The sequence below is a fragment of the Croceicoccus sp. YJ47 genome, assembly GCF_016745095.1.
Classification (GTDB): domain Bacteria; phylum Pseudomonadota; class Alphaproteobacteria; order Sphingomonadales; family Sphingomonadaceae; genus Croceicoccus.
This window is the reverse complement of sequence record NZ_CP067087.1, coordinates 2,491,987-2,722,672: the sequence shown is the minus strand read 5'-3', so window position 1 is coordinate 2,722,672 and position 230,686 is coordinate 2,491,987. Positions and strand designations below refer to the sequence as shown.

Below are 230,686 nucleotides of genomic sequence, written 5' to 3'. Positions count from 1 at the left end.
CGCAAGCCCGTCGTGCTGGACGAATTGATGGCGCGCATCCGCGTCCATCTCGCCAATGCGCGCATGTCGCATCGGTCGCAGCGCGCGCTCGACGTGGCGGGGCGCCATGTCCTCGCGCTCGACAGCGAGGCCACATTGCTGTGGTGCACGCCGCAGGCCGAGAGCCTCCTTCTCCTCGTCGATCCGGCCTGGAGCAGTGCGCAATCGCGCCTGCCCGATGGATTGCGGGCCGCGGCCGCACGCTTGCTCCACGACCCTGCGGGGCCGGGCCGTTCGATCCGCGCGCCCTTCGACACGTTCGAGATCGAACTCGCCACGATGGAGGGCACCCGCGGCAGCGAACGCGGCGAGAGCGGCGAAATCCTCGTCCGCCTGACCGAGATTCGCGAAGGCGCGGAGGCCGCTCTCCTGCAGAAACAGGCCGCCCTCACCCCGCGCGAGGCGGAAGTATTGCTCTGGGTGACGCGCGGAAAATCGAACCGCACCATCAGCGAAATCCTCGAAATCAGCCCCCGCACGGTGAACAAGCATCTGCAACAGGTGTTCACGAAACTGGGCGTCGAAACCCGCGCGGCAGCGACCGCCCATGCCATGCGCATCCTCGCCGGATAGCGGGCGCAACAGGGGCATACGTCATTTGAACACTTACGCGCACCCTCTTGTTCCCTTTACCATTTGTGCAGTGCCGCATCGCTGTCCCCGGACGCGAAAATGGCACCATGAATGCAGTCACCAAGGTAGATGACATGAACGGAACGCGCGTAGGAAACAGGATGATCGGCACCGAGGCGCCGGTTACCATCGGCTGGGAAAACCTCCCTCGGGTCGAGGGCGGACCGATCAAGCAATTCGTCTTCACCTGGTTTCAGCCGGTCATGCTGTTCGCGCTCATCGCGTTCTGGTATTACGCGCCCAATTCGCTCGCGACGGCGGAAACGGCGATCTACCTCGGCATCGGGTTCAAGGCGCTGCTGCTCGCGCTCGAATGGGTGAGCCCGCGGTTCACAAGCTGGCGGCTGACGTGGAAGGAAGCGGCGACCGACCTGTTCTATGTCGGCATCGGCTATACGGTCGTCAGCCTTGCGGGCAGCTATTTCGGCTCCGGCTTCATGACCGAAGCGGTGCAAGGCGTGTTCGAATGGGACAAGTTCCTGTGGTTCATGGGCCTGCCCCTCCTGCTTCAGGCGTTCCTGATCTCGTTCATCTTCGATTTCGGGCAGTACTGGATGCATCGCGGCATGCACAACTGGTTCCCGCTTTGGCTGACCCATGCGCCGCATCACTACATCACGCAGCTCAACATCAACAAGGGCGCGGTCGGCAACCCGATCGAACTGTTTCTGATCGGCCTCGGCATTGGGGGGTTCTTCAACTTCCTGCCGCGCGCCGCGCTGCTGGCCGGGTCGCTCGGCATCGCCGTCTCGATCTATCAGCATGTCAACGTGCGCTTCAACACGCCCAATTGGTGGCGCTTCCTCTTCAACACGACGGAGCATCACAGCGTCCACCACTCGCAGGATTACGAAGCGAGCCGGAGCAATTACTCGGCCACCTGGATCATCATCGACCGCATGTTCGGCACGGCCATCGACGGCGAGGCGGAACTGCTCGGCATGGAAGGCGGCCGCCCGATGTCGATCCGCGAAACCATGGTCTATCCCTTTACCGAAGGGTGGAAGGCATTTCGCGAGCGCTTCCCCGGTCAGCGCGAAACCGCCGTTCCCGCCGAATGAGGGCGATCGCCGCCCCGTCCCGCCGACGTTTGCGCGCAAAAGGATAAACGCCCATGAAATCCATGATCGACAGCATCTGGCACATCCGGGGCAGCGTGCCGCTCCGCCCCGGCCAGGACGCCGAAGAGGCCTTCACGCGGCTCGACCCTCTGTTCGCGACGCGGGGCACCACGCATCGGCGCGACGGCGACACGCTGACCTTTCACAAAAAGGATCAGGAAGCGCAGGACAAGCTTTCGATCTTCGATGGCGGAACCCTGCGTGTCGAGGCGGGTCCGGGCGGACGCGCGCTGCGCTACAACATGAAGAGCCGGGCTTTGCTCTATTGCTTCCTCGCGCCGCTGCTCTTCCTCGCCATCGCACAGGTGACCGTGCTCATCGGTCAGTACGAGGCGAACGCCGCAAAGGCCGAGGAGAGCGATAAAAAGGAAAAGGCCGAGGACGAAGATCTGCCGCAGCATTTCATCGACGCCGCACTCGGTGCCCCGGTGCCCGAAAAGCCGAGCGCCGACGACGCGGAAGAGGACAAGGGGCCCAAGCCGACGGCCGCCTATATCTTTGCCGGCATCTTCGCGGCGCTCTATGTCGTGGGCCGCATACTGGAAAGCTGGTTGGTAAAGTCGCTGTTCCGGCGGCGGCTTTCCGGCGATACCGGCGACATCCGCGCATCCGGCGATACGCCCGGCACCCGGCTCCCCGTCTGATCCTGTCTTAATCGAAGGCGACGCCCACGTTGTACGCGAAGGTCGCGGGGCCGGTATAGCCCGGCTCCACCACCACATCCATCGCGAGGCTCAGCGTCGTGTCGCCCACGCCCCATCGGATTGAGCTGAAAATCGAGCGAGCTTCCGGCCGGCGGCGGACCGTTGCGAAAGCTCGCCCCCGCAAGTTGCCCCGGATAGAACATGGTGATGCGCGATGCGGCATGCTGCGTCTGCGGCACGATGGTAATGCGGACATAGCGGATAAGACACAGGTTCGAGAGGTTGAGCGCGCGGCACGATATCATCATGCGGGGCACAGCCACCGGCGCCGTGCTGAGCCGGATGGCGTCGCCCGACACGCGCGTCACCTGTCCCGATGGCGCGATGCGGAACGTCGTGGGCACGGTACCGGCAATGATCTCGCCAAGCTGCGGCGCGACGCCGGTCTGAAACACCACCGAAATCTGCGCCTTCGCGGGCGAGACGCAGCCGAGCACCATCGCCGCGGGCAGCAGAAGCCACATCACAAACCGGGACATCAGACCGTTCCTTCCTGAACATGAAGAATGGCACGGTCGAGCAGCATGTAGCCGCCCGACGCTGGCACCTCGACCACCGGCACCTCATCCATGCGAAGGCCGAACCGGGCGGCCTGTTCGGGATCGATGCGCAATGTGTATCGCCCCGGCGGCACGGCCCCGAAAATGGCAATGCCGTCATGCCCCGTGCGCGCCGCAATGACCGGGCCCGAACCCTCCGAACCTTCCGGCACAAGTCCGAGCAGGATCGCGGCAATCGGGCGAAAGCCATCCGAGGTTGCGAAAAACACCGGAATCTCGATCTCGGAGGCGAAGCTCATCGCGATGCGTATCGGGACGGTGCGCCCCTGCCGCGGGGTCAGCATCAGCGCATCGGGCACACCGCCGAGATAAAGCTGGTCGGTCTGCGATGCGTCGATGCGCAGGCGGGCGGGCGACGAATCGCCAAGCGCCTCCGCAATGGCGTAACCGGCCGCATCGGTGGTAACGATCCCCCCGGGCGTATGAACGCGAAGCGAACTGACGCCGACCTCGCCATCCTGTCGCCGTCCATCGCCATTCGCGTCGATGAACGCGTCGATCGCCCCCCGCCCGCCGATCGCGCCGTTCGCCGAGGAAAGGCGATAACCGCCCCGCGTTCCGCCGGGCGCGAGCACGAAGGACAGTTGCAGCGACGCGCGCCAGTCGCCACTCCCAAGCTCCATCCCGCCAGAGCTGGTGATATCCACCCCCGCGATCCGGTAACGATGGGAGAAATCCACAAGCGTGCTGGCGACCCCGCGGTCGTAGCGCGATGCGCCGATCTGGAACTCGCCGAACCGGTTCCGGAATTGCGAGGCGATGAATGCGCGCTCGACGCCCGCCCCGTCGGTCAGGCGATAGGTGAGCCCCGTCCGCAGCGTCACCGCCGCGGCCAGCGGAACGATCGCCTCCGCCGCGGCGACGTTCCGGTCGATCGCCACCAGCCCTCCACGGCGTTGCCGGCTGAGCAGGAGATTGACATAGGCCCGGCCCAGCGTCACGCCCGCGCGTATATTGGCATCGAGACGCGCACCGTCGGCGTCGTAATCGGCATAGCGAAGATCGAACGACAGCGGCAGCAGCATTCCGCCCGGCAATGGCGCGGCGACGCCCATCCGCAATTCGCTCGACCGGCGGATCGCACCAAGGGCAAAGCCGATGGGTCCGCGCGTTTCGTCGATGAAACCGCCGGCATATTCCGAATGGCTCGCGCGCAAGTCGAAGCTGCCCCGGCGTGTCGCGGCAAGCAGGCTCGCCGCCCGGCCGCCGCGCGTATCATACGCGACGATCGCATCCACGCCGGTCCTTGCGACGATGGTCTTGACCCCGGCGGCCGCGGCGATCCGCGTGCCCACCCCCCACGGGTCATACCGCATCACATCGGCATGGACCGTCAAACCCGACGTCAGCCCGTAATCCAGGCCGACCGTGACGCGCGGTCCTTCCTCGGCCTGCATGAAATTGGCAAGCGCGAAGCCATAGACCGGCTTGAACGCCTCCGCGATGCCGACCTGGAACACGCTCTCGCCCTGCTGCAACTGACCCGCGCCGAGGGGGACGTGGCGGATTTCCTCGCGCATCTGTCCCTGCGGGCCGTAGAATACGAGGCGCACCAGATTGTCGCCCATCGGCAGGGTCAGCCCGTCGAAGCGATAGCGTCCGATCCCCTCATCGGCCTGGCTCGCCCGGAGGACGCCATTGACGTAAAGTTCGACATCCTCACCAGCGGGCAGATCCCCCTCCAGCACGACGGGCGCGGAAAAATCGAAGCGCGACAACGGGCTTGTGGAGTAGAACAGCCCGCGCCCCGGAACGCTCCGCGCGCCGAGCCGGGCATCGGGCGTGTTCACATCGCCCACCGCGACGCGCCTCCCCCCGAGCGGACCGAGTGCGCGATTGTCGGCATCCACCCGTTCGAGGAACAGGCGCGCCGTCCGCATACCCCGCGAATTCGCCGCGAAAGCCCCGCGAAACCCGGCAAAGGCAAGGTCGCTCGCCGCCTGCACATTGACCCATTGCATCGCGTCGGCAAAGCCGCGCGCGGTTTGCATGCCAGCGGCAAAGGCGAGCGTGGGCGCGGTGATCGCGCGATAGGGATCCTCGATCCGGCGAGAGACGCCCTTCGCCTCGTTCTGATCCAGATGGCGGCGGCGATCCTCGACCGCGCGGCGCAACATGACGGGAAGCGGCGCGGTCGGGTCGATCTCCATCAGCTGCGCATCGGGGCGCAGACGGAGACGCACGGGCAACACGCGTTCGATGATCTCGGTCGCAAGATACAGATCGCCGGAAAAGGCGCACACGCTCCCACGATCGAGGTGATGTCGATTTGTGCCGATGGTCGCCGTCATCGCGGCAAGATCGATGGCAAAGGGTGCCGCGGGCGATTTCAGATCACCCACGGCCGAAAGCCCGTCCGGCGAAACCCGGACCGAGAGATCGAGCAAACGCGCGAGTTGGCCGAGCGGGATGAAGATTTCGTCGCCTGCGCGATAGGCGTCCATCGTATCGGCCAGCAATTCGGTCCCGACCCGCACTTCGAGCCAGAGCAGGCTGTCATCCGAAAGGCATGGCGCCTGCGCCGGCAAGGGCGTGGCGGACACCGGCTGAGCCAGAACCGGCGTTCCGGCGAGGGCGAGGACCATGCCGCCACCCGCCATCCACGCCCGTCTCACGGGACGCTGAGCGCGGTTGCGGCCAGTTCGTTGCCGGCGACGTTTTCCCGGTTTCGATAGACGACGCGCACGGTGCGACCCACGGAATCTTCGGGAAGTGAAACGCGAACCGAGCGGCGGGCGATTTCCGGATAGACGGCGATGCCGCGAATGGATTCAAGCACCTCGCGGTTCTTGCCGGAACCGGCAACGATCTCGACATCGCCGTACACCGAACCATCCCCCTGTCGCACCAGATCGAAGGCAAGCACCGGCCGCTCCTCCGGCCGGGCGCGAACCATGTGCAGCGATTCAATCGTCACTCCCGCCGCGTCGACCCCGGTGCGCAGGATGATCGGGATGCTGACACTGAACAGGCTGGACACCCGGACGGAAATGGAGCTCGGGTTGACGCGGGCGATCTCTGCGGGAGAGAAGCCGGCATCGTCCGCCGGCTGTGCGGTGATGGCGAGATGGCTGCGCCGTTCGCCCGGCGACGCGGGGACGCGCGCCCTGACCTTGATGGCCTGGCTCTGCCGGGGGGCGAGCGCGATGCGCCTGGGCGTGAAATCGACGAACGCACTGGCCGATGTGTCGGGGACCTGGTCGCCGAGCGGGGTTATCGCCCCATCGGCGTTCATTTCCATTTCGATCATGTCGACGCGATAGGTCACCGCCGTATCGCCCCTGTTCACGATATAGAGCGTCGCGGTGCGTGTCCCCTCGTCAAAGACCAGCCTGTGATGCGACAGGCTGACATTGCCGGATTGCGCCGCGACCGGGCTTCCGGCCACCATCGCAATGCACAGCATCGCCCCCAATGCGCCGCGCACCCCTCGCATCTCAGTTATACGCGGTCGAAACGGTGAAGGAGCCGGAATACAGGCCGGCGACCGTTGCCGTGCTGACCGCGACCGACCCGCCGACGCGCACGTCGAGCTGCCCCGCCGCACCGGCGCTACCGCTCAATGTCTGCGCGCTGAGCGAACCGGAAAGGTTATGTGCGGTCGCAACCGTCAGCATTTCGGAGCCGTTCGACAGGACGAAGCTGCTGGGGATGGTGACGGAGACGGCGTGGCCGCCCTCCCCCGCGATGGTGAACGCGGCGGCCTGCGGCGTGTCGCCCGCATCCATGCTTTCCACCCCGCCGCTTACCGAACGCAGGCCCGAAACATCGACTTGCACCGTGCCGTCACTCGTCGTCGAGCGCAGGATGCTCCCGAAACGAAGGTCCGCATTCTTCGTAATCGTCAACGGCTGCACGATTGTCAGGGAACCATTCGCCGTTGCCGAGCTTTGTGCAGTTGCGGGCGATCCGGAATAAAGAACGATGGTGGCCGCAGCCACGGCAAGACGCAGGAACATGACTTAATCCTTCGCAGTGGGAGCGCGCACAAATTGTGCCGATCCGGTACGAAGATTTTTAAACGCATTCCCTGAATCGGAATCGTTTTCGCGTTACGTGTTTGACCCTAAAACCGTGAGAGATTGGTCCGGATTTAGATCAACGTCGATCCCAAGCGCATTGGAAAGACGACGCAAGACGGTCGGGGCAGGCCGCGCGAAAACGGCCCGCCCCGCGCCGGCATCAGCCCAGATCGGCGTGCGACACCGCATGCATCGGGATGAGGTAATCCGCCTGCCAATCGCCGGCTTCGGGCACCGCGACCGGTTCGGCGCCGACATATGCGCTGTTGAACGACGCGACTGGGGCCGCGGCCGTCGCATCCTCCACCGCGCCCGCCTTCGCATCGAGAACCGTCCCGATCAGCGTATCGCCGGCGTAGATTTCGGTATCCGCGCCGTTCTGCACGAATGCGATCGGTGCACTGCCCATTCCTTCGATCAGAATCGCATCCGGGCCGTTCCCGAAATCCGCAATGATGTCGGCGTCCTGCGCCGTGCCATCGGCATGCAGCACGAACACATCCGGCCCGCGTCCACCGATCAGCATGTCCATGCCATCGCCGCCGTCGAGCACGTCGGCGCCATTGCCACCCTCGAGCCAGTCATCGCCCGCACCGCCCAGCAGCGTGTCCGAGCCATTGCCGCCGTACAGCCTGTCGTTCCCGCCAAGCGCGATGAGCACATCGCTGCCATTCCCGCCAAACAGGACATCGTTGCCGCCATTCCCGGTCAGCATGTCGGCACCATTTCCGCCGTCGAGCACGCGTTCACTCAGGTTGAACCGGGCCAGCACCGGATCGTGATCGGACACGCCCGACGCGGTGGGGATATTGCGATGCACGATGTCGAACGCCGCCCCGCCGAGCAGGTTTTCACTCGCGAGGATATGGTCGATCTGCTGCGCATTGCCTTCGAACAGGGCGGAATAACGCTCCGCCGGGTCGAGCATCCACGTCAGGTTGACGAGTTCGACATCGCTGCCGTCCGTGATGACGCCATCGGCGTAGTCGAGCTGCCCCGCGACGATCTGCAGGGTTTCCTCGAACTGGAAATCGTTGAAGTCGCCTGTGACCACGACATTCGCATCGGGATCCTCGGCGAGAACCCCCTCGACATAGGCGTTGAGCGCGGCGGCCTGCTCCGCCCGGCGCAGCGCACCCGCCATCTCCGGCGGCTGATTGGCGGAGAATGTCGTGTCCGACCCGATGAGCGAGGTGAAATGATTGCCGATAACCGTCACCTCCTCGCCATTGAAGGTGAACGTCGCGCCCAGGGGCACGCGCGCGAACGCATCGTCGTCGATGGTAAAGACCGAGCTTTCGTCGAGATCGACCCGGTCCTCGCGATAAAGGAAAGCCACGCGAATATTGCCGCCCGGCTGCCCGCCGGTCTGCCCATCCTCGACAAATGGATTGTCGAGCACGGAGTAGACGATGCCCGTTTCGGTGTAGATCGCATCGGCGATCGCCTGCAAATTCATGCTTGCCGTGACGGTGCCGTCATTGGCCGAACCGCTGTCGTCCTGCACCTCTTCGAGCACGACGATGTCGGGGGCGTTCATCGCCACGCCAATGTCGAAGGCAATCGCATCGAGCCGGCCATCGGCGACATCGGTATCGCCGTCCGCCTCGTTGATGTCGAAATTGAGGATGTTGTAATTGGCCACGGTGAACTGATTCGCCGTGCCTTCGAGGATCGAGGTTTCTAGTGTTGCCGGCTTCAGCCGCGACGGTAACCGCCTCGGTCGGGCGCAATTCGAAATTGCCGAAGCTGTAATCGATGATGCCCGTCACATCGTCGAGGCGCGCGCCGGGGTCCACCTCGGGCGTATCGAAACGCACGCCGTTAAGCGTGTAGCCGCCGTCGATCTGTATCCGCTCGGGATTGAAATCGGACCCCGCCCCGCTGTCGAACACGCCGAGACCGCCTTCCCCGCCGCGCACGGTGACAAGGCCGCTTTCCGCGACATTGGTGGCAGGGAGCGTGCCCTCGCCGTCGCTCGCCACGGTCCAGATTTCGCCGAAACGATTGGTGCTGTCGACCGCGACGGGGCTTTGCACGGTGACCCGCATCGCCTCCATGCTTTCCCAGAAATCGATGCCGTCGCTCTGCGGATCGTAGGTCGTCATCCCGTCGTCGTCGATGATTTCGGTCGGCGGGGAAATGCCATCGGGCCCGATCACGACCGCCTGCGGCAGCGCATTGCCGCTGCTTTCGACGGTGACGTTCACGTCCATCAGTTCGGTCGTGGTGAGGCTGCTGTCATCGCCGCCGGGCAGGAATTCGGTGACCGTGCCCGATACCCGCACCGCATCGCCCGCTGCAACAGCAGGGGCCGTGCGGGTAAAGACGAAAATGGCGTCCGAGGTGGCGGCGTTCCCGTCCCCGTCCGGATCCTGCATATAGAAACCGTTCGATGCGACGGCGGTGACGATGCCGCCCGTTTCGACCTCGCTGCCTTCGTAGATTGAGCGATGGCCTTCGCCCTGGATCTCCCCGATGCGGAGGTTGAGCAAATCGTCATTCTCGATCGTACCGGTGGCGGTGCCGCCGCGAATATCGGCGCCGCCCGTCGCGTCGTTAAGCGTGAGGGCAAAGGTTTCGGTCGGCTCCGCAACCGTATCGCCAACGACCGCTACGGTGATCGTGGCGCTCGTCTGCCCATCGGCGAAGGTGACCGTGCCCGAAAGCGGCCCGGCAATATCGGCCGCATCCGCCGATTGCGCATCATCGCCCAGCACGACGGCATAATCGACGGTAATCTCGCCATCGCTGCCGCCGGTGCGGCGCACGGTAAAGGTGAGATCGCGCGTGCCGCTGTCCCCTTCGACGAGGGAGGCATCGTCGACATAGAGGCTGTAGGCCGGATTGGGCGCGACGAAATCCTGCCCGCCGTTCACGGTGCCAAAGCTGTCGTCCACAGGCCCGGTCCAGGTAAAGTCGTCATAGCTCGACCCCGTGCCCGACAATTGCAGGGACAATCCCTCCGGGCTGCCTGCTTCCTCGACACCGACATCGACGCTGGTCATGCCGGCCGCGGGGCCGTCCGTCGCCGTCAACGTGCCTTCGTACGACAGGAACTGCACCACCGTGCCATCGGGAGAGACAAGCGCGAAGCCGTCGGGCGCGCCGTTCTGCAGACCCGTGGCGGCAAAGGCGATCGTGCCGAACCCGTCATCCTCATCCGCGATGGTGCCCGACAGCGCGATGGTGTTGTAAACCCCGCCGCCATTGCCGTTGTAAAGCGCGATGGACCAGCCGGTAAGATCGGTGCCTGCACTGCCCGCGATCTCGATGGCCTCACCGACATCGCCGCCCGCGTTGTCGTAATGGAATTCGTTGAAGAACACCGTGGGCGCGCTCTCGTCCTGCGCGAAACTCTGCCCGGCATTCGCCTCGCCCGAGGTGCCCGGTGCCGCACCGGTCCAGGTGAAATCGCCATAGCTCGTGCCCGTGCCCGACAATTGGAGCGAGTAGCCGACCGGCGTGGTGCCATCCTCGGCGACCCCGATGTCGGTGCTCTGCATCCCATCGGCCGCGCCGCCCACGGCGGTAAAGCTGCCTTCGTAGGACAGGAACATGACCACCGCGCCGCCCGCATCCACAAGCGCCATCCCGTCGGGCGCGCCATTCTGAAGCCCGTTGACCGGCAGGTTCACCGTGGTGAAGCTCTCGCTCCCCGAAAGCGCGATGGTGCCGTAGGGCGCCCCGTTCGATCCGTTGTAGAGAATCACGCTCCACCCCGTCAGGTCGACGGAATCGAGATTGGCGATCTCGATGAATTCCCCGATGTCGCTGCCTGCATTGTCGTAGTGAATTTCGTTGAAAAAGACGCGCGCTGACGTGTTCGCAACCATATCCGTGACCCTCTTGGAAAACGATGCGGACGGCGGGAAGGCCGATCCGATGCCGAAATGCGGTAAGCCGATGTTAAGACAGATTTATGACGCAAACCAGCAGCACGGGGCAAGCCGCATTCGCGTGGCCGTGACACATGACGGGGATGCGAGCCGAACCCTGCGCAGTTTTGACGGAGCCTGCGTATACCAGACGTTAAGCCATACGCCGCTAGCGCAGCGGGGTGTTGCAAGCTCTCCATCCCTTCGCGCTGAACGAGAAAGAACGGCTTACCGCTCTTGCCGAACTCGCCATTCTGGATTCGACGGAGGAGGAAGAGTTCGACGCCGTCACACGGCTCACCGCTTCCATATTCGGCGTGCACAGCGCCGCGGTCAGCCTCATCGACAAGGATCGGCAATGGTTCAAGGCGCGCCATAATATCGCGTTGAAGGAAACCCCGCGCGAGGTCGCGTTTTGCGATCACGTCGTCGCCCATCGCAAGGGCATGGTCGTGCGCGACACGCATCGCGACGCGCGCTTCGTGAAAAATCCGCTCGTGACCGGGGCGCCGCATATCCGATTCTATGCCGGCGCGCCGCTTTATCTTCGCTCGGGCCATTGCGTGGGCAGCCTGTGCGTGATCGACGGGCGTCCGCGGGACGATTTCGACGCGGACAAGTTCGAACTTCTCCACCATTTCGCCGCCATCGTGAGCGAATTGATCGAAGCGCGCAAATCGCGGCGCGAGGCGGATATCGCGGCCAAGGTGGTGACGTCGACGCCCGACGCCGTGCTCGCCGCGAACCGGAAGGCCGAAATCGTCTACTGGAACGACGCGGCGGCGAAGCTGTTCGGCTGGTCCGCACAAGAGGCGCTCGGCAAGAACGTGACGCGCATCATACCCGAAGATTTGCGCGCCGGGCATCAGGCCCGGTTCGAGCGGGCGGCGAAGGGTGGGCCGACCCGGCTCGTCGGCAGGTTCGTGGAGTTGGAGGCGCGCCGGAGCGATGGCTCGGTCTTTCCGGTGGAGCTGTCCCTTGCCCCGTGGGGTGACGCGGCACAAGGCGGTTTCGCCGCGATCGTCCGCGATATTTCGGAGCGCAAGGCGCTGCAGGCCGACCGCCTGGCGAGCAAGCGCTTCCTCGACGCGGTGGTGTCCAACCTTCCGCTGATGCTGTTCGTTAAGGACGCGGAGACGCGGCAATATCTGTTGCTCAACAAGAAAGCCGAAAATCTCATCGGTCGTCCCGCCGACACGATGCTGGGCAAGGAGGACAGCGAATTGTTCCCCGAGCGTGGCCCGACCTTCAGGCAGAACGATCTGCGCGCGATCAGGAGCGGCAATCCCGAGTGCAGCGAAAGCGCGTTCGAGCGCGACGATGGCTCCGTCGTCAACATCCGGACCACCCGCGTGCTCATCGACGGCCCGGACCGACCGGGTCAGTATCTGCTCGGCCTGTCCGAGGATCTCACCGCGATGCGGCAGTCGGAAGCCGAACGGTGGAGGCTGGCGCGCTTCGACAGCCTGACCGGGCTGATCAACCGGGCGAGCTTCCTTGAACAGGTCGAGGAACTGGTCGGCAATCACGCGCCCTTTGCCATGCTGTCCATCGACATCGACAGGTTCAAGGCGGTCAATGACCAGTTCGGCCACGCCATTGGCGACAGGGTGCTCGAACATGTCGGCGAGCGATTGCTCGCCATGGCCGACGATGGGATGAGCGTCGCACGCGTCGGCGGGGACGAATTCACCTGCCTGCTGACCGGTCGCAACCTGCGGACGCGCGCGCGAACGTTGTCCCGGCGCCTGTTCGAAGATTTCGAAACGCCGTGCCAGATCGACGCGATAACCGCCTATCTCAACATGTCGGTCGGCATCGTCGTCTATCCCGATGACGGCAACACGATCGAAATCCTGCGTCAGAATGCCGACCTCGCCATGTACCGGGCAAAGCTCGACGGTCGCGGCGAGCCGTGTTTTTTCGACGACGCCATGGACACCGCGCAACGCGATCGCCTTCGCCTCGAAACCAAATTACGCAACGCGATCGCGGACGACCGCATCGAAACCGTCTATCAACCGATCGTCGAGGTGCACACCGGCGCCGTCGTCGGCGTGGAGGCGCTCGCCCGGTGGACCGACATGGAACGCGGCCCGATCCCGGCCGATCTGTTCATCTCCATCGCCGAGGATTGCGGCCTTATCGACGAGCTGGGCGAGAATATCCTGCGGCGTGCCTGTGCCGATGCGACGGGCTGGCCCGCCGGAATAAAAATTTCGGTCAATCTGTCGCCGCGGCAGTTCTATTCCGGCAAGCTTTTGAAGATCATTGCCGACACGTTGAACCAGACCGGCCTTCCGGCAAACCGCCTGCAGCTTGAAATTACCGAAAATCTCGTGATGCAGAACGCGGATGAAGCGTTCGCCCAGCTCGAACGGATGAAGGACATGGGCATTCGCATATCGGTCGACGATTTCGGAATCGGCTATTCCTCGCTCGGCTATTTTCAGAAGTTCTGCTTCGATACGGTCAAGATCGACAAATCCTTCATCCGCGAAATCGAAAGCTCGCAGGCGGCCAAGGCCATCGTGACCGCGGTGGTCGGGCTTGCCCGGCAATTGTCGATGTCGGTCGTGGCAGAAGGCGTGGAGACGCAGCGTCAACGCGAATTGCTCGCGAAGCTGGGCGCCAGCCATCTGCAAGGCTATCTGTTCAGCGCGCCTGTCAAACCGAGCCGGCTGGACCGCCTGTTCACGAAATCGTTCACGGATTGAACGCACCAGCCGCGCCGCGGTGGGCGAACCCATGAAAAGGAGGCACGGGCCAGCGCCCCTGCCCCCTTCACCCTTGGTCCTATGCCGCGCCCATCGGTTCCATGTCCTGCCGCGCGAGAGCGGTACGCACCCCCTCGTCCGCTTCCATCCGTTCGCGATGCGCGGCAAGGGCCGGATAGTCCGCAAGGGTCATCGGCGTCTGATCGAGCCAGCGCACCAGCACATAGAGAAACGCATCCGCAAAGCTCCGCTCGCCCAGATACCATGTCCCGCCGGCGGTCGTCAGGTTCTCCTCCATACGCGCGTAATGATCCTTGAGCGTATCGTAGGCGGCCTGCTTGACCTCCTCCTGCGCATCCTCGCTTTCGGCGAAGTTCTGCGGCGCGAAATGCGGGCCGTAGCTTGCGTGAACCTCGGTCGTCATGAACGACAATGCCTCGGCCTCGCGCCGGCCCAGCTTTGTATCGCGGGCGTAACCCTCCCCGCCATGGGCCGCGCCCAGCCAGGCGAGAATAGCGGAAAGCTCGGTCAGGACATCGCCATCGGGGAACGTGATCGCGGGCACCTTACCCTTCGGATTGATGGCGAGATATTCGTCCTTCTTGTGATCGCCATAGGCCATGTTGTGCACGGCAACCGGCGCATCGATCCAGGCGATGGCAATATTGGCGGCCAGTGAACAGGTGCCGGGCATGGTGTAGAGCGTGGTCTGATGATCGGACATGGGTGGTTTTCTCCTTTGCCACCCATACGCATGGGCGCCGCGATGTGTCCGCGCGCGCCGTCATCCCTTCGTTCAGAGGCGTATGCGGTGCGTGACGCTTCGCCGTGACCACCGTGTCGAGCCTAGCGAGAATGGTGAGTACACCGGCCCCATGACTGCCACATCGTGCCGGCCACTCAACCGCGGCCAGCCGCGCGTAGGCGGCGGGTCACCACGTGAAAAGGGGCCGGTTCGGGCGGAAATGGCGTCGAGAGGGTAACGGACGACGGGCCGGCAATCAGTTGCCTTTAAACGTCCGCAGGCCAGCCCGGCGATACGCGGGGCCGGCGTCCGTTCCCGCACCCTGCACGCAGCAGGGCGCGCGCAGGATTGCGGGCATCAGGCCGCGGGCTTACCGGACAGATGCGCCCCGCCCCTTTTCGGACGGACGCGCCGCCGGGAAATGCGATCAGACCCGTTCGACGACCATCGCCATGCCCTGCCCGACGCCGACGCACATGAAGATCAGCGCATAGCGCCCTTCGGTCCGCTGCAATTCCTCAACCGCGGTCATGGCGATCCGTGCGCCCGACATGCCGAGCGGATGACCCAGCGCAATGGCGCCGCCGTTCGGATTGACCCGCGCATCGTCGAGCGGGTCGATACCGAGATCGCGCAGCGTGGCGATGGCCTGGCTCGCGAATGCTTCGTTAAGTTCGATCACCGAAAGATCGCCGACATCCACCCCGGCGAGGGCCAGCGCCTTGCGCGCCGCTTCGACCGGGCCGACGCCCATGACGCGCGGCGCGATGCCCGATGCCGCCATGGACAGCACGCGCGCACGCGGCGTCAGGCCATTTGCCGCCGCCGCCTTTTCCGACGCGACGATCATGGCCGCCGCCCCGTCATTGAGGCCGGAGGCGTTGCCCGCGGTGATCGTGCCATCCGCGCGCACCACCGGCTTCAAGCCCGCGAGCGCTTCACGCGTGGTGTCGCGGGGATGCTCGTCCTGTGCGAACACGGTCGGCGGGCCCTTGCGCTGCGGAATTTCGACCGGCTCGATCTCGACCGCGAAACGTCCGGCGGCGATGGCGGCCTTGGCCTTGTGCTGGCTGGCGAGCGCGAAACGGTCCTGATCCTCGCGCGTGACGCCCCATTGGTCGGCCACGTTTTCGCCGGTCTGCGGCATGGAATCGACGCCATAGGCCGCCTTCATCGCCGGGTTCACGAAACGCCAGCCCAGCGTCGTGTCCTCGATCTTCTGCGCCCGGTCGAATGCGGTTCGCGCCTTGCCCATGACATAGGGTGCGCGCGACATGCTCTCCGCGCCGCCCGCAACGATCATCTGCGCATCGCCGCAACGGATCGCCTGCGCGGCAAGACCCACCGCGTTGAGACCGGAGGCGCAGAGCCGGTTCACCGTCACGCCGGGCACGCTTTCCGGCATGCCCGAGAGCAGCACCGCCATGCGCGCGACATTGCGATTGTCCTCACCCGCCTGATTGGCGCAGCCCAGGATGACATCGTCCACACCGGCCCAGTCGACGGCCTCGTTGCGCCGGACGAGCGCACGCAGCGGCAGAGCGGCAAGATCGTCGGCGCGAACGCTGGCGAGCGCACCGTTCAGCTTGCCGACGGGAGTGCGGATGGCATCGCAGATAAAGGCCTGGGTCATGAGGTCGGGTGCCTTTCTGTAGACATGGGGTGGCATGGCGGGTCGGTCGGCGCTTTGACCGCAAGGGGCGAATGCCCCGTTCGAACCGCCGCATGGCATAGCGAGGGTTTGGCGAAAAGGAATAATTCCTTTGCGCGCGTCCGCTCCGCGATGGTCACGACCCGATCGCGGCTTGCGCAAATTCGGTGGGCCCGATCGCGATTATACGAAGCCCTGCGCGGTTGCACGACGCCCGGCCGCCCGACGCGCGGCGCATGGCGCGGATTCCCCGAAGGTCGCGCGGACCGAAGGTTCAGGCGGAGAGGCCCGCCGCCCGTCCCACGGCATGCGGCAGGCTTCGCTTTCCCGCCGCTTCCTTGCCGAACATGCCGTCGCCTTCTGCGCAGCTCCGATTCCGGCCTCGCGCCTTGGCGTAATAGAGGCGGCGATCGGCCAGTTTTATGCAGGCGTCAGGCTCTCCGCCCGCCTCGCTCAGCTCGGCGATGCCGGCGCTGAACCGCAGGCGGAAACCGGGGGCGTCATCGAAATACACCGCTTCGGCTTCGCGGCGGACCCGCTCGATCATGCGGACGAGTTCCTTGCCGCTCGCATCCGGTGCGATGAGCAGGAACTCCTCCCCGCCCCAGCGCCCCACCGCATCGCCCGGCCGGACGCAGCTTTCGATGATACTGGCAAACGTGCTCAAGACCCGATCGCCGGCATCATGGCCGAATTCGTCGTTGCACGATTTGAAATGATCGATGTCGAGCAGGGCGAAGGACGCGTCGGCATGTCCCGCTTCGCTGCTGTGATGCACGTCCTCCGCCTTGCGCAGGGTCGCCCGGCGATTGGCAAGGCCGGTCAGCGGGTCCGTCATGGCGAGACGGCGGAATTGCCGCCGATGGCGCGCCAGCACGAAAACGAGAATGCCAAGGAGGGAAAAGGTCACGATCGCGCCTAGGACGACGACAGCGACAAGCCGCAGTCGCGCCTCGCTGCGCCGCTGCTCCTCCGCGAGGCTGTCCTCGAGCTCGCGCGTCTTGAACCGGGCGCGAAGGGCCGTGGTCCCGCTCTGGAGTTCGGTTTCCACATAGGCTTCGGACAATTCGGTCACCTTGCGCAGGTCGGCATAAGCCTCGCCGTAGCGGTCGACCGATGCGAGCGCCTCCGCGCGCGTCTTGAACGCCTTCATCCAGTCCTCGATCTGATTTTCGCCGCGTCCGCCGGCAAGCAGCGGATCGAGCAGCGCGATCGCGCCGCGCGGGTCACCTCGTGCGACGCGAAGACCGGCGAGCGAAGCGGCCGCCGAAAACGCCGTTGGCCCGCCATCGGGCGCGAACCCGGCATAGGCACTTTCACAGGCAGGCGCCGCCGTTTCAAAAGCCTTCCCATCGAGCGCCGCCATGCAGGATCCAAGCTCCGCATAATGGACCGCATAGGAATTGTCGTAGCTGCGCGACAGATTGGCGGCGGCATCGAAATCGACCAGCGCGCCTTCCCACTCATCGTCCGCAAGCTGCGCATATCCGCGCAGCACCAGCTCATTGGAGGCGAGATCGGCCTGCCCGAGCTTCAAAAAGATGGCCAGCGCCTCGGTCTGCAACTCCCTGGCATAGGCGAAATCGCGGCCGGTCGACACGAGATAGGCGAGGAAGGATGCCGCGCTCGCCCGGGCGACCGTATCCTTGTGCACCTCGCTGTTGCGGTAGGCTTGCGTGGCGAGGATGAACGCCTCGCGCGGACGGTCGCGCATCACATATTCGAAGGCGAGATTGACCCCCCGGCACGTGCGCGCCATGCTTCCCTCCGGCAGGGACCCGTAATCGCGCGTGATGGCCGCAAGCGTCCGCAGCTTTGCGGCATTGTCGTCCATCAACGGAACATCGGCAAGCCGGATCATGAGGTTCGCCGGGTGATCGGGCGCGAATCCGCTCGCCGCGCGCCGCGCCTTTTCGAGCACGGGCAAGGCGTCGCCCCCGCTCATGTACGATGCCTTGAACTTGGCGAGATAGAGCAGGGCGAGCCGGTTCCTGTCCGCAGGGTCCGTACGCGCGATCTGCCTTTCGATCACATCCACCGCGGCCTTGGGATCGCGCCCGGTCGCACGCTCCAGTAGGCCGATGACGGGATCATCGCTCCCGATGCAATGGGCGGCGGCCTCCCCGACAACGGTTGTCGACATCATGGTCAACGCCGCAACCGCGCCCAATTGTCTGGCATAGCGCCGGGGAAATGGTGGCCGGAATTTCACGAACATGCGGTAACACGGGTTCGTTGACCAACACTTACGTCATGCCTATCGATTCTATCGCATGGGCGTGCGGCCATGCGCTTCACGCTGGGCTCTGCGGCGGCTCGCGTATCATGTGAGCAGCACGGTTTTCCCGCGGTCGTGCCCTTCGCGATTATGGACGTAGGCATCCTGCGCCGCGTCGAGGGGAAAGGTCTTCCCCACCTCCACGCGCAATGTCGCATCCTTCATATGGTCGAGGATCGCGGCGAGCACCCCGTTGTCCGCGCGGGCCATGTAGCTTTCGACCCGGATGCCGGGCGGCGCCTCGACCGTATCGCTCTCCGCGATCGTCGTGATGAGCGTGCCACCGTCCCTGATCACGGCGAGGGAGCGTTCCTGCACCGCTCCGCCGATCAGGTCGAACACGAGATCCATTTCGCTCACGACATCCTCGAAATCCTGCGCTTCGTAATCGATCGCCATCTTCGCGCCGAGCGATTCGACGAAAGCGACGTCCTTGCCGGAGCAGGTCGCATAGACGGTCGCCCCCTTGATCCGCGCAAGCTGCACCGCGAGATGGCCGACACCGCCCGCGCCGCCGTGGATGAGCACGCTCTGCCCCGCCTCCAGCCTGCCATGATCGAAAAGTCCCTGCCACGCGGTCGTCCCGATCAGGCCGACCGCACCTGCGTCAATCGTCGACACGCTATCCGGAATGGCCGTGAATTCGGTCGCATCGACGCGGACGAAGCGGGCCTGCCCGCCGCGGTCGAAACCGCCGACATGCGCCATCACCCTTTGTCCGATGCTCAGCATGTTGTGCGCCGCCGGGCCGAGCAGCGCGATCGTTCCCGCGCAATCGCGACCGATCGGCGCGGGCAGGTCATCCTCGTCGAGGAACGGCGCCGCCCCATCGCGGATTTTCCAGTCCACCGGATTGACGCTCGCCGCCTCGACCCGGATCACGATACCGTCGTCGTGGGGGGCGGGCATGGTCGCATCGCGCACCTCGATCGCGCCGTCCTCCCCCATGCGGGTCAGCATGACGGCGCGGTTTTCAATGAGGTCGCGCGCAGCGTCGGCAAGCGGCGTCTCGGCCATGAAGCGTCTCCTTTGACGCGAAGACGCCGCAAGTGCAGTCCCGTTCCGGACGGGCGCGCCCCCTGCCCGCGGAGCGTGCACGAAAAGGGACAGGGCACCGATGCCGCCGTCCACGCTGGCCGTCGAGGCGCAGCCGGCGCGCGTCTAGTCGCGTCCCCCGACGGCGAGCCGCATGTCGTCCCACGCCAGCGTCACGAGCTTTGCCATCGCGCGGGACGCCGCGTCCGCATCCCGTTTCGCAATGGCGGCGAAGACGGCCTGATGGTCGGGGAGGGAATCGCGCGGTTCGGCCTGATTTTCCTGCTTGAAGCGGGTGGTCATGCCGACCGCCGCCTCGACCGGCGCGGACAGGGCAATGAAGAAATTATTGCCCGACGCATCGAAGATCGCGGCGTGGAAGGCCCGGTCGGCAAGCCGCCCCTCATCCGTGCCGAGCCCCGCCCTTTCCATCTGGTTCAGCGCGTCTTCCATCCGGGCGAGATGGGCATCGCTGCGCCGTTTTGCCGCCATGGCCGCGGCGGCCGGCTCGATTATGGCGCGCAATTCGAAGATCTCGCCCGAGAACGCAGGATCCGGCTCGTCCGAAAGGATCCATGACAGGATGTCGAGATCGAGCAGGTTCCAGTGATGCGGATCGCGCACATGGGTGCCGCGGCGCGGCCGGCTTTCGATCAGGCCCTTCGCGATGAGCGAGCGCATCGCCTCGCGATAGACGGTGCGGGACACACCCCAGGCGTCCGCCTCCTCGATCTCCCCCCTGAAGCCGCTGCCAGGCGGGCGTTCGCCTTTGAGAATCTCCGTCCCGATCTTGCGCGCGACGAGTTGGTTCATGCGTTCCCGGCGCCCGCTCATGCGATGCTAAACCTCACCCATCCTCGTGAAAAGGGTCCACCGTCCGGTAGCGGCCGCACAGGAACGCATCCGCCACGATGCGGAGCGGGGCGATGTCTACATCACTGCGCCCCTCGCGGACAAGTGTCACGAACCGGTCGTAGAGCGCAGGATATTCCCGCTCGCCCCCGGTTTCGACTTCCTCGCCGTCGATGAACAGCCGATTGCCCCCCTCGCGGAGCATCAGTTCGCCCGCGTCGGTGTCCACCGCGATGTTCCATTTTTGCGGACCGGTCTGGAGAAAGTCGAACTCCGCCACGACCGGCTGTCCCGACGCCGTCGCCATGTCGAGCCTTGCCGCGATCGGCGCGGCCCGGTTCGCCGGGGTATCGAGCACCGCGCCCATCACGCGAACCGGCTCCGGCAGCACCGCGGTCAGTATCGAAAGTGCGTTGATACCCGGATCGAACACGCCGAAACCGCCCGGCTCCCAGATCCAGTGTTGTCCCGGATGCCAGACGCGCACGTCCTCCTTCCACTCGATCCGCGCCGCCTTCACGCTTCGATCGGCGAGCCATGCGCGCGCCTTCGCAACGCCCGCCCCCTCGCGCGAGTGCCATGCCGCGAACAGCGTGCGGTCCGCCGTGCCGGCAGCCTGGATCAGCGCCTCGACCTCCGACAGGGTGACGCCCGGCGGCTTTTCGAGGAACACGTGCTTGCCTGCGCGCAGCGCGGCCATTGCCGCATCGAACCGCAATTGCGGCGGCTGACACAGGACGACGGCGTCGAGATCCGTCTCGTTCGCGAGCATGCCCTCGATATCGCGGTACGCCGGGACATCGGCGACCGCACGGGGGCTGGCGACGGCGACCAGTTCGATGCCGTCGGTGCGCGCGATGGCGGGCAGATGCTGATCGCGCGCGATCTTGCCCAGCCCGACGAGACCCAGCCGGATCATAGCGGGACGACGCGGCTGTCCGCGTCATCGGCCGCGCGACGCAGCGGATTGCGCACAGGCATCCGGAACGGGGCGGCGCTGATCTCGAAAATGTCGTCCTCGCGTGTCTTCACCGCGTCGGCAAACGACAAGGTCGCGGTGCCGAAGAAATGCACGTGGAGATCGCCGGGCCGGCGGAAGGACGCATATTTGAAATGGTGATGTTCGAGGTTCTCGATCGAATGCGACATGTTCGCCTCCCCCGAAAGAAACGGCTTTTCCCAGAGCGTTTCCTCCCCGCGCAGCACGCGGGATGTTCCCTCCACATGGGCGGGCAGATTGCCGAGCAGCAATTCCGGGCCGAGCGCGGCAGAGCGCAGCTTCGAATGGGCGAGCCAGAGATAGTTCACCTGCTCGGTCACGTGGTCCGAAAACTCGTTGCCGAGCGCAAAGCCGAGCCTGCGGGGCCGGCCTTCCGCGTCGATCAGGTAGACGCCGGCGATTTCCGGTTCCTCGCCGCCGTCCCCGGCAAAGGACGGCTGGACCACAGGCTCGCCCGGCGCGGCGATGATGGATCCGTCACCCTTGTAGAACCATTCGGGCTGCACCCCCTCGCCCGTCTCGGGTTTTCCGCCTTCGAGGCCCATGAGGAACATGCGCATCGTGTCGGTCGCATTGCCCGCCGCGGCCGCCTTGTGCATGCGGTCGCGCCCCTAGGCCGAACCGAGATGGGTGAGCCCGGTTCCGCTCACCAGAAGATGCGCGTCGTCCGGATGGTCGATGGGGCTGAGCAGGCGCACGGCGGCAAGGTCGATGGCCTCGCCCCGGCGGGCCTGCGCCGCGGCGGCGAGCGATGTGCCGTCGTCGAGGCAGGCGTTCGCGAGTTCGAACGTCGTGGCGACGCCCGACACGACATGCGCCCCCTCGTCGTCGAGCAGGGCCAGCCCGCGCGCGCCGTCCTTTTCGAACTGAACGAGGCTCGTCGTCATGCGCGTGCTTCCCATACGCCGTCGACCCGGCGCGCAATGCTGAGCGGATTGTCCCGGCGCAGCGCGGCGGGGAGGAGACTGTCCGGCGTATCCTGATAACAGACCGGCCGCACGAAGCGCATCATGGCAAGCGTGCCGACAGACGTCGTGCGCGGGTCGGTCGTCGCGGGGAACGGCCCGCCGTGGACCATGGCGCGGCACACCTCGACCCCGGTCGGCCATCCGCCGAACAGGATGCGCCCGCACCGGTCCTGCGCCGCGGGCATAAGCGTTGCGGCATCCGCCTCGTCCGCCTCGTCGCAATGGAAGGTGATGGTGAGCTGCCCTTCCATGTTTGCGAGGATTTCGCGCATCTGCGCCAGGTCGCGACACCGCACGATGACCGATGCGGAGCCGAAAACTTCCTGCGAAAGCGCGCGGTCGGCCACGAAATCGTCACCCGAAACGGTAAACACCGCAGCCGAACACAGATTGGCGCCGTCGCCCTTCGCCCCGCTGGCGACCCTGCTCGTCGCGGGATGCGCCTCGAGCGCGGAAACCGCCTCGTTATAAGCGGCATGGATCTGCCCGGTCAGCATGACGGCCGGCGAACCGTTGGACAGCGCCTCTGCCGCCGCGGTGACGAAGGGGTCGAAACCCTCCCCGCCCAGCGTCAGCACGATGCCCGGATTGGTGCAGAATTGCCCCGCGCCCATGACGAGCGAACCGGCAAACGCCTCACCCAGCGCGGCGCCGCGATCGGCGAGCGCATGCGGCATGAGGATGACGGGATTGATGCTGCTCATTTCGGCATAGACGGGGATCGGCACCTCGCGCTCCGCCGCGATCGCGGCAAGGGCGAGCCCGCCGCTGCGCGAGCCGGTGAAACCGACCGCGGCAATCCGCGGATCGCGCACCAGCGCCGAGCCCAGCGCGTTGGAGCGGCCCGGAAGATAGGAGAACACGCCCTCCGGAAGGCCGCTTTCGGAAATGGCGTCGCGAATCGCGCGGGCAACCAGTTCGCCCGTGCCGGGATGGGCGGGATGCCCCTTCACCACCACGGGACAGCCCGCCGCCAGCGCAGAGGCGGTGTCGCCGCCCGCCACCGAGAAGGCGAGCGGGAAGTTCGAGGCGCCGAACACCGCAACCGGGCCCACGGCGCGATTGGCACGGCGCAGGTCCACGCGGGGCGGCTGACGATCGGGGAGTGCCGGGTCGATGGTCGCATCGATCCATTCGCCGCTGCGCACTTCGGCGGCGAAAAGGCGCAGCTGATTGCACGTGCGCCCACGCTCGCCCTCCAGCCGCGCGCGCGGCAGGCCGGATTCCGCCATCGCCGTCGTCACCAGCTCGTCACCAATCGCCATGATCTTGTCGGCGATCGTTTCGAGGAAGCCGGCGCGGGCATCGGGGCTCAACCCGTCGAACGCGTCGAACGCGTCAGTGGCGAGTGCGCAGGCCGCGTCAACATGGCCGGCATCGGCTTCGCAATATTGCTGATCGAGGGGTTTGCCGGTGGACGGATCGACCGCGCCGAAGCTTTCCTCGCTCCGCTCTTCGCGCGATCCGACAAGAATGGCACCGTTGAGTTTCGACATGATGTATGACCTTTTGGGTTTGCTTTTCAGTGGCTGTCGCGCGGGAGCCCGCGCGTCTGTGCGATGCGTTGGAATTTTTCCGCACCTTCGAGAATGGCGCCGTCGTCCATCTGTCCGACAAGGGCGCGCTGTATTTCCTGCCACGGGGTTTGCGACGGGGGATAGGCGTAACCGCCCGCCTCGTTCAGCGCCGCACGGCGGGTGACAAGTTCCTCATCCGGCAACAGCGCATCGACGCGCCCCTGGCGCAGATCGATGCGGATCCGGTCGCCCGATTTAAGCAGCGCGAGCCCGCCGCCCACCGCGGCCTCGGGCGCGGTGTGTAGGATGGAGGGGCTGCCGCTCGTGCCCGATTGCCGCCCGTCGCCGAGGCAGGGCAGGCTCTGCACCCCGTCGCGCAGGAGATGGGCGGGCGCGCGCATGTTCACGACCTCGGCCGAACCGGGGTATCCGACCGGCCCCGTGCCGCGCATCACGAGCACGGTCCCCGCATCGATGCCGAGCGCCGGGTCGTCGATGCGCGCGTGATAATCCTCCGGCCCGTCGAACACCACGACCGGCGCCTCGAACGCATCGGGATCGCCGGGATTGCTGAGGAAGCGCTGGCGGAATTCGTCGGAAATGACGCTGCGCTTCATGATCGCGCTGTCGAACAGGTTCCCGGTCAGCACGATGAACCCCGCGCTCTGCCGCAAGGGCTTGTCGAACGGGCGGATGACCTCGGTATCGAGAATGGCCACGTCGCGGCAGTTTTCGCCGATCGTCTTGCCGTTGACCGTATTGGCGTCCTCGCGGATCAGCCCCGCCCCGATCAGCTGCGCCATGACCGCCGGCACACCGCCCGCGCGATAGTAATCCTCGCCCAGATATTCGCCGGCGGGCTGAAGGTTGACGAGCAGGGGAACGTCGTGGCCAAATTCGTGCCAGTCGCGCAGGGAAAGCTCCACCCCCATGTGCCGCGCGATGGCGGCGAGGTGGATCGGCGCGTTCGTCGACCCGCCGATCGCGGTATTCGCCACGATCGCGTTGAGGAACGCATCGCGCGTCAGCAAATCGGACGGTTTCAGATCCTCGCGCACCATGTCGACGATCCGCTTGCCGGTGCGATAGGCGTTTTCCTGCCGGTCGCGATAGGGCGCGGGAATCGCGGCCGACCCCGGCAGGCTCATGCCCAGCGCCTCGGTCAGCGAGTTCATCGTCGTGGCCGTGCCCATCGTGTTGCAATAGCCGGTGGAGGGCGCGCTCGACGCGACGAGGCGGACGAAGCCGTCCTGGTCGATTTCCCTCCGGCTCAACATTTCGCGCGCTTTCCACACGATCGTGCCCGATCCCGTGCGCTCGCCCTTGTGCCAGCCATTGAGCATCGGCCCGACGGACAGCGCGATCGCCGGAATGTTGACCGTTGCCGCCGCCATGAGCGCGGCCGGCGTGGTCTTGTCGCAGCCGATGGTGAGCACCACCCCGTCGAGCGGGTAGCCGTGAAGCACCTCGACCAGGCCGAGATAGGAGAGGTTCCGATCCAGCCCCGCCGTGGGCCGCTTGCCCGTTTCCTGAATCGGGTGGACGGGAAATTCGATGGCGATGCCGCCCGCCTCGCGGATGCCTTCGCGCACGCGTTCGGCCAGGACGAGGTGATGGCGATTGCACGGGGACAGGTCGCTGCCTGTCTGCGCGATGCCGATGATCGGGCGCCCCGAGCGCAGTTCCTCCGCCGAAAGCCCGAAGTTCAGATACCGCTCCAGATAGAGCGCGGTCATGTCGATATTGTCGGGATTGTCGAACCACGCGGCAGAGCGCAGCCGGCGTTCCCCGCCGTTATCCGCACCGTTTTGCGACCCGTTGGTCGTCATGACCCTATCCTTTCCAACACCGATTGACCCGTTTGACCGTGCCTATATACTCATACAAATGAGGATTCAAGGGAGCGTAATCGTGGAAGAGCACGCGATGAGTGAGAGCGGATTGACGGTCGCCTGGCGCGCCGGGACGATGCTGGGCGAAGGGCCGGTCTGGATCGAGGAACAGCAGGTGCTGCTCTTCGTCGACATTCATGGCGGGCGCATCTGCCTGTACGATCCGGGGCGCGGCGCGGGCCGCGACCTGCCCTGCACCGGGCGGCCGAGCTTCATCTATCCCGCAGGGGCGGACAGCTTCGTCTATGGCTCGAACCGGGAACTTCGCCTGCTGTCGCTGACGGGGCGCGACGAGAGACTGTGCGACTTGACCGTGCCGGAGGATACGCGGACCAATGACGGGGCAGTCGATGTGCATGGACGGCTCTGGTTCGGCATGTCGCATGTGCCGGAAACCGAGCCTCTGGGCGGGTTGTTCGTCTATGACCGCGGCGAGGTCCGGCAACATCTCGACAATATCGTGGTGCCCAACGGCCCGGCGATCTCTCCCGATGGCAGCACGATGTATCACGTCGATTCGCCGCGCGGGCGCATCTCCCGCTACAGGATCGAGGACGGCGCGCCGGTCGATGGCCACCTCCATGTGCAGATCGCGGAGGGCGACGGGTTCCCCGACGGTGTCACGCTCGATGCGGAGGGATGCCTGTGGGTGTGTCTGTGGGACGGATGGGGGGTAAGGCGCTACGATCCCGATGGTCGGCTGATGCGCGAAATCCGGTTTCCCTGCGCGCGCGTGACCAAGCTTGCACTGGGCGGGGCGGATGGGACCACTGCCTATGTCACCACGGCGCGCACCGGGCTTGGCGATGCGGAGCTTCGCGAGCAACCCGGCGCCGGAAGCCTGTTCGCCTTCGATGCGGGTGTGGCGGGGGTGCCGGCGGCGCACTGCGCGCTGCCTTAGGGCGCGGCGGTTTCGTTTCGTGAGAACGCGGGTGGCTGGGGCGGCAGGATTCGAACCTGCGCATGCCGGTACCAAAAACCGGTGCCTTACCGCTTGGCTACGCCCCAATATGCATCCGTGTGCGCGGCGCCTTATAACCATACGACGATCAAATGAAAGGGGCCGATTGCACGATCCGTCGCGATAGGCGCGCCGTCCCGGCACCGCGCGCGGAACCGCCTGTGGCGAAAAGGGTTTTTCGGCCATGGCAACACGCACATCCCCCGCCGAATGTTCGGCATCGAGGCTGGTCTATGTCGACGATTCCCTTCCCGGCGTCACGCGCCGGCGTTGCGGCAAGGGTTGGGCGTATTACGATCCGTCGGGCACGCTGATCCGCGACAAGGGGGAGATTACGCGGCTCAATGCCATCGCCCTGCCCCCTGCCTATACCGATGCGTGGTTCTGTCCCGCGGGCAACGGGCACATCCTCGCCACCGGAATAGACGCGCGCGGGCGCAAGCAATATCGCTACCACCCCGCCTTTCGCGAAGCGCGCGAGGGCGAAAAATTCGACCGCTGCGCCGCGTTCGGAAAATTGCTGCCGCTCGTCCGCAAGCGGGTCGAGGATGACCTCGCCGCCCCCACGCTCACCCGCGCGCGCGCGATCGCCAGCGTCATTCGCCTGCTCGACCTCGGACGCATCCGGATCGGGAACGAGGCCTACTCGAAGGCGAACAAGAGTTTCGGCGCGACCACGCTACGCCACCGCCATGTCGAGGTGACGAAGGGCGCGCTCCACCTGAAATTCAAGGGAAAATCGGGCAAGTTGCGCAAGGTCACGCTGACCGATCGCAGCCTCGCCCGGTTCGTGAAGGATGTGCAGGATCTGCCGGGGCAGCATCTGTTCCAATATGTCGATGCCGATGGCGACGCGCATCACGTTACCTCCTCGGACGTGAACGCCTATCTTCGCGAAGCCATGGGCGAGGATTTCACCGCAAAGGATTTCCGCACCTATCACGCCAGCGTTCTCGCCTTCACCGCGCTGTCCTCGGCAAAGGAAGGCGTGGCGATCAAGGATCTGCTCGATGTGGTGTCAGACCGGCTCGGCAATACGCCCGCGGTCGCGCGGCGCAGCTATATCCACCCCGCCGTCATCGCCCGTGTCGAGGATCAGGACGCATGGCGCGACGCGCTGCGCCTGCCGCGCCGCACCCGCTGGCAAAGCCGGGAGGAGCGCGGCCTGCTGTCCCTGCTCGAACAAAGCCCGCAGGCGGCCGAGCTGCTCGCCGCGGCCTGACCCCGCGCGGCGTCAGTCCAGCCGCGTGACCCAGCCGTGCGGGTCGGCGATCTCGCCGCGCTGAATCCCGGTCAGCGTCCGCCGCAATTTCTGCGTCAATTGCCCGGCGGCGCCCGATCCGACGGTGAACTCGCCATCATGGCCCGCCACCTTGCCGACCGCGGTGACGACCGCCGCCGTGCCGCAGGCGAAACATTCGACGAGTAGGCCGGAATTCGCATCCTCGCGCCACTGGTCGATGCTGTATTTCTCTTCGCGCAGGCGCAGGCCTTCGTCCTTGAGCAGGGTGATGAGGCTGTCGCGGGTGATGCCGGGCAGGATCGTGCCGGTGAGCGGCGGGGTCACGACGCTGCCGTCCTCCATCACGAAGAACAGGTTCATGCCACCCAGCTCCTCGATCCATTTGTGCTCTGCCGCGTCGAGGAACACGACCTGGTCATGGCCGCGCTCGATCGCTTCGGCCTGGGGGACGAGGCTGGCCGCATAATTGCCGCCGCACTTCGCCGCACCCGTGCCGCCCGGCGCCGCACGCGCATAATCGCGCGAGACCCAGATCGACACGGCGGGCGCACCCGACTTGAAATAATTGCCGGCGGGGCTGGCGATCACGACGAACTTGTACTCACGCGCGGGCCGCACGCCCAGAAACGCCTCCGACGCGAACATGAAGGGGCGCAGGTAGAGCGAGCCGCCCTCCACCTCGGGAAACCAGTCCCTGTCGGCTGCGATCAATTCGCGCACGGCGGTCAGGAACAGGCCCTCCGGCAACTCCGGCATCGCCATGCGCGCGGCCGAACGATTGAAACGCGCCGCGTTTTCCTCCGGCCGGAACAGGGTCAGCCCGCCATCGGGACTGCGATAGGCCTTCATCCCCTCGAAGATTTCCTGCGCATAATGCAGCACCGCCGCGGCGGGGTCTAGCGGGATCGGCTGGCGCGGGCCGATGGTCGCATCGTGCCATCCGCGCCCTTCGGTATAATCGACCGTGACCATGTGATCGGTGAACAACGTGCCGAAGCCGGGATTGCGCAATGCCTCCACCCGGGTTTCGCCGGGCACGGGCGCGGGATGCGCGATTGCGTTGAATTGCAGCGTGGGCGCGCTGTTCGCCATGGTCCGTTATCCTGCCTGTCTTCGTGATATCGCGCCGGGATTAGGCGCTGCGGCAATGCCATGCAAGCACCGCGAGGCGCCCTATCGCCCGCCGCCGGGCACGCCGTTCGCCTCCAGAAAGCGAAGCGCCGTTTCATAACGATGCACCGATATGACCGGCCCCGAAACACGGTGGGTGTAACCGGGATAGAGCATCATCTCGAACGGGACGCCGCCTTCCTGCATGGCGGAGATCAGCGCGCTGGAATTGTCGAACACGACATTGTCGTCGCTCAGCCCGTGAATAAGGAGCAGCGGATCGGCGATTTTTCCCGCGTCGGCGATGGCGTTGGCCGCCTCGTAAGCATCGGGCACCTCGCGCGGATCGCCCATGTAGCGTTCGGTGTAATGGGTGTCGTAAAGCTCCCATTTCGTGACCGGCGCGCCCGATATGCCGGCGGCATAGAAACCGGGATCCGCCTCCAGCATCTTGAGCGTCATGTACCCGCCATAGGACCAGCCATCGATCGCGATCCGGTCGGGATCGACATAGTCCAGCGTCTTGAGCCACTCGGCGCCCGTCTTCTGGTCGCGCACCTCGACACTGCCCATCGCGCGGTAGATCGCCTTTTCGAAATCGACGCCGCGATTGGCGCTGCCGCGATTGTCGATCTCGAACCAGATATAGCCCTTGTCGACGATCGCCTGTTGCAACGCGCCGCCCCACGACCGCGACACGACCTGCGCATGCGGGCCGCCGTAATGGGAGAACCACACGGGGTAACGCTTGCCCTGCTCCATCTCGGGCAGGATCATCTTGTAATAAAGCGGCGTGCCGTTTTCGTTCGGGATGGTGCCGAAGATCGCAGGGCGATGGCTCGCGGCGAACGGGGCATAGGGATGATCCGCATCGACGCGGTTTTCCACCAGCCAGGTCAGCCGCTTTCCGCCATTATCGGCGAGATAGCTTTGCGGCGGCTGATTGGGCGAGGACCGCGTGACGATGAGCGCCTGCGCATCCTTGTCCATGCGCGCGCCATGCGAATAGCCTTCCTCGGTCAGGCGAACCGGCGCGCCGCCACCGGCGTAATCGAGCGCGTAGACATGGTTTTCGAGCACGCCGTCCTTCGTCCCCGACAGCCACAGCCGCCCCGCCGCCTCGTCCACGCCGAGCAGTCCGGTCACGACCCAGTCGCCATCGGTGAGCTGCGTCCACGCGCCATCGGCCAGGCGGTAGAGATGGCCGAACCCGTCACGCTCCGACCACCAGATCAGCGACCCGTCCTTCAGGAAACGATAGTTCGACGTCTGGTTCAGCCAGTGCCCCTCGGCCGCCTCTTCGGTGAACAGCACCGTGCTCGTCCCGGTGGCGGGATCGATGCGCAGCATGTCCATGCGGGTCTGCGCCCGGTTCTGCCGCTGTGCGAAGATCGCGCTGCCGTCCGGCGCCCAATCGACGCGGGTGATGTAGATATCGTCGTTCTCACCCAGATCGGCGCGCACGCGGTCGCTGCCATCGGGGCCCATGACATAGAGCGCGATCTCCACGTTGGGCGTGCCCGCGGCGGGATAGCGCTGTTCATAAACCTTGGTGCTGCCCGCGCCGATGGCGGTACGCTGCACCGTGCCGACGCGCGCCTCGTCGAACCGCAGGACGGCGATGCGGCGTTCATCCGGCGACCACCAGTAGCCGGTATCGCGGTCCATCTCCTCCTGCGCGACGAACTCCGCCTCGCCCCAGTGGACGGTTTCGGGCTCGTTCGGCGGGGTTACCGCCTGCGCCTCTGCCCCGACATCGCCGACGAAGAGCCGCCCGTCACGCACGAAGGACAGATACCGCCCCTCCGGACTGAGCACCGGGTTGAGTTCGCCCGCCTCGCTATCGGTCAGGCGCCGAACCGTGCCGTCGAGCCGCGCGAGATAGAGATCCCCGTCGAGCGGCACGAGAATGCTCTGCCCATCGTCGGACCATTCATAGGCGACGATACCCTTCAAACTGCCGATGCGGGCGCGTTCACGCTGCATCTTCTCCGCCTCGGACAATTCGCGGCCCGACCCCAGCTTTTCGGAATCGACCAGCATCGACCATGCGTTCGCCTCACGGTCGAATGCCCACAGATCGTAACGCTCGCGGTCATCCTCCCGATTGCGCAGGACGGTGAGGTAGCGCCCGTCGGGCGACAGGCGCGGCACGCGCGGCCCCGGCCCGTCGAGTGCGGGGCTGGCGAATACGCGCTCGAGCGTGAGCGGGCGTTGCTCCGCCGCCGGAACGTCCATCGGCGCGGTCACGACCGGCTGCGCCATCTGCGCGAAGGCCGCAGGCGCGGTGCCCGCCATCAAACCGGCCATCAGAAACGCACTCGAGACGGCGCGGCTTGCGGAAAATCGAAACATGGGAAAAATCGTCCTATCGTCATCTGCGCCATGGTTCGCGCAAGCGGCGGACAATTGCAACCACCGGGAGACGAGCGGTTGCGACACCCAGCGAATAAGGCGCACACACGAAAAAGGGCGGCCCCGTTACGGCGCCGCCCTTCAACCTTGCGATACTGTCGCCGTGGCTCAGCTCGACTTGCGGTCGTCGCGACGTTCCGCGATACGCGCACGCTTGCCGGTCCGGCCGCGCAGGTAATACAGCTTCGCCCGGCGCACGATACCGCGGCGCACCACGGTGATGTTGTCGAGAATCGGCGAGTAGAGCGGGAACACGCGCTCCACGCCTTCGCCGAAGCTGATCTTGCGCACGGTGAAGTTCGAGCCCATGCCGCGGTTCGACCGCGCGATGCACACGCCTTCGAAATTCTGCACACGCTCACGCGTGCCTTCGACGACGCGCACGCCGACGCGAACGGTGTCGCCCGCACGGAAATCGGGGATGTCCTTGCCTTCTTTCAGGCTCTCGATGGCTTCCGCCTCGAGCTGCTGGATCAGGTTCATATCCTGTGTCTCTCAGTCTTCGTGCCGCGCGCAAGAGGCAGATCGGACCCGACCGTCACCATGACGATCCCAAAGATCCGGCCTGCGTAACCGTGTGTCGTCCTCCGCCCGTTGTTTCCGCCAGGCGGCGATCTTCGCATGATCCCCCGATCGCAGCACTTCAGGGATCGTGCGCCCTTCCCATGTGACGGGCCGGGTATAGTGCGGATATTCCAGAAGACCGCTTTCAAACGATTCTTCCACTCCGCTCCAAGCCGCGCCCATTACGCCGGGCAGGAGCCGAATGCAAGCGTCGAGCACCATCAAGGCCGCCGGCTCCCCGCCCGAAAGCACGATGTCGCCGACCGACACCTCCTCGACCTCCCGCCCGTCGAAAATACGCTCGTCGAAACCCTCGAACCGGCCGCACACTATCGTCACCCCCGGCCCCGCGGCGAGTTCGCGGATGCGCGCCTGTGAAATGGGGCGTCCGCGCGGGGTCATGGCGAGCACCGGCGCAGCGGGCGAAAGACCCCGCGCATGGTCGATGGCGCGGGCCAGCACGTCGGGTTTGAGCACCATGCCCGCGCCGCCACCCGCGGGCGTATCGTCCACCGTGCGATGCTTGTCGGTCGCAAAGTCCCGGATCTGCACCGTATTCATCGACCAGGTTCCGGCGGCGTGCGCCCGCCCGGCGAGCGACACGCCGAGTGGCCCTGGAAACATTTCGGGATAAAGCGTGAGGACGGTCGCGGTAAAACTCATGCCCAGCCGGTTAGCGGGCGCCGCCCCGCCGGGCCAGCATTCATTGCCGCGCCCCGGCCGCGATCACCCACATTTCACAAAAACGACGCCGTCGCCCGCGATCCTGTGCCCGGCCAGCGTCACCACCGGCCCGTCGCCCGGCATCACCGCAAGCCCGTCCGGCCCGCGCGATTCGATTGGCATGCGCGCGATGCCATCCGCCCATTCGAAGGCGGGATCGTCGCCTGTCGCGACGGCGCCGGTTTCCGGCAGGCCATCGATCCGCGTTTCGACGGTGGTCCGGCCCGCCCCGGCGCGGGTCACGTCGAAATCGGGCTTTTCGCAATTGGCATTCACGCCCTTCGCCACCCAGCTTCCCGCGACATGACGCGCGGTGATCGCCGCCCCTCCGGCGCGGGCGGGATCGCGGTCGCGCGCGGGCGGATCGCGGCGTTCGATGCTGTCGATGGCGATGGTGCCGGCCCCCTCCATGCACAGGCTCGTACCGGCGAGAGACGCCGTGATGCGGACATAGTCGCCCGGCGTAAAATCGCCCTCGCCAAGGTTCACCGCATAGGTTTCGCCGTCGGGCGTGCGAAGGACGGCGCATTCGGTCCCTTGGGCAAGGCGGCCTTCGAATTGCCGCAAGCCGTCGCCGGACCGCGCATCGTTCTGCGGTTCGGAGGAGGTGACGGTGTCATCGCCGTCCAGCCCGGCAAGGTCAGGTTGCTCGGACGCATCGCCGCCGCACGCGGCAAGCAGGAGCACGCCGACGGACACGAAACAATATCTTGAAAAAACAGCCATATCATGGCCAACACGCCAGACGGGCCCATGTTCCGAACCCGCCGAACCGGGTCAGATTTCGGCGAAACCGTCGGCCACGGTGAGCGTCGTATCGTCCCATCCCGGCACCGCGTCACGCGTCATCGGGACCATGAAACGCTTGCCGTCGGGCCTCTCGATCTCGACCACGTCGCCCGCGCCGTAATTCTCGACCGCGACCACCTTGCCCAGCATGCTGCCATCGCCCGAAACCGCGTCGAGAGCGAGGAGGTCGGCGTGGTAATATTCTCCCTCGTCGAGCGGGGGCAGCGCGTCGCGCGGCACGGTCAGCACGGTCCCACGCAGCGACTCCGCCGCATTGCGATCGGCGATTTCGGCAAAGCGCGCGACGGCGCCGCCCTTGCCATCGTCGCGGATTTTCTGCGCGGTCAGGGCGCCATCGTTGAAGGCGCGGAACCGCCGAAGCGAGTCCACGCCTTCCCCGAACAGCTTCAATCGCACGTCGCCCGTCACCCCATGCGCGCCGGTGACAGCGGCCAGGGTAACGGTGCGCAGCGCCATGGGATCAGCCCTCGGCCTTTTCTTCGGACCCTTCCGCAGGTTCCTGGCTGCTTTCGCCTTCGATGGCCTGGCCTTCGTCGCCGGCATCGCCACTGGGGGTCGCGACGTTTGCTTCCTCTTCGGCGGCCTTGGCGGCTTCGGCGGCGGCTGCGGCCTTCTCGGCGCGCTCTTCCTCACGCTCCTTGGCCTTCTCGCCCGGCTCACCCTTGTTCGGGTTGTTGCGCGCGGCGCGCTCCTTGATCCCGGCCTTGTCGAGGAAGCGTGCGACGCGGTCGCTCGGCTGTGCGCCGACGCCGAGCCAGTAATTCACGCGATCCTCGATGAGGGTCACGCGCTTCTCGTCGTCCTTGGCGAGCAGCGGGTTGTAGGTGCCGACCTGCTCCAGATACTTGCCGTCGCGCGGGCTGCGCGCGTCGGCGACGACGATGCGGTAATAGGGACGCTTTTTCGCACCACCGCGCGACAGACGCATTGCAATTGCCATGATATTCTACCTTTCGTTTATACTGTAATCTATTGAATTGACGTTATTTCTTCAAAAGCTTGGCGAGATCGGGCGGAAGCTCGCCGCCGCCCATTCCGCCCGGACCGGCACCCCCGCCCAGCCCCGGCATCGCGGCATCGAGCCCGCCCTTGCCGAACAGTGCGCCGAGACCTTTGAGCCCGCCCATCTTCTTGATCTGCTTCATCGCCTTGGACATTTCCTGATGCATTTTCAGCACCTTGTTCACGTCCTGCACCTCCACGCCGGGAGCCGGCCGCCACGCGCCGCTTGCGCTTTGCATTGAGCAGCGCGGGTTTCGCACGCTCGTCCGGCGTCATCGACGAGATGATCGCATCCATGCGCAGCAACACCCGGTCGTCCATATTGGCGGACGCCATCGCCTGCTTGGCCTTCTTCATGCCGGGCATCATGCCCGCAATCGCGCCAAGCCCGCCCATCTTCGTCATCTGCTGCAGCTGCATGCGCAGATCGTTGAGGTCGAACTCGCCCTTCGACATGCGACGGGCGAGCCGTTCGGCGTCCTCCGCCTTGACGCTTTCCGCCGCCTTTTCAACGATGGAGACGATGTCGCCCATGCCCAAAATGCGATTGGCGACGCGGACAGGATCGAACGCCTCGATCGCGTCGAGTTTTTCGCCCGTGCCTGCAAACTTGATCGGCTTGCCGGTGACCGCGCGCATGGAAAGCGTCGCACCGCCGCGCGCATCGCCGTCCATGCGGGTGAGCACCACGCCGGTCAGCGGCACTTCGCCGGTAAAGCTCTGCGCGACATTGACCGCGTCCTGCCCGGTCAGCGCATCGACGACGAGCAGCACTTCCTTCGGCGCGGAGACGGCGGCAACCGCCTTCATCTCCGCCATCAGCGCCTCGTCCACGTGCAGCCGGCCCGCGGTGTCGAGCATCAGCACGTCGAAACTCTGCAATTTCGCGGCCTGAAGCGCGCGGGTTGCGATGTCGACCGGCTGTTGCCCGGCGATGATCGGCAAGGTCGCGACATCCGCCTGCGTGCCCAGCACGGCAAGCTGTTCCTGCGCCGCGGGGCGATTGACGTCGAGCGACGCCATCATCACCTTCTTGCCTTCCTTCTCGCGAAGGCGCTTGGCGATCTTGGCGGTGCTGGTGGTCTTGCCCGAACCCTGCAGGCCGACCATCATGATGACGACCGGCGGTTTCGCATCGAGGTTGAGCGCGCTCGTATCGGCGCTCTCGCCTTCGGCATCGCCGCCGCCCAGCATTTCGACCAGCGCGTCATTGACGATCTTGACGACCTGCTGCCCCGGCGTAACCGAGCGCAGAACCTGCTGCCCGATGGCCTGTTCGGTGACCTTGTCGATGAAGCGCCGCACGACCGGGAGTGCCACATCGGCCTCCAGCAACGCGATCCGCACCTCGCGCATGGCGGCGCGGACGTCGTCCTCCTGCAAGGCACCGCGACCGCGCAGCGAATCGAATACGCCGCTCAGCCGGTCGGACAGCGAATCGAACATGGCCGCATCTCCATCTGGCGCATCGGCGCCGGTGTGAACCCGTGGCGCCGTGCGCGCCGCTTGAAACCGCTGCGGAAAAACGCGAAAAACGCCGATGGGCGAAACCTCGCCGATCAGCGTAGCGCGTATCACGCATGGAACGATGACACAGCCCATGGACCTGCCTTCGCCGGGTCCGATAGCGCAGACCCGCCTCGCTTGCAAGTGGGCCGCGCGCGCCCGCCAGCGCAGAGCCGGTATTTTACAAAATCTTTACCGCCGATCGAATAGGCTGCGGACCACACCGGCCGGGAGGCCCGCAAGAAGCAGCGAGATGGCCACCCCCCGACATGGCGAAAAGCAGGCAACACAAGCACGAGAAACGCGGGGAGGCAGCGGACCGTCCGCCTGTCCTGCCGCTCGGCGTGATGATCGGCGCGCTCGTGACCTTCATCGCGCAGCTTTGCTATGCCTTGCCGATGTTCTGGAGCTATATGCGCGGCAATACCGCTGCGCGCGCAGACCTCACCCCGATCAGCGCGCTTCTGCTCAATATCGCGCTCATCCTGCTCGGATGGTTCCGGTATCGCGATCTTCGGGCCGAAATCGCCGCCCATCGCCGCGATGCGAGCCGCGCCCGGTCGCTTGCGCTTACCGATGCGCTGACCGGGGCGCTCAACCGACGCTCGCTCATGCCCGAACTCGACGCACGGCTCGAACAGGCGCGCAATACCGGGCGCGCCGTGGCCTTTCTCATGGTCGATATCGACAGGTTCAAGCAGGTCAACGACCTCAACGGCCACCGCGCGGGCGATGCCGTCCTCGTCGAGGTGGTCTCCCGCATACGCGCGCTTCTGCCCGACCATGCGTGCATCGCGCGGCTCGGCGGTGACGAATTTGCCTGCGTGCTGGATTACGACAGCGACGCACCCGGCGCGCTGGAGGAAGTGTGTGCGCGGCTCGTCGTCGCGGCAAGCCGGCCCATTGCGGTTGCCGGCGGCTCGATCTGCGTGACGCTTTCGCTCGGCATCGCGTCGAGCCTCGATATCGCAAAATGCAAGGCGCCCGGTTCGGCCGCGCTGCTGCACATGGCCGACATGGCGATGTATCACGCCAAGAAGCACGGCCGCGACCGATTCCACTGGTACACGCCGGAGATGGAGAGCGAACTGCAACGGCGCAGCGCGCTCGAAAACGGTATCCGCCGCGGCATCGCACAAGGGGAATTCGTTCCCTATTACGAGCAGCAGGTGGACCTCGAAACCGGCAGGCTGACGGGCTTCGAAATGCTTGCCCGCTGGCAAAATCCGGAACTGGGGCTCATCACCCCGGATGCGTTCATTCCCGTTGCCGAGGAAATGAACGTGATCGCCGAATTGTCCGAGACCGTGATTGCGCAGGCGTTGCGCGATGCACGCGAATGGGATCGGGAGCTGATCCTGTCGGTCAATATCTCCCCGGTGCAGATCCGCGATCCGTGGTTCGCGCATCGCCTGGTCAAGCTTCTGGCTGCGGCGAATTTTCCGGGCGAGCGGCTCGAAATCGAAATTTCCGAAGGATGCCTGCGCGAGGATATGGCGCTCGTGCGCTCGATGATCACCAGCCTCAAGAATCAGGGGGTGCGCGTCAGCCTCGACGATTTCGGCAACAGCTATGCGTCCATGTCCGAACTGCGCGCGCTGCCCTTTGACAGGGTGAAGATCGATCGCGGCTTCATCGCGCAGCTCACCTGTCAGGAAGAGAGCGAGGCCGCGGTGCACGCGATCAGCGCCATCGCGCAAGGGTTCGACCTCCCCGTCACGGTCGAGGGCGTCGAAAGTGGTCCCGTGCGCAACCTGCTGCGCAAGATGGGGCGGTTCAAGGGACAGGGCTATTATTACGGGCGCCCCGAACCGGCCGAGCGGGTCCGTGCCCGCTTGCGCAGCGAAGCGCGCCTTGTCGTGAACGAGCCGCCGCGCACCGAACGCGATGCCACGAAGGCCGAGAGGGACAATCCGAACACGGCCTGGCGCCCCTGAAACCGGCGCATGGTGCGCGCGGATCCTGTCACCGCGCACTGGACGTTGCCCGCTGCACTGCCTAGAGCCGGGACCATGCAGATCCCTTTCACCAAGATGCACGGGCTGGGCAATGATTTCGTCGTGCTGGACGCGCGCGAAAGCAGCCTGCCGCCACTCGGCCCGGCCACGGCCGCAGCGCTCGCCGACCGTCACACGGGCATCGGCTGCGATCAGCTCGTATTGATCGAACCGTCGCGGCATGCGGACTGGAAAATGCGGATTTTCAATGCCGATGGGAGCGAGGTCGAGGCCTGCGGCAATGCCGCCCGCGCGGTCGGCATGCTGATCGGCGGGGCGGTATCGCTCGAAACGCTGGGCGGCGATATTCGCGCCGTGCCCGACGGCGGCGGCATTGCGGTCGACATGGGCGTGCCGCGTTTCGGGTGGCAGGATGTTCCGCTCGCCTATGCAATGGACACGCTTTCCTTGCCGCTGGGGTGGGACGGCCTCGAAAATCCGGTGTGCGTGAATGTCGGCAACCCGCATGCGGTGTTCTTCGTCGCCGATGCCGATGCGGTGGCACTCGACACGCTTGGCCCCGTTATCGAAAACGATGCGGTCTTTCCCGAACGGATCAATGTCAATGTCGCAAGCGTAACGGCGCGCGACGCGATCTCTCTGCGCGTATGGGAGCGCGGCGCCGGGCTCACGCGTGCGTGCGGAACCGGCGCGTGCGCGACCGCGGTGGCGGCGATGCGGCGGGGGCTGACGGGCCGTGACGTGACCGTGACCCTGCCGGGCGGCCCGCTTTCCATCCGGTGGGACGATGATGACCGCATCACCATGACCGGCCCGGCGACCATCGCCTTTACAGGACAGTTCGATTGGGGCGATTACGCGTGAGCGAGGCGCAGATCGTGACGCTCGGCTGCCGCATGAATATCGCCGAGAGCGACAGCATCCGCGCCATGCTCGCCGACAGCCCCGATACCGTGGTCGTCAACAGCTGCGCCGTGACGGAGGAGGCCGTGCGCCAGACGCGCAAGGCAATCCGCCGCCTGCGCCGTGCGCGCCCCGATGCGCGGCTGCTCGTCACCGGATGCGCGGCCGATATCGAACGCAGCCAGATTTCGGCGATGGACGAGGTGGACGGCATCGTCGCCAATACGGCAAAGCTCGATCCGCGCAGCTGGAACGTGCCCGCCGCCACCGTGCCGCGCCCCGATGTCGCCCACACGCGCGCCTTCATCGCGGTGCAGAACGGGTGCGATCACGCCTGCACCTTCTGCGTCATTCCGCAGGGCCGCGGACAGAGCCACTCGCTCACCATCGCGCACGTGCTTCGCGAGGTGGAGGGCCATCTTGCGCTCGGCGCACCGGAGATCGTGCTGACCGGCGTGGACGTGACCTCGTGGGGTGGCGATCTGCCGGGACGTCCTGCGCTCGGCACGCTCGTCGGTGCGATCCTCGATGCGTTTCCCCGGCTGGCCCGGCTCCGCCTGTCGTCCGTGGACGGGGCGGAGATGGACGATACGCTCGCCGCGCTCCTCATGCACGAAGCGCGGGTCATGCCGCATGTGCATCTCTCGCTCCAGTCGGGCGACGACATGATCTTGAAGCGGATGAAGCGGCGCCATTCCCGGGCGCAGGCGATCACGCTCGTCGAACGGTTGCGATCCGCGCGCCCCGACATGGCCATCGGCGCCGACCTCATCGCCGGATTTCCGACGGAAAGCGACGCCATGCATGCCTCCAACCTGTCGATCATTCGCGAATGCGGCATCGTGCACGGGCATGTCTTTCCCTATTCGCCGCGGCCCGGCACGCCCGCCGCGCGCATGCCGCAGGTGCCGCCGCCCATCGTGAAACGGCGCGCCGCGGAATTGCGCGCCGCCGTTGCCGAAACGCGCGATGCGTGGCTGCGCGGGCTTCACGGAAGCGTGCATCGGGTGCTCGCCGAACGCGATGGCACCGGCCATGCCGAGAATTTCGCCCGGTTCCGCCTCCCCGACGGGGTCGCGGCGGGCACCATCGTCACCATGAAAGCGGGCGCGGTCGAACATGGCCTCGTCACCGGGAGTATCGTATGAGCGAAAGCTGGAAAGACCGCGTTTTCGGAGGATTCCGCAAGACATCGGCCCGGCTGTCCGAAAACCTGTCGGGCATAACCGGCGCCACGCGGTTGAGCGAGGATCAGCTCGACGAGCTTGAGGATGCGTTGATCCTGTCCGATCTCGGCCCGCGCGCGGCGATGCGCATTCGCGACCATCTTGCCGAAAAGCGGTTCGAGCGCGGCGCCGACCAGCGCGCGATACAGGAAGCCGTCGCCGAGGAGATCGCCGAAATCCTGCGCCCCGTGGCAAAGCCGCTCGACATCGTGGCCTTTCCTAGGCCGCAGGTCATCCTCGTCATCGGGGTCAACGGATCGGGCAAGACGACCACCATCGCAAAGCTCGCCCATCTGTTTCAGGAGCAGGATTATTCGGTCATGCTGGCCGCCGGCGACACGTTCCGCGCCGCCGCCATCGGGCAGTTGAAGGTATGGGCGGACCGGCTCGGCATCGACATCGTCACCGGACCAGAAGGCGGCGACCCGGCCAGCGTGGTGTTCGACGGGGTGAAGGCCGCGACTCAGCGGGGCATCGACACGCTGATCGTCGACACCGCCGGACGCTTGCAGAACAAGCGCGAATTGATGGACGAGCTGTCCAAGATCCGCAAAGTGCTCTACCGGCTCAATCCCGAGGCGCCGCATGACGTGCTCCTCGTGCTCGACGCGACGAATGGACAGAACGCGCTGCAACAGGTCGAGGTGTTTCAGCAGAGCGCCAATGTCACCGGCCTCATCATGACGAAGCTCGACGGGACCGCGCGCGGCGGCGTGCTGGTCGCGGCGGCGCAGCAGTTCGGGCTGCCCATTCACGCGATCGGGGTGGGCGAACGGATCGACGATCTGCGCCCCTTCGATCCCGAACTTGTCGCCCGCGTGATTGCAGGAATCGCCTGATGGAACAGCGCCCCACCCCTTCCCCGGCGCCGAAGCGCAAGTCCGGCCTGCTCAATCTCGCCATCGATTACGGGCCGCTGCTCGTGTTCTTCATCGTCTATCGCTGGGCCAGCCCGGACGATTACGGCAATGCGGTCGGCGAGGTTCTGGCCGTGGTGAAGGGGACGGTGGCCTTTATCGTAGCCGCCCTGGTCGCGCTCGCCGTGTCGAAGTGGAAGCTCGGCCATGTCACGCCGATGCTGATGCTCTCGACCGCACTGATCGTGTTTTTCGGCGGGCTGACCATCCTGTTTCAGGATCCGGTGTTCGTACAGGTGAAGCCGACGATCATCTACTCCCTCTTTGCCGCCGCGCTGCTCATCGGCGTCTGGCGGGGCAAGGCCTTGCTCAAATATCTGCTCGATGCCGCGTTCGAGGGGCTTTCGGATCGGGGATGGATGAAGCTGTCGCGCAACTGGGGTTTGTATTTCATCGGTCTTGCCGTGCTCAACGAGGTGCTGCGCGCGACCTTGTCGTTCGATAGCTGGCTGGCGACGAAATTCTACGTGTTCATGCCGCTCTCGTTCCTCTTCACCTTCAGCCAGCTGCCGATGATGATGCGCGAGGGGCTCGGTGGCGGCGCGGCGGACGAAGCGATGAGCGAGCAGCCGCCCACCGGCGAGTGACCCGGACCCGGCGCCCGCCCCATAAGGCAGGCCGGGACCGGCAGCGCCGCTAAATCTTCAGCTGGCTGCCCAGTTCCACGACGCGATTGGTCGGCAGGCGGAAGAATTCCATCGCGCTCGCCGCATTGCGCAGCATCCATGCGAACAGCTTCTCCCGCCACAGCGCCATGCCGGGCTTGTCCGCGCTCAACAAAGTCTGGCGCGAGAGGAAGAAGCTCGTCTGCATCATGTCGAAGGGTGCGCCGCACATCTCGATCGTCTTGAGCGCGCGCGGCACGTCGGTTTCCTCCAGAAATCCGAAATGCAGCGTCACCTTGAAGAAGCTGTCGCCGAACTGCTCCACATGGGAGCGATGGCCCGCATCGACGAAGGGCACATCCTCGATGATCACGGTGAGGATCACGACCCGTTCGTGCAGCACCTTGTTATGCTTGATATTGTGGAGCAGCGCGGACGGCACGCCCGCATTCGCGCTGGCCATGAAGACCGCCGTTCCCGGCACGCGCGCGGCCGAATTATGCGCCGATTTCGCGAACACGCCGATGGGGATCGATTCCACCGCCATGTTCTCCTTCATCAACGCGCGGCCCCGGTTCCACGTGGTCAGCAGGGTAAAGATGACCAGCCCCATCACCAGCGGCACCCAGCCGCCATCGGGAATTTTCGTAAGGTTCGCGCCGAGATAGGCCGCGTCCAGAAGGAAGAACACGATGAGCAGCGGGGCTGCCTGCCACCATTTCCATTTCCACAGTTTTAGCAGCACGACGCCGAGCAGGAAATTGTCGATCATCATCGCGCCCGTCACCGCAATGCCATAGGCGGCAGTGAGGTTCGACGAACGCTGGAACACCACAACCAGCAGGAGCACTGCGGTCATCAGCGCCCAGTTCACCAGCGGAATGAAGATCTGCCCGGCATGCAGCGAGGTATGCTTGATCGTCATGCGCGGCACGAAGCCGAGCTGTATCGCCTGCTGCGTGACGGAGAACGCGCCGGAAATCACCGCCTGGCTGGCGATGACCGCCGCCATCGACGCGATGATGAGCAAGGGCCACTGAAACCAGTCGGGTGCGAGATAATAGAACGGGCTTTCCAGCGCGGCGGGATTGCGCAGCAGCAGCGCAGCCTGCCCCAGATAATTCAGCGTCAGCGCCGGCAGCACCAGCGTCATCCACGATACGCGGATCGGCGGGCGCCCGAAATGACCCATGTCGGCATAGAGCGCCTCCGCCCCCGTCACGGCGAGCACCGCGGCACCCATCGCGAGAAACCCGCGCAGCGGATCGGCAATGAACATCGACACGGCATAATGCGGCGACAGCGACCACAGCACGTCGGGCATGCGGAAGATACTGGCAAGGCCGAGCACCGCGATGGTGGCGAAATAGACCAGCATGACCGGCCCGAACAATTTCGCCACGCGCGCCGTCCCGCGCGACTGTATGAAGAAAAGCCCGACGATGATGCCCATGACGAGCGGCACCACGAAATCCTTCATCCCCGGCGAATAGACGGCCAGCCCCTCGATCGCGCCGAGCACGGACACCGCCGGCGTGATCATCGAATCGCCGTAGAACAGCGCGGTCGCGAACACCCCCATCAGCACGACGAACTTCGTCACGCGCTTGTCCTTGCGCATCGCGCCCTGGATGAGCGCGATGAGCGCGAGGCTCCCGCCCTCGCCGCGGTTGTCGGCGCGCATGATGATCGTCACGTATTTGATCATCACGATCACGATCATGGACCAGAACATGAGGCTGATGATGCCGAACACGTGCAGCTGATCGAGCGGAAGCGGATGATGCCCGGCAAACGTGTCGCGCATCGCGTAAAGCGGGCTGGTGCCGATGTCGCCGAACACGACGCCAATGGCACCGACGGCGAGTTTCAGGACGTTCTTTTCATGGCTGCGATGCTGGTCTGCCGGAAGCCCGGCAGGCAGCGTCGGAGAAGTCTCGCCCTTGGCGGTCTCGCTCATCGGATACTCCTGCCATGGGGGCGGGCGTGCAACGTATTGCCGGCACATGATGCCAGGCGGGCCATAGCGGATCGCCGCTTAGCAGCGGGCGAACCGCCCGGCAAGCAGGCGCATGCAGGGCCCATCATTGCCGCCCCTGCGCCGATGTCGGCGGCAGCGACGCAGCGCCATTCTCCGGTCCGCGGCCTTCCTGCATCGCGATCAGCGTGTCGAGCTGCCGCAGCTGCGCATCGAGAATCGGAGCGAGCGGAGAGCCGGCGATCGCAGGGCGGGCGCGAAGACGCATCCATGTCTCGCGCGCCTCTGCAAATTGCCCCGATTGCGCCTGCGCCAGGCCGGTAAAGAACGCCGGCCCCGGATTGCCCGGCGCCAGCAGCGAAGCCCGGCGATAGGCAAGCGACGCCGCCGGGGTCAGCATCCCCTGCGCATGACCGACGAGCGCATTGCCGAGCGCGAGCCACAATTGCGGATCGTCGGGGGTTTGCCGGATCGCGCCGCGAAGCAGGCCCGCCGCCGTGCCATATTGCCCCTGCCGGACGAGCGCGTCGGCAGTGATGAGATAGTTGGAGCCGGAGCCGAAATCCGCGCTCATCGCGTTGCGCAATTCGATGAGCGCGGCCTGTCCGTCATCGCTCTCCGCAATCGGTTGCCCCGGCACGCCGGCAAGGCCCGGACTGCCCTGCACCGCATAGCCGGCGAGCCCGAACAAAAGCGCCGCCGCCGTGATCTCGCGCCCGCCGCGCGGCATCCGCAGCACGAAATTCAACGCCAGCCACACCGCCACCGCCGCGCCGATGATCACGATCCAGCTCATGCCATGCCCCCGCCCGTCCGCGCGCCCTTCCGGAACCGGCGGCGCAGCAGCAGCGCGGCCAGCGCGGCCAGCACCACCGGCGCGGCGAACAGCGGCCAGGTCAGCGGCTTCAACTCGGGCTTGTAGCTGATGTAATCGCCGTACCGGTCGACGAGCCAGGCGCGGATCGCCTCCGGCTCCTCGCCCGCGGCGATGCGCATGCGGACCTGGCTGCGCATGTCGCCGGCCATCGGCGCGTCGGAATCGGCGATGGACTGGCTCTGACACCGCACGCAGCGCAGCGTTTCCATCAATGCCTGCGCCTCGGCCTCCTGCGCCGGATCGTCGAGCTGCGTATAGGCGTAGGGCGCGGGCGGCATGCTGTCCTGCGCCGCGGCGACGGACGCGGCGGCGGCGAGCGACAGCGACACGAACGCGAGGATTGCTCGGGTCATAGCGGCTCTTTCGCCTTGCGCCATTCGGACATGATCTGCGCAATGTCGCGCTCCATGATCGGGCCCATATGCTGATACCGGATGATCCCGTCGCCATCGATGACGAAGGTTTCGGGCACGCCGGACGATCCGATGCCGAGTTGGACCGCGCTCACATCGTCCTTGCCAATCGCGCGATAGGGGTTGCCGTTACGCTCCAGAAACTGCGCGATATCCTCGCTCCGGTCGCGGATGGCGACACCGTCGATCGGCACCCCCTGCGCGGCGAGGGTATCGAGCTGCGGCGCCTCCACCGCGCAGGGCACGCACCAGCTTGCAAAAATATTGAGCAGGCGTGGCTCACCCTTCGTAAAACCCGCGCGCGACAGTCCGGGCGTGCCCTCTACGCCGGCGGGGAGCGTGAATTGCGGGAGCGGATTGCCGACCATCGCGCTGCGCACGTCGCGTTCCCCCGGCGCCATCAGCCCGTATGCGACGAGCGCCACGAAACCGATGAACAGCGCAAGCGGAAGCCAGATGGTCCAGCGCGACCGGCGTCCGGGCGTCGGCGCGCTCATGCCTGCGCCTCGCGATATTCGCGCCGCTCGGCGAGCCGCACCCGGATCGCCCGCTGTTTCCAGTCGGCGATGACCCGCCCGATCAGCGCGAGCAGACCGCCCAGCGCCACCATCAACCCGCCCAGCCAGATCAGCGTCACGAACGGCTTCCACCACAGCCGCAATTGCCAGCGCCCGCCGTCGGCTTCCTGTCCCAGAACGGCATAAAGCTGCCCGTTCCAGCGTGTCGCCAGCGCCGATTCATTCGTGGCCGTGGGGGGCGAGAAGAAATTGCGGGCCTGCGGGCGAAGCACGACCGGCGCCCCGCCGCGATAGCGGGCCGTCATCGTCCCCTCCAGCGCGGTCCAGTTGGGGCCGGCGATCGGCTCGATTTCGGAGAGCCTCACGTCCCATGGGCCGACCGCGACCGTATCGCCGATGGCCGCCGCGGCAAGCCGCTCGGTCGTAAAGGCAGCATTGCTGGCCATCCCGGCAAGCGCCACGGCGAGGCCGAAATGCCCGACCACCATGCCCCACACGGCAAGCTTTACCCGGCGCGGATTGCGGCCCACCACCGGCAACACGCTCGCAATCGCCAGCATTGCGGCGAGCGCGAGGCCGAGCAGTGGCAGGATCCCGATCCCCGGCGCGAGGACGAGAGCCGCCACCAGCGCAATTGCGAATATCGCCACCGGCACGATCATCCGGCGCCCGACGCGCGCAAAGCGATCCTCCCGCCAGCGCAGCAGCGGGCCGATCGCCATGACCGCCACCATGGGAAAGGCGAAGATCGCGCCGACCGGATTGAAATAGGGCGGCCCGACCGACACGCGCACGCCGAACGCCTCGGTCAAAAGCGGGTAGAGCGTGCCGACCATCACGATGCCGAGAATGGCGGTCAGCGCGACATTGTTGAACACCAGCGCGGCTTCACGGCTGCTCCATGCAAACTGCTTGCCCTCGTTCACGGTGGAGGCGCGCAGGCCGAACAGCACCAGCGCCCCGCCGATATAGAGGCACAGAAGCGCAAGGATGAAACTGCCGCGTTCCGGGCTCACCGCAAAGGAATGCACACTGGTCAAAACGCCGGAGCGCACGAGGAACGTGCCCACCATCGACATCGAAAACGCCACGACGCCCAGCATGATCGTCCATATCCGCAAGGCATCGCGCGCGGCCAGCACGCTCACCGAATGGAGCAGCGCCGTCGCCGCCAACCACGGCATGAGCGAGGCATTCTCCACCGGGTCCCAGAACCACCAGCCGCCCCAGCCCAGCTCGTAATAGGCCCAGTAACTGCCCGCCGTGATCCCGATGGTCAGGAATATCCACGCGCCCAGCACCCAGGGCCGCATCGCGCGCGCGAATTGCGGCCCGACCTCCCGCGTCATCAAGGCGCCCACTGCAAAGCTGAACGCAACCGAAAGCCCGACATAGCCGAGATAGAGCGTGGGCGGATGGAACGCGAGGCCGAGATCCTGCAACAGCGGGTTGAGCCCCGCCCCCACCCGCGCCGCCGGTTCGAGCCGGGTGAACGGGTTGGAGGAAAACAGCAGGAAGGCGTAGAAGCCAAGGCTCACGAATGCCTGCGCGGCAAGCGTCGCCAGCATGGTGCGTTCGGGCAGACGCCGTTCGAGCAGCGCGATCGCCGCCCCCGAAAGCGCCATGACCGTCACCCAAAGCAGCATCGAGCCTTCGTGATTGCCCCATGTCCCCGCGAGCTTGAACACGAACGGCTTGTCCACATGGCTATTGGACGCGACCAGCAACACCGAAAGATCGGTGCGCAGGAACAGCCAGATCAGCGCAAAGAACGACAGCGTCACCAGCACGCCCTGCATCACCGCGACGGGGCGCACCGATCCGGCGAACCCGGCGCCCGCCTCGCGGAGCGACAGCAGCCCCGTAAAAAGCTGCAGCAACGCAAATGCCGCCGCAAACCATAGCAGCGCAAGGCCGAGTTCCGCAATCATTGCGCCTGCGCCTCGTAGGTTTCGGCGACGATTTCGCGCTGCTGCGCGTCGGTCATGTCCTGTAATTCGCGCGGCATGTAATTCTCGTCATGCTTGGCAAGCAGGTTGGTCGCGACGAATGCGGTGGGGCCCATCGACCCTTCGGCGACGACGCCGGACCCTTCGACGAAAAGGTCGGGTACGATGCCCGAAAACTCAACCGGGACCGATGCCTGCCCATCCGTCACGGTAAAGCGGATCGTCACGCCATCGTCCATCGTCTCGATCGAGCCATCCGCGACCATCCCGCCCAGCCGCACCGCCTGCCCCGGTTCGGGCGGGTCGGACACGATGTCGGACGGAACGTAGAAATAGCTCGCCTGATTGCGCAGCGCATAGGCCGCCAGCAACCCCGCCCCGATGAGCACGCACAGCGCGACGATCACGAGCACCAGCCGCTGATGCTTGGGTTTGAGCGACGCGCTCATTTCCCGCGCGCCCGGTCGCGGCGGCGTTCGGCGCGGCGCATCGCGACCCACGCCCACGCCGCGGTCGCGAACGTGCCGCCCACGCCCACCGCATAGGCCGCCCAGACAAACGGCCACTGATCGAGCCCTTCGGTCATGCCGGAACGGTCACGCCAGCGCACGCCGGCGCAGGCGCGCCTCCGCCTGAATATCGGCGAGCAAGGCCCGCATGCGCGCAAGCACGATCCCGCCGAAAAGAAGCGAGAAACCAAGCGTCGACAGCAGCAGCGGCACGAGAAAGACCGGGTCGATCGCGGACTGCCCCATCGTGATGCTGGGCGGTTGATGGAGCGAGTTCCACCACACCACCGAACGATTGATGATCGGAATATTGACCGCCCCGACCAGCCCGAAAATGGCCGTCACACGGCTGCCACCGGCCCCCGCGGCCATGTCCCGCTGTGCCGCGCCGGCCAGCGCGATATAGCCGAAATACAGGAACAGCAGCACCAGCATCGAGGTCAGCCGGCCATCCCACACCCACCATGTCCCCCATGTCGGGCGGCCCCAGATGGACCCGGTGACAAGGCAGATCGCGGTGAATGCCGCACCCGGCACCGCCGCCGCGCGCGCCGCGATTCCGGCCAGCGGATGTCGCCACACAAGCTCGACCAGACTGGCGATGGCGATGGCGGTCCACCCGCCCATCCCCAGCCACGCCGCCGGCACGTGAAGATAGAGAATGCGCACCGTTTCGCCCATCAACCGGTCCGCCGGCGTCGCCAGCAGTCCCCACGCGAGCGCCCCGCCGGCGACGATCATCCCCGTCACCAGCAACGCCGGCGTCAGCCAGCGGGCGATCGTCAGGAAGCGTTTAGGATTGGCAAAACCATGCATAGCGTTACGCCGCCCGCTTTGGCACCGCTGTCGCGCCGCGGCAAGGCACCGACTCGGCCCCTGCCCCGCGCCGCGGCGGTGCGGACAGGCGTGACTGACTGCGCAGCGGCGGTCAGCTGCGCCCGATGCGGCGGCGGGCCATCATGTCCGCGATCGTCGCCGGGGTTTCGCCCGTACGGTCGCATTCGGCCCAGATTTCGACGAGCCGGCCGGGGATCTGGCGGATTTTCTCACGCACCTCGTTCACATCGGCGGTCCGGCCGTTCTGCCGCGCGAGATATTCGATCGTAACCGAAATGATCCCGCCCGCATTCAGCACGTAATCGGGCGTGTAGAGAATGCCGCGCTTGGCCAGCATCTGCCCGTGTTCGGGTCGGGCCAGCTGATTATTGGCGCCGCCCGCGACGATCTGCGTGTCGAGCCGGGCAATGCCCTCGTCATCGAGGATGGCGCCCAGCGCGTTGGGGCTGAACACGTCGCAGGCAACGCCCATGATCTCGTCCGCTGCAACCGCGCGCGCTCCGAGGTCGCGGGCCAGGGTTGCGGCGCGTTCGGCATTGACGTCGGCCAGCGTCAGCTGCGCGCCATCCTTGGCGAGCATGCGCGCGAGGCGGCCACCGACGCTGCCGGTGCCCTGCACCGCGACATGCACCCCGTCGAGCGTTTCGCGGCCAAGCTTGTGACGGACCGCGGCGGCGAGGCCGAGGTATATGCCCATCGCGGTGAACGGGCCGGGATCGCCGCCCGCGGCCTGCGCGCCTTCGGTCGGAAGGCCGGTGACATGCGGGGTCGCGCGGGCAATGGCGACCATGTCCTGCTCCGAAATGCCGACATCCTCGGCCGTGACATATTGCCCGCCGAGCGCGTCGACGGCGCGGCCATAAGCCTCCAGCATGGCATCGGTCTTCGTACCGTCCGCATCGGCCAGCAGAACCGCCTTGCCGCCGCCCATGGGGAGATCGGCCATCGCGTTCTTGAAGCTCATCCCCTGCGACAGGCGCAGCGCGTCGGTCACGGCATCGGCGGAATCGGCATAGTGCCAGAACCGCGTGCCGCCCGCCGCCGGGCCAAGATGCGTGGAATGGATGGCGATGATGGCGCGCAGCCCGCTCTTGCGGTCATGGACCAGCGTGACTTTTTCATGATCGTCGAAAGCGGGATTGCTCCACATCGCGGCGCGTCTCCGATGCTGCGGGCAATGCGGGGGATCGAACGCCCGCTGCCAGTGAAAAATGGGGCGATCGAGGGGTCTCGAACCCCCGACCTCCGGTACCACAAACCGGCGCTCTAACCAACTGAGCTACGATCGCCATAAACATGCCGACCGCGGGAATTCCCGGGCCGGGCGTGCCTGTTTTCACCGACGGGCGACGACGTCAAGCGCTATCGCCAGCGGGTTCGCCCTGTTGCACAGCCATTGCGAGAAGGGAAGCAAAAAACGTCAAACCCCGGATTTTGCGCAAGATTCCATCGCCGCCCGTTTTTTTGTCGCCAGCCGTTCGCCGCGCGCGCCCATTGCATTCGATTCGCGCGGACACTTGGCGCGCCGCACCGGCTTGCTTATGGAGAGACGCCATGAGTTCCCACGCATCATCGGTCGCGGCCCGGCTGCGCGAAGACCCCGCCGTGCAGCAGCACCCCTCGCCCAAGCTGGAACTGTTTACCCGGCGCGGATTTCTCTCTCCCGACGATTGCACCGCGCTCATCGCGCTCATCGATGCAGACCGGCGCCCGTCCACCATCGCCGACCCCAATGGCGACGCCTATTTCCGGACGAGCGAAACGTGCGACCTCGATTCCGGGATCGAGGTCGTCGCCCGGCTAGATGCCGCGATCTGCGCGCTGTCGGGGCTCAACCCCGCGCATGGCGAACCGCTTCAGGGGCAGCGTTACGCCGTCGGTCAGGAGTTCAAGGCGCACACCGACTATTTCTCCCCCGGCGGCGAGGATTACGACAAATTCTGCGCCGTCGCGGGGCAGCGGACCTGGACCTTCATGATCTATCTCAACGAACCGGACGCGGGCGGCGCCACCCGTTTCAAGGTGATCGGCAAGACGTTTCAGCCCGAAACCGGGCGCCTCGTCGCGTGGAACAATCGCAAGGGGGATGGCGCGGTCAATGCGAGCACGCTCCACCACGGAATGAAGGTGCGCAAGGGCACCAAATATGTCATCACGAAATGGTTTCGCGAACGCCCCTGGGGCTGAATCACGTCAGCTCGAGCACCGAATCCCCGCGCGCCAGCACGAAAAGCGGAAGCCCCGCATCCCGTGCCCGTTCCACCGCCATGCTCGTCGGTGCCGAGATCGTGACGAGCGCGCTCAATCCGCCCCGCACCGCTTTTTCGACCAGCTCGAAACTGCATCGCGCGCTCAACATCGCAAAATGCGGGGCCGCGCCGCCCGGCGCCGCCCCGGCGGCGGTCCACGCGCCGATCGCCTTGTCGAAGGCATTGTGCCGGCCGACATCCTCGCGCACGCATGCGATCGCGCCATCCATCGTGCAGATCGCGGCCGCATGCGCGGCACCGGTCGCGCGGCCGATCGGCTGATGGTCGCGCAACATGCCGCCGGCGCGGAAAATGGCCGCGGGTTCGGGCTGCATCGGAACCGCGACCGGCGGCAACGGGCGGGCCACCTCGGCCAACGTGTCCATGCCGCACAGCCCGCAACTGGAATCGCCGATCCGGCGCCGCACCCGTTCCGCCATAGTTCCGGCATTGCTGCCCGGAAGATGCGCGCGAACGATCCATCCATCGTCGATCCGCGCGACATCGACGGACAATGGGGGAGCGTCGGGCGAAATGAGTCCCTCGCCAATGGCGAACCCGCGCGCATAATCGGCAAGATCTTCAGGCGTCGCCATCATGACCGCCCACGTCACCCCGTCGAATTCGAGCGCGACCGGCACTTCGCCTGGAAGCGGGCGCTCCACCTGCCGCGCGGATCGGCCATCGGCGAAATGTTCGGTGAAACGGGCGGCCGTGGTGCCCCCGGCATCGCTTTACGCGTCATTCCTTCACGATGCGGACGGGAATGCCCTTCGATGCGGGCGTTTTCGACAGCTTGTCGTGATACCACAGCGGGACGAGCGGATTGAGCTCCGGAAAATACCCCGCGAGGCATCCGTCCGGCAGGCGATAGGGCGTCACCTTGAGCCCGCGGACCGTGCGCTCCATATCATCCTCCGCATCGCCGATGAGCGTGACGAGATCGCCGTCGCACAGTCCGTGGCGCTCCATGTCGTTGGGGTTGATCATCACCATCATGCGCGTCCCTTCGAGCCCGCGCAGCCGGTCCGAATGGCCGTAGATCGTCGTGTTGAACTGATCGTTCGAGCGGACGGTGACGAGGTGGAACCGGCCGTCCGCCTCCCCGATCCCGCAGGCATTCAGCACGGTGGGATCGGTAAATTCCGCCTTTCCGCTTTCCGTTTTCCAGATGCGGTCATGGGCGCCATTGCCGCGATAAAATCCGCCGGGCCGGTTCATCCGCCCGTTCATGTCATGGAATTCGTCCGGGAACGTATGCGCGATCAGGTCGCGGATGCGCGCATAATCGCCGGTCCATTCGTCCCATGCGAGCTTTGCATTGCGCGTTTCGCGATGGGCCAGCGTCGCCTTCGCCAGCCCCGCGACGATCGCCGTTTCGCTTTTCAGCTGTTCGCTCGCCGGCTTGCGCTTGCCGATGCTGCCGTAGATGTGGCTGAAGCTGTCCTCCATCGTGACGGTTTGCGGGCCGCTCGCCTGGATGTCCTCCTCGGCCCGGACGAGGCAGGGCAGGATCCACGAGGATTTGCCCGGCATCAGATGCGTCTTGTTGAGCTTCGTCGCGATATGCACGGTCAGCTCCATCTCGCCCCATGCGCGGTGCACGCGTTCATGGTCGGGCACCGCCTGAGCCAGATTGCCGCCAAGCCCGATGAAACCCTTGTTGCTCCCGTCGAGCAGCGCCTCCAGGAATTCGACCGTGGTGTGGCCGTCCTCCTCCGGCGTTTCGAGGTCGAGCAATTCGCGATATTTCTCCACCGGGGCGAGCTTCGTCTTCTCCGTAATGCCGACGGTGCGCTGCCCCTGCACGTTGGAGTGGCCGCGGATCGGGGTGCAGCCGGCACCCTGCCGCCCGATATTGCCGTTGAGCAGCAGGAGATTGACCAGCATGCCGATCGCCTGCGAGCCGTGGACATGTTGCGTCAGCCCCATGCCGTAGATGCCGATGACGTTCTTCGCCCCGGCATAGACATCGCCCGCCCGCTCCAGTTCGGCGCGCGCGATGCCCGAATTTGCCTCGATCGCGTCCCAGCCGGTATTCTCGACCGTGTGGCGCAGCGCGTCGAACCCATGCGTATGTTCGGCCAGGAACGCATCGTCGAGCGTGCGGGCCAGCCCCTTTTCCTTCGCCTCGTCATCGATTTCCAGCACGCGCTTGATCACGCCCATCAAGGCCGCAATGTCGCCGCCGGGCTTCACCTGCATGTACATGTGCGACATCTTGGTCGGCTTTTGCGTGAGCATCGCGACCGGGTCCTGCGGGTCGATGAATTCGAGCAGGCCTTTTTCGCGCAGCGGGTTGAAGGTGATGATCTTGCAGCCACGCTTCGCCGCCTGCATCAACGGGCGCAGCAGGCGCGGGCTGTTGGTGCCCGGATTCTGGCCGAGGTAGAAGATCGCGTCGCAATGGTCGAGATCCTGCAAGGTGCAGGTGCCGACCGGCGAACCGACGACCTTCTTCAACCCGACCGACGTCGTTTCGTGACACATGTTCGAACTGTCGGGCAGGTTGTTATGCCCATAGGCCCGCGCGAACACGGCATAGAGATAGGACGGTTCCAGCGCCGCCTTGCCCGAGGCGTAGAAGGTCACCGATTTGGGATCGAGCCGGTGCAACTGCGCGCCGATGGCGGCAAACGCCTCGTCCCAGCTCGCGCGGACATAGCGATCGGTCCCGGCATCGTAGCGCATCGGCTCGGTCAGCCGTCCCCGCATTTCCAGCTCGTACCCGCTGCGCTCGCGCAATTCGGTCACGGTGTGGCGCGAAATCCATTCCGGCGTGCAACGCTCGCTGGTCAGATCCCAGAGCGTCGCCTTCGCCCCGTTTTCACAGAATTCGGCAAGATGCGGGTTCGGCGGCTTCGCCCATGCGCAGGACGAGCACATGTAGCCTTCGGGCTTGTTCTGACGATAGAGCGTTTCGGCAGCCCCGGGCCCGGCGCGCTCCTTCAATTCGATGCGCGCGATACCCTGTAACGACCCGAAGCCGCCCGCCGCCCCGTGATATTCGCGTGGTTCGGCTTTGCGGCTGCTCATCGCTCATTCTCCATTCGATGGAACTGTTCGCTCAAGAGACGAAAGGCGCCCCCGCGCAGTTCCCGACGCGTAACAGATTCCGCCGCCGCCCATAACGAAAAAGGCGGCCCGTGCGGACCGCCTTTCGCGCGTGGGACAGCAATGTCCGCGTCGCTTATTTCTTGAGCGAGAGACCGCCGAAACGCTTGTTGAAGCGTGCGACCCGGCCGCCTTCGCTCACCAGACGCTGACCGCCGGTCCATGCCGGGTGCGAGGTCGGGTCGATTTCGAGCGTCAGCGTATCACCCTCGTTGCCCCAAGTGGAGCGGGTCTGATACTCGGTGCCGTCGGTCATCTTGACCGTGATCATGTGGTAATCGGGGTGGATGTCGTTCTTCATCGCGTCGTCTCCGTATTCGCGACCGGTTCCGACCGGGCGCGCGGGGCTGATTGTTCGTTCAAGCCCGCGCCCTTAGCCAGTCCGACCCCGCTTGGCAAGCGGGCGACGAAAACTTGGGGTCCGCAAAGGGGCCATCGCGTGACAGGACGGGCCAGAGCCCCTATGGCCGATATTCGCGAATAAGAAGGAAAACCATGGTGAATTGCCGAATCTGGCCCGTACTGATCCTGGCCGGCACGATCGTTCCGGTCGCCGCACAGGCGCAGGACGCAAACGAGTTCGAGCAGGTGCGGATCGGCATCGGCCCGCAGTTTCAACCCGCCTACCCCGGTGCGGACGGCGCGCGGCTCGGCCCGTTCTTCGACATCGACCGCCGGGCGGAGGGCGAGGATTTCGCGTTCGAGGCCCCGACCGAAAGCTTCGGCTTCCCGCTCCTCCAGTTCGGCGGCGTCTATCTCGGTCCGACGGCATCCATCACCAACAGCCGCAAGGAAAAGGACACCGCGCCCGGCCTGCGTACCATAGGCACCACGCTGGAGGCGGGCATCGCCGCGCAGGTCTACATCAGCGACGATCTCTACAGCTTTGTCGAGCTTCGCCGCGGGATCGGCGGGCACGATGGCTGGACCGGCCAGGCGGGGCTCGATTACATCGTGCGCGATGCGGACCGCTATGTCGTGTCGGCCGGGCCGCGCGTAACCTACGGCGATTCCACGCATAGCCAGGCCTATTTCGGCATCACGCCCGAGGAATCGGCGGCGAGCGGCTATGCCGCCTACGATGCCGATGGCGGGCTGCAATCGGCGGGCGGCGTGGTCAGCGTGGATTTCGCGCTCGGCGGCCCGTGGGGCGTCATGGGTTTTGCCGGGTATCAGCGGCTCGTCGGCGATGCCGCCGATTCGCCGGTGGTCGAACTGTTCGGAAGCAAGGATCAGTGGACCGGCGGCGTTGCGCTCAACTACACGTTCCGGCGGCGGCGTGGCGGGCTGTTCTGATCGAGCGGCGCCGTCACGAAGGATGCATTGAAAAAGCCCCGGCGCGAAACCGGGGCTTTTTTTAATCGGCGATCATCGCGGTAAATTCCGTCTCGCAGGTGACCTTGCCGTCGATGTCGGCCTTGCCCCAGAACTTGCACACGCGCGTGCGTTTCTGAACGAAGCCGGTGCGCAGGTTGAGGAGATGGCCGGGTTCCACCGGCGCGCGGAATTTCGCATTCTCGATCGCCATGAAGTAGACGAGCTTGCCCGTGCCCGCGAGGCCCAGCGCCTCCACCGCGAGGATACCCGCCGCCTGCGCGAGCGCCTCCACCTGCAGCACGCCGGGCATGATCGGCCGGCCGGGGAAATGCCCCTGAAAGAAATCCTCGTTGAAGGACACCGCCTTCACCGCGTGGATCTCGCTTTCGGGGTCGAGCGAAACGACCCTGTCCACCAGCAGCATCGGATAACGATGCGGCAGCAGTTCAAGAATGCGCGCGTGGTCGAACCCGGTCGTCTCGCTCATACCCCGTCCCCGTGCCTCAGCGCCCGCCGGACGCGGCGGCGTTGCCCTGCTGCGGCTGCTGCGCCTGCGCGGCCTGCGCCTGCGCCTGCGCCTCGCGCTGCGCCCGCGGGAGCCAGCCCGCCGGCGGCACGATCTGCACGCTGGGCACCAGGCGATCCATTTCGGTCACGACGTCCTGGTTGATGTTATACGCCTGATCCGCGTCGAGCACCGAATCCGGCGTCAGGACGAGCGTGAGCCGCTTGCGCTGCTTCACATTGGTGAGCGCGGTGTTGAACTGCTCGCTGAGCTGTTCGAGCACATAGGCGCGCGACAGGGCGACAGGCTGCATGATCTGCTGCAACTCGGCCTGCGCCTGCTGCTCGATCTGCTGAATCTGTGCGGCCTGCTGCTGCAATTGCTGCTGATTGGGGTTCGCCTGCTGGCTCGCAGTCTGAATCTGCTGATACAGCGGCTGAAGCTGCTGCGAGATCTGGGCGCGGCGCTGTTCCGCCTGCTGCATCTGCGCGGCATAGGTGGTCTGGCGCTGCTGCTCCGCGAGGCGGAAGGCCGCGGTGTTGACGACGATCGCATCGGGATTGGCGATGCCGATGCCCGGCACAACCTGCGCCGACGCGGGCGCAGCGGTCAGCGCCGCGGTGGGCAGAGCGCCGGCCATCAGCGCGGCGGCGAGAAGCTTGGTCGTGTTTTTCATCAGAATTGCGTTCCTACGTTGAAGGAAAATGTCCTCGGATCGTCGCCCTCTTCTTTCAAGAGAGCCTTCGACAGGTCGATGCGAAGCGGTCCGAAGGGAGAATTCCAGTTGACGCCGATGCCCACCGCAACGCGCGGTTTCGGGCTGTCGCCCAGAAATTGTTCGGTGAACGGGCTGATGATCCGCTGATTCTGCGTTTCGCCATCGGGCGCCAGCGGGTCATTGGTGTAGATGATTTCGTCGAGCGGGTCGCCATTGACATCGACACGCTGCGCATAGAGCGGCTGATCGAAGGTCTGCGTCACCGGGTCGGTCAGGCCGAACACGGCACCTGCATCGACGAAGATCGACGGCCGCAGACCGAGTTCGCGCGCGCCGGAGCCGAGCGGAATTTCCAGCTCTGCCCTGCCGAGATAATAGGCCCGGCCGCCCAGCGCGTCATCGGTCCAGGTATCGCGATCCTCGCTCACCGTTTCGAAAATGCCGTCGCCATTGGTGTCGAGCAAGGGCTTGCGGATGACGCGCGGACCGACGCCGCGAATGTCGAAGCCGCGCATCTGCGGATTGCCGAGGAAGAACCGGTCGGTCAGGCGGACATCGTCGATATTCGCGCCCGCCCGGTCGCTCAACGCGTGGATATACCCGCCCTCGCCCTGCAGCGAGAAGATGAAGCCCGAACCCACGCCCCAGAATTTCGACGCGTTCAGCTTACCCCGCAGATATTTGACCGAACCGCCCAGCCCGGCAAAATCCCCGTTCAGCACGACCCGGTGGTAGGCCGAAGGCCGCAGCCGGTTGTTGAGCGTGTCATACACCAGCGACGCGCCCAGAATCGAGCTCGTCCGCTTGCCCAGAGCGTCGCACAGATAGCGCCCCGCGATGAGCGGTTCGCAATTGCGGACGCCATCGCCGTCGAGATCTGCGAAATATTGCTGTCCCAGCGTCACGTCCTCGACCTGAAGCGTGTAGCGGCCGATGAACTGCATATATTCGCTGAGCGCGGTGCCGGCGCGCACCGAAAACCCGGTCGAGCTGTTTTCGTAGGTCGTGTTGCGGCTGTTGTTGAAGCGGTTGAAGCTGTTGAAATCGCGGCGGTAGATGTCGGCGCCGAACGAAATGTTGGAATCGAACACGTACGGTTCGGTAAAGCTGACCTGCGCCGATTTGGAAAAGCGCGAATAGTTCAGCGAAAGACCGACCGACTGCCCTCGACCGCGGAAATTGTTCTGCCGGATCGAACCCTGCAGGATGAAGCGTTCCAGGCTCGAAAAACCGGCCGAAAGCTGAAGTTCGCCGGTCGGGCGTTCCTCGACATTGGCGGTCAGGACGACGCGGTCGGGTGCGCTGCCCGGCCCCTGCTCGACCTCGAAATTCTCCTGGAAATAGCCCAGCGAATTGATGCGCGCGGTCGACCGGCGCACCTGGAGCGAGTTGAAGGCATCCCCTTCGGCCAGCCGGAATTCGCGGCGGATCACCTTGTCCTGCGTCAGCGTATTGCCGTTGATGTCGATCCGCTCGACATAGACGCGCGGCGCCTCCGCGATCTGGAACGTGACGTCCATCGTCAGGTCTTCGCGGTTCGGATTGTAGCGCGGCTGCACCTCGCCGAACGCATAGCCGAACGCGCCGATTGTTTCGGCCAGGCTTTCGATCGTGTTCTCGACCTGCTCGGCATTGTACCAGTCGCCGGTCCTCATCGGCAGCGTCGCGGTCAGCGCGGCATCGTCGAAATCGCGGATCTCGCTTTCCACCGCGACATCGCCGAACTTGTACCGCTCGCCTTCCTCCACCACGTAGGTGATGATGAAATCCTTGCGATCGGGGGTCAGCTCGGCGACGGTAGACACCACCCGGAAATCGGCATAGCCCTGCGTGAGATAGAACCGGCGCAGGTTCTGCTGATCGAAGGCGAGCTTGTCGGGATCGTAGCTGGTATTACCGGTGAGGAAGGTCAGAAAGCCGGTTTGCTTGGTCAGCATCTCGCCGCGCAGTTCGCCGTCGGAGAACTGCTCGTTCCCGATGATGTTGATCTGGCGAACCTTCGATTTCGGGCCTTCCGTGATTTCAAAGACGATGTCGACGCGGTTCTGGTCGAGCATCACCGCCTGCGGCTCGACCGTGGCGGCAAAGCGACCCTGCCGCTTGTACAGCTCGATGATGCGGGCGACATCGGCGCGAACCTTCGAACGGGTGTAGATCTGCCGCGGTGCCAGCCGGATTTCAGGAAGGATCTTGTCGTTCTTCAGCCGCTTGTTGCCTTCGAGCACGATGCGATTGATGACCGGGTTTTCCTGCACCTCGATCACGACATTGCCGCTGTCCTGCCCGATGCGTACGTCACTGAACAATTCGGTGGCATAGAGGTCGCGCAATGCGGCATCGGCCTTGGCCGTGGAATAGGGTTCGCCCGGACGCATGGAGATATAGGACAGAATCGTCTGCGGCTCGAGCCGCTGTGCGCCCGAAACGCTGATCGTCTGGATGATCTGCCCTTGCGGGGCGGGCGCAGTGGCGGGCGCCTGCTGCGGCGCGGCGGCCGGATCGGCGGGGGCGTCCTGCGCCGCGGCCGGCACGGCGGACAAGGCCGTTCCCGCCATCAGCGCGACCGCCATCGAGGCCATGCGCGGCGCGAAGGTGGAAAGGGGCTTTCGTCCCGAATTAAGGCTTGCTGTCACTATCTATCCCGTCGCTCTATTCGTAACCCGCGCCTTGCGGCGATCTGTGCCGCTGCAACCGCGATGATGCCCCTTCGATCGGCCCCTTGCGCGGCCGATCCGTTCCGTTTCAGCCTGCGAATTGCCATTTCTGTCTCAGAATTAATCGTCGCCCTTGCCCGATGCGCCTGCGTCAATCAAGCGGAGCGAGCGGCGAACCGCACCGAAACCTGCGTGCCAACTGTCCTCCCGCCTCAACTCCCGAACAGATCCAGCGAGGCCAGATCGATGAAGGTCACGACGACCATCAAGGCCAGGACGAACGCCAGCCCGGTCCGGAAGGCCAGTTCCTGGGTCGCTTGCGAGACCGGTCGGCGGCGCACTGCCTCCGCGGCATAGAAAGCGAGATGCCCGCCGTCGAGCACGGGAATTGGCAGGAGGTTAATGAATGCCAAGTTAATTGAAATCATGGCAATGAAATAGACGAAGCTCTGCCACCCGGACACCAGCTGTTCGCCCGAAAACTTGGCGATCTTGATCGGCCCGCCAAGCTCTTCGATGGGGCGGCGACCCGAGATGATCTGCCATATGCCGACCACCGAAAGCTTGAGCAACTTGCCCGTTTCGGTAACGCCGATGCCGATCGCCTCGGCCGGTCCCACATCGCGCAATTCGCCCGTGTTCGAAAAGACGCCGATCTGCCCCATGCGGAACGTATTGCCGAAGCGGTCCTCCTCCACGTGGAGGCCGATGGTCATGTCGGTGGTGAATTCGCGGCCGTCGCGCTCCACGGTGAGCGTGATATCCTCGCCCGGATAGGGGATGACGCTGTCGCGCACCTCCTCGAACCCGTCGATCCGCCGGCCTTCGATGGCCACGATCCGGTCGCCCAGCTCCAGCCCGGCGGCGGCGGCGGGCGACCCCTCGACGAAACCATCGACGACGGGCTCGGCGACCATCCTGCCATAGGCTAGGCTGAACCCGCCGAGGATCAGCACCGCGATCAGGAGGTTGGTGAGCGGCCTAGCCGCCACGATCCATGCGCGCTGCCCCAAGGATCTGGCCTGAAACGTGCGCTCGCGCTCCTCTGTCGGGAGGTCGAGCCAGTCCTGCCCCGGCTGGCTCGCCGGGTTCATGTCGCCGGCGAATTGCACATATCCGCCCAGCGGCAACGCCGACAATTTCCAGCGCGTCCCCCGCGAATCGGTGAATCCGGCCAACTCCTTGCCGAAGCCGACGGAAAACGCCTCCGCCTTGACCCCGAACCAGCGCCCGACGAGATAATGCCCCAGCTCGTGCAACACGACCAGCGGGCCGAGCACGAGGACGAAACCCAGGATCGCGGTAAAGATATTGGCGTTATCGAACATCAGGCGGTCTGTAACAATTCGCCGGCCCGGCGGCGCGCATCCGCATCAATCGCCAGGACATCGTCCAGCGTTCCGGGCGCGGCAGGCATGGGGCCATCGTTCAACATATCGGCCACCATTGCCGCGATGCGCGTGAACCCGATCTGACCGGACAGGAAGGCCGCAACGGCGATCTCGTTGGCCGCATTCAGGATCGCCGGCGCCGCACCGCCGTTCGCGCACGCCTCCCGCGCGAGCCGGGTGGCGGGAAACAAATCTTCGTCCGGGGCACGGAATTCAAGCCGACCGATCGCGGCGAGGTCGAGCGAACCCATCGGCGTATCCATCCGCCGCGGCCATGCCAGCGCGCTGGCAATCGGCACGCGCATGTCGGACGGGCCGAGCTGCGCCAGCGTGGAACCGTCACGATATTCCACCATCGAATGCACGACCGATTGCGGATGCACGATGATCCGCAATTTATCGAGACCCACGGGAAACAGGTGAAACGCCTCGATCAGCTCCAGCCCCTTGTTCATCATGGTGGCGGAATCGACGCTGATCTTCGCGCCCATGTCCCAGTTCGGGTGCGCGACAGCCTGTGCCGGGGTGGCGGCCTCAATCTCTTCGCGGGTGCTGTCGCGAAACGGCCCGCCGCTCGCGGTCAAGGTGATGGAGCGCACGTCCGACAGGCGATTGCCCTGAAGGCATTGAAAAATCGCGTTATGTTCGGAATCCACCGGCAGGAGCGTCGCGCCGTGCCGTGCGACGGCGGCGGTCATCACCTCGCCCGCGGACACCAGCGCTTCCTTGTTGGCAAGCGCGATCGTGCCGCCCCGCTCGATCGCGGCCATGACCGGCGCAAGCCCGGCACACCCCACGATGGCCGCGACGGTGAGGTCGGCGCCCCGCCCCGCCGCCTCGTTCAGCGCCTTGGCGCCCGCCGCGCATTCGACCCCGCTACCCGCAAGGGCGGCGCGCAATTCGGGAAGGCGGGCCTCGTCCGCGACGACCGCGACATCGGGCACGAATTCGCGGGCGAGCGTCGCCAGCGCCTCCACGCTTTCATTGGCGGTGAGCACGCAGACGCGCCACGCATCACGGTTGCGCCGCACGAGATCCAGCGTCGAGGCGCCGACCGAACCGGTCGCGCCCAATATCGCGATGCTGCGCATATCGTCCCCCACAGGCTTTCCCATAGGCGCCTATAACACGATTTCGTGCAGAAGGCCGATGAGCAGCAGCACCGGCAACATGCCATCGGTCCGGTCGAACAGCCCGCCATGGCCGGGGATCAGCGTGGAGCTGTCCTTCACCTTGGCCCGGCGTTTCATCCAGCTTTCGAAGAAATCGCCAGCCTGCGCCGACACGGCCAGCACCGCCCCGGTCAGCGCGGCAAGCGCGAAATCCGCAGCGCCGAGCCCGTGCGTCGCGTTCCCGCTCGTGAGCGAGGCCGCCAGCGAACCGATGAAGGCCAACCCGAAACAGCACCATGCCGCCGCCCCGATCATGCCCCCGACCAGCCCGGCCCAGGTTTTCGACGGGCTGATGCGCGGGGCGATCTTCGGTCCGCCGATCGCGCGCCCGGTGAAATAGGCGCCCGTATCGGTCATCACCGTCACGCCCAATGCGAAGACGAACAGCCACGCATCCATCGCCACCGCGAGCCACGCCGCCGTCCCGATATAGAACGCGCCCGCCACCAGCCACAGCAGCGCGGCGGAAAACCGCAATTGCCACCGCCGGACGAGCCTCTGCCATTCCCAGAGCGTCACGCCCGCGACCGCAATGATCAGCAGGTCGAGCACCCAGCCCCCCTGCCACAATGCAAAGGCGGCGATGGCCAGCATGATGATGGCGCTCGCCGCGCGTACGGGAAGGTCGGTCTTGCGCCGTCCTTCGGGCCGGACGGCGGGGGATTTCATCTCACCGTCCGCCAAAACGACGCTCCCGCCCGGCAAATTGCGCGACCGCCTCCCGCAGATGATCGACGGTGAAATCGGGCCACAACACGTCGGTAAAGCACAATTCGGCATAGGCCGATTGCCACAGCAGGAAATTGGACAGCCGGATTTCGCCCGACGTGCGGATAAGCAGGTCGAGCGGCGGCATGTCCGCCGTGTCGAGATGGGCGGCGAGCGTATGCTCGGTAATCTCGCCTTGCGCGGCGGCGGCGCGGGCGGCGCGCACGATTTCCTGCTGCCCCCCGTAATTGAGCGCGATGGCCAGCGTCGTGCCGGTGTTGCCCGCCGTGCGCGTCAACGCCCCGTCGATCAATGCGACCGCTTCCTCGTCGAATGCGGAATGATCGCCGATGATCTTCAGCCGGACGCCGTTCGCGGCGATCTCGTCGAGGTCGGAGCGGATGAAATGCTTCATCAACCGGGTGAGATCGTCGATCTCTTCTGCCGGGCGCCGCCAGTTCTCCGAACTGAACGCATAAAGCGTGAGCGCCTCGATCCCCATGTCCCGCACCCCACGCAGCAGGCTGCGAACCGCCTCCACCCCGCGCTTGTGCCCCATGGCGCGCGGCAGGTGGCGTTTCCTGGCCCAGCGCCCGTTGCCATCCATGATGATGGCGACATGGCGCGGGCCGTCCGGACCGCCCGCCGCGTGCGCGACCGGCTGGGATCGTGGCGCGCTGGCGCTCACTGGCTCATGATTTCCTTTTCCTTCGCCTCGGACGCCCTGTCGACCTCGGCGATGTGGGTGTCGGTCATCTTCTGGACCTCATCCTCGAGCCGCTTGCGGTCGTCCTCGGAGATTTCCTTCTTCTTCTCGTCGGTCTTGAGCGCTTCCATCCCGTCGCGGCGCACGTTGCGGATCGCGATCTTGGCGCCTTCTGCATATTTGCCGGCGAGCTTCGCCAGCTCCTTGCGGCGCTCCTCGGTCAGGTCGGGGATCGGCAGTCGGATGTTCTGCCCGTCGACCATCGGGTTGAGACCGAGGCCCGCCGAACGGATCGCTTTTTCAACGGGCGTCATGTTCGATTTGTCCCAGACCTGCACGCTCAACATGCGGGGATCGGGCGCCGAGACGGTGGCCACCTGGTTCAATGGCATGTTCGCGCCATACACCTCGACCACGACCGGATCGAGCAGCGTCGTATTCGCACGGCCCGTGCGCAAGCCGGCAAGATCGCTCTTCAGCGAATCCACGGCGCCGTCCATCCGGCGTTCCAGGTCGGCCTTGTCATATTTGGGCATCGTCTTGATTCCTCTCTTGGATTCTTGGCGGGGGTGCGGGCCTTAGGCCGCCTCGCCCACGATGGTCTGCGTGCCTTCGCCGGCGAGCACGCGGGCAAGATTGCCGCGCTCGCGAATGGAGAACACGATGATGGGGATCTGGTTGTCGCGGCACAGTGCGACCGCCGACGCGTCCATCACCTTCAGATTGTCGGCCAGAACGCGGTCATAGCCGACCTGGTCGTAACGGGTGGCGTTCGCGTCCTTCTTCGGGTCGGCGTCGTACACGCCGTCCACGCTGGTGCCCTTGAACAAGGCATGACAGTTCATTTCCGCCGCGCGCAGGGCCGCACCGGAATCGGTGGTGAAATACGGGCTGCCGACACCGGCGGCGAAAATGACCACGCGCCCCTTTTCAAGATGGCGTTCGGCGCGGCGGCGGATGACCGGCTCGCACACGGCGTCCATTTGAATCGCGGATTGCACGCGGGTCGATACGCCCAGCTTTTCGAGGCTGCTCTGCATCGCCAATGCATTCATCACGGTCGCGAGCATGCCCATGTAATCGGCCTGCGCGCGGTCCATCCCCTTGGCCGCGCCCGCCATCCCGCGAAAGATATTGCCCCCGCCGATGACAAGACAGATTTCGAGCCCCGTATTCTTTGCCGCGACCACCTCTTCGGCCAAGCGATCGACATATTCGGTGTCGATGCCGAATTGCTGATTGCCCATCAATACCTCGCCCGAAAGCTTGAGAAGGATGCGCTTATATTGGGGTAGGGCCATGGGAAGGACGGGTTCCGCTCGATTCTGGGGTGAAGCCGGTCCTTAACCCCACCGCCGCCTTCGCGCAAAGGGAAAGCCGGGCCGCAATCGGCGCGGCCACGAAAAAGGGCCGGGAGCACAATGCCCCGGCCCTCTTGCGTTCGGACAAAAGCGGCGATCAGACGCCGGCGGCAGCAGCCACCTCGGCGGCGAAGTCGCTTTCTTCCTTCTCGATGCCTTCGCCCAGCTGGAAGCGGACGAAATCCTTGAGCACGATCTTCGTGCCCGCATCCTTGCCGGCCTTTTCGACGACCTGTGCGACGGGCGTCTTGTTGTCCATCACGAAAACCTGGCTGAGCAGCGCGTTTTCCTTGGCGAACTTGGCGACGGCACCCTCGACCATCTTTTCCTGCACGTTTTCGGGCTTGCCGCTCTCGGCAGCCTTCTCGCGCGCGATGGCGCGTTCACGCTCGATCACCTCGGCGTCGAGGTCGTCGGCGGTGAGCGCCTGCGGGAACGCGGCGGCGATGTGCATGGCCAGCTGCTTGCCCAGCGGTTCGAGAACGTCGGCACCGGCATCGCTTTCGAGCGCGACCAGCACGCCGATCTTGCCGAGGCCATCGGCGACGGCATTGTGCATGTAGGGCACGATGACGCCGTTCGACACCTGCACCGTCTTCATGCGGCGGATCGACTGGTTCTCGCCGATGGTGGCGATATTGTTGGTGAGCTTGTCCTGCACCGAACCGCCATCGGGATACGCGGCGGACTTCAGGCTCTCGACATCGTCGCCGTCGGTCTTCAGGCCGAGCTCGGTAACCTTGCGTACGAAATCCTGGAACTGGTCGTTCTTGGCGACGAAATCGGTTTCGGAGTTCACTTCGACGGCGACGCCGCGCGTGCCCTCGACCGCGACACCGACGAGGCCCTCTGCCGCGGTACGGCTGGACTTCTTCTGCGCGGCGGCAAGACCCTTGGCGCGCAGGAAATCGACGGCGCCTTCGATATCGCCGCCGGTCTCTTCGAGAGCCTTCTTGCAATCCATCATGCCCGCGCCGGTCTTTTCGCGCAGGTTCTTCACATCAGCAGCGGTATAAGCAGCCATGGCGTTTACCCTCTTAATAAAATGATGCGCCGCCGGGGCGTCTGGCGACGGTCCCCGGCGGGCTGAAACATGAATGCGTCAGGGCGATGACCGCCCTGACGTCATTGTAAAATCAGGCGGTCGCGTCTTCGGCGACCGGCTCGTCCATGGCGCCGATGTCGGCACCCGAATCGGCGATACCCTTGGCATTGCCCTTCGTCGCGGCCTCTGCAATCGCGTCGCAATACAGGCGCACGGCGCGGCTGGCGTCGTCGTTCGCCGGGATCGGGAAGGCGATGCCCGAGGGATCGACATTGGTGTCGAGCACGGCGACCACCGGAATGCCGAGCACGTTGGCTTCCTTGATGGCGAGTTCCTCGACATTGGCGTCGATCACGAACATCACGTCGGGAATGCCGCCCATGTCGCGAATGCCGCCGAGCGACATTTCAAGCTTGTCGCGCTTGCGCGTCATGTCGAGGATTTCCTTCTTGGTCAGCCCGGACGTGTCGCCCGACAGCTGCTCCTCGATGGTCTTCAGCTTCTTGATCGACTTCGAAATCGTCTGCCAGTTGGTGAGCATCCCGCCCAGCCAGCGGTGGTTGACGAAATACTGGCCGCTCGCCAGCGCCGCTTCGCGAATCGGATCCTGCGCCTGGCGCTTGGTGCCGACGAAGAGCACCTTGCCGCCGGCCTGCACGGTCGAGGATACGAAATCCAGTGCACGCTGAAACAGCGGAACGGTCTGCGACAGGTCGATGATGTGAACACCGTTGCGGGCGCCGAAGATATACGGCTTCATCCGCGGGTTCCAGCGGTGGGTCTGGTGGCCGAAATGCGCGCCGGCCTCGATCAATTGCTGCATGTTGACGCCAGTGGACGCCATAGGGAATTCCTTTCCGGTTGAGCCTCTGGCCAGCGGGAACCGGGGCGATACGCCCACGGCACCGGTATGTGTGCCGACCATGTGGAGTTAAAATGTCCGCGCCCCCTGCCCGTCGGCAAGAGACGCGAACGACGCGCCCTTAGCCCAATACGCCCGCTTTGCAAAGGACAAACAGGCAGGCCCGGCCATTCGGTTTGTCGGATGCGCAATTCGCCCCGCCGCAAATTCCGCTTGACCAGAGTGAACAAAAGAGGAACATTAAGGGAAGAAACGGAACAGCTTACGGGATATCCCGTTATCCACAGGATTTCGACAGGTTTGTGACAAGGTTTGTAAACACACCCCTGCCGCGATCGAACGAAGGATCAGACCATGACACATTTCGCGACGACAGTCCTGCCCCTCCTGTTCTTCGCCCTTTGCGGCGTCGCGGGTTGCGTCATGAGCTGCAAATGGTTGAAGGATCTGGCGCCCTTGTTGCGGCATGGGGAGCCTTCCGTGTCGAAGGCCCGTGCACCGCAACCAAAGGCGCGACCCCGTCCCGCACCGCGCAGCACGGCGCGGCGCAGCGGCCCGGCCACTATGCCGCGGCCCGCGCTCGCCTGACCTTGCGGTAGCGCCACCAGCCCAGCGGCAAGAGCGCGAGATACACCACGCAAAGCCCGACGAGCGAGAGCCAGGGCTCCAGCATCAGCGCAACACCCAGAATACCCAGCAAGGCGATCAGCTCGATCCGGATGGACCGATCCGGCTTGATCGAGGTCCAGCTCAGCGTCGCGAGATTGGAAATCATCAGGAACGCCATCAACACGATCCAGATCGCGACGAGCACCGGATTGCGGAAGATCGCCTCCCCCGACGCCATCCACAGGTACAGCGGCAGAAACGCCAGCCCCGCCCCGACCGGCGCGGGCACTCCGGTCAGGAAGCCGGCGGATTTGTGCGGCTGTTCATCCTCGTCGATCTGCGCATTGAACCGGGCGAGCCGCAACATGCAGCACAGCGCCAGCGCCAGCGCCGCGAACCAGCCCAGCCGCGGCAATTCCTGAAGCGACCACATGAAGATGATCAGCGCGGGCGCAACGCCGAAGGACAGCGAATCGGCAAGGCTGTCGAGCTCCGCCCCGAAACGCGATTGCGCCTTCAGCAGGCGGGCGATCCGCCCGTCGATCCCGTCGAGCAGCCCGGCGACGATCACGGCGAGAACCGCCATCCCCCACAAACCGTCGGTCGCGAAACGAATGCCCGTCAGGCCAAAGCACAGCGCCGCGGCGGTAATGGCATTGGGCGCCACCGCCCGCACCGAAAGCCCACGGCTCCGCCGCGAGGGCACGGCGCGCTCGCCATGCGAGATGCGCGGCCCGACATCGCCCGGTTCGGCGTGGCGGTCATCGTCGTGGTTCAAAGCGAAACTCCTTCGAGAAGTGGGGCATGGCCGATCGTGGCGAGGACGGTTTCCCCGGCGATGGTGCTTTGCCCCATGACGACCCGCGGTTCGGTGCCGGCGGGAAGATAGACATCGACGCGGCTGCCGAACCGGATCAGGCCGATACGCTGCCCCGCCGCGACCATGTCGCCCGGTTTTACGAACGGGACGATCCGGCGCGCGATCAGCCCGGCGATCTGCGTAAAGCCGACCTGCACGCCGTCCGCGCGCGCGACGAGGAAATGTTGACGCTCGTTGTCCTCGCTCGCCTTGTCGAGGTCGGCATTGACGAACTTGCCCGGAATATATGCGACCCGGCGGACCGTGCCGGCGATCGGGCTGCGGTTGATGTGCACGTCGAACATGCTCATGAAAATCGAGATGCGGGTGACGGGATCGCCCGCCATGCCGCCGTGGCCCGATCCGTCGTCGACCTGCAATTCGGGCGGCGGGGGAACGCGCGCGATGAGGGTGACGAGCCCGTCTGCCGGCGCGACAATCACGTCGTCATCCTGCGGCACGACGCGGGCGGGATCGCGGAAGAACGCCAGCACGCCGCCCGTCGCGGCCACCGTCGTCCAGGCGAGGAAACTCCACCCGATGACGAAGAACAAAAGCGCGATACCCGCAGCGATCAACGCAAACTTGCGGCCTTCGGGATGCACAGGGGGCAAGGCCCACCCGGCCTCGCCACGCCCCCGGTTGTCGAGAATTTCACCTGCCATGTCCGAGTGTCTAGGCGCTGCGCCCGCAGGCGGCAAGCATCGCATTTTTTCGCAAGGCCCGCCCTGTGCAGTCAGATCTGCCGAACCAGGCGCAGCGTTTCGGCACCATATCCCGCAGACTCGTAAAACGCGCGCGCACCCGCGTTGCTTGCAAAAACGTCGAGAGCGATCCGCTCATAACCCTTTTGCATGGCCCAGCTTTCCGCGTGTTGGACCAGCGCCCGCGCCACGCCGGTCCGCTCCTGCTCCTCCACGACGGCGAGCAGGGCGATATAGGCGCACGGTGCGTCTGCGATATCGTCCACGCCGGGCCGCACATTGACATAGCCCAGCCGCCGCCCATCCGCATTGCAGGCCACGAATGTCGCGCCGGCCTCCTCGCTTGCGGCAAAGGCGGTCGCGGTGAAACGCGCCTGAAACGCGGCGACCTCGGCACGCGAATGGGCAGGTGCGACGATGACATCGATCAGGCGATCGTCGAGCGTCCGGATGAATTCGCGATCTTCGGCGCCCGAGGCGGAACGGATCACGAAAGCGGACACGTCAGTCTTCCTCGAACAATCCGGCCAGCTGTTCGATCATCGTACCGCCCAGTTGCTCTGCATCCATGATCGTGACGGCGCGGCGATAATATCGCGTCACGTCGTGCCCGATCCCGATCGCGACGAGTTGCACCGGCGATTTCTTCTCGATCCACTCGATCACCTTGCGCAGGTGCATTTCGAGATAGCCGGCGCTGTTCACGCTCAGCGTGGAATCGTCGACCGGCGCGCCGTCGGAAATGACCATCATGATGCGGCGGTCTTCGGGGCGGGCGAGCAGGCGGGAATGCGCCCACAGCAACGCCTCCCCATCGATGTTTTCCTTCAGCAATCCCTCGCGCATCATCAGGCCGAGATTGCGCCGCGCCCGGCGCCAGGGTTCATCAGCCTGCTTGTAAACAATGTGCCGCAAATCGTTGAGACGTCCGGGATTTTCCGGCTTCCCCTTGGCCAGCCATTGTTCGCGTGCCTGCCCGCCCTTCCACGCGCGGGTGGTAAAGCCGAGGATCTCCGTCTTGACCCCGCAACGTTCCAGCGTGCGGGCAAGCACGTCGGCACTGATCGCCGCGATCGAAATCGGGCGCCCCCGCATCGAGCCGGAATTGTCGATCAGCAGCGTGACGACCGTGTCCTTGAACTCCTGATCGCGCTCCACCTTGTAGGACAAGGCCTGCCCCGGCATCGTCACCACCCGCGCCAGCCGCGCGGCGTCGAGCAGGCCTTCCTCCTGGTCGAAGTCCCAGCTCCGGTTCTGCTGCGCCATCAAACGGCGTTGCAACCGGTTGGCAAGCCGGGTCACGATTCCCTGCAAGCCCTTGAGCTGCGCGTCGAGATAGGTGCGCAGCCGGGCCAGCTCCTCTTCATCACACAGGTCATGTGCGGCGACGATCTCGTCGAAATCGTTGGAGAATGCCTTGTAATCGAAATCGTCGGGAAGCTCGGTCCATGGCCGGTTGGGGCGCACCGGCATCATGCCGTCCTCGGCACCGTCGGCGGGATCGGGCTCGCCCTCGCTCTCGGCCTCGCCCTCCTCCTCGCCGTCGCCTTCGGCGTCCGGATCGGCGTCGCCGGGCTGTTGATCGACGCGCATGTCCTCCTGGCTCGAATCGGACAGGTCGTCCTCTTCGTCCTGCGTTTCCTCGCCCTCCGGCTCGTCGCCTTCCTCGCCCGCTTCTTCGGGGTCGGGCTCGGTCGCGATCAGTTCGAGATGTTCGAGCAGGCCGATCGCCTTCTTCTGAAACTCGGACTGGTCGGCGATCGCGGCGAGCAGATCGTCGAAATCGCCGCCGATCGCGCTCTCGATCTGTTCGCGGCGCAGGTCGACGCCGGCGCGCGCCGCCGGCGGCACAGCCTCGCCCGTCAGATGTTCACGCAGCATCAGTGCGAGCGCAGTGGAAATCGGCGCATCCTCGACCCGGTCGGCGCGGCTGATCGGGTCGGTGGCGATCCGCTTGTCCAGCGCGGCGGCGAGATTGTCGCGCATCCCGCCCATGGCATTGGCGCCCAACGCCTCCCACCGCACCTGCTCGATCGCGTCGAAGGCGGCGCGGGCCATCGGTTCCGCGGGACGCGCGCGCAAATGCCGCTGCGCATCGTGGTAACGACGTTTGAGAGCGTAGCTGTCGGCGACGCCCCGCGCGCTGGCGACCGGCCCCGCCTCCAGCTTGCGGCCCGGCATCGGCACGCGCACGGTGTTGCCGACCTGCGCAGGCGCGTCGCTGGTCCAGCTGACGTCGAGTTCGGGCTCGCGCGCGACGGCACGGGTCGTGGCGGTCAGCGCGGCGCGGAACCGGTCGAGAGGGGATTCGTCTGCCAAGCCGAGGTTCTCTTAAAGAATGCTCTGGCCGGTCTTCGCCCAGTCGGCGGTGAACCCCTCGAGCCCTTTTTGCGTCAGCACGTGATCGGCCAGCGCCTTGATCACCTTGGGCGGCATGGTCGCGACATCGGCGCCGATCTTCGCCGCCTGCAGCACATGGGTCGCATGGCGGATCGACGCGGCGAGGATCTGCGTCTCGAACCCGTAATTGTCGTAGATGAGGCGCATGTCCTCGATCAGATGCATGCCGTCGATGCCGTTGTCGTCGTGCCGCCCGATGAAGGGAGACACGAAAGTCGCACCCGCCTTCGCGGCCAGCAGCGCCTGATTGGCGGAAAAGCACAGGGTGACGTTGACCATCGTGCCATCGTCGGTGAGCTTGCGGCAGGTCTTCAGCCCGTCGATGGTCAGCGGCACCTTGATGCACACATTATCCGCGATCTTGCGCAGCACCTCGGCCTCGCGCATCATGGTTTCATGGTCGAGTGCGACGACCTCGGCCGACACCGGACCGTCGGTCAGGCCGCAGATTTCCTTCGTCACTTCCTTGAAATCACGGCCCGATTTCGCGATCAGCGACGGGTTGGTCGTTACCCCGTCGAGCAGTCCGGTTTCGGCCAGCTCGCGGATTTCGGCGGTGTCGGCGGTGTCGGCAAAGAATTTCATGGGTAGTGCCCTTCGCGAAAAATGCGGTCATGCGTCAAATACAGATCTGACCATGCCTATATGCATCCCCCGCCGCCGACGCCACCCCGCCATGATCACAGCACCGCATCGCCAAGATCGTTCAGCCCGAAGACCCGGCGGATGAGCGGATCGTTCGTGCTGTCCGGGTTTTCGCGGATATACGCTTCTTACCGGCCGATCTGGGTCCAGATCGTATTTTCGACCTCATCTGTAAAACGTCCCGTAACCCGTTGAATATCCACACCGGCAAGGTCGGACAGCGCCGGACCGAGCAGCGGGTCGTCGATGATCCGCATCGCATCGCGCACCTCCGGCAACATCACGTCGATCAGGCGGCGTCCCATGCTCGCGCGCAGAAAGCCGGTCGCCGCGGTATCGCCGCCGCGGATAAGGTCGATGGCATTGCGGATCCCCACGACGCGGATCGCATCGGCGACGGCGGGCGCGGCGGCCGCGGCCCCGTCGGCCGCCACGTCATAGAGCGCGCGGGCCATCCGGTCGCGCACCAGCGAGGAACCGAGAATGCGTTCCACCGCCCCACCGCGAACCCCGCCCAGCATCGTGCCGAGGTCGAGCGAGGCGATCTGCGTATCGTAGAATCCGCCGGGTGCGAGCATCCGGTCGAACGCATTCACGCTCGATATGGTGAGAAGCCGGCGGATCGCCTCGTCGAGGCTGAACCCGCCATAGCTGGCGCAGCCCGGCAGGCTCATCGCCGCGGCGCCCATCATGGAAAGGCCGATGAAACGGCGGCGGCTCGCAGGGGTGGTCGTCATTTCCATCGTCGGTCTTTCCTTCACCAGTCGGCCCGCTCGCTCGCGGGCGCATGCGGCGACGCTGCCGCGTTGTGTTGTGCGTTTCGGCGTCCCATATGGGGCGCGGCCCATGAACCAGACCGAAACCTCCCCCTCCGAAACGCCGCCCGCGGGGCGCGCGCGTGTCCGCCTGCTCGTCATGAACGCGGCGCTGGGACCGCTCGACTATACCGTGCCCCCATCGCTTGACGTGGAGCCGGGGAGCGTTGTCATCGCACCGCTCGGCCCCCGGCAGGTCACGGGGATCGTGTGGGAGACGGAACGCCTTCCCGGCGCGCCGGTTCCGTTTGCGAAGCTGCGTCCGATCCTCGACGTGATGCCGGTGCCGCCGCTGTCGGCGCCGCTGCGACGGTTGATCGAATGGACCGCCGATTATTACTGCGCCTCGATGAGCAGCGTCGCGCGCATGGCGCTGTCGTCCGGCGCGGCGCTGCGCGGGGGCGGCAGCATCACCGAATACCGGCTCACGGGCGAGGATCCCGGCCGCATGACGCCGCAGCGCGAACGTGCGCTGGACGCGTTGCAGGGCGAACAGGGCACCATCCGCGAACTGTCCGCCCTGTCGGAGGTGTCGGAGGCCGTCCTGCGCGGGCTGGTGAATGCAGGCGCGCTGGAGCCTGTACAGGTGGACATCGACCGCCCCTACCCCGCCGCCGAGCCGGCCCATGCGCCGCCTGCGCTCAACGATGGGCAGCAGGCGGTCGCCGACCGATTTGTCGCCGCGGTGGCGGAGCGCCGGTTCGCGCCCTTCCTCCTCGACGGGGTAACGGGTTCGGGCAAGACCGAGGTCTATTTCGAAGCGGTGGCCGAGGCGATCCGCAGCGATCGGCAAGTGCTGGTGCTGCTCCCCGAAATCGCGCTGACCGAAAATTTCCTCAAACGGTTCGAGGCGCGCTTTGGCACCGCCCCGGTGGTGTGGCACTCGAACCAGAAGTCGTCCGAGCGGCGCCGCGCCTGGCGACAGGTGGCGAGCGGCGGCGCGCAGGTGGTGGTGGGCGCGCGTTCGGCGCTGTTCCTGCCGTTTGCGCGGCTTGGCCTCCTCGTCGTCGACGAAGCGCACGAGATCAGTTTTAAACAGGACGACGGCGTGCGTTACAATGCGCGCGACGTCGCCGTCATGCGCGCCCGGTTCGAAGGCGCGCCCGTCATCCTCGCCAGCGCGACGCCCGCGCTCGAAAGCCTGCAGATGGCGGAGGCGGGCGTTTATGAAAAGCTCGACCTGCCGGCACGGTTCGGCGGCGCGAACCTGCCCGACATCGCCATCGTCGACCTGCGCGAACAGGTGCCGCCGCGCGGCCGCTGGATCGCGCCGCCGCTGGTGGAGGCGATGCGCGAACGGCTGGACCGGGGGGAGCAGGCGCTGCTCTTCCTCAACCGGCGGGGTTATGCGCCGCTGACGCTGTGCCGCAATTGCGGGTATCGCTTTCAATGTCCGAACTGTTCGGCGTGGCTGGTCGAACACCGGCTGTCGGCGCGGCTCGCCTGTCATCATTGCGGCCACGAAGTGCCCAGCCCCGAAGCGTGCCCCGAATGCGGGGAGCGCGATTGCCTCACCGCGTGCGGCCCCGGCGTGGAGCGCATCGCCGACGAGGTCTCGCAGATTTTCCCTGACGCGCGCACCGCCGTCATCACGTCCGATACGCTGTCGAATCCGGAAAAGATCGGCGCCTTCGTCGATGCCGCGCATGCCGGGGCGATCGACGTGATCGTCGGCACGCAGCTCGTCACCAAGGGCTATCATTTTCCCGAACTCACGCTCGTCGGGGTGATCGATGCGGATCTCGGCCTCGAAGGGGGCGACCTGCGCGCCGCCGAACGCTCGTATCAGCAGATCGCGCAGGTCGCGGGCCGGGCCGGGCGCGCGAAAAAAGCAGGCGAGGTGATGATCCAGACCCGCCACCCCGAAGCGCCCGTCATCGCCGCGCTGGCAGCCGGAGACCGCGATGCGTTCTACGCCGCGGAGACGGAGGCACGCCGCCATGCGGGCGCCCCGCCCTTTGGCCGGTGGGCCGCGATCATCGTGTCGAGCGAGGACGAGGCGGAAGCCCGCGATGCGGCCCGCGCCATCGGCGGCGCCGCGCCGCGCATGGACGATCTTGCCGTGTATGGCCCCGCGCCCGCGCCGCTGTCGCTTTTACGCAATCGTTACCGTTATCGCCTATTGATCAACGCGAGGCGGAGCGCGGCATTGCAGGATACGCTCCGGAACTGGCTCGGCTCGCTTGCATTTCCATCGGGCGTTCGGGTCGGCATCGACATCGACCCGTATAGTTTTGTCTGAACTGCGAAAGGCGTACATTGCTCACTGTCCATCATCTCGGCGTGTCCCAGTCCGAGCGTGTCATCTGGCTATGCGAGGAAATCGGGCTTCCGTACCGGATGGTGCGACACGAACGGCGGGAGGATAACAAGCTCGCCCCCGAAGCGCTCAAGACCATCCATCCCATGGGCCTCGCCCCCGTGATCGAGGATGACGGCCGGATCCTCGGCGAAAGCGCGGCCATCTGCCAGTATATCGACGCGCGGTACAACGATGGCGCGCTGACGCCGCAGCCGGACGATCCCGATTACGCCGATTTCCTTTACTGGTTTCACTTCGCCAATGGCACGCTGATGCCGAACATGTACATGGAAACGGTGGTCGTGCTGGCCGATCTGGAAGAGCCACCCTTCTTCTTCGTCGACCGGAAACGCCGGTCCTGGTCCATGCTGGAAAAGCGGCTGGGCGAGGCGCCGTTTTTTGCAGGCGAGCGGCTGACGCTGGCCGACATCATGATCGTTTTCGTCATGACCACGGGGCGCATGTTCATCAATTTCGACCTCGACGCGTGCCCCAATGCCCGCGCCTATCTGCGCCGGATCGGGGAACGCCCCGCCTATCGCGCGGCCATGGCGAAGGCGGAGCCGGGTTTTCGTCCCATGCTGGACTGAACCGCGGGTGCCCGTTCTCGTCCCCGTACTGGGCGATCAGCTTTCGCCCGGCCTCGCCTCTCTGCGCGATTGCGACAAGGGCGACACCGTCGTCCTGTTGATGGAGGTGCGCGAGGAATGCACCTATGTGAAGCATCACAAGCAGAAGATCGCGCTGATCCTGTCCGCCATGCGCCATTTTGCGGAAAGCTTGCGCAGCGATGGCTGGACCGTCGATTACATCGAACTGTGCGACCCCGACAATACGGGAAGCCTGACCGGCGAGATCATGCGTGCGGCAGAGAGGCACGATGCCCATCTGGTGCGGGTGGTGGAGCCGGGGGAATGGCGGCTCGACAAGGCGTTCAAGGGATTGATGGGCCCGCTCCCCTGCGAGATGGAGATCGTGCCCGACGACCGCTATCTGTGTTCCATCCCCGAATTCATCGGCTGGACGCAGGGGCGCGGCGAATTGCGCATGGAATATTTCTATCGCGAAATGCGGCGCAACACCGGCCTGCTCATGGAAGAAGCGGACGGCGATGCCGCGCCCGAACCGGCGGGAGGGCAATGGAATTACGACCGCGAAAACCGCGCCGGCCCCGACGATGCGATGGAGCCGCCGCCCGCCCCGAAATTCGCGCCCGACGCAACCACGTGCGCCGTGATCGCCATGGTGGAGCAGGAATTTCCCGACCATTTCGGCACCACCGGCGGCTTCGCCTGGCCCGTCACGGCGGATGAGGCGGAGAAGGCCGTGGATGCCTTCATCGCCGACCGCCTGCCCCTGTTCGGGAAGTATCAGGACGCGATGGTGCATGGCGAGGACGATCTGTTCCACTCGCTGCTCTCGACCTCGATCAATCTCGGCCTGCTCGACCCCGTCGCGGTGTGCCGCCGGGCGGAGGCGGCGTATGACGCGGGCGATGCGCCCCTGAACGCGGTGGAGGGGTTCGTCCGGCAGATCATCGGCTGGCGCGAATATATCCGGGGCATGTACTGGCTCGAAATGCCGGAGCTGGCCGAGGCGAACGCATTGGACGCGGACCGGCCGCTGCCCGAATTCTACTGGACTGGCGAGACCGACATGCGATGCATCGCCGATTGCGTGCGCTCGACCCGGGACAATGCCCATGCCCACCATATTCAGCGGCTGATGATCCTCGGCAATTTCGCACTCATCGCCGGGATCGTGCCGCAGGATGTGGAGGACTGGTTCCTCGTCGTCTATGCCGATGCGTATGAATGGGTGGAATTGCCGAACGTGGCGGCGATGGCGCTTTGGGCGGACAAGGGGCGGCTCGCGTCGAAACCCTATGCCGCGGGGGGCAATTACATCAACAAGATGTCGGATTATTGCCCCGATTGCCATTATTCGGTGTCGAAGAAAACGGGTGAAGGCGCCTGCCCGTTCAACGCGCTGTACTGGCATTTCATGGTGCGCAACCGGCGATTGCTGGAGCGCAACAACCGGGTGGCCCGCGTCTATTCGACATGGGACCGGATGAAGGAGGAACGGCGGGACGAATACATGGCGAGCGCCGACGCGTTTCTCGAAACGCTCGCACCCGCGCGCGCGGGATGGGCGCGGGATTAGAAGGTCAGCCCCTCACGGCGCAGCAGTTCCCGCTTGATCGCCGGACCATACTCGTAACCGCCCAGCGCCCCGTCCGCCCGCACGACCCGGTGACACGGGATCAACACCGCCACCCGGTTGGCGCCATTGGCCCGCCCGACCGCGCGCGATGCCCCCGCCTGCCCCAGACAGGCGGCGAGCGCACCATAGGACCGCGTCTCGCCCGCCGGAATATCGCGGAGCGCCTGCCACACGCGCTGTTGAAAGACCGTCCCGCCGGTATCGAGCGGAATATCCGCCGCACCGCCGGGCGATTCGATCGCCGCCACCACGCGGGCCATGAGCGGGGCGAAATCCTCTCCACCTTCGACGAGATCGGCCCGGGGAAAAAGCGTTGCGAGATCGTCGCGTCCCTTGCCGAACGCCACACGGCACACGCCCGCCTCGCTCGCCGCGACCAGAACGTCGCCCACCGCGGTCGGCGCCCTGCCCCAGCGGATCGTCACGCCCGCGCCGCCATCCGTCCATGCCGATTGAGTCATCGTTTCGCCTCTTCCCCCATCACGGCAATCCTACCCGCAACCGGTGCGTGGGTAAAAGACGAAAGCGCCGCGCGGGCGATTGCCCCCTGCCCAAGGCCGCGAAACCGCGTTAAAGGCGCTGCCCATGCGACACACCGCGCCGACAGGACATGACATGACGATGCCTTCCATGGGGGCGCCTCTCGTGCGGACGGGGCGGCGCGCCATCGTGGGGTTCCTTGCGCTTCTGGCGGCGTGCATCGCGATCTGCGTGCCCGCGACCGCGCGCGCCGATACCGCCGACATCAACGCAGCAGCGCGCAGCGTGGTCCGCGTCGTCATCGTGCAGCGCGATTCGGCCGGCTATGACGTGATCGGCCACGGCACCGGCTTTGCCGTGACGCCGACGCTCATCGTGACCAATGCGCATGTGCTGGCCCCGCTGCTGGAGGATGAACGGTTGCAGCTCGGCGTGGTGCCGGCGCAGGGGAAGAGCGGCTATTTCGCGCGGATCGTGCGGGTCGCGTCCGATGTGGACCTTGCGCTCATCGAATTGACCGAGGATGCGACGCTTCCCGTGGCGACGCTGTATTCCGGGGCGGTGGGCGATGGTTCGGACGTGTTCGCGGTCGGCTACCCGGCGAATGTGGACCAGGCGATCGGGCTGGGCCTCGGTGCGCTGACTTCGCCGCAGGCTCCGGTCAAATCGCGCGGGCAGGTTTCGGGCGGGCGCACGGCGAGCCAGTACGACACGATCCTGCATACAGCGCCGATCGGTGTCGGCAATTCGGGCGGGCCGCTGCTCGACCCGTGTGGCCGCGTCGTCGGCGTTAACAGCTTCGGCACGATCAGCGACAACGGCAGCGATTCCGAGTTCTATTTTGCCGTGTCCATGCGCGAAATCGCCCCCTTCCTGCGCGAGGCCGGGGTGAATGCACGCTTCAACGCGCAACCCTGCCGGTCGATGGGCGAATATGACGCGCAGCAGGACGCCCGTGCCATGCGCGAGGCCAGCGCGATGCAGGCCCGGCAAGCCGCCGCCGCCGCCCGCCTGCGCGACGAGGCCGAACGTGCCGGCCGCCGCGCCGAGCTCGAGGCGCTGGACCAGCGCGAGACGATGATGGCACTCGCGGGCGCATTGCTGGCCGTGATGGTGCTGGCCGTGATCGGCACCGTCGTCCTGTACGATCGCGACCGGCGCGAGGCGGCGCTTGCCTGCGGCGTGTTCGCGGGTGTGGCGCTTTTGGGGGCGCTCGTCGCGTGGTTTTCGCGGCCGGGTATTGCCGAAATCGAACGGCGCGGCGAAGCGGCGCAAGAGGCCGCGCTCGATCAGCCGGCGGACCGCGCGCCCGTCTCGCCCGACATGCAGAAGGGCCGCTTTACCTGTCGGCTCGTGCCCGAACGCAGCCGCGTGACCGTGTCGGATGCCAGCGATATTTCGCTCGGCTGGGACGCGGAGGGCTGCGTCAACGGGCGGACGCAATACGGCCTGTCGAACGGGGAATGGTCACGCGTGCTCGTCCCCAATTCGGAGCAGACCGTGTCGGTCAATCGCTACGACCCGGAAAAGCGCATTTTCACGACCGATCGTTTCCTCGTCGACCTGTCCGTGATGAACGCGGCACGCGAGGCACGCGGACAGTATCAGACGCCGGCATGCGGCGGCGGCGAGGATGCGGCCCGCGAACTCGGCGAAAATCAGGACGCGATTCGCGCGATGCTGCCGGACATGCCCAACGAACGGCTGACCTATATCTGCGAACCGGCGGCGGACGCCGTTCTCGGCGAGGGCGAGGACGTGACCGATTAAGACGGAAGCGCGGCGAAACGCCCCATTGCCGCGGATTTGCAGCCCCCGCCGCGCCGAAGCGACGCGAAGCGGTTGTCATTTGCGAAGCGTATTGCTAGGCGCGCCAGCGTGAAGGACGCAAACGCGCCCCGTCTGGCGGCGCATGAGTTTGGAAACCGTCTTCGAACGGACATAATCTTTTACGCAATTGAACAAGGGGCATTACGCGCGTGGATATTTCGGGCGGCATAAAGGCCAGTCTAGCAGGGCGATACGCCTCGGCCCTGTTCGACCTCGCGGTCGAGCACAACCAGGTGACCGCGGTCGAAAGCGACCTGGATTCGCTGCGGCAGGCTCTGGCGGCGTCGGACGACATGCGCTCGCTGATTCGCAATCCGGAGATTTCTCGGCGACAGGCCGGCGCCGCGATGGACGGCATCGGCCGCCATCTGGAGCTGGCGCCGCTGACGCGCAATTTCCTCGGCGTTCTGGCGCAGAACCGGCGTCTGCGCGAACTGCCCGCGATGATCCGCGCATTCCATGCCATCGCGTCGGCACAGCGCGGCGAGGTCACCGCCGAGGTGACGAGCGCGCACCCCCTGGATCAGGGGCAGCTCGCGACGCTCACGCAGAAACTGACCGCGCGCGAAGGCCGCGATGTGAAAATCCGCACCGAGGTCGATCCCGACATTCTCGGCGGGCTGATCGTGAAGATCGGCAGCCGCCAGATCGACGGTTCGATCCGCACCCGTTTGAATACCCTCGCCTCGGCGATGAAGGGCTGATGAAAGGCTGAACATGGAAATCCGCGCCGCAGAAATCTCCAAGGTCATCAAGGACCAGATCTCCAGCTTCGGCACCGAAGCACAGGTCACCGAAGTCGGCACCGTGCTGTCGGTCGGCGACGGCATCGCCCGCATCCACGGCCTCGACAAGGTTCAGGCCGGCGAGATGGTCGAATTCGCCGACGGGGTTCAGGGCATGGCCCTCAACCTCGAGGCCGATAATGTCGGCGTCGTTATCTTCGGTTCGGACAGCGCCATCAAGGAAGGCGACCAGGTCAAGCGGACCGGCACCATCGTCGACGTGCCGGTGGGCAAGGGCCTGCTCGGCCGCGTGGTCGACGCGCTCGGCAATCCGATCGACGGCAAGGGCCCGATCGAGAGCACCGAACGCCGCCGCGTCGAAACGAAGGCGCCGGGCATCATCCCGCGCAAATCGGTCCACGAACCGGTGCAGACCGGCCTCAAGGCCATCGACGCGCTCGTCCCCGTCGGCCGCGGACAGCGCGAGCTGATCATCGGCGACCGTCAGACCGGCAAGTCCGCCGTCGCGATCGACACCTTCATCAATCAGAAGGAAGCGAACGCGGGCGACGACGAGACGAAGAAGCTCTACTGCATCTACGTCGCCATCGGGCAGAAGCGTTCGACCGTCGCGCAGATCGTGAAGAGCCTCGAAGAAAACGGCGCGATGGAATATACCATCGTCGTGGCCGCAACCGCATCGGAACCGGCCCCGCTGCAGTTCCTTGCACCCTACACCGGCTGTGCGATGGGCGAATTCTTCCGCGACAACGGCATGCACGCCGTCATCGTCTATGACGATCTTTCGAAGCAGGCGAATGCCTATCGCCAGATGTCGTTGCTGCTGCGCCGCCCGCCGGGCCGCGAAGCCTATCCGGGCGACGTGTTCTACCTGCACAGCCGCCTGCTCGAGCGTGCGGCGAAGATGAACGAGGAAAACGGCGCCGGGTCGCTGACCGCCCTTCCCATCATCGAGACGCAGGCGGGCGACGTGTCGGCCTATATTCCGACCAACGTGATCTCGATCACCGACGGTCAGATCTTCCTCGAAACCGGCCTGTTCTACCAGGGCGTGCGTCCGGCCATCAACGTCGGCCTGTCGGTGTCGCGCGTCGGCGGCGCCGCGCAGACCAAGGCGATGAAGAAGGTGTCCGGCTCGATCAAGCTGGAGCTGGCGCAGTACCGCGAAATGGCGGCCTTCGCGCAGTTCGGCTCGGACCTCGATGCCTCGACGCAGAAGCTTTTGAACCGCGGTGCGCGCCTGACCGAGCTGTTGAAGCAGCCGCAGTTCTCGCCCATGCCGTTCGAGGAACAGACCGTGTCGATCTTTGCCGGCACCAACGGCTATCTCGATAGCGTGCCGGTCGACCGCGTCACCGAATACGAAGCGGCGATGCTGGGCTACATGCGCGCCGAGCATCCCGGCGTCCTTGCCGAGATCCGCGAAAGCAAGGCCTTCGACCCGTCGAAGGACAAGGTCGTCTCCGCGCTCGACAGCTTTGCCAAGCAGTTCGGCTAAGCCGGTTCACACCAGATAGGGAGCCGAAATGGCTAGCCTCAAGGAACTCAAGGGTCGGATCAACTCGGTCAAGTCGACCCAGAAGATCACCAAGGCCAAGCAGATGGTCGCCGCGGCCAAGCTGCGCAAGGCACAGGCGGCCGCCGAAGAGGCGCGCCCCTATGCCGAGCGTCTGGCCTCGGTGATGGCGAGCCTTGCCGGGCGTGCCGGCGACAGCGACAATGCGCCCCGCCTGCTCACCGGCACGGGATCGACGAAGCGGCACCTGCTGGTCGTCGCCAATTCGGACAAGGGGCTGGCGGGCGCGTTCAATTCGAACATCGTGCGCGCCGCTCTCGCCAAGGCGAAGGAACTCATCGCCGCGGACAAGGAGGTGGAATTCTACCTCATCGGGCGCAAGGGACGCGCCCCGATCCGGCGCGCCTATCCCGACCGGGTCGGCGTCAATTTCGACACGACCGACGTGCGCGAACCCGGCTATGCCGAGGCGGAGAAGATCGCCGAGGAGCTGATCGGCATGTACGAGGATGGCCGGTTCGACATCGCGCACCTGTTCTATTCCAAGTTCAAGTCCGCGCTGACCCAGACGCCCACGCGTCAGCAGATCATCCCCGTCCCCGCGCCCGATGCGGCAACGACCGACAATTCCGCCCCCACCGGCGCGGTCGTCGATTACGAACCGAGCGAGGAGGAAATCCTCGAGGAGCTGCTGCCCCGCTATCTGAAAACGCAATTGTTCGGTGCGCTGCTCGAAAACAACGCATCGGAACAGGGCGCCTCGATGACCGCGATGGACAATGCCACGCGCAACGCCGGCGACCTGATCGACAAGCTGACCATTCAGTACAACCGCAGCCGCCAGGCCGCGATCACCACCGAACTCATTGAAATCATCGCCGGCGCGGAAGCGCTTTAAGGCACAGACGGCAAGGATACGATATCATGGCCACCGCACCCACGCTCGACAATACGGGCACATCGAACATCCCCGCGCAGGGCAAGATCAGCCAGGTCATCGGCGCCGTCGTCGACGTGGTCTTCGAAGGCGAACTGCCGCCGATCATGGCCGCGCTGGAAACCGACAACAACGGCACCCGCCTCGTCCTCGAAGTGGCGCAGCACCTTGGCGAGAGCGCCGTGCGCACCATCGCGATGGACGGCACCGACGGCCTGACCCGTGGGCAGAGCGTGCGCAACACCGGTTCGCAGATCGAGGTTCCGGTCGGACCGAAAACGCTGGGCCGCATCATGAACGTCATTGGCGAGCCGATCGACGAGATGGGCCCCATCGGCGCGATGAACACTGCCCCGATCCATGCCAAGGCTCCCGAATTCGTCGACCAGTCGACCGAAGCGGCGATCCTCGTCACCGGGATCAAGGTCATCGACCTGCTCGCCCCCTATGCGAAGGGCGGCAAGATCGGCCTGTTCGGCGGCGCGGGCGTGGGCAAGACCGTGCTCATTCAGGAACTCATCAACAATATCGCGAAGGGTCACGGCGGCGTGTCCGTGTTCGCGGGCGTCGGTGAACGCACCCGCGAGGGCAACGACCTTTACCACGAATTCCTCGACGCGGGCGTCATCGCCAAGGACGAGAACGGCAACGCCACCTCCGAGGGGTCCAAGGTCGCGCTGGTCTTCGGCCAGATGAACGAACCGCCGGGCGCGCGCAGCCGCGTGGCGCTGTCGGGCCTCACCATGGCGGAATATTTCCGTGACGAGGAAGGGCAGGACGTCCTGTTCTTTGTCGACAACATCTTCCGCTTCACGCAGGCCGGTTCCGAAGTCTCGGCGCTGCTCGGCCGTATTCCCTCGGCCGTGGGGTATCAACCGACCCTGTCGACCGACATGGGCGCACTGCAGGAGCGCATCACGTCCACCAACAAGGGGTCGATCACCTCGGTGCAGGCGATTTACGTGCCGGCCGACGATTTGACCGACCCGGCGCCGGCGACCTCGTTTGCCCACCTCGACGCGACGACCACGCTGAACCGTGCGATCTCGGAACTGGGCATCTACCCGGCGGTCGATCCGCTCGATTCGACGAGCCGCGTGCTCGAACCCCGCGTCGTGGGCCAGGAACACTACGAAACCGCGCGCAAGGTTCAGGAAACGCTGCAGAAGTACAAGTCGCTGCAGGACATCATCGCCATTCTCGGCATGGATGAGCTGTCCGAAGAGGACAAGCTGACCGTGCAGCGCGCGCGCAAGATCCAGAAGTTCCTCTCGCAGCCGTTCCACGTCGCCGAAGTCTTCACCGGCATCCCCGGCAAGTTCGTCGCGATCGAGGACACGATCAAGTCGTTCAAGGCCGTCGTTGAAGGCGAATACGACCACCTTCCCGAGGCCGCGTTCTACATGGTCGGCGGGATCGAGGAAGCGGTCGCCAAGGCGAAGAAGCTGGCCGAGGATTCCTGATCGCCATGCCGCTGCATTTCGAACTCGTCACCCCGGCCAAGCTGGTGCGGTCGGAGGAGGTCCACATGGTGGTCGTCCCCGGCAGCAACGGTGAGTTCGGCGTTCTGGAGGGGCACGCCCCGTTCATGTCGACCATTCGCGACGGCAAGATCCAGATCTTCGCCTCGCAGGGTGCGACGCCCGACGAAATTGAGGTCGCCGGCGGCTTCGCCGAGGTGGCCGACGGCAGATTGACCGTGCTGGCCGAACACGTCGCAGGCTGAACCGCGATTGATCGCATAGAGAGCGCCGCCGGACACGTTCCGGCGGCGTTTTGCGTGGGGCGGCGGCGTTCCGCTGCGCCGTGGCAACGATGCTATTTTCGCGGGCCGCGCGTTTTTGCGTGAAAGTCCGGCGGACGCTTCGCGATCCAGCGCAGGAATTTCGCAACGCCGTCGTTGCGCCGCAGAAATTCGACATCCTTCCCGAACCGGGCCAGTTCCGCGTTCGAGAATTGCGCATGGAGCGTGCGGTGGCAGATCGGATGCACCGCGACCGTTTCGCGACCCTTGCGGCTTTTCGGGACCGTGTGATGATGCTCGACCCTGCCGCCGAGCGGCCTTTCGCAGAGCCAGCACCGTGTCGGAGCGAGCCCATGGTTAGCGAGTTGTTCACCAATTCCAGCCATAGAGGATCCACCATGCGAAGCGTGACACCGCTTCCGTCTGGCACAGGAAGATGCGCGCCACAAAGGTCTGAATTTATGAGTGCTTTTAGCCGAAAGGATGGATTGGCCTCCAAGTCGAACCCGCGCGCCAGCTTTGGCGTGGCCCGGCCGATGAAGGGCACCGGTGCCGTGCCAAGCGCGCAGCCACTCCCGCCCCCGCCCGAACCGGAGCCGTTCCCCCCCCTTCCCGAGATCGGGGTCGATCCGGAGGATGACGCGCTCGCCCGGCTTGCCGAACGCGCCAATTCGGTCACCGAGGGCAATTACACCGCCGAAGGTTTCGAAGTGTCGGTCCACCGGATCAAGGAGCAGGTATTGCCGCGCCTGCTCGAACGCGTCGATCCCGAGGCCGCAGCGACCCTGACCAAGGATGAACTGTCCGAGGAATTCCGGCCGATCATCCTCGAAGTGCTGGCCGAATTGAAGATCACCTTGAACCGGCGTGAGCAATTCGCGCTCGAAAAGGTGCTGATCGACGAATTGCTGGGCTTCGGCCCGCTGGAGGAATTGCTGTCCGACCCGGATATTTCCGACATCATGGTCAACGGGCCGCAGCAGACCTACGTCGAGCGCAAGGGCAAGCTCGAGCTCGCAAAGATACAGTTCCGCGACGAACAGCACCTGTTCCAGATCGCCCAGCGCATCGTCAATCAGGTAGGCCGCCGCGTCGATCAGACCACGCCGCTCGCCGATGCCCGGTTGAAGGATGGCAGCCGCGTCAATGTGATCGTCCCGCCACTTTCGCTGCGCGGGACGGCCATTTCCATCCGCAAGTTTTCGGAAAAGCCCATCACCATCGACATGTTGCGCGAATTCGGCAGCATGAGCGAAAAGATGGCGACCGTGCTCAAAATCGCCGGCGCGTGCCAGATGAACATCGTCATTTCGGGCGGCACCGGTTCGGGCAAGACGACGATGCTCAATGCCCTGTCGAAAATGATCGATCCGGGCGAGCGCGTGCTGACGATCGAGGATGCGGCCGAGCTGCGCCTGCAACAGCCGCACTGGCTTCCGCTCGAAACGCGGCCGCCCAACCTGGAGGGCGAAGGCGCGATCACGATCGGCGATCTTGTGAAGAACGCATTGCGCATGCGTCCCGACCGTATCATCCTGGGCGAAATTCGCGGGGCGGAATGTTTCGACCTCCTCGCCGCGATGAACACGGGCCACGACGGTTCGATGTGCACGCTCCACGCCAACAGCCCGCGCGAATGCCTCGGTCGGATGGAGAACATGATCCTGATGGGCGACATCAAGATCCCGAAGGAAGCCATCAGCCGGCAGATCGCCGAATCCGTCGACCTTATCGTACAGGTGAAGCGCCTTCGCGACGGGTCGCGCCGCACCACCAACATCACCGAGGTCATCGGCATGGAAGGCGATGTCATCGTGACGCAGGAATTGTTCAAGTTCGAATATCTCGACGAGGGATCCGACGGGAAGATCGTCGGCGATTTCAAATCATCGGGCCTGCGCCCCTACACGCTAGAAAAAGCGCGGCAATTCGGCTTCGATCAGGCGTATCTGCAAGCCTGCCTCTGAGGCCTGTGCGCCGCGCGTCAAACGGTTGCGAGCCAGTATTGCAGCGCGACGAAACCCGACAGCCCCGCAATGCCGAGCGCGGCGAGGAACAACGGCCCCCACGGCACGATGCCGACATCGTCGGGCCGTTGCCGCCGTGTCCGGCGAAGATCGCCCACCCATGCAATCGCGGCGAGCAGCAGCGCGCCTGCCGCAACGGCGGCCAGCATTCCCGCCTCGCTATCCCAGAAATTCAGCATGACGGGCGGCTCCCTGCCCGAACCGGCGCGGCCGCGCAATCGAAGGTTGATCGCATCGGCGGCGCGGCGCAGTAGGGCTGTATGCCCTCTGCCCCCGGTTCTTCGTCATCGTCGCGCCTCCCCGGCTCGCAAATCCCGCCGCGCGATGGCCCGGTGCAGCGTCCGATGTATGCCTTGCTGCTACGGCTCGGCGCGGGCGCGACGCTGGCGACGATGCTCATGCTGGTGAAGCTCGTGTCGGCGCGCGGTGTCGATCTGCCGCATATTTTGCTGTTTCGGCAGGCCGTGTCGGTGCCGGTGTTGCTGGGTTTCCTGCTCGTGAGGGGGAAATGGGCCGGCTGCGGAGCAACAGGCTCGTGTCGCACGGTATCCGCGCGATAACCGGATCGACCGGCATGGCGCTGACCTTTGGTGCGCCGATCCTCCTGCCGCTGGCGGTTTCGACGACGCTGGGCTTTACCTCGCCGATCTTTGCCGTGGTGCTGTCGGCCCTGTTGCTGCATGAAAAGGTCGGACGCTGGCGCTGGTCCGCCGTGTTGCTGGGGTTTGCGGGCATTGCGATCATCGCCGGGCCCGGCGGAACGGATATCGACCCGCTTGGCGCGGCAGTCGGCATCGCGGCGGCGTTCATGGTCGCGCTGATCTCGATCCAGATACGCGACCTGTCACGGACGGAGGACAGCATCGCGATCGTCGTCTATTTCGCGCTGTTCTCCGCGCCGGTGCTTTTCATCGTCTCCTTGTTCTTTCCCTGGCCGACCGACTGGACCGATTACGCGCTCCTTCTTCTGGTCGGTGGGTTCGGCACCGCGGCGCAGCTGTTTCTGACCAATTCGCTCCGCTATGGCACGGTGTCGAGCGTGATCGTCATGGATTACGCCATGCTGATCTGGGCCACGCTTTACGGGTGGCTGGTCTTCGACAATCTGCCGTCCGTCATGCTGTGGTTCGGCGCGCCGCTCGTCATCGCGGCGGGCGCCATCATCGTATGGCGCGAACATCGCCTGTCGAAAACGCGGAATGAATTTGGCGAACTTTGAACGAATTATGGGGAACAACGCGCCCATCGCTTCGTTGGGTGGCGGAACAATCAGCAAGGAGCATCCCATGATCCGTCGTATTGCACTCGCCGCTGCCGTCGGCAGCCTGGCTCTCGCCGCCGCCGCCTGCAACACCGTAGAAGGTGCTGGCGAGGATATCGAATCCGTCGGCGAAGCGGCAGATCGCGCCATCTGAGACACGGCGGGCTCTTTTGCCCGTTTTGAAAAGGCCCGCAGGACTGCCCGTCCCGCGGGCCTTTTTCGTGCGCTCTATCGCCGGTAGATCAGCATCAGATTATTCGCCGGCATCGGGATCGGCTCCGCAGACCGCAAGCCATTTTCCTGCGCGAGAGCGTCAAGCGCGTCCACCCGCCGCAATCCCCACCTCCGGTCGCGCGCCTTGAGATTTTGATCGAAAGCCAGGTTGGACGCGGCCGTTTCGACCCCATCGCGAAGGAACGGACCATAGATGATGAGCGGGCCACCCTCCCGCAACACCCGCGCGGCGTTTGCGAAAAGACCCTGCGTCGCGGACCAGGGACTGATATGCACCATGTTGATGCACAGGATCGCATCGGCGCTTTGCACGGGCCATTCGGTCGCGCTCGCATCGAGCCGGACCGGCGCGCGAAGATTGGCAAGCCCGCTGTCCTCCCCCCATACCCCGATGGAGGAAAGCGCCTGCGCATCACGATCGCTCGGCTGCCAGACCAGCGCGGGGAACAGCGACGCGAAATATGCCGCGTGCTGCCCCGTCCCGGACGCGATTTCCAGCACTGTGCCCCGCCCGGGAAGCACGTCGCGCAGCACCGCCGCGATGGCGTCGCGGTTGCTATGAGTCGCGGGGGCGTCGCGGCGCGCTTCGCCCCCGAACACGAAAGGTTGCGGACCGGCGCCGCCTTCGTGTCCGGGGTCGTTCAACGTCCGCCGGTCTCGCTACGCGTCGGCTCGCCCGCCGGGGCCGGATCGCCCTTCCAGACCAGCACCGGCTTGCGCGCGGCCTGCGTTTCGTCGAGCCGCCGACGCGGAGCATAATGCGGTGCGGATTTCAGCGCCTCGTCCCCGTCCTTTGCGCGGGTGACCACGTGGCGCAGGCTGGCGATCAACCGGTCCAGCCCGGCGCGGCTCTCGGTTTCGGTCGGCTCGATCAGCATGGCGCCATGCACGACGAGCGGGAAATAGACCGTCATCGGGTGGAACCCTTCGTCGATCAGCCCCTTCGCAATGTCGAGCGTGGTGAACCCTTCGGCCAGCCCGGCATCGGAAAACAGCGCCTCGTGCATGCACGGCCCACTGCCGCCGAACGGCGCGTCGAGCACGTCGTCGAGGCTGCGCAGCACGTAATTGGCGTTGAGCACCGCGTCCTCCGCGACCTGCCGCAACCCGTCGACCCCGTGGCTGAGCATGTAGGCGAGCGCGCGGGTGAACATGCCCATCTGCCCGTGAAACGCGACCATCCGGCCAAAGCTGTCGGGGAGCAAGTCCTTCGCCCCGCGCTCCTCCACCATGCGCAGGCGGCCCGTGTCGTCGCGGCGGACGAAAGGAATCGGCGCGTAGGGGGCGAGCGCCTCCGACAGGACGACCGGACCGGACCCCGGCCCGCCGCCGCCGTGGGGCGTGCTGAACGTCTTGTGCAGGTTGATGTGCATGGCATCGACGCCGAGGTCGCCGGGACGCACCCGCCCGACGATGGCGTTGAAATTCGCGCCGTCGCAATATACGAGCCCGCCCGCTGCATGCACGGCGTCCGAAATCGCCTTCATGTCGCGCTCGAACAGGCCGCAGGTGTTGGGGTTGGTGATCATGACGCCCGCGACATCGGGGCCGAGCCGCGCCTTCAACGCTTCGAGATCGACGCGCCCTTCCTTCGTCGCGGGGATGTTTTCGACCGCGTACCCCGCAAAGGCGGCGGTTGCAGGATTGGTGCCATGCGCGCTTTCGGGGACGAGGATCACCGCACGCTTGTCGCCGCGCGCCTCCAGGGCGGCACGGATCGCGAGAATACCGCACAGCTCGCCATGGGCGCCGGCCTTCGGGCTCATCGCGACGGCACTCATCCCGGTGAGCGTCACGAGCCATTCGGCCAGCTGCTCGATCACGGCGAAGGCGCCCTGCACCGTGTCCATCGGCTGTAGCGGGTGGATGTCGGCAAAGCCGGGCATGCGGGCAACCGCCTCGTTCAGCCGGGGATTATGCTTCATCGTGCACGATCCCAACGGGAACGGGCCGAGGTCGATGGCATAGTTCTGCCGCGAGAGGCGCGTATAATGGCGCACCGCTTCCGGCTCGGCGAGGCCGGGCAGGTCGACCGGCGATTTCCGCGCGAAACTGGCGAGTGCGGGGCTGATGTCGTCCGGCTCCTCATCGAAATCGACGCCGCAATTGCCGCGATTGGCCAGCTCGAAGATCAACGGCTCTTCGAGGTTCAATGCCATGTCGCCGCTGCTCGTCGGGGTTTCGCTGCGGTAGGCCGGACCCATTTGCGGTTTCCAGCCCGATGCGTTGGGGGCGTTCATGCGGCGTCTCCCGAAATTTCCTGGGCGAGCGCAGTGGCGAGCGCCTCGATATCCTCGTCGCTGACCGTTTCTGTCACGGCCACGATCAACCCGTCCGAAAGCGCGTCCTGACCGGGGAACAGGCGCCCCATGGTCACGCCGGCCAGCACGCCGTTCTTCGCCATGCGCAGTGCCGCCTCGCGCGCGTCGCAGCCGATGCGGATGGTGAACTCATTGAAGAACGCGTCGTTCACCAGCGAAACGCCCGGAATCTGCGCCAGCCGCGCCGCCGCCTTCGCCGCGCGGGCATGGTTGATGCGCGCCATCCGGTCCAGCCCGACCCCGCCGAGCAATGTCATGTGGATCGAGAACGCCAGCGCGCACAGCCCCGAATTGGTGCAGATGTTGCTCGTCGCCTTTTCGCGCCGGATATGCTGTTCGCGCGTCGACAGCGTCAGCACGAAGCCGCGCTTTCCGTCCGCATCCACGGTTTCGCCGCACAGGCGTCCCGGCATCTGCCGCGCATATTTCTCCCGCGCGCCGAACAGGCCGAGGTAAGGACCGCCGAACTGCAAACCCACGCCGAGCGATTGCCCCTCACCCACCACGATATCGGCGCCCAGCGCGCCCGGACTTTCGAGCAGGCCCAGTGCGACCGGCTCCGTCACGACGGCGACCAGCAACGCACCCTTTTCATGCGCGGCGTCGGCGATGCGCGAAAGGTCGGGGATGCGCCCCAGCAGATCGGGATATTGCACCACCACGCAGGATGTCGCGTCGGTGATGCCCGCGATCACGCGATCGTCGTCGGTTTTGGCCATCAGTTCGGGCGTCGCAATGTCCAGCGTATCGCCGGTATATTTCGCCATGGTCCGCGCGACCGACACGTAATGCGGATGCAGGCCGGACGACAGCACCGCATGGTCGCGCCGGGTGATGCGCCCGGCCATCGCGATCGCTTCCCAGCATGCGGTGGAGCCGTCATACATCGACGCATTGGCGATGTCGGTGCCGAACAGGCGCGCAACCTGCGTCTGAAACTCGAACAGGACCTGCAACGTGCCCTGCGCAATTTCGGGCTGATACGGGGTGTAGGCGGTGAGGAATTCGCCGCGCTGGATGATATGGTCGACGGTGGCCGGAATATGGTGTCGATACGCCCCGGCGCCGAGGAAGAACGGCGCATCCGCCGCCGACAGGTTCTGCGCGGCGAGGCTGCGCATGTGCCGTTCGACCGCCATCTCGCTGGCATGGGCCGGCAGGCCGTCGATCGGGCCGGACAGGCGCGCGCCCTCCGGCACGTCGGCGAACAGGGCATCGATATTGTCCGCGCCGATCTTCGCCAGCATGGCGGTCCGGTCGTCGGGGGTCAGCGGCAGGTAACGCATGTGCGGGTCTTTCCTCTGGCCAGCGCAGATTACAGGCTGGCGACGTAATCCTTGTAGGCGCTCTCATCCATCAAGCCGTCGAGTTCGGACGGATCGGAGAGCGTCACCTTGAACAGCCAGCCCGACGTTTCCGGGTCCGAGTTCACCGTTTCGGGCGCGTCCTCCAGCGCATCATTGCTCGCCGTCACCTCGCCCGATACCGGGGTGTAGACGTCGGAGGCGGCCTTCACCGAATCGACGACGGACACCGCGTCGCCCTTCTTCACCGTGTCGCCCGCACCCGGCAATTCGACGAAGGTGATGTCGCCAAGCTGTTCCTGCGCATATTGGGTGATGCCGACGGTGCCGGTGTTGCCTTCGACGGCGATCCATTCGTGGTCCTTGGTAAAATAGGTCGTCATGTCAGGCTCCTGTCTTGGCTTTGCGATGATCGCGATGGGGGACGAAGGGCATTTCGGCAACGGTCGCCTCGATCTGGCGGCCGCGCATCTCGATCGTGACGCGCGTGCCCGGCATGTCGTGGCCGGTGGCGATGGTGGCCATGGCGATGGGCTGGCCGACGCTGGGCGCGAAACCGCCGCTCGTCACCGTGCCGATGCGCGCCTCGCCGGCAAAGACGCCGGCCCCTTCGCGCGCGGCCATGCGGCCCTCGATCGTCAAACCCACGCGCCGGGCCCCGGCCCCGCGTTCGAGCAGGGGCAGCACCGCATCGGCGCCGATGAAGCCGCCCTCGCTCCGCCGCCGCTTCGATATGGCAAAGGCGAGATCGGCCGTCACCGGGTCCACGGTTTCGGTCATGTCATGCCCGTAGAGCGGCAACCCCGCCTCCAGCCGGAGCGAATCGCGCGCGCCGAGCCCGATGGGTTTCACCTCGTCCATCGCGACCAGCGCATCCGCCAGCGCGTGCGCCGCCTCGGCAGGAACGGAGATTTCAAAGCCATCCTCGCCGGTATAGCCCGACCGCGAAATGCCGAGCCTGTGCCCGTTCCACTCCGCCACCATCGCCTGCATGAAGGACAGATCGACGACGCCCGGAACGAGCCGGGCCAGCGCGGTCACCGCCTCCGGCCCCTGCAACGCGAGCAGGGCGGATTCGTCGAGATGCGTCAGCGTCACCGTTTCGGGCAGGTTTTCATGGAGCCAGGCAATATCGTCCCATTTCGTCGCGCCATTGACGACGAGGTAATATCCCTCGCCCGTGTTGGTCACCATGAGATCGTCGAGAATGCCGCCATCCTCATTGAGCAGGAGCGAATAACGCACCCGCCCGTCCTTCAACGCGGAAATATCGCCGGGAAGCACGTGTTCCAGCGCGGCGGCGACATCCGGTCCCGTCACCATGAGCTGCCCCATGTGGCTGACATCGAACAGGCCCGCATGTTCGCGCGTCCAGCCATGTTCGGCGATGATGCCCTCATACTGGATCGGCATGTGGTATCCGGCGAATTCCACCATGCGCGCACCCGCGTCACGGTGCCATTGGTCGAGTGGGAGGGTCATCACCTCCACCGCGTCGCTGTCTTCCACAATGTCGTTCATGCGTTCGGTTCCGTTCAAAAAGGTCGCGCCGGGCCATGATGACCCGATACGCCCCCTCTGTCACGGAAACCTGAGAGCCTTCCCCGCGTGACGCGAGGTTACACCGTCGGTGGCCCGGCCCGGTGGGGCAGGACTCTTTCCAGAGCATCGCTATCGACCGGCGCGGTCCCTGGTGCCTGAGAGTTTCCGGGGCGGTTGCTCCTTCGGCGGACGACACGATGCGTTCGGCATGAACGAATCGCGGCGACACTCTCCCGCGCGGTCAGCGATAGGCGTGCAGCCATGCGCATCCCCGCGGCCCAAGTCAATCGGCGAGCGTATCGGCACGCGCATGAATCGCATCGTTGTCGTGGATGAAAACGCCCTCTCCCGCCTCACGCGAAAGGGCGAGGATCGCGCGCGCCACCGTCTCGCCCGGAATCGACCGCATGGCCCGCATCCGCCCGCGCAGCAGCCGGTCGAAAACCGGCGCTACGGCAATGGCGAGCCGTTCCTTCACCCGCCGGTCGGCCCCGCGCGATCCGCGAAGGAGGCCGGGCCGCAGGATGTCGAGCCGCGCGAAACCGATGGTCTTGAGCGTATCCTCGACCTCGCCCTTTACCGAGAGGTAGAAATTGCGCGAGCCTGCATCGGCGCCGGCCGCGCTCACCACGATCATGCGCCGGGCGCCCACATCATGGGCCGCACGCGCGCAATCGATCACGAGATGCTGATCGACGCTGCGAAAGCCTTCCTGCGAACGCCCGGCCTTGCGCCATGTCGTGCCCAGTGAGCAGATCAGGCCGGCGGGCGTGAGGTCCGCGATGATCGCCGGCCATGCCCCGGTCGGCGCGACGATGCTGCGCGAAGGGTCGGCAACAGCGGGATTCCCGCGCCGCGCGAGGGCCACGATCCGGTCATCGCCGCGCTCCTCCGCCTGCTGCACGACCGACCCGCCGACGAGCCCGGTCGCCCCGACGAGGACGACGGCATCAGACATTGCTCAATTCCGCAGCGGGCGCCCCGAATATCTCGGTATAGCGGCGAATGGCGTAGAGGTCGGTCATGCCGGAGAGGAAATCGGCGATATGGCGGCTGCGCTCCGGTTCGGCATCGGGCATCGCGCGGCGCCAGTCGTCGGGCAGGAGGTCGGGCTGCGCGTCATAGGCAGAGAACAGCTTCGCCAGCAGATCATTGGCGAGATCGGCGGTGCGCAGCTGTGCCGGGTGGAAATAGAGATTGTCGTACATGAACCGCTTCAGCCGGCGTTCCTGCGCCGCGGTGCTTTCGGAAAAGCCGCAGATGGCGGCCCCCGCCGCGCGCACATCGTCCGCCGTCACGATCGCGTGGTCGGCGATGCGGGCCTGCGTTTCGGCGATGACGTCGTTCACCATCCAGCCGATCTGCCCGCGCACCAGCTCGCGCTGCAACCGATCGCGCGGCGCGTGGGGAAAGCGCGCCTCGATCCCGCGCCACTGATCCGCGATGAAATCCAGGCTCAGCAATTGGTCCATCGACAGGAACCCGGCGCGCAGGCCATCGTCGATGTCGTGATTGTCATAGGCGATGTCGTCGGCAATCGCGGCGACCTGCGCCTCGAGCGAAGGCCAGCGCGCCAGGTCGAACGGAAACGCCGCATCGAGTTCGCGCAGCGCCCACGGCAGCGGCGCATCCGGCGCGACCGGCCCATTGTGTTTCGCCAGCCCCTCCAGCACTTCCCAGCTCAGGTTCAGCCCGTCATGCGTGCAATACGGACTCTCCAGCCGCATCAGCACGCGCAGCGTATTGGCATTGTGATCGAACCCGCCATGCGCGGCGAGCGCCTGATCCAGTGCGCGCTCCCCCGCATGGCCGAAGGGCGGATGGCCGATGTCATGCGACAGGCACAAGGCCTCGGTCAGATCCTCGTCAAGGCCGAGCGCGCGGGCGATGACGCGGCCGATCTGCGCCACCTCGAGGCTGTGGGTGAGGCGCGTGCGGTAATGATCGCCGTCGGGTGCCACGAAAACCTGCGCCTTGTGACGCAGGCGGCGAAAGGCGATGGAATGGATGATCCGGTCGCGGTCGCGCTGAAACGGGCCGCGGGGACCGCGCACCGCGTTGTCGGGCGGGCCGAACTCGCGCCCCCGGCTATGGTCGGGATCGCTGGCGTAACGGGCGCGCGGGGCGAGTTCGGGACGGAACGGGGAATTCATGATCCGGCCTGATGCCAGATCGAGGGTGTCGCGGAAACGGGATCAAATCGGGAACCTGCGCGCGCGCGGCGGCCTACCCCTCGCCGAGGATGAATTCCGCCGCCGCGCGTGCATGGATATGCGCGCCGTCGAACACCGGCAGGACATTGGCGTCCGTATCCACGATCAGCTCAAGCTCGGTACAGCCGAGCACGACCGCCTCGGCCCCGTCCTTGCCAAGGTTGGTCAGGATCGTCTTCAACTCCCGCTCCGACGATCGCGTCACCTTGCCGATCATCAGCTCGTCATAGATGATGGCATCCAGCCGGTCGGCAATCTCCTCGTCCGGGGGGAGGATCTCGATCCCCTGCGCGACGAGCCGTTCGCGGTAGAAATCCTGCATCATGACATTGCGCGATCCCAGCAGGGCGGCACGGTCGACGCCCTTTTCCTGCATGGCCTTCGCGACGCAATCGGCGATGTGGATGATGGGGATCGACACCGCCGCGGCCACCTTGTCATAGACATGGTGCATCGAATTGGCCGCGATGACGAGCCCTTCGGCCCCCGCCGATTCCAGCCGCCGTGCCGATTCGATCAGCACGTCGGCCGCCCTGTCCCATTCCGCTTTTTCGCCGATGCGATAGAGCGGGCGGAAATTCAGGCTTTCGATCAGCATGGGCGCGCTGCTTTCCGGGCCGGCCTGCCGCTGCACGATGCGGTTGATGTCTTCGTAATAGGCGCGGGTGGAGACCCAGCTCATCCCGCCGATCAGGCCAAGTTTGCGCAACACTCGCGTCCTCGCTTTTTGCAATTCGATCCAGTTTCGGTGCCAACCCTTCCTAGAAACAAAAGGGGCGGCCCGTCCAGCGACGCACCGCCCCTTTTATCGCGAAAGGCGCAATGCCGCGCTATTCGGCGAGTGCCTTGTTAATTTGCTCCACCATCTTCTTCGCATCCGACAAAAGCATCATCGTCTGATCCATGTAGAACACGTCATTGTCCACGCCGGAATAGCCGACGCCGCCCATCGAACGCTTGATGAAGAAGATCGTCTTGGCCTTCTCCACATCGAACACCGGCATGCCGTAGATGGGGCTGCTCTTGTCCGTGCGCGCGGCGGGGTTCACCACGTCATTCGCGCCGATGACGAAGGCCACGTCGGTCTGGCTGAATTCGCCGTTGATGTCCTCCAGCTCGAACACCTCGTCATAGGGCACGTTCGCCTCCGCCAGCAGCACGTTCATGTGGCCCGGCATCCGGCCCGCGACCGGGTGGATGGCGTATTTGACCGTGACGCCCGCCTCTTTCAGAAGATCGCCCATTTCGCGCAGGACGTGCTGCGCCTGCGCGACGGCCATGCCGTAACCGGGGATGATGATGACCTGGCCGGCTTCCTTCATGAGAAAGGCCGCGTCCTCGGCGCTGCCGCGTTTCCACGGGCGGTCGACCTTGGCCGCGCCATCACCCGCATCGCCGCCGCCATCGGCGCCGAAACCGCCCGCGATCACGGACACGAAGCTGCGGTTCATCGCCCGGCACATGATGTAGGACAGGATCGCCCCCGATGCACCGACCAGCGCGCCGGTGATGATCATCGCCGTGTTGTGCAGGGTAAAGCCCATCGCCGCCGCGGCCCAGCCGGAGTAGCTGTTGAGCATCGACACGACGACCGGCATGTCCGCCCCGCCGATCGGGATGATGAGCAGGAAGCCGATGACGAACGCCAGCACGGTGATGACCGCGATGACCCAGATCGACTGATCCGCCGTGAAATACACGGTGAGCGCGAGGATCGCGGCCAGCGTGCCAAGGTTGATCACGTGCCGCCCGGGCAGCATGATCGGCGCGCCGCTCATCTTGCCCGCAAGTTTCAGGAAGGCGATGACCGAACCTGAAAAGGTGATGGCCCCGATCGCGATGCCCAGCCCCATTTCCATCCGGCTGACCGGGTTGATGACGCCGTCGATCAGAATGTCGAACGCCCCGGGGTTGAGATAGGCCGCCCAGCCGACCAGGACCGCGGCCATGCCGACGAGGCTGTGGAAAGCGGCGACGAGTTGCGGCATGTCGGTCATTGCGATTTTGCGCGCAATGACGAACCCGATGCCGCCACCAATGGCAATGGCGATCACGATTTCGAGCAGGCTTGCGATGTCGTGCGTCACCAGCGTCGTGACCACCGCGATCAACATGCCCGCCATGCCGTAGCGATTGCCCTTGCGCGATGTCGCGGGCGAGGACAGGCCGCGCAGCGCAAAGATGAAACAGATCCCGGCGGCGAGATAGGCGAGCGCGACCCACGGATTTACCGCATGCGTGGCCTGGGCGAGCGTGGGATCGGCGGCGATGGCCAATGCGTTTGCAATATCCATCCTAACGGTCCTCCCCCTTGGTGACGGGCTTGGGCCGTTCCTTCTTTTTATACATGGCCAGCATGCGTTCGGTCACGGCAAAGCCGCCGAAGATATTGATGCTCGCCATGACGACGGCGGCGAGGCCGAGCCATTTGGACGCGACCGATCCGGCCTAGGCCGATGCGATCAGCGCGCCGACGATAATGACCGAGGAAATCGCGTTGGTCACCGCCATCAACGGCGTGTGCAGTGCAGGCGTCACCGACCACACGACATAATAGCCGACGAAACACGCCAGCACGAAAATCGACAGGATCGCGATGAAATCCATAGGTGTCCTCTCCTCAACAATCCGGTTTTTCGGCAAGCGGCCTGGTCAGGGAGCCCGGATCGGCGGGTGTTGCATCGAACAATCCCATGGCACTCCCCCTTTTTGTGGCTCAGCTTGACAGGCGGTCGTGAACGACCTTGCCGCTGTGCGTCAGGCGGATGGCGTCGCCGATCTCCTCGTCGAGGACCGGCGCGCCCTTCTCCTCGTCCCAGAATGCGGACAGGAAATTGTAGAAATTGCGCGCCAGCAAGGCCGACGCATCGGCGGGAAGATGTGCGGGCGTGTTGGCATAGCCGATGATCTTCACGCCGTGGCGTTCGACGGTGGTGTCGGGGACCGATCCCTCGACATTGCCGCCCTGCGCCACGGCGAGGTCGAAGATGACACTCCCGTTCTTCATCGTGGCGATCTGTTCGTCGGTGATGAGGCGCGGCGCCGCCCGCCCGGGGATCAGCGCGGTAGTGATCACGATGTCCTGCCGGGCAATGTGGGAGGAGACGAGATCGGCCTGCGCGGCCTTGTACTCGTCGCTCATCTCGGTTGCGTAGCCGCCGCTGCCCTCGCCCTCGATCCCTTCGACCTTGTCGACGAAGATCGGCTTCGCACCGAGCGATTCGATCTGTTCGCGCGTGGCGGAGCGCACATCGGTCGCCGAAACCTGAGCGCCCAGACGCTTTGCCGTGGCGATCGCCTGCAATCCGGCGACGCCGACCCCCATGACGAAGGCGCGCGCGGCGGGAATCGTGCCCGCCGCCGTCATCATCATGGGAAAGGCACGTCCGAAATTATCGGCGCAGGCCAGCACCGCCTTGTACCCGGCGAGGTTCGACTGGCTGGAGAGGACGTCCATGGATTGCGCGCGGGTGATGCGCGGCATGAATTCCATGGCGAGCACCTCGTATCCCGCCTGCGCCAGCGCATCGACATTGTCGCGGCGGCCGAACGGATCGCAGATCGCGGCGACTATCGCCCCCGGTTTCGCGCCGTCGAGCAGGGCCGGCTCCGGCGCCGCCACGCCCAGCACGATATCGGCGCCGTTCACCGTCCCCGAAAGGTCGCCGACCGCCGCGCCCGCATCGGCGAAATCCGCATCCCTGATCGACGCCGATTGCCCGGCGCCGGCCTCGACCCGCACCGTCGCGCCCAGCTTGGCAAGCTTGCCGACCGTTTCCGGCGTGGCGGCGACGCGGGTTTCGCCCGCGGCCCGTTCCCTCAATATCGCGATGGTCGTCATGTCCGGCAGCCCCTCCCCCTTGAAATGCCGGATTATACTCCGGTCAGGCTATGATCCACACCACGATAGCGGCAAGAACGGCGACTGCAATCGCGCCCCATTTCGCATAGCCGATGAAACCTTCGTATGTTTCCTTGGCCGCATTGATATCGTTACGCTTCGCCATTTTCGTAAAACCCGTTTCCTGTATCGTAAGCTGCTCTTTCGCAGAGGTCCATCGTCCAGGCACGCCGGCACTTGTTCCCCCATTGCCTGCCTGTATCGCGGCTGTGCGCACCGCACAAGCCGTGGCCGCGCCCTGGGCCGGGCATTATTATTGCGCGAAATTCGAAAAACCTTTGCCGCACTTATGAAAATCATAACGCTTTGGTATGGTAATAGAGTGCAGGTGGCGGCATGGCATATCCGTCCGGCCTTCGACCCGTGCATTCGCGCCGGAACGAAAAACGAAGGGATTCGCCGATCTGGCGTCAGGTTTCGCGTATGCAGGAGGTCGTCGATGTGGGGTGGGTCGTAACGTTCCGGGGTATGTATGGCGGATGAGCAGAACCGGCATCTCATGCTGGTCGATGACAATGCCGATCGGACGCGGCAGATCAGTGCGATGGCGGCGCGCGCGGGATGGCGCACGACCCGCATCGCGAGTGCGACCGCGGCACTCGCCTGGCTGTCGCAGGACGATATCGTGCCGCCCAATGCGCTTCTCGTCGACGATCGCGTCGCGGGTGAGGAAACGTCGCAGCTGATCGGCGACGTCCGCAGCCTGCTCCCCGACCTCCCCGTCCTGCTTTTGACCGAGGCGTCTTCATCGCTGCTCGCGGTGCAGGCGATGCGCGCCGGTGCCGTCGATTACCTCGTGAAACCGGTCGGTTCGGAACGGCTGCTCTACGCCCTGGAAAGCAGCCTTCAGGGGCGCCGGCAAAAGGACGAGCTTGCCCCGCTGGCGGAGAAGATCGGGCGCGATCTCGGCTTCGACATGATGATCGGCTCCGCGCCCGAATTGCGCGCCGCGCTCGCCCGCGCGGCCAAGCTGGCGCGCGGCCACGCCCCGGTGCTCGTGTCGGGAGAGGCGGGAACAGGCAAGGAACTGCTCGCCCGCGCGATCCATTCCGCCAGCCCGCGCAGCAAGCAGGCGATCCACGCCGTGCATCTCGCCGGCGTGGCGCCCAGCCATATGGAATCGGCGCTCTACGGCCATGAAAAAGGGGCATTTGCCGGCGCTTTCGAACGCCATGTCGGCCTTCTGGAAAAGGCGGATGGCGCGACCTTGTTCATCGACGACATCGAACGGTTGCACCCCACGCTTCAGGCGCGGCTCGCCACCACGATGGAGCGCGGCGACGTGAAGCCGGTCGGCGCGGCGCATGGCTTTCGCGTCGACGTGCGCATTCTCGCCGCCGCCAGCCATCCCGCGCCGCACATGCGCGACACGCGTATCCTCGATGACCGCCTGTGCGACCTGCTTGCCCCGAACGAGGTCAGCCTGCCGCCATTGCGCGAGCGGTCCGGGGATATTCCGCCGCTGTGCCGCCATTTCCTCACGCTCATCGGGGAGCAGCCCGGCCTGCGCAAGCTCAGCATTTCGGACGAGGCGCTGGCCCTGCTCGAGGGATATGACTGGCCCGGCAACCTTCGACAGCTGCAGGCCGTATTGTTCCGCGCGGTGGTATTCTGTGATGTGGAGACGCTCTCGCCCGGCGATTTTCCGCAATTGCTCGACATCGTCGGCGACCATACGCCCAGTGCCGCGCCGCAGGCCGCGGGCATCACCCTCTTCGGAAGCGATGGCCACATTCGCTCGCTTCAGGATATCGAATCGGACGTGATCCGGCTTGCCATCGGCCATTATCGCGGCCGGATGAGCGAGGTCGCGCGGCGGCTCGGTATCGGGCGCTCGACGCTCTATCGCAAGCTTGCCGAACTCGGCATCGACAGCGCGACGTGACGGCGCCCTACCATTCGCGCATCGCCACATCGCGCGGAAGGTAGAGCGGGTGGCGCGGGTGGCCGTGTTTCGTGAGGCCGAAATGATGCAGCGCCCCGCCCTCCTCCCGGCAGAGCGCGAGCACGGCGTCCCCGCGCCCGCGATGGGCGCCGTGCACGCCCCACGCCGCCACGGTCCGATCCGCAAGCGATAGCGCAAGCCGGGCAGCATCGTCGTTATGACGCCCCACCGGCCCGCGCCGCCGTTTCAGCTTTGCCGGATCGGTCTCGCGCAGCGCGAACAGGTTCCACACCAACAACGCCGCGCCCGCATCGCGCGCCCGGTTGTGACAGCGCGCGATGGTCGGATCGTTGCTGAGGTGGTCGGCCTTCGACGGGTTCAGCATCGCAATCGCGTAAAATGGCGCATCGCGCCACAGGAGATAGCGATAGCGGCCACATCGGCTGAATACCGCGCCATGCCCGCTCTGCGAATCATGCCGGAAATCGAGCATCGCGTCGCCGGCCCAGTGGCGGATGCGCGCAATTCGGCCCAGGTTCATTCCGCGAGACGGGCAAAATCGGTGAGCGCCGCATCGCGCAGGCCGCGCCACACCCGCATCGCCTGCACCGTTTCGGCGGCGTCATGCACGCGCAGGAGCGCCATGCCCGCATCCATCCCCTTCAACGCGATGGCAAGCGAGCCCGGCATGCGTTGCGGCGCGGGCACCTCCTTCGCCAGCGCGCCGATGAACCGCTTGCGACTGGCGCCCAGCAAAAGCGGATGTCCCAGCGCATGGAACAGCGGCAACGCATTGATGAGTGCGAGGTTTTCGGACAGCGTCTTGCCAAACCCGATACCGGGGTCGAGCACGATATTCGCGCGGGCGATCCCCGCCGCAATCATCGCATCGCGCCGCGCGGCCAGCCAGTCGAACACGTCCAGAACCACATCGCCATAGACGGCATCGCCATGCAGGTCGCCGCCCTTTCCGGGCGCGTGCATCGCGACGACGGGCACCTGCGCCTGCGCCACGATGTCCATCGCGCGCGGATCGTGGCGAAGTGCGGACACGTCGTTGATGATGCCGGCCCTAGCCGCGATCGCCTCGGCCATGACCGTGCCGTTGCGCGTGTCGACCGATACCGCCGCCCCCCCGCGCGCCAGCCGTTCGATCACCGGGATCACGCGGCGCAGTTCCTCGCCCTCGTGCACCGGGTCCGCGTTCGGGCGGGTCGATTCGCCGCCGACATCGATGATCGCGGCCCCCGCCTCCAGCATGGCGGCACCGTGGTCCACCGCCGCATCGGTACCCGCAGCAAGGCGCCCCCCGTCCGAAAAGCTGTCGGGCGTGATGTTGAGGATGCCCATCACCTGCGGCTGGTCGAGGCGGATCGTCCGCGCCCCGCCCGGCGTTGCGAGGGCAAGCGCCGGATGGGCCATGCGCAGGTTCGCCCATTGCCGCTCCGCCTCTGCACCCAAATCGTCCGGCAGGCGCGCGATGGCCGCCGCCATATCGGGCGCGGTGACGGTTTCGCGCGCCGCGATGGCGCCGTCCGCCCCGCGGCGGATCAGCGCGAATTCGCGGGCATAGACCATGGATCCGGCAAGCCGCACCGCGTCCCCGCCAACCGCCTGCGGCGCGTCGACGAAGCTGATCGGGCTAAGATAAAGCTTTTCCATCGCCCGCATGTAGCGAGGTCAGTCCTCCGTCGCCAGACGATAGAGATTGCGCGCGGCATCGATGGGGGTCAGCCCGTCCGCCCCGTCCGTGTGCCAGAAGGTCCAGCCATTGCACGACGGCGCGCCCTGCATCTCGGCGCCCAGCGAATGGATCGAGCCGATCGCCCCCTTCGCCGACGCGCCCTCGGCCATGAGCGAGCCGTCCGCGCGCACCACCGCGCGATAGCGGCGCTTCTTGTCCGTCAGCACGGTGCCCGGCGCGATATAGCCATTTTCGATGAGCGCGCCGAACGCCACGCGGGGTGCGCTGCGCTTCGACTGCATCGTCTTCAACGCGCTTTCGTCGAGCGGGAGCGCCATTTCGATCCGCTCCATCGCCGCGCCGCGATAGCGGTCCTCCCGCTCGCACCCGATCCATTCGCGGCCCAGCCGTTTCGCCACGGCCCCGGTCGTCCCGGTTCCGAAAAACGGGTCGAGCACGACATCGCCCGGCTTCGTCGTCGCCAACATCACGCGGTAAAGCAGCGCCTCCGGCTTTTGCGTCGGGTGCACCTTCGCCCCGTCCTGCTTCAACCGTTCGCCGCCCGAACAGATCGGCAGGACCCAGTCGGACCGCATCTGCAATTCATCGTTCAGCGTCTTCATCGCGCGATAGTTGAAGGTGTATTTCGCCTTCTCCCCCATCGACGCCCAGATCAGCGTTTCATGCGCATTGGTGAAACGCGTGCCCTTGAAATTGGGCATCGGGTTCGATTTGCGCCACACCACATCGTTAAGGATCCAGAACCCCGCATCCTGCAACGCGGCACCGACGCGAAAGATATTGTGATAGCTGCCGATGACCCAGAGCGAGCCATTCGGCTTCAGGATACGGCGCGCCTCGGCCAGCCAGTCATGAGTGAAACGGTCATAGGTCGCAAAGCTGGCGAACTTGTCCCAATCGTCAGTGACCGCGTCGACCGCACTGCCGTCAGGCCGGGAAAGATCGCCGCCCAGCTGCAGGTTATAGGGCGGATCGGCGAACACCATGTCGATGCTGTTGTCCGGAATGGTGCGCATCGCGGCGATGCAATCCCCATCCAGGATGCGGCCAAGCGGCAGGCGCGCGCGCAGCTCCTGTGCCGTTTCGCGAGTCGTCGGCGCGGCCTTCGCGCGCGTTTTGAGCATGGTTGCCATCGGTCGTTTTCCCCTGTGGACAACCGTGATGAATCCATAGCGACTCGCCGTCAAGCGCCGATTTTTTCGGCCCGTTCATCATCGCGCGACCGGGCCGGGCGCATGTCAGGGCGCCGCCACATGATGTGGAGTCCCGCCCGCGTCCATGGACTCGACATGTTGCGGTGTGGCGCGAAAGACTCAGCAGCGCGCGCGAAGGATCAACCGAACAGATCCGCCTGCGCAACAGGGGCGAAGCTGCGCCGGTGCAGTGGGGTCGGGCCATGACGGCGCAACGCCTCCAGATGGTCCTTCGTCCCGTAACCCATGTTCCGGTCCCAGCCATATTGCGGGTGATGCAGCGCCGCATCGCGCATCATGCGGTCGCGATGTTCCTTGGCCACGATGCTCGCGGCGGAAATGCACGGTTCCTTTGCATCGCCCTTCACGATGGCGCGGGCCTTCCACCGCCATTCCGGGCGCCGGCCCGCGGGCGTCAGATTGCCGTCGACGAGCACCTCGACAGGGTCGCAGCCGATCTTCGCGCATAATTGTTCCACCGCGACACTCATGGCGAGCATCGTCGCGCCGAAGATGTTGAGCCGGTCGATCTCGCCCACCTCGACCACGCCGACACCAAAGACGCAGCGGCGGCGGATCGCCTCGTCCAGCCGTTCGCGCGCCGCGCGCGACAACACTTTCGAATCGCCAAGACCCGGCGGGCGCGGCTTGCACAGGAGCACCGCGGCCGCGACCACCGGCCCGGCGAGCGGCCCGCGTCCCGCCTCGTCCACGCCCACAATCATGCGCGTCGGCGGAACCTTTGGCCCCGCACTCGAATTATGGTGTTCATGATCATTCCGCGCCCGATTTCCATCACCGTCCCCCTTTCGCTCGTCGGCGTCGTCGTTGCAAGCTGTGCGCCCGCACCGCAGAGCAATGCCTCCGAACCGCGCGAAACATCCGGGGCCGCTGCGCCCTCTTCCGAAACGGACGGCTTTCCCGGCTTCACCCTCGCCGAAATGGGGACGTTCGACGAACCCTGGGCGCTCGCGTTCGAGCCGGGCACGGGCCGTCTTTTCATCACCGAGAAAAAGGGCAACATCCGCATCCGCGAACCCAATGGCGCCATGGGCAGCGTGAGCGGCGTGCCCCGCGTCGATTACGGCGGTCAGGGCGGCCTCGGCGATTTCGTGTTCGGCCCCGATTATGCGCGCACCGGGCAGGTTTATCTGAGCTGGGTCGAGGCGGGCGACGGCGACACGCGCGGCGCAGTCGTGGGACGCGCGCGGCTGATCTGCGAGGAAAGCGGCACGAACTGCACGCTCGATGGGCTCGAAACGATCTGGCGGCAGACACCCAAGGTTACAGGCCGCGGCCATTATTCGCATCGCATCGCCTTTTCGCCGGACGGCCAATATCTCTTCATCACCAGCGGCGAGCGGCAGAAGAAAGACCCTGCGCAGGATCTTTCGAACACGCTCGGCACGATTGTCCGCCTGCTTCCCGACGGCACGCCGGCGCCCGGCAATCCGTTCGCGGATCGCGGCGGCGCTTCGGCACAGATCTGGTCCTATGGCCATCGCAACATGCTCGGCATCGACTTCGATCCGGAGGGGCGTCTCTGGGTGCTCGAACACGGGCCGAAGGGCGGCGATGAGCTGAATCTCGTGCAGAAGGGCGGCAATTATGGCTGGCCGGCGGTGTCGAACGGGGTGAATTACGACGGCACGCCCATTCCCGATAACGATACGCGCCCGCAATTCATCGCGCCGCGCATCGGATGGACCCCGGTGATCGCGCCGGGCAATTTCATCTTCTATACCGGCGACATGTTCCCGGCGTTGCAGGGGCAGGCCATCATCGCAGGGTTGAAGACCAAGGCGATCATCCGCGTCGGTTTCGACGGGACCACGCCGACCGAACTCGAACGCCACCCAATGGAACGCCGCATCCGCGAAGTGGCGCAGGGGCCGGACGGCGCCATATGGGCGGTGGAGGATGAGGGCGACGCGCGGCTCTGGCGCCTGACGCCGGCGGAGTGACGGCACGCGACCGGCTTGCCCGCGCTTGACTTCACGGCGGGCCGCGAACCCACGGGATAGCGTTTCTATCGCCCCCTTGCGCTTTTTCGCAATCGACAGCGTGCGTTTCGCGCCCTATCGGCCCGCGCATGTCCACGATCATCCCTCTTGCCAATGTCGATCCCGCCATGGTCGAGCAATTGCTGGACCGCGCATTCGAGCCGGAGCGGCACCGCCGCACCGCCTATGTCGTGCGCGAGGGGATGGACTGGCTGCCGGCGTTGTCCTTTGCCGCGCTCGATGACCAGGACATGCTGTGCGGCACGATACAGTGCTGGCCGGTTGCGCTCAACACGCCGGAGGGGCGCGCCGTGCCGCTCGTCATGGTGGGACCGGTCGCGGTGCTCCCCGCGATGCAGAACGAGGGTTTCGGCAAGATGCTGATGCTCTCCGCGCTGCAGGCGCTTCGCGACGTATCGGGGCCGCAGGGCGCATTGCCGCAGGTGCTCATCGGCGATCCCGAATATTACGGGCGCTTCTTCGGCTTTACCGCGGCGCATACCGGCGGCTGGGTGCTTCCGGGGGAGTGGGGAGCGCGGCTGCTGTGCCGTGCGGACAACCCGGCGGTCCTTCCGGAAAAGGGCGTGCTCGGCCCTTGGGGTGCGGCCGCCCGCGCCGCAGGATAGCATCGCCGCGATAAAAGCGGGGACGCAGGTCTTGGCGTTTGCGCGTGCCGGTGCCAGATAGGGTCCGTGCCCTACGAACCGACCCCCGATCTCGCCTCCATGTCCCTTGCCGAGGTGGCCGACGCAGTCGCTGCGCGCAAGCTGCCCCCGGTGTCGAGCTGGAACCCCGAAAACACCGGCGACAGCGAGATGCGCATCGCCGCCGACGGCACCTGGTATCATCAGGGCTCGAAAATCACGCGCCCGGCCATGGTCCGCGCGTTTTCCAGCCTGCTGCGCCGCGAAGGCGACACGTACTGGCTCGTCGTGCCGTATCAAAAACTGTCGATCGCTGTGGATGACGCGCCCTTCGTCGCCGTCGACGTGACGCGGCACGAGGTGGACGGCGCCCCCGTGCTCGCCTTTCGCAGCAATACCGACGATCTGGTGACGGCCGATGCCGATCATCCCATCTTCGCGCGGGGCGACCCCGATACGCCCGCGCTCTATGTCGAGATGCGCGACGGCCTCCTCGCCCGGCTCGACCGGTCGACCTATGCGCAACTGGCCGAGATCGCCATCGCGCGCGGCGGCGAACCGCTGGCCGTGGAAAGCAGGGGTGCGGTGTTCCCGCTGACCCCGGAATGAGCACGATCCGCGAGGCGCTGACCGCCATGCACCGCCGCGGCCATGCCCGGCCGCTGACCGATCTTCGCGACGATGCCGATTTCATGGACGACAATACGGCGCGCCCCGCCGCCGTGCTCATCGCGGTGACGGAGCGGGCGGACGAACCCGGCGTGCTGCTCATCGAACGGCCCGCGAAAATGCGCACCCACGCCGGGCAGGTCGCCTTTCCCGGCGGCGGCATCGACGCGGGCGAAACGGCGGAGCAGGCGGCGCTTCGCGAAGCGCACGAGGAAATCGCCCTTGCGCCCAGCCGGGTCCACATCATAGGCCGCACCGACGGATATCGCACCGGAACGGGATATGCCATCACGCCCGTGCTCGCCACCGTGCCGCCCGATCTTCCGCTGCGCGCCAATCCGGCCGAGGTCGACGAATGGTTCGAGGTGCCGCTGTCCTTCGCGCTCGACCCTGCGAACCATGTCGCGCGCAGCGCCACGTGGAAGGGGACGAAGCGCCATTTCATCGAGATGCACTGGGACGGGCACAGGATCTGGGGCGTTACCGCGGCGATACTCGACAATCTGTCGCGGCGCCTGCGCTGGACCGGCCGGTGACGCTCCCCGCCCTGCCCTGGACGCGGTGGGACGGCCTGCGCGCGCTCGTCGATGCGCTCGGCGCCGAGGAGTGCCGCTATGTCGGGGGATGCGTGCGCGATGCGTTGCTGAACGTCGCGGCGCAGGACATTGACATCGCCACCCGCCATGCGCCGGATGCGGTGATGCGCAGGCTGAACGATGCGGGCATTCGGACGATTCCGACCGGGCTCGATCATGGTACGGTGACCGCGCTCCTTCCCGAAGCATCGGTGGAGATCACGACGCTGCGCCGCGATGTCGCGACCGACGGGCGTCATGCCACGATCGCCTTCACCGACGATTGGCGGGAGGATGCGGCGCGGCGCGATTTCACGATCAACGCGCTCTATGCCCATCCCCTGACGCTGGCCATCGACGATTATTTCGGCGGGCTGGACGATTTGAAGGCCGGGATCGTGCGTTTTATCGGCGATGCGCGCACCCGGATCGCGGAGGATCATTTGCGGATCCTGCGCTATTTCCGGTTCGAGGCGCGTTTCGGCTCCGGCGCGCCCGATGCCGAGGCAATAGCGGCATGCCGGGAATGTGCACCGACCTTGATGGGGCTTTCGCGCGAACGGATCGGGCAGGAACTGCGCCGATTGCTCGCGCTGCCGCGGCCTGCCGAAACGGTGCGGCGCATGGCCGACCTTGGCGTGCTGCGCGTGATCCTGCCGGAATGCGGGACGGATGAGCGCGACACGCTAAGCCGGCTGATCGAGGCGGAGGACGCGGCGGGTATCGCCCCCGATGCGATGCGCTAGCTTGCCGCCCTGCTGCCGCCGCGGCGCGATGTCGCGGCACAGGTCGCGGCGCGGCTGCGTCTTTCCAATGCGCAGAAGAAACGGCTCATCAGCGCGGCGGAGCGGGAGGCCGGCGATGCCACCAATCCGCGCGGCCTGCTGTTCCGGCTGGGACGCGAACGGGCGGAGGATCGGCTTCTGCTGCTCGGCGCATCGGTTCGGCCTATCGCGGGATGGGAACCGCCCGCCTTTGCGATCGACGGGCGTGCCGTGATGGCGGCAGGCGTGGAAAAAGGCCCCGCGGTGGCGGCGGTGTTGCACAAGGTCCAGGCCCGGTGGATTGACGAAGGGTTTCCCGGCCCCGACCGCACCCATGCCATCCTGCGCGAGGAGGTCGGATGACTTCGCGTCCCGCCCTGGTCGGACCGCCCCTGATCGCTCCGGTCAGCATCGGGAAAGCAGCAGGCTGCTAAGGCGGAGACATGGATCTTTCCTTCATCCCGTTCGACGCGCTTCCTTTCGGCGACGTGCTCGAGGCGCAGCCGCTGCTTGCGCTCGCGCTGTTTGCCTTGCTCGTGTCGATCATCGGCTCGATGGTTGCGCGGGTGGCTCCTGCGCCCGGCGCCGCGCTGCGCTCGCTCGGCAGCGTGGGGCTGGCCGGCGTGCTGATCCTCACCGTCATCGACGTGGCCCGCATGAACCCGGATGTCGATTTCGCCCTCCCGCAACTGGGCATGCCGAAACAGGTGGTCGAAGGTGATGAAACGCGCGTGCCGCTCGGCCGGGACGGGCATTACTGGGTTGAGGCGACGATCAACGGCCATCCCGAACGGTTCCTGATCGACACGGGCGCCTCGCTTACCGCCATCGCGCCCGAAACCGCACAGGCCGGCGGGATCGAGCGTGAGGCGCTGCGCGGGACGATCGCGCTGCGCACCGCCAATGGCGCGGCGCCGGGACAGATGGCGTCGATTGCGGAGCTGCGCGCGGGCAATATCGTGGCCCGCGATCTTGACGTAGTGGTCGCCCCGTCGATGGGCGGGATGAACGTGCTGGGCATGAATTTCCTGTCCCGGCTCGATGGCTGGCGGGTGGAGGACGGGACGCTGATCCTGACCCCTGCTCCGGCGCAGGAAACGGACGCCGACGAAATATAATTAGGATCACGCGAAATAAGGTTTGCATCTGCCGAACGATGCGCCTATCTGCCCCGATGTGACAGCGCGGGATCACCCGCGGCATCGGATGCAAGCGTGAACGCTGCCGGGACAAATCGGCAGATGTCCGCACCCGATTTACGGTTCGCACCGCAAAGCTTCCCCATTCACGCTAGGGTCGCGATTTTGACCCCGCGCATTTCGCGCGCCGCTGCGCTTTGCAATTGCGCGCGGCGGCGGGAATGCGCCTGTATACGAGTGACCATCATGTCCTATTTCAAAGAACTCGGCCTTGCCGAACCCATCCTGCGCGCGCTTTCGGCCAAGGGCTACGAAGAGCCGACCCCGATTCAGCGCAAATCCATCCCCTCGCTCATGGAAGGGCGCGACCTGCTCGGCATTGCGCAGACCGGCACCGGCAAGACGGCGGCGTTTGCGCTGCCCTCGCTGCACCGTCTGGCGGATAGCGGCGGTTCGCCCAAGCCGGCCTCGTGCCGCATGCTCGTCCTGTCGCCGACGCGCGAACTGGCCGCGCAGATCGCCGACAACATGGGCTATTACGCCAAGAACCTCGATCTTTCGATCCAGTGCATCTTTGGCGGCGTCCCCGCGAACAAGCAGGCGCGCAAGCTGACCCATGGCACCGACGTGCTCGTTGCGACACCGGGCCGCCTGCTCGACCTCATCGATCAGCGTGCGCTGACCCTGCGCGATGTCGAAATCTTCGTGCTCGACGAGGCGGATCAGATGATGGACCTCGGTTTCATCAAGCCGCTGACCCGGATCGCCGCGATGCTGCCCGAAAAGCGTCAGTCGCTGTTCTTCTCCGCGACCATGCCGCAAGCGATCCAGCAACTCGGCAAGCGATTCATCACCAATCCGGTGAAGGTCGAGATCGCGCCACAATCCACCACCGCGGAACGGGTCGAGCAATATGCGACCTTCGTGAACCAGGCGGAAAAGCAGGCGCTGCTCACGCTTTCATTGAAGGCAGGGCTCGACAAGGGCGAGATCGAACGCTGCCTCGTGTTTACCCGCACGAAGCATGGCGCGGACAAGGTGGTGCGCCATCTCGCCGCCGCCGGGATCGTCGCCGCCGCCATCCACGGCAACAAGTCGCAGGCGCAGCGCACCCGCGCATTGGACGGGTTCCGCGAGGGCCGCGTGCCGGTGCTGGTCGCGACGGATATTGCCGCGCGCGGGATCGACGTGACGGGCGTCAGCCATGTCTTCAACTTCGAAATTCCGAACGTGGCCGAACAATATGTGCACCGCATCGGCCGCACCGCGCGTGCCGGGGCCGATGGCGTCGCCATCAGCTATGTCGCGCCGGATGAGAAACCCTATATCCGCGATATCGAGAAGCTGACGCGGGTGAAGCTCACCCCGATGCCGCTGCCCGATGATTTCACGCTGCAGGCTGCAACCCTGCCCAAGCCGAGCCGCGCACCCGCGGGTGCCGAACGCGCGCCGCAGGGCGAACGTCGCGGCAATGGCGGCGGCGGCGGCGGGCGTGGCCGCGGCAACGGCGGCGGTGGACGCGGCCGCGGCAATGGCGGCGGCGGGCGTGGCCCCAAGCCCGAAGGCCAGCGGCAGGGCGGCGAACGCCGCGAAGGCGCCGAGGGGCAGCGCAACCGCCGTCCCCGCGGGCCGAAGCCGGCACGGGCCGGTGGATCGAACTGATCCCGTCCGGTTTACGGATCACGAAAACGACGGCGCGGGGCTTCGGCTTCCGCGCCGTTTTTCATGCGCCGTGTTCAGGAGCGATTGCGTTCAAAAGCGATTGTCGCGGGGAAAACCGGTCGGCGGCAGGCGTCCGGCCGCGCCGCGCGCGACTTTCCATTGCCACATGTCCTTTTCGGTGCGGGTGCGCCCGGTTTCCCCGCCCATGGTCCAGCTCAGCCCGTCCTCCAGCGTGAGCGTCGTCGCATCGGACAGGCCGCCGTCGCGGTACCGTTGCAACTGCACCCCCTGCCCCCGCGTCATCACCGGCAATTCTTCGAGGTTGAAGATGACGAGCTTGCGATTGTCGCCCACCACCGCGACATGGTCGTGCGCCGGCGCGATGGCATGGACAACGCGCAACGTGCTGCCCTTCTTTAGATTCACGACCTGGCGGCCCTTGCGCGTTTCGGCGAGCAATTCGTCCATTTCCGCAGCGAACCCGCGCCCGTTGTCGGCGGCGAGCAGCAATTGCCCCTTGGGCCGATAGATGTGGACGCCCACGATCGCGACCTCCGGATCGATGTCGACCATCGAGCGCACCGGCTCGCCAAAACCGCGCTCGCCGGGCAATCCGTCGCATCCTATGGTGTAGAACCGGCCATTGTCACACGCGATGAGCACCTTGTCCGTCGTCTGCGCATGCATGGCGAAGGCGGGGCCGTCGCCTTCCTTGAACTTGAATTCGCCCGCAAGGTCGACATGCCCCTTCATCCCGCGGATCCAGCCGCGCTGTGACAGGATGACGGTGACCGGCTCCTTCTCGATCATGGCGTCCATGCTGAATTCGACGGTGGGTTCCGCCTCGGCAATGGTCGTGCGCCGCGCACCGAGCGGCGTATCCTCGCCATATTCCTTGCGCAGCGCCTTCAGGTCGCGCTTGATCCGCGTGCGCTGGCGGGCCGGACTTTCGATGAGCTGCTCCAGCTCGCCACGTTCGGCGAGCAGGGCGTCACGCTCGCGGCGAAGCTCCATCTCCTCCAGCTTGCGCAGGCTGCGCAGCCGCATGTTGAGGATCGCCTCGGCCTGCCGGTCGGTCAGCTCGAACTCCGCCATCATGATCGGTTTCGGCTCGTCCTCGGTACGGATGATCTCGATCACCCGGTCGAGGTTGAGGAAGGCGGCGATATACCCTTCGACCAGCTCCAGCCGCGCCGCGATCTTGTCCAGCCGGTGGCGGCTGCGGCGCAGGAGAATGTCGATCTGCGCCGTGATCCAGTGGCGCAGCACCTCACCCAGCCCCATCACGACCGGCGTGCGCGTCGCGTCCAGCACGTTGAGATTGAGCGAGAACCGGCTTTCCAGATCGGTCAGCTTGTAAATGCTTTCCTTGAGCAGTTCGGGGTCGACCTTGCGGCTCTTGGGTTCGAGCACGATGCGGATCGTTTCGTCGCTTTCGTCGCGCACGTCTTCGAGGATCGGCAATTTGCGGTCGGCGATCAGATTGGCGATCTGCTCGATCAGCTTGCCCTTCTGCACCTGATACGGGATTTCGGAAATGACGAGCTGCCACTGCCCCCCGCCCAGCCGTTCGATCCCGGCATCGCGGTCGGCTTCGCTTGCCGCCTCGCTCGCATAGAAACGGCCCCGCATGCGAAACGAACCGCGCCCGGTTTCATACGCATGGGAAATCGCCTCCGCACTGTCGACCACCAGACCGCCGGTCGCGAAATCGGGTCCGCGAAACACCTCCATCAACTCGCCATGTTCGGCGCGCGGGTTGTCGATTAGCTTCAAAGTGGCGTCGATCACCTCCGCGACATTGTGGCTGGGGATGGAGGTCGCCATGCCGACGGCGATCCCGCTCGCCCCGTTGGCGAGCAGGTTGGGGAAGATGCCGGGGAAGATCTCCGGCTCCTGCTCCTCCCCGTTATAGGTCGGGATGAAATCGACGGTCCCCTCGTCCAGCCCCGCCATCAGCAGCATCGCAGTCCGCGTCAGCCGCGCCTCGGTATAGCGATAGGCTGCGGCATTATCGCCGTCGATATTGCCGAAGTTCCCCTGCCCCTCGACGAGCGGGTAACGCAGCGCAAAATCCTGCGCCAGGCGCACCATCGCGTCATAGACCGACGCATCGCCGTGGGGGTGATACTTGCCGATGACGTCGCCGACCACGCGGGCGGATTTCTTGAACGCCTGCCCCGGATCGAGCCGCAATTGCCGCATCGCCCACAACAGCCGGCGGTGCACGGGCTTCAACCCATCGCGCAGATCGGGCAGCGAACGCGCCGTGATCGTGGACAGCGCATAGACGAGATAACGCTCCGACAAGGCGGCGTCGAAAGGGGCGTCGATCAGGCGATCGAACGGATCGGGCTCGGTTTTTTCTGTCGTATCGCTGGGCATCGCACGAACCGGCTTAGCAGCACGACGGGCCGAGGCAAATGGCGGAACGCATCCCGTCCCCCATCCGTTTCAAAGGCAACACGCAAACAAAGCGATTCAAGGAGTTACAATCATGGCCAAACAGATTCTCATCATGGCGACCAACGGGTTCGAGCAGAGCGAACTCATGAAGCCCAAGGCTAATTTCGAGGATGCCGGCATGACCGTCACCATCGCCAGCCCCGAAAGCGGCGAGATCAAGGGTTGGGATCAGAGCGACTGGGGCGACACGGTCAAGGTGGATAAGACGCTCGACCAAGTGAACGTCGCCGATTACGATGCTCTGGTCCTTCCCGGCGGGCAGATCAATCCCGACATCCTGCGGCTTGAGGAAAAGGCCGTGAAGATCGTCAAGGATTTCGCCAATGCGGGAAAGCCGGTCGCCGCGATCTGCCACGGTCCGTGGATGCTGGTCGAGGCCGACGTGGTGAAGGGCAAGACCGTGACGAGCTGGCCCTCGGTCCGTACCGACCTCAAAAATGCAGGTGCCAGCGTGGTGGACAAGGAAGTCGCCGTCGACGGCAATCTCATCACCAGCCGCAACCCGGATGACATTCCCGCCTTTTCCAAGGCCATCATCGATGCGGTGGAAAATGCGAAATCGCCCGCCATGGCATAAGCGCCAGCGCGCGATCATGTAAAAAGGCCCGCCCGGCATCACGCCGCGGCGGGCTTTTTCATGCGTATCGCGGTGCCCGGCTCCTATCCCACGCCGCGCATGTCGTGCGAATCGAGCGGGATGGAAATGGCGAGCCCGTCGAGCCCGGGGTCGAGAAGGATCTGACACGACAGGCGGCTCGTGCGCTGCACTCCCGCGGCGAGGTCGAGCATGTCTTCCTCATCCTCGGTCGCAGGCGGCAGGCGGTCGAACCATTCGGGCGCGACGACAACGTGGCAGGTGGAGCAGGCCATCTGCCCCTCGCACGTCCCTTCGAGCGGCATGCCCGCGGCCTGCGCCGTTTCGAGGAGGCTCGCGCCGTCCTCGCCCTCGGCCTTGACGGTCTCGCCCTTGGCGGTGGTGATATTGACGCAGACCATCGGTTCAGAATCCCTGTTGCTTCGCCGCCGCCTGTATCAAGGCCGCGGCATGTTCCAGATCCTCTTCCCGTGTGTAGCGTCCGAACCCGAGCCGGATCGATTGTTTCGCCTTTGTGTCAGTCAATCCGATGGCCTGCAAGACATGGCTGGGTAGGCCCGATCCCGACGCGCATGCGGAACCGGCGGAAAAAGCGACCTCGCGCACCTCGGACATGAGCCGGGCCACGTCCAGCCCGTCGCGCCTGAGATTGAGGTTCCCGCGCCAGCGCAGCGCCTCGCTCCCGTTGAGAGTCCAGCCTGCGAACCATGCGCGCGCCCTGTCGAAAAGACGACCAACATGCGCGGCATCCTCCTCCATCCGGGTGATGGCCAGCGCCGCCGCCGCCCCGAACCCTGTGCATAATGCGGGGCTGAGCGTGCCGGAACGCATGCCGTCCTGCTGCCCCCCGCCGGTGATCTGCGGATCGAGCGTCACCCCGTCGCGCACCCATAGCGCGCCGATCCCCTTCGGCCCGTGCAGCTTGTGCGCCGATACCGAGATGAGGTCGGCATGGGCGACCGGCATGCGCCCCGCCGCCTGCACCGCGTCGCACAGCATCAGCGCGCCATCCGCCCGTGCCCGTTCCGCCAAAGCGCCGACCGGTTGCACCGTGCCGATCTCATTATTGACCTGCATGAGCGCGACGAGCCGCGTCGCGTCCGGCCAGGGGGCGTCGGCGGCCACCACGCCGTCGTCACCGACCGGCAATTCGTGCACCGGGACGCCGAGGGCCGCGGCGGTATCGCGCACGGCGGCATGTTCGATCGCACTGATCGCCACCGGCCGTTCGTCGCCCGCCCGTACCGTGCCCCGCATGGCGAGGTTGATCGCCTCGGTCGCGCCGGATGTGAAAACGACCTGTCCGCCCGGCGGGAAGAGCGCCGCCACCTGTTCGCGGGCGATGTCCACCGCCGCCGCCGCCATCCGTCCCAGGCGATGCGGGCTGTGCGGATTGCCGAAGCCAGTGCCATCCGGCCCGTCCAGCCAGCGCACCATCGCCTCGCGCGCTTCGGGCGCAAGCGGCGTCGTCGCCTGATAATCGAGATAGATCATGGCCGCCGCCGTCCCCGCGCAATATCGCCCCACACGTCGAGGAATCGGTCGATGTCGGCATCTCGCGTGTCGGGCCCGATGGACACGCGGATGACCTCGCCCGCGCTCTTGTCATCCATCCCCATGGCCGAGAGCACGTGGCTCGTCCGGAGCGAACCGGAGGAACAGGCGCTCCTAGCCGACACCGCGATCCCTGCGCTGTCGAGTCGGATAAGCTGCACCGCCGCGGCCACGCCGGGCAGGCGGTAGGACCCGATGGTCGCGATGCGCGGGCTGCGGTCGGCGACGACCTCCTGCCCGCATCGATGATCGCGTTCTCCAGCCTGCTGCGCAGTCGCAGAGCTTCCCGCATCCAGCCATGTCCGGCCTGCAATGCGGCGGCCATCGCCATCGCGCCAGGCACGTTTTCCGTCCCCCCGCGATAGCCGCGTTCCTGCCCTCCATCGGGCGCGATCATCCCGAAATCGCGCAACAGCAGCGCCCCGATGCCCGTCGGTCCGCCAAATTTATGCGCGGAGATCACCGCCATGTCCGCAGCCGGCATCGGGATTTTCCCCGCCCCTTGCGAACAATCGGCCAGCAGCAGCCCGCCGCCCGCCCGGATCGCATCGCCAAGCGCGTCGAGCGGTTGAATGACGCCCGTTTCATTGTTGACCTGTTGTATCGCGACCAGCGCATCGGTCACATCGGGAAGATCGCCGGGCGCGATCATGCCCGCGACGCCGACGGGAATCCGCGCCGCGCCCGTCGCATGCCGCATGACGGCATCGTGCTCCACTTGGCTCACGATCCGCCGCGTCGCATGCGAACGATGCAGCGCAATCGACAGAGCCTCGCTCGCCCCGCTGGTAAAGACGATCTCGCCCTGCCAGCCCAGCGCATCGGCCACGTCGGCGCGCGCCTGTTCGAGAGCGGCACGCGCCGCACGGCCCGGCGCATGCGGGCTGCTCGGATTGGCGTTGAGCGTCATGCCCCGCAGCAGTGCATCGCGCGCCTGCGGCAGGATCGGCGCGCTGGCGGCGTGGTCGAGATAGGTAATTGTGTTCAGAGCGTTTCCACCGTTCGATGACGTACCCGCCCGCCCCGCAACGGGAGGCGGAACGGGTGACGGTTCGCATTGTTCTTTTTGGCAACGCATCTATATAGGCTGCGTCCACAAATCACACCCCCGTGCGCGCTTCGACCACAATGCCGCAGCATGGGGCCAGCATCAGGTAACGACATCACCCCATGCCAGCCGTTATTTTTCCCGGTCCCGAAGGCCGCCTAGAAGGCCGTTATCATCCCGCCCCGCGTCCGCGTGCGCCGCTTGCCATGATATTGCACCCGCATCCGCAGGGCGGCGGCACCATGAACGAGCGTATCACGCAAGCCCTGTTCAAGGATTTTGCCGCGCGCGGTTTCGCCGTCCTGCGCTTCAACTTTCGCGGCGTCGGTCGCAGCCAGGGCAGTTTCGACAATGGCGTCGGCGAATTGTCCGATGCGGCCAGCGCGCTCGACTGGGTGCAGTCGGTCCATCCCGAGGCACAGGTCACGTGGATCGCGGGCGTCAGTTTTGGCGCGCTCATCGGGATGCAGCTGATGATGCGGCGCCCGGAAATTCGCGGCTTCATCTCCATCGCGCCGCCCGCAAACATGTACGATTTCTCGTTCCTGGCGCCCTGCCCCGCGTCCGGCATCATGATTCAGGGTGCCGCCGATACGGTGGTGACGCCGTCTTCGGTGCAGAAGCTCGTCGACAAGCTGCGCACGCAGAAGCACATCACCATTCACCACGACGAGATTCCGCGCGCGAACCATTTTTTCGAGCATGAATTCGACGAGCTCATGCGCTCTGTCGACAATTACCTCGATTTCCGCCTGTCGCCCGATTGTCAGATCCGGTGATCCTGCGGGCAATCTGATCCCCCGGCCGCCGATAACGCGGTTACCGGTCCCGCGGATCTCCGGCCCCGCCACAGGGTCAGACCGGACGCGCGACCATCTTGCCGAATTGCGGCATGCCTTCCATGCCCGAAATGCGGCGCATCGCACCCTGTATCAGGCGGTCCGCGCGGAACAGCAATTGCTCCATGTTGCAGGGTTTCGTGATGTAATCGTCCGCCCCGTCGTAATAGGCGATCGATTGATCCGCATCGGTGCGCACCGCGGTAAGCATGAGGACCGGAACCATGGCGAGTTCCTTGCTGATCCGCATGGAGCGCAGCACTTCGATCCCGGACATTTCAGGCATGCGTTGATCGAGGATGGCGAGATGCGGCGGGCGAAACCGAATGGCATCGAGCGCCGACCGGCCATCCTTGCACCAGCCGACGGCATGGCCCGCATCCATCAGCGTATCGCGGACGATTTCCCCGACGATCTCGTCGTCTTCGGCCAAAATGATGCGCGCCATTTACTACTCCTGTCCTCCCCGAACCCGGTGATCGGCAAGCGATCGGGAGATGTCGAAAATCGGGAAGGTTTTCGATCCATCCGTTGCGTGCCGACAGGAGTTACCTCAAATTGCGTAAAACCGCCGTCTGCAACGCCCTAGGGGTTATCCCGCAGCGAGGGTCGCGGCAAAGGAAGGCCGGTCCGATCCGGATGCAATCGCATCCCGATGGATCGGATCTGGTGGCAACCCCCTCTCCCTCGGATTACCGGGGATTACGGAGCACCGGCCACGGATCGTTGCGGTGCGCCGGGCAGGGTTAACAAACGGGTAGCGAAGACGATCGCCGCCGGTTCAGCCGTCGCAGCTGGTATAGCCGCGATACCCCAGCTCGTCCCCGGCACCGGGCGGAACCACGATCATCTCCAGGCCCCGCAATCCGGCATTACCCCGCGTGTCGAGCAGCCGGGTGGTAACGATCAATTGCCCACTTTCGAACCGGTCGGCACCCGCCGGGTCGAGCGGAATGAGCGTGCCATTGAGCTTGATGAAGCCCTGCTCCCCCGGTGTATAGACGAAGGCCGGGAAACTGACCTCGGTCAGCGTGAAAACGCATCGCCCTTCGGTCCCGCCGATCGCGGCCACGTCGGCATCGCTCATCGTTTCCGGTTTGATGAGCGCGGTCGACACGTTCCGTAGCGCAGAGCCAGCCGGCCTGATCGGTGCGGCCTGCGCGGGCGGGTCGCGCCCGGCTTCGCGGTCGTTGCCGATGGCCGTATTGCGGTTGCACCCGGCAAGAGCCAGCGCGGACAGGGCGGCGACAGTGACGAGCCTTTTCATCGGCCTGCCCCCGACGTTCCTTCGGACCGCACGGTCATGCCTTCGGGAAGGCGTTCCTCCGTGCGGATGCCGTGCTCCTCGATGTCGGCGATCAGATATTTCATCTGCGCAATTTCGCGGCGCTGCGCGAGGATGATGTCATGCGCCAGCTTGCGCACGCGCGGATCCTTGAGGCTCGCCCGCTCGCTCGTCATGATGGCGATCGAATGATGCGGGATCATCGCGGACATGTATTCGGTGTCGTCCACGGTCGCCTGGCTCCGCACGAGCCAGAGCGAAAGGGCAAACACGACGACCCCGACGCCGAGAATGATGAAATTCCGGGTCCGGTCCTTGTACATGCCCCACATGAAAAGGAGCATGACGACCATCATCATCGCCCCCATCACGAACATCATCCAGAAACGCGTCTCGCTCCAGAATATGTGATCGGCATCGAAAGTATTGGCATACATGAGCCCGAACATGATGACCGTGGAGGTCGACACCATCGCCATGAAGCGCCAGTAATTGCCGCCGCCGCCGGACGTATCGCCGGATTGGTCATTCGCCATGTCGATGCTCCTTCAAATTCCTCAAATATCCTGGCCGCAGACGGGACGCGATTACAGAACGACCCAGCCCAGCGCCTTGGCCCCCATCCACAGGCCCATGCCGATCATGAACAGGTTCTCGGTCAGCGAAACGAAGCCGAGCGGAACATTGCTGCCCCCGCCGACGCACGCGCATTTCAGTTCGCGCTTGTCGATATATACGGCCTTGAACACGCTGATCGCGCCGACGGTTCCGATGAAGAGCGACACCGGCACCGACACGATCGGCAACGCATGCGCCACCATCAATATGCTAGCCAGCGCCTCGCCGAACGGGTAGATGAAGCCATAGCGCACCCATCGCCGCGCCAGCAGGTCGTAATTGAGGAACATGGTCGAGAAGCTGCGGATATCCTGCAGCTTCTGTATGGCGAGCAGCGCCATCGACAGGCTGACGAACCATTCGATCGCCTGCACGGTGAAGATCGTTCCGAACACGTACCAGCTCACCGCGAGGCCCAGCAGGAACGCGACGCCGAAAATGGCGATCACCGGCTGATAGCTGGTTTCGCCCTCCTTCTGCACCGACTTGCCGAAATATTCGCGCAAATCGTCATAGCCGCCAATCCGCTTGCCATCGATGAAGGTCTGCGGCGTGGTCTTGACCCCGTGCTTTTCCTTGAACGCGTCGGTTTCCTCCCGCGTTTCGAGGTAGTGGTCGTCCACCGCGAACCCTTCACGTTCGAGCAGGTCGACCGTCTTCAATCCGTAGGGGCAGACATGCTCGGGCATGACCATCCGGTACACAGTGGCGGTTTTCTTCTGTGCGGCATTGTGTTTCACGATGCGTTCCCGCCGTGGCTGGCCCACACGCTGCGGCCCTTCGGACCGAACGCGATGACCTTGTAGGGCTGGCGATGGGGGCCGTTCTCCATGCCGGGCGAACCCATCGGCATGCCCGCGACGGCGAGCCCCGCGACACCGGCCGGACGTTCGGACAGCAGGCGTTCGACATCGGCGGCGGGCACGTGCCCTTCGATGACATAGCCGTCCACGATGGCGGTGTGGCACGACACAAGGTCGCCCGGCACGCCATTTTTCGCCTTCACCGATGCCATGTCGGGATGGTCGATGGCCTTTACATCGTGTTTCCCAGCCTTCTCCACATGATCGGCCCAGCCGAGACAGCACCCGCAATTGGGATCGCGATACATGGTAAAACTGGCCGCCTGCGCGACACCGGCGCAGGCCGCGACGAATATCGCGGCGGACGAGGCGAGCATGCGCCGCGCACCTGTACGGGTTCGGGCTGTCATCTTCATATTCCTTCCATCTCGTTTCATGCAAAGGTCGCCATGCGCGATCACCGCTTCGCCTTTTCGAAAAGGTCGACCAGCTCGCCGAATTTCACCTTCTGCTCGTCCGCATCGCCGCTCGCGATGGCGTCGGCCACGCAGCAGGCGGCGTGCCGTTTCAGTATCTCGCTCTCCGCCCGGCCCAATGCGGCCTTGATCGCCTGCATCTGGGTGAGGACGTCGATGCAATACCGGTCATCCTCGATCATTTGCGCCACGCCGCGCACCTGCCCCTCGATACGGCGGAGGCGGTTCACGATGCGGGTGCCATGCGTTGCCGCCACGTTAAAGTCTCCGATCCGAAATTATACCCCACGGGGTATCTTGCTATACTCCTGTGGGGTATATATGACGGACCGCGAAGGAGTTGCAAGGTCCATGTCTCGACTGAACGTTTCACGCCGCGGTCTGCTTGCCGCCGGAACTCTGGGCGCGGGTGCGCTCGCCCTGCCCGCATGGGCGCGCGGCGGCGATCTGCATGGCGGAATGATCCGCCCCGGCTTTGACGAGGTATCGGGCCGCGACATCGCGCTGACCATCGGAAGGGGCACGCGCACGGTACAGGGGCGGCGCGGCCATGCCATCGCCGTCAACGGGAGCGTGCCCGGCCCGCTCGTCCGCCTGCGCGAGGGGGACCCGGTGCGCATCGCGGTCACCAACACGCTGGACGAGGACAGCTCGATCCACTGGCACGGGCTGCTGCTCCCGTTTCAGTTCGACGGCGTGCCCGGCGTCAGCTTTCCGGGCATCGCGCCCGGCGAAACCTTCGTCTACGACATTCCCGCCCTGCGTCAGCACGGCACCTACTGGTGGCACAGCCATTCCGGCATGCAGGAACAGGCCGGGCATTACGGCCCGATCGTGGTGGAACCCGCGCGCCGCGATCCGGTCGAGGCGGACCGGGATTACGTGATGCTGCTGAGCGAGTTCAGCCCGCTCCACCCGCATACCATCATGGACAAGCTCAAGAAGGGCGAAGAATACTTCAATTACCAGAAAACCAGCTGGACCGGCGATTATCCGCTATCGGGCGCGGACCGGCGCATGTGGGCGAACATGCGCATGATGCCGACCGACATCGCCGACGTGACCGGCTCCACCTATACCTATCTCGCCAACGGGCGCGGGCCGGAGGAAGGCCTCGAATTCGCGTTCAACCGGGGCGAACGCGTGCGGCTGCGTATCATCAACGGCAGCGCGATGACCTTCTTCAACATCCGCATTCCGGGCATGAAATTCCACGTGGTCGCCGCCGACGGACAGGACGTTCGCCCGGTGGAGGTCGAGGAATTCCAGATCGGCACGGCGGAAACCTACGACATCCTCGTCGAACCTGTGGGCGAGGCGCATACGATCGTCGCGGAAAGCATGGACCGGTCGGGCATGGCGGTCGCCATGCTTGCGTCCCGCCCCGGTGCGCGGGCCGATGTGCCGGCGCTGCGCGATCCGCCGCTGCTGACCATGGCGGACATGGGCATGAACCACGGCACCGAACTGGACCTGAGTGCGGACGGGGCCGGTGACATGGCCGGTATGGACCATGCCGCAATGGGCCACGCCATGCCTTCGGACACGTCCGGCGGGCATGATATGGGCGGCATGGATATGGGCGGCATGAACATGCGCGATACGTCGCTGCTTCCGCCCGATGTGAAGGTCGGCCCGGGGATCGACATGGTGTCGATGAACCCCGTCGATCGCATGGGAGATCCGGGCATCGGGCTCGACACGGTCGAACACCGCGTGCTGACCTACAAGGATCTCGTCGCGCTGGCGCCCAATGACGATTTGCGAACGCCGTCGCGGCAGATGGAAATCCACCTGACCGGCAATATGGAACGGTACATGTGGTCCTTCGACGGGAAGAAATTCTCCTCCGTGAGCGAAGAGCCGATCCGTTTCGCCTATAACGAGCGGGTCCGCGTGAAGCTCGTCAACGACACGATGATGGCGCACCCGATCCACCTGCACGGCCATTTCTTCGAGCTGGTCAACGGCGCGCCCGCCGATCATCAGCCGCAGAAGCACACGGTCATCGTCCAGCCGGGCGGAAGCGCCACCTTCGACCTGACCGCGGACGAGGAAGGCGACTGGGCGTTTCACTGTCACCTGCTCTACCACATGCACATGGGCATGTTTCAGATCGTGACGGTTGCCCCGCGGGGCAATCGGCCCGATGTCGCACGGGTGGGAGAAGATTGATGCGCCCGCTCGTCGCCATTCTCCTGTGCGCCGCCGCCACGCCCGCATTCGCACAGGATCACGCCGGCCACGCAATGCCGGGTGGAGAAGAACCCGCCCCGACCTCCTGCGAGGAGGAAGCCGCCCGCCACCGTGCGATGGGCCACGCGGTGCCCGACGGTGCCTGCACGCTTGCCGCGAATGATATGCCGGAAGCGGCGGCAACGGACGACCATGTGGGCAGCCACGCGGGGCATTCCGGAATGGATCCCGATGCGATGGACCACGGCGCAATGGATCATGGAGAGATGGACCTGCGTTCCATGGACCATGGGGCCATGGACCACGGAGACATGGAACACGGAGACATGGAACACGGGGACATGGAACACGGGGACATGGACCACGGCGCCATGCCCGTACCTCGCACCGCGCCGCCTGCTGCTGCGGGAAGCGGTCCGGCGCGTGCCGCCGATGCCATATGGGGCGCCGATGCGATGCGCGCCTCGCGCCAGGCATTGCGCACGGAGAACGGCGGCATGCGCTATTTCTGGTTTCAGGGCGACCGGGCCGAATATCGCGCGCGCGAAGGCGGCGACGGCTATCTCTGGGACGTGCAGGGCTATTACGGCGGCGATCTCGACAAGTTCTGGTTCAAGAGCGAGGGCGAAGGCACCTTTGGCGAGCAGCCCGAAGACGCCGAGATTCAGGGATTGTGGAGCCATGCCATAGGCCCCTGGTGGGATGTGCAGGCGGGCATCCGGCAGGATCTGACCGGGCCGGAGCGCACGCATGCCGTGCTTGGCGTGCAGGGGCTTGCGCCTTATCTGTTCGAAGTCGACGCCGCGGCTTTCCTGTCGAACGAAGGCGATCTGACCGCCCGTGTGGAGGCCGAGCTGGAGCAGCGGATCACGCAGCGGCTCGTCCTGCAACCGCGCGGCGAAGTGAACCTTTCGGCGCAGGACGTGCCGGAACTCGCGCTCGGCACGGGCATCACCTCAGCCGAGGTGGGCGTGCGGCTGCGTTACGAGATCATCCGCGAATTCGCGCCCTATATCGGGGTGGAGCAGGAATGGCAGCTCGGCAAAAGCGCGGACCAGGCCCGCCTCGACGGTGAGGATCCGAGCGTGACGAACTATGTCGTGGGCGTGCGCTTCTGGTTCTGAGCCTTAAAGCCGGGCGCCCCCGTTCCATCATGCCGATCGCGGTGTCGTCGTTGCGGGACCGATGCGCCACGCGCCGGGCCTGAACGCAAACCCGTGCAGGCCTGACGGTTCAGACGCCGCCCCTCGGCCCGTCGCTCTATTGCGTGTCCCGCCCCCGCCGCCGCGCAGGTGACTTTGCCCCGACCTGCCCCGCCCGCGCGCGGGTCATGGCTGCTTTCCCAAGGCGGCGAGTTCGGCGTCCATCGCGGTCAGCTTTTCGTCCGTCATCACCTGCGGCATATAGGCTCGGACCGTATCGAAAGTGGCATCCCGCGCCATTCCGATTTGCGGGCCGTTCACGAAATCGGGAAAATAGCGTGCGAGTATCGGCCGGGCCGCCGGATCGTCGAGCATGGTTCCGATCGGCGTCGTCAGGCTGTTGTAAAGACCGGAGGCACGCGCGGCGTCCACCCGCCGGCGCATCGCGTCAATGTCCGCGCCCCATGGATCGCGCTGCGCCGCGGCCTCTCCCGACGCTGCGAAATCCATGATCGCGTCCCCCGCCACGCCATAGCGGGGCCAGAACGGCAGGTCGGGACCGTTGGGATTGCCGGTCTTCACGAAATTGACGAGATAGTCGCTCACCATATGACCGGTGGCGATGTCCTGCGCGGTGGTCGCATCGCCGTATTTGATGGCGGTATTGTCGAAGAAAAAGGGGATTTCCGAGGCATGTTGAGCGCCCGGCTGCGCAATGGAATCCGCGACGTAGGAAAACCGATATGACCAGACCGGCACATCCTTTTGCGCCAGCATACCCGCAACGTCGCGGGCGCCCGCGACCATGTACCCGGTCTTGCCGCCGATGTCCGCACTGGTCGCGCCGATCATCGTCGGCACCTTTGCAAAACGGTCGCGGGCATAGGCCTGCTCAAGATCGACGAGCACGGTCCCGTCGGCAAAAGGCCGCGTGTAGGTGACAGGATCCACAGGCTGCTGCATGAGGTTCAGCCCGTCGGTAACCTCCTGTGCCGAAAGGGCGCGCAGCTGCGCCAGCGCGCCCGGTGCATCGGGGTCGATGGCGTAGCGGCGGGCGAAATTCTCGCCGATCCGCTCCGCCTCGGCGAGCGTCGTGCCCTCGCCCTTCCCATTGCCGCCGGACATGACCACGGCCCTCGCGAACAGGCCTTGCGACAGCGGCGAGGTGACAAGATTGTGCACCGACATGCCGCCCGCGCTTTCGCCGACGATCGTCACATTGGCGGGATCCCCGCCAAAGGCCGCGGCATTGCGCCGCACCCATTCGAGCGCGGCGATCTGATCCATCGCGCCGTAATTCGCGAGCCTGCCATCATCGGCGTTCTCTTGGGTAAGCTGCGGAAAGGCGAAGGTTCCGAACCGCCCGACGCGATAGTTGAAGCTGACGACGACAATGCCGTCCCGCGCCAGGTTCGCACCCGCGTAGGTGGGCGGCGAGGCCCCGCCGTTCACGAAACCGCCGCCATAGATCCACACCATGACCGGCAGGTCGCCCCCCGCCCGGCCCCGCCGCCACACATTGGCATAGAGGCAGTCTTCCGCCGGTTCGGTGCCGAGCGGGGCGGCATCGCTGGGAAAGGGGAGCTGCATGCAATCGGGGCTGTAGGCGGTGGTTTCGCGCACGCCGTCCCACGGGCGAACCGGCTGCGGCGCGCGCCAGCGTAGCGCGCCCACCGGCGGCTGCGCAAAGGGAATGCCCTTCCAGCTTATCACTTCGTCGTCCCGTTCCCCACGGATCGCGCCGCTGTCGATCCGCACCTGCTCCACGCTCCGCGGCACCGATTGGGCCGATACGGCCTGCATCGGGGACATCGCGGCAAGCCCGGCGAGCAGCATGGGCAATCGGGTCGGTCGCATTGCTTGTTCCTTTCCTTCGGACGCGGGACGATGGCGCGCGTCACCGGGCGCCGGGTTCGCCCGCCCTCCTCGATCCGGCGCGAAGATCCCCTTTCCTGTGCCAGACCGAGGGCAGCACGCAAAGCAAATCGACCATTGCCGCATGTCCGCGTCACATGCGGGAAACCTCGCCCCGCCTCGCGAAGGGAAAGCGACACGCGGGCAATACGCGCTTGTCCTTGTGGCGAAATGCGTGTTGGACCCCGGCTTATACTTTGCAAGAGCGGCGGCAAGACGCGAGGAAGGCAGGACGAACCCGCATTGACCGGACTTGAGACAGCGGCGTGGCTGACCCTCCTTGTGGTGCAGCTTTGCGTGATCCTTCGCGCGATCCTGCTCGAAGGGCGCGATTCCTCTGCGCGCGCGGCATGGTTGCTGTTGCTGATCGCGCTGCCGGTGGTGGGGGTCGTGCTCTACATCCTGTTCGGCGAACCCTGGATTTCGAGCGGGCTGCGTACCCGGGACCGGCGCATCCGGGAGGGCTTGCGTGCGTTGGCGCCGTCGGCGGCGCGGCACGACGATGCGGGCGGCCGGTACGCCAATGCCTTCGCCACGTTCGAGGCGGCGTCCCGCTGGCCCGTCGCGACCGGAAATGCGGCGCGGCTCACGCCCGATGCCGATGGGGCGATCGCGATGCTGGTGGCCGACATCGACGCCGCGACGACGACGGTGCATCTTTGCTTCTATATCTGGCTCGAAGACGATAACGGCACGATGGTCGCCGAGGCCGTATGCCGCGCCGCCCGCCGGGGCGTGGCCTGCCGCATTGCCGCCGATGCGATCGGATCGCGCGGCCTGATCCGTTCCGCATGCTGGACCAGGATGCGCGATGCCGGCGCCCAGGTGTGCAGCGTGCTGCGCGCACCTTTCGGCCTCGGCTTTCTCGTCGGGCATCGCATCGATCTTCGCAACCATCGCAAGATCGCCGTCATCGACGGGCGCGTCGCCTATTGCGGAAGCCAGAATTGCGCCGATCCGGCCTTTCGGATCAAGCGCCGCTTTGCGCCGTGGGTCGACATTCTCGTCCGCTTCGAAGGGCCGGTCGTGCGTCAGAGCGAACTGATCTTCGCCGCGACATGGGCGCTCGAAACGGAGGAGGATCTGCGCCCGGCCCTCCCCGACGCGCCGCAGCCTGTCGTCGGGGGTTTCCCCGCCATCGCCACCGGGACGGGGCCGATGTCGCCGCGCGGGACGATGACAGCGATGTTCGTTGCCGTGCTCGCCGCGGCGCAATCACGGGTGACGATCACGACGCCCTATTTCGCGCCCGATCCGCCCTTGCTCGCCGCGATCATTGCCGCGGCGCGGCGCGGGGTGGCAGTCCGCATCGTCTTCCCGCATCGCAACGACAGCAGGGCGCTCGCCGCAATCAGCCGGGCCTACTATCCATCGCTTATCGAGGCGGGAGTGCGTATTTTCGAATATCGCGGCGGGTTGCTACATGCCAAGACCATCGTCGTCGACACCGCCCTTGCGATGATCGGATCGTCCAACATGGACCGCCGGAGCCTCGACCTCAATTTCGAGAACAACCTGCTGCTCGATTGTCCGTCGCTCGCCGCCCAACTGGAGCAGCGGCAGCAGGAGTGGCTCTGCGATGCGATCGAGATCGACCGCGAGGATGCCATCGGCCGCGCCATGCCGCGCCGCCTGGTCGACAATTTGCTGACCATGGTGGCGGCGGTGTTCTGAGGCCGGTTTTCCGAACAGGCGGACCATTCGCGATGCCGCGCTGCCATGCACTGGACAGGGGCGGGCACTTCATGCCGTGAAAGACGGTTCCGCAAGATCGCGGCGCGCCCTTGTGGAATGCGGGCTCCTTCGCGATTGGCGGAAACCGCGCCCGGCACCCGCCCCGAACGCGGCACGCTCTTGCCAGCCGAAGCGAATGCGGCACGCAGCCTCATCATCGCTATCTTCAGCACCCGGCCCCGCCATCAGGCCAAGAGCTAAAAGCGAGCACGCTCAACGCGGCACGAGCTGCATCGCCAGCCCGCCACCCGGCGCCAGCCGCACGGCGTAGCTGTCACCCTTGCGCACCGTCACCGTATCATAGGCGATGTCGTGCCGCCTCTCTGTCAGATAGGTGGCATTGGGCCCGTCCTTCCACACCTTCGCGGTATAGGTGCGGCCCTCTTCGAGGAAGTCGAAATCGAGTGTCAGGTTACGCTCGGTCGCGTCGTTGACGCCGCCGACATACCAATCCTCGCTCGCGCGGTCCTTGCGCGCGAAAATGGCATAATCGCCCACCGCACCCGCGATCAGCCGGCTTTCGGACCAGTCGGCAGGCACGGCCTTGATGAATGCGAGTTCGCGCGGATGGGCGGCCAGGCTTTCGGGGAAATCCGCCGCCATCTGGATCGGGGAATAGATCGCGAGGTAGAGGCCAAGCTGTTTCGCCAGAGTGCTCGCGATCGGATAATCCTGATCCCCGACGAGGCCGAGCACGCCGGGCGTGTAATCCATCGGACCGGACAGCAGGCGCGTATAGACGAGCGTCGGTTCATGGTCCGGCCCGTTGGCAAAGGGCGCCCATGCATTATATTCCTGCCCCCGCGCCCCTTCGCGCGCGACCCAGTTGGGATAGGTGCGACGCAGGCCCGTATCCTTGACCGGTTCGTGCGCATTCACCGCGACATGGTTCTTCGCCGCTTCCTGCAGCACGCGCAGGTGATGTTGCACCTGCCGCTGTCCGTCGTGCCATTCGAAGACCTCGGCATCGCCGACGCACGGATCGGCAATATCGGCGTTGCACGACGTGATCCCGCCCGCGTCGGCGACGTAACCCGTCTTCACCCAATCCACGCCGAGATCGCCGTAAAGCTTCATCGCGGCGGCGAGCTGATCCTCGTACACCTTGATATTGCCGCCCGTTTCGTGATGGCCGATGAGGCGCACGCCTTTTTTCCGCGCGTAATCGGTAACGGCCTTGAGGTCGAAATCGGGATAGGCCTCGGTAAAGCTGTAGTCGCGGCCGTTGCCGAACCAGTTGCCGTCCCACCCCACGTTCCACCCTTCGACGAGCACGCCGCGAAAGCCATGCTCGGCGGCGAAGTCGATGTATCGCTTCGTGCGTTCGGTCGTGGCGCCATGCCGTTCGCCCGACGCCCAGGTCCATCGGTTGGAGATCATGCCCCACCAGATGCCGATATATTTGCCCGGCTCGACCCAGCTTACGTCGCCGAGCGTGTTCGGTTCGTTGAGGTTCAGTTCCAGGTCGCTTTCCACCAAGCCCGCCGGCCCGTCGCTGATGCGGATGGTGCGCCAGGGGGTGGTGAAGGCGCCCTCGCGCACGACCTTGGCGCCGCGGCTCGACGGGGCAAGCATGGCGCGAAACCGCGAGCCTTCCATCCTGCGCAGCCACATGCCCGAATAATCGACCAGCGCCGCCTCGTGAAACGACAGATGCGTTCCGTCCGCAAGCCGCATGGTGATCGGCGTGTGCGCGATGCCGACCTCCTCGATCGGCGTTTCGTTGTAGAGATATTCGTAGCGGTTGAAGTCGCCGCCGGGGATCCACCACGCCTTGCCATCCGCCGCCGCCTCGGGTGCGATGGCGAATTCGGTCAGCTCCTCGGCAATGTTCGCGACCGGCATGTCGGCGCTTTCGGGAAATTCGTAGCGAAAACCGATGCCGTCGTCGAACACGCGCATCCGCACGGTCAAGGCACGCGTGCTGGTGTCGCGCGCCTCGCGGAAGGTGACCGAAAGCTCGTTATGATGGTCGCGCACGAAGCGGCGTTCGCCCCACGGCTGCTCCCAATTTTCGTCGTGGGTGGCGCGCGTTTCGGCCTCGACCGTGAAATTGCGGCGCATCGGTTCCGCGTCGGTGAACAGGAAGCCAAGGTCGCTATCGGCGATGAGCGGCTTTCCATCGCGCGTCACCCGGTAAAACGCAACGCCATCCCCATCCACGTCGAGCGTCACGACTGTGCGCCCGTCCGGCGAGGTGACGTCGCCCGCAAAGGCCGGCACCGCACTCGACGCGAGCAGCACGCCTACCGCCGCCTTCAAAGCGGCGCGCATCATGCCCGCACCATGACCGCGGCATAGGGCCCAAGGCTGTCCTTGACCGAATTGACGCTGCATAGGGTTTCTCCTTGGGGAATGGGAATATTGTCGAGTGTGTCGGGCGACATGTTGAACAGGCACACCACCCGTTCCCCGCCCGAAGAGCGTTCGAGCCGGAGCAGCGCGCCCATCGCTTTGCAGGCCGCGCCGCCATGCCGCAACGCGGGCGATGATTTGCGCAATGCGATGAGTTCGCGGGTCAGAGCGAGGAGCGAGGCAGGGTCCGCATCCTGTTGCGCGACGGACCTTTGGAGGTTCTCCTGGCCGAGGGGGAGCCAGGGCGTATCGGCGCCGAACCCGCCGCCCGCTTCGCCATGCCACGGCATCGGCGTGCGCGCGCCATCGCGCGACAGGGTCAGCGGCCAGTTCGCGATCGCCTCGGGATCCTGCAACTGGTCGAAGGGAATATCGACCTGCGTGAGGCCCAGTTCCTCGCCCTGATAAAGGATGATATTGCCGCGTAGCGACGCGAGCAGCGCCATCTTCATCCGGGCGAACCGCTCACGGTGTTCCGGCGCGCACCAGCGTGACACGGCGCGCGGCGCATCGTGATTTTCGAACGCCCAGCTCGGCCAGCCCGTCCCGCCCGTCTCCGGCCATTCGGCCAGCGCGGCACAGACAAGGCCGGGCGTCAGGCGATCGGCATAGAGGAAGTTGAAACCATAGGCGGAGTTCAGCCGCCCATCGCCCTGCGTAAAGGCTTTCATCTCCGCCTCGGCCTCGTCGCCGCCGACCTCCGCGACGGTAAAGATCGCGTCATAGGCGTCGGTGACGGCGCGGATCCGTTCGATGAATCCGGGAATGTCGGGATGCGACATGTTGTGGATCTTGCGCTGAAAATCGAAGGGGCGCGTGCGCGGGCGGTCGGTCGGCGGGGCCGGCGGATTGTCGCGCAATGCAGGGTCGTGCATCGCGAAATTGAGTGCGTCGATGCGAAACCCGTCGACACCGCGATCGAGCCAGAACCGCATCACGTCCAGAATTGCGTCCTGCACGGCGGGATTATGGCCGTTGAGCTGCGGCTGACAGCTCAAAAAATTGTGCAGGTAATATTGCCCCCGCCGCGCATCCCAAGTCCAGGCCGGGCCGCCGAACACCGATTGCCAGTTGGACGGCGGCGTTCCGTCGGGCTTCGCATCGGCCCACACGTACCAGTCGCTGCGCGGATTATCGCGGCTCTTCCGGCTCTCCACGAACCAGGGATGTTCGTCCGAGGTGTGGGAATACACCTGATCGATCAGCACCTTGAGCCCCAGCGCATGCGCGCGCGCGACGAGCGCATCGAAATCCGCAAGCGTCCCGAAGATCGGGTCGACGTCCCGGTAATCCGCGACGTCATAGCCGAAATCCTTCATCGGGCTGGTGAAGAAGGGCGAGATCCAGATCGCATCGACACCGAGCGAGGCGATATGCTCCATCCGGCTGGTAATCCCCGGAAGATCGCCGATCCCGTCGCCGTTCGCATCCATGAAGCTGCGCGGATAAATCTGGTAGATCGCGGCGCCGCGCCACCATTCGATGGCGGCGTCGGTCTGCGCCATGGGTTCGTGCGTGCCGACGTCTGCCATCACCCGGCCTCCAGTTCGCACACGGCCCAGCCGAACGCCGGGATGGTCAGCCGCACGCTGCCCGGGGCGGTGACGGCCGCCGGACATTCGCCCGCAAGCGGGGTCAGCGCGCGGGCATCGTAATCCACCGCGATGTCGCGCGTGATCGGCTCGGCAGACGTGTTGAACGCGGCGAGCACGCGGCTCCCGCTCGCCGCATCGTATCGCTCCACCGCGAGCAGGCCCGGCCCCTCGTGGTCGAAACCGCGCACGGTGCTCAGCCCGCGCCGCAGCGCCGGCGAGCCGGTGCGCATCGCCGACAATTCGCGGATGAGGCGGTACAGCGGGTGCCCTGTATCGAAATTCGCCTGCGCCGTGGTCGCATCGGTGCCGAGCAGGGCATTGTCGTTATAGGCATCGACCCGGCTTTCGAACATGTCCTCACGCGCGAGCTGGTCATTGCCGTCGGAGATGAAGCCCTGCTCGTCCCCGTAATAGACCGTCGGCACGCCGCGCAGCGCGAACATCATCACATGGCCGAGCTTTGTCCGGGCGAGCAATTCGGCGCGGTCGCCGGTTTCGGCGTAATCGCGCAGGAACATCGAGAAGCGCCCGAAATCATGATTGCCAAGGAACGTCGGCAGGCCGGTCGCCGTGACCGCCCCGCCGGGATAGATCACATCCTGCATGAGGAATTCCGCCATCACGGCAGGGCTTTCCTAGCCGCTCGCGACAAGCTGCGCCGCCTTCGCGAACCCCATGTCGAGCGCGTAGGGCAGATCGGCCTCCGCCATGACCCGCGCGGCGGTGACGGCATCCGGCGTGTCATACGCGATCTCCCCGAAAATGTGGAAGTTGGGGATGCCCCGCGCCTCCGCACGGGCGAGCATGGCGGGCACGAAGGCCTGCCAGAATTCGGGATTCACGTGTTTTGCCGTGTCGATGCGGAACCCGTCGATCCCGTACCGGTCGATCCAGTCGCCGAAAATCGCGATCATCCCCTCGACCACGCGCGGATGCTCGGTGAACAGATCGTCGAGTCCGACAAAATCGCCATCGACGCTGCTCTCCCCGGTCCAGAACGTGTCACCGCGATTGTGATAATAGATCGGATCGTTGAGCCAGGCAGGCACCTTCGCATGGCGCTCCGCCTCCGGCACGACGGGGGTGTAGGCAAAGCCCGGATCGGTCAGCCGCGCCCAGTTTTCCGCACTCGGATCGGCGGGATCGAACCCTTTGTTGATGGCCGGGCCGCCGGGACCGCCGCGCGTGGAATAGGGGTAGTCCCCCTTGCTGCGATAGGCGTATTCATCCTCGGCAAAGCGGATGACGTCGGCGGTGTGATTGGCGATGATGTCCATGTAGACCTTCATCCCGCGTGCATGCGCCGCCGCGACGAACGCTTCGAAATCCGCGTTGGTCCCGAAATGCGGATCGACCTGCGTGAAATCGGTAACCCAGTACCCGTGGTAGCCCGCGCTGAAACTTTCCGGATCGCCGGGCTCGCCCTGCACCGGCTTGTTCTTGAAAATCGGTGCGAACCAGATCGCGGTGACGCCCATCCCCTGAATATAGTCGAGCTTTTCGGTCAGACCTTCAAGGTCGCCGCCGTGGTAGAACCCCTTGTGCGCCGGGTCATACCCGCTGCGCATCCGGTCCGCCGGATAGCCGCCGCGGTCATTCGCGGTGTCGCCATTTGCAAACCGGTCGGGCAGGACGAAATAGATGATTTCATCCTCCACCCCGCGCTCGCGAAAGCGTTCGGGCGCCGGTTGGGCAACGGCGGTTTGGGCAGATGCGGGCATGGCAATCGCAGGCACGCCCGCCATCAGGGCGGCGGCGATCAGGGCGAAGCGTTTCATCGGGCTGTCTCCATCATGGCGGCAGATCGGGGCGTGGATGGCGATGCGCAAAATTCGCGCAAGGTTTCGACGTGGGTCGGCATGGTATCGACGAGCGACGCAATGCCCCCCGCCATTTCGTGCAACATGCGGGCCAGCACGTGCGGCGCGAGCGCATCGGCATTGGGGTGGGTCGCGCGCGGGACGATTCCCTGCCCGATGAGCACCTGTATCCAGCCCGGCTCGGTAAACAGCTCGTCATGCTCGCGCCGGACAAAGCCGGTGGCGCGAAACAGCGCGAGCCGCGCAGCGAGCCCGTCGGGGAGCGTCATCGCGCGGCAACGATCCCAGAACGGCTGCCCCTCACGCGCATTGGCGGCGTAGTGGAGAATGAGGAAATCGCGGATGCTTTCCCACTCGAACCGTGCCTGCCGGTTGAACTCCTCCGCCATCGCGGCGGGCGCGTCGCGGCGGGGCAGCATGGCGAGAAAGCGCGCGATGCCCGACTGTATCAAATGGATGCTCGTCGATTCCAGCGGCTCGAGAAAACCCGCCGCGAGGCCCAGCGCGAGGCAATTGCCCTGCCATGGCGCCGTCCGCATCCCGGTCGTGAAACGCAGATGGTTGGCAGCCCCGATCGGCGCGCCGTCGAGATGGGCGAGCAGGACCGCTTCCGCCTCTCCCTCCGACAGGAATTCGCTGCAATAGACCAGCCCGTTGCCGGTCCGGTGCTGCAACGGGATGCGCCATTGCCACCCCGCAGCACGGGCCGTCGCGCGGGTGTAGGGCACGATTGCATCCGCCGCCGCGCTGGGCACCGCCACCGCGCGGTCGCACGGGAGCCAGTGGCTCCAGTCGGCGAAATCGTCGCGGGTCGTCTCGTCCTTGAGCAGCGCGCGAAAACCGGTGCAGTCGAGGAAGAAATCCGCCTCCACCCGCCGCTCCGCATCGAGAGTGAGCGCGCGGATCGCCCCGCTTTCGCGATCGCGTTCGACCGAGACAATCCGCCCTTCGATACGCTCCGCCCCGTGCGTTTCGGCAAAACGGCGCAGGAAACCGGCGTAGAGCGAGGCATCGAAATGATAGGCCCACGGCATGTCGGCGGCTCCGCCACCCGGCGCCATCTGCATCTTTCCCGCGCGCGCCGCCCTGTCGTTGAGCGCATAGGCGGAAAGATCCTTCGCCACGCCCAGTTCGCGGCCGCGCAGCCAGAGCTGATGAAACGGCAGCAATCCCGCCCCGCGCCCGACATGGCCGAATGCATGCATGTAGCTTTCGCCGTCGCGCCGCCAGCCGTCGAACGCAATGCCGAGCTTGAACGTGCCCTTCGTCTCGCGCAGGAACTCGGCCTCGTCGATGCCCAGCCCGCGATTGAACAGCCGGATCTGCGGGATGGTCGCCTCGCCGACGCCGACCGTGCCGATCGCCTCCGATTCGATCAGCACGACCTCGCACCCGGTGAGCTTTGCAAGGGCGGCGGCGGCCATCCACCCGGCCGTCCCGCCCCCCGCGATCCCGATTTTGAGCGGTCGCGTTGCGCCATCGTCCTGCATCACGGCCTTGGTCCTCCCTCGTCCCCTTCACACGGTCCGGCCGGCGGGGGAGCGCGCGTTGCGATGATCGCTGCGCCCCCACCGGCCTGCATCAGAACTTGTAGGTGAAGCCGGCGAGGAAGCGGCGCCCGTAAAGCTGATAATCGACGACCTGGTTGGACTGCGCCCCGGTGGACACGAACGGCTGATCGGTGAGGTTCTGACCCTGGAGGTAGAGGGAGAGCCCCTCGAACGTGCTGCCGGGCTGAAAATCATAGCCGATCTGTCCGTCGATGATCGTCTCGGCCTTCGCGGTGCGGCGCACGGGCGAACCGCCAAATCCGGTGAAATCGCCGAGAAACTCCGAACGATACCGCGCGCTGAGCCGGGTGTTGAAGCCCGCCCGCTCGAAATAGGCCGTGCCGTTCACCACCCATTTGGAATAGCCGGGGATGAGCGTCTCGTTCCCGTCCGCATCCTCGATCCCGGTTTTCGTATAGCTTGCGCCGCCGGTGACGCCGAACCCGCGCAACGTGTCGGACAGCGTGTCGAAGGGCAGCGTGACGGCGAGTTCCGCACCATAGAGATCGCCCCCGCCCGTGTTGGTCGGCGCCTCCAGCGTGCCGTCGGTCGACAGGCCGGGATAGGCCTCGATCCCCGTGGGCGGCGGGAAGTCCGAATAATCGAACGCGAAACGCCCGTTGAAGACGTAGCTTTCGATGTCCTTGTAGAACAGCTGAAGCGCGACGACGCCGCCGGTCCCGAAATATTTCTCGACGTTGAAATCGACCGCATTGGCGCGATAGGGGCGCAGGGACGGATTGCCGCCATTGCCGCGGATCAGCCCGCCCGGCACCGAATTGTCGATGCCATAGGCGATCGAGAGGCGCATGTCGTCGAGCCGGGGGCGCATGATCTCACGCGCGGCGGCGACGCGGACCACCCAGTCGCTGTCGAGCCGGAGCGAGAGGTTCGCGCTCGGCAACACGTCCCAGTAATCGGCCCCCCGCGTCGTGATCTGCGGTCCGCTCGCCGGGAAGATGAAGCCGGTCGATTCCTGCTTCGTGTTGATGCCCTGCACGCCGACATTGCCGGTCAGGATGCCGATATCCAGCGCCTGCTCGATATTGGCCTGCGCGTAGAGGGTCACGAGATCCTCGTTGACGGTGTAGCTCTTGCTGAGCACGTCATTGGCGGCATTCGGCCCGGTCGTGACCCGCGGTTCGAGCGCGAGGACGCCCGCGGCAATGAGGTCGCGCGGATCGTAGCTCACGATGGGACCGAGCCCGAGATAGGTGAGATCGGTCGCACGCAGCAGGAATTGCGAGGGGATCGCCACCTCGGTCGCCCCGCCCGGAAGACGCACGAACGCTTCGTCCGGGGTCAGGCCCTTTTCCCGCTTGGTATAGTTCGCGCCGAGCTGCACGCTCTTCAGGAAGCCGGCGTCGAACTCCTTCTTCACCTCGCCGCGGAACTGGAACAATTCGTCTTCGATGATGCGATTGTTGGAGTAGCCGGCCTGCGGCACGACGCCCCCGCCCCAGCCGAGCGGGTCGGTCAGGAAAATGCGGTCGGGGTCGCTGTAATCGAGCGAGGGATTGAACACGGTTCCCGTATCGCCGGAGGCAAAGGTGATCTTCGCCGCCGAACCGCGTCCGGTGGCCGGACCGTTGAACCCCGTCCCCGAATAGCTTTCGAGGCTCAACTCGTTACGGTCGGTGCGCGAATAGCCGAAGTCGAAGAACGCGCTGAACCCGTTTTCGTCATCCCAAAGGGCGTTGAAACCGCCAGAGTAAAGATCGGCCTTGCGCTGAAAAATGTCGTTGCGGATCACGCCGCGGACATTGTTGAACTGCCCCGATGTGACGAGCCCGTCCTCGACCGTGAAACCAGCCGGATCGAAGCGCGTCGGCGCACCGAAGGCAAGCGGAAGCTCGATGCCGCGCTTGGTCTGGTCATCGTCGAAGTTCGAGTAGAACGCATCGAGCGTAAGCGTGAGTTCGGGCACGGGCTGCCACTGCACCGTGCCGTTGATGCCGAGGCGCTTGAGCCGGGTCGAGGTCACATAGGATTTCGACCCGCCGATGACCGCCGCATCCTCACCATTCACCTGCGTCCCGGCATAGCCCCAGGCATTGAATTCCTGGATCTGATAAGGCTCGTCCACATAGGATGCCGCGACCGAGACACCGAGCGTATCGTCCGCGAACTGATCCACGAAGGTTCCGTTGACGCGGTAGCCCAGCTCCTTCGACCCGGCGTTGAGCGCACCGATGTCGGCCCACGATCCGCGCGCACCGATGGCGATGATCTGCTTTCCGGTTTCGAGCGGGCGAATGGTACGGATGTCGATCGTCCCGACCAGACCCTGACCGACAAGGCTCGCGGTCGGCGATTTGTAGACGACGACCTGGTTGACGATCTCGGACGGATACTGGTCCAGTTCGACCGAGCGGTTGTCGCTCGTCGTGGTCTGTTCCTAGCCGTTGAGCAGCGTTTGCGAGAAATCCGGGCCGAAACCGCGGATCGCCACGACATTGGCGCGGCCGTTCAGCCTTTGTGCCGCAAGGCCGGGAAGACGCGCGATCGATTCGCCGATCGACGCATCCGGAAGCTTGCCAATGTCCTCCGCCGTGATCGATTCCACGATCTGGTCGGAGAGTTTCTTTTCCGCGACCGCGGTTTCGAGGCTGGCACGAAAACCGGTGACGACGATCACATTGTCCCCGGTCTTGTCGGGATCGGTGACGGGGCGGGCTTCGTCCGTGACCTCGGGCGTTGCGGGCTGCGTCGTCTGCGCGAATGCCGTGCCCGGCATCGCGCCCCCGGCAAAGGCCAGGGTGGCGGTGATTGCGGAAATGCTGATGCCGCTGCGAAGCGCCTCGCGAAATGCCATCGGTTATGCCCTCTCCGGAACTGGCCACGTTGGCCGTCCAATTGTCGTGTTGCCTCAATCCGGCGGATGGGTCCGGTTTTCCGGTTCACCGCCATGGCCATGACCGATACGCCGCGTCCTGCCCCATGCGGAAGACAGCATACGTATGTGGCTCCTCGACGGGCCGTTTGCGGAGAGGCGGACGGGGCAGGCGCCCGCACCGCCCGCCGCCACATTGCCAAGCCCGCACGGACGGAGTAGCGTTTTGCCATTGGGAACAAGGCGCTTTGGAGGCGCGGGGGAGAACGGTTTTGGGACGCGCGCCGAGCGGCAGGCCGACGAGTTTCGACATCGCCTATCGCGCGGGCGTGTCACAGCCCACCGTCAGCCGGGCGCTGCGCGGGGACAAGTCGGTGAGCGCGCAGACCCGCGCCCGGATCGAGGCGATCGCCGCAGAACTCAACTATACCGTCGACAAGAATGCGAGCTCGCTGCGTTCGCAACGCTCCAACACCATCGCGCTGCTCTTTTTCGAGGATCCCACCCCCGATGAAAGCATGATCAATCCGTTCTTTCTCGCGATGCTGGGGTCCATCACCCGTGCCTGCGCCGATCGCGGGCTGGACCTCCTCATCTCGTTTCAGAGGATGGAGGACGACTGGCACGTGCGGTATCAGGACAGCCACCGCGCCGACGGGCTGATCCTGCTGGGCTATGGCGATTACACGCTCTATCGCGAACGGCTCGATCAGCTGGAGCGGCAGGGCACGCATTTCGCGCGCTGGGGTTCGGTGTCGAGCGATGCGAGCGGATTGACCGTGGGGACCGACAATCAGGCTGCGGGGCAACTGGCGGCCGAACATCTGATGGCGAAGGGCCGGCGACGCATCGCCTTTCTCGGTCATGCGGACGAACATTATCCCGAATTCGAAGGGCGCTATCGCGGCTTTTGCAACGCCCTGCGCGCACGGGACATCGCGTGCGAACCGTCGCTGCAATTCGATGCGATCACCACCGAGGAGGCGGGCCATGCCGCCACGCGCGCTCTCATCGCGAGCGGGCATGCCTTTGACGCGATCTTCGCGGCCAGCGACCTGATCGCGATCGGCGCGATGCGCGCACTGGCCGAGGCGAATATCGCGGTGCCGGAGGCGGTCGCTGTGGTCGGCTTCGACGATATTCCGGCGGCCTCCCTCACCACGCCGCCGCTCACCACCATGATGCAGGATATTTCGGGTGCCGGCCGCGCACTCGTCGAAGCCCTGCTCGCGCAGATCGAGGGGCGCGACCTGCCCCCGCGCAAGCTTCCCGCCCGGCTCGTCGTCCGGGGGTCGAGCGGGCACCGCGCGGCCTGACCCTCACATTCGTATGCAGCCTTGTTGCCATTGCCGCTTCGTGCGAGCGATGGGGCGTTGCGCGTGGGCATGAAGACCTGCCGGACACGGATGAGGATATTGCCGATGACGAGCGCCACCCGCACCGAAAAACCGCGTCAGAGTTTCTGGGGCCTGTTCAATATCAGCTTCGGCTTTTTCGGGATTCAGATTGGCTTTGCGCTGCAGAACGCGAATATGAGCCGCGTTTTCCAGACATTGGGCGCGAGCATGGATGCGCTGCCCGCGCTCTGGATCGCGGCGCCGCTCACCGGGCTGATCGTGCAACCGATCATCGGCCATCTGTCGGACCGGACGTGGAACCGGCTCGGTCGTCGTCGCCCCTATTTCCTGACCGGGGCGTTGTTTGCCGCCATCGCCCTGCTGCTCATGCCGCTGAGCCCCGGCTTTGGCGCGCCGCTTCTGTTCGCGGCGGGCATGCTGTGGGTGCTCGACGCGTCGCTCAACATCTCGATGGAGCCGTTTCGCGCTTTCGTCGGCGACATGCTGCGCACGGATCAGCATAGCGCGGGCTATTCGGTGCAGACCGCCTTCATCGGCGCGGGCGCGGTGGTCGGATCGATCTTTCCCTGGCTGCTCGAACAGTTCGGCATATCGAACGTCGCCGCGCCGGGGATGCTCCCCGATACGGTCCGGCTGAGCTTCTGGTTCGGTGCGGCGGCGCTCGTCCTCGCCGTGCTGTGGACCACCCTCACCACCCGGGAATACAGCCCCGAGGAGCAGGCCGGTTTCGCAAGCGCCCCCGCCGGGATCGACACGGGCGAGCAGGTCGGCGCGCTCGCCCGGAAATCCTATGGGGGCGCGGCTCTCTGGATCGTGGCGGGCGTGATCGTATTGTTCGTGGTGAGCGCCCTCGATCTGGGCAAGGAGACGCTGCTGCTAGGCGCGCTCCTCGCCGCGTATGGCATTCTGAGCGCGATCGCGATCGCGCTCATCCGGCGGGGCCGCACGGCCAACATGCTGTCCAGCATCGTGGGCGATTTTGCGGGAATGCCGGATGTCATGAAGCGCCTCGCCCTCGCGCAATTCTTCAGCTGGTCCGCGCTTTTCATCATGTGGATCAACACCACGCCCGTCGTCACGCAATATGTCTTTGGCAGCACCGATCCGGCCAGCGCCGCCTATAACGAGGGGGCAAACTGGGTAAACGTGCTCTTCACGCTCTACAACGGCGTGGCCGCGGTCGCCGCCCTGACCCTGCTCCCTTGGATGAGCCGCCGGTTCGGACAGGTCATGACGCACATGATCTGCCTGCTGCTCGGCTCTGCGGGATTCCTGGCGTTCTTTCTGATTCGCGATGCGGGCGTGCTTCTTCTGGCGGAAATCGGCATCGGCATTGCCTGGGCCAGTATTCTTGCCATGCCCTACGCCATTCTTGCATCCAACCTTCCGCAGGCGAAGCTCGGCATCTACATGGGATTGTTCAATATTTTCATCGTCGTCCCGCAATTGCTGGTGGCGACGGTCATGGGCACGATAATGAACACGCTGTTCCCCGGTGAACCGATCTGGACCATGCTTTTTGCAGCAGGTGCGTTGGGCGTGGCGGCGCTTTCCATGCTGCGCGTCAAAAGCGCGGTGCCCGGCGATGGGGGCAACCGCCATCCACACGCGGCCTGACGACGGGCGAAGGCGGAGGTCGGTCGCGTCAAAAGGTAAAAGATCGGCCAACCGGCGGAACGGAGCCCCCCCGTAAGCGCGGAGGATTACGAGCAGGCGTCGCCTGATGGCAGGGAGTAAGCAAAAGCTGGTGCGCCCGACGGGATTCGAACCCATGGCCCCCAGATTAGGAAGCTTACGATAGGTCGCCAAAATGCAGGGCTTTCCTGCCTCGTGTTCCATCCATGTTGCATCTAGCCAAGCAACTCAGCCTCTGTTGCAGCGATCAAGGCTGCATCGCCGGAGGCGTCGGCCAGGAGATGACCATAGGTGTCGAGCGTAATCTGAATTGACGAATGGCCCATCCAGACCTGCAAGCGCTTCAAGTCGATGCGCTGCTTTATCCATGCGCTCGCGGCGGCATGGCGCAGGGCATGAAAGCCGTAGCGGGCCTTCAAGATAGGTTCGCCCTCGTCGTTCGATCCAGACACGTCGCAAACCCCGGCAGCGATTTGAAGGGGGAAGAACTTGCGACGAAGCATATGCTCATAATTCTGCACCCCGCCGCGCGTATTGGGGAACGTCAAACCCATATCACCTTTCGGGGATCGCAGCTTCCATGCCTTCAGTTCGGTAACAAGCGCGGGCGGTATTGGAACTGTCCGGTGGCCCGCCTCTGACTTGGGCGCACCTATCTGGCCGAACTTATCGGCGCGCTGCGTTACGGTGATAGAGCCTGCTTTCAGGTCCAAGTCCGACCAGCGCAACCCCCGCAATTCGGATGCGCGCAAACCTGTGAAAACAGCAGTCATCACGAGCGGGCGGAAATCATCATCCGCATGATTGAGCAATGCTTTCAGTTCATCACGCGTCGGGATCGTGATCTTTACCTTTTCGCGCGAAGACCGAATGACTTTGACCTCGCGCGCGACGTTCTGCGCAACCAGCCCTCGCCGCTGCGCTTCATTCAGTATGCTGGACAATGCACGCACGGCCTTGCCCGCCATTGCCTTCGAGCGCGTTTTCAACAGTTCGTCCCGGTAAGCTTCCACGCGCGGCTGAGATAGCCGGGAAAGCCGTTCGAGACCCAATAGCGGCACGATATGGAGGTTTGCGAGCTGCCGGTATTGTTGGACTGTCCCGCGCTCCCTGCATTCGCCTTCTGCCTTCGCAATCCAAAGGTCGGCAGCGGCGGCGACCGTCACGCTCTGGCTGTCAGCGGTATGGACGCCCTTTGAGACTTCCCAGCCCGCTTGCGTGAACCACGCCTCAGCCTCTTTCTTGCGAGTGAATTGCTTAAACCGGCGCTTCCCGGCAGTGTCGCGATAATCGACCAGCCAAGCTTGTTTCGCCTCGCCCTTCGGTGTCGTCCACTGGCGCTTACGAATCGCCATCTTCAAGCTTTCTGAGCTCTACATCGCAAATCTCTTGCGATTTTTCGTTGATTGCTTCCAGATACCTACGAAATTCGCCGGGATATTTTGCATAAGTCGGGGCTAGCAGATCCAGAAAACTTGTGATGTTTACTGCCGAAAGTCGCGAGCTTCCGCCAGTCGTATTGGTGACAACGTGTTTTGCGATGGTCTTCTCGTCTGCATATATAAAGAGCTCCATATCTACATCGAAGTTATTATTCTTCATGTCTGCTAGTGCATTCGGGTCAAACAGAATGAAATAGCTTCGCGGATTCTGACCCTCCCCGTCCTGAAATCCATTTTTGAATTCAAGCAAAGAGCGGGCTGCAAAGGCACCAGCGGCCGCTATAGCCATTTGATTTTTACGACAAAGCGAAACTATTTTCTCGGGCGGCAAACCGAGTTCAATCATTTCGACCGCTAAGCCCATTTCAAGTTGCTGATACGGCGAGTAAATCGTGGGCCTTCCCTTTACGGTTTTAAGCTCGTTTGGAAATCCTAACCGATGCAGGTTTTTCATTCTCGAATGAAAGGCGGTGATTTTCGATGAATCAATTTCATGAATAGCCGCAAGTATCTTAGCCATTTCAGCGAAGGGAAGATCGACACCGAGCAAGACGGTCTCCTAAGAAAGTTTGCAAAGCTGTATTGCGTAGCGGTTAAAGATCCGTTACGGATTACCTGTGAAACATTGCATAGCAACGTTTCAACGTGTGACACTACGGAATTGCAGGAGTCTATTCAAATGCTTTCAAATGATCTTCTAGGTGGCGCCAAGGCGGCAGCTGATTATATCGGGGAAACCCCCCGCGCAGTTTATCACATGGCGGAAAAGGGACTCCTCCCCTGCATCCGCAAAGGGCGGAAGCTGTATTTCCGAAAGAGCGAGCTGGAGCGCGCTTTCAGTTCGGAGGGCGTGTGATGGAAACGAAAAACCCCCACGCCAGCGGCGCAGGGGCTTCGAAAGTGTTGTTTGAGACCAACGCCAAAGAAGCTACCGCCACCCGCGCGAAAAAGCCAGTGCTTTCCGCATTCACCGATCCCCGGCACCGCGTCGTCATTCGTGACATTGGCGGCATGTTTCAGGTCACCGTGGAGCCGGAACACCCGGCGCACACCCCGGAGACCTACGCCACCTACAAGCAGGCGCGCGGCTACGCTGGCGGGCTTCGCATGGTAAACCGCTGGCCCCTCCAAGACGAGACGGAGGCGTCACTATGAGCGACCTCAACCTATGGGATGCCGTCCTGGCATTCGAAGAATTGTCTATCGACCTCAAACGCATCGAACATACCACCGAAATTCTGTGCGGTTCGGAAGCGATAGACGAGCGGGAGTCCGACGCTTTCTCGGCGATTGGTGTGCTCTGCCATAACGTGTTGCTGAAGCTGGGCGAACTCGATCAGACGTTCGTCGCCGCTCACAAGGCAGCGAAGGGGGTGCAACCATGATCGACCAGATCAAACTGCCGCCCACGCTGTCCTATATGCTTGGCATAGATCATGCACCCCGATCCGTCATCGACAGCATGCTGCAACGCGCGATCGATGAGCTGGACGAGATCGACGGCGACCCTGACCTTGAAGACGCGACGGACCTTGAAGACGATTTCATGTTTTCGCCGCGTGTCACCGTTAGCACCGAGCATGGACCGGGCTGTGCAATCTCCGACGCTGGCGGGGACGTAGCAACCGAAGACGACCCCCGCGGATATGGTCACAGCTTCGATCGTGGACCCGGTTGTCCGTTCAGCGATCCCGGTGGGGAGGATCGCTGATGATGGTGATTGAGTTTCCGAACCTCCCCTGCCGCGCATGGCTAATTGAGCCGTCACCCCATGGTGACGGTTTCATTGGCCGGTTTGTCGGAGCGGGTTTCAACGGTCCTGACCGCACGGAATCCGGTTCGGTGGCTTTAGTCATGGAGGCTTTGATGCAGCCCGCCATCCGCCGGGGCCTGCCCATACTGATCCATCGTGATTGCAAGCGGAGGGCCGCGGCATGACTGACCTTCGTGCAATCGCTCGCCACTATGGCGGCACAGTGACCGGTGGGCAGGCTCTCATTCCTGCCATCGGGCATAGTGCCAGGGACCGGGGTGTAGCTATCAAGGTCGAACCCAGCGCCCCCGACGGGTGCCTTGTCCATTGCTTCAATGGTGCCGACCCGCTTGCCGAGAAAGACCGCTTGCGCGCCGATGGTTTCCTGCAGGAGCGGCTTTCGAAGAACGATAATATCCCATGGCACCCGCCGATCGCGAAAGCTGAGGCTGCGCGCGACCATGCTGTGCCCCTACGCAAGGGGCAGCGAATCGTCGCGACATTCAACTTCAAAACCAGCGGCGGGGCCATCGCCTATCGCAAACACCGTATCGAACCTGGCGATGATGGCCGTGAGAAGATTTTCAAGTTCGATCGCCCCGATGACAACGGGGGGTGGCAGCTTGGGCAAGGTGAGGATCGCGTTCCCTACCGCCTTCCCGATCTTGTCACGGCCAACCGCGATATGCCGATCTACATGGCGGAGGGCGAGGCCAAGGCGGACAAGCTGGCCAGCTGGGGCTTGCTTGCAACCTCGCACAAGGATTGGAAGGGTTTCGAGTTCAGCGCCTATGTGAAGGGCCGAACGGTCTACATCCTGCCCGATAATGACGCGACGGGCGTTAAGCAGGCTGCAGATGCCAAAGAGGCGATCGAACTGGCTGAGGGCACCGCCCATATCATCGAACTGCCGGGCCTGCCCTCGAAAGGCGACATTCTTGATTGGACCGGAACGTCAGAGGATCTGCGCAAGCTGGTCGACAAGGCAACGGACGCGGGCCAGCCTTTTCACACACTCGACCTGATCGACCTGGCGGGTAAACGGGCTCACAAAAAAGCCTTTGCCATCGAGCACGCTGCGCCGGCAGGGGAGGTTACTCTTTACACCGGTGTGGGCAGCGCAGGCAAAAGCCTTAGCGGACAGCAATTCGCAACGGCAGCCGCCGGCGGTATCTCCTGCCTTGGCCTCACGGTTCAGCCCTGCGCAACAATCTATCTAACCTGCGAAGACCCGCCGGAAGAACTCCATTGGCGGCAGGAACATATCTGCGCAGCGTTGGAGCTTCCAATGGACAGCCTTGCCGATCGGCTGCATCTGATAAGCCTTCGCGGCGAACTGGATAATGCCTTATCGACGTTCGGGCAGGACGGGATACTGCGCCCTACGCCTACCTATCACCGCTTGGTAAAGATGATCGGGACAACCGGCAGCAAGCTCGTTTTTCTGGACAACGTGGCGCACCTATTCACGGGCAACGAGAACGACCGCGGTGAGGTAACGCAGTTCGTGAACCTGCTGAACCGCTTGGCCGGTGAGACGGGCGCAGCCATTGTTCTAATCGGCCACCCCAACAAGAGCGGGGACAGCTACTCAGGCTCGACCGCCTGGCTGAATGCCGTTCGATCGCAAATAACCATCGACCACGAACGGGACAGCGAAGGATTTATCGCTGATCCTGACGCTCGCATACTAACCGTAGGCAAAGCGAATTACACCCGCAAAGGCGAAGCGGTGCGCTTCCGCTGGCACGATTGGGCCTATGTTCTGGATAGCGATCTGCCCCCCGATACGCGCAAAGAACTGGCCGAGGTATCGAGAGCCAACAGCGAGAATGAAGCCTTCCTTCGCTGCTTGGCACAGCGGACTTCCGAGCGGCGGCACGTGTCTGAAAAGGTCGGTGCGAACTATGCTCCGAAGATCTTCGCCACGATGGCAGAGGCCAAAGGATTGAAGAAAGATCGGCTCGTCGCGGCTATGGATCGGCTGTTCCGCATAGGTGAAATTGAGCGTGGATTTCTTTGGCGCGACACCGCCGAAGGGAAGGATATATTCGGTCTCCGGAAAACCGGAAACGTAACCGGAAACGCTCCGGAAACACGTTCCGCAAACGACCGGAGACCCGCAGGAATCAACCGCGTAATACACCCTATAGATACTACGTATCAATCAGGCGCGGCCAGTAGGCCCGCCGCACCTGCTGACAATGCTGAAAGCCCGGCCCAAACTGCTGCACAGGTTCAGGGCAAAACAGGCCCCGTCAGATGAGACGATCCATCGACGGCACCCCCCGGTCAAAACTTTGGAGGGCCATCCCACCATGACCACTCGCTGCCCACCATTTTCACCGAAAGCAGTTTCAGAATAAAAAGTTCAATGCAGCCCCGTAGGGGCTGACCTGCACCGAAGGATCTAACCCATGACAAATGATGAGTTTGAACGCATCCAGCCTGTAATCGAGATGGCGCAGAAACTGCACGGCTCGCTTCACGAAAAGCTTATCGAACGCGGCGTTGCGCCGATCGATGCGCTGATTGCCTCGATTTACGCCACCCATAACCTCGCCACTAAATTGCACGGCGATCCGATCGCGGCTGTCGAATGGATGCGGGACGCGACCGATACGATGGAGCGGCAGGCAATGGGAACGCAGCATTGAGACTGCCACCCGGCCTGCTTGGCGTCTATGCGATGGCTCGCCCCCGGAGGCCAGCCATCGAGCGGGCGGCTGTTGTCCAGGCAGCCCACGGCGAAGGGTCGGTATCGCAGCGAGCGCAGCGTCTCGCACGCGAGGTGGCGGCGGAGGCAATTCGTTATGTCGACACCGACCCGGCGGATCTACTCATCGAATTGCTAAACCCTGATCACCTAACACCGGTGGCTACACTCGCACGAGATGCAGAAATCGATACAGCAAGCTTGATCGTGGCAGAACGCGTGCGCCGATTGGAATGCCGAGGCGGACGGCACTTGCCTGAACGACAATGGCAAATCGACGATCGCCAAACGTTACAGGCGGTGGCAGCGCAACTGGCGGAACGATACCGACGCCACCTTCGCGCCGCTGCAAAATAGTTGGCGTAAACCGGGTTTTTCCCAAAACGCCTGTGCCATCTGGAGCCTGTAATCAGTTAACAGGAACCGTCCAAATGCTTCAGCCTTTCCAATATCCTCGCGCCCATCACGGCCTGCTCGCCGTCCGTGCTGAAGCCGATCCGAAGCCCGCGAGTATCGCGCAGCTTGCTGACGCATTCGTCGCCTTTCGCAACAAGTACGACGAGCGGCAGGACCGTATCGAGGCGGCTCTTGATGAGCAGGCCGTGCAAGGCGTGGCTTCGCGGGTGAACGGCTCGACAAACAGCGATGGATTGGCAACCGATCCCGCCTATCGCCAGACCTTCGCCAGTTACGTGCAGCGCGGCGCAGCTGAAGCAGAAGCGGCCTTGGTCGAGCTTAACGGCACCGGCGAGCGGGCGGCGATCCGCGCAGCCATGTCGGAAGGCGATAACAGCGCAGGCGGCTTTCTCGCACCGGTCGAATGGGACCGCAAGGTTCGCAAGGCGCAAAGCCATCTTTCGCCTATGCGCGGCTTGTCACAGGTGGTGACGACCGGCGTGAACGGATATTCGACGCTGTGGAGCAATGAGCAATGGGGTTCGGGCTGGGTCGGGGAGACGGCCAACCGCCCCCAGACCGGCACGACCGGCCTCTCGCCCCTGACATTTCCGACCGGTGAAATCTACGCGCAGCCTGCCGCAACGCAGCGGCTTATCGATGACGCGCAGCTGAATTTCGAAGAATGGATCGCGACCGAACTCAGCGACGAGTTTTCGCGCCAAGAAGGAATTGCCTTTGTTTCCGGCGACGGCGTTAATAAGCCCTTGGGTTTTCTCCAATACCTTCCTGGCGGCGTAGCGGCTGCCGATCAGCCCGCTGCTCACCCCGGTGGTGAGATCGGCGCAACTAATAGCGGTGCAGCGTCCGACGTAACGGCTGACGGGCTGGTCGACCTGAAATATGCGCTGGCCACGCCTTATCGGCAGGGTGCCAATTGGCTGATGAACAGTACGACGGCAGCTCGCGTCGCGAAATTGAAGGACGGCCAAGGCAATTTCCTTTGGCGCGAGGCCTTCATGGCGGACCAGCCTTCGACCCTACTAGGCAGCCCGGTAACGATCGATGAGAACATGCCCAATGTGGCGGCCGGGGCAACCCCGATCGCGTTCGGTGACTTCGCCCGCGGCTATCTCATCAACGACCGCATCGGCGTTCGCATCCTGCGCGACCCCTACACCGCCAAGCCCTACGTACTCTTCTACGCGACAAAGCGTGTCGGCGGCGGTGTGCTCGATCCTAACGCAATCCGTGTGCAAAAGATCGCCGCATAATAGTTAGACGTGAGGGCGTCTAAGGGGCGGCGGTTTCATTTTCCGCCGCCCCACACAGAGCCTGAGTGCTGCGAACTAAACCAGCGTATCCGGCGAACGACAAGCTTTCCGGGTCTTTGAGCGCAAGCAATCAAACCTTCAGCAATCCGTTAAGCCTTGTGAACAGTGGTTCCGCTTTTGCCAGTGTCGCTTCGCATCCGGCGCTTTCATCCAGAATATTAGGGTGAATGAGGAGCCACTCGGATGGCGAGTAATGGTCATAGGTTGGGATCGTGTCCGGCAATGTGCGGAAGTAAGCTTCTGCCTTTTGCACTAAACGCTCTGATGGGTGGGCTACATCTAATGTTTCAGCGGTAAGCCTGTTATCTCCTGTGAGAGAATACGTGGCATTCACCAAATCGACAAAAAGATCAGGGTCCAGTAGGTCTTCGACGTCAGCCTCAGCTTTCCCAGTAGCCTCATTCAAGGTAACAACCGACCCGGTCTCGAGAATTGTCGAGCTGCGAAGACTCTCGATTAGTTTTTTCTGCCCCGATGCGTAGTCAGCGAGAACGGCAATATTCATCTCAGATCCCTTAAATAGAGAAACGAATGGTTTGATGTTGCCGATCCCTCCGGTGGGGCACATAGTCCAACGAGGATCAAGGCCGGTCCTCCCCTTCCGTTTTAGGGCGGCGGACAGAGCCTGTAGATAAAGAACATCACTGGGCCCTTCGACCAGCAGGGTATGCTTACCGACGAAAAGTGTCTGGGTAATCTCGTAACCGAGGGCCCCCTGAAGGGGAAAGACCGTATCGGGATCTTTTCCTAGGACATCGTCTCTGACCTTTGTACCTTGCGTCTCAAACTTGTTTCCTCGAGCAAGGTAGGCAGCGTCTTCGACTATTCGAGCAGACGTAAGCCTCTCTGGGTCAACCATGAACGGCGAATGAGTTGAGTAGATTAACTGATGATGGGGGGCCAGCTTTTCTCGAAAGAACCGTAGCAGGTCGGCCTGAGCTTTGCCGTGCAGTGTCAGCCCCGGCTCATCAAGCAGGAGTATGACTGGAACTTCGTCATCTTTCACCTGCGCGAACTTAACGAGAAATGAGAAGAACCACACGAAACCCGCGCTTCGCTCTGAGAATGGCACATCAACCCGGTGGATGCTATTGTAGACGCGCGCTCGTGCGATCGTACCACTATTCAGTGGCGGGGGGTCGCCTGGTTTTGCTGAGCCAACCGTCACCTCGACGGATAGGAAAGGGTTTTGCGTCCAGTATTCGAAGATTTCGTCCGTCACGGTGTTAGACGCGGCTTTCAGGCGCGCATTGAAGGTCTCGTAGGTCTTCGCCGCGATAATTTCACTTACTGATGTTCCTGCGAATGAAAGAAAATCCTGGAACAGTTCAAGAGACCGCCGCTCGTCGCTGCGGAGCTGCGTCATCTGGTTTCTGTCTTGAAGCTGCTCGATTTGCACTTCCCCCGCCATGCGATCGTAGTTCGAGAAATACATGAAGCGGGGGATCAGAGGCTCCCAAAGAGAGCGGACTCGCGCCAAGACGTCGCCAGAGAAAGAATCGAGCTTGGCGGCAAGCGCGGCCAACTTTTCCGACGCCCCTTCAATCTCCCTTAACGCCTTCGCTTGGTCGTTTTTTGTGCTCTTCGCCACCGCCGCGCGCGCTTGGGCGAGTTCAGAGGCAGAGAGATTTGAACTAGTCAGTATATGCTCGACCGCAGCCTCTCGGTTAATTGGCATAGTCCAAATCGATTTCCCGCCGTACCCCGAAGTTATCGTCAAAGTGCCTTCCATAACGGCATCTTCACCGAATTCATCGGTAATAAGTGCTTTCGCTTCGTCGCTAACGCTCCACTCGGTGATAGCGACAGGGGCCGCACCACCTTCGTGCCTTTCGTCATACTTGGTGAGGTGCCGCCTAGGATAGTCTCGCTCTTTGTTGTACTCGAACGGCGCTGCCGGATGAGGATTCACGCCCGCGAGCGCCTGCAATATCGCAGACTTACCCGCTTCATTCTTGCCTACTAAACAGGCGATTTCGTCGAGCGTGAATTGCTCGCTGTCCTCAACCGATCGGAAGTTTTTCACGGTCGCAGCGACTAATTTCATCTTTCCTGTCCCCAATACAAAATCTTGTCGGAACGGGTTTCTCTCGCCATTTTTTCAAGCACACAAGGTAAATTTGTGAGTAAATTATCTGCTCAGAACGATCGAGCTTATTGAAGCCCAGAGAGTTGGTAGCACGTGTTCCATCCGTGTTGCATGGAGCCGCCGAGTCTCTGGCGTAAATGGCGGAAAACAGGGGAACGCCGTGCAACACGAATGCAACACGAGAACGGCACCGATGAACGGCCCTAAATCGTCTAACCATTTAATAATACAGCGGAAAGTTTGGTGCGCCCGACGGGATTCGAACCCATGGCCCCCAGATTAGGAATCTGGTGCTCTATCCTGCTGAGCTACGGGCGCGCCGTCGGCGGGTTTAGCCGCCGGCGCCGGGAATGACAATCGGCTTGCCGGAGGTTTCAGTTCAATTTGTCGGGCGGCGCCACGGGAAACAGCAAGGGCGCGACTTCGACCCCTTCATCGGCGAGGGCGCGGCTTTCCTCGGGGCTGGCCTCGCCATAGATCGGCTCGGCATCCTTTTCGCCATAATGGATGGCGCGGGCTTCCTCGGCAAAGCTGCGCCCGACCCAGCGCGATTTCTCGATCACGCGCTTCTGAAGATCGGCAAGCTGCACGAGCGCGGTCTTTACCGCCTCGGGCAGGCCCGCCGCCGCGCCCCGCTCCGCCCCCGCAGCCGACGCCGTCGAAGGCACGGGCGCAGCGCCTTCGCCCTGCGGTGTATGGACAGACGGCGCCCCGGAATCGCGGTTGCCCTTGCGGCCCACGGCCGGCGCCATTACCGCCTTTTCAACGTCGGCGCTTCCGCATTGCGGGCACATCAGCAAGCCGTCGCGCTTCTGCCGCTCGAAATCGGCGGAGGAACGGAACCAGGCCTCGAACCGATGGTCGGCCGATTGACAGCAGAGATCGAAGACAATCATGCCGCTGGCGGATGATGGAATTCCCGCCGATTGGCAAGGCTCGGCAATTGCCTGCGCACGGTGGCGACGCGGTCGGGGTCGATTTCGGCAAAGCCCACCCCCGGCCCCGCGTCGCCCATGTCGAGCAGGACCTCGCCCCACGGGTCGATCACCAGGCTATGGCCAAATGTCGCGCGCCCGTCCTCGTGCTCGCCCACCTGCGCCGCCGCGATTATGAAAGCCGAAGCCTCGATCGCACGAGCCCGCAGCAAGGTGTGCCAATGCGCCTTCCCGGTGGGCACGGTAAAGGCCGCCGGCACGCTGATCACGTCGCAGCGCGCGTTGCCCAGAGCGCCGAACAGCGCCGGAAACCGCATGTCGTAACAAATGGCAAGGCCCAGCCGCCCGACCGGCGTTTCGCAATACACCGCCTGTTCGCCCGGCGCATAGGCATTGGATTCGCGCCAGCTTTCGCCGCTGTCGAGATCGACGTCGAACATGTGGATCTTGTCATAACGCGCGACGATTTCCCCATCCGGGTCGATGACGAAGGCGCGATTGGCCCACCGGCCATCCTCGCGCCTGACCGCCAGCGAACCGAGCGCCACCCACAGCCCTTCCTCGCGGGCGGCACCGCGCACCTCGGACAGGACGCGGTCGGCATCTTCCGCCGCGATGCGGGCGGCAGCACGCTTGCGGTCCCGATCCAGCAGGCCGCTCATCTCCGGGGTGAACAGCATTTGCGCGCCGCCGTTCGCCGCGCCGCGTACCGCATCGACGAGATCGGCGGCGTTCCGCGCCGGATCGATCCCCGTAGTCGCCTGATAGAGCGCGATGCGCGTCATTCAGCGCCCCAGCATCGTATCCAGCTTGCCCGCGCGGTCGAGCGCCATGAGATCGTCCGATCCGCCAATCGCCTGATCGTCGATGAAGATCTGCGGGACGGTGCGCGCGTCCGGCTTGCGGCTGCGCATCTCGTCGCGCTTTTCCGTGTCGGTCGTGATGTCATATTCGGTGAACGCGACATCTTTCTTCTGAAAAAGGTCAATCGCGCGGTGGCAATAGGGGCAGCCGAACTTGGTATAAAGCTCGACCTTGGGCGCGGCGCGGTTGTCGTTCATCGTCATTTCCTGTCTCGCGTTTTCACGCATCTCGTCAATCATGGTTCAGGCTTGAAACCGGATCCGGCTTTCCTAGATTATGTTCAGCCGTCGCACGCCAAACGGGTGGATGGCAAGTATGGGCAGAACGCGTGACGCCACAATGGGTTTCGCAACGCTGCCGTGAATTGCTTCTATTGGAGGATTTGCAAGATGAACCGTTTTGATTTCAGCCCCTATCGCCGCACCACTGTCGGGTTCGACCGGCTTTTCGACCTGCTCGAAAACAATGGACGGCAGAGCAGCGGGGACAACTACCCCCCCTTCAACATCGAACGCCGCAGCGAGGACAGCTATCGCATCACGCTGGCGGTGGTAGGCTTCCGGCGCGATGACATCGAGATCACCGCGCAGCAGAACCTGCTGACCGTGGCGGGGAAGAAGGCCGAGGACACCGATACCGGCGAATTCCTGCATGTCGGCATCGCGCAGCGCGGGTTCGAGCGCCGCTTCGAACTGGCCGATTTCGTGCTGGTCAAGAATGCGCAGATGCGGGACGGCCTGCTCGTCATCGATCTCGAACGCGAAGTGCCCGAAGCCATGAAGCCGAAAAAGATCGCCATCGGCGACGACGACGGGCGTGGCGCGAGCGGCTCCGAAAGCACGCTGTCGCTCGTCGACGAGGCGGACGACACGCGCGCGGCCTGATCGTCACAGGCCTGCCGGTATGAGGCATTGCGAAGGGCGCAGTCGGGCAGACCGATTGCGCCCTTTTTCATGTCAGGAAACGTCAATCACGGGGCGGGTATCGGACAGGTCCATGCGCTTGCCGGCTTTTGTCGCGATAGGGGGACGGACCGAAGCCCGCCCCCGCGACGTAACCGCCGCATCGCATCCGAAAATCACTGTCCGGGTCGCAGAAAGACAGTAACCTCCGAACGCGATCCAAGCGTGCCTTCACCACAAAAATCGGGGTGTGTTCAAGTCGAACGTCGGCGCTGCCCCATTTTAGGACTGCTACCGCTAAAATAATGATTGCGCTGCATTTCGTAAAATCACGAAGAGCAGACAGTATAGTTTCTTAAGAGATTAGACTGTCCAACCCACGCGCGAATCGCGCATTACATCAATCGCGATTGCGCCACCGCCGCCGCGATAAATCCGTCGAACAAGGGGTGCGGATCGAACGGGCGGCTTTTCAATTCGGGGTGAAACTGCACGCCGATGAACCACGGATGGTCCGGCCGCTCCACGATTTCGGGAAGGAGCCCGTCCGGCGACATGCCCGAAAATTGAAGGCCCTCGGCCTCCAGACGCTCGCGATAGGCGCCGTTCACCTCGTAGCGATGGCGATGACGTTCCGAAATCCGGGTCGTGCCATATTGCTGGGCGACACGGCTGCCCTCGGACAGATGCGCGGGATAGGCGCCCAGCCGCATCGTACCGCCAAGATCGCCGCCCGCCGCGCGCTTTTCCAGGCCTTCGGACGTCATCCACTCGGTAATGATGCCGACGACCGGCTCCGACGTTTCGCCAAATTCGGTGGACGAGGCCGCAGCCACGCCGGCGGTGTTCCGCGCCGCCTCGATACAGGCCATCTGCATGCCGAGGCAGATCCCGAAGAACGGCACCTTGCGTTCGCGGGCAAAGCGCACGCTTGCGATCTTGCCCTCGCTGCCGCGCTCGCCAAATCCGCCGGGCACCAGGATGCCGTGCAGCGGTTCGAGCTGCCCGACGATTTCGTCGTCGTCCTGCGCGAACAGTTCCGCATCGATCCAGCGCACGTTGACCTTCACCCGATTGGCCATCCCGCCATGGACGAGCGCCTCGTTCAGCGATTTATACGCATCGGGCAGGCCGACATATTTGCCGACCACGCCGATCGTGACCTCGCCCTCCGGATTTTCGAAGCGGTCGACGATGTCGGTCCAGCGCGACAGATCGGGCGCGGCGCTGTCGAGGTTGAAATGGCGCAGAACCTCCGCGTCCAGCCCCTCGGCATGATATTGCAGCGGCACGGCATAGATGCTGCTGGCATCGAGTGCGGGCACGACGGCTTCGGTTCGCACGTTGCAGAATTGCGCGATCTTGCGGCGCTCGCTTTCGGGCAGCGGGCGTTCGCAGCGGGTGAGCAGCATGTCCGGCTGCACGCCGAGGCTGGTGAGTTCGCGGACCGAGTGCTGCGTCGGCTTGGTCTTTAGCTCTACGGCCGCGCTGATGTAAGGAACCAGCGTGACGTGGATGGCGAGCGTATCCTCGCGCGGCATTTCGTTGCGAAGCTGCCGGATCGCCTCGATAAAGGGCAGCCCCTCGATATCGCCGACCGTGCCGCCGAATTCGCACAGGACAAAATCGAGCCCGTCCGTATCTGCGAGCGCGAATTGCTTGATCGCGTCGGTCACGTGGGGAATGACCTGCACCGTGGCGCCCAGGTAATCGCCGCGCCGTTCGCGCGCGATGATCGACTGATAGATACGGCCCGAGGTGATATTGTCGCTCTGATGCGCGGACACGCCGGTAAAGCGTTCGTAATGGCCGAGGTCGAGATCGGTTTCCGCCCCGTCGTCGGTGACGAAGACCTCGCCATGCTGATACGGGCTCATCGTGCCGGGATCGACGTTGAGATAGGGATCGAACTTGCGAATCCGGACCTTGTAGCCGCGCGCCTGAAGCAACGCCGCAAGGCTTGCCGCCATCAGCCCCTTGCCGAGCGAGGAGACCACGCCGCCGGTGATGAAAATGTACCGCGCCATGGGATTTGGCCCTTACTGCAATGCGCGGCCCCGCCGCAAGCCTTCGCTGCGGCAGGGTCGCGGTTTCGTCGATGAAGATGCGGGAAAGCGCGAATGTCCGCGCCCGCCCGCCCGGATGGAATTACTGACCCGCCAGCGGATCGTCGTTCGCCGGCGCAGGCGCCGGTTCGGCCGCAGGCGCCGCGCCCGCTCCGCCAAGGGGATCCGCAGGCGCCGAGGGCAGCGAGCGATCGAGCGAGGTATCGACGGAGCTGACCGAGGTCGCCTCCACCGAAACGGCCGCCAGAATGATCGAAAGCACCACGAACAGCACCGCAAGGATCGCCGTCGCCCGCGTCAGGAAATCGGCCGCGCCGCGCGCCGACATGAGGCCCGACGGACTGCCGCCCACGCCCAGCCCGCCGCCTTCGCTGCGCTGCATGAGGATGACCCCCACAAGAGCCGCACCGACCAGAGCCTGCACGATCGTCAGAAAGAAAAATAGCGTCATCGGATTTCGATCAACCTGTCATCCACGAACGGGGCACGTCGTGCCATTGGCGCCGCCCTTACCCCCTCGGGTGCGAAGGTGCAACCGGCGGCGTGCGGATCAAAGCTCGACCGCGGCGGAGATGATCGGCACGAATCCGTCTACCGAAAGACTCGCCCCGCCGACCAGCGCGCCGCCGACCTCGGCCACGGCGAGCAGTTCGGCGGCGTTTTCGCCCTTGACCGAACCGCCGTACAGGATGCGGACCTTTTCGCCCTTCTCGCCATATTTTTCGGTCAGCACGGTGCGCAGCCGTGCGTGCATGGCGGCAATATCGTCCACGGACGGCGTGCGCCCGGTCCCGATGGCCCACACCGGCTCATAGGCCACCGAAAGCCGCTCCGCCTCGCCGGGCAGCGAGGCGGCAAGCTGCGCCGCGACGACGCTTTCCGCATCGCCCGAATCGCGCTGCGCCTCGCTTTCGCCGACGCACACGATCACGCCCATGCCGGCGGCCTGCGCCGCCTCGGCCTTGCCCTTCACGTCGGCGTCGCTTTCGCCGTGGTCGGCGCGGCGTTCGGAATGGCCTACGATCACGAAGTCGCTGCCGGCCTCGCGCAGCATGGTTGCCGCGATGTCGCCCGTGTGGGCGCCCTTGTCGCTATAATGACAGTTCTGCGCGCCGACGCCGACGAACTCGACCGTCTCGCGCATGGCGGCGATCAGCGTGGCGGGCGGCGCGATGGCCACCTCCACCTTGGGGAGACGCTGTGCGGCGCGGTCGATGGCGCGCGCTTCGGACAACGCGGCCCGCATGCCGTTCATCTTCCAGTTGCCGACGATGTAGGGGCGCTGGGACATCATGTCTCTTTCTTTGAGATATTCCGTAAAAAGCAAGCCGAGCGCCGCTAGCCCAAGCGAGGGTTCCTGTCAAAGCCGCGACGCGTCCGGATGCGCCCCGTCATGGGACAGGTCGCCACCGGACAATTCGGCCCGCGAATGGCGCCTGATGTATTGCGACGGCGCGCATCCCCGTCTAAGGCGCGTGTTCGATCGCGATCCTTTTTTCGCGGGCCTTTTTTCGCGGGCCTGTTGGCGCGCGACATAAAGGCACACGGAAATAACAGGCAGGCTGTCTCTTCATGATCCAGGGTTTTCGCAAGATATTCCAGTCCAGGATCGGCCTGGCGCTCGTTCTCGCCTTTGTCGGGCTCATCGCGCTCGCCTTTGCCAGCGCGGATGTCACAGGCTTCGGTTTTGGCGGCGTTGCGGGGACCGAACGGGCCGCGACCGTCGGCGACGAACGGATCACGACCGCCGATCTGCGCGGCGCGATCACCAGCGCCTATGAAGCGGCGCGGCAGCAGAACCCGGAACTTTCGCTCGACGAATTTCTATCCACAGGGGCGGTGGACGAAATCCTGGATCAGCTCATCGCGCGGGCCGCGCTCTACGATTTCGGGCGTCAGGCCGGCGTGCGCATCGGCGATTCGCTCATCGGGAGCGAATTGACGCAGATCCCCGCGTTTCAGGGCGCGGACGGCAATTTCAACGAACAGGCCTATCGCCAGGCGCTGCAAGGGGCCGGGATTTCCGATTCGATGCTGCGCAAGGATGTCGAAAACGGGCTGGTCGCGCGCATGATGCTGTCGGCAACTACGGTGGGCACGGAATCGCCCCGCATCCTGGCCGAACGCTATGCCGGCATGCTGAACGAAACACGCAAGGGTTCGATCGCGCTTCTGCCCGCGATCGCCTTTGCCGGCGATGCCGAGGTTTCCGATGCAACGCTGAAGGAATTTCTGGCCGAGAACCGCGCCGATTACCTGCTGCCCGAACGGCGCACGATCCGCTATGCCGTGCTGAACGCCGAAGGGCTGGGCGAGATCACCGCGAGCGAGGCGGAAATCGCGGCGCGCTATCGCGAGAACGCGGCCCAATATCGCGGCAGCGAACGGCGCACGCTGACGCAGCTCGTCCTGCCGACCGAAGCCGCCGCCAATGCGATCGTCCAATCGGTCAATGGCGGCGCCACGCTCGCCGCCGCGGCAAGCCAGGCTGGCCTCGGCACGACGCAGATCGCCCCCGAAAGCCGGGCCGCGCTCGCCTCCTCCGCCTCCCCCGCCGTCGCGCAGGCCGCTTACGAGGCGCAGCGCGGCGCGCTCGTCGGGCCGGTGCGCGGGCCGCTGGGCTGGTACGTGCTGCGGCTGGACGGCGTCGACCGGACCGAGGACCGCAGCCTCGCCTCCGTTCGCGGTGAGCTGGAACAGGCGATCGTGCAGGGTAAGCGCCGCGAAGCGCTCGCCAATCGCGCCGCCGAGGTGGAAGAGCGGCTGTCGTCCGGCGCCAGCCTTGCCGAGGTTGCGCGCATGCTGGGCGCCGAGGTGCAGACCACCGGGCCGGTGCTCGAAGACGGCACGCTTTATCAAAGCGAGGCCGAACTTCCCGCCGATGTCGCGCGCGTCGTGCCGACGATCTACGCCATGGACGCCACGAGCGATCCGCAGATCGCCGCCGGCGCCAATGGCGAAACCTACATCATCTTCGCCCCCGGCAAGATCACCCGGTCCGCCCCGCCCGCCTTTGCCGAGCTACGCCCGACGCTGCGCAACGATTATCGCCGGGAGCAGGGCAATATCGCGGCCAGGCGCGCCGCCGACAACGTCCTGAAGGCGATGAAGGGCGGCAAGACGCTGGCGCAGGCGCTCGCCGCGCTCGATCAGAACGTGCCGCCGCCCAACCCGATCAGCCTGTCGCGCCGTCAGCTTATGGCGAGCGGACAGCAGGTGCCGCCGCCGCTCGCGCTGATGTTCACCATGGCCGAGGGATCGGAAAAGCGGATCGAGGCGCCGCAAAATGGCGGCTGGTTCATCGTGGCGCTCGACGATATCGAAACGCCGGAACTGGACGCGGACGATCCGCTGATCGAATCCACGCGCGGGGAACTCGCGACATTGCGCGGCAACGAATATGCCGAGCAGCTCAACCGCGCGATCCGCAATTCGCGCGATATCCGCCGCAACGACAACGTCATCGCCGCCGTGCGCGAACAGCTCGCCGGGTCGCGCTGATCCGATGGTGGCGGCAGGAACGAGCAACGGGCGGGATCACGACGAACGGGCGCGCGACAATTTGCGGGCGGGAAAATCCGGCGTGGTCTGGCGCCGCATCATCGCCGATTGCGAAACTCCGGTGGGCGCCGCGGTCAAGCTGATGCAGGCGGAGCGCGGCGATTTCCTGCTCGAATCGGTGGAAGGCGGGGAAATACGCGGGCGCTACAGCCTCATCGGGCTGGACCCCGATCTCGTCTTTCGCGCGAAGGGGACCGGCGCCGAAATCAATCGCGACTGGCGGCGGGATCGCGACGGTTTCGCCGCGATGGACACAGGCCCGCTCGACAGCCTGCGCTCGCTGGTGGCCGAATGCACGTTCGACATGCCGGACGACTTGCCCCCGGCGCTTGCCTGCCTCGTCGGGTATTTCGGGTATGAAACCATCGGCCTTGTCGAAACGGTAAGCCGGCCCGCACCCAATCCGCTCGACCTGCCCGACATGCTGTTCGTGCGGCCGACGGTCCTGCTCGTGTTCGACAGCTTGATGGATGCGGTGTTCTGCATCGCGCCGGTGTGGGCAGGCGATGCGGCGGACGATGCCGTCGCCGTCGCGGTGGAACGGGTGGAAACCTGCCTAGCACGGCTTGCAGGTGCCCGCCTTCCCCGCAGCGATGCCGAGCCGTTCCATCCCGAGATCGCGGCGACGCCCTGCGTGCCCGCCGAAACCTATCGGGACATGGCGCTCCGGGCGAAGGAGTACATCACCGCCGGCGATATTTTTCAGGTCGTTCTGGCGCAGCGTTTCACGACGCCGTTCGAACTGCCGCCGCTGGCGCTCTATCGCGCATTGCGGCGGATCAACCCCTCGCCCTTTCTCTATTTCCTCGACCTTCCCGGCTTTGCGCTTACCGGGTCCAGCCCGGAAATCCTCGTGCGGGTCCGCGACGGCGAGGTCACGATCCTAGGATTGCCGGAACCCGCCCGCGCGGCGACACGCCGCAGCGCGATGCCGCCAACCGCGCCGAACTGCTCGCCGATCCGAAAGAACGGGCCGAGCATCTCATGCTGCTCGACCTCGGGCGCAACGACGTGGGCCGCGTGGCGCGAGCCGGAACGGTGGAGGTGACCGACAGCTACGCGGTCGAGAATTACTCCCACGTGATGCATATCGTATCGAACGTGGTCGGCAGGCTGGATGCAAGGCACGACGCGGTCGATGCGCTGTTCGCGGGGTTTCCGGCCGGCACGGTAAGCGGTGCGCCCAAGGTCCGCGCGTGTCAGATCATCGCGGAGCTGGAGCCGGAAACGCGCGGCGCCTATGCGGGCGGGGTCGGCTATTTCGCGCCGGATGGCTCGGTCGACAGCTGCATCGTGCTGCGCACCGCCGTGGTGAAGGACGGGACCATGCACGTGCAGGCCGGCGCCGGCATTGTCGCCGACAGCGACCCCGCCGCCGAACAGCGCGAATGCGAGGCGAAATCGGGCGCGCTGTTCGCCGCGGCGCGCGAAGCGGTCCGCATGGCGGGAGAGCCGGACTACGGGCAGTGACCGCCGCAAGGCTCGGCATTGTCACGGTCCTGATCGCGCTGTCCGCATGCGGGGGGCAGGACGCACCCGAACAGACCGCACCCCCATGCCGGACCGAACGGTTCGAGGGCCAGCGCTTCACCCATTGCATCGCCGATCCCGAACGGCACGAAATTGCGCTCTATCTCGACGGCGCGGATGGCCGTCCGCTCGAACGGTTCGGGGCGCTGCGCGATCTTCTGGGCGATGTGGCGGGCACGATCGCCTTTGCCATGAATGCGGGCATGTATGGCGAGGATCTGCGCCCCATCGGCCTTTTCGTCACCGATGGCGAGGAGCGCGTCCCGCTCAACCGCAATGCGGGGCCGGGCAATTTTCACATGGCTCCCAATGGCGTGTTCTATGCCGACGATGCGGGATGGCACGTGGCGACCACGGCGGATTATGCGGCGCGCAGCCCCAGGCCGCGGATCGCCACGCAATCGGGGCCGATGCTGGTGATCGCCGGCAAGCTGCATCCGGATTTCAGCGAAAACGGACCCTCCCGCCACTTTCGCAACGGTGTGGGCGTCGATGCGGACGGAAACGCCCATTTCGTGATCAGCGACGACATGGTGTCCTTCTACCGCTTCGCCCGGTTCTTTCGCGATGTCGCAAAAACACCCGATGCGCTCTATCTCGATGGGGCGGTTTCGGGATTGTGGGACCCTGCGGGCGAACGAATGGATGCCGCCCCGCCGCTTGGCCCCTTGATCGCAGTGCGCAACTCCGCAAAGGCAGAGCCATGATCCTCGTCATCGACAATTACGACAGCTTCACCTGGAACCTCGTCCATTATTTGATGGAGATGGGCGGCGAGGTCGAGGTCGTGCGCAACGACGCCATCACCGCCGCCGGTGCGATGGCAAGCGGGGCGTCCGGCTTCCTCCTCTCCCCCGGCCCGTGCACCCCGAACGAGGCGGGGGTGAGCCTCGATCTCGTCGCGGCATGCGCCGATGCGGGGCGCCCGCTGCTCGGCGTGTGCCTCGGCCATCAGGCGATCGGTCAGCATTTCGGCGGCACGGTGGTGCGCGGCGGCTTGATGCATGGCAAGACATCGCCGGTGACGCATCACGCGGACGGCGTCTTTGCCGGGCTGCCCTCGCCCTTCATCGCGACCCGTTACCACAGCCTCGTGGTGGAGGACGTGCCGGACTGCCTCGTCGTGAACGCATGGACCCCGCGGCCCGAACAGGACGGCATCCACGCGATGGGATTTCGCCACCGCGACCTGCCCATCCATGGCGTGCAGTTTCATCCCGAAAGCATCGCGACCGAAAACGGCCATGCCCTGCTCGCTAATTTCCTGCGCATGTGCGGCATTGCGGCGACCGTGCCGGCAAGGGTGACGGGATGACGCTCTCGCTCCTCGAAACGAGTGAACTGTTCGGGCGGATGCTCGACGGGTTGATGCCGGACACCGACATTGCCGACACGCTCGTCATGCTGGCCGAGCGGGGCGAAACGGCGGAGGAAATCGCGGGCGCCGCCACCGCCATGCGCGAACGGATGCTGCCGGTCGCCGCGGTCGAGGGGGCCATCGACGTTTGCGGCACCGGCGGCGATGGGCAACACAGCCTGAACGTGTCGACGGCGGTGGCGCTGGTCGTGGCGGCGGCGGGTGTGCCGGTGGCGAAACATGGCAACCGCGCCGCGTCGAGCAAGGCGGGCGGTGCCGATACGCTGGAAACATTGGGCCTCGACCTCGCGCGGGCGGGGCACCGCGCCGAAGCCACGCTGCCCGACCTCGGCATCGCGTTCCTGTTTGCGCAGGCCCACCATCCCGCGCTCGCCCGGATTGCCCCCATTCGCCGCGAACTGGGCCGCCGCACGATCTTCAACCTCATCGGTCCGCTCGCCAATCCGGCGGGCGTGCGGCGGCAATTGATCGGCGTCGCGCGGCCGGAATTCGTGCCCACCTATGCCGATGCGATGCGCCTGCTCGGCACGGAGCGTGCGCTGATCGTTTCGGGGATGGAGGGGCTCGACGAATTGTCGATCGCCGGGCCGAGCCGGGTTGCGACGATCGGCATGGATGTGCCGGACACGCTGACGCCTGCCGATGCCGGCCTGCCGACCCATCCGCTCGATGCCATTCGCGGCGGCGATGCGGTGTATAACGCCGACGCGCTCCGGCGGCTGGTCATGGGCGAAAAGGGCGCCTATCGCGATGCGGTCGTGCTGAACGCTGGCGCCGCTTTGTGGATTGCGGGCATGGTCGGCGACCTCGGCGCAGGGGCGGAGGAAGCGGGCGAAACCATCGACAAGGGGCTGGCGAACGCGCTCCTCAATTGCTGGATCGACACGGTCAAATGACGAACAAGCTCATCGAAATCTGCGATAATACCCGGGCGCAGCTTGCCCAGCGCAAGAAGGAAAGCGCGATCGATGCGCTCGACCTCGCGGCGCGGGGGCGGGAACCTGTGCGCGGCTTCGAAAGCCGTCTGCGCGAAGCGGCGCGCGACGGGTTCGGCCTCATCGCCGAAATCAAACGCGCTTCCCCGTCCAAGGGCTTGATAAGACAGGATTTCGACCCCGAATCCCATGCGCGCGATTATGCCGCCGGGGGCGCGAGCTGTCTGTCCGTGCTGACCGACGAAACCTATTTTCAGGGGCACGCCGACTATCTCGTTGCTGCGCGGCAGGCCTGCTCCCTCCCCGTGCTGCGCAAGGATTTCATGGTCGATCCGTGGCAGGTGGCAGAGGCGCGGGCCATGGGGGCCGATGCGATCCTGATCATCGTCGCCGCGCTCGACGACGGGCAGATGGCGGAGATCGAGGCCGCCGCCCTCGAACGCGGCATGGATGTCCTGATCGAGGTGCATGACGAGGACGAGATGGAGCGCGCGCTGCGGCTGCGCTCGCGATTGTTGGGCGTGAACAATCGCGATCTGCGCAGTTTTGTGACCGATCTTGGCGTGACCGAACGACTGGCTGCCCTCGCCCCGGCCGATGCGTTGCTCGTCGGGGAAAGCGGCATCGCGACCCACGCCGATTGCGAGCGTCTCGCGCAGAGCGGCGTGCGCTGTTTCCTCGTCGGCGAAAGCCTCATGCGGCAAGACGACGTGGAGGGTGCGACCCGGCGCCTGCTCCACGGATGAGCGGGCTCACCCATCTCGATGCCGAGGGCAATGCCCGCATGGTCGATGTCGGCGCCAAGCCGGTGACCCGCCGGGTTGCAACCGCATCGGGCCGGATCGTCATGTCGGCAGAGGCGCGCGATGCGATCCGGCAAGGCACGGTCAAGAAGGGCGATGTGCTTGCCACCGCGCGGATCGCGGGCATCATGGCGGCAAAACGCACGGGCGACCTTATCCCGCTGTGTCATCCGCTCGGCCTTGATTCCGTGCAGGTCGATTTCGCATGGGAAAGCGATGCCCTGCGCGTGACGGCAACGGCCTCCATCTTTGCGAAAACCGGCATTGAAATGGAAGCGATTACAGCATGCTGTGTCGCATTGATGACAATCTACGACATGGCAAAGGCCATCGACAAGGGCATGGTCATCGACGCGGTCCGGCTGATCGCGAAGGATGGCGGCAAATCGGGTCGCTGGCGAGCCGAAGGGTTCGAGGATTTCGAACCGTGATGCCGTTGCTCGACCTCGAAGAGGCGCAGCGAAGGCTCCTCGCCATGGCCGCGCCGACACAGGGCGAGACGATTGCCGTCGAGGCCGCCGCCGGGCGCTATCTCGCCGCCCCGCTCCTTGCGCAAAGGACACAGCCGTCGGACCCGCTTTCGGCGATGGACGGGTGGGCGGTGCGAGCCGCCGACATGCCCGGCCCGTGGACCATTATCGGGGAAAGCGCGGTAAGCCATCCCTTTGCCGGCGACATCGACGCGGGCCATGCGGTGCGCATTTCGACCGGCGCCATCGTCCCGCCGGGCGCGGATGCGGTGCTGGTGCAGGAAGAATGCCGCCGCGATGGTGATACGCTGCATTTCGAAGGAACGCCGCCCGATCCGCTTGCCCGCCATATCCGGCCGCGCGGGCTGGATTTTACGGAAGATGCGGTTCTTCTGGACGCTGGCGCGCGGTTGAGCCCGGCCGCGCTCGCGCTCGCGATTGGCGGGGGGCATGGCACGGTGCCGGTGCGCCGCCGCCCGCGCGTGACCATCATCGATTGCGGCGATGAATTGCGCGCGCCGGGCGAACCGCTCGGTCCGGGTGATTTGCCGGCCAGCAACGGGCCGATGCTGGCCGCGATGTGTGGCGAACTGCCCTGCGATGTGACGCGCCGCGGACCCATTGGGGACGAGCGCGAGGCGCTCATCACCGCGTTCGGAGCGGCGGACGATGCCGATCTGGTGATTACCAGCGGGGGCGCATCGGTCGGGGATCACGATCTGATCCGGCCGACGCTGGAATCGATCGGTGCGGAACTCGCATTCTGGCGCGTGGCGATGAAGCCGGGCAAGCCGGTGATGGTCGCACGCCGGGAACGGCAGATCGTCCTCGGCCTGCCGGGCAATCCGGTTTCCTGCTTCGTCACGGCGTTTCTGTTTGCCCTGCCCCTGATCCGCGCGATGAATGGCTGCACCGCCCCCCTCCCCACCCGGCAGGTGATGCCGATACGCGGTTCGCTCGGACCGACGGGGAAAAGAGCGGAATTCATTCGCGCGCGCATTCGCGACGGCGCGGCCGAACCGCTGCGGCTCCAGGATAGTGGCGCGATCGCTCCCTTGGCCATGGCGGATGCGTTGATCATTCGTCCGGCACACGCAAAAAGCATCCAAAATGGAGCCGAAGTGTCTATTTTTCGCCTATATGGTTAGAAGGGCGATTGACGGCGTTCCGTTTGTTGCCTAACTGTTCCTTATTCGTTCACGGATTGATTTCGTAGAACAGGAGGAACGAACCAATGCTCACGCGCAAGCAGCATGAATTGCTGGTGTTTATTCAGGATCGGCTCGACGAAACCGGGATCTCCCCCTCATTTGAGGAGATGAAGGACGCCATCGACCTGAAGTCGAAATCGGGTGTGCATCGGCTCATTTCCGCATTGGAAGAGCGTGGCTTCATCCGCCGCCTCCCCAACCGCGCCCGCGCACTCGAGGTGATACGCCAGACCGATCGTGCCGGCGCCGCCTCGAAGGAAGAGCCTGGAACCGTCGTATCCCTGAACCGCAAGGGTGGCACGCCTGCACCCGCGAATGATGTCGTCGAGATCCCGCTGCATGGCCGGATTGCCGCCGGCATGCCGATCGAGGCGCTGGAGGATCAGCAGATGCTGCCCGTGCCGGCCGCATTGCTCGGTGCGGGTGAGCATTATGCGCTCGAAGTGTCGGGCGATTCCATGATCGAGGCCGGGATCTTCGATGGCGATTTCGCGCTTGTCCGCCGCACCGAAGAGGCGCGCGATGGGGAGATTATCGTCGCACTTGTGCATGGTGTGGAAGCGACATTGAAATATCTGCACCGCGATGCCGGAAAGGTCAGGCTTGATCCTGCAAACGCAGCGTATGAGGCGCAGGTTTACGACGCTCGCGATGTGCAGGTGCAAGGGCGCCTTGCCGGGCTCCTGCGGCGGTATCACTAAGAGGAAGTCGTTAAGCCGAGAAAGGCGCCTGCGTCATTTCATCGCCTGTGCCGCTGCCCCGCTCCGGCGCCACCCATGCCCATCGCGAGGATTTCGGGCATAGGCGATCGCCCCGCTCTCGAAATCGTAGGTCATGCCGCCCCTGCGCGTAAGCAGGGCACGATCCGCCTTCAAGATGCGCGGCCTGCATGCGCCGGGCAGTTTCCATTCGGCGATCACGATATCGCTGTCCGCACATGCCGTGACCATCGCCCTGTAATCGACGGTCGCCCGGCGCTGCGACACCATGATGCGCCGTTGTCGCATTTCGAACCGGCAAAAGGCCCGGTTGCATTCCGCCCCGGGAATATCCCTGAGCTTGGCGTAGTTGCCGACGTCCGGATCGACACCCGCCTGTTCGAGCAGCGCATCGCGCGTAAACCCGGCGCGGTCGCGTAACAGGTAGATCCGTCCGCCCTCGTCCGCGATGGCGACATGCCGGCCTTCCGCCGCGATCATGAGATCGGGCGCGGGCTGCATCGCCAGCATGACGACGCCCGTGCCCATCGGAATCAACCCGTACAATCGGATGCCCCCCGACCACAGCGCACACCAGAAAAACCCCGCGGCAAAGAGAAGGATGGACCATAACGGCGGCTGCGCCCGCAGGATCACCGAATTTTCCGAGCCGGAAGCGAGGAACGCAATTTCGATCAGCGCCTGCAGCGCCCACCCCGTTGCCATCCACACCGGGCCGCCCAAGCCTATGAGGTCGAGCGTGAGCGACAGGCCGAGCAACGGCATCACCAGCGCGGTCGTCAGCGGAATTGCGACCAGATTGGCGAACGGCCCGAACACCCCGGTGCGATGAAAGTGAAAGAGGACGAGCGGCGACAGGCATGCCTCGACCACCAATCCCGTCAGGAAGAGAGCCACGACCGGCCTCCACCACCCGCGCCCCTCTTCGCGCCGGGCGAGGAAATCCTGCATTCCCGCGCTGTTGTGGAAGGCGACGATGGCGACCACGGCGGCAAAGCTGAATTGAAAGGACGGGCCGACCACCGCCTCCGGCCAGAAGAACATGATCGTCATCGCCGCAATCGCGATCAGGCGCAGGGAAAGCGCCTGCCGCCCGATCGACAGCGCGAACAGGACGAGAAACGACGCGATGCACGCACGGATCGTCGGCAACGCAGCACCGGTGAGCAAGGTGTAGCCGAGCGCCGCCCCCGCCCCCACGGCCCCCGCCAGGATCGGCAGCCGCCAGCGCAACGCGACCGCGGGAAACAGCCCGCCGATCCGCATCACCACGAACCAGGCGATCGCCACCACCGCCCCGACGTGCAGGCCGCTGATCGAAAGCAAATGCGCGAGCCCGGCATCGCGCATCGCCTGCGCGCTGATCTCGTCGATGGCGCCGCGGTCGCCGCTCGCCAGCGTGGCGCCGATGGCGACGGCGGCGGGGTCGATACCGGCGACCGTGCTCAACCTTTCACGCACATGACGGGCGAGATCGCGGCGCCACGCACCCAGCCCTGCGCCCTTTTCGGCTTCACTGGCGGCATCCCCGCCCTCCCCCGGCGTGAGCAGGCGCGGCGGGTCGAGCGCCGATCCCGTGGCTGCCACCCCATCGAACCATGCGACCCGCGCGAAATCGTAAGCGCCCGGCAACACCGGATGCGTCGGCGGGGTCAGCCGTGCGCGCACCGCGATATTGGCGCCTTCCCTCAGGAAAGGGCGGTCATCCTCCGCCTTGATATTGATGCGCGCGCGGATCGTCCGCTCCTCCCGCGGGTCGCGCGTCGCGATCAGCAGCCGCACGCGATTGCGCGAAGGCTGCTCCTCGCGCTCCAGCACGGTTGCCGTGATCGGCGCCACGACCGGCCCGCCGATGGGCTGCGTCCCGACAAGTTCGGACCGCGCCCAGATGAGCGCGAGCCCGACGGCAAACATCGTCGCCAGCCCGATTGCCGCACTGCGCACCAAAGCATGCGAACCATCGGGGGCGTGCGTGGCCACAACCCCGGCGATCACCCCGCAAATGCCGAGCGCGAGCAGCCATTCCGCCGCGCCCGGCAAAACGAACCAGGCCCCGATTCCCGCCAGCATCGCCACCGCGAGCCATGGCATACGCTCGAACGGCCGCGCGTTCAGAAAGGCTTCGACGCGGTTCAGCAGGCTGGACAAACTGCCGCGCTTGCCCCATTGCCGCAAACGCGAAGACGATGGCCCCGCGGCATGCGGCGCGCCATCCGGTTCGCCCGCAATCGGGATGCCGGATCGCCCATCGAAGGCGTCGGGTTTCGGAAATTGCGGCGCGACCATGGGATTATTGGATAGGAAGCGGCACCAGATGGCAAGCGGCAGCGTTACAGGCTCCACCGACAGTCCGGCGGACACGCCCGAGACCAAGCGCCCGGTGGTCACCCGATTTGCGCCTTCGCCCACCGGTTTCCTGCATATCGGCGGCGCACGGACCGCGCTGTTCAACTGGCTTTTCGCGCGCCATCACGGCGGCCGCGCGCTGCTCCGGATCGAGGATACCGACCGCGCCCGTTCGACCGAGGAGGCGATCGACGCGATTCTGGACGGGCTGGACTGGCTCGGCCTCGATTACGACGACCCGCCCGTGTTTCAGTCGCAGCGGGCCGAACGCCACGTCGCCGTCGCCAACCGTCTGCTCGATGCAGGGCACGCGTACAAATGCTATGCCACGGCCGAAGAGCTCGAACAGATGCGCGCCGAGCAGCGCGCGGCGAAGAAGCCGCTGCGTTACGATGGCCGCTGGCGTGACCGGGATCCCGCCGATGCGCCGGCGGATGCGCCCTATGTCGTGCGGCTGAAAACGCCGGAACAGGGCGAAAGCATCATCGACGACGCGGTGCAGGGCCGCGTGAAGGTCCGCAATTCCGAGATCGACGATTACGTGCTGCTGCGGTCCGACGGCACGCCGACCTACATGCTGGCCGTGGTGGTCGACGATCATGACATGGGCGTCACCCACGTGATCCGCGGCGACGATCATTTGAACAACGCCTTTCGCCAATTGCCGATCATTCACGCGATGAACGCGATCACCGGCGAATGGGCGGAACCGATCTATGCACATATCCCGCTCATCCACGGGGCGGACGGCGCTAAGCTGTCGAAACGGCACGGCGCGATGGGCGTCGATGCCTATCGCGACGAGATGGGCCTTCTTCCCGAAGCGGTGTCGAATTATCTGCTGCGTCTCGGCTGGGGTTATGGCGATCGCGAGATTATCGACCGGGACGAGGCGATCGCTTTGTTCGATCTGTCGGGCGTCGGCAGAAGCGCGTCCCGCTTCGACACGAAGAAGCTCGCCAATCTGAACGGCCATTACATGCGCGAGGCGGATGACGGCAGGCTCGCCGATCTTACCGCCCCCCGTATCGCCGCACTGGACGCGGGTTTCGACGCAGGGCGCGACCGCGACCTGCTCATCCAGGCGATGCCGTCGCTCAAGGCGCGGGCCAAGAACCTCGACGAGCTGGCCCAAGGCGCGCTGTTCCTGTTCCGCAACCGTCCGCTCCCCATGGACGAGAAGGCCGCCAACCTGCTCACCGACGATGCGCGGCAGCTTCTTGCCGACGCGCATGAAAGGCTGCTTGCGGCAGATGTCTGGACAAGCGAAAGCCTTGAAGCCAATCTGAAGCAGATGGCGGAGGAGCGCGCGCTTGGTCTTGGCAAGATCGCGCAACCTTTGCGTGCGGCGTTGACCGGGCAGGCGGTTTCGCCGGGAATTTTCGATGTTCTGGTCCTGCTCGGCCGCGAGGAGAGCCTGGCGCGTATCGCCGCGCAGGCCCCCGCCGCAGGGCAGACCGATACCAACCGTTGATTGATGAAGGAGAACACAAGTGGGCGACACTAACGCGACACTGAACGCCAAGGGCGATACGCACGATTTCGAGATCAAGAGCGGCACGCTCGGTCCCGATGTCGTCGACATCCGCAAGCTTTACGCCAATACCGGCATGTTCACATACGATCCGGGCTTCACCTCGACGGCGAGCTGCGATTCCGCGCTCACCTATATCGATGGCGAGGAAGGCGTGCTCCTGCACCGCGGCTACCCCATCGGTCAGCTTGCCGAACATTCCAGCTTCATGGAAGTCGCGCACCTGCTGCTCAACGGCGAATTGCCGAGCGCGGACGAGCTCGACGATTTCACCTACACCATCACGCGCCACACCATGCTGCACGATCAGCTGCGCCAGTTCTATCAGGGTTTCCGCCGCGATGCGCACCCGATGGCGATCATGTGCGGCGCGGTCGGCGCATTGTCCGCATTCTATCATGACAGCACCGACATTTCCGACCCGGAACATCGCAAGATCAGCTCGCACCGCCTGATCGCGAAGATGCCGACGATCGCGGCCATGGCGTACAAATACGCCATCGGTCAGCCTTTCATGCAGCCCGACAATTCGCTGTCCTACACCGGCAATTTCCTGCGCATGACCTTCGGCGTTCCAGCCGAGCAATACGAGGTGAACCCGGTCGTGGAGCGCGCGCTCGACCGTATCTTCATCCTGCACGCCGACCATGAACAGAACGCATCGACCTCGACCGTGCGTCTGGCCGGGTCGTCGGGCGCGAACCCCTTCGCCTGCATCGCGGCCGGCATCGCGTGTCTGTGGGGTCCGGCGCATGGCGGCGCGAACGAAGCCGCGCTCAACATGCTCCACGAAATCGGCACGCCGGACAAGATTCCCGAATATATCGCCCGTGCCAAGAACAAGGACGATCCGTTCCGCCTGATGGGTTTCGGCCACCGCGTGTACAAAAACTACGACCCGCGCGCGACCGTCATGCAGAAGACCGTGCGCGAGGTGTTCGAATCGCTGAACGTCTCCGACCCGGTGTTCGAAGTGGCCTTGCAGCTTGAGGAAATGGCATTGAACGACGATTATTTCGTCGAGAAGAAGCTCTTCCCCAATGTCGATTTCTATTCCGGCGTGATCCTCTCCGCGATCGGGTTCCCGACGACGATGTTCACCGCGCTGTTCGCACTCGCCCGCACGGTGGGCTGGGTCGCGCAATGGAACGAGATGATCTCCGATCCCGCACAGCGTATCGGCCGCCCGCGTCAGCTCTATACCGGCCCGGCGCAGCGCGACTACGTTCCCGTCGACAAGCGTTAAGGAGAACGGGCGGTGTTGCGCATCATCATGCAGGTGTTCGGCACCGCCCTCGTTCTCGTCGGCGGGCTGTGGACGCTTCAGGGGCTCGGCCTCGTGATGTGGCCGGCGGAAAGCTTCATGCTGGGGCAGGAAAGCTGGGCGGCTTATGGCGCGATCGCCATCGCGGTCGGGCTTGTGCTGCTCTGGCTGACGCGCAGGCGCACACCGCGCCGTTGACTGCGATTTGAACGAACCGGAAAGGGTGAAGGCCGTGCCTTCGCCCTTTTTTTGGTTGGTCAGCCGCGCCGCCCGTTTCCGCCGCCGCGCGCAACCACCGCCCATGCGCCGAGCACCAGCGCCGAAAGCACCATGGCAAACGGCGCCAGCATCCCTGTATAGGCGAACAGGGCAAGCGCCACGCACAGCATGAAACGGTCGGCGAGCCACACCCGCACCCGTTCCGGTTCCGCCTGAAACTCACCGATCGCGACCGTCGCCACAAGCACGAAGGCAAGGTACCAGCCCCCCAACCGTGCCCAGTCGCCATCGGTCAGGGCAAAACCGAGCGCAACGACCAGCATGACATCGAACAGCGACGCCGCGCCGCGCCACATGCGGCTTCGCGCGGTCATCCCGATCCGGCCCTGCCGCACCGCCTCTTCGAGAACGAGTGCACCGCGCCCGGCGAGCCAAGCGAAGGCAAACAGAAGCAGCCCGCTCCACACAGAGACAAAAGCCGTCACCCCGCCCGCCACGAGCAGGACCGCCAGCGCCGCATACCAGAGGAGGACCGGCGAGCGGTCGGTTTCGAGGAAACTCGCGCTGAACCGCCGCACGGCCATGGCCGCGAGGCGTGGCCCCGGCGTCCTGCCGCGCGTCTCCTCGAGGCTGCGCGACAGCTGCGCTGCCTCGACCCCATGTGCGATGCGATTGTTCGCCACGATCGCCCAGCGATGATCGTCAAGGCACGCCTCGTCGACCGGCTTTGTCGCGACTCCCGCCATCAGCGCGATGCGCAGAAGGGAGGAGGCAACGTCGCAATCGCGCGGCAATTGGCGCAGGCGCTCACAAAGCGAACCCGGCATCAGCAGCAGCCCCGCCCAGGCGCGTTCGGCATCCAACCTTTCGAAACCCAGCGACAGCCCCGGTTCGATCGGCAGGGTCGCAACCATCGACCCCTTGTCGAGCATCGGGAGCGCCGTCGCCGGATCCGACAGCAGCCCATCGGTCAGCAGCAATATTTCGTCCGCCGTGCTCACCATCGCGCACAGGCCGGGAGAATCCGAAATCCGGCGCGCATCGACCCCCTGTTCGCGGGCGGCGCGCAGAACGCCATCGACCCCCTCCTCCCCCGCATCGGCAAGGAGCAGGATGCGTTGCGCACCTGCTGCCAGCGCGAGGTCGAGTTGATGGCGGATCACGGCCTGTCCGCCCACGCGAAGCCGGGCCCGCGGACGCGACATGCCCGGACGCAAGCCATCGCCATCGAAAGGCTCCAGCATGGAAAGAACAGCGATGCGCAACGAAATTCCCCAATTCGATACGATTGCAAGAGCTGGAACGGCAAGAATGCGCCCTGCGCCGTGCTTCCTCTTGTCGCCAAGCGCCGCCATTCATGGATCGCAGCCCGCCCCGATGCAAGCCGGCGCACCCCGCTTTACCCAGGCCCGGTTGCAAAAGCTGCGCAAAAGCGGACCGACGGAGGGTTCCGCGAGACGCGAACCATGCTATTTGCAACAGCCATGAAAGAACAGCGCAATATCGTGTCCATCGGCACGGACGAGCAGACCGATCACGCCGTCACCGCCCCCATCGCAGATGAGCGGACCGAGAGCGAAACGGACTGGACCGCGGAGCACGAGGTCGCGGCGCCCGGTGCGCGCCAGTGGCTCGCGCCGGTCGTCGTAGCGGTCGCGATTGCCGTGTGGACGGCGTTCTATGTCTATGCGCAACGCGATGCCGCGGCGGGCGGCGATGCGGCGCGATGGGCCGGGATGATCGTCGCATGGTCGATGCCGGTGCTCCTGATCCTTACCGGCTGGGCGGTTGCCATGCGGTTCAGCAAGGCGGAAGCGAGCCGCTTTGCCGAAAACGCGGCGCTGCTGCGCGATGAGGCCCGTTCGCTGGAGGACCGGCTGGTGCGCGTCAACGGCGAGCTCAGCATCGCGCGCGAATTTTTGACCTATCAGGCGCGCGATCTCGAATCGCTGGGCCGGGTGACGACCGATCGCATCGGGGAAAGCGCGCACCGGCTCGAAACGCTGATCGGCGAAAATGGCGTGCGGGTCGAAACGCTGCACGAAACCAGTCGCAAGGCGCTGACCAACATGGAAAACCTGCGCGGTCAGATTCCGGTCCTCACCAATGCGACGCGCGATCTTACCAATTCCATCGGGCAGGCCGGCTCCACCGCCGACGATCAGGTTGCGCGGCTGACATCCGGGTTCGAACGGCTGGGCGAAGCTGGCGAGGCCAGCGCCATCAGGATCGACGCGATGCACGACCGGGCGGGCGCTGTCCTCACCGAATTCGAGCGCCGGCTTGCGCAGCTGGGTGAGGAAACGGCGGCCCGTTTCGCCGCGCTCGACCGCGAAAGCACCGCGCTGCGCGAGCGCATCGGGGCCCGGCAGGGCGAAGGGATCGACGCCCTTCGCAGCCAGTGTGGCGCGCTGGAGGAAGCGCTGGACGCCGCGCGCGCACGTATCGAGGAAAGCCGTCAGCGCGGGCTCGATGCCTTGCGCGAACAGCTCGGCGCGATCGATACAGGGGCGCAGGACGTGGGCCGGCAATGGCACGCCCGCCTCGACGAAATCGGCGCCGGCGCCGATGCCCTCTTCGCGAAGATCGACGGGACGGGTCAGGAAGCACTCGACGCCACGGGCGCGCGGGTCCGCGCCCTGTCCGCGGAGATCAGCCGCCTCCACGACGACCTTGCCCGGCGCGGCGAAACGATGGATGCACAGCTTGCCGAACGCATCGTGCAGGCCGAGGACGCCAGCCACACCATGACCGAACGGCTGGGCGAACGGCTCGGCGATCTCGATGCGGAGATCGAGACGCGCCGCCAGCGCTACGAAGCGGCCAGCGGCGATCTGGCACGCCATGCCGAACATATCTCGACGCAGCTGTCCGAATATGGCGAACGGATGGACGACGCCGCCGCGCGCGGTCGCGTCGCGGAAGCGACGATCGCCGCAGGCCTGGCGGCGCTGTCGCAGCAGCTCGGCGACAGCCGCGAGGCGCTGAACGGGACGGATGCGGCGGTTGGCGCGCTTCGTGAACAGAGCGCGCGGCTGCTCGAACTGATCGAGGCCAGCGCCCGCCATTCGCGCGATACGTTGCCGCAGGCGCTGACGCAGGCGGAGGAACGGCTTGAAACGATGGACCGCACCGTGACCTCGGTGCGCGACATGGTGAGCGGGGCTGGCGACGATGGCCAGCGTCTGAGCCAGGCTGTCGCCGCCACGCGGGAGCAGACCCGCGCCGCGATGGCCGAAATCGATGCGCTGCACGACACGATGCAGGCGCGCGGTGCAGACCACGCCGAACAGCTCATCGAACTACGCGAGATGGTCGAACGCACCCGCGCCGATGCCGAGGCGATGACCGCATCGGCGGAGGCGGCGCTGAACGGTGCGGTGCGCGCGCTGGCCGAGGCGAACCGGTCCGCCATCGCCGAGATCGAGGGCAATTCGGCAACGGCGGTCGCGGCGCTGGCCGCAGATGTCGGTTCCCGGACCGGCGCGGCGGTGCAGGACGCGCTGAACCGGACGGGCGGAAAGACTGTCGCCGCGCTCGATGCGACGCTCGCGCAGGCGACCGATGCGGCGCAGACCGCCGCCCGGCAACTGGAGGAGCGGCTTCGCGGCATTGACGAGCTGACCGCCCATCTCGAACATCGCATCGCAGAGGCACGCGCCCGCGCCGAAGAGGACAGCGACGAAGGCTTCGCCCGCCGCGTCGCGCAGATTACCGATGCGCTCCATTCGACAGCGATCGACATCGACAAGGTACTCTCCGCCGAGGTCAGCGAAACCGCGTGGCAGGCGTATCTGCGCGGCGAGCGCGGCATTTTCACGCGCCGTGCGGTTCGCCTGCTCGACAATGGGGAGGCGCGTTCGGTGCACGACCATTACGAGGCCGACGCCGAATTTCGCGAGAACGTCAATCGCTACATTCGCGATTTCGAAACGATGCTGCGCAACCTTCTGTCGACGCGGGACGGCAATGCGCTGTCGATCACGCTGCTGTCGTCCGACATGGGCAAGCTTTACGTCGCGCTCGCGCAAGCGATCGAGCGGATCCGCAAATAGCTATTCCGCCTCGTATTGCCGGGCGGCGATGTCCTCGGGCGGCTGAACGAAATTGAGATCGTCGACCGTGATCCAGCCCGCCCGGTAATTCGCATAGAACAGCGCGAACACCGCCGCCGAGAGCAGCGTTGCGCGCACGATGACCTGCAATGGGCGGAAATTGACGGGCGCGCTGTCTGCCTGGCCGGATATTCCGCCCTCGCCCGTTTCGTTATGCGTGCGAATGCCGAAGGGCATGACGACGAACGCCGCCATGACCCAGAACAGCAGATAGATCGCAAGGCCGGACGTCAGTTGCACCGGTCAACCCATGGTCATCACGACGACCTGCGGATTCTTGCCCGACCAGCGGCGTGCGGCACGGCGGGCGGCAAGACGGGCCGCTTCGTGAACGGCGGAGCGATCCTTGGCGCGGCCGCCCTTCAACCGGCCGAGTGCCTTGCCGATGTCGGCCTGCGCCTCGGCGACGAAATCGTCCATGTCCTCGTCGAGCGGGAGACCCACCGCGCTGATCGCGGGGGCGGCCTTTGCACCCTTGCCCGGCAAGACCACAGTCACCAGCCCATTGGCCGCGAGCCTGCGCCGCGCGGCGATGGATTCGCCATCCGCCGGCACGATGATGTCCCCGTCGAGCAGCAGACGCCCGGCCTGCGTTTCGCCGATCTTGTGCGGCTTTCCGGGCGCGAGGCGAACGATATCGCCGTTGCGCTGATCGATGGCGTGGGGGATCCCCTGCTCCAGCCCGAGCCGCGCCTGCTCCATCATGTGGCGCGTTTCGCCGTGCACGGGCACGAGGATTTCGGGTTTGAGCCAGCCATACAGCTCGATCAGTTCGGGACGCCCGGGATGGCCCGACACGTGGATGAGCTCCTGCCGGTCGGTGACCATCTCGATCCCGCGCCGGGCGAGCTGATTCATGATGTAGCCGATGGCCAGTTCGTTGCCGGGGATCTGCCGGCTGGAGAACAGCACGACGTCGCCCTTGGTCAGTTCGAGCGGGTGATTTTCCGCCGCGATCCGGCCCAGCGCGGCGCGCGGTTCGCCCTGCCCGCCGGTGGCCACGATGAGCAGCTCCCCGCGCGGAATGTCCATCGCCTCGTCGAAGCTGACCGTCTTGGGGAAATCGAGCAGGTAACCGCTTTTCTGTGCCGCGCCGATGATACGGTCGAGCGAACGACCCGCCACGCATAGCGTCCGCCCGCTTTCCTTCGCCACCCGGCCCAAGGTCTGAAGCCGCGCGACATTGGATGCAAAGGTCGTGACGAGGATGCGCTTGCCCGCATGACGTGCGATCTCCGCCTCGAGCGCCTTGCGCACCTCGCCCTCGGACCCGGAGGCCGACGGGTTGAACACATTGGTGGAATCGCACACGAGCGCGAGCACGCCATCGTCCCCGATTTCGCGCAGTTCCTCCGGCGTGGCAGGTTCGCCGACCTGCGGATCGCTGTCGAGCTTCCAGTCGCCGGTATGGAACACGCGGCCATAAGGCGTGTCGATCAGCAGCGCATTGCCCTCCGCGATGGAATGGGCGAGCGGGACGTAGCGAATTCCGAACGGCCCGACCTGAAATTCGTCAAGATGGTCGATGATGCGCAGTTCGACCTCGTCCTGAATGCCGGCTTCTTCCAGCTTCAGCCGCACGAGTTCGGCCGTGAACGGGGTCGCATAGATCGGCACGCCAAGATCGGCCGCGAAATAGGGCACCGCCCCGATGTGATCCTCATGCGCGTGGGTGACGACGATCGCCTCGAGATCGTCGAGGCGTTCCTCGATGAAATCGAGATCGGCAAAGACAAGGTCGACACCGGGATAGCCCGGATCGGAAAAGGTCATTCCCAGATCGACCATCAGCCATTTGCCGTCGCAGCCGTAGAGATTGACGTTCATGCCGATCTCTCCCGATCCGCCAAGCGCGAGGAAGAGAAGTTCGTTTTTCGGTTTCATAAGTTCTTTCCGGCCCGTTCTGCCAGTATGGCAAGGCCTGTGAGCGTAAGGTCGACGTCGACGACGTCGAAAATATCGGTGTGCGTATCGAAGAGCAGGGCAAGGCCGCCGGTGGCGACCACCTTGACCGGGCGGCCGATTTCGGTCCGAAGCCTGGCGACAAGCCCTTCCATCATGGCGACATAGCCCCAGAAAACGCCGATGTGCATCTGCGTCTCGGTGTTGCGTACGATGACGGACGTGCTCTGGCTCGGTCCCTCTATCGCGATGCGCGGAAGCTTTGCGGCCGCATTGACGAGCGCGTCGAGCGACAGGTTGATCCCCGGCGCGATGATGCCCCCTTTGTAGGCGCCATTGAAATCGACGACATCAAATGTGGTGGCCGTGCCGAAATCGATCACGATCAGGTCGCCGGGAATGGCATCGTGCGCGGCAATAGCATTGACCGCCCTGTCCGCGCCGAGCGAGCGCGGCTCCTCCACATCGATTTCGATGCCCCAGCCATCCGCGCTTTCCCCGGCGAAGATCGGTGCGGTGCCGAAATATTTCTCACCCAGCACGGTCATGTTGTGCCGTGAGCGCGGAACCACCGACGATACGATGATCCGGTCGATATCCGCAAAGCTCAGCCCGCCGATGGCGAACAGTTGCATCAGCCATACCGCATATTCGTCCGCCGTGCGCCGCACATCGGTCGCAATCCGCCAGCGGGCGCGCACGTCGCGCCCCGCGATCACGGCAAAGACAATATTGGTATTTCCGACATCGACGGCCAGCAACATGGCTTCAGTCATCTCCTTCGCCGGCGATCATCGCCACTTCTCCCGCATAGATGGCGCGTTCCCGGCCATCCGCAAGGCTTAGCCGCAGCGATCCGTCCGGCCCTAGCCCTGCATAACGCCCGGTCACCGCCCCCTCGCCGGGAACGGAGGCCGACAGAAGCGCGCCGCGCACCGGACCGCGTGCGATCCAGCGCGACACGATCTCGACCAGTCCCGACCCACGCCAGAGCGCGAGAAATACCCCGAACTGGTGCGCAAGCTCGTGTGCGAGCGCGTCGCGTCCGACATGCACACCCATATCGGCGAGCGCGGCGGTGGCAATCCCGTCAATCTGCGGCGCACGGGCGAGATTGACCCCGATGCCCGCGACGACCGTGTCGCCCTGTCTCTCCAGCAGGATGCCGGCGATCTTCGCCCCCTCCCACAGCACGTCATTCGGCCATTTCAGCATCAGCCGCCGCGTATCGGCGAGCGCCGCGGCGATCGTTTCATACACGGCCAGCGCCGCCACAAGCGCCAGCGTATGCGCCGCAGGATCCCCGCCGTTCAAAGCGACAACGGTCGACCCCATGAAATTGCCGGCGCCATCATGCCATTCGCGCCCAAGCCGGCCGCGGCCCGCAGTTTGCCGGTCCGCGACAAGCCATGCGCCTTCGCGAACCGTCTCCCCGCGCCCGCAACGGGCCAGCAATTCGGTATTCGTCGACCCGATCGAGGCTACGACCTCGATCGGTGAAGGCACGACCCGATCAGACAATCAGGAACAGCGCGAGCGCCGCCTTGTCGGCAAGCGAACCCAGCCACGGCGTGAGCAGATAGCCCAGCGGCGAGATGACGACACACGCGACGGCAAGGATGACCGTGTGCGATGTCTGCGTCACGGGCGCGACCCGATCGACCGGTTCGTCGAAAAACGCGATCTTCACGATCTTGATATAATAGAACGCGCCGATCACGCTCGCCGCGATGCCGATCGCGGCCAGCACGATGAGATCGGCATTCACCGCAGCCTGGAACACGACGAACTTGCCCCAGAAGCCGAACAGCGGCGGAATGCCCGCAAGGCTGAACATCACGGCCAGCAGTGCCCATGCAAGTCCTGGGCGTGTCCGCGACAACCCGGCAAAATCGTCGATGGATTCGATCGCATGTCCATCCGCGTCGCGCATCATCAGCACGATGACGAAACCTGCGACCGACATGAAGACATAGATGAAGAGATAGACGAGCATTGCCGATGCGCCCTGCGGCGTCGCGGCGGCAAGACCGATGAGCAGGAAACCGATATTGTTGATCGACGAATAGGCCAGCATACGCTTGATATTGCCCTGCCCGATGGCACCCAGCGCGCCGACCACGATCGACGCAAGCGCGACGAAGATCACGATCTGCTGCCAGGCATCGACCTGCGCGCCGAACGGCCCGAACGCCACCCGCATGGTGAGCGCCAGCGCGGCCACCTTGGGCGCGGTGGCGAAGAACGTCGTCACCGGCGTCGGCGCACCTTCGTAAACGTCCGGCGTCCACATGTGGAACGGCACGGCGCTGATCTTGAAGGCAAGCCCCGCGAGCACGAAGATCAGCCCGAACAACGCACCTGTCGACAACGGCCCGCTCAGCACGAAGCGCACGGCGGCGAAATCGGTGCTGCCGGCAAAGCCGTAGACGAGGCTCATCCCGAACAGGATGATCCCGCTCGCCAGGGCACCGAGGATGAAATATTTCAGACCCGCCTCTACCGAACGTTCATCGGTGCGCAGGAACGCCGCCAGCACATAGGCTGCAAGGCTGTTGAGTTCGAGACCGATATACAGCGTCAGGAAATCGGTCGCCGCCACCATCATGTTCATGCCGAGCACGGCAAACAGGATCAGAACGGGATATTCGGCACGCATCGCCCCATGACGTTCGAAGAATGCCGGCGCCACCATGAGCGCCACCGCAGCCGACAGATAGATGAGCAGCTTCGCGAAGGCGGCAAAGGCATCGGCCGTATACTGCCCGCCAAACGCGACGGTTTCCGGCCCCATCAGCCCTTCGCCCAACGTCGGCGCGGCGATGAAGGCACAGATCGCGAGCACGGCCACCGCGGCGATCGAAATCGCCTTCGACGACCGATCGCCGAGCCATGCGGCGGCGAGCAACAGGATGAGCCCGCCGACCGTAAGCACTTCCTCGGCGGCGATCAGTTGCAGGGATTGGGAGAAATCGTTCATCAGTGCGCTCCCCCCTCATGCGCGGCTTCGATGGCGGCGGCACGCGCCTCCGCGCTCGGCAACGCGAGATGCGCGTCCCCTGCGGGCGCAGCGGCGGAAATCCGCTGATCCAGCCATTCGATATCGGCGCGCATCGGGGCCAGAAAACTTTCGGGATAGATGCCCATCCACATGGTCGCGGCGGCCAGCGGAATCAGCATGGCCCATTCGCGCTTGTCGAGGTCGGGCATGGCGGCGGCATCGGCATTGACCTGTTCGCCAAACGCCACGCGGCGGTACAGATACAGCATGTAGCCGGCCCCAAGAATAATACCCGTCGTGCACACCAGCGCCAGCCAGCTCGAAATCTCGTACATGCCGGCAAGGCTCAGGAATTCGCCGACAAAGCCGCTCGTCCCCGGAAGGCCGATGCTCGCCATGGTAAAAAGCAGGAAGAACAGCGCATAGCGCGGCATGTTGATCGCCAGCCCGCCATAGCGCGAAATCTCCCGCGTATGCAGCCGGTCGTAGATGATCCCGACGCACAGGAACAGCGCGCCCGACACGAGCCCGTGGCTCAACATCAGGATCATCGCCCCCTCGAGCCCCTGCACATTGAAGGCGAAAAGCGCGCCGGTCACGATCGCCATATGCGCAACCGAGGAATAGGCGATGAGCTTCTTCATGTCCTGCTGCACCAGCGCGACGAGGCTGGTATAGACCACCGCCACCATCGACAGCCCGAAGATCAGCCACGCAAACTGGGCCGAAGCCTCGGGGAACATCGGCAGCGAAAACCGGATGAAGCCATAGCCGCCCATCTTGAGCAGAACGCCGGCGAGGATGATGGACCCCGCCGTCGGTGCCTGAACGTGGGCATCGGGAAGCCAGGTGTGCACCGGCCACATCGGCATCTTCACGGCAAAGCTGGCAAAGAACGCGAGCCAGAGCCACGTCTGCGCACCGGCCGGGAAATCGTAGGACATCAGCGTCGGAATATCGGTCGTACCCGCCGCGTTCGCCATCCAGAACATCGCAATCAGCATGAGAACGGAGCCGAGCAGCGTGTAGAGGAAGAATTTGTACGATGCGTAGATCCGGTTATCGCCGCCCCACACCCCGATGATCAGATACATCGGGATCAGGCCGGCCTCGAAGAAGATGTAGAACAGGAAAAGATCCTGCGCCGCGAAAACGCCGATCATCAGCATTTCCATCAACAGGAACGCGGCCATGTATTCGCCCACGCGGGTTTTCACCGACAGCCAGCTCGCCGCGATGCAGATCGGCATCAGGAACACCGACAGCACGATGAGCATCAGCGCGATGCCATCGATGCCGAGCGCATAGCTGAAGCCCGCAAACAGCTCGGCCCGCTCGACGAACTGCCACTGCGCGCCGCCGACATCGAAGCTTGCCCATAGCGCGATGCCGAGCAGCAGATCTACCAGCGTCGCGGCGAGCGCAATGGCGCGCGCCGTCCCCGCATTGACGAAGAAACAGGCGATGGCCCCGGCAAGCGGAACCAGAAGCATGAGGGAAAGGATGGGAAAACCGTCCATTATTCGTGTCGCGCCCCGTCCTTAGCGTGCAATGGCCCAGCTGATCGCGGCGACCAGCCCAAGCAACATGATCAGCGCATAGCTGTAGAGATAACCAGACTGCACCTTGGCGGCGAGCCGGGACCCGCCGGCCACGACGCGCGCGGCGCCATTGGGTCCGAACCGGTCGATGAAGCCGACATCGCCCCATTTCCAGAACTTGCGACCGAGCCAGAACGCCGGGCGCACGAACAGGAAATTATAAAGCTCGTCGAAATACCACTTGTTCTTGAGGAAAGTATACACACCCCCGAACTTCTCGACGAAACCGGCAGGCGCCGCCGGATTGCGGATGTAGTTGTTCCAGGCAATGGCAAGCCCGATCAGCATCACGACGAAGGGCGCGTATTTCACCCACAGCGGCGTTTCGTGCAGCGCATGGATCAGCCCTTCATTATAGAAGATGCTCCCGTTCCAGAACGCTTCGCTGTCGATGAAGGCGTGATTGAACACGCCCCCTGCGAACACCGCACCGAGCGACAGCACGATGAGCGGGATCAGCATCACGATCGGGCTTTCATGCGGATGATAGCCCGCCGTCCCGTAGGCCGCCGCGTCGTCGGTGACTACCGGCGCGTGAGGATCGTGCCCGGCATCTTCCTGACGCGCGGGATTATGATCGTCGGGATCATGCTCATGGTGGTGCACGGCATGCTGGATATGTTCGGACTGCGACCAACGCGGCTTGCCCCAGAAGGTCAGGAACATCAGGCGCCAGCTGTAGAAGCTCGTCAGCAGAGCCGCGAAGATACCGAGCGCAAAGGCCAGATAAGACGCCTCTGTGCCGCGGGCAAAAGCCGCCTCGAGAATGGCATCCTTGGAATAGAAGCCTGCAAAGCCGAGGTGAAGCGCATAAAGTCCGACACCGGTGATCGCCAGCGTGCCCGCCATCATGGCCCAGAACGTCACCGGGATGCGTTTGCGCAGCGCACCATAGTACCGCATGTCCTGCTCATGGTGCATCGCGTGGATGACCGAACCCGCGCCGAGGAACAGCAGCGCCTTGAAGAAGGCATGGGTGAACAGGTGGAACATCGCCGCGCCATAGGCGCCGACGCCCGCGGCAAAGAACATGTAGCCAAGCTGCGAACAGGTCGAATAGGCGATGACGCGCTTGATATCGGTCTGCGTTGTACCGACCGTCGCGGCAAAGATGCAGGTCAGCGCACCGACCACCGTCACGACGGCGAGCGCGATCGGCGCGGCCTCGAACATCGGCGAGAGGCGGCACACCATGAACACACCTGCGGTCACCATGGTCGCCGCGTGGATGAGCGCGGAGACCGGCGTCGGCCCCTCCATCGCATCGGGAAGCCAGGTGTGCAGCCCGAGCTGTGCCGACTTGCCCATCGCGCCGATGAAAAGCAGCAGGCACAGGATCGTCATCGTGTCGAGCCGCATGCCGAGGAACGTGATGCTGGACCCGGCCATGCCCGGGGCGGCCGCGAGAATCTCCGGAATCGAAACCGTGCCGAAAACCAGGAACGTCCCGAAAATCCCGAGCATGAAGCCCAGATCGCCCACGCGGTTGACAACGAAAGCCTTGATGGCGGCCGCACTCGCCGAAGGTTTGCGGAACCAGAACCCGATCAGGAGGTAGGACGCCAGCCCGACCCCTTCCCAGCCGAAGAACATCTGCACCAGATTGTTCGCCGTCACCAGCATCAGCATAGCAAACGTGAACAGCGACAGATAGGCGAAGAAGCGCGGCTGATCCGGATCTTCATCCATGTAGCCCCAGCTGTAGAGATGCACGAGTGCCGACACGGTCGTGATCACGACCAGCATCACCGCGGTCAGCGTATCGACGCGCAGCGCCCAGTCGAACACCATGCCGCCCGACCGGACCCAGTTCAGCACCGGCACGACCGTTCCGTCGACGTCGCCGCCAAGATAGGTCAGGAAAATCGGCCAGGACAGCGCGCACGACACGAACAACGCGCCGGTCGTCACGATCTTTGCCGCGAAACTGCCGATGGCGCGATTGCCCAGTCCCGCGACGATCGCGGCCAGCAAGGGCAGGAAAACGATGATCGAAATCGACGACACGACCGGCTTACCCCTTCATCCGATTGACGTCGTCCACCGCAATGGTGCCACGGCTGCGGAAATAGATGACCAGAATGGCGAGCCCGATGGCCGCCTCGCCCGCCGCGACGGTCAGCACGAACATCGCGAAGACCTGTCCGACCATGTCGTTGAGGAACACGCTGAACGCGACGAGATTGATGTTCACGGCGAGCAAGATGAGCTCGATCGACATGAGGATGACGATGATGTTCTTCCGGTTGAGGAAGATGCCGAGCACGCCCAGCACGAACAGGATCGAGCTAATCACGATATAATGTTCGATCCCGATCACAGCCGCACTCCCTTCCCCGTTTCCGGGTTCGCCTTGTATGTAGCATCTTCGGGCCGGCGCGCGATCTGATGCGCGATGTTCTGCCCGCGCACCTCGCTGCGCTGACGCAGGGTCAGCACGATGGCACCGACCATCGCCACCAGGAGCACGACGCCCGCGGCCTCGAACAGGAAGAGGTAGCGGCCATAGAGCAACGCACCCAGCGATTCTATGTTCGATTCGCCAATGATGGGCGCCGCCGTGCCGTCCGCCATGCCGATATCCAGCCCGCCGGCGCGATAGGCACCGAAGCCCAGCACGAGTTCGGCCAGGAGCACGATGGCGAGAATGATGCCGAACGGGAAGTTCTTCACGAAACCGGCCCGCAATTCGGCAAAATCGATATCGAGCATCATCACCACGAACAGGAACAATACCGCGACCGCGCCTACATAGACGATGACGAGCAACATCGCGATGAATTCCGCCCCGATGAGGATCATGAGCGCCGCCGCGTTGAAGAAGCAGACGATCAGCCAGAGCACCGAATGCACCGGGTTGCGCGCCATGATGACGAACACCGCCGACAGGATCAGCAGCGCCGCGAACAGGTAGAAGGTTATGGTCTGAATCATGGTTTCATCATGTCCCGCGCCGCGCCCCTAGCGGTAGGGGGCGTCCGCTTCAAGGTTCGCGGCGATGGCGCGTTCCCACTTGTCCCCGTTTGCGAGCAACTTGGCCTTGTCATAGAGCAGTTCCTCGCGCGTTTCGGTCGAATATTCGAAATTCGGCCCTTCGACCACGGCATCGACCGGGCAGGCTTCCTGACAGAAGCCGCAATAGATGCACTTCGTCATGTCGATGTCGTAGCGCGTCGTGCGGCGGCTGCCGTCTTCGCGCGGTTCCGATTCGATCGTGATCGCCTGTGCCGGGCACACCGCCTCGCACAGCTTGCACGCGATGCAGCGTTCCTCGCCATTGGGATAGCGGCGCAGCGCGTGTTCGCCGCGGAAACGGGGCGACAGCGGGTTCTTCTCGAAGGGGTAGTTGATCGTCGCTTTCGGCTTGAAGAAATACTTCAGCGTCAGCGCATGCGCCTTCACGAATTCCCAGAGGGTGAAGCTCTTGACGAGCTGTGCAACACTCATTGAACGTCCTCGATCCTGCAAAGCGGGGAAACGGGCGTGCCGTCTATGGCGCCGCGCGCAACCATGCAATTCGATTGATAGGCATCGCCGTCATAGCGCGTCAGCATGAGCCAGCCCGAAACCAGAACCACGAACACCAGGCTCAACGGCAGGAACACCTTCCAGCCAAGCCGCATCAGCTGATCGTAGCGGAAACGGGGCACGGTCGCCTTCACCCAGCTGAAGATGAAGAAGAAGAACAGGATTTTCAAAAGCAGCCAGACGATGCCCGGAATGTCGAACCACGGGATGAGATCGATATTAAGCGGCGGCAGCCACCCGCCAAAGAACAGGATGGCATTCAACGCACACATCAGCAGCACGTTGGCATATTCACCGAGCCAGAAGAGTGCGAAGCTCATCGACGAATATTCGGTCTGATACCCTGCGACGAGTTCCGATTCCGCCTCGGTCAGGTCGAACGGCGCCCGTGCCGTTTCCGCGAGCGACGAGATGAGGAACATCACCCACATCGGGAACAGCAGGATGTTGAAGACGAACCCGTTCACCAGCCCGAACCCGTGCCCGACCTGCGCCAGGATGATGCCGTTCAGATTGCTTGTGCCCGCGTAGAGGATGACGCAGATTAGGATGAACCCGATCGAAACCTCATACGAAATCATCTGAGCCGCAGCGCGCATCGCACTGAAAAACGGGTATTTCGAGTTTGACGCCCAGCCCGAAATCACGACCCCGTAGACACCCAGCGAACTGATCGCCAGGACATAGAGCAGGCCGACATTGATATTGGCGAGCACCATTTCCGGCCCGAACGGAATGACCGCCCACGCCAGCAGCGCCACGGTAAAGGTGATGATCGGCGCGATCAGGAACAGCCCTTTGTTCGCCGCCGACGGAATGATCGTCTCTTGAAGGAAGACCTTCAACCCGTCGGCAAAGCTTTGCAGCAGGCCGAACGGACCGACCACGTTGGGTCCGCGCCGCAACGCAATCGCCGCCCAGATCTTCCGGTCGGCGTAGATGATCATCGCCACACCGAGCATCAACGGCAGCGCGATCAGCAATACGCCGATGACCGTGGCCAGAAACCACGCCCAGCCATAGGCCATGCCCAGATCTACGAAGAAAGCAGTCATTCCGCGGCCTCCGCCACTTCTTCCCCGTGGAGCAATTCGGCCGAGCAGCGCTGCATCGTCGGGCTGGCGCGGCAGATCGGGTTGCTGAGGTAGTAATCCTTCACCGGATAGGCGTCGATCACGCCCGATGCGTCGCCGCCGCCTGCGGGCAATGTCGCGCCGAATTCGGCCAGACCGTCAATCGCGAGCGAGGGCACTTCGCGGTGCATCGCGCTGCGCAATTCGTCGAAGCTGTCGAAGCCGACGCTGACGCCCAACGCATCGGCGAGCGCGCGCAAAATGGTCCAGTCCTCCCGCGCGTCGCCGGGCGCGAAGACCGATTTTTCCGAACGCTGCACACGCCCCTCGATATTGACGTAGGTGCCGTGCTTTTCGGTGTAGGCCGCAGCGGGCAGGATAATATCCGCCGCATGCGCGCCCTTGTCGCCATGATGGCCGATATAGACCTTCAGGCTCCCCGCGAACGGCGCATAATCCATCTCGTCGGCACCGAGCGACAGCAGCACCTTGGGCGCTGCATCCGCAATCGCCTTCATCCCGCCGGCCTGCGCATAGCCGAGCATCAGCCCGCCCATCCGCGCCGCCGGCGCATGCAGCGCGTTGAACCCGTTCCAGCCATCACGGACCAGCTTCCACTCACCCGCCAGCGCGAGCAAGCGGCCCAGCGCGCCACGCGCCAATGCCGCGCCGCCCGCAATGATCGCGGGGCGTTCCGCAGCCGCCATCGCCTCGGCCAGATCGCCGGACAGGTCATTCAGCCCGCCAAGATCATTGCCGAGGAACGTCACGGGATACGTCGTTTCCCATTCGGGGCCCATGATGAACACCTTCGCCCCGCGCTTCACCGCCTTGCGGATGCGCGTGTTGACGAGCGGTGCCTCGTGCCGGATCTGGCTCCCGACGATGAGGATGCAATCGGCCTCTTCGATGCCCGAAAGGCCGGAATTGAAATTGAGCGCCGCCATGCTGGAGGTGTCGTAGACCATGCCGTTCTGGCGTCCCTCGATCAGCGAGGAACCCATGGCCTTCAGCAAGGCTTTCGCCGCGAAAAGCGTTTCGCAATCGACGAGATCGCCGTGCACCGCGGCAATGCTGTCGCCCGGTGCGGCATCGCGGATCATGCCGAACGCCTCGTTCCAGTCGGCGGGCTGCAGCTTTCCGTCGCGGCGGATCCACACCCGGTCGAGCCGGCGGCGGGTCAGCCCGTCGAGCGCATGGCGCCCCTTGTCCGTCAGCCATTCCTCGTTCACGTCGTCGTTGACGCGCGGCAGGATGCGCAACACTTCGCGCCCGCGGCTGTCGATGCGGACATTGCTGCCGACGCCGTCCATCACGTCGATGCCCGGCACCTTCTTCAATTCCCAGGGCCGCGCCTCATAGGCGTAGGGCCGGCTGGTCAGCGCGCCGACCGGGCACAGATCGACGACATTCGCCGACAATTCATGCTTCGCCGCATGTTCCAGATAGGTCGTGATCTGCATGTTCTCGCCGCGATACAGCGCGCCGATCTCGTCCACGCCGGCGATTTCCTCGCTGAACCGGACACAGCGCGTGCAATGGATGCAGCGGGTCATGATCGTCTTGATCAACGGTCCCATGTATTTCTCGGTCACGGCGCGCTTGTTCTCGTGATAGCGCGTCGCCCCGCGGCCATAGGCCATCGACTGGTCCTGAAGATCGCATTCGCCGCCCTGATCGCAGATCGGGCAATCGAGCGGGTGATTGATGAGCAGGAACTCCATCACCCCTTCGCGTGCCTTCTTCACCATTTCGGTGTCGGTGCGGATTTCCTGCCCCTCGGTCGCGGGGAGCGCACAGCTCGCCTGCGGCTTGGGCGGTCCGGGCTTCACCTCGACCAGGCACATGCGGCAATTGCCCGCGATGGACAGCCGCTCGTGATAGCAGAAACGCGGGATTTCCTTGCCGGCAAGCTCGCACGCCTGCAGCACGGTGGCCCCTGCGGGCACCTCGAGTTCCTGTCCGTCGACGGTAACCTTAGGCATAGTGGGAATACTTCTCTGCTTGGGTCGGCGCCATCGCGCCCGTGTTCGCCGTGGGGCGTTGCGCGCGTGCTAGCGACATTGACGCGCCTGTCAAACCGTATGCCGCCATCATTCCGCCGCTTCCGGCAGGTTCGCGCCGGTCCGCCGCTCCAGCTCGGGCCGGAAATGACGGATCAGCCCCTGGATCGGCCACGCCGCCGCATCGCCCAGTGCGCAGATGGTGTGGCCCTCGACCTGCTTCGTGACTTCGAACAGCATGTCGATCTCTTCGGGCGCGGCGTCCCCTTCGCGCAGGCGTTCCATCACCCGCCACATCCAGCCGGTCCCCTCGCGGCAGGGGGTGCACTGCCCGCAGCTCTCGTGCTTGTAGAAATAGCTGATCCGCGAAATCGCGCGGACGATGTCGGTGGACTTGTCCATGACGATGACCGCCGCGGTGCCGAGGCCGGAGCCCAGCTCCTTGAGCCCGTCGAAATCCATCGGCGCGTCCTTGATCTGCGCCGCGGGCACGAGCGGAACCGACGAACCGCCCGGAATCACGGCCAGCAGATTGTCCCAGCCGCCGCGAATCCCGCCGCAATGCTTCTCGATCAGCTCGCTGAACGGGATGCTCATCGATTCCTCGACGACGCAGGGCTTCTCGACATGGCCCGAAATCTGGAAAAGCTTCGTGCCCTTGTTGTTCTCGCGGCCGAAGCTGTTGAACCAGTTCGCGCCGCGCCGCATGATCGTCGGCGCGACCGCGATGGATTCCACGTTGTTGACCGTCGTCGGGCACCCGTACAGGCCCGCACCGGTAGGGAACGGCGGTTTCAGGCGCGGTTGCCCCTTCTTGCCCTCCAGGCTTTCGATCATCGCGGTTTCTTCGCCGCAGATATACGCGCCCGCACCGCGGTGGACGAACACGTCGAAATCATAGCCCGAACCGCAAGCGTTCTTGCCCACCAGCCCGGCATCATAGGCCTGCTGCACGGCTGCGAAGAGCGTTTCGGCCTCACGGATATATTCGCCGCGGATATAGATATAGGCCGCCCGCGCGCGCATCGCGAAACCGGCGACCAGCGCCCCTTCGATCAGCTTGTGCGGATCGTGGCGGATGATCTCGCGGTCCTTGCACGAACCGGGTTCGGATTCGTCGGCATTGATGACGAGGAAGCTCGGCCGGCCATCCTTCGATTCCTTGGGCATGAAGGACCATTTCATCCCGGTGGGAAAGCCCGCCCCGCCCCGGCCACGCAGACCGCTGGCCTTGATCTCGTCGATGATCGCGTCCTGACCCTTGGCGAGGATCGCCTTCGTATCGTCCCAGTCGCCGCGTGCTTGCGCTGCTTTCAGGCCCCAGTCCTGAAAGCCGTAGACATTGGTGAAGATACGGTCCTTGTCGGCGAGCATCACAGCCCTCCCAGCACGAAAAGCGCAGCGACAAGAAGGATCGCCAGCAATGCCAGCGTCTTGAGCGCGCCTTTGAGAAATTTCCAGGCAATCGCGATCGCAATGACCGCGACGATCAGTGTCGGCACAAGCTCCATCACTCTTGCCCCTTGCCGCTCACGCCGCGTCCCTGCACGACGAACACCGCGCCCAGCGCCAGGAAGACCGCGCCAAGCGCCACGTTGCCGGCCGCGAAAAACGCGATCGACGCGATGAAGAACATGACCGCGGCGACGCGGTAATTGCGGATGTCCGATTGCGTTGCGCGGGCCATCACCATTCGCTCCGGTAATCGTGGTTCGCATCGACCATTTCGCGCAGGGTCGTCGGCCCGCCGGACGGTTCGCTGGTGTGGCGCCCCGGTTCCTGCGTGCCTTCCTTCGGCGTTTCGCCGGCCGCCAGCGCGTCGAGCACCGCATTCAGCCGGTCGGGCGTCAGATCCTCGTAATTGCCGTCGTTGATCTGCACCATGGGGGCGGTCGCGCAATTGCCCATGCACTCCACCTCGGTCAGCGTCCACAGGCCATCCTCGGTCGTGTGCCCCTTGGCCATACCGCGCGCCTTGCAGGCGGCGATGATATCGTCCGACCCGCGCAGCATGCACGGCGTCGTGCCGCATACCTGCACGTGGAACCGGCCCACCGGCGCCAGGTTGTACATGGTGTAGAACGTCGCGACCTCGACCACCCGGATGATCGGCATGTCGAGATAGGCGGCAATATATTCCATCACCGGAATGGGCAGCCAGCCCTGCGTCTGCGTTTCCGCGCCGACCTGGCGCTGCGCGAGATCGAGCAGCGGCATCACCGCGGATTTCTGCCGCCCGTCGGGGTAGCGCGCGACGATGTCCTTTGCCTTCGCCGCATTTTCGTCCGTCCACGCAAACGTGCCCCAGCGCGCGCGCAGTTCCGGCGTGTCGGCTTCGAGATAACGGTCGGCCATTAGCGGTCACACTCCCCGAACACCACGTCGATCGCGCCTAGAATGGCGGTCGCGTCGGGCAGCATATGCCCCTTGCACATGAAATCCATCGCCTGAAGATGCGAGAACGCCGTCGGCCTGATCTTGCAGCGATAAGGCTTGTTGCTGCCATCGCTCACCAGATAGACGCCGAATTCGCCCTTCGGACTTTCGGTTGCGACATAGACCTCGCCCGCCGGCACGTGAAAGCCTTCGGTGTAAAGCTTGAAATGGTGGATGAGCGCTTCCATCGACTGCTTCATCTCGCCGCGCTTGGGCGGTGCCACCTTGCGGTCGAGCGTCGCGATCGGCCCCTCCGGCATTTCGGCGATGCACTGTTTTATGATCTTCGCCGACTGGTACACTTCCTCGACGCGGACCATGAAACGGTCGTAGCAATCGGAATTGGTGCCCACCGGAATCTCGAAATCCATGCGGTCGTACACATCATAGGGCTGCGACTTGCGCAGGTCCCATTCGATGCCGGCCGCGCGGATCAACGGCCCGGAAAAGCCCCAGGCGATCGCGTCTTCCTTGCTAACCTTGGCGATATCGACGTTGCGCTGCTTGAAGATGCGATTGTCGATGACGAGGCTCATCGCGTCGCCGAACAGTTCGGGCAGGCGCGTATCGACCCAGTCGCCAATATCGGTGAGCAGCTTGAGCGGGACGTCCTGATGCACGCCGCCGGGCCGGAAATAGGCGCTGTGCATGCGGGCGCCCGACGCGCGTTCGAAGAAATTGAGGCAATCTTCGCGCAGTTCGAACACCCACAGGTTCGGCGTCATCGCGCCGACGTCCATGACGTGCGAGCCGATATTGAGCAGATGGTTCGAAATCCGCGTCAGTTCGGCAAACATCACGCGCAGATATTGCGCCCGCTGCGGCACCTCGACATTGAGCAGCTTCTCGATCGCCAGCACGTAGCTATGCTCCATGCAGAGCGGCGAGCAGTAATCGAGCCGGTCGAAATAGGGCAGCGCCTGCAGATAGGTCTTGTGCTCGATCAGCTTCTCGGTGCCGCGGTGGAGCAGGCCGACGTGCGGATCGACGCGCTCGATGATCTCGCCATCGAGCTCCATGACCATGCGCAGCACGCCATGCGCCGCCGGGTGCTGCGGCCCGAAATTGATCGTGTAGTTCGTGATCGTCTCATCGCCGGTGGTCGGCGATTGTTCGAGCGTCATGCTCATGACTTGTCTCCGTCCTGCGCGTCCTCATCGGCGCGCGGATCGTCTTCGTTCACTTGCGTTCCGGCGGCGGTATCGGTCGTCTTGCCCTCGCGCGCGGGCTGGCCCGGCTGATCCTCGGTCGGTTCGGGGGCGGGCGCGTCCTTGCCGCCGTCCTTGCTCGCGCCATCGCCGGCGGCGACGGTCTTCGCGGCCTCGGCATCGGCTTTTGCGCCGGCGCCGGTCTGTTTCGCGCTCTCGGTCGTCTTCGGCTCGTCCGACTTGGGCGCACCGCGGGTCTGCGCTTCGGTCGGCTCGGCCTTTTCATCGCCGGGAAGGACGTAATCCGCGCCCTCCCACGGGCTCATGAAATCGAACTGCCGCAGATCCTGCGCCAGCTCCACCGGTTCGTAGACGACGCGCTTCTCATCCTCGGAATAGCGCAGCTCGACATGGCCGGTGAGCGGGAAATCCTTGCGGAACGGATGCCCTTCGAAGCCATAATCAGTGAGGATACGGCGCAGGTCCGGGTTGCCGGCGAAAAGCACGCCGAACATGTCGAACACCTCCCGCTCCAGCCATCCGGCGACCGGCCACAGATGGGTGACGGTCGGGACCGGCGTCGCCTCGTCCGTGTTGACCTTCACCACGATGCGGTGGTTCTTCGTCAGGGACAGCAGGCAGTAGCACACCTCGAACCGTTCGGGGCGCTGCGGATAATCGACGCCGGCGATTTCCATGAGCTGCTGATACTCGTGGGAATCGCGCAGGAGCCGCAGCGCATCGGGCAATTGCTCACGCTTCACGCGAAGCAGGATCTCGCCATGCTCCTCATGCGCGTCGACGAGCATCGCGCCCAACGCCGCGCTCAGCGTGTCCCTCACCCCTTCGTTCGAGGTGATCTTGGGTGCGGAATGCCGGACAGCCATCAGCGTTCCACCGTTCCGACGCGGCGGATCTTGCGCTGCAGCTGCATCACGCCATAGAGCAGCGCCTCTGCCGTGGGCGGGCAGCCGGGCACGTAGATGTCGACCGGCACGATCCGGTCACAGCCGCGCACCACCGAATAGCTGTAATGGTAATAACCGCCGCCATTGGCGCAGCTGCCCATGCTGATCACATATTTGGGATCGGACATCTGGTCGTAAACCTTGCGCAGCGCCGGTGCCATCTTGTTACACAGCGTGCCCGCCACGATCATCACGTCCGACTGCCGCGGCGAGGCGCGCGGTGCGGCGCCGAACCGTTCCATGTCGTAACGCGGCATGTTGACGTGGATCATCTCCACCGCGCAGCATGCAAGGCCGAAGGTCATCCACCACAGCGAGCCGGTCCGTGCCCACTGGAACAATTCCTCGGTGCTGGTGACGAGGAAGCCCTTGTCGCTGACCTCGGTATTGACCGCGTTGAAGAAATCGGAATCGGGCGCGCGTTCGCCATGAAGGGCGGGATTATGCGCCGCGCCGGACACGGTGGTGCCCGGCGGGTTCGGGGTTTTGGGGCTGGCGGCCAGAGGCGTGTCGTTCACTCCCATTCCAGCGCTCCTTTCTTCCATGCATAGGCATAGCCGATGATCAGCTCGCCCAGAAATATCATCATCGTGATCCAGCCCGGCCATCCGGTCAGGTCGAGGCTAACGGCCCACGGAAACAGGAACGCGGCCTCCAGATCGAAGATGATGAACAGGATCGCGACGAGATAGAATCGCACGTCGAACTGGCTGCGCGGATCCTCGAACGCGGGGAAACCGCATTCATATTCCGAGTTTTTCTCGGCATCGGGATTATGCGCACCCGTCAGGCGCGACACGCCCATGGGCAGGAACACGAAGAGGGCCGAAAGCCCCAGCGCGATCCCCAGGAATATCAGGATCGGCAGATATTGCGAAAGGTCGACCAAAATCAGACTCGCCGGCTAAGAGACTTGTGCCATGCCAGATACATCGCACTTGCGAAAACGCCCTAGGCAATGCCCCGCCACAGCGCAAGGGGGCGCCGCTCTGAGGCTCAGGGTTCGCCCTCGCCCCAGATGCGGTTCGCCGCGACATATACGGCCCTGTCGCCGATGGACATGGCGCACCATCCGCCCTCGCATTCGCCCAGATTGCCAACCACGCCCGGCTCCAGCCGCCAGAGCAGCGGCGCCGTCTCGCTACCCTTGGCGCGCATCGGGGCGAGCGCCTCGCCCGTGACGATGAACGTGCGTTCGAGCGAGAGGAACCGCGACACGATCCATCCGCGCGCGCCGTCAGGGTCCTCCACCAGCCGCCACCCGCTCAACCGCCGGACGACCTTCACCGGCAATCCGTCGCGCTGATAGATCCATTCGATCGCGTAATTCTCGCCCGGACCCGTCCGCATGTTGGCACGCGATACCTGGATCGAGGCCCAGTACGGCACGTCCTCCTCGGCATGCGCGGGTGCGCCCGATGCGAAAACGATGACGACAAGGGCGGACAGGAACCTGGCGAGCATGACGAATCGCAATAGCCCCGCCGATGCATCCGGGGCAATATCGCAATCCATCCCAATCGCTATCCACGACGCGGCCCGGAACGCCATCGCGGCGCGCGCTCCACCGGCCTGCGGCGGGTCGCCCCCTTGACCCGCGCGGCAAAGGGGTCGTAGCGCCGCGATATGGCCGACGAATTTCCCCAGCGCCGCATCGACGGCAAGCCCCGCATCGCCGTCACGCGCAAGCTCCTCCCCGCGACCGAGGCGCGCATGCGCGAATTGTTCGACACGCGGCTGAACGAGGATGACGGCGCGCTATCGCAGGATGCGCTCGTGGCGGCGGCACGGGCATGCGACGTGCTCGTCCCGACCGTGACCGACCGGATCGACGCGGACCTGATCGAACAGGCGGGCGACGGGTTGAAACTGATCGCGAATTTCGGCGCCGGCACCGACCATATCGACCTGTCCGCCGCACGCGCACGGCGGATCATCGTGACCAACACGCCGGGCGTCTTTACCGACGATACCGCCGACATGACGATGGCGCTGCTCATCGGGGTGATGCGCCGGATGCGCGAAGGCACCATGCTGGTCCGGCGCGGCCAATGGGGCGGCTGGGCACCGTCGGCGATGCTGGGGCGCAGGCTCGGCGACAAGGTGCTGGGCATCGTGGGCATGGGCCGCATCGGGCAGGCGGTCGCCCATCGCGCCCGCGCCTTCGGCATGAAGATCGTCTATCACAATCGCCACCGCCTTCCGCAAGCGGTGGAGCGCATGTTCGCCGCCGATTATTGCGACACGCTCGACGATCTTCTCGGCATATCCGACATCGTCACCCTGCATTGCCCGGCGAGCGCATCCACGCATCAGCTCATCGATGCCGGCCGCATCGCCGCGATGAAGGAGGGCGCCGCGCTCATCAACACGGCGCGCGGCGACATCGTCGATCAGGAGGCCTTGATCGCCGCGCTGGAAAGCGGGCATCTATGGGGTGCGGGGCTCGACGTGTATCCGGACGAACCGCATGTCGATCCGCGCCTGCTCGCCCATCGCAACACGGTGACGCAGCCCCATATCGGCAGCGCGACCGAGGAAGGCCGCGCCGCATCGGGCGACCGCGTCATCGCCAACATCCGCGTATGGGCCGACGGACACCGCCCGCCGGACCAGGTTCTCGAAGGCTGGCTCTGACGCGGGGCGATTATTCGCCGGTCAGGATACGCTCGACCAGTTCCTTCACCGTCGGCGTGAAGCCGTTGGAATAGAACGGATCCTGCTTGAAGCGATAGGCCGCATGCCCCGCAAACATCAGATTGTCTTCGACAGGGTCGCCATGGGCGATGTCCTGCAGGGTTTTCTGAATACAGAAGCTGCGCGGGTCGGCCAGCCGGCCCGTGGTGTAATCGTCATGATCCTTCCATGACGAGAACGAACAATGCGACAGGCACCCCATGCAGGCGGCCTGATCCTCGCGGATGGTGGCGCGTTCTTCCGGCTCGACGAAGACGACGGTATCGTCGGGCGTTTTCAGCGCCTCGGTAAAACCGGCGGCGTGCCAGGCGCGGGCGCGTTCGCGATCCTTCGGCGCGACCCAGAAATTCTTGCCCTTCACCCCGACATCGAGCTGCACCGTATGCTCGCCCGCTTCGACCCGGGAATAGGGGATCTGCCGCTGCGAGCGCGCCTCCAGCGATTTGAGGAAACGTGTCCGCACCGCCGAGGAATAGAACCCCGTCGGCGAAAACTTGTGCAGCAATACGTCGCCCGGCTCCAGATCGCGCAACGCGTCCTTCCACCCCTGCGGAATCGGGCTTTCCTCGGTGAGCAGCGGGCGCGTGCCGAACTGAAACGCGATTGCGCCAAGCTCGGGATTGTCGATCCAGTCGTTCCAGTCCTTGAGCGCCCAGACGCCGCCCGCCATCACGATCGGCACGGTGTCGGCAATGCCTTCCTTGCGCATCATGTCGCGCAGGGTCTTCACCCGCGGATAGGGATCTTCGGGCTTCAGCGGATCCTCCGCATTGGAGAGGCCATTGTGCCCGCCCGCAAGCCAGGGATCCTCGTACACCACCGCTGCCATCAGGTCCGGCACCTTGGAATAGGAGCGTTTCCACAAGGCGCCGAACGCCCGGCCCGAACTCACGATCGGGAGATAGTGGACGTTGTGCTTCTGCGCGATGTCGGCGAGCTTGTAGGGCATGCCCGCGCCGCAGGTCACGCCCGTCACGAGATCGCTGGTCTCGGACAGGATACCCTCGAGCACCTCCTGCGCGCCGCCCATTTCCCACAGCACGTTGATGTTGATCGCGCCCTTGCCGCCGGCGATTTCATGGGCGCGGCGCACCTGTTCGATGCCGCCGTCGATGGCATAGCGCACGAGCTGCTCGTGACGCTCCTTGCGCGTCATCTGCTCGTAAAGCTGGGGGACGATCTTGCCTTCTGCATCATAGCTGTCGGCGTTTACCGCGCTGACCGTGCCGATGCCGCCGGCTGCCGCCCACGCGCCGGAGCTCGCATGATTGGTGGCGGAGACGCCCTTGCCGCCCTCGATCACCGGCCAGACTTCGCGTCCGCCATAAACGATAGGGGTCAACCCTTTGAAACTCATGATAATGCGTCCCTGTTCGCATGACCGCGCCGGGCGGTTTCCTGCATTTCGATGGCCGGCATTCCGGTCGCCGCGCGGGCGACGTCCTGCTGGCACGGTTCAATGTCCGAAGGGTCCGGCCTCGGGCCCTCGCTCTCAAAACGGGCGTAATAGTAGGCCAGTTCTGGCCTGCGGATGAATTCGGCAAGGGAATAGCCCACCGCCTCGAATTCGCAGAACAGAAGCTTTGGCGGAATCCCGTGTGCATCGGTCGCACGGTCGAGATCGACGACGATCACCTGCCCGCCAGGTTTCAGCGCGGATCGCAGCCGCCACAGGAACGGGTAGGGTTCGGTCACCTCGTGATACATGTGCACGAGGAAAATGCGGTCGAAACTGTCCGCAGGAAGCCGCGGATCGTCCTCGCTGCCGAGCTTGATCGATACGTTGTTGAGCCGCTCGCGCTCCACCCGCTGTCCCAGCCGGTCGAGTGCACCCCGGTCGATATCCTGCGCGAGCACGCGGCCGCCATCGCCCACCCGCTCGGCAAGGCGGGTGGTGTAATACCCCTCGCCCGCGCCGATGTCGGCCACCGTCATGCCCGGCGCTATGTCGGCGAGATCCATGACCGTGGCCGCCTCGCGCCGGTCGTCGCGGTCCTCCTCGTTCGAGAACTGGTTGCTGGTCACGCGCGACACGGGGCGGTCGGGCTTCGGAAAGCTGCGCGCGGTGTCGGGGCGGCCATCGTCGCCCTGGCTCCCGCCGCACGCCGCCAGCACGAGCAGAACGCCCGCACCCGCCGCGCGCCAGCCTGTCGGGAGGGCGGCCCCGTTCATCAATCGTCGTCCTCGACCTCGACCTGCTCGCCCGTGACCTTCTGCGCGAGCGCGGCGGAGATGAACGCATCCAGCCCGCCATCCAGCACGTCGGTCGGATTGGTCGACACGTGCCCGGTGCGAAGATCCTTCACCTGCTGATACGGTTGCAGGACATAGGACCGGATCTGATGCCCCCAGCCGATTTCGGTCTTCGCCTGATACTCGCCGCTTGCCGCCGCCTCGCGTTCGGCGAGTTCCTTTTCATAGAGCCGCGCCTTCAGCATGTTCATCGCGGTGGCGCGGTTCTTGTGCTGCGACCGGTCGTTCTGGCTGGCGACGACGGTGCCGGTGGGCGTGTGGGTGATGCGCACGGCGGAATCGGTGGTGTTGACGTGCTGCCCGCCCGCGCCCGACGCGCGATAGGTGTCGATCTTCAGATCGGCGGGATTGATGTCGATTTCGATATCGTCGTCGATCACCGGGTATACCCACACGCTGGAAAAGCTGGTGTGGCGCCGCGCCGACGAATCATACGGGCTGATGCGGACGAGCCGATGCACGCCGCTCTCTGTCTTGGCGTAGCCATAGGCGTTCTCGCCCTTTACCAGCAGCGTCGCGGACTTGATGCCCGCCTGTTCGCCCGCATGGTAGTCGACGATCTCGACCTTGAAGCCGCGCCGCTCGGCCCAGCGGGCATACATGCGTTGCAGCATTTCGGCCCAGTCCTGGCTTTCGGTCCCGCCGGCGCCGGCGTGCACCTCGATATAGGTGTCGGAACCGTCCGCCTCGCCGGACAACAGCGCCTGCACCTTGTCCGTGTCGGCCCGTTCGGCGAGCCGCGCGAGACTGGCCAGACCTTCATCGACCACGGAATCGTCGCCCTCGGCCTCGCCCAGTTCGACGAACTCGACCGCGTCCGCCATTTCCGCAGAGATAGTCTTTACCGCGCCGATGGACGATTCCAGCCGGCCGCGTTCGCGCATCACCTCTTCCGCGCCCTTGGGATCGTCCCAGAGCGTCGGATCCTCGACCCGCGCGTTCAGCTCGTCCAGCCGCAGCAGCGCCCGATCCCAGTCCAGCGAACGGCGGATGAGCGCGAGCGCAGCATCGATACGGTCAATATGGGCCTGCCCTTCGGCACGCATGGCAATCTTCTCCTGAGCGGGGCATCGCGGTGGATCGCCCGCCTTTCCGCCGGCAATCCGGCGGCGCTTGTTTCGAAACGCCGGTCATCCCGGCCTGTCGTCTGCCGCTCTAGGGATGGCGCGGCGCGGTGGCAATAGGCGCCCGCCCGCCCCGCGCGTTCCCTCCGCGAAGAGAATGGATCAGTAGATGCCGCCCTGATCCTCCAGGAAGGTATCGTCGATCTGCTGCTGCTGCTCACCCGGATTGCGCCGGGCCGGGCCGGCGGCGCCGACGGTGGTGCGTTCCTGCATCGCGGCGCGCAGGGCCGAGATCGCCGCCATGCGCCGTTCCTCCAGCGTCTGCCGATTGGCCGAACGTTTCGGCTCGGTATCGGGCTTGAACGCTTCCCAGATGATGGCCGGCTTCGGATCGTCGGTCGGCCAGCCTTCGAAGACACGCTTGCCCGAACGGCGGTCGATGCGGACCATGCGGATGCCGTCCGGCGCGCGCACCGGCGTGTCGGGCCAGCGGTCCTTCGCCTCCAGGATGAGATCCTTCACGATCGGCGCGGCGAGCGAGCCGCCCTGCGCATAGCCGCCCATCGAGCGCGGCTGATCGAAGCCGAGATAGACGCCCGCGACCAGATCGGCCGAACCGCCCATGAACCACACATTCGTCGGCCCGTTGGTCGTGCCCGTCTTGCCAAACAGCGGCAGGTCGAGATCGCGCAGCCGCGTCGCAGTCCCGCGCTGCACCACGCCTTCGAGCATGTGGACGACCTGGTAGGCGGTGGCCGGGTCCATCACCTGCTTGCCCGCACGCGGCAGGCGCGGCATCGGACCGCCGTCATATTCGGCCATGTTGCACCCTTCGCAACGGCGCTCGTCCGACCGCCAGATCACCTTCCCGTTGCGGTCCTGCACATAGTCGATGAGCGTGGCGTCATATTGCCAGCCCAGATTGGCCAGCATCGCATAGGCATTGACCATGCGCGTCACGGTCGTTTCGCCCGCACCCAATGCAAAGGAAAGATAGGGTTCGTAATCGCCGATGCCGACGCGGCGGAACGTGTCGGTGACATTGTCCATGCCGGTGTCGTTCGCGATCTGGATCGTCATGAGGTTGCGCGACTGTTCGAGGCCCCAGCGCATCGTCTGCATCCCGGCGCCGCGCTGATTGGCGAAGTTGCGGAAACATTTTTCGCCCAGGTCCGCACCCTGCCATACGCAGAACGGCGCGTCGTTGACCTGCGTCGCCGGGGTCATGCCCGCGTCCAGCCCGCTGGCATAGACGAACGGCTTGATCGTGGAGCCGGGCTGGCGCTTCGCCTGCACCGCACGGTTGAACGAGCCGAGCCGCGAATCGAAGCCGCCCTGCATCGCCATGATGCGCCCGGTGTGCGGGTCCTCGACCACCAGCCCGCCCGAAATTTCCGGCACGGTCTGCGTGCGCCAGCCATTGCCCTGCGGCGAGGCGACGATGACATCGCCGGCCTTCAGCGCGTCGGGCAGGACGGAAAGCGGATAGGTCTCCCCATCCGAAAAGCCGATGCGGGCGGTGTCGCCATTGCGTTCGGTGACGACGCCGACGCGCCAGTCCTTGTAATCGATGGCGAGGTTCGAGACGATAAGCTGCGTCTGCCAGCTTTCGTCCATGTTGATCGTCGCGATCGGCCCGTGCCAGCCGCGGCTGCCGCCATAGCGCATGATCCCCTTGCGCAGCGCGTTGCGTGCCGCGCGCTGCAACTCGGTATCCATCGAGGTGCGCACCCACAGCCCGCCGGCATAGACCGAGTTCGGCCCGTCCTCGGCATTCTCGCCATATTTGTCGATCAGCCGGCGGCGCACTTCCTCCACGAAATAGCCCGACGCCGTGTCGTAATCGGTGCTGCGCCGGGGCTTGAGGCCGAGCGGCTGCGCCCGCGCGCGATCCACCTCGGCCTGCGTTGCCCAGCCATTGTCGGCCATCTGCTGCAACACGTAATTGCGGCGGGCCAGCGCCAGATCGGCATATTTGGCGCGGCTATACCGTTCGGGCGCCTTGGGCAGGATCGCGAGGAACGCCGCCTCGTGCAGGTCGAGATCGCCGACATCCTTGTCGAAATACGCGCGCGAGGCCGCCTGCACGCCGAAACTCTGCCGGCCCAGCGGAATCTCGTTGAGATAGAGCTCGAGGATTTCTTCCTTCGTCAGCACGCCTTCGATCCGGCGGGCGAGGATCATTTCCTTCAGCTTGCGCGTGACCGAATATTCATCCCCGACGAGGATGTTCTTGGCCACCTGCTGCGTGATGGTGGAGCCGCCCTTGGCGCGCTGCCCCGATCCCATCTTGCTGACATAATCGACGACCGCGCCGGCAAGCCCGGTGTAATCGACGCCGCCATGGCTCCAGAACGTCTTGTCCTCCGCCGAGAGGAACGCGTTGATGAGTGGTTCGGGAAAATCGACGAAGCGCAGCTGCACGCGTCGCTCGCGCGCGTAGCTGTTGATGATTTCGCCATCCGCGCCGCGCACCATCGTGGGCAGCGGCGGCTGATACGTCAGCAGGCGATCCGCCGACGGCAACCCCGCGCCGAGCAGGGCATAGGCGCCGATCGCCACCGCGACCCCGGCGACGAAGAGGATCGACAGCCAGCGAAACAGCCGGCTGCCCCGCCAGCGTTCGCCGATCCGGGCGCCCAGAACGGAAAGATCGCCGCGCGCACGGGCGAGAAAGTTTTCGGATTTCGTAGATGCAGTCATTTCGCCGGGGGGATTAGCACGGGATTTCGCGAAGGTGAAAGCCGATTTGCACTGACCGTGACCTGAACGCTGCCGATCGTGCCGGCCGACGACGCACGCGCGGCGGATCGGGCGCCTATTCCCCCCAACGCTCCCGTTCGGCGAAGAAGCCGAGCGCCGCGCGCGCCAGCACGTCGGCAATTTCGCCGCGGCCTTCGGGCGAAAGCAGCCGGTCCGCGTCCTCCGCATTGCCGAGATAGCCGGCCTCGAACAGGATGGCGGGAAACTCGGGCGAGGCCAGCACCGCAAACCGTGCCGACCGCGCAAACGGATTGCGCAGCGCGAGCCGGCCGCGTGCCTCCGCCTCGACCGCCTGCGCGAGCATCGCGGATTCGAATGCGGTCTGACGCCAGGCCAGATCATCGAGGATCATCGCGATTTCCGTGCCCGCGGCGACCTGTCCCTGCGCGCCGCGGTTCTGTCCGTTGCGCCTGCTGCCCGATGGGTCGAACCCTCGCCGCGATGGGGACAGGGTGTAGACGGTGGCACCCCGCGCGCCGGACGCGGGGCCGGGCGCGCTGTCGACATGGATGGAAATCAGCGCCGCCGCGCCGAGCTGCTCCGCCATGCGCGGGCGATGCTCCACCGGGAGGAAGCTGTCATCCTCCCGAATGAGCGCAACCCGCACCCCGCCAAGGGCAACGAGCCGGTCGCGAAGCGCGATCGCGAGCGACAGCGCGACGTTCTTTTCCATCACCATCGCGCCATTCGCGCCATGCGTCGCGGTGGCGCCGTAATCGAACGCCCCATGCCCCGGGTCGATCACCAGCAGGGGCAGTCCCGCCGCGGCGTCGCCCGCCATCGCGACGGACGGCGTCGCCACGGGCACCGCGGCGGGCAAATCACGCCGGTAGACGGCCATCGCGCGCCCCGGCGGAAACACGGTCAGTAACACCGCCGCCACACCCCCGCCGCAAAGCGCAAGCGCGGCGATCCACGCCATCACAACAGGAAAAGAAGCGGCCCTTCGCGTCATCGGTGCCCGATATTGCCGGGAAACATGCCGCCCGCAACACTCTTGCCCGATACGCCGCGATGACGCGCGAAACGGGCATCGCATCGCGCCATCGTTGCGAGACGTGTTGCCGTAAGCGATCCGCGATGCTAGCGTCGATCCCGACCGGTGGCAGATGCGCCTCTCGTCACGCGAAACGCCCGCCCTACACGGCGCGGGCCGCCGCCCTTTTCGGGACGGCGCGGCACACCCCGAACGGGGCCGGACGCGGGGCGAAGATCCTTTCTGCACGCAGACCGGCGGCCACTTTCCCATTTCCGGGCGCATGGAAGATCATGCGCATGGCAAGGGCGGGGCAATTCAAGGTGATGGTATCTATGGTTCTGGCAATGACGACAGTAGCGCAGCCCTTGCGGGTTTTCGCCGTCGCCAATGCCGCCAGGCGGGCCGCGCGCCCGCACGTCGGACCGCATATGCCATCGGTTACAGTTTCGCCGCCGGAGGCACGGGGCAACCCGCGCCGGTCCGGCAATTCATACCAAGACGCCACGGCCTTCGGACATGCGTTCCGAATCCGGCCGGGCGTTTCCCCAAACGAACGCACCTATGCCGGGCAGCCGCCACGCGGCCTTCCCCCCATATCGTGCGCACGGAGAATAATTGATGACAACGCGCATGCTGATCGATGCGCGCCACCAGGAAGAAACCCGGGTGGCGGTGCTGAAGGGCAACAGGATTGAAGAGTTCGATTTCGAATCGAGCGACCACAAGCAGATCAAGGGCAATATCTACCTCGCGAAGGTAACGCGGGTCGAACCGTCGCTTCAGGCGGCCTTCGTCGATTTTGGCGGCAATCGCCACGGGTTCCTCGCCTTTAGCGAAATCCACCCAGATTATTACCAGATCCCGAAGCAGGACCGTGATGCCCTGCTCGCCGAGGAGCAGGAACACGCCGAGGAAGAGGCGCGCCTGCGGTCCGACGATGACGACGATTCGGGCGACGACGGCCACGATCACGACGATCGCGATGACGACGAAAGCAGCGACGCGCTTGCCGACGAAATGGCCGGCGACGGGCTGACCGAGGTCGACACGAGCGAGAAGGACGATGTCGCCACGATCGAGGACGGCGCCGTCGAGGGCGGTTCCGACGACGACGGCGATGACGAGGGCGACAATCGCCGCCCCCGCCGTGCCCGCGGCAAGGGCCGCCGCCAGGGTGGCGGCAAGGCGCGCGCCGCCGACGAGGCGCGGGCGAAACGGCTTGCCCTGCGCCGCCGTTACAAGATCCAGGACGTCATTCAGCGGCGCCAGGTCCTGCTCGTGCAGGTCGTGAAGGAAGAGCGCGGCAACAAGGGTGCGGCGCTCACCACCTATCTCTCGCTCGCCGGGCGTTACTGCGTGCTCATGCCCAACAGCAGCCACGGCGGCGGCATCTCCCGCAAGATCAGCAGCGCCGCCGATCGCAAGCGGTTGAAGCAGATCGTGTCGGAAATGAACCTGCCGCGGTCGATGGGTTGCATCGTGCGCACCGCCGGGCTTTCCCGCACCAAGACCGAGATCAAGCGCGATTTCGACTATCTCGCGCGGCTGTGGGACGAAATCCGCGAACGCACCATGCAGGCCAGCGCCCCTGCGCCGATCCATTCGGACAGCGACCTTGTGAAGCGCGCGATCCGCGACATCTACAATCGCGAGATCGAGGAAGTCGTCGTCGAAGGCCCCGAAGGCTACAAGGCGGCGAAGCAGTTCATGAAGCTGCTCATGCCGAGCCACGCGCGCCGGGTGAAGCAATATGCCGACCCCGTCCCCCTGTTTCAGCGTTACGGCGCGGAGGATCAGCTGACCGCGATGTACGATCCGGTCGTACAGCTGAAATCGGGCGGCTATCTCGTGATCAACCCGACCGAGGCGCTGGTGTCGATCGACATCAACTCGGGCCGCTCGACGAAGGAGCACGGGATCGAGCAGACCGCGCTCGCCACCAATCTGGAGGCGGCGAAGGAAATCGCGCGGCAATTGCGCCTGCGCGACATGGCCGGGCTGGTCGTGATCGACTTCATCGACATGGAAAACAACTCCTCGATCCGCAAGGTCGAGAAGTGCATGAAGGATTCGCTGAAAAACGACCGCGCGCGCATCCAGGTCGGCCGCATTTCCGGCTTCGGCCTGATGGAAATGAGCCGTCAGCGCCTGCGCACCGGCGTGCTGGAGGCGACGACCCGCGAGTGCCCGCATTGCGACGGCACCGGCCTCGTGCGCACCGCGTCGAGCGCGGGTCTCTCCGCCCTGCGCATGATCGAGGACGAGGCGGCCAAGGGCAAGGGCAGCACCATCAGCCTCTATGCCAGCACGGAGGCGGCGGTCTATCTGCTCAACTCCAAGCGCGCCGACCTCGCCGAGATCGAGGAGCGTTACGGCGTCATGGTCGAAGTGCTTCCCGAAGGCGAGAACGAGGGCGCGAAGATGCGCGCCAGCTCCTCCGGCCCCAAACCGACCTTTGCGCCGAAGTTTGAACCGATTCAGGACGATATTCTCGACGCCGACGATGTCGAGGATGACGAGGACGAAGAAGAGGAAGAAACCGGCGCCGAGACGGAAACGCAGCGCGACGACGACCGGAGCGACGATGAAAAGGGCGACGACGAAAGGGGCGAGGACGACAACGGCAATCGCCGCAAGCGCCGCCGCCGCCGCCGTGGCGGTCGCCGCAACCGGGGCAACCGGAACGGCGACGAATCGCGCGATACGCAGGACGATGGCGACGGCGACGACGCATCCGATAGCGATAGCGACGGCGATACGGATCATGGCGCCGCAACGCAGTCCGGTGGAGCGGATGAGGACAAGCCGCGCAAGCGCCGTCGCCGTCGCCGCAAATCGGACGATCAGTCCGAAGGCGGCAACGCGGAGACAGCGGATGCGGTGAACGGGCAGGACGAAACGCCTGCATCCCAGGCGCCCGCGCCCGAAGCGCCTGCACCCGAAACGCCGGCCGATGACGTCCCGGCATCCGATGGCCTTGCCGAGGACAGCACTTCCGATGCCGAGCAGGAGAAGCCGAAGGCGAAGTCGCGCCGCTCCCCTCGTCGCAAGAAGGCGGAGGTGAGCGAAAGCGGGACCGCAGACGAGCCCGCGGCCGAAGCAGCCGCGGACGATGCGCCCAAGCCCAAGAAGCCGCGCCGCCCTCGCAAGAAGAAGGCTGACGCTGCGCCGGACGCTGGCGAGCCCGATCAGGCGCCGTCTTCGACCGGCGACGATGCGGTAACCAAGGCGCAGCCTGCGGAGCGCGAAGAAGCCCCCGCACCCGCACCCGCACCCGCGCCAGCGGCGAGCGAGGCCGCCCCCGCGGAGCCGAAAGCCGAGGAAGGCAAGGACGAAACCGAGTCCACGTCGCAGGAGCCGCCCCGGCGCGGCTGGTGGCAGCGCACGTTCGGTTAAGAGTGTCCGGCGGGGTCGATCCGACCTCGCCGCCATTCGCGAAAGGCCCGCTCCTCTATCGGGGGGCGGGCCTTTTTGCGTCCGCTACCACGCGATGCGCGAACCGTCCCAGGCGAAAAATCCGCCATTGTCCGCCGCAGTCAGCCCGTCGATGACCGAAAGCAGGCAGCGCGCCGAATGCTCCGGCGTGAAAAGCTGCCGATCAGGCACGTTGCCGCGAAACGGTTCGGACAGCGCGGTTTCCACCGTGCCGGGGTGAAGCGCGACCACGATACCCTCGCGGTTGCGGCGGTGAAGCTCGATCCCGAAATTGCGCAGCACCATGTTGAGCGCCGCCTTTGACGCGCGATAGCTGTGCCAACCGCCCAGCCCGTTGTCCCCGATCGATCCCACCCGCGCCGAAAGCGCGGCAAATACCGGCCGCTCCGCATGGCGAAGGAGCGGCAGGAAATGCTTTCCGATGATCGCCGGGCCGATCGTGTTGACCGCGAACATTTCCGCCATCGCCGCAGGCTCGATCGTGCGCCAGCTGCGTTCGGGGCGGATGTCCGGCTCCCGCTGCAAAAGGCCGGTCGCGACGATCACCATTTCGGGCGCGGATTCATGCGCGACGCGCTCCGCAATGGCGGCAATGCCTGCTTCTTGGGTCAGATCGAATGCAAAGGGGATGATCGACGCCATGCCGGGGGCGGACACGGAACTTTCGGGCACCGTGCCGCTTCGCGCTCCTGCATAGATGCGAGCGAATGGCCCGCTCGCGGCGAGCTGGCGGCACATTGCATCGCCGACACCGCCCGATGCGCCGAAAATGACGCAGCTGCGTTCGCGCGCTGGCTCTGCGTTCGTCATCCGGCCCCTGTCATTCCGGCGTCATCGCATGGCTGCGAATGGCGTCTGCGATACGCTCCATATCGGCGCGCAACATGTGGCTGGCTTCGTCCTCTTCGCACTGCGCAAGCCGGGTGATCTGCGGCATGGACAGCCCGATCCGCAACGTCCCGCCCCAGCCGCCATCGGCCATGCGCACCGATTTCACCGGCTGACCCAGCCTGATCCCGGCGTCGGCCATGCGGCGATGCAGCGTCTGCGCATCCGCGAAACTCCGGATGGCGGGAAGGCTGCTGATGTCGAGAGTGACCAGCGTGCGCATCGCAACCGGATGATTTTCCGCTGTTTCCGCGTGTCCCGGCGGGTAGGCGACAACCTTCGACAGCCCGAGCGGCGTGACGATCCGTTCGGTCACGGCGTCGCGAAAGGCGGCGATGACCCCCTCGATTCGCGGCATGGGCGTCGCCTGCCATCGTTCCAGTTCGAAGATCGACACTTCGAGCCGGAGCCAGAGCCCGAAATTGTCCTCCCGCATCAGTACGTCCCGGCCCGCCCATTCGCGCGGCCATTCGTCCCGGCGGAATATGTCGGCGAAGCCTGTCGGTACCGGCGCGGCGCGCTCTGCGGTTCCGGCCGGCAGGATGGCAAATCCGCTGAACGGGGGGCCGCCCATGAATTTCGACCCGGTCAGGAATATCATCGCATCGAGCGCGAGATAGGCCGCAATCGAGGACGACGTGATCCGGGCCTGGCACGCGTCGATGACGAAGCTCACATCCGTCCCGAACCGTGCCTTCAACGCGCGAATCTCGGACATTTCGGGCAGGATCAGCCCAGTCTTCGACCCATGCACCACATGCACCAGCACATGCCGTCCGGCTGCGATGGCCGGCTCTGCCTCCGCCGCGATGGCATCGGCGATCTCCGCGCTCGACCGCGCCAGACCGTCGCCGCATCGCACCGCCACATCGGCGAGCGCCACGGGACCGACGCCGTCGACCTCGTCCCCCGGAACGACGGCGATGCCGCGCGCCGTTTCGCGGGCGAAATAGCGGCCATGCGCGGAATGGATGCACCCGCTGCCCACCTCGTCCGCGCCGAGCAGGATGTTGTGAATCCCCCCCGGCCCGCGCCCCCGAACGGCGGCCAGCGCCACATATTCGAGATCCGTTCCCGACGGGGCAAAGGCGATCGCATGGTCCGCCGCGACGCCATAGGCCGCGCGAATCCGGTCGCGCAGCGTATCGAGCCGCGCGGCGTAGGAACCGGCATCCGCGCGCAGCGCCGCCAGCGCATGCGCGAAACCCATGGGCGAAACGTCATTCGCGGTGGAGGACGCATAGGCGAGACAGTCGCGCGGATAGGGCGCGGACATATAGGTATTGAGCCCCGTCGCCGGGTCGAGCACGATGCGCGCATCGCCGCCCGACGCCATCAGCCTTATGGCCTCCATCGCGTCGTCGCGGTCTGCATCCCCGCCGGGCAGCGCCTGCCACGCCATGGACGGAACGGAGGGGCGGCCAAGGTCATTTTTCGAAATCATCTTGGAAGCGGGCTATAGCCTATTTAAGAGGCCAGGCCAGACGTAAAGAAAGGACTCCACTTGCCAGCGATCGAACCGTTGAAAATCGACGATATCACAAAGGAGCGCGTGCGCATCCTGTTCATCGCGAAGCATGCCCTGTGGGGTGGCGGCCTGCATCCCGAGGATGGCAACCACGCCGTCTATCATCACGAGGTGCGCTCGATCCTCGAAGGGCTCGGCCTCAATCTCAAGCTGGCGGACCGGTTCGAAGTGCTGTTCGACAATCCGGAGGTGGATTTCGTATTCCCGCTGCTCAACCGCGCGGGATTCTTCAATTCCGAGATGCTGGGCCCGCTGCTGTGCGCAAGGCTCGGCATTCCGCATCTTGGGGCGAGCCCGATCCTGCGCGGATTGTCCGACGACAAGCATCTGGCGAAGCGCGCCGCCCTCGTCGCCGGCGTGCCGACCGCGCCCTGGGCGATCTACCGCCGGGGTGCGCCGGTTGTCGAAGACGGCTGCCCGAAGGCGGAACGCTACGTGATCAAGCCGAACGCGTCGTCTGCGTCGTGGGGCGTGCGCGATGCGTTCGACTGGAACGGGATCCGCAATGCGATCGCGGCCATCCATGACGAAGGGCACGACGCGCTCGTCGAACCGTTCCTCGACGGCAGCGATGTCGAGGTGCCGGTGATGACGCGGCGCGATCCGCATATCCTGCCGATGCAGATCTTCCGGCAGCAGGACCCCTCGCACCTGCGCACCTATTATGAAAAGCGCGACCTCGTCGACCGCAGCGGGAAATATTCGCTCGACCCGTTCGAGAACGAGGAGATGGCCGGGCGCATCGCCGACATGACCCGGCGGCTGTGGGCGGAATATCGCCCGTTCGATTACGGCCGGTTCGAATTCCGGGTGAACGAGAGCACGGGCGAAATCACGTTTCTCGAGGTCAATCTCAACTGCAACCTGTGGTCGGAAAAGGTGTTCGGCCGCGCCGCCACCCTCGCCGGGTTCAGCCAGGCGGAGCTTATCGAGACCATTCTTGCCGACAGCCTCATCCGCAACGGCGTCATGGCCGCGCCCGAGGGTTACTGAACGATGAGCCGGATGCCCGTCACCGTCTTGATGCTCGCCGCGCAGCGGACGGGCGTGGTGAACCCGCTCGCCCGCGAATTCGACGTTTCGCACAAATGCCTGGTGCCGATCTGCGGCGCGCCGCTCATCACCCACGTCCTCGACACGCTGTCGAACATTCCGGACATCGCCGAGGTCCGCATTTCGGTCGAGGCGGACGCCCATGACGCGGTCGGCGCCGTCGTCGCGCCCTATGACCGGCCCGACCGGCCGGTCCGGCTCGTCCCGTCGGAGCCGGGGATCGTCGATTCGGTCATCGCCGCGTCGGAAGGCGACGACGGCCCGTTCATCATCACCACCGCCGACAATGTCCTGCTCACCCGCGAGGGGTTCGACGCCATGCGCGATGCGATGCGCGATGCGGATGCCGCGGCGGGGCTCGCCACGCGCGAACGCGTGCTCGCCGCCCATCCGCAAGGGCAGCGGCGGTTTTACGAGCTGAAGGACGCAGGCTACGCCAATTGCAACATCTACGCGCTTGCCAATCGCAAGGCATTCGCCGCCGCGGAGGTGTTTCGCGAAGGGGGGCAGTTCATGAACAACCCGTCGCGCATGGTGCGGGCATTCGGGTTGGTGAACATCCTGCTCATGCGGGCAAAGCTCATCACCATGGACGCCGCGATGAAACGGCTCGGTCGCAAATTCGGCATACGCATGAAGGGGGTCAGCTTTACCGACGGCGCGCTCGCCATCGATGTCGACAACCGCCGGACCTATGACATTGCACAGCCCATCCTTGCGCAAAGGCTCAATCGCGCCGGCGAAACGCAGCCCCACCCTTGACTAACGCGCCCATGTGCTGTTGGTGAAACAACGCATTTGCAGCACGGATCACGGATCGAACCCATGGCAACCTTTACCCTCCCCGCAAACAGCAAGATCACCGGCCAGGGCCATACCCACGCCGCCGAAACCGCGGGCCGGGTGAAGAAATTCAAGGTCTATCGCTACGACCCCGACAGCGGGGAAAATCCGCGCTACGACAAGTTCGAGATCGACCTCGACGCGTGCGGGCCGATGGTGCTCGACGCGCTGATCAAGATGAAGAGCGAGCAGGACCCCTCGCTGACCTTCCGCCGCTCCTGCCGCGAGGGGATCTGCGGGTCATGTTCGATGAACATCAACGGGCGCAACACGCTCGCCTGCACCACCGCGATCGAGGATTGCGGCGCGGGCGAGGTTCGCATCACCCCCTTCCCCCACATGGACGTGGTGAAGGATCTGGTGCCCGATTTCACGCATTTCTATGCGCAATATGCCTCGATCCGCCCGTGGCTGCAGACGGTCACGCCGACCCCTGCGGGCAAGGAGCGGCTGCAATCGCCGGAACAGCGTAACAAGCTCGACGGGCTCTACGAGTGCATCCTGTGCGCGTGCTGCTCCACCGCATGCCCGAGCTACTGGTGGAATTCCGACAAGTTCCTCGGCCCGGCGATCCTGTTGCAGGCCTATCGCTGGCTCGCCGACAGCCGCGACGAAATGACCGGGGAGCGGCTGGACGAGCTGGAGGATCCCTTCCGCCTGTATCGCTGCCACACCATCATGAACTGCGCGAACGTCTGTCCCAAGGGGCTCAACCCCGCCAAGGCAATCGCCGAGATCAAGAAGATGGAAGCCGAACGGCTCGTCTGAAATGAGCAACGACATGGCTGCTCACTCTCCTGCCGTTGCCGGCGGGCGCGCGCCTGTTCGCGATGCGGACGGGTGGATGCCGTGGCTGGTCGGTCGCCCCGACGAATACAATCAGGTCGTGCTCGGCCCGATGCACGCCCGCCGCGAAGGAGAGAGCGCGCGCGTCCGGATGGTCCCGCAGGACCGTCATCTCAACCTCAATCGCGTCATTCATGGGGGCATCATCCTCGGTTTCGCGGATGTTGCGATCTTCGCGGGCGCATCGACCGTCTTGGACAAGGACTTCCTCGGCGGCGCGACGGTGGAACTCAATACGCAGTTCGTCGGGCCGGGTGACGGGAACGCGCCGCTCGATGCCGTGGTGGAGGTCGTGCGCGAAACCGGGCGGATGGTTTTCGCCCGCGGGCTCATGGTGCAGGGTGACGCCACCATCGCCAGCTTTTCCGGCATTTTCCGGAAGCCGAGCTGATCCGTGACGGGCATGATCGAACGATACGAGGCGCTGGTCGCCGCGGGCGAACTCCGACCCGATGCCGAGCAGCAGCAAGCCGCCGTCACGCTCGACGCGTTGCAGCAGGAGATCGAAAAGGCCGCCCCGTCGCAGGGCGGCGTGCTGCAGAAGCTGTTCGGCAAGGCGCCGTCGCCCGCGCCCGGCGGAATCTACATGTGGGGCGGCGTGGGGCGCGGCAAGTCCATGTTGATGGACCTGTTCCACGACACGCTCGCCATCCCGGCGAAGCGGCGCATTCATTTCCACGAATTCATGCTCGACGTGCACGACCGGCTGCGAGCCGAGCGGGCGAAGGAAACGGGCGATCCCATCCTGCCCGTCGCGACGGCAATCGCGGGCGAGGTTCGCTGCCTCGCGTTCGACGAGATGGTCGTCAACAACAGCGCCGATGCCATGATCATGAGCCGGCTGTTCACTGCGATGATGGAACAGGATGTCACCATCATCACCACATCGAACCGCCCGCCGTCCGACCTTTACAAGGACGGCCTCAACCGGGAGCATTTCCTGCCATTCATCGCGCTGATCGAGCGGCGCTTGCAGGTTGTCCCGCTCAACGGTCCGAACGATTATCGCATGGAGCGGCTGTCGGGCATCGAAACCTGGCACACGCCTTTGGGTGAGGCGGCGACCGACAAGGTGCGCGAGGCGTTTTTCCGCCTGACCGATTATCCGCCCGAGGATGCCGACCATGTGAGCGGCACCGATCTCCCGGTGAGCGGCGGACGGAGCATCTGGGTGCCGAAGAGCCTCAAGGGGGTCGCGGTCTTTTCATTCAAGCGGTTGTGCGGCGAACCGCGCGGCGCCGCCGATTATCTCGCCATTGCGCGCAATTACCACTCGGTCATCATCGTCGGCATCCCCCGCCTCACGCCGAGCGAGCGAAACGAGGCGGCGCGTTTCGTCACGCTGATCGACGCGCTCTATGAAAACGGCGTCAAGCTGATCGCGAGCGCGGATGCGGAACCGGCCGATCTCTACGAGGCTGGCGACGGGCGCTTCGAATTTGAAAGAACGGTGAGCCGGCTGATGGAAATGCAATCGGCCGATTACCTCGCCCGCGGGCACGGCGAACAATAAGCGACGCTGCCGTTGCGGCCGCCGGGCCTTCCGTCAGGAAACTGGCGCCATCATTCCCGGTCGCGCTGCATCAGATCAGCGAATTGGGGCCATCGCTACCGCACCCTTCGAAAATGGCGAGCATGCGCTTTTGCGTGGCGAGCTTTGCTTCTGTCCTGGCGATTTCGCGGCGGAGCCGGTCCGCACTGCCGATCTGGGTGCGCATCTCCGGCTCGCTTCCGTCGAGCGTGAGCGCCAGTTTCGTCGCGGACCACAACTGGCTACTGCTCGGCTCGAACATCCGGGAAATCAGCAATTCTCCGTAGGCCAGCACGATTTGAAGAGGGCAGCCGCCGGGCAGGCTTTCCATGTCGCCAAGCGCCCGCAACGTGGTGGCATCCATCATCTCGGCATTGTCGATGATCACGAGATAGCGCGATGTTTCGGTGCGGGCATCGTCGCATTCGATATCGAGCCGGTCTAGGATATGACCACACTCCAACGCGGCATCGAAGCGCAGCACACGCCGATAGTTCGGCCCGACCAGCCGGCCGATTTCGGTGAGGATTGTCCGGCGCTCGGTTCGCAGCGCACTGGTCAGCACGATATTGCGGTCACCGCGCTGAACCGCGGCGACGCATTGGCGCATCGCCTGCGCCGGGCCCACGCGCACCTGCCGAAAAAGCACCTGTGTCCGGTCTTCGAAAGTTGCATTGTCGTTTTGAAACATGAGCATGCCCTCTGCGCTGGGGTACGAGGGAATTATGCCCAATAAGGTTTGGACGCATAAGCGTAGCTGCATCCATATCCAACTAAATCAAATGTTAACTAAAAATCTGCCGGGGAATCCGCGAAAAATTACATCCGTAATGGTTCCAATGGCCCGGTTGCCCCCATCAAAAGATAATTTCGGTGGCCTTTCCATGGCCCAGAAAATCCGCGGGACTCGCGCTTGCCCCATACGCACCGGCGCAGAACACCGCCACCGTATCGCCCGTTTCGATGCGCGGGAGGGCGGCATTTTCCGCGATCCGGTCGATCGGCGTACACAGCCGTCCCACGATGGTCTGTCCACGTTCCATCGTAAGCGTATCCATCCGGTTGGCGATGGCGACGGGATAGTTGCGCCGAACCACGGTGCCGAAATTTCCGGATGCCGCAAGCTGATGATGCAGGCCCCCGTCGATCACCGCGAAGATTTCGCCGTGGCTCTCCTTCACATCGAGCACGCGGGAGAGATAGACCCCGGCCTCCCCGACGAGCCAACGGCCAAGTTCGATTGCGAACGCCGTATCGCGCAGGATGGCGGGGCGTTTCGACAATTGCCCGTCCAACGCCCGGCCGACCGCGCCGATGTCGAGCGGCGTGTCCCCCGCAAAGTAAGGGATGCCAAAACCGCCGCCCAGATTGCAATGCGGCACCGGCACGCCGCTTTCCTCACCAAGCCGGGCGGCCAGCGCGATCGTGGCGGCCTGCGTTTCGATCACCGCCGCCGCATCGAGCGCCTGGCTCCCGGCGTAGATGTGGAAGCCGCGCCATTCTGCCCCGCTCGCCAAAATTTCGCGGACGAGCGCGGGAACGCGGATCGCATCGATGCCGAACTGGCGCGGCCCGCCGCCCATCTTCATTCCCGAACCGCGCAGATCGAAATCGGGGTTGACCCGAATGGCCAGCCGCGGCGCAATGCCGAGCCGCTCGCCAATCGCGAAAGCGCGCCGCGCCTCCCCTTCGGATTCGAGGTTCAGCGTGATGCCGGCCATGATCGCGTCGGACAGCTCGCCATCGTCCTTCCCCGGCCCGGCGAAGCTGATGCGGGCCGGCTCCACGCCCGCCTCTCGCGCGAGGCGCAATTCACCCCCCGACGCGATGTCGAGCCCATCGACCAGCCCGGCCATGCGCGACAGCAATGGCGGAAACGGATTCGCCTTCATCGCGTAATGGATGGCGAGTTCGTCCGGCATCGCCGACCGCAACATCGCGACCCGGCGTTCGAGCATGGCGGCGGAATAGACGAAGGCAGGCGTCTGTCCCGCCCAATGCGATACGGGCGCGCCGTCGATGACGAGCTCGCCATTGGTCGTGGTGAATCCGTCCGGAATGGGGCCAAGCTTTTTCATCATGCAGCACTCTCAATTGCGCGGATGAGGCCGGCGCGGTCCAGCTTTCCGGTTGCGCCGCGGGGCAATTCGTCGCGCCAATGAATATGGGCCGGTTGCATGAAGGACGGCAATGCGCGGGCCATCGCCTTCGGCAATTCGGCCTGCGCACGATCGGAACCGACCGCCGGCGCCGCGCGCGCGACCATGTGGATCGCCTGGCCCGCCCGCGCATCGGGCAGGCCGAATGCGACGGCCTCCGCGACAAGGCCGGTGCTAAGCGCCGCATCCTCGATCTCTTGCGGGCTGATCCTCTGGCCGAAGGATTTGATCATCGCGTCGCGCCGCCCCACGAAATAGAGCAGGCCGTCCTCGCCCATGCGCACCCTGTCCCCGGACCAGACCGCCGTCCCGCCATATTGCGAGCTCTCCGGCGTGGGCCTGAAACGTTCGGCGGTGCGCGCCGGATCCCGCCAGTACCCCTGCGCGACGAGCGGGCCTGCATGGACCAGCTCGCCCTCGTCCCCCGGCCCGCCCGGCGTTCCATCGTCACGCATCACGATGATCTCGGCATGGGGAATGGCGCGGCCGATGCTCGTCGGTTTCGCATCCACCTCTTCGGGGTCGAGAAAGGTCGAACGAAACGCCTCGGTCAGGCCGTACATCGGATAAAGGCGCGCATCGGGAAACCGCGCCCGCAAGGCCCGGACCAACGGTTCGCCCAGCGCGCCGCCACTATTCGTGAGCCGCCGCAGCGTCGCGATGGCATCCGCGGTCCATTCCTGCTCCAGCAATTGCACCCAGAGCGGCGGAACCCCGGCAAGGGTGGTGATGCGCCGGTCCGCGACGGCCTTCACCACGGCGCGGGGGAAAAGATAGTCGATCGGCACCGCCGCGCCGCCTGCGAACCATGTCGAGAGCAGCTGATTCTGGCCGTAATCGAATGCCAGCGGCAGGACGCATAAGGTTCGGTCGTCGCCTTCCAATTGGAGATAGGACGCGACCGCCTCCGCACCGAGCCAGAGATTCGCATGGCTGAGCATGACGCCCTTGGGCCGACCGGTCGAACCGCTGGTATAAAGGATCGCGGCCAGATCGTCGGGCGCGGCACGGGACGGCGCCATCGCATCGCCGGCCATCGCCGCATGTTCGCACGCCGTCTCCTCGACCGCAGCGCAGCCGGCGGGCATGTCCCCATCGCTCAGCGTGTCGAGTAGGCCGGAATTGCCAATGATCATCCGCGCCCCGCTATCGCCGAGGATATGCGCCACCTGCGCAGGCTTCAGCACCGGGTTCACCGGCACGTGCACCATCCCCGCACGCGGCACGGCCAGCGGCATGATGCAGGCAAGCCACCCCTTCCCCGCCCAGCTCGCCACGCGCGCACCGGCGTCCCATCCCTCCTGCGCTTCGCGATGGGCGAGCCAAGCGGCGAGATGCCCCACCGCATGCTCCAACTCTCCAAAGGACAGCGTCCGATCCTTCAGCACGAGCGCATCGGCGCCCCGCTCGCCGCAGAGGGCGAGATGATCCACAGGGCGGGATGGTGGCGGTGTCATGATCCTATCCATAGCATTGCCGGCGCGCGCCGCCATGCTTGCGTCCGCGCCCTGTAAAAGCTAAGCCGCCGGGCGCCATGAACGAAGCCATCCCCCCCGTCATCCAGTCGTCCGACACGAAATTGCGGGCCGCGCTTGCCGACATACTGGCGCTTTCGGAACAGAGGGTCGCCGGTTTCGACGAAGATACCGAGCTTTTCGGCGCGCTGCCCGAACTGGATTCGCAGGCGGTCGCAGGGCTTCTGACCGAGATCGAGGACAGTTTCGATATCGTGATCGAAGACGACGAGGTCGATGGCGACATGCTCGAAACCTATGGCGCGCTGCTGCGCTTCGTCATGGACAAGCGCGCCGGGCGCTGAGGCCCGGCACGATCGGTCCACGGAGGCTCAGGCGTCCGCGTCCGCCATTTCGTCGCGCGCAAGCTCCAGCGTGCCGAGAAACCGTTCCGCATCGAGCGCGGCCATGCACCCGGTGCCCGCCGCCGTGACCGCCTGGCGATAGGTGTGGTCCATCACGTCGCCGCATGCGAACACGCCGGGAATCTCGGTCTTGGGCGTGCCGGGCGCCACCTCGATATAGCCTGAGGGGTCGAGCGGGAGCTGCCCTGCGAACAATTCGGTTGCGGGGGCATGGCCGATCGCGACGAACGCGCCCTCTGTGTCAAAGCGGCTTTCCTCGCCCGTTTCGGTATCCTTCAGCCGGAGATGGGTGAGCCCCTTGCCATCCTCGCCGCAGAATTCCTCCACCGTCTTGTTCCACAGCACGCTGATCTTGTCGCTCTTGTGGAGGCGGTCCTGAAGGATCTTTTCCGCGCGCAGGGTGTCGCGCCGGTGGATCAGCGTGACATCGTCCGAATGGTTGGTGAGGTAGAGCGCTTCTTCGACCGCGGTATTGCCGCCGCCGATGACCACGACCTTCTTGCCGCGATAGAAGAACCCGTCGCAGGTCGCGCAGGCCGACACGCCCTTGCCGGAAAAGGCCTGCTCGCCTTCCACGCCCAGCCATTTCGCCTGCGCCCCGGTGGCGATGCACAGCGTGTCGCCGTGATATTCATCGCCGCTGTCGCCCTTCGCAACGAACGGCGGCCCGCTCTTTAAATCGACAGAGGTGATCGTGTCCCACATCATGCGCGTACCGACATGCTCGGCCTGCGCCTGCATCTCCTGCATCAGCCAGGGGCCCTGAATCACGTCGCGAAAGCCGGGGTAATTCTCGACATCGGTGGTGATGGTGAGCTGCCCGCCCGGCTGAAGCCCCTGCACCACGATCGGCTCCATGCCGGCGCGCGCGGCGTAGATCGCGGCGGAAAGCCCGGCGGGGCCGGAACCGATGATGAGCATGCGGGTCTTGTGAATGGTCATGATGCGTATGTCCGTCTGGCGTCTTCGAATGGGCTTGCCTGCCAGATAGGGATCTATCGGGCGAAAGCCAATCCACCCGTGCGCATACGGCGTACGCGGTTCAGCGCCGCCCGGTGAGAAGCGGATATGGATTGATGGCGGACCCTTCGAACCATTCCTCGCCCGGCTCCATCCGCATCACCGCGAAATGAAGATGCGGCGCGGACGGATCGGCGTTTCCGGTGCTGCCGACCGTGCCGAGCCTGTCGCCGCGGCGGATCCGCGCACCCTCGCGCAATTGCGGAGCATAGCGGCGAAGATGGGCGTAATAGTGAATTTCGCCTTCGTCCGGGGTGCGGATATAGATGGTTTCGCCGCCCTCGTCCGAACGGAACAGCTTTTCCACCACGCCATCTTCGGCCGCGAGCACCGGCGTGCCGGCAGGCGCCATGATGTCGATGGCGTCGTGAACCCTTTTGCCGCCCGCCCGCGCATCGCGGAACGTATCGGTGAGCATATCGGCCCGAACCCCGGCGACCGGAATCGCAAGCCGGACCTGTGCCGGCGAATCGCGGCGGGCGTCATCACTGCGCGGGACCGCCTGTTCGCCGCCACCGGCACGATCCTGCGTCCCCGCCGCATCGCTGGCATCGCCGAACGTGGGCAAAGGCGCATCGCCGACGCTCGGGTCATAATCCGGTTCGGGCGGACGATAGGGGTCGAGCAGCGCATAGGCCAGCAGCCAGGCGATCGAGGTCAGCGCGATGCTGATCACCGCGATCTTCACGTCGCGGGCGAAACGCCCGGCATTATCCCGCACCGTGCTCATCCGTCGTACCTATTTCTGAAACACCACCTCGGTCGATCCCGATACCATTTCGGCCAGCCGCGCCGCGTCCCAGTTGGTCAGGCGGACGCAGCCATGGCTTTGCGCGCGTCCGATGGTTTCGGGGGCCGACGTGCCGTGAATGCCGTAATGTTCCTTCGACAGGTCGATCCATACGACGCCCACGGGTCCGTTCGGACCGGGGGGCAATTGCTGGTCCTGCTCGCTGTCGGGCACGTCCCAGAACAGGTCGGGATCGTAGGCGAAGGGCGGATTATGCGCGACGCCGTTGATTTTCCAATCGCCGATGGGGAGCGGATCGTTGCTCGACCCCGAGGTCACGGTGAACATCGCGATCAACTTGTCGCTGTCATCGTAGGCGACGAGCGTCTTTTCCGATTCGTCCACCACGATGCGGGCGGCATCGGGCTGCTCCGTCCCGACGCCCAGCATGCGCAGCGTCGACCGCCAGTCGTCGTCGAGTTCGGCGCGGCGGTCCATGAAATCGGCGCCAATATTGGGCACGCGGATCTTCTGTCCGGCGGCGAAGATGGGCGTGTCGGGGTTTTCGGTATCGCCTTCCTCACGCGGCGACGCGGAGGGTGAGGGCGTGGGCCGCGGGGACGCACCGCTCTGCACGTCCTCGCCATCGTCGAACCGCTGCGTCGCGCTCGCGCCCAGCATGTCCGCGCCGGCGGGCCGCCCACCGGGGTTGAGCATGCGGAGCGTCTCGACCGTGGTGTGGAACCGCTCGGCCAGCTTTTCGTCCAGAGACTCGTAGCCCAGACGCTGCATCTCGGCCTGCTCGGCCGGGTCGTCGGGGATCGGCTCGAACCGGCCGACGGCGAATTCCTCAGGGATCGTGACGACGCGCGTTGCGGCGATATTGTCATATTCGGCGAGCGCGGCGCGGGTCTCGTCATTCATCTCGCCGGTCGGTTCCAGATCGTTGGCCATCTGAAACCCCTCGATCGCGTTGCGCGTCGAGAGGCCCATCTTGCCGTCAATCACCCCCGGCGAAAACGCGAGCCGATCCAGCACGACCTGCAATTGCATCGTGGGCCGTTCCTCGCTGTCGGGGTATTGTTCGGCGCGGGTTTCCCCCGGTGCGGGATCGTTGCTGGCCATGGCGTCGGCGTCGTTGTCGTCCGTCGCTGCCTCGCTCTGCGTCGGCTGCGGCTCCGGCGTTTCGGCATCGCCCCCGCACGCGACGAGCGCCAGCGCGAGAGGAAACGCCAGGGTTGCATGGAAAAGCCGCATAATCGTCACATCCTCGTCATGTCCGGCCCGCGATCGGTGCGCACCGGTTCACTCGTTTGGGAATAAAACGTCGCAGATCCGAAATCGTGCCGGGACCCTAGCGACGAAATTCGCCCTCCGGCCGGGGCGGCGCATCGGCGATGGCGCGGGCGAACGCGCGGACGGACGCGGCCTCGTCCCCGTTCCATATGGCGCCCGATACCGCGAGGAAATCCGCACCCGCAGTCACCAGGGGGGCGCAATTGTCCGGCGTGATGCCGCCGATCGCCACACAGGGAATCTCGAACAGATGCTGCCAGAATTCGAGCAGTTCCAGTTCCGCGCGGTGCTCGGTTTCCTTGGTGGTGCTGGGAAAGAACGCGCCGAACGCGACATAGTCGGCGCCGGCCTCGCCCGCATCCATCGCGAGATGGCGGCTCCCATGGCAGGTCACGCCGATCTGCGCGTCCTTGCCAAGCTTTTCGCGGGCATCGGCGACCGTGCCGTCACCCTGCCCCAGGTGCACGCCATCGGCGTCGAGCCGGTTGGCGAGGCTGATGGAATCGTTGACGATAAATCCGACGCCGCGATCGGCGCACATCGTGCGGAGCGGCTGGGCAAGGCGTGCGGCCTCGTGCTGATCCATGTCCTTCACGCGAAACTGGAAGGCGGTGACGATCCCGTCGCCGGCGTCGATGGCGCGGGCGAGCCGGTCGGGAAAATCGCCGGTCACGTCGAGCGGCGAAATGAGATAGAGATCGGTGCGGTTCATGCGGCATGCCCTAACCGCGTCGCGAAGGAGTGTGAAGTCTTATGCACGATCGAACGATATTGCCGGCCTGCCTCATGGCCGTCGCCGCGTTGTCCGGCTGTACCGGCATGGGTCCGGACGGCGCCGAACGCGCGGCGCCCCTGCCCTCGACGCGGGCGCCCGTCGCGATTGGCGAGGCGGTTCGTGCGGGCGAATGGGCGCTCACCACGCAGGCCGTGGTCGAGGACAGCCGCTGCCCGGTGGGCACGCAATGCGTATGGGCAGGCCGCGTCGTCGTCGACGTACGGATCGAGGGCGACGGACAGGCCGAGACACGCACGCTTACCGCCGGGGAGGAAGCGACGGTACGCGGCAGCCGCGTTCTTCTGATGCAGGTGACGCCCGAAAAAGGCGAAGCGGCAATCCCGACGGGGGACTACCGCTTCGTTTACGCGATCACGCCATAGGGGCGTGCCTCAGGCGGCGTTCTTTTCCGCCGATGCGCAGTAGATTTCGTCGATCGCGGTGGAAAGCGCATCGTCGAACTGCTTGTCGTCCATCTGGTGGCGCAGCTCTTCGAGCAAGGCGCGGCTGAAGCTTGCGATCATGCCCTTGTTCTTCGCCAGCTCGGCGCAGGCATCGCCGCGCGAATACCCACCCGAAAGCGCCACCACGCGCGCCACCGCCGGATGGTCGACCAGCGCATCATAGGTGCCGGGCACCGCGGGGATCGACAGCTTCAGCATGACCTGACGCCCGCCGGACAGCTCGTCCAGCGCCTTCAGGATCTCGTCGCGAAGGATCTCCTCACCCTCGGCACGGTCCTCGGCGGTGATGGTGTATTCCGGCTCCAGGATCGGCATGAGCCCGGCATCGACGATCTGATTGCCGACATCGAACTGCTGCTTCACGATGGCGGCGATACCCTGCGGATCGGCGGAATTGATGACCGAACGCATCTTCGTGCCGAACACGCCCTTGTCCTTCGCGCGCTTCAACAGCTCGGTGAGGCCGGGCATCGGCTTCATCAGCTGCACGCCCTTGTCCTCATCCTCCAGCCCCTTGTCGACCTTGAGGAAGGGGACCACGCCGCGCTCCTGCAACACGGTGGGCACCGGCTTGCCGTCGGCGTCGCCGTCCATGGTCTTCTCGAACAGGATCGCGCCGAGCACCTTGCCCCCGTTAAAACACGGCGAGGTCACGATGCGGCTGCGCATGGTGTGGATCATGGCGAACATTTCCTCGTCGCCCGACCATGCGTCATCCTCGACGCCATAACCGCGCAGCGCCTTGGGCGTCGATCCGCCGCTCTGGTCCAGTGCCGCGATGAAGCCGTCGCCATTGCGGATCTGTTCAAGCATTTCGTCGTAAGTCATCGTCGCAATCCCCTGTTCAATCGTGTGTTCGAGAAAGGTTCGGCACTCAGCGCGTCAACGCCGCGACCCCCGGCAATTCGCGCCCTTCCATCCATTCGAGAAAGGCCCCGCCCGCGGTCGAGACATAGGTGAAATCGTCCCCGGCGCCCGCGTGATTGAGCGCGGCAACCGTGTCGCCCCCGCCCGCCACCGACACGAGCGAGCCTTCGCGGGTGAGCGCGGCCGCGGTCTTTGCAAGCGATACGGTGGCCGCGTCGAACGGCTCGGTCTCGAACGCGCCAAGCGGCCCGTTCCACACCAGCGTGCGGCAGGTCTTGAGCACATCGGCCAGCGCCTCGGTCGCCTGCGGCCCGATGTCGAGGATCATTTCCTCAGCCCTGACCTCGTGCACGTTGCAGGTGCGCAGCGATGCGGGATGGGCGGCGAATTCGGTCGCCACGACCACGTCATAGGGCAGATGCACGGTACAGCCCGAACGATCGGCGGCCTCCATGATCTTTTCCACCGTGGGCTTCAACTCATGCTCGCACAAGGATTTGCCGACATCGACCCCGCGCGCGGCGAGGAAGGTGTTGGCCATGCCGCCACCGATGATGAGGTGATCGACGATCCCGACCAGATGTTCCAGCACGGCAAGCTTGCTCGACACTTTCGCCCCGCCGACGACCGCGGCGACCGGCTTTTCCGGATTGCCGAGCGCCTTGTCGAGCGCTTCCAGCTCCTTCTGCATCGCGCGCCCGGCATAGCTTGGCAGGCAATGGGTGATCGCCTCGGTGCTGGCATGGGCGCGGTGGGCGGCGGAAAACGCATCATTCACGTAGAAATCGCCATTGGCGGCAATGGCGGCGGCGAACTCGGCGTCGTTCGCCTCCTCGCCCGGCCAGAAGCGCGTATTTTCGAGGATGGCGACATCGCCATCGCGCAAAATGCCGACCGATTGCGCGACGACATCGCCGGCGACCTCGGGCACGAACATGATTTCACGGCCGAGCACGTCCTGCACCGCGTCGACCACCATGCTGAGCGACTGGGTCGAGCTGCGCTGCCCCTTCGGCCTGCCGAAATGCGCGAGCAGGAGCACCTTGGCCCCGGCATCGGCGAGTTCGAGGATGGTCGGTGCGGAGGCATTGATCCGGGTCCGGTCGGTGACCTGCCCGCCGTTCATCGGCAGGTTCAGATCGACGCGGACCAGCGCCACCTTGCCCGCAACCTGTTCAATATCGTCGAGAGTGCGAAAGCTGCTCATGCTTCGATCCTTATGATGTCGCCGATGGCGATATGCCCGCCGTTCAGCACCCGGCCCAGCAGGCCGCCGCGCCATTTCGGCATCAGCGCTGCCTTCAATCCGGCGTGAATGTCTTCCATCCGGCTGCAGGGGTCGCATTCCTGCACCGCCTCGATGACGAGGGTTTCGCCGATATGGATCCGTGCGCCCGCCTCGCGCGGCAATGCAATACCGTCGACGAGCAGGTTGGCACGCCGCTCGGACCAGGCGATGGCATCGGGCGCGAGGTCGAGATCGGCCATCGCGGCGGCCCACCCCGATGCGGTGATGAGCGAAATCTGGCGCTTGCGCGGGCCGTCCGGCTTCATCGCACCGCGATAATCGCCGGCAAGGCCCGCCTCCACCGTCACCTCGACGGCGTCTATTTCCTCGATCGGACCGCGCGGGCGGTCATGCCGCGCAATGCCGACCAACCGCCCCACGCTCATCGTCCGTCCCTCCGGCTCAGATCAGACCCGCGATCACGCCGGCGGTGTCGATCATCCGGTTGGAGAAGCCCCATTCGTTGTCATACCACGAAACGACGCGGGCAAGCTTGTTTTCCAGCACCGCGGTTTCGAGGCTGTCGACGGTCGAGCTGGCCGGATAATGGTTGAAGTCGGAGGACACCAGCGGCTCCTCGGTATAGTCGAGCACACCCTTCAAGGCACCATTGGCCGCGGATTTGAGCGCCTCGTTCAATTCCTCGGCACTGGTGTCGCGCGACGGGGTGAAGACGAGGTCGATCAGGCTGACGTTCGGCGTCGGCACGCGGACCGAGCTGCCATCGAGCTTGCCATTGAGTTCGGGCAGGACGAGGCCGACCGCGCGGGCCGCGCCCGTCGTCGTCGGGATCATGTTCTGCGCGCCGGCGCGGGCACGGCGCATGTCCGAATGCATCTGGTCGAGCATGCGCTGATCATTGGTGTAGCTGTGGATCGTGGTCATGAAACCGCGCTCGATCCCGACCGCCTCGTGCAGCACCTTTGCGACGGGCGCGAGGCAGTTGGTGGTGCAGCTTGCGTTCGACACGACGATGTCGTCGGCGGTCAGCGTGTCCTGATTGACGCCGAACACGATGGTCTTGTCGACATTCTTGGCCGGCGCGGAGATGAGCACGCGCTTTGCCCCTGCGTCGAGATGCGGGCTGGCCGCTTCCTTCGACTGGAAGAAACCGGTGCATTCGAGCACGATGTCGACGCCCATCGCCTTGTGCGGAAGCTTGCCGGGATCGCGCTCCTTGGTAACGGCGATCTTCTTGCCGTTGACGGTGATGCTGTCGGCGTCCGACGTCACCTCGCCCGGGAAACGCCCGTGCGTGGAATCGTAGGAGAACAGGAGCGCATTGTCCTTCGCATCGGCGAGATCGTTGATCGCCACGAGTTCCAGATCGTGATCGTCGCGTTCGAGCAGAGCGCGCGCCACCAGCCGTCCGATACGACCGAAACCATTAATCGCAACCTTCGTCGCCATATGCTGAAACTCCTCTTAGATGCCTAGACGTGCTTTGATTTGGGGAACGATGGCATCGGTCGTGAAACCGAATTTCTCGAACAGATCCTCGGCGGGTGCAGACGCGCCAAACCGGTCGATCCCGATCTGGAGACCGTCCAGCATGGTGTAGCGCTCCCACCCGTACGAGCTGCCCGCCTCGATCGAAACGCGCAGGATATCGCTCGGCTTGACGTGCGGCAGGATATCGTCGCGGTAGATCTTGTCCTGCTCGTCGAACAGCTGCGTGCAGACCATGGATACGACATCCGCGCCCACGCCTTCAGCCTCCAGCACCTCCGCGACGTCGAGCGCGAGCTGCACTTCGGAACCGCTGGCGATGAGGACGACCTTGCGCGGGGCATCGGCGGCGCGGACGCGATAGGCGCCGCGCGCGCTCCGGTTCTGATCCGCGTCGGTGCGCAGCGCGGGCAGGTTCTGCTTACTGAGCGCGAGAAGCGACGGACCCGTCGTATGGCGCAGCGCCAGTTCCCAGCATTCCGCCGTTTCCAGCGCATCCGCCGGGCGGAACACGCGCAGGTTCGGGATCATGCGCAGCGACTGGAGATGTTCGACCGGCTGATGCGTCGGACCATCTTCGCCAAGCCCGATGGAATCGTGCGTCATGACGTAGATGGCCTGCGCCTCCTGCAATGCGGAGAGGCGGATCGCCGGGCGGCAATAGTCCGAAAACACCATGAAGGTGCCGCCGTAGGGGATGATCCCGCCATGCAGCGCCATGCCGTTCATCGCCGCGGCCATGCCGAATTCGCGAATGCCGTAATAGACGTAGCGTCCGGCGTAATCCTGCGCCGTGAAGGGCGTGGTCGCGGGCGTCTTGGTATTGTTCGATCCGGTAAGATCGGCGGACCCGCCAACCAGCGCCGGGACCGACGCGGTGAGCACGCCCAATGCGGCCTCGCTCGCCTTGCGCGTCGCCATTTTCGGCATGTCGCGGGTGAGCTGCTCCTTGTACTCCTGCCAGTCGGCGAGCGCCGGCAGTTCGCCCGACATGCGGGCGCGGAACGCCTCCCCGTCGGGGGATTTGGCGAGGCGATCGGTCCATTCCTGCCGCGCCTTGCGTCCGCGCACGGCGGTGCCCTGCCAGTCGGACGCGACGTCGGAAGGAATCTCGAACGGCGCGGCGCTCCAGCCCAGCGTTTCGCGGACCGCGGCGATTTCCGCGTCGCCAAGCGCGGCGCCATGCGTGGCGGAGGTACCCTGCTTGTTCGGGGCGCCCTTGCCGATCACGGTCTTGCACGCGACGAGGGACGGCCGCGGATCGGCGACCGCCTCGTCGAGCGCGCGGCGGATGTCGTCGAAATCATGCCCGTCACAGCTGGTCACGTGCCAGCCCGTCGCGGCATAGCGCATCTTGATGTCCTCGCTCGTGGAAAGCGAGGTCGCACCGTCGATGGTGATGTCGTTGTCGTCCCAAAGCACGTTCAGCCGGCCAAGCTTCAGATGCCCGGCAAGGCCGATCGCCTCGTGGTTGACCCCTTCCATGAGACATCCATCGCCCGCGATCGTCCACGTGCGGTGGTCGACGAGATCGTCGCCGAACTGCGCATTGAGATGCCGTTCCGCCATCGCCATGCCGACCGCCATCGCCAGCCCCTGCCCCAGCGGGCCGGTCGTGCATTCGATACCGGGGATGAGGAAATTTTCCGGGTGCCCGGCGCACACGCTGCCCATCTGACGGAAATTGCGGATGTCGTCCATCGTCGGCCGGTCGTAGCCCGACAGATGCAGCAAGGCGTAGATCAGCATCGAGCCGTGGCCGGCGGACAGGATGAAACGGTCCCGGTCGTGCCAATCGGGCGCCTTGGGATCGAATTTCAGATAATCGGACCACAGCACGGTCGCGACGTCGGCCATGCCCATCGGCATGCCGGGATGCCCGGAATTGGCGGCCTGCACCGCGTCCATCGACAGGGCGCGAATGGCGTTGGCCATGGGGGTGAGCTGGCTGCGATCCAATGTCATTCTCTTGTATTCCGGCCTTTCGGGGCGGCGTTGCGGGCCCCTGGTTCGATTGCACAATTCGATTCGTCGGCGGGCGTGCTTTGCGGGTGCGGTGCCGCCTCGTCAAGTTTGCACCCCGGCTGTCCCGCCACGGGTCAGCACCCGCCGCGACGCGATAGGGTGTAAAACCGTTTTTGACCATTGCTTTACCAATCGTTCCTGTGCGCTTAGACAAACCGCGTTCGCGAACTGCTCCTGCCGACCGGCGGGCGCGGTTGCGGTCGTTCGAACGGGTTGACGCCCTTTAAAGGAGCGACCGTGGGCTCGTATGACGATCCCGTTCGGCGAATCGAAAATTTCGCGAGGGGCGAGGAACGACTTGAGATGACCGGCCAAGAGACTCAACCCGGCGTGGACACGCCCGAAGCCGCGCTCGCGCGCCTCGATCATGCGCTTGCCCGGCTGGAGCAGGCTGCGACCCGCCCGACGCCGCACACCGCCGAACTCGACGATCTGCGCCGGCAGCGCGACGCCATGCGGGACAGGGTCGGGGCGGCTATCCGCGAGATCGACACGCTGATTGCCGGGCTGGACCCCGCGATGCAGGACGAATTGCGCGGGGCTTCGGCATGAGCAACATCAAGCTTCCGATCGGCGGACGCAGTTTCGCGGTGAGCTGCGCGCCGGGCGAGGAAGAGCATATTCGCGCGCTGGGCGAACGGATCGACGAATCGATTCGCGAGGCCGGCGCGATGGGGCAGAGCGAGCCGCGCATGCTGCTGTTCGCCGCGCTGATGCTCGCCGACGAGCTGCACGAAGTGCAGAGCGCAGCCGCCCCGCCGCCGCAATCCGCTACGCCCGAACGCGATCCCGAAGCCGACGCGCAGCTGTCCCGGACGATCGACGCCATCACGCAGCGCATTGAAAATATCGCCCGGCACCTTGAGGGCGGCGACCATCATCCCTAGATTGTATGGCGACGGGTTCTGCGTGGCACGAGCCGACAGAACATCCCTGAGGCTATAAGCAATCCTAGGGGGCTGTCCCTGTCCCGGGCCGTGGCCTGGGATATATGGCTCCCACCTGACGTTACAGGCGTCAGAGGATTTCACACGGCAAACGACCAAATGGTGGGCCCGTCACTTTTTCCCGGCTTTCAAAAGGCATCCCGGATGAACGAAACGCAGGCCGCGCGCAAAAAAGTCCTGCGCGCCGAATTGCGCCAGATGCGCCGCGACCATGTCGCCGCCCTGCCCGATGCGACCCGCGCGCTCATCATGCGGCGCCCGCCGGCCCCAATGCTGACGATGATCGGCGATGATGCGGTGATCGGCCTGTACCATGCGGCAAGGCACGAGGCGCCGACCCGTCATTACGCCCGCTTTTTTCAGGAGGCTTACCACCGGATCGCCCTCCCCGCCTTTACCGGCCGCGATGCGCCGATGGATTTCCGCGAATGGACCGACCCGTGGGACGATGGCGACCTCGGCGACGGTCCTTTCGGCATGGCGCAACCGATGGCAGATGCCGCGACGCTGGTGCCCGATATGCTGATCGTGCCGCTCGTCGGCTTTACCGCGATGGGCGACCGGCTGGGACAGGGCGGCGGCCATTACGATCGCTGGCTCGCCGCGCATCGCGATACGGTGGCCATCGGCATGGCCTGGGACGTGCAGGAGGTCGATATGTTGCCCACCGAACCGCATGACCGGCCGCTGGACGCGGTGATCACGCCGACGCGATTCTTCGGCCCGTTTGCAAAGGTGCGAGCATGAGCGATCCCGACTGGAAACCGACATGGCGCAAGCCTGTGGGCGTGCTGGCGCTGCTCTTCGGGATGCTGATCTATTCGGGGATCGTCGTTACGCTGGTGGAGCCGATTTCGCGCTGGCCGGTGCTGGCGCAGGTGCCGGTCTATCTCGTGCTCGGCATCGTTTGGCTTTTGCCGCTGCGCCGTTTTCTCATCTGGATGGAAACGGGGCGCTGGGGCTGATCGCCACGTTGCGCTGCGCAGGTGTGATTGGCTAAAACGAGCGCCAAACGCAGCGCGGCGGCATCCTTTCGGATACCGCCGCCATGCTGTTCGATCTGGATCGAAATCCCCAAGTGGCGCGAGTGACGGGACTTGAACCCGCGACCTCCGGCGTGACAGGCCGGCGCTCTAACCAACTGAGCTACACCCGCTCTCCCCTTGGGGTGACGGGCAATTAGGCGAGCTGTTCCACGCTGTCAACGATGATCGAAACACAGACGTAATATTTTTTCAAACCCCGGCAATCAGACCGCGACGGGCGCGGAAATATGCGCTTGGGGCGTGTAGCCCGACACGGTGAAATCCTCGATCTGGTAATCGAAAATGCTCCCCACCCCGTCGCGGATCGACAGAATCGGATGACCCGACGGCGCGCGGGCCAATTGCTGTGTCACCAGCGGTTCGTGGTTGAGATAGAGATGCGTGTCGCCGCCCATCCAGGTGAAATGCCCCGGCAACAGCCCCGCCTGCGCCGCGAGCATGCGTTGCAGGAGCGCCGCCGACCACAGGTTGAACGGCAAGCCCAGCGCCACGTCACAGCTGCGTTGGTAGAGCAGGCCGTTCAGCCGCCCGTCGGCCACGTGATACTGATAGGTCTTGTGACACGGCGGGAGCGCCATCGCATCCAGCTCCGCGACGTTCCACCCCTCGAGGATATGGCGCCGGCTGCCCGGATTGTCGCGCAGGCTTTCGACCAGCTGCGCCACCTGATTCACGCCCTCCCCCTTGCGGTAGAGGCCGTCGTCTGCCGGCACATAGGTCGGCCAGTCCACCCATTGCTTGCCATAGACGGGGCCGAGATCGCCCCAGCGCGCGGCAAAATCCGCATCCTCCGCAATGCGCGCAGAAAAGGTTTCGGCATCGATCGGCTCGCCCGTCTCGCGCCGATAGCGGGCCAGCGGCCAGTCGGTCCAGATCCCCACACGCTGCTGCACCAGCGGCCTGATATTGGTTTCCCCGGTGAGGAACCACAGCAGTTCGCGCGTCGCCGTCTTCCAGAAGACGCGCTTCGTCGTCACCAGCGGCATCGCGCCGTCCGAAAGGTCGAACCGCATCGTCACGCCGAACACGGACCGCGTCCCGACCCCGGTGCGGTCCCGCCTTTCGTCGCCCTCCGTCCAGATGAGGCGCATGAGGTCGAGATATTGCCATTCGTAATGATTGGGGTCCGGGCGCGCCGGAATGGTGCCGGACATGGCGGATTCGCCGGCGGCGTTGGCTGTGACGGGATTCGTTTCCATGGCGGTGAGCTTAGACGTCGCCGGGCCGCGGTGTGCAAGAACAGTATGGCGGGCGGCAGAAGCCGGGGTAAAAGCGCGTTACATCCTGTGCAGAGCCTGTGGGCACGCGGTGGACAGCCCTGTGGACAAAAGAAAGACGCCCGAATGCGCGAACTATGCTTGCCACGCCGCCGCGTCCTGCCTATAGGCGCCCTCCTGCCTCGCCGTTCGGTTCATACCGGCGGCAGACATCGGTCGGGGAGTAGCTCAGCCTGGTAGAGCACTGTCTTCGGGAGGCAGGGGCCGGAGGTTCGAATCCTCTCTCCCCGACC

The 230,686-nt window shown here is 65.0% G+C and carries 208 protein-coding genes, 5 tRNA genes, 7 pseudogenes and 2 riboswitches (2 of these 222 running past the window's edge); of the genes and pseudogenes, 78 read left to right on the top strand and 142 right to left on the bottom strand.

Annotated features, from left to right (window positions below; genetic code table 11):
- The 4 genes from JD971_RS13235 to JD971_RS13220 all read left to right on the top strand — a co-directional run.
- Positions 1-612, top strand: partial view of a response regulator gene (locus tag JD971_RS13235; RefSeq protein ID WP_202084094.1) — the 3' portion only. The gene continues 327 nt to the left of window position 1, outside the view; 612 of the gene's 939 nt are visible here — the last part of the coding sequence; the start codon falls outside the window, past its left edge; the stop codon is at positions 610-612.
- A 134-nt stretch (positions 613-746) separates the two neighbouring features.
- Entirely contained in the window at positions 747-1,733 is a 987-nt protein-coding gene (locus JD971_RS13230; protein WP_202084091.1) for a sterol desaturase family protein, read from the top strand.
- Positions 1,734-1,786: 53 nt separating this feature from the next.
- Positions 1,787-2,437 (top strand): hypothetical protein, encoded by a 651-nt coding sequence (locus JD971_RS13225; protein WP_202084089.1) that lies wholly within the window; start codon positions 1,787-1,789, stop codon positions 2,435-2,437.
- Positions 2,438-2,743: 306 nt separating this feature from the next.
- Positions 2,744-2,887 (top strand): hypothetical protein, encoded by a 144-nt coding sequence (locus tag JD971_RS13220; protein ID WP_202084087.1) that lies wholly within the window; start codon positions 2,744-2,746, stop codon positions 2,885-2,887.
- Between the two features lie 88 nt (positions 2,888-2,975).
- On the opposite strand, the gene JD971_RS13215 is transcribed toward JD971_RS13220, so the two are convergent.
- From JD971_RS13215 to JD971_RS13195, 5 genes are all read right to left on the bottom strand, one after another.
- Positions 2,976-5,642 (bottom strand): hypothetical protein, encoded by a 2,667-nt coding sequence (locus tag JD971_RS13215; protein ID WP_202084085.1) that lies wholly within the window; start codon positions 5,640-5,642, stop codon positions 2,976-2,978.
- Between the two features lie 26 nt (positions 5,643-5,668).
- Complete coding sequence (locus tag JD971_RS13210) at positions 5,669-6,493, bottom strand: hypothetical protein (RefSeq protein ID WP_202084083.1); 825 nt, start codon at positions 6,491-6,493, stop codon at positions 5,669-5,671.
- A gap of 1 nt (position 6,494) precedes the next feature.
- Positions 6,495-7,016 carry a DUF4402 domain-containing protein gene (locus tag JD971_RS13205; RefSeq protein WP_202084081.1) on the bottom strand — a complete coding sequence of 174 codons (522 nt, stop codon included), beginning with the start codon at positions 7,014-7,016 and terminating at the stop codon, positions 6,495-6,497.
- A gap of 223 nt (positions 7,017-7,239) precedes the next feature.
- Entirely contained in the window at positions 7,240-8,619 is a 1,380-nt protein-coding gene (locus JD971_RS16925) for an endonuclease/exonuclease/phosphatase family protein (protein ID WP_371809753.1), read from the bottom strand.
- Complete coding sequence (locus tag JD971_RS13195; RefSeq protein WP_202084079.1) at positions 8,558-10,915, bottom strand: Calx-beta domain-containing protein; 2,358 nt, start codon at positions 10,913-10,915, stop codon at positions 8,558-8,560. The genes JD971_RS16925 and JD971_RS13195 overlap by 62 nt, the downstream gene beginning before the upstream one ends.
- A gap of 224 nt (positions 10,916-11,139) precedes the next feature.
- Between JD971_RS13195 and JD971_RS13190 the strand changes: the two genes are divergently transcribed.
- Positions 11,140-13,674, top strand: a complete 2,535-nt coding sequence (locus JD971_RS13190; protein ID WP_202084077.1) for an EAL domain-containing protein — start codon at positions 11,140-11,142, stop codon at positions 13,672-13,674.
- Between the two features lie 79 nt (positions 13,675-13,753).
- On the opposite strand, the gene JD971_RS13185 is transcribed toward JD971_RS13190, so the two are convergent.
- From JD971_RS13185 to JD971_RS13145, 9 genes and pseudogenes are all read right to left on the bottom strand, one after another.
- On the bottom strand, positions 13,754-14,398 hold the full coding sequence (locus JD971_RS13185) for a glutathione S-transferase family protein (protein WP_202084075.1): 645 nt from the start codon (positions 14,396-14,398) through the stop codon (positions 13,754-13,756).
- 448 nt (positions 14,399-14,846) lie between these two features.
- Positions 14,847-16,052, bottom strand: a complete 1,206-nt coding sequence (pcaF, locus tag JD971_RS13180; RefSeq protein WP_202084073.1) for a 3-oxoadipyl-CoA thiolase — start codon at positions 16,050-16,052, stop codon at positions 14,847-14,849.
- A gap of 292 nt (positions 16,053-16,344) precedes the next feature.
- Positions 16,345-18,216, bottom strand: a complete 1,872-nt coding sequence (locus JD971_RS13175; protein WP_202084071.1) for a diguanylate cyclase — start codon at positions 18,214-18,216, stop codon at positions 16,345-16,347.
- A 177-nt stretch (positions 18,217-18,393) separates the two neighbouring features.
- Positions 18,394-19,365 (bottom strand): NADP-dependent oxidoreductase, encoded by a 972-nt coding sequence (locus tag JD971_RS13170; protein WP_202084069.1) that lies wholly within the window; start codon positions 19,363-19,365, stop codon positions 18,394-18,396.
- A 144-nt stretch (positions 19,366-19,509) separates the two neighbouring features.
- The gene (locus tag JD971_RS13165) at positions 19,510-20,196 is read right to left on the bottom strand and encodes a FadR/GntR family transcriptional regulator (RefSeq protein ID WP_236672092.1); all 687 of its coding nucleotides are present in this window, start codon (positions 20,194-20,196) and stop codon (positions 19,510-19,512) included.
- A gap of 34 nt (positions 20,197-20,230) precedes the next feature.
- On the bottom strand, positions 20,231-21,154 hold the full coding sequence (locus tag JD971_RS13160) for a Gfo/Idh/MocA family protein (RefSeq protein ID WP_202084065.1): 924 nt from the start codon (positions 21,152-21,154) through the stop codon (positions 20,231-20,233).
- Positions 21,151-22,122 (bottom strand): annotated as a pseudogene (araD1, locus tag JD971_RS13155) (AraD1 family protein). Before araD1 ends, JD971_RS13160 begins: the two are co-directional and overlap by 4 nt.
- Positions 22,119-23,699: an aldehyde dehydrogenase (NADP(+)) gene (locus JD971_RS13150; protein ID WP_202084063.1), complete on the bottom strand. Its 1,581-nt coding sequence runs from the start codon at positions 23,697-23,699 to the stop codon at positions 22,119-22,121. Before JD971_RS13150 ends, araD1 begins: the two are co-directional and overlap by 4 nt.
- A 26-nt stretch (positions 23,700-23,725) precedes the next feature.
- Positions 23,726-25,549 (bottom strand): IlvD/Edd family dehydratase, encoded by a 1,824-nt coding sequence (locus JD971_RS13145; protein WP_202084061.1) that lies wholly within the window; start codon positions 25,547-25,549, stop codon positions 23,726-23,728.
- A gap of 82 nt (positions 25,550-25,631) precedes the next feature.
- Between JD971_RS13145 and JD971_RS13140 the strand changes: the two genes are divergently transcribed.
- Positions 25,632-26,513, top strand: coding sequence for an SMP-30/gluconolactonase/LRE family protein (locus JD971_RS13140; RefSeq protein WP_202084059.1), 882 nt, complete (start codon positions 25,632-25,634; stop codon positions 26,511-26,513).
- 32 nt (positions 26,514-26,545) lie between these two features.
- Here JD971_RS13140 and JD971_RS13135 read toward each other — a convergent pair.
- Positions 26,546-26,620: transfer RNA gene (locus tag JD971_RS13135), tRNA-Gln, on the bottom strand.
- Between the two features lie 137 nt (positions 26,621-26,757).
- On the opposite strand from JD971_RS13135, the gene JD971_RS13130 reads away from it, so the two are divergent.
- Positions 26,758-27,795, top strand: coding sequence for a DNA topoisomerase IB (locus JD971_RS13130; protein WP_202084057.1), 1,038 nt, complete (start codon positions 26,758-26,760; stop codon positions 27,793-27,795).
- 12 nt (positions 27,796-27,807) lie between these two features.
- On the opposite strand, the gene JD971_RS13125 is transcribed toward JD971_RS13130, so the two are convergent.
- From JD971_RS13125 to ffh, 8 genes and pseudogenes are all read right to left on the bottom strand, one after another.
- Positions 27,808-28,908: a branched-chain amino acid aminotransferase gene (locus JD971_RS13125; protein WP_202084055.1), complete on the bottom strand. Its 1,101-nt coding sequence runs from the start codon at positions 28,906-28,908 to the stop codon at positions 27,808-27,810.
- A gap of 81 nt (positions 28,909-28,989) precedes the next feature.
- The gene (locus tag JD971_RS13120; protein ID WP_371809652.1) at positions 28,990-31,236 is read right to left on the bottom strand and encodes a DPP IV N-terminal domain-containing protein; all 2,247 of its coding nucleotides are present in this window, start codon (positions 31,234-31,236) and stop codon (positions 28,990-28,992) included.
- Positions 31,237-31,449: 213 nt separating this feature from the next.
- Positions 31,450-31,824 carry a 50S ribosomal protein L19 gene (gene rplS, locus JD971_RS13115; RefSeq protein WP_202084051.1) on the bottom strand — a complete coding sequence of 125 codons (375 nt, stop codon included), beginning with the start codon at positions 31,822-31,824 and terminating at the stop codon, positions 31,450-31,452.
- Between the two features lie 12 nt (positions 31,825-31,836).
- On the bottom strand, positions 31,837-32,568 hold the full coding sequence (gene trmD / locus JD971_RS13110; protein WP_202084049.1) for a tRNA (guanosine(37)-N1)-methyltransferase TrmD: 732 nt from the start codon (positions 32,566-32,568) through the stop codon (positions 31,837-31,839).
- 63 nt (positions 32,569-32,631) lie between these two features.
- Positions 32,632-33,327, bottom strand: coding sequence for a DUF5818 domain-containing protein (locus JD971_RS13105; protein WP_236672091.1), 696 nt, complete (start codon positions 33,325-33,327; stop codon positions 32,632-32,634).
- A gap of 78 nt (positions 33,328-33,405) precedes the next feature.
- Positions 33,406-33,894: a ribosome maturation factor RimM gene (rimM, locus tag JD971_RS13100; protein WP_202084045.1), complete on the bottom strand. Its 489-nt coding sequence runs from the start codon at positions 33,892-33,894 to the stop codon at positions 33,406-33,408.
- Between the two features lie 4 nt (positions 33,895-33,898).
- Positions 33,899-34,378 (bottom strand): 30S ribosomal protein S16, encoded by a 480-nt coding sequence (gene rpsP / locus JD971_RS13095; protein WP_202084043.1) that lies wholly within the window; start codon positions 34,376-34,378, stop codon positions 33,899-33,901.
- A 43-nt stretch (positions 34,379-34,421) separates the two neighbouring features.
- A pseudogene (gene ffh / locus JD971_RS13090) lies at positions 34,422-35,886 on the bottom strand (signal recognition particle protein).
- Between the two features lie 329 nt (positions 35,887-36,215).
- Here ffh and JD971_RS13085 point away from each other — a divergent pair.
- The 5 genes from JD971_RS13085 to JD971_RS13065 all read left to right on the top strand — a co-directional run bounded on the left by JD971_RS13085 (position 36,216) and on the right by JD971_RS13065 (position 41,537).
- Positions 36,216-37,883, top strand: coding sequence for a bifunctional diguanylate cyclase/phosphodiesterase (locus JD971_RS13085; protein WP_202084041.1), 1,668 nt, complete (start codon positions 36,216-36,218; stop codon positions 37,881-37,883).
- Between the two features lie 75 nt (positions 37,884-37,958).
- Positions 37,959-38,768, top strand: coding sequence for a diaminopimelate epimerase (gene dapF, locus JD971_RS13080; RefSeq protein ID WP_202084039.1), 810 nt, complete (start codon positions 37,959-37,961; stop codon positions 38,766-38,768).
- A complete protein-coding gene (locus JD971_RS13075; protein WP_202084037.1) occupies positions 38,765-39,955 on the top strand; it encodes a MiaB/RimO family radical SAM methylthiotransferase in 1,191 nt (396 codons plus the stop codon). The genes dapF and JD971_RS13075 overlap by 4 nt, the downstream gene beginning before the upstream one ends.
- Positions 39,952-40,872, top strand: a complete 921-nt coding sequence (gene ftsY, locus JD971_RS13070) for a signal recognition particle-docking protein FtsY (protein WP_202084035.1) — start codon at positions 39,952-39,954, stop codon at positions 40,870-40,872. The genes JD971_RS13075 and ftsY overlap by 4 nt, the downstream gene beginning before the upstream one ends.
- Positions 40,872-41,537, top strand: coding sequence for an inner membrane-spanning protein YciB (locus tag JD971_RS13065; RefSeq protein WP_202084033.1), 666 nt, complete (start codon positions 40,872-40,874; stop codon positions 41,535-41,537). Before ftsY ends, JD971_RS13065 begins: the two co-directional genes overlap by 1 nt.
- A 49-nt stretch (positions 41,538-41,586) precedes the next feature.
- Here JD971_RS13065 and JD971_RS13060 read toward each other — a convergent pair whose 3' ends face one another.
- The 10 genes from JD971_RS13060 to JD971_RS13015 form a co-directional block, all read right to left on the bottom strand.
- Complete coding sequence (locus tag JD971_RS13060) at positions 41,587-43,515, bottom strand: potassium transporter Kup (protein ID WP_202084031.1); 1,929 nt, start codon at positions 43,513-43,515, stop codon at positions 41,587-41,589.
- Positions 43,516-43,639: 124 nt separating this feature from the next.
- Positions 43,640-44,329: a tetratricopeptide repeat protein gene (locus tag JD971_RS13055; protein ID WP_202084029.1), complete on the bottom strand. Its 690-nt coding sequence runs from the start codon at positions 44,327-44,329 to the stop codon at positions 43,640-43,642.
- Entirely contained in the window at positions 44,326-44,763 is a 438-nt protein-coding gene (locus JD971_RS13050; RefSeq protein WP_202084027.1) for a cytochrome c-type biogenesis protein, read from the bottom strand. Before JD971_RS13050 ends, JD971_RS13055 begins: the two co-directional genes overlap by 4 nt.
- Entirely contained in the window at positions 44,760-45,320 is a 561-nt protein-coding gene (locus tag JD971_RS13045) for a DsbE family thiol:disulfide interchange protein (protein WP_202084025.1), read from the bottom strand. The genes JD971_RS13050 and JD971_RS13045 overlap by 4 nt, the downstream gene beginning before the upstream one ends.
- On the bottom strand, positions 45,317-47,272 hold the full coding sequence (locus JD971_RS13040; RefSeq protein WP_202084023.1) for a heme lyase CcmF/NrfE family subunit: 1,956 nt from the start codon (positions 47,270-47,272) through the stop codon (positions 45,317-45,319). Before JD971_RS13040 ends, JD971_RS13045 begins: the two co-directional genes overlap by 4 nt.
- Positions 47,269-47,739 carry a cytochrome c maturation protein CcmE gene (ccmE, locus tag JD971_RS13035; RefSeq protein ID WP_202084021.1) on the bottom strand — a complete coding sequence of 157 codons (471 nt, stop codon included), beginning with the start codon at positions 47,737-47,739 and terminating at the stop codon, positions 47,269-47,271. The genes JD971_RS13040 and ccmE overlap by 4 nt, the downstream gene beginning before the upstream one ends.
- Entirely contained in the window at positions 47,736-47,900 is a 165-nt protein-coding gene (locus tag JD971_RS13030) for a hypothetical protein (protein WP_202087803.1), read from the bottom strand. The genes ccmE and JD971_RS13030 overlap by 4 nt, the downstream gene beginning before the upstream one ends.
- Positions 47,887-48,615 (bottom strand): heme ABC transporter permease CcmC, encoded by a 729-nt coding sequence (gene ccmC, locus JD971_RS13025; protein ID WP_202084019.1) that lies wholly within the window; start codon positions 48,613-48,615, stop codon positions 47,887-47,889. The genes JD971_RS13030 and ccmC overlap by 14 nt, the downstream gene beginning before the upstream one ends.
- Positions 48,616-48,727: 112 nt before the next feature.
- Positions 48,728-49,786 carry a Glu/Leu/Phe/Val dehydrogenase gene (locus JD971_RS13020; RefSeq protein WP_202084017.1) on the bottom strand — a complete coding sequence of 353 codons (1,059 nt, stop codon included), beginning with the start codon at positions 49,784-49,786 and terminating at the stop codon, positions 48,728-48,730.
- Between the two features lie 62 nt (positions 49,787-49,848).
- A tRNA-His gene (locus tag JD971_RS13015) sits at positions 49,849-49,925 on the bottom strand.
- A 265-nt stretch (positions 49,926-50,190) separates the two neighbouring features.
- On the opposite strand from JD971_RS13015, the gene JD971_RS13010 reads away from it, so the two are divergent.
- Positions 50,191-50,823 carry a 2OG-Fe(II) oxygenase gene (locus JD971_RS13010; RefSeq protein WP_202084015.1) on the top strand — a complete coding sequence of 211 codons (633 nt, stop codon included), beginning with the start codon at positions 50,191-50,193 and terminating at the stop codon, positions 50,821-50,823.
- A gap of 1 nt (position 50,824) precedes the next feature.
- Here JD971_RS13010 and JD971_RS13005 read toward each other — a convergent pair whose 3' ends face one another.
- The 3 genes from JD971_RS13005 to rpmE form a co-directional block, all read right to left on the bottom strand.
- The gene (locus JD971_RS13005; RefSeq protein WP_202084013.1) at positions 50,825-51,550 is read right to left on the bottom strand and encodes a formate dehydrogenase accessory sulfurtransferase FdhD; all 726 of its coding nucleotides are present in this window, start codon (positions 51,548-51,550) and stop codon (positions 50,825-50,827) included.
- 76 nt (positions 51,551-51,626) lie between these two features.
- Positions 51,627-53,921 carry an FdhF/YdeP family oxidoreductase gene (locus tag JD971_RS13000; RefSeq protein ID WP_202084011.1) on the bottom strand — a complete coding sequence of 765 codons (2,295 nt, stop codon included), beginning with the start codon at positions 53,919-53,921 and terminating at the stop codon, positions 51,627-51,629.
- A gap of 154 nt (positions 53,922-54,075) precedes the next feature.
- Complete coding sequence (gene rpmE, locus JD971_RS12995; protein WP_202084009.1) at positions 54,076-54,300, bottom strand: 50S ribosomal protein L31; 225 nt, start codon at positions 54,298-54,300, stop codon at positions 54,076-54,078.
- A gap of 194 nt (positions 54,301-54,494) precedes the next feature.
- On the opposite strand from rpmE, the gene JD971_RS12990 reads away from it, so the two are divergent.
- Positions 54,495-55,295, top strand: a complete 801-nt coding sequence (locus tag JD971_RS12990) for a MipA/OmpV family protein (protein WP_202084007.1) — start codon at positions 54,495-54,497, stop codon at positions 55,293-55,295.
- A gap of 61 nt (positions 55,296-55,356) precedes the next feature.
- Here JD971_RS12990 and fabZ read toward each other — a convergent pair whose 3' ends face one another.
- The 17 genes from fabZ to JD971_RS12905 form a co-directional block, all read right to left on the bottom strand.
- Positions 55,357-55,803, bottom strand: a complete 447-nt coding sequence (gene fabZ / locus JD971_RS12985; RefSeq protein WP_202084005.1) for a 3-hydroxyacyl-ACP dehydratase FabZ — start codon at positions 55,801-55,803, stop codon at positions 55,357-55,359.
- Between the two features lie 16 nt (positions 55,804-55,819).
- Positions 55,820-56,497 carry an OmpH family outer membrane protein gene (locus JD971_RS12980; RefSeq protein ID WP_202084003.1) on the bottom strand — a complete coding sequence of 226 codons (678 nt, stop codon included), beginning with the start codon at positions 56,495-56,497 and terminating at the stop codon, positions 55,820-55,822.
- A complete protein-coding gene (gene bamA / locus JD971_RS12975; protein ID WP_202087667.1) occupies positions 56,497-59,118 on the bottom strand; it encodes an outer membrane protein assembly factor BamA in 2,622 nt (873 codons plus the stop codon). The genes JD971_RS12980 and bamA overlap by 1 nt, the downstream gene beginning before the upstream one ends.
- Before the next feature lie 287 nt (positions 59,119-59,405).
- On the bottom strand, positions 59,406-60,521 hold the full coding sequence (gene rseP / locus JD971_RS12970) for an RIP metalloprotease RseP (RefSeq protein ID WP_202084001.1): 1,116 nt from the start codon (positions 60,519-60,521) through the stop codon (positions 59,406-59,408).
- A complete protein-coding gene (gene dxr / locus JD971_RS12965; RefSeq protein ID WP_202087666.1) occupies positions 60,521-61,675 on the bottom strand; it encodes a 1-deoxy-D-xylulose-5-phosphate reductoisomerase in 1,155 nt (384 codons plus the stop codon). The genes rseP and dxr overlap by 1 nt, the downstream gene beginning before the upstream one ends.
- A gap of 30 nt (positions 61,676-61,705) precedes the next feature.
- Complete coding sequence (locus tag JD971_RS12960; RefSeq protein WP_202083999.1) at positions 61,706-62,425, bottom strand: phosphatidate cytidylyltransferase; 720 nt, start codon at positions 62,423-62,425, stop codon at positions 61,706-61,708.
- A 1-nt stretch (position 62,426) separates the two neighbouring features.
- Positions 62,427-63,152, bottom strand: a complete 726-nt coding sequence (gene uppS / locus JD971_RS12955; RefSeq protein ID WP_256435261.1) for a polyprenyl diphosphate synthase — start codon at positions 63,150-63,152, stop codon at positions 62,427-62,429.
- Complete coding sequence (frr, locus tag JD971_RS12950) at positions 63,149-63,706, bottom strand: ribosome recycling factor (protein ID WP_202083997.1); 558 nt, start codon at positions 63,704-63,706, stop codon at positions 63,149-63,151. Before frr ends, uppS begins: the two co-directional genes overlap by 4 nt.
- Positions 63,707-63,748: 42 nt before the next feature.
- On the bottom strand, positions 63,749-64,471 hold the full coding sequence (gene pyrH, locus JD971_RS12945; RefSeq protein WP_202083995.1) for a UMP kinase: 723 nt from the start codon (positions 64,469-64,471) through the stop codon (positions 63,749-63,751).
- A 157-nt stretch (positions 64,472-64,628) separates the two neighbouring features.
- Positions 64,629-65,555: a translation elongation factor Ts gene (tsf, locus tag JD971_RS12940; protein ID WP_202083993.1), complete on the bottom strand. Its 927-nt coding sequence runs from the start codon at positions 65,553-65,555 to the stop codon at positions 64,629-64,631.
- Between the two features lie 112 nt (positions 65,556-65,667).
- On the bottom strand, positions 65,668-66,420 hold the full coding sequence (gene rpsB, locus JD971_RS12935) for a 30S ribosomal protein S2 (protein ID WP_202083991.1): 753 nt from the start codon (positions 66,418-66,420) through the stop codon (positions 65,668-65,670).
- 580 nt (positions 66,421-67,000) lie between these two features.
- Complete coding sequence (locus JD971_RS12930; protein WP_202087664.1) at positions 67,001-67,774, bottom strand: phosphatidylcholine/phosphatidylserine synthase; 774 nt, start codon at positions 67,772-67,774, stop codon at positions 67,001-67,003.
- Between the two features lie 47 nt (positions 67,775-67,821).
- Positions 67,822-68,571, bottom strand: coding sequence for a phosphatidylserine decarboxylase (locus JD971_RS12925; RefSeq protein WP_202083989.1), 750 nt, complete (start codon positions 68,569-68,571; stop codon positions 67,822-67,824).
- 71 nt (positions 68,572-68,642) lie between these two features.
- A complete protein-coding gene (locus JD971_RS12920; RefSeq protein ID WP_202083987.1) occupies positions 68,643-69,113 on the bottom strand; it encodes a GNAT family N-acetyltransferase in 471 nt (156 codons plus the stop codon).
- A gap of 1 nt (position 69,114) precedes the next feature.
- Positions 69,115-70,929, bottom strand: coding sequence for a cobaltochelatase subunit CobT (cobT, locus tag JD971_RS12915; protein ID WP_202083984.1), 1,815 nt, complete (start codon positions 70,927-70,929; stop codon positions 69,115-69,117).
- A gap of 12 nt (positions 70,930-70,941) precedes the next feature.
- The gene (gene fsa / locus JD971_RS12910; RefSeq protein WP_202083982.1) at positions 70,942-71,595 is read right to left on the bottom strand and encodes a fructose-6-phosphate aldolase; all 654 of its coding nucleotides are present in this window, start codon (positions 71,593-71,595) and stop codon (positions 70,942-70,944) included.
- A gap of 188 nt (positions 71,596-71,783) precedes the next feature.
- The gene (locus JD971_RS12905) at positions 71,784-72,398 is read right to left on the bottom strand and encodes a DUF4197 family protein (RefSeq protein ID WP_202083980.1); all 615 of its coding nucleotides are present in this window, start codon (positions 72,396-72,398) and stop codon (positions 71,784-71,786) included.
- 103 nt (positions 72,399-72,501) lie between these two features.
- On the opposite strand from JD971_RS12905, the gene JD971_RS12900 reads away from it, so the two are divergent.
- Genes JD971_RS12900 through JD971_RS12890 form a run of 3 tightly spaced genes read left to right on the top strand, consistent with a single transcriptional unit; the run spans position 72,502 to position 76,938 of the window.
- The gene (locus tag JD971_RS12900) at positions 72,502-74,712 is read left to right on the top strand and encodes a primosomal protein N' (protein WP_202083978.1); all 2,211 of its coding nucleotides are present in this window, start codon (positions 72,502-72,504) and stop codon (positions 74,710-74,712) included.
- A 17-nt stretch (positions 74,713-74,729) separates the two neighbouring features.
- Positions 74,730-75,362 carry a glutathione S-transferase family protein gene (locus tag JD971_RS12895; RefSeq protein WP_202083976.1) on the top strand — a complete coding sequence of 211 codons (633 nt, stop codon included), beginning with the start codon at positions 74,730-74,732 and terminating at the stop codon, positions 75,360-75,362.
- A gap of 7 nt (positions 75,363-75,369) precedes the next feature.
- Positions 75,370-76,938 (top strand): cryptochrome/photolyase family protein, encoded by a 1,569-nt coding sequence (locus tag JD971_RS12890; protein WP_236672090.1) that lies wholly within the window; start codon positions 75,370-75,372, stop codon positions 76,936-76,938.
- Here the strand turns inward: JD971_RS12890 and JD971_RS12885 are convergent.
- Complete coding sequence (locus JD971_RS12885; protein WP_202083972.1) at positions 76,935-77,459, bottom strand: methylated-DNA--[protein]-cysteine S-methyltransferase; 525 nt, start codon at positions 77,457-77,459, stop codon at positions 76,935-76,937. The two genes, JD971_RS12890 and JD971_RS12885, sit on opposite strands and share 4 nt — an antisense overlap.
- 154 nt (positions 77,460-77,613) lie before the next feature.
- Here JD971_RS12885 and JD971_RS12880 point away from each other — a divergent pair, with 154 nt between their 5' ends.
- From JD971_RS12880 to JD971_RS12850, 7 genes are all read left to right on the top strand, one after another.
- Complete coding sequence (locus tag JD971_RS12880; protein WP_202083969.1) at positions 77,614-79,248, top strand: serine protease; 1,635 nt, start codon at positions 77,614-77,616, stop codon at positions 79,246-79,248.
- A 209-nt stretch (positions 79,249-79,457) separates the two neighbouring features.
- The gene (locus tag JD971_RS12875) at positions 79,458-80,012 is read left to right on the top strand and encodes a F0F1 ATP synthase subunit delta (protein WP_202083967.1); all 555 of its coding nucleotides are present in this window, start codon (positions 79,458-79,460) and stop codon (positions 80,010-80,012) included.
- 13 nt (positions 80,013-80,025) lie between these two features.
- A complete protein-coding gene (atpA, locus tag JD971_RS12870; RefSeq protein WP_202083965.1) occupies positions 80,026-81,552 on the top strand; it encodes a F0F1 ATP synthase subunit alpha in 1,527 nt (508 codons plus the stop codon).
- Between the two features lie 28 nt (positions 81,553-81,580).
- Positions 81,581-82,468: a F0F1 ATP synthase subunit gamma gene (locus tag JD971_RS12865; protein WP_202083963.1), complete on the top strand. Its 888-nt coding sequence runs from the start codon at positions 81,581-81,583 to the stop codon at positions 82,466-82,468.
- Between the two features lie 26 nt (positions 82,469-82,494).
- On the top strand, positions 82,495-83,970 hold the full coding sequence (atpD, locus tag JD971_RS12860) for a F0F1 ATP synthase subunit beta (RefSeq protein ID WP_202083962.1): 1,476 nt from the start codon (positions 82,495-82,497) through the stop codon (positions 83,968-83,970).
- A gap of 5 nt (positions 83,971-83,975) precedes the next feature.
- On the top strand, positions 83,976-84,233 hold the full coding sequence (locus JD971_RS12855; RefSeq protein ID WP_202083961.1) for an ATP synthase F1 subunit epsilon: 258 nt from the start codon (positions 83,976-83,978) through the stop codon (positions 84,231-84,233).
- 479 nt (positions 84,234-84,712) lie between these two features.
- Positions 84,713-86,218, top strand: coding sequence for a CpaF family protein (locus JD971_RS12850; RefSeq protein WP_202083960.1), 1,506 nt, complete (start codon positions 84,713-84,715; stop codon positions 86,216-86,218).
- A gap of 17 nt (positions 86,219-86,235) precedes the next feature.
- Here JD971_RS12850 and JD971_RS12845 read toward each other — a convergent pair whose 3' ends face one another.
- Positions 86,236-86,457, bottom strand: coding sequence for a hypothetical protein (locus tag JD971_RS12845; protein ID WP_236672088.1), 222 nt, complete (start codon positions 86,455-86,457; stop codon positions 86,236-86,238).
- Positions 86,458-86,622: 165 nt separating this feature from the next.
- On the opposite strand from JD971_RS12845, the gene JD971_RS16640 reads away from it, so the two are divergent.
- From JD971_RS16640 to JD971_RS12835, 3 genes are all read left to right on the top strand, one after another.
- Complete coding sequence (locus JD971_RS16640; protein ID WP_236672087.1) at positions 86,623-86,838, top strand: hypothetical protein; 216 nt, start codon at positions 86,623-86,625, stop codon at positions 86,836-86,838.
- A 14-nt stretch (positions 86,839-86,852) separates the two neighbouring features.
- On the top strand, positions 86,853-87,497 hold the full coding sequence (locus JD971_RS12840; RefSeq protein ID WP_236672086.1) for a DMT family transporter: 645 nt from the start codon (positions 86,853-86,855) through the stop codon (positions 87,495-87,497).
- 67 nt (positions 87,498-87,564) lie between these two features.
- Positions 87,565-87,693 carry an entericidin A/B family lipoprotein gene (locus JD971_RS12835; protein ID WP_202083959.1) on the top strand — a complete coding sequence of 43 codons (129 nt, stop codon included), beginning with the start codon at positions 87,565-87,567 and terminating at the stop codon, positions 87,691-87,693.
- Between the two features lie 74 nt (positions 87,694-87,767).
- Here JD971_RS12835 and JD971_RS12830 read toward each other — a convergent pair whose 3' ends face one another.
- From JD971_RS12830 to JD971_RS12775, 12 genes and pseudogenes are all read right to left on the bottom strand, one after another.
- Positions 87,768-88,418 carry a DUF938 domain-containing protein gene (locus JD971_RS12830; RefSeq protein ID WP_236672085.1) on the bottom strand — a complete coding sequence of 217 codons (651 nt, stop codon included), beginning with the start codon at positions 88,416-88,418 and terminating at the stop codon, positions 87,768-87,770.
- Positions 88,415-90,013: an aminomethyl-transferring glycine dehydrogenase subunit GcvPB gene (gene gcvPB / locus JD971_RS12825; RefSeq protein WP_202083958.1), complete on the bottom strand. Its 1,599-nt coding sequence runs from the start codon at positions 90,011-90,013 to the stop codon at positions 88,415-88,417. Before gcvPB ends, JD971_RS12830 begins: the two co-directional genes overlap by 4 nt.
- Complete coding sequence (gene gcvPA, locus JD971_RS12820) at positions 90,010-91,380, bottom strand: aminomethyl-transferring glycine dehydrogenase subunit GcvPA (RefSeq protein ID WP_202083957.1); 1,371 nt, start codon at positions 91,378-91,380, stop codon at positions 90,010-90,012. Before gcvPA ends, gcvPB begins: the two co-directional genes overlap by 4 nt.
- 29 nt (positions 91,381-91,409) lie before the next feature.
- Positions 91,410-91,781: a glycine cleavage system protein GcvH gene (gene gcvH / locus JD971_RS12815; RefSeq protein WP_202083956.1), complete on the bottom strand. Its 372-nt coding sequence runs from the start codon at positions 91,779-91,781 to the stop codon at positions 91,410-91,412.
- Between the two features lies 1 nt (position 91,782).
- A complete protein-coding gene (gene gcvT / locus JD971_RS12810) occupies positions 91,783-92,919 on the bottom strand; it encodes a glycine cleavage system aminomethyltransferase GcvT (RefSeq protein WP_202083954.1) in 1,137 nt (378 codons plus the stop codon).
- A 47-nt stretch (positions 92,920-92,966) separates the two neighbouring features.
- Positions 92,967-93,072: riboswitch (glycine riboswitch) on the bottom strand.
- A riboswitch (glycine riboswitch) is annotated at positions 93,073-93,186 on the bottom strand.
- A 37-nt stretch (positions 93,187-93,223) separates the two neighbouring features.
- Entirely contained in the window at positions 93,224-93,898 is a 675-nt protein-coding gene (locus tag JD971_RS12805; RefSeq protein WP_202083952.1) for an NAD(P)H-binding protein, read from the bottom strand.
- Complete coding sequence (locus JD971_RS12800; protein ID WP_202083950.1) at positions 93,891-95,093, bottom strand: deoxyguanosinetriphosphate triphosphohydrolase; 1,203 nt, start codon at positions 95,091-95,093, stop codon at positions 93,891-93,893. The genes JD971_RS12805 and JD971_RS12800 overlap by 8 nt, the downstream gene beginning before the upstream one ends.
- Before the next feature lie 73 nt (positions 95,094-95,166).
- Positions 95,167-95,862 (bottom strand): aspartate/glutamate racemase family protein, encoded by a 696-nt coding sequence (locus tag JD971_RS12795; RefSeq protein WP_202087660.1) that lies wholly within the window; start codon positions 95,860-95,862, stop codon positions 95,167-95,169.
- 121 nt (positions 95,863-95,983) lie between these two features.
- Entirely contained in the window at positions 95,984-97,447 is a 1,464-nt protein-coding gene (locus JD971_RS12790; RefSeq protein WP_202083948.1) for an NAD(P)(+) transhydrogenase (Re/Si-specific) subunit beta, read from the bottom strand.
- A 1-nt stretch (position 97,448) separates the two neighbouring features.
- A pseudogene (locus tag JD971_RS12785) lies at positions 97,449-97,760 on the bottom strand (NAD(P) transhydrogenase subunit alpha).
- Between the two features lie 109 nt (positions 97,761-97,869).
- Positions 97,870-98,994 (bottom strand): NAD(P) transhydrogenase subunit alpha, encoded by a 1,125-nt coding sequence (locus JD971_RS12780; protein ID WP_202083946.1) that lies wholly within the window; start codon positions 98,992-98,994, stop codon positions 97,870-97,872.
- 43 nt (positions 98,995-99,037) lie between these two features.
- On the bottom strand, positions 99,038-99,160 hold the full coding sequence (locus JD971_RS12775; protein WP_202083944.1) for an aa3-type cytochrome c oxidase subunit IV: 123 nt from the start codon (positions 99,158-99,160) through the stop codon (positions 99,038-99,040).
- Between the two features lie 366 nt (positions 99,161-99,526).
- Between JD971_RS12775 and JD971_RS12770 the strand changes: the two genes are divergently transcribed.
- Positions 99,527-100,939: a sigma-54 dependent transcriptional regulator gene (locus JD971_RS12770; protein WP_202083941.1), complete on the top strand. Its 1,413-nt coding sequence runs from the start codon at positions 99,527-99,529 to the stop codon at positions 100,937-100,939.
- Between the two features lie 7 nt (positions 100,940-100,946).
- Here JD971_RS12770 and JD971_RS12765 read toward each other — a convergent pair whose 3' ends face one another.
- The 4 genes from JD971_RS12765 to JD971_RS12750 all read right to left on the bottom strand — a co-directional run bounded on the left by JD971_RS12765 (position 100,947) and on the right by JD971_RS12750 (position 104,562).
- On the bottom strand, positions 100,947-101,480 hold the full coding sequence (locus JD971_RS12765) for a DUF1643 domain-containing protein (protein WP_202083939.1): 534 nt from the start codon (positions 101,478-101,480) through the stop codon (positions 100,947-100,949).
- On the bottom strand, positions 101,477-102,601 hold the full coding sequence (gene folP / locus JD971_RS12760) for a dihydropteroate synthase (protein WP_202083937.1): 1,125 nt from the start codon (positions 102,599-102,601) through the stop codon (positions 101,477-101,479). Before folP ends, JD971_RS12765 begins: the two co-directional genes overlap by 4 nt.
- Before the next feature lie 18 nt (positions 102,602-102,619).
- Positions 102,620-103,777, bottom strand: coding sequence for a site-specific DNA-methyltransferase (locus JD971_RS12755; RefSeq protein WP_202083936.1), 1,158 nt, complete (start codon positions 103,775-103,777; stop codon positions 102,620-102,622).
- A 200-nt stretch (positions 103,778-103,977) separates the two neighbouring features.
- Entirely contained in the window at positions 103,978-104,562 is a 585-nt protein-coding gene (locus JD971_RS12750) for a ribonuclease HII (protein ID WP_202083934.1), read from the bottom strand.
- 45 nt (positions 104,563-104,607) lie between these two features.
- Between JD971_RS12750 and JD971_RS12745 the strand changes: the two genes are divergently transcribed.
- From JD971_RS12745 to JD971_RS12715, 7 genes are all read left to right on the top strand, one after another.
- Positions 104,608-105,801, top strand: coding sequence for a PQQ-dependent sugar dehydrogenase (locus JD971_RS12745; RefSeq protein WP_202083932.1), 1,194 nt, complete (start codon positions 104,608-104,610; stop codon positions 105,799-105,801).
- A gap of 128 nt (positions 105,802-105,929) precedes the next feature.
- A complete protein-coding gene (locus tag JD971_RS12740) occupies positions 105,930-106,466 on the top strand; it encodes a GNAT family N-acetyltransferase (RefSeq protein ID WP_202083930.1) in 537 nt (178 codons plus the stop codon).
- Positions 106,467-106,532: 66 nt separating this feature from the next.
- A complete protein-coding gene (locus JD971_RS12735; protein WP_202083928.1) occupies positions 106,533-107,093 on the top strand; it encodes a DUF1285 domain-containing protein in 561 nt (186 codons plus the stop codon).
- Entirely contained in the window at positions 107,090-107,689 is a 600-nt protein-coding gene (locus JD971_RS12730; protein ID WP_202083926.1) for a CoA pyrophosphatase, read from the top strand. Before JD971_RS12735 ends, JD971_RS12730 begins: the two co-directional genes overlap by 4 nt.
- A complete protein-coding gene (locus JD971_RS12725) occupies positions 107,686-108,474 on the top strand; it encodes a CCA tRNA nucleotidyltransferase (protein WP_371809649.1) in 789 nt (262 codons plus the stop codon). Before JD971_RS12730 ends, JD971_RS12725 begins: the two co-directional genes overlap by 4 nt.
- A 461-nt stretch (positions 108,475-108,935) precedes the next feature.
- Positions 108,936-109,610 carry a TIGR02281 family clan AA aspartic protease gene (locus tag JD971_RS12720; RefSeq protein WP_202083924.1) on the top strand — a complete coding sequence of 225 codons (675 nt, stop codon included), beginning with the start codon at positions 108,936-108,938 and terminating at the stop codon, positions 109,608-109,610.
- Positions 109,611-109,877: 267 nt separating this feature from the next.
- On the top strand, positions 109,878-111,293 hold the full coding sequence (locus JD971_RS12715; protein ID WP_202083922.1) for a DEAD/DEAH box helicase: 1,416 nt from the start codon (positions 109,878-109,880) through the stop codon (positions 111,291-111,293).
- Positions 111,294-111,383: 90 nt separating this feature from the next.
- Here the strand turns inward: JD971_RS12715 and parC are convergent, their stop codons facing one another.
- On the bottom strand, positions 111,384-113,678 hold the full coding sequence (gene parC / locus JD971_RS12710) for a DNA topoisomerase IV subunit A (RefSeq protein WP_202083920.1): 2,295 nt from the start codon (positions 113,676-113,678) through the stop codon (positions 111,384-111,386).
- A 112-nt stretch (positions 113,679-113,790) separates the two neighbouring features.
- Between parC and JD971_RS12705 the strand changes: the two genes are divergently transcribed.
- Positions 113,791-114,336 carry a type 1 glutamine amidotransferase domain-containing protein gene (locus JD971_RS12705; protein WP_202083918.1) on the top strand — a complete coding sequence of 182 codons (546 nt, stop codon included), beginning with the start codon at positions 113,791-113,793 and terminating at the stop codon, positions 114,334-114,336.
- 83 nt (positions 114,337-114,419) lie between these two features.
- Here the strand turns inward: JD971_RS12705 and JD971_RS12700 are convergent, their stop codons facing one another.
- The 3 genes and pseudogenes from JD971_RS12700 to JD971_RS12690 form a co-directional block, all read right to left on the bottom strand.
- On the bottom strand, positions 114,420-114,755 hold the full coding sequence (locus JD971_RS12700; protein ID WP_202083916.1) for a 2Fe-2S iron-sulfur cluster-binding protein: 336 nt from the start codon (positions 114,753-114,755) through the stop codon (positions 114,420-114,422).
- A 4-nt stretch (positions 114,756-114,759) separates the two neighbouring features.
- A complete protein-coding gene (locus JD971_RS12695; RefSeq protein ID WP_202083914.1) occupies positions 114,760-115,848 on the bottom strand; it encodes a cysteine desulfurase family protein in 1,089 nt (362 codons plus the stop codon).
- Positions 115,845-116,896 (bottom strand): annotated as a pseudogene (locus JD971_RS12690) (cysteine desulfurase family protein). The gene JD971_RS12695 and the pseudogene JD971_RS12690 overlap by 4 nt, the downstream one beginning before the upstream one ends.
- Before the next feature lie 182 nt (positions 116,897-117,078).
- Between JD971_RS12690 and JD971_RS12685 the strand changes: the two are divergent.
- Positions 117,079-117,735: an alpha/beta hydrolase gene (locus tag JD971_RS12685; protein WP_202083912.1), complete on the top strand. Its 657-nt coding sequence runs from the start codon at positions 117,079-117,081 to the stop codon at positions 117,733-117,735.
- A 76-nt stretch (positions 117,736-117,811) separates the two neighbouring features.
- Here the strand turns inward: JD971_RS12685 and JD971_RS12680 are convergent, their stop codons facing one another.
- The 6 genes from JD971_RS12680 to JD971_RS12655 form a co-directional block, all read right to left on the bottom strand.
- Positions 117,812-118,243 carry a response regulator transcription factor gene (locus JD971_RS12680; RefSeq protein WP_202083910.1) on the bottom strand — a complete coding sequence of 144 codons (432 nt, stop codon included), beginning with the start codon at positions 118,241-118,243 and terminating at the stop codon, positions 117,812-117,814.
- A gap of 333 nt (positions 118,244-118,576) precedes the next feature.
- On the bottom strand, positions 118,577-119,062 hold the full coding sequence (locus tag JD971_RS12675) for a DUF6692 family protein (RefSeq protein ID WP_202083908.1): 486 nt from the start codon (positions 119,060-119,062) through the stop codon (positions 118,577-118,579).
- Complete coding sequence (locus tag JD971_RS12670; protein WP_236672396.1) at positions 119,059-119,553, bottom strand: DUF305 domain-containing protein; 495 nt, start codon at positions 119,551-119,553, stop codon at positions 119,059-119,061. The genes JD971_RS12675 and JD971_RS12670 overlap by 4 nt, the downstream gene beginning before the upstream one ends.
- A gap of 114 nt (positions 119,554-119,667) precedes the next feature.
- Positions 119,668-120,393: a MauE/DoxX family redox-associated membrane protein gene (locus JD971_RS12665; RefSeq protein ID WP_202087659.1), complete on the bottom strand. Its 726-nt coding sequence runs from the start codon at positions 120,391-120,393 to the stop codon at positions 119,668-119,670.
- Between the two features lie 41 nt (positions 120,394-120,434).
- Positions 120,435-120,911, bottom strand: coding sequence for a DUF411 domain-containing protein (locus JD971_RS12660; RefSeq protein ID WP_371809648.1), 477 nt, complete (start codon positions 120,909-120,911; stop codon positions 120,435-120,437).
- Positions 120,912-120,958: 47 nt separating this feature from the next.
- Positions 120,959-121,234, bottom strand: a complete 276-nt coding sequence (locus tag JD971_RS12655; protein WP_236672084.1) for a metal-sensitive transcriptional regulator — start codon at positions 121,232-121,234, stop codon at positions 120,959-120,961.
- Between the two features lie 94 nt (positions 121,235-121,328).
- Between JD971_RS12655 and JD971_RS12650 the strand changes: the two genes are divergently transcribed.
- Positions 121,329-123,152, top strand: coding sequence for a copper resistance system multicopper oxidase (locus JD971_RS12650; RefSeq protein ID WP_202083901.1), 1,824 nt, complete (start codon positions 121,329-121,331; stop codon positions 123,150-123,152).
- Entirely contained in the window at positions 123,152-124,297 is a 1,146-nt protein-coding gene (locus JD971_RS12645; RefSeq protein ID WP_202083899.1) for a copper resistance protein B, read from the top strand. Before JD971_RS12650 ends, JD971_RS12645 begins: the two co-directional genes overlap by 1 nt.
- A 204-nt stretch (positions 124,298-124,501) precedes the next feature.
- Here JD971_RS12645 and JD971_RS12640 read toward each other — a convergent pair whose 3' ends face one another.
- The gene (locus JD971_RS12640) at positions 124,502-126,172 is read right to left on the bottom strand and encodes a carboxylesterase/lipase family protein (protein WP_371809647.1); all 1,671 of its coding nucleotides are present in this window, start codon (positions 126,170-126,172) and stop codon (positions 124,502-124,504) included.
- A gap of 300 nt (positions 126,173-126,472) precedes the next feature.
- Between JD971_RS12640 and cls the strand changes: the two genes are divergently transcribed.
- Complete coding sequence (gene cls / locus JD971_RS12635) at positions 126,473-127,903, top strand: cardiolipin synthase (RefSeq protein ID WP_202083897.1); 1,431 nt, start codon at positions 126,473-126,475, stop codon at positions 127,901-127,903.
- A 273-nt stretch (positions 127,904-128,176) separates the two neighbouring features.
- On the opposite strand, the gene JD971_RS12630 is transcribed toward cls, so the two are convergent.
- The 6 genes and pseudogenes from JD971_RS12630 to JD971_RS17200 form a co-directional block, all read right to left on the bottom strand.
- Positions 128,177-130,237: a glycoside hydrolase family 97 protein gene (locus JD971_RS12630; protein WP_202087656.1), complete on the bottom strand. Its 2,061-nt coding sequence runs from the start codon at positions 130,235-130,237 to the stop codon at positions 128,177-128,179.
- Positions 130,237-131,850 (bottom strand): alpha-glucosidase, encoded by a 1,614-nt coding sequence (locus JD971_RS12625; RefSeq protein ID WP_202083895.1) that lies wholly within the window; start codon positions 131,848-131,850, stop codon positions 130,237-130,239. Before JD971_RS12625 ends, JD971_RS12630 begins: the two co-directional genes overlap by 1 nt.
- Positions 131,850-133,691 (bottom strand): annotated as a pseudogene (locus JD971_RS12620) (alpha-amylase family glycosyl hydrolase). Before JD971_RS12620 ends, JD971_RS12625 begins: the two are co-directional and overlap by 1 nt.
- Entirely contained in the window at positions 133,688-135,223 is a 1,536-nt protein-coding gene (locus JD971_RS12615) for a tryptophan halogenase family protein (protein ID WP_202087655.1), read from the bottom strand. Before JD971_RS12615 ends, JD971_RS12620 begins: the two are co-directional and overlap by 4 nt.
- 91 nt (positions 135,224-135,314) lie before the next feature.
- Positions 135,315-137,657, bottom strand: a pseudogene (locus JD971_RS12610) (TonB-dependent receptor); the annotation flags it as partial.
- A 24-nt stretch (positions 137,658-137,681) separates the two neighbouring features.
- Positions 137,682-138,098, bottom strand: coding sequence for a TonB-dependent receptor plug domain-containing protein (locus JD971_RS17200; protein ID WP_371809646.1), 417 nt, complete (start codon positions 138,096-138,098; stop codon positions 137,682-137,684).
- A 290-nt stretch (positions 138,099-138,388) separates the two neighbouring features.
- On the opposite strand from JD971_RS17200, the gene JD971_RS12605 reads away from it, so the two are divergent.
- Both JD971_RS12605 and JD971_RS12600 read left to right on the top strand, forming a co-directional pair.
- Positions 138,389-139,432, top strand: coding sequence for a LacI family DNA-binding transcriptional regulator (locus JD971_RS12605; RefSeq protein WP_202083893.1), 1,044 nt, complete (start codon positions 138,389-138,391; stop codon positions 139,430-139,432).
- A 105-nt stretch (positions 139,433-139,537) separates the two neighbouring features.
- Positions 139,538-141,091 (top strand): MFS transporter, encoded by a 1,554-nt coding sequence (locus tag JD971_RS12600; RefSeq protein ID WP_202083891.1) that lies wholly within the window; start codon positions 139,538-139,540, stop codon positions 141,089-141,091.
- A 233-nt stretch (positions 141,092-141,324) separates the two neighbouring features.
- Here the strand turns inward: JD971_RS12600 and JD971_RS12595 are convergent, their stop codons facing one another.
- Positions 141,325-142,464, bottom strand: a complete 1,140-nt coding sequence (locus tag JD971_RS12595; protein ID WP_202087654.1) for a site-specific integrase — start codon at positions 142,462-142,464, stop codon at positions 141,325-141,327.
- Positions 142,451-143,005, bottom strand: a complete 555-nt coding sequence (locus JD971_RS12590; RefSeq protein ID WP_202083889.1) for a hypothetical protein — start codon at positions 143,003-143,005, stop codon at positions 142,451-142,453. The genes JD971_RS12595 and JD971_RS12590 overlap by 14 nt, the downstream gene beginning before the upstream one ends.
- A gap of 39 nt (positions 143,006-143,044) precedes the next feature.
- Between JD971_RS12590 and JD971_RS16635 the strand changes: the two genes are divergently transcribed.
- From JD971_RS16635 to JD971_RS12550, 8 genes are all read left to right on the top strand, one after another.
- Complete coding sequence (locus tag JD971_RS16635) at positions 143,045-143,407, top strand: helix-turn-helix domain-containing protein (RefSeq protein ID WP_236672083.1); 363 nt, start codon at positions 143,045-143,047, stop codon at positions 143,405-143,407.
- Entirely contained in the window at positions 143,407-143,706 is a 300-nt protein-coding gene (locus JD971_RS12580) for a hypothetical protein (protein ID WP_202083887.1), read from the top strand. The genes JD971_RS16635 and JD971_RS12580 overlap by 1 nt, the downstream gene beginning before the upstream one ends.
- A complete protein-coding gene (locus tag JD971_RS12575) occupies positions 143,703-143,936 on the top strand; it encodes a hypothetical protein (RefSeq protein ID WP_202083885.1) in 234 nt (77 codons plus the stop codon). The genes JD971_RS12580 and JD971_RS12575 overlap by 4 nt, the downstream gene beginning before the upstream one ends.
- On the top strand, positions 143,933-144,262 hold the full coding sequence (locus tag JD971_RS12570; RefSeq protein WP_202083883.1) for a hypothetical protein: 330 nt from the start codon (positions 143,933-143,935) through the stop codon (positions 144,260-144,262). Before JD971_RS12575 ends, JD971_RS12570 begins: the two co-directional genes overlap by 4 nt.
- Positions 144,262-144,489: a hypothetical protein gene (locus JD971_RS12565; protein ID WP_202083881.1), complete on the top strand. Its 228-nt coding sequence runs from the start codon at positions 144,262-144,264 to the stop codon at positions 144,487-144,489. The genes JD971_RS12570 and JD971_RS12565 overlap by 1 nt, the downstream gene beginning before the upstream one ends.
- Positions 144,486-146,570 (top strand): AAA family ATPase, encoded by a 2,085-nt coding sequence (locus JD971_RS12560; RefSeq protein ID WP_202083880.1) that lies wholly within the window; start codon positions 144,486-144,488, stop codon positions 146,568-146,570. The genes JD971_RS12565 and JD971_RS12560 overlap by 4 nt, the downstream gene beginning before the upstream one ends.
- A gap of 151 nt (positions 146,571-146,721) precedes the next feature.
- Positions 146,722-146,961 (top strand): hypothetical protein, encoded by a 240-nt coding sequence (locus tag JD971_RS12555; RefSeq protein ID WP_202083879.1) that lies wholly within the window; start codon positions 146,722-146,724, stop codon positions 146,959-146,961.
- A gap of 490 nt (positions 146,962-147,451) precedes the next feature.
- Positions 147,452-148,690 carry a phage major capsid protein gene (locus JD971_RS12550; protein ID WP_202083878.1) on the top strand — a complete coding sequence of 413 codons (1,239 nt, stop codon included), beginning with the start codon at positions 147,452-147,454 and terminating at the stop codon, positions 148,688-148,690.
- Between the two features lie 130 nt (positions 148,691-148,820).
- Here the strand turns inward: JD971_RS12550 and JD971_RS12545 are convergent, their stop codons facing one another.
- The 5 genes from JD971_RS12545 to grxC all read right to left on the bottom strand — a co-directional run bounded on the left by JD971_RS12545 (position 148,821) and on the right by grxC (position 152,835).
- Positions 148,821-150,797 carry an AAA family ATPase gene (locus tag JD971_RS12545; RefSeq protein WP_202083877.1) on the bottom strand — a complete coding sequence of 659 codons (1,977 nt, stop codon included), beginning with the start codon at positions 150,795-150,797 and terminating at the stop codon, positions 148,821-148,823.
- Between the two features lie 283 nt (positions 150,798-151,080).
- Positions 151,081-151,157: transfer RNA gene (locus JD971_RS12540), tRNA-Arg, on the bottom strand.
- 56 nt (positions 151,158-151,213) lie between these two features.
- Entirely contained in the window at positions 151,214-151,735 is a 522-nt protein-coding gene (locus JD971_RS12535; RefSeq protein ID WP_202083876.1) for a DUF1178 family protein, read from the bottom strand.
- The gene (locus JD971_RS12530) at positions 151,732-152,559 is read right to left on the bottom strand and encodes a carbon-nitrogen hydrolase family protein (protein WP_202083874.1); all 828 of its coding nucleotides are present in this window, start codon (positions 152,557-152,559) and stop codon (positions 151,732-151,734) included. Before JD971_RS12530 ends, JD971_RS12535 begins: the two co-directional genes overlap by 4 nt.
- Complete coding sequence (gene grxC / locus JD971_RS12525; protein WP_202083871.1) at positions 152,560-152,835, bottom strand: glutaredoxin 3; 276 nt, start codon at positions 152,833-152,835, stop codon at positions 152,560-152,562.
- A gap of 192 nt (positions 152,836-153,027) precedes the next feature.
- Between grxC and JD971_RS12520 the strand changes: the two genes are divergently transcribed.
- Positions 153,028-153,522: an Hsp20 family protein gene (locus JD971_RS12520; RefSeq protein ID WP_202083868.1), complete on the top strand. Its 495-nt coding sequence runs from the start codon at positions 153,028-153,030 to the stop codon at positions 153,520-153,522.
- A 413-nt stretch (positions 153,523-153,935) separates the two neighbouring features.
- On the opposite strand, the gene JD971_RS12515 is transcribed toward JD971_RS12520, so the two are convergent.
- The 3 genes from JD971_RS12515 to tpiA form a co-directional block, all read right to left on the bottom strand.
- The gene (locus JD971_RS12515) at positions 153,936-155,567 is read right to left on the bottom strand and encodes a CTP synthase (RefSeq protein WP_202083866.1); all 1,632 of its coding nucleotides are present in this window, start codon (positions 155,565-155,567) and stop codon (positions 153,936-153,938) included.
- Positions 155,568-155,688: 121 nt separating this feature from the next.
- Entirely contained in the window at positions 155,689-156,057 is a 369-nt protein-coding gene (gene secG / locus JD971_RS12510) for a preprotein translocase subunit SecG (RefSeq protein WP_202083864.1), read from the bottom strand.
- A 99-nt stretch (positions 156,058-156,156) separates the two neighbouring features.
- Positions 156,157-156,897: a triose-phosphate isomerase gene (tpiA, locus tag JD971_RS12505; RefSeq protein ID WP_202087651.1), complete on the bottom strand. Its 741-nt coding sequence runs from the start codon at positions 156,895-156,897 to the stop codon at positions 156,157-156,159.
- A gap of 281 nt (positions 156,898-157,178) precedes the next feature.
- Between tpiA and JD971_RS12500 the strand changes: the two genes are divergently transcribed.
- From JD971_RS12500 to lexA, 9 genes and pseudogenes are all read left to right on the top strand, one after another.
- Complete coding sequence (locus JD971_RS12500) at positions 157,179-159,107, top strand: peptidylprolyl isomerase (protein ID WP_202083862.1); 1,929 nt, start codon at positions 157,179-157,181, stop codon at positions 159,105-159,107.
- 4 nt (positions 159,108-159,111) lie between these two features.
- A pseudogene (locus tag JD971_RS12495) lies at positions 159,112-160,637 on the top strand (anthranilate synthase component I family protein).
- Positions 160,634-161,404 (top strand): phosphodiester glycosidase family protein, encoded by a 771-nt coding sequence (locus JD971_RS12490; protein ID WP_236672082.1) that lies wholly within the window; start codon positions 160,634-160,636, stop codon positions 161,402-161,404. Before JD971_RS12495 ends, JD971_RS12490 begins: the two are co-directional and overlap by 4 nt.
- Positions 161,401-162,012 carry an aminodeoxychorismate/anthranilate synthase component II gene (locus JD971_RS12485; RefSeq protein WP_202083858.1) on the top strand — a complete coding sequence of 204 codons (612 nt, stop codon included), beginning with the start codon at positions 161,401-161,403 and terminating at the stop codon, positions 162,010-162,012. Before JD971_RS12490 ends, JD971_RS12485 begins: the two co-directional genes overlap by 4 nt.
- Positions 162,009-162,971, top strand: coding sequence for an anthranilate phosphoribosyltransferase (trpD, locus tag JD971_RS12480; RefSeq protein ID WP_202083856.1), 963 nt, complete (start codon positions 162,009-162,011; stop codon positions 162,969-162,971). Before JD971_RS12485 ends, trpD begins: the two co-directional genes overlap by 4 nt.
- The gene (gene trpC, locus JD971_RS12475; RefSeq protein ID WP_202083854.1) at positions 162,968-163,756 is read left to right on the top strand and encodes an indole-3-glycerol phosphate synthase TrpC; all 789 of its coding nucleotides are present in this window, start codon (positions 162,968-162,970) and stop codon (positions 163,754-163,756) included. Before trpD ends, trpC begins: the two co-directional genes overlap by 4 nt.
- A complete protein-coding gene (gene moaC, locus JD971_RS12470; RefSeq protein WP_202083852.1) occupies positions 163,753-164,244 on the top strand; it encodes a cyclic pyranopterin monophosphate synthase MoaC in 492 nt (163 codons plus the stop codon). The genes trpC and moaC overlap by 4 nt, the downstream gene beginning before the upstream one ends.
- The gene (locus tag JD971_RS12465) at positions 164,244-165,431 is read left to right on the top strand and encodes a molybdopterin molybdotransferase MoeA (RefSeq protein ID WP_202083850.1); all 1,188 of its coding nucleotides are present in this window, start codon (positions 164,244-164,246) and stop codon (positions 165,429-165,431) included. The genes moaC and JD971_RS12465 overlap by 1 nt, the downstream gene beginning before the upstream one ends.
- Before the next feature lie 86 nt (positions 165,432-165,517).
- Positions 165,518-166,195: a transcriptional repressor LexA gene (lexA, locus tag JD971_RS12460; RefSeq protein WP_202083848.1), complete on the top strand. Its 678-nt coding sequence runs from the start codon at positions 165,518-165,520 to the stop codon at positions 166,193-166,195.
- Positions 166,196-166,228: 33 nt separating this feature from the next.
- On the opposite strand, the gene JD971_RS12455 is transcribed toward lexA, so the two are convergent.
- Positions 166,229-168,499, bottom strand: coding sequence for a ComEC/Rec2 family competence protein (locus JD971_RS12455; RefSeq protein ID WP_202083845.1), 2,271 nt, complete (start codon positions 168,497-168,499; stop codon positions 166,229-166,231).
- A 28-nt stretch (positions 168,500-168,527) separates the two neighbouring features.
- On the opposite strand from JD971_RS12455, the gene gltX reads away from it, so the two are divergent.
- From gltX to JD971_RS12440, 3 genes are read left to right on the top strand one after another with little or no spacing between them, the layout of a single operon-like run.
- Positions 168,528-170,033: a glutamate--tRNA ligase gene (gltX, locus tag JD971_RS12450; protein WP_202083843.1), complete on the top strand. Its 1,506-nt coding sequence runs from the start codon at positions 168,528-168,530 to the stop codon at positions 170,031-170,033.
- A 19-nt stretch (positions 170,034-170,052) separates the two neighbouring features.
- Complete coding sequence (locus tag JD971_RS12445; RefSeq protein WP_202083841.1) at positions 170,053-171,339, top strand: citrate synthase; 1,287 nt, start codon at positions 170,053-170,055, stop codon at positions 171,337-171,339.
- Positions 171,340-171,351: 12 nt separating this feature from the next.
- Positions 171,352-171,555: a hypothetical protein gene (locus JD971_RS12440; RefSeq protein ID WP_366519887.1), complete on the top strand. Its 204-nt coding sequence runs from the start codon at positions 171,352-171,354 to the stop codon at positions 171,553-171,555.
- A 59-nt stretch (positions 171,556-171,614) separates the two neighbouring features.
- Here the strand turns inward: JD971_RS12440 and JD971_RS12435 are convergent, their stop codons facing one another.
- Complete coding sequence (locus tag JD971_RS12435; protein ID WP_202083839.1) at positions 171,615-172,820, bottom strand: hypothetical protein; 1,206 nt, start codon at positions 172,818-172,820, stop codon at positions 171,615-171,617.
- Positions 172,821-173,060: 240 nt separating this feature from the next.
- Between JD971_RS12435 and JD971_RS12430 the strand changes: the two genes are divergently transcribed.
- Positions 173,061-175,631, top strand: a complete 2,571-nt coding sequence (locus JD971_RS12430; protein ID WP_202083837.1) for a hypothetical protein — start codon at positions 173,061-173,063, stop codon at positions 175,629-175,631.
- Here the strand turns inward: JD971_RS12430 and JD971_RS12425 are convergent, their stop codons facing one another.
- The 21 genes from JD971_RS12425 to JD971_RS12325 form a co-directional block, all read right to left on the bottom strand.
- Positions 175,632-175,931, bottom strand: coding sequence for a DUF1467 family protein (locus JD971_RS12425; protein WP_202083835.1), 300 nt, complete (start codon positions 175,929-175,931; stop codon positions 175,632-175,634). It lies immediately after the preceding gene.
- Between the two features lie 3 nt (positions 175,932-175,934).
- Positions 175,935-177,575 (bottom strand): ribonuclease J, encoded by a 1,641-nt coding sequence (locus JD971_RS12420; protein WP_202083833.1) that lies wholly within the window; start codon positions 177,573-177,575, stop codon positions 175,935-175,937.
- Positions 177,572-178,357 carry a type III pantothenate kinase gene (locus JD971_RS12415; RefSeq protein ID WP_202087649.1) on the bottom strand — a complete coding sequence of 262 codons (786 nt, stop codon included), beginning with the start codon at positions 178,355-178,357 and terminating at the stop codon, positions 177,572-177,574. Before JD971_RS12415 ends, JD971_RS12420 begins: the two co-directional genes overlap by 4 nt.
- A 4-nt stretch (positions 178,358-178,361) precedes the next feature.
- Positions 178,362-179,114, bottom strand: a complete 753-nt coding sequence (locus JD971_RS12410; RefSeq protein WP_236672081.1) for a biotin--[acetyl-CoA-carboxylase] ligase — start codon at positions 179,112-179,114, stop codon at positions 178,362-178,364.
- Entirely contained in the window at positions 179,107-180,573 is a 1,467-nt protein-coding gene (gene nuoN / locus JD971_RS12405; RefSeq protein ID WP_202083832.1) for an NADH-quinone oxidoreductase subunit NuoN, read from the bottom strand. Before nuoN ends, JD971_RS12410 begins: the two co-directional genes overlap by 8 nt.
- Positions 180,573-182,114, bottom strand: a complete 1,542-nt coding sequence (locus JD971_RS12400; RefSeq protein ID WP_202083829.1) for an NADH-quinone oxidoreductase subunit M — start codon at positions 182,112-182,114, stop codon at positions 180,573-180,575. Before JD971_RS12400 ends, nuoN begins: the two co-directional genes overlap by 1 nt.
- 21 nt (positions 182,115-182,135) lie before the next feature.
- Positions 182,136-184,202: an NADH-quinone oxidoreductase subunit L gene (gene nuoL, locus JD971_RS12395; protein ID WP_202083828.1), complete on the bottom strand. Its 2,067-nt coding sequence runs from the start codon at positions 184,200-184,202 to the stop codon at positions 182,136-182,138.
- Positions 184,203-184,209: 7 nt separating this feature from the next.
- Positions 184,210-184,515 carry an NADH-quinone oxidoreductase subunit NuoK gene (gene nuoK, locus JD971_RS12390; RefSeq protein ID WP_202083826.1) on the bottom strand — a complete coding sequence of 102 codons (306 nt, stop codon included), beginning with the start codon at positions 184,513-184,515 and terminating at the stop codon, positions 184,210-184,212.
- Complete coding sequence (locus JD971_RS12385) at positions 184,512-185,129, bottom strand: NADH-quinone oxidoreductase subunit J (RefSeq protein ID WP_202083824.1); 618 nt, start codon at positions 185,127-185,129, stop codon at positions 184,512-184,514. The genes nuoK and JD971_RS12385 overlap by 4 nt, the downstream gene beginning before the upstream one ends.
- A gap of 27 nt (positions 185,130-185,156) precedes the next feature.
- Positions 185,157-185,642 carry an NADH-quinone oxidoreductase subunit NuoI gene (gene nuoI, locus JD971_RS12380; protein ID WP_202083821.1) on the bottom strand — a complete coding sequence of 162 codons (486 nt, stop codon included), beginning with the start codon at positions 185,640-185,642 and terminating at the stop codon, positions 185,157-185,159.
- The gene (gene nuoH, locus JD971_RS12375; RefSeq protein WP_202083819.1) at positions 185,639-186,778 is read right to left on the bottom strand and encodes an NADH-quinone oxidoreductase subunit NuoH; all 1,140 of its coding nucleotides are present in this window, start codon (positions 186,776-186,778) and stop codon (positions 185,639-185,641) included. Before nuoH ends, nuoI begins: the two co-directional genes overlap by 4 nt.
- Entirely contained in the window at positions 186,775-188,781 is a 2,007-nt protein-coding gene (gene nuoG, locus JD971_RS12370; protein ID WP_202083817.1) for an NADH-quinone oxidoreductase subunit NuoG, read from the bottom strand. Before nuoG ends, nuoH begins: the two co-directional genes overlap by 4 nt.
- 108 nt (positions 188,782-188,889) lie before the next feature.
- Positions 188,890-190,173: an NADH-quinone oxidoreductase subunit NuoF gene (nuoF, locus tag JD971_RS12365; RefSeq protein WP_202083815.1), complete on the bottom strand. Its 1,284-nt coding sequence runs from the start codon at positions 190,171-190,173 to the stop codon at positions 188,890-188,892.
- Entirely contained in the window at positions 190,173-190,310 is a 138-nt protein-coding gene (locus JD971_RS12360; protein ID WP_202083813.1) for a hypothetical protein, read from the bottom strand. The genes nuoF and JD971_RS12360 overlap by 1 nt, the downstream gene beginning before the upstream one ends.
- Entirely contained in the window at positions 190,310-190,486 is a 177-nt protein-coding gene (locus tag JD971_RS12355) for a hypothetical protein (protein ID WP_202083812.1), read from the bottom strand. Before JD971_RS12355 ends, JD971_RS12360 begins: the two co-directional genes overlap by 1 nt.
- Entirely contained in the window at positions 190,486-191,154 is a 669-nt protein-coding gene (locus JD971_RS12350; protein WP_202083811.1) for an NAD(P)H-dependent oxidoreductase subunit E, read from the bottom strand. Before JD971_RS12350 ends, JD971_RS12355 begins: the two co-directional genes overlap by 1 nt.
- Positions 191,154-192,365: an NADH-quinone oxidoreductase subunit D gene (locus JD971_RS12345; RefSeq protein WP_202083810.1), complete on the bottom strand. Its 1,212-nt coding sequence runs from the start codon at positions 192,363-192,365 to the stop codon at positions 191,154-191,156. The genes JD971_RS12350 and JD971_RS12345 overlap by 1 nt, the downstream gene beginning before the upstream one ends.
- On the bottom strand, positions 192,362-193,270 hold the full coding sequence (locus JD971_RS12340; protein ID WP_202083809.1) for an NADH-quinone oxidoreductase subunit C: 909 nt from the start codon (positions 193,268-193,270) through the stop codon (positions 192,362-192,364). The genes JD971_RS12345 and JD971_RS12340 overlap by 4 nt, the downstream gene beginning before the upstream one ends.
- Positions 193,270-193,875, bottom strand: a complete 606-nt coding sequence (locus JD971_RS12335) for an NADH-quinone oxidoreductase subunit B family protein (protein ID WP_236672080.1) — start codon at positions 193,873-193,875, stop codon at positions 193,270-193,272. The genes JD971_RS12340 and JD971_RS12335 overlap by 1 nt, the downstream gene beginning before the upstream one ends.
- Entirely contained in the window at positions 193,866-194,240 is a 375-nt protein-coding gene (locus JD971_RS12330) for an NADH-quinone oxidoreductase subunit A (RefSeq protein WP_202083808.1), read from the bottom strand. The genes JD971_RS12335 and JD971_RS12330 overlap by 10 nt, the downstream gene beginning before the upstream one ends.
- Before the next feature lie 107 nt (positions 194,241-194,347).
- Complete coding sequence (locus JD971_RS12325; protein ID WP_202083807.1) at positions 194,348-194,815, bottom strand: SH3 domain-containing protein; 468 nt, start codon at positions 194,813-194,815, stop codon at positions 194,348-194,350.
- Positions 194,816-194,977: 162 nt separating this feature from the next.
- On the opposite strand from JD971_RS12325, the gene JD971_RS12320 reads away from it, so the two are divergent.
- Positions 194,978-195,988, top strand: coding sequence for a D-glycerate dehydrogenase (locus JD971_RS12320; RefSeq protein ID WP_202083806.1), 1,011 nt, complete (start codon positions 194,978-194,980; stop codon positions 195,986-195,988).
- Positions 195,989-195,998: 10 nt separating this feature from the next.
- Here JD971_RS12320 and JD971_RS12315 read toward each other — a convergent pair whose 3' ends face one another.
- From JD971_RS12315 to JD971_RS12295, 5 genes are all read right to left on the bottom strand, one after another.
- Entirely contained in the window at positions 195,999-197,405 is a 1,407-nt protein-coding gene (locus JD971_RS12315; RefSeq protein WP_202083804.1) for a nitronate monooxygenase family protein, read from the bottom strand.
- Positions 197,402-198,220: a class I SAM-dependent methyltransferase gene (locus JD971_RS12310; protein WP_202083802.1), complete on the bottom strand. Its 819-nt coding sequence runs from the start codon at positions 198,218-198,220 to the stop codon at positions 197,402-197,404. The genes JD971_RS12315 and JD971_RS12310 overlap by 4 nt, the downstream gene beginning before the upstream one ends.
- Positions 198,220-199,347, bottom strand: coding sequence for a peptide chain release factor 2 (gene prfB / locus JD971_RS12305; protein WP_202083799.1), 1,128 nt, complete (start codon positions 199,345-199,347; stop codon positions 198,220-198,222). Before prfB ends, JD971_RS12310 begins: the two co-directional genes overlap by 1 nt.
- A gap of 180 nt (positions 199,348-199,527) precedes the next feature.
- Positions 199,528-202,068, bottom strand: a complete 2,541-nt coding sequence (locus JD971_RS12300; protein WP_202083797.1) for a penicillin-binding protein 1A — start codon at positions 202,066-202,068, stop codon at positions 199,528-199,530.
- A gap of 115 nt (positions 202,069-202,183) precedes the next feature.
- The gene (locus JD971_RS12295) at positions 202,184-203,050 is read right to left on the bottom strand and encodes an N-acetylmuramoyl-L-alanine amidase (RefSeq protein WP_202083795.1); all 867 of its coding nucleotides are present in this window, start codon (positions 203,048-203,050) and stop codon (positions 202,184-202,186) included.
- A 675-nt stretch (positions 203,051-203,725) separates the two neighbouring features.
- Here JD971_RS12295 and JD971_RS12290 point away from each other — a divergent pair.
- On the top strand, positions 203,726-206,503 hold the full coding sequence (locus JD971_RS12290; protein ID WP_202083793.1) for a ribonuclease E/G: 2,778 nt from the start codon (positions 203,726-203,728) through the stop codon (positions 206,501-206,503).
- Between the two features lie 84 nt (positions 206,504-206,587).
- On the opposite strand, the gene JD971_RS12285 is transcribed toward JD971_RS12290, so the two are convergent.
- Entirely contained in the window at positions 206,588-207,352 is a 765-nt protein-coding gene (locus JD971_RS12285; RefSeq protein ID WP_202083791.1) for an SDR family NAD(P)-dependent oxidoreductase, read from the bottom strand.
- A gap of 10 nt (positions 207,353-207,362) precedes the next feature.
- Positions 207,363-208,832: a hypothetical protein gene (locus tag JD971_RS12280; RefSeq protein WP_202083789.1), complete on the bottom strand. Its 1,470-nt coding sequence runs from the start codon at positions 208,830-208,832 to the stop codon at positions 207,363-207,365.
- Positions 208,833-208,934: 102 nt separating this feature from the next.
- Here JD971_RS12280 and JD971_RS12275 point away from each other — a divergent pair, with 102 nt between their 5' ends.
- The 5 genes from JD971_RS12275 to zapE all read left to right on the top strand — a co-directional run bounded on the left by JD971_RS12275 (position 208,935) and on the right by zapE (position 213,213).
- The gene (locus JD971_RS12275; protein WP_202083787.1) at positions 208,935-209,951 is read left to right on the top strand and encodes a phosphoribosylglycinamide synthetase; all 1,017 of its coding nucleotides are present in this window, start codon (positions 208,935-208,937) and stop codon (positions 209,949-209,951) included.
- A gap of 12 nt (positions 209,952-209,963) precedes the next feature.
- The gene (locus JD971_RS12270) at positions 209,964-210,773 is read left to right on the top strand and encodes an NTP transferase domain-containing protein (RefSeq protein ID WP_202083785.1); all 810 of its coding nucleotides are present in this window, start codon (positions 209,964-209,966) and stop codon (positions 210,771-210,773) included.
- 63 nt (positions 210,774-210,836) lie between these two features.
- Entirely contained in the window at positions 210,837-211,622 is a 786-nt protein-coding gene (locus tag JD971_RS12265) for a succinate dehydrogenase iron-sulfur subunit (protein ID WP_202083784.1), read from the top strand.
- A gap of 13 nt (positions 211,623-211,635) precedes the next feature.
- Positions 211,636-212,091 (top strand): PaaI family thioesterase, encoded by a 456-nt coding sequence (locus JD971_RS12260; protein WP_202083782.1) that lies wholly within the window; start codon positions 211,636-211,638, stop codon positions 212,089-212,091.
- Between the two features lie 3 nt (positions 212,092-212,094).
- Positions 212,095-213,213: a cell division protein ZapE gene (gene zapE, locus JD971_RS12255; protein WP_202083780.1), complete on the top strand. Its 1,119-nt coding sequence runs from the start codon at positions 212,095-212,097 to the stop codon at positions 213,211-213,213.
- Positions 213,214-213,283: 70 nt separating this feature from the next.
- On the opposite strand, the gene JD971_RS12250 is transcribed toward zapE, so the two are convergent.
- From JD971_RS12250 to JD971_RS12240, 3 genes are all read right to left on the bottom strand, one after another.
- Positions 213,284-213,928 (bottom strand): hypothetical protein, encoded by a 645-nt coding sequence (locus JD971_RS12250; RefSeq protein ID WP_202083778.1) that lies wholly within the window; start codon positions 213,926-213,928, stop codon positions 213,284-213,286.
- Between the two features lie 160 nt (positions 213,929-214,088).
- Positions 214,089-215,309 carry a pyridoxal-dependent decarboxylase, exosortase A system-associated gene (locus JD971_RS12245; protein ID WP_202087646.1) on the bottom strand — a complete coding sequence of 407 codons (1,221 nt, stop codon included), beginning with the start codon at positions 215,307-215,309 and terminating at the stop codon, positions 214,089-214,091.
- The gene (locus JD971_RS12240; protein ID WP_202083776.1) at positions 215,309-216,847 is read right to left on the bottom strand and encodes an acyl-CoA ligase (AMP-forming), exosortase A system-associated; all 1,539 of its coding nucleotides are present in this window, start codon (positions 216,845-216,847) and stop codon (positions 215,309-215,311) included. Before JD971_RS12240 ends, JD971_RS12245 begins: the two co-directional genes overlap by 1 nt.
- A 77-nt stretch (positions 216,848-216,924) precedes the next feature.
- Between JD971_RS12240 and JD971_RS12235 the strand changes: the two genes are divergently transcribed.
- Positions 216,925-217,209: a phosphopantetheine-binding protein gene (locus tag JD971_RS12235; RefSeq protein WP_202083774.1), complete on the top strand. Its 285-nt coding sequence runs from the start codon at positions 216,925-216,927 to the stop codon at positions 217,207-217,209.
- Positions 217,210-217,236: 27 nt separating this feature from the next.
- Here the strand turns inward: JD971_RS12235 and trxB are convergent, their stop codons facing one another.
- The 4 genes from trxB to thiE all read right to left on the bottom strand — a co-directional run bounded on the left by trxB (position 217,237) and on the right by thiE (position 221,027).
- On the bottom strand, positions 217,237-218,211 hold the full coding sequence (gene trxB, locus JD971_RS12230) for a thioredoxin-disulfide reductase (protein ID WP_202083772.1): 975 nt from the start codon (positions 218,209-218,211) through the stop codon (positions 217,237-217,239).
- A gap of 100 nt (positions 218,212-218,311) precedes the next feature.
- Positions 218,312-219,019 (bottom strand): M23 family metallopeptidase, encoded by a 708-nt coding sequence (locus JD971_RS12225; RefSeq protein WP_202083770.1) that lies wholly within the window; start codon positions 219,017-219,019, stop codon positions 218,312-218,314.
- Between the two features lie 9 nt (positions 219,020-219,028).
- Positions 219,029-220,276, bottom strand: a complete 1,248-nt coding sequence (locus JD971_RS12220; protein ID WP_202083768.1) for a L,D-transpeptidase family protein — start codon at positions 220,274-220,276, stop codon at positions 219,029-219,031.
- A 97-nt stretch (positions 220,277-220,373) separates the two neighbouring features.
- Complete coding sequence (thiE, locus tag JD971_RS12215) at positions 220,374-221,027, bottom strand: thiamine phosphate synthase (RefSeq protein ID WP_202083766.1); 654 nt, start codon at positions 221,025-221,027, stop codon at positions 220,374-220,376.
- Between the two features lie 41 nt (positions 221,028-221,068).
- Between thiE and JD971_RS12210 the strand changes: the two genes are divergently transcribed.
- The gene (locus tag JD971_RS12210; RefSeq protein ID WP_202083763.1) at positions 221,069-221,473 is read left to right on the top strand and encodes a hypothetical protein; all 405 of its coding nucleotides are present in this window, start codon (positions 221,069-221,071) and stop codon (positions 221,471-221,473) included.
- A 9-nt stretch (positions 221,474-221,482) separates the two neighbouring features.
- On the opposite strand, the gene JD971_RS12205 is transcribed toward JD971_RS12210, so the two are convergent.
- The 5 genes from JD971_RS12205 to tkt are packed head-to-tail and all read right to left on the bottom strand — an operon-like array spanning position 221,483 to position 227,123.
- Positions 221,483-222,382: a fructose bisphosphate aldolase gene (locus JD971_RS12205; RefSeq protein WP_202083761.1), complete on the bottom strand. Its 900-nt coding sequence runs from the start codon at positions 222,380-222,382 to the stop codon at positions 221,483-221,485.
- A 46-nt stretch (positions 222,383-222,428) separates the two neighbouring features.
- The gene (gene pgk, locus JD971_RS12200) at positions 222,429-223,628 is read right to left on the bottom strand and encodes a phosphoglycerate kinase (RefSeq protein ID WP_202083759.1); all 1,200 of its coding nucleotides are present in this window, start codon (positions 223,626-223,628) and stop codon (positions 222,429-222,431) included.
- Positions 223,625-224,095 (bottom strand): MOSC domain-containing protein, encoded by a 471-nt coding sequence (locus JD971_RS12195; protein WP_202083757.1) that lies wholly within the window; start codon positions 224,093-224,095, stop codon positions 223,625-223,627. The genes pgk and JD971_RS12195 overlap by 4 nt, the downstream gene beginning before the upstream one ends.
- A 16-nt stretch (positions 224,096-224,111) precedes the next feature.
- Positions 224,112-225,119: a type I glyceraldehyde-3-phosphate dehydrogenase gene (gap, locus tag JD971_RS12190; protein ID WP_202083754.1), complete on the bottom strand. Its 1,008-nt coding sequence runs from the start codon at positions 225,117-225,119 to the stop codon at positions 224,112-224,114.
- 15 nt (positions 225,120-225,134) lie between these two features.
- Complete coding sequence (tkt, locus tag JD971_RS12185; RefSeq protein WP_202083752.1) at positions 225,135-227,123, bottom strand: transketolase; 1,989 nt, start codon at positions 227,121-227,123, stop codon at positions 225,135-225,137.
- Positions 227,124-227,486: 363 nt separating this feature from the next.
- Here tkt and JD971_RS12180 point away from each other — a divergent pair, with 363 nt between their 5' ends.
- From JD971_RS12180 to JD971_RS12165, 4 genes are all read left to right on the top strand, one after another.
- Positions 227,487-227,735 carry a hypothetical protein gene (locus JD971_RS12180; protein ID WP_202083750.1) on the top strand — a complete coding sequence of 83 codons (249 nt, stop codon included), beginning with the start codon at positions 227,487-227,489 and terminating at the stop codon, positions 227,733-227,735.
- Entirely contained in the window at positions 227,732-228,070 is a 339-nt protein-coding gene (locus tag JD971_RS12175; protein ID WP_202083747.1) for a cell division protein ZapA, read from the top strand. The genes JD971_RS12180 and JD971_RS12175 overlap by 4 nt, the downstream gene beginning before the upstream one ends.
- Positions 228,071-228,274: 204 nt before the next feature.
- Positions 228,275-228,877 carry a 5-formyltetrahydrofolate cyclo-ligase gene (locus JD971_RS12170; RefSeq protein ID WP_202083744.1) on the top strand — a complete coding sequence of 201 codons (603 nt, stop codon included), beginning with the start codon at positions 228,275-228,277 and terminating at the stop codon, positions 228,875-228,877.
- Positions 228,874-229,095, top strand: coding sequence for a DUF2842 domain-containing protein (locus JD971_RS12165; protein ID WP_202083741.1), 222 nt, complete (start codon positions 228,874-228,876; stop codon positions 229,093-229,095). Before JD971_RS12170 ends, JD971_RS12165 begins: the two co-directional genes overlap by 4 nt.
- Before the next feature lie 114 nt (positions 229,096-229,209).
- On the opposite strand, the gene JD971_RS12160 is transcribed toward JD971_RS12165, so the two are convergent.
- Positions 229,210-229,286, bottom strand: a tRNA-Asp gene (locus JD971_RS12160).
- Between the two features lie 93 nt (positions 229,287-229,379).
- Positions 229,380-230,330, bottom strand: a complete 951-nt coding sequence (thyA, locus tag JD971_RS12155; protein WP_202087645.1) for a thymidylate synthase — start codon at positions 230,328-230,330, stop codon at positions 229,380-229,382.
- Between the two features lie 280 nt (positions 230,331-230,610).
- Between thyA and JD971_RS12150 the strand changes: the two genes are divergently transcribed.
- Positions 230,611-230,686 (top strand) — tRNA-Pro (locus tag JD971_RS12150); it runs 1 nt beyond the window's last position.

Coding starts and splice junctions, on each gene's coding strand:
- parC (WP_202083920.1), bottom strand. CDS start 113,678: ATGCCCAGCGATACGACAGAAAAAACCGAGCCCGATCCGTTCGATCGC.
- JD971_RS12780 (WP_202083946.1), bottom strand. CDS start 98,994: ATGACGACCATCGCGATATTGAGGGAACGGGCCGCGGGCGAAACCCGC.
- JD971_RS12750 (WP_202083934.1), bottom strand. CDS start 104,562: ATGATTGTGGGCGTGGACGAGGCGGGACGCGGGCCGCTCGCCGGGCCG.
- rpmE (WP_202084009.1), bottom strand. CDS start 54,300: ATGAAGAACGACATCCACCCCGATTACCACATGATCACGGTCAAGATG.
- JD971_RS12905 (WP_202083980.1), bottom strand. CDS start 72,398: ATGGAAATGACGACCACCCCTGCGAGCCGCCGCCGTTTCATCGGCCTT.
- JD971_RS12245 (WP_202087646.1), bottom strand. CDS start 215,309: ATGAAAAAGCTTGGCCCCATTCCGGACGGATTCACCACGACCAATGGC.
- JD971_RS12590 (WP_202083889.1), bottom strand. CDS start 143,005: ATGAAAAACCTGCATCGGTTAGGATTTCCAAACGAGCTTAAAACCGTA.
- JD971_RS12300 (WP_202083797.1), bottom strand. CDS start 202,068: ATGACTGCATCTACGAAATCCGAAAACTTTCTCGCCCGTGCGCGCGGC.
- JD971_RS12850 (WP_202083960.1), top strand. CDS start 84,713: ATGAGTGCTTTTAGCCGAAAGGATGGATTGGCCTCCAAGTCGAACCCG.
- JD971_RS12325 (WP_202083807.1), bottom strand. CDS start 194,815: ATGCTCGCCAGGTTCCTGTCCGCCCTTGTCGTCATCGTTTTCGCATCG.
- JD971_RS13160 (WP_202084065.1), bottom strand. CDS start 21,154: ATGATCCGGCTGGGTCTCGTCGGGCTGGGCAAGATCGCGCGCGATCAG.
- nuoG (WP_202083817.1), bottom strand. CDS start 188,781: ATGCCTAAGGTTACCGTCGACGGACAGGAACTCGAGGTGCCCGCAGGG.
- JD971_RS12545 (WP_202083877.1), bottom strand. CDS start 150,797: ATGAAATTAGTCGCTGCGACCGTGAAAAACTTCCGATCGGTTGAGGAC.
- JD971_RS13010 (WP_202084015.1), top strand. CDS start 50,191: ATGAGTTCCCACGCATCATCGGTCGCGGCCCGGCTGCGCGAAGACCCC.
- nuoH (WP_202083819.1), bottom strand. CDS start 186,778: ATGACTGCTTTCTTCGTAGATCTGGGCATGGCCTATGGCTGGGCGTGG.
- JD971_RS13230 (WP_202084091.1), top strand. CDS start 747: ATGAACGGAACGCGCGTAGGAAACAGGATGATCGGCACCGAGGCGCCG.
- JD971_RS12575 (WP_202083885.1), top strand. CDS start 143,703: ATGAGCGACCTCAACCTATGGGATGCCGTCCTGGCATTCGAAGAATTG.
- gap (WP_202083754.1), bottom strand. CDS start 225,119: ATGGCGACGAAGGTTGCGATTAATGGTTTCGGTCGTATCGGACGGCTG.
- pgk (WP_202083759.1), bottom strand. CDS start 223,628: ATGAGCAGCTTTCGCACTCTCGACGATATTGAACAGGTTGCGGGCAAG.
- JD971_RS12800 (WP_202083950.1), bottom strand. CDS start 95,093: ATGAATTCCCCGTTCCGTCCCGAACTCGCCCCGCGCGCCCGTTACGCC.
- fabZ (WP_202084005.1), bottom strand. CDS start 55,803: ATGAGCGAGACGACCGGGTTCGACCACGCGCGCATTCTTGAACTGCTG.
- JD971_RS12700 (WP_202083916.1), bottom strand. CDS start 114,755: ATGGTCTGCGTCAATATCACCACCGCCAAGGGCGAGACCGTCAAGGCC.
- JD971_RS12765 (WP_202083939.1), bottom strand. CDS start 101,480: ATGAACCTGGGCCGAATTGCGCGCATCCGCCACTGGGCCGGCGACGCG.
- JD971_RS13130 (WP_202084057.1), top strand. CDS start 26,758: ATGGCAACACGCACATCCCCCGCCGAATGTTCGGCATCGAGGCTGGTC.
- JD971_RS12360 (WP_202083813.1), bottom strand. CDS start 190,310: ATGGAGCTTGTGCCGACACTGATCGTCGCGGTCATTGCGATCGCGATT.
- JD971_RS12755 (WP_202083936.1), bottom strand. CDS start 103,777: ATGGCAACCATGCTCAAAACGCGCGCGAAGGCCGCGCCGACGACTCGC.
- JD971_RS13125 (WP_202084055.1), bottom strand. CDS start 28,908: ATGGCGAACAGCGCGCCCACGCTGCAATTCAACGCAATCGCGCATCCC.
- grxC (WP_202083871.1), bottom strand. CDS start 152,835: ATGAACGACAACCGCGCCGCGCCCAAGGTCGAGCTTTATACCAAGTTC.
- JD971_RS12295 (WP_202083795.1), bottom strand. CDS start 203,050: ATGGCGTGGATCGCCGCGCTTGCGCTTTGCGGCGGGGGTGTGGCGGCG.
- JD971_RS12695 (WP_202083914.1), bottom strand. CDS start 115,848: ATGATCTATCTCGATTATCAGGCGACGACGCCGCTTGCGCCCGAAGCG.
- JD971_RS12665 (WP_202087659.1), bottom strand. CDS start 120,393: ATGGTCATGCCCGAGCATGTCTGCCCCTACGGATTGAAGACGGTCGAC.
- JD971_RS12580 (WP_202083887.1), top strand. CDS start 143,407: ATGGAAACGAAAAACCCCCACGCCAGCGGCGCAGGGGCTTCGAAAGTG.
- JD971_RS12500 (WP_202083862.1), top strand. CDS start 157,179: ATGATCCAGGGTTTTCGCAAGATATTCCAGTCCAGGATCGGCCTGGCG.
- JD971_RS12790 (WP_202083948.1), bottom strand. CDS start 97,447: ATGGATATTGCAAACGCATTGGCCATCGCCGCCGATCCCACGCTCGCC.
- JD971_RS12265 (WP_202083784.1), top strand. CDS start 210,837: ATGGCAACCTTTACCCTCCCCGCAAACAGCAAGATCACCGGCCAGGGC.
- JD971_RS12290 (WP_202083793.1), top strand. CDS start 203,726: ATGACAACGCGCATGCTGATCGATGCGCGCCACCAGGAAGAAACCCGG.
- JD971_RS12340 (WP_202083809.1), bottom strand. CDS start 193,270: ATGGCTGTCCGGCATTCCGCACCCAAGATCACCTCGAACGAAGGGGTG.
- rplS (WP_202084051.1), bottom strand. CDS start 31,824: ATGAACCTGATCCAGCAGCTCGAGGCGGAAGCCATCGAGAGCCTGAAA.
- JD971_RS12530 (WP_202083874.1), bottom strand. CDS start 152,559: ATGACGCGCATCGCGCTCTATCAGGCGACTACGGGGATCGATCCGGCG.
- thyA (WP_202087645.1), bottom strand. CDS start 230,330: ATGTCCGGCACCATTCCGGCGCGCCCGGACCCCAATCATTACGAATGG.
- gltX (WP_202083843.1), top strand. CDS start 168,528: ATGGCAAGCGGCAGCGTTACAGGCTCCACCGACAGTCCGGCGGACACG.
- pyrH (WP_202083995.1), bottom strand. CDS start 64,471: ATGGCCCTACCCCAATATAAGCGCATCCTTCTCAAGCTTTCGGGCGAG.
- JD971_RS13020 (WP_202084017.1), bottom strand. CDS start 49,786: ATGTGGAGCAATCCCGCTTTCGACGATCATGAAAAAGTCACGCTGGTC.
- gcvH (WP_202083956.1), bottom strand. CDS start 91,781: ATGACGACCTATTTTACCAAGGACCACGAATGGATCGCCGTCGAAGGC.
- JD971_RS12560 (WP_202083880.1), top strand. CDS start 144,486: ATGACTGACCTTCGTGCAATCGCTCGCCACTATGGCGGCACAGTGACC.
- lexA (WP_202083848.1), top strand. CDS start 165,518: ATGCTCACGCGCAAGCAGCATGAATTGCTGGTGTTTATTCAGGATCGG.
- JD971_RS12415 (WP_202087649.1), bottom strand. CDS start 178,357: ATGTTGCTGGCCGTCGATGTCGGAAATACCAATATTGTCTTTGCCGTG.
- JD971_RS12925 (WP_202083989.1), bottom strand. CDS start 68,571: ATGGCAGGTGAAATTCTCGACAACCGGGGGCGTGGCGAGGCCGGGTGG.
- ccmE (WP_202084021.1), bottom strand. CDS start 47,739: ATGAGCGCGTCGCTCAAACCCAAGCATCAGCGGCTGGTGCTCGTGATC.
- JD971_RS12315 (WP_202083804.1), bottom strand. CDS start 197,405: ATGAGTTTCAAAGGGTTGACCCCTATCGTTTATGGCGGACGCGAAGTC.
- JD971_RS12885 (WP_202083972.1), bottom strand. CDS start 77,459: ATGACTCAATCGGCATGGACGGATGGCGGCGCGGGCGTGACGATCCGC.
- JD971_RS12335 (WP_236672080.1), bottom strand. CDS start 193,875: ATGGGAGTGAACGACACGCCTCTGGCCGCCAGCCCCAAAACCCCGAAC.
- JD971_RS13195 (WP_202084079.1), bottom strand. CDS start 10,915: ATGGTTGCGAACACGTCAGCGCGCGTCTTTTTCAACGAAATTCACTAC.
- secG (WP_202083864.1), bottom strand. CDS start 156,057: ATGACGCTATTTTTCTTTCTGACGATCGTGCAGGCTCTGGTCGGTGCG.
- dxr (WP_202087666.1), bottom strand. CDS start 61,675: ATGCGCAGCATCGCGATATTGGGCGCGACCGGTTCGGTCGGCGCCTCG.
- JD971_RS12855 (WP_202083961.1), top strand. CDS start 83,976: ATGCCGCTGCATTTCGAACTCGTCACCCCGGCCAAGCTGGTGCGGTCG.
- JD971_RS12865 (WP_202083963.1), top strand. CDS start 81,581: ATGGCTAGCCTCAAGGAACTCAAGGGTCGGATCAACTCGGTCAAGTCG.
- JD971_RS13060 (WP_202084031.1), bottom strand. CDS start 43,515: ATGAGCGAGACCGCCAAGGGCGAGACTTCTCCGACGCTGCCTGCCGGG.
- JD971_RS13120 (WP_371809652.1), bottom strand. CDS start 31,236: ATGGCCGGTTTGATGGCGGGCACCGCGCCTGCGGCCTTCGCGCAGATG.
- JD971_RS16640 (WP_236672087.1), top strand. CDS start 86,623: ATGTATGCCTTGCTGCTACGGCTCGGCGCGGGCGCGACGCTGGCGACG.
- dapF (WP_202084039.1), top strand. CDS start 37,959: ATGCAGATCCCTTTCACCAAGATGCACGGGCTGGGCAATGATTTCGTC.
- nuoN (WP_202083832.1), bottom strand. CDS start 180,573: ATGAACGATTTCTCCCAATCCCTGCAACTGATCGCCGCCGAGGAAGTG.
- JD971_RS12225 (WP_202083770.1), bottom strand. CDS start 219,019: ATGAGCACGGTGCGGGATAATGCCGGGCGTTTCGCCCGCGACGTGAAG.
- JD971_RS12595 (WP_202087654.1), bottom strand. CDS start 142,464: ATGGCGATTCGTAAGCGCCAGTGGACGACACCGAAGGGCGAGGCGAAA.
- JD971_RS12355 (WP_202083812.1), bottom strand. CDS start 190,486: ATGGCCCGCGCAACGCAATCGGACATCCGCAATTACCGCGTCGCCGCG.
- rseP (WP_202084001.1), bottom strand. CDS start 60,521: ATGTTCGATAACGCCAATATCTTTACCGCGATCCTGGGTTTCGTCCTC.
- JD971_RS12345 (WP_202083810.1), bottom strand. CDS start 192,365: ATGAGCATGACGCTCGAACAATCGCCGACCACCGGCGATGAGACGATC.
- JD971_RS17200 (WP_371809646.1), bottom strand. CDS start 138,098: ATGGCATTTCGCGAGGCGCTTCGCAGCGGCATCAGCATTTCCGCAATC.
- tsf (WP_202083993.1), bottom strand. CDS start 65,555: ATGGCTGCTTATACCGCTGCTGATGTGAAGAACCTGCGCGAAAAGACC.
- atpD (WP_202083962.1), top strand. CDS start 82,495: ATGGCCACCGCACCCACGCTCGACAATACGGGCACATCGAACATCCCC.
- JD971_RS13045 (WP_202084025.1), bottom strand. CDS start 45,320: ATGAGCGCGCCGACGCCCGGACGCCGGTCGCGCTGGACCATCTGGCTT.
- JD971_RS12550 (WP_202083878.1), top strand. CDS start 147,452: ATGCTTCAGCCTTTCCAATATCCTCGCGCCCATCACGGCCTGCTCGCC.
- JD971_RS12195 (WP_202083757.1), bottom strand. CDS start 224,095: ATGAGCGTGGGGCGGTTGGTCGGCATTGCGCGGCATGACCGCCCGCGC.
- JD971_RS13210 (WP_202084083.1), bottom strand. CDS start 6,493: ATGCGAGGGGTGCGCGGCGCATTGGGGGCGATGCTGTGCATTGCGATG.
- gcvPB (WP_202083958.1), bottom strand. CDS start 90,013: ATGAACGCCCCCAACGCATCGGGCTGGAAACCGCAAATGGGTCCGGCC.
- JD971_RS12175 (WP_202083747.1), top strand. CDS start 227,732: ATGAGCAACATCAAGCTTCCGATCGGCGGACGCAGTTTCGCGGTGAGC.
- JD971_RS16925 (WP_371809753.1), bottom strand. CDS start 8,619: ATGAACGCCCCCGACATCGTCGTGCTCGAAGAGGTGCAGGACGACAGC.
- thiE (WP_202083766.1), bottom strand. CDS start 221,027: ATGAACCGCACCGATCTCTATCTCATTTCGCCGCTCGACGTGACCGGC.
- rimM (WP_202084045.1), bottom strand. CDS start 33,894: ATGGCGCTGCGCACCGTTACCCTGGCCGCTGTCACCGGCGCGCATGGG.
- JD971_RS12350 (WP_202083811.1), bottom strand. CDS start 191,154: ATGGCCGACCGTTATCTCGAAGCCGACACGCCGGAACTGCGCGCGCGC.
- JD971_RS13225 (WP_202084089.1), top strand. CDS start 1,787: ATGAAATCCATGATCGACAGCATCTGGCACATCCGGGGCAGCGTGCCG.
- fsa (WP_202083982.1), bottom strand. CDS start 71,595: ATGAAATTCTTTGCCGACACCGCCGACACCGCCGAAATCCGCGAGCTG.
- trpD (WP_202083856.1), top strand. CDS start 162,009: ATGACGCTCTCGCTCCTCGAAACGAGTGAACTGTTCGGGCGGATGCTC.
- JD971_RS12320 (WP_202083806.1), top strand. CDS start 194,978: ATGGCCGACGAATTTCCCCAGCGCCGCATCGACGGCAAGCCCCGCATC.
- nuoI (WP_202083821.1), bottom strand. CDS start 185,642: ATGAGTGTTGCACAGCTCGTCAAGAGCTTCACCCTCTGGGAATTCGTG.
- JD971_RS12555 (WP_202083879.1), top strand. CDS start 146,722: ATGACAAATGATGAGTTTGAACGCATCCAGCCTGTAATCGAGATGGCG.
- JD971_RS12775 (WP_202083944.1), bottom strand. CDS start 99,160: ATGGCGAAGCGTAACGATATCAATGCGGCCAAGGAAACATACGAAGGT.
- JD971_RS12720 (WP_202083924.1), top strand. CDS start 108,936: ATGGATCTTTCCTTCATCCCGTTCGACGCGCTTCCTTTCGGCGACGTG.
- tpiA (WP_202087651.1), bottom strand. CDS start 156,897: ATGTCCCAGCGCCCCTACATCGTCGGCAACTGGAAGATGAACGGCATG.
- JD971_RS12880 (WP_202083969.1), top strand. CDS start 77,614: ATGACGATGCCTTCCATGGGGGCGCCTCTCGTGCGGACGGGGCGGCGC.
- JD971_RS12210 (WP_202083763.1), top strand. CDS start 221,069: ATGCACGATCGAACGATATTGCCGGCCTGCCTCATGGCCGTCGCCGCG.
- JD971_RS12805 (WP_202083952.1), bottom strand. CDS start 93,898: ATGTCTGATGCCGTCGTCCTCGTCGGGGCGACCGGGCTCGTCGGCGGG.
- JD971_RS12670 (WP_236672396.1), bottom strand. CDS start 119,553: ATGGTGTCGACCTCCACGGTCATCATGTTCGGGCTCATGTATGCCAAT.
- JD971_RS12170 (WP_202083744.1), top strand. CDS start 228,275: ATGAACGAAACGCAGGCCGCGCGCAAAAAAGTCCTGCGCGCCGAATTG.
- gcvT (WP_202083954.1), bottom strand. CDS start 92,919: ATGAACGACATTGTGGAAGACAGCGACGCGGTGGAGGTGATGACCCTC.
- JD971_RS12385 (WP_202083824.1), bottom strand. CDS start 185,129: ATGATTCAGACCATAACCTTCTACCTGTTCGCGGCGCTGCTGATCCTG.
- JD971_RS12680 (WP_202083910.1), bottom strand. CDS start 118,243: ATGGCGCGCATCATTTTGGCCGAAGACGACGAGATCGTCGGGGAAATC.
- JD971_RS12840 (WP_236672086.1), top strand. CDS start 86,853: ATGGCGCTGACCTTTGGTGCGCCGATCCTCCTGCCGCTGGCGGTTTCG.
- JD971_RS12740 (WP_202083930.1), top strand. CDS start 105,930: ATGTCCACGATCATCCCTCTTGCCAATGTCGATCCCGCCATGGTCGAG.
- JD971_RS12675 (WP_202083908.1), bottom strand. CDS start 119,062: ATGAAAAGGCTCGTCACTGTCGCCGCCCTGTCCGCGCTGGCTCTTGCC.
- JD971_RS12520 (WP_202083868.1), top strand. CDS start 153,028: ATGAACCGTTTTGATTTCAGCCCCTATCGCCGCACCACTGTCGGGTTC.
- JD971_RS12990 (WP_202084007.1), top strand. CDS start 54,495: ATGGTGAATTGCCGAATCTGGCCCGTACTGATCCTGGCCGGCACGATC.
- JD971_RS13170 (WP_202084069.1), bottom strand. CDS start 19,365: ATGGCCGAGACGCCGCTTGCCGACGCTGCGCGCGACCTCATTGAAAAC.
- JD971_RS12565 (WP_202083881.1), top strand. CDS start 144,262: ATGATGGTGATTGAGTTTCCGAACCTCCCCTGCCGCGCATGGCTAATT.
- JD971_RS12960 (WP_202083999.1), bottom strand. CDS start 62,425: ATGAAATCCCCCGCCGTCCGGCCCGAAGGACGGCGCAAGACCGACCTT.
- JD971_RS12430 (WP_202083837.1), top strand. CDS start 173,061: ATGAAAGAACAGCGCAATATCGTGTCCATCGGCACGGACGAGCAGACC.
- JD971_RS12845 (WP_236672088.1), bottom strand. CDS start 86,457: ATGCTGAATTTCTGGGATAGCGAGGCGGGAATGCTGGCCGCCGTTGCG.
- JD971_RS12235 (WP_202083774.1), top strand. CDS start 216,925: ATGAACGAAGCCATCCCCCCCGTCATCCAGTCGTCCGACACGAAATTG.
- JD971_RS13145 (WP_202084061.1), bottom strand. CDS start 25,549: ATGACGACCAACGGGTCGCAAAACGGTGCGGATAACGGCGGGGAACGC.
- trmD (WP_202084049.1), bottom strand. CDS start 32,568: ATGAGTTTTACCGCGACCGTCCTCACGCTTTATCCCGAAATGTTTCCA.
- JD971_RS13065 (WP_202084033.1), top strand. CDS start 40,872: ATGGAACAGCGCCCCACCCCTTCCCCGGCGCCGAAGCGCAAGTCCGGC.
- JD971_RS12250 (WP_202083778.1), bottom strand. CDS start 213,928: ATGCTCATGTTTCAAAACGACAATGCAACTTTCGAAGACCGGACACAG.
- rpsB (WP_202083991.1), bottom strand. CDS start 66,420: ATGGCGTCCACTGGCGTCAACATGCAGCAATTGATCGAGGCCGGCGCG.
- JD971_RS12570 (WP_202083883.1), top strand. CDS start 143,933: ATGATCGACCAGATCAAACTGCCGCCCACGCTGTCCTATATGCTTGGC.
- JD971_RS12260 (WP_202083782.1), top strand. CDS start 211,636: ATGGCTGCTCACTCTCCTGCCGTTGCCGGCGGGCGCGCGCCTGTTCGC.
- moaC (WP_202083852.1), top strand. CDS start 163,753: ATGAGCGGGCTCACCCATCTCGATGCCGAGGGCAATGCCCGCATGGTC.
- JD971_RS12465 (WP_202083850.1), top strand. CDS start 164,244: ATGCCGTTGCTCGACCTCGAAGAGGCGCAGCGAAGGCTCCTCGCCATG.
- folP (WP_202083937.1), bottom strand. CDS start 102,601: ATGGAAAAGCTTTATCTTAGCCCGATCAGCTTCGTCGACGCGCCGCAG.
- JD971_RS12745 (WP_202083932.1), top strand. CDS start 104,608: ATGATCATTCCGCGCCCGATTTCCATCACCGTCCCCCTTTCGCTCGTC.
- JD971_RS13050 (WP_202084027.1), bottom strand. CDS start 44,763: ATGACCCGAGCAATCCTCGCGTTCGTGTCGCTGTCGCTCGCCGCCGCC.
- JD971_RS12615 (WP_202087655.1), bottom strand. CDS start 135,223: ATGCAGGACGATGGCGCAACGCGACCGCTCAAAATCGGGATCGCGGGG.
- trxB (WP_202083772.1), bottom strand. CDS start 218,211: ATGACCATTCACAAGACCCGCATGCTCATCATCGGTTCCGGCCCCGCC.
- JD971_RS12165 (WP_202083741.1), top strand. CDS start 228,874: ATGAGCGATCCCGACTGGAAACCGACATGGCGCAAGCCTGTGGGCGTG.
- JD971_RS12770 (WP_202083941.1), top strand. CDS start 99,527: ATGGCGGATGAGCAGAACCGGCATCTCATGCTGGTCGATGACAATGCC.
- JD971_RS12220 (WP_202083768.1), bottom strand. CDS start 220,276: ATGCGGCTTTTCCATGCAACCCTGGCGTTTCCTCTCGCGCTGGCGCTC.
- JD971_RS12685 (WP_202083912.1), top strand. CDS start 117,079: ATGCCAGCCGTTATTTTTCCCGGTCCCGAAGGCCGCCTAGAAGGCCGT.
- trpC (WP_202083854.1), top strand. CDS start 162,968: ATGACGAACAAGCTCATCGAAATCTGCGATAATACCCGGGCGCAGCTT.
- JD971_RS12630 (WP_202087656.1), bottom strand. CDS start 130,237: ATGCGCGCCGCTTTGAAGGCGGCGGTAGGCGTGCTGCTCGCGTCGAGT.
- JD971_RS12485 (WP_202083858.1), top strand. CDS start 161,401: ATGATCCTCGTCATCGACAATTACGACAGCTTCACCTGGAACCTCGTC.
- gcvPA (WP_202083957.1), bottom strand. CDS start 91,380: ATGCGTTACCTGCCGCTGACCCCCGACGACCGGACCGCCATGCTGGCG.
- ftsY (WP_202084035.1), top strand. CDS start 39,952: ATGAGCGAAAGCTGGAAAGACCGCGTTTTCGGAGGATTCCGCAAGACA.
- JD971_RS12625 (WP_202083895.1), bottom strand. CDS start 131,850: ATGGCAGACGTCGGCACGCACGAACCCATGGCGCAGACCGACGCCGCC.
- JD971_RS12650 (WP_202083901.1), top strand. CDS start 121,329: ATGTCTCGACTGAACGTTTCACGCCGCGGTCTGCTTGCCGCCGGAACT.
- JD971_RS13165 (WP_236672092.1), bottom strand. CDS start 20,196: ATGAACCAACTCGTCGCGCGCAAGATCGGGACGGAGATTCTCAAAGGC.
- JD971_RS12280 (WP_202083789.1), bottom strand. CDS start 208,832: ATGGCGTGGCAGGCGCTGCCCGGCGGGGATGCAGACCGCGACGACGCG.
- JD971_RS12455 (WP_202083845.1), bottom strand. CDS start 168,499: ATGGTCGCGCCGCAATTTCCGAAACCCGACGCCTTCGATGGGCGATCC.
- atpA (WP_202083965.1), top strand. CDS start 80,026: ATGGAAATCCGCGCCGCAGAAATCTCCAAGGTCATCAAGGACCAGATC.
- JD971_RS12645 (WP_202083899.1), top strand. CDS start 123,152: ATGCGCCCGCTCGTCGCCATTCTCCTGTGCGCCGCCGCCACGCCCGCA.
- pcaF (WP_202084073.1), bottom strand. CDS start 16,052: ATGACCCAGGCCTTTATCTGCGATGCCATCCGCACTCCCGTCGGCAAG.
- JD971_RS13175 (WP_202084071.1), bottom strand. CDS start 18,216: ATGATGTCGACAACCGTTGTCGGGGAGGCCGCCGCCCATTGCATCGGG.
- rpsP (WP_202084043.1), bottom strand. CDS start 34,378: ATGGCAATTGCAATGCGTCTGTCGCGCGGTGGTGCGAAAAAGCGTCCC.
- JD971_RS12535 (WP_202083876.1), bottom strand. CDS start 151,735: ATGATTGTCTTCGATCTCTGCTGTCAATCGGCCGACCATCGGTTCGAG.
- JD971_RS12900 (WP_202083978.1), top strand. CDS start 72,502: ATGAACCAGACCGAAACCTCCCCCTCCGAAACGCCGCCCGCGGGGCGC.
- JD971_RS12240 (WP_202083776.1), bottom strand. CDS start 216,847: ATGACACCGCCACCATCCCGCCCTGTGGATCATCTCGCCCTCTGCGGC.
- JD971_RS13150 (WP_202084063.1), bottom strand. CDS start 23,699: ATGTCGAAACTCAACGGTGCCATTCTTGTCGGATCGCGCGAAGAGCGG.
- JD971_RS13055 (WP_202084029.1), bottom strand. CDS start 44,329: ATGAGCTGGATCGTGATCATCGGCGCGGCGGTGGCGGTGTGGCTGGCG.
- JD971_RS13205 (WP_202084081.1), bottom strand. CDS start 7,016: ATGTTCCTGCGTCTTGCCGTGGCTGCGGCCACCATCGTTCTTTATTCC.
- JD971_RS12730 (WP_202083926.1), top strand. CDS start 107,090: ATGAGCACGATCCGCGAGGCGCTGACCGCCATGCACCGCCGCGGCCAT.
- nuoF (WP_202083815.1), bottom strand. CDS start 190,173: ATGCTCGCCGACAAGGACCGTATCTTCACCAATGTCTACGGCTTTCAG.
- JD971_RS12205 (WP_202083761.1), bottom strand. CDS start 222,382: ATGACTTACGACGAAATGCTTGAACAGATCCGCAATGGCGACGGCTTC.
- JD971_RS16635 (WP_236672083.1), top strand. CDS start 143,045: ATGAATAGCCGCAAGTATCTTAGCCATTTCAGCGAAGGGAAGATCGAC.
- JD971_RS12660 (WP_371809648.1), bottom strand. CDS start 120,911: ATGACAGCCCGAACCCGTACAGGTGCGCGGCGCATGCTCGCCTCGTCC.
- JD971_RS13000 (WP_202084011.1), bottom strand. CDS start 53,921: ATGAGCAGCCGCAAAGCCGAACCACGCGAATATCACGGGGCGGCGGGC.
- JD971_RS13215 (WP_202084085.1), bottom strand. CDS start 5,642: ATGGTCCTCGCCCTCGCCGGAACGCCGGTTCTGGCTCAGCCGGTGTCC.
- JD971_RS12705 (WP_202083918.1), top strand. CDS start 113,791: ATGGCCAAACAGATTCTCATCATGGCGACCAACGGGTTCGAGCAGAGC.
- JD971_RS12310 (WP_202083802.1), bottom strand. CDS start 198,220: ATGAACGGGGCCGCCCTCCCGACAGGCTGGCGCGCGGCGGGTGCGGGC.
- tkt (WP_202083752.1), bottom strand. CDS start 227,123: ATGACATTGGATCGCAGCCAGCTCACCCCCATGGCCAACGCCATTCGC.
- JD971_RS12640 (WP_371809647.1), bottom strand. CDS start 126,172: ATGCGACCGACCCGATTGCCCATGCTGCTCGCCGGGCTTGCCGCGATG.
- JD971_RS13085 (WP_202084041.1), top strand. CDS start 36,216: ATGGCGAAAAGCAGGCAACACAAGCACGAGAAACGCGGGGAGGCAGCG.
- JD971_RS13220 (WP_202084087.1), top strand. CDS start 2,744: ATGCGGGGCACAGCCACCGGCGCCGTGCTGAGCCGGATGGCGTCGCCC.
- JD971_RS12420 (WP_202083833.1), bottom strand. CDS start 177,575: ATGAAACCGAAAAACGAACTTCTCTTCCTCGCGCTTGGCGGATCGGGA.
- JD971_RS12600 (WP_202083891.1), top strand. CDS start 139,538: ATGACGAGCGCCACCCGCACCGAAAAACCGCGTCAGAGTTTCTGGGGC.
- JD971_RS12270 (WP_202083785.1), top strand. CDS start 209,964: ATGCCCGTCACCGTCTTGATGCTCGCCGCGCAGCGGACGGGCGTGGTG.
- JD971_RS12435 (WP_202083839.1), bottom strand. CDS start 172,820: ATGCTGGAGCCTTTCGATGGCGATGGCTTGCGTCCGGGCATGTCGCGT.
- JD971_RS12715 (WP_202083922.1), top strand. CDS start 109,878: ATGTCCTATTTCAAAGAACTCGGCCTTGCCGAACCCATCCTGCGCGCG.
- bamA (WP_202087667.1), bottom strand. CDS start 59,118: ATGGCCTCGATGGCGGTCGCGCTGATGGCGGGAACGGCCTTGTCCGCC.
- JD971_RS12180 (WP_202083750.1), top strand. CDS start 227,487: ATGACCGGCCAAGAGACTCAACCCGGCGTGGACACGCCCGAAGCCGCG.
- JD971_RS12515 (WP_202083866.1), bottom strand. CDS start 155,567: ATGGCGCGGTACATTTTCATCACCGGCGGCGTGGTCTCCTCGCTCGGC.
- JD971_RS12285 (WP_202083791.1), bottom strand. CDS start 207,352: ATGACGAACGCAGAGCCAGCGCGCGAACGCAGCTGCGTCATTTTCGGC.
- JD971_RS12400 (WP_202083829.1), bottom strand. CDS start 182,114: ATGGACGGTTTTCCCATCCTTTCCCTCATGCTTCTGGTTCCGCTTGCC.
- JD971_RS12835 (WP_202083959.1), top strand. CDS start 87,565: ATGATCCGTCGTATTGCACTCGCCGCTGCCGTCGGCAGCCTGGCTCTC.
- JD971_RS13185 (WP_202084075.1), bottom strand. CDS start 14,398: ATGTCCGATCATCAGACCACGCTCTACACCATGCCCGGCACCTGTTCA.
- JD971_RS13040 (WP_202084023.1), bottom strand. CDS start 47,272: ATGATTGCGGAACTCGGCCTTGCGCTGCTATGGTTTGCGGCGGCATTT.
- prfB (WP_202083799.1), bottom strand. CDS start 199,347: ATGCGTGCCGAAGGGCAGGCCCATATTGACCGTATCGATGCTGCGCTC.
- JD971_RS12980 (WP_202084003.1), bottom strand. CDS start 56,497: ATGAAAAACACGACCAAGCTTCTCGCCGCCGCGCTGATGGCCGGCGCT.
- frr (WP_202083997.1), bottom strand. CDS start 63,706: ATGCCCAAATATGACAAGGCCGACCTGGAACGCCGGATGGACGGCGCC.
- ccmC (WP_202084019.1), bottom strand. CDS start 48,615: ATGCATGGTTTTGCCAATCCTAAACGCTTCCTGACGATCGCCCGCTGG.